The following is a 194315-nucleotide window of genomic DNA, read 5'->3' on the forward strand; positions in this document are numbered from 1 at the left end:
CGAAGTTATTCCCCATCATTCACTCGTTTCGCCGAATATTTATCACGGCACGGCAATAGCACTTATTCCTTGTGAAATTGAGCTTCTGCCTGCGAAGGAATGGTACGCTACACTAACGAATAACCCCGAGAAATGTATGGAAATCGCGATGTTATTACAAAGCAAGCTGCGGATGATGCAGCAACGCATCGATCAATTAACTCAAGTAACTCCTGCTGATAAGCTCAGTAAGCTACAGGAATGGTTTGAAGCCTATATTGCTCCCGCAGCATTAACTGATATTTTAACACAGGATGAAATTGGACAATTAATTGGTCTTCGTCGTGAAACGGTCAACCGATTACTACGAGCCCAATCGCAATAGTGAATATTATCGTACAAATTCAACACTACCTCTTATAGCTGTGCAGCAGCAGGCACAGACTCTTTTGCTTCCTCTAAGTCACCTGCAGGACCGAAGAATTCGAAATGAATCGATGAGCTTGGCACACCGAGCGTTTGTAGAGCTTTATTTATTGCTTTCATAAATGGCAATGGTCCGCAGAAATAGAAGATCGCCTCTGTAGAAGGAATAACGGATTGCAACCACTCCACATCAATATAACCTGCCTTATCAAATGCTTTCGTTGCACGATCAGCATCTGTCGGCTGCTCATAACAGAAATATGATGAGATATTAGAGTTTTGAGCTGCTAATTGTTTGACATCATTACCCATTGCATGTAATGCACCGTTCAATGCAGCGTGAATAAATGTCACTTGGCGTGATGGCTGTGATGTTGCTATTGTATTCAGCATACTAATCATCGGCGTTAAGCCAACACCGCCGCTAAGCAACACAACTGGACGTTCATTACTGCTCTCTAGAATAAAGTCCCCCGCTGGTGCTGATAATGACAATATATCACCCTCTTGAATATGTTCATGCAAGTAGCAAGAAACTATTCCGGCAGCAATATGATCGCGTGAATCTTCTCGTTTTACCGAAATTCTATAATATGGTTTATTCGCAGAGTCAGATAGACTGTATTGACGAATATGTGTATTGTTTTCTCCTGGTATTGCAGCCTTAATACTTACATATTGTCCAGGCTGGAAGCTTGCGATAGCTGCTCCGTCCTCTGGCACGAGATAGAATGAAGTAATGACATCACTCTCTTGAACTTTCCGATCTACCTTGAAGGCACGGAAGCCTTCCCAGCCCCCTGCTTGCTGCTCCGCTTGCGCATACATTTCCTTTTCTACACTAATGAACACATCTGCAATAAGACCATAAGCTTCTGCCCATGCATCTAATATTTCAACTGTTGCTGCATCACCAAGCACTTCTTTAATAGCGGCAAGTAGATTTTCTCCGACAATTGGATATTGCTCAGGTTTAATGCCGAGGCTTCTATGTTTATGTGCAATTTGCTTCACAACGGGTAGTATGTTCTCTAGTTGATCAATATGAACTGCAGCCGCATAGACCGCATTAGCTAATGCTTTTTGTTGTTTTCCTTGCTTCTGATTAACATGATTGAACACATTAAGAAGTTCTGGATGGTTAGTAAATAATCTTTCATAAAAACGTTTTGTAATTTCAGTACCATACGTTTCAAGCACGGGAACCGTCGATTTGATTATTTTAATTGTATTTTCACTTAACATATCCAAGCTCCTTTATATTTAGACTTTAGTGATGCTCTATAACAAGTATAAGCAACAGGATGAAGCTGCATTGTGATTTGAATCACAGCAAAAAATAACGATCTGTGACGAATGGCTTCGTATGTAACAAATTTGTGTCCATGCAAAATAACCCTCATCTCCGCGAACGAGATAAAGGTTATCTTTAGAGGGGATAATCGATAGAAATAGTCCGGCAAAAAGCGGTCCCTATTCCGTTCAATATTACAATTCTGTCTGCATAACAACCATACCAACAGAAAGTGTAAATATATCCATATACGATTTTCTGTAACATTAATAGATTATTTACGTCTAGTAATTATAAGTGCAGAAAAAGTTTATGCTTTCGAAGCTACTTTTTGTTTATAAGTAAGTTCATCAGGAAGCTACAAAAAGTTGAAGGAGTGCAGAAAATGAATAAAAAAATGATGTTAATTATGTTAGTTGCGATAGTAAGTATCGTTGTAACAGCTTGTTCAGGGGGAAAGTCAGCTACAGTAGAACCTAAGCTGACTGCGAAAGAAATGGCAGATCAAATGTTTCAGGAAGTTGAACAACCACAACTAATGGAATTGTCTGCTGAAGAAGTGAAAGCATTATACAATGTAGATGCCGATAAGCTTGAAGATTATGCGATCAGAGTACCAATGATGAATGTAAAGACCAATGAAATTGCTATTTTGAAAGTAAAAGATACAAAAGATATTGCTGAAATCGAAGCAGCTTTGAAAGCAAGAGCCGAAGCAATACAAAAGCAATTTGAAACGTATCTTCCCGACCAATATGAAAATGCGAAAAACTATAAACTTGTTACAAGAGGTAACTATGTAATTATGGTTATTTCCGATAAAGCGGACGAGCTTATGAATATATATGAAGGTTTCTTTGCAGAAAAATAAATGTCCTAGTCTGACATAAAGAAGATCGTTTGCAAAAGTTGAAGCTAATACAGCATCAGCTAGCGCAAGCGGTTTTTTTTATTGCAATCGTATTAATGATTGTGTGTAAAAAAGGCTATAATTATAGTAAAGTAAATGAATGTAGATTGCATGTAATAAATAACTGGTAGAGAGCAGGAAATCGTGGAATGACAGATAAACAGCAGCAGCGTTACCGTTTTAGTGAAGCGCCAATATGGGGGCTTAACCGCAGTTACTATGAAGAAGAAGGGCTTAAAGCTTGGAATAATGACCAAGTTCCTCAATATATAACGAGCAATCCGATGATTGCAACCACTTATGCCGAGATGATCTTTGGCTTACTTCAGGATCAGGCGAATAAAGGAAACAATACTGAGCCTGTTATGATCGTAGAATTAGGTGCCGGAGCTGGTCGTCTTGCTTATCATGTACTAGTAGAGTTATGTAAGTTGAGAGACTATGCGGCAATTCCATTACCGCCATTCTGTTATATTATGACGGATTTGGCGATGAACAATGTTATCGCATGGAAGGAACATCCTGCGCTGCAAGATTTCATTGCGGAAGGTATTGTTGACTTCGCAAAATTTGATGCGGTTAATGATACTGAACTGCATCTTGTTGCTTCTAATCGTACGATTAGTAGCGGAGAACTGCAGCAGCCATTAATTATTGTTGCTAATTACTTCTTTGACGGTATTCCACAAGAACTTCTATATGTTGGCGATGGTCATATTTACGAAGCAGATGTGTTTGTTGATTATCCAGAGCAGGCGGATTCACTTAAACCATCAGAAGTATTAGATCAACTATCTTTACGTTATGAGTATCGTCTTGCACCAGAGTATGAACAAGAAGACTTCCCATATCGCAATGTCATTGCCACATATCAGGAGCAACTAGAAGATTCTCATATCCTATGGCCTTCATCTGGTTTGAAGTGTATAGAACGTCTGAATCAGCTAACTCAGTCTGGATTTGTATTGATAACCGCAGACAAAGGAGATCATCTATTAGATAGCTTTAAGTTTGCAGAACCGCCAGAGTTGGTTCTCCATGGAGCATTTTCATTTACAGCTAATTACCATGCCTTTGTACAAGCTTATGAAGAAAGTGGAGCGATGGTGTTATTCCCTCCACATCATTATAAAAATCTAAATGTTGGTTGTATTATGCATGTGAACGAGCCAATGAGCTATACGAATACAAGATTAGCGTATCGCAGATTCGTTGAACGTTTTGGCCCAGAAGAATTTTTCAGCTTGAAAGAATGGGTAGACGCCCGTATTGATACGATGGGCATACAGCAAATTTTAAGTTTTTGGCGCTTGGGTGGATATGATGCAGAATTTTTTATCCAAAGTGCTAGGCAGATTTCTAGTTTATTGCCAGACGCTAACGATGAAGAATTAGCTGATCTTGCAAGTGGGATACAAATCATGTGGTCTTCGTACTATGTGATGGAACAACGTTATGACTTAGCACTCGATGCGGGATTAATACTATTTGAGATGGACATGTACGAACAGTCCAAATACTTCTTGGAGATATCGGTTCATTCAGATGAAGCAGAGATTGTCTCCACCGTATATTATGGGTTAGCTGTTTGTTGCTTCGAAATGGAATTAATTGAAGAAGGTTTGGAGTATACGAAAAAATTACTTGAGCTTGAGCCTGATCATGAAGATGCAATGGCGATCATTAAGAGTTTTGAGTAAATGAGATTAGATCGTTTTTTTTTGACGTATACCGTTAATGCGATAACGATATAAATGCTTTTATGCTGCATAGAGTTATAAATAAAATAGAATGCTGTTCAACGATTGAATAACTGAGGCTATATTCTATTCATCGTTGAACAAGGCAGCTGATCAAATATTTTCCTACTGCAGATCATTGTTTACATGCTCCGACGATCGTTATGTTTAATTGAAAATACCATGATTTATAATTTTCGTGTTCACTTGTGCGTCAAAATCAATCGTTGAATATGTTTCATTCCAATCGATTTGTTCCCATGTAGCATGATGGAAAGCAATTAATTGTCTACCGATAGAGAGTCCATCGGAATTTGCTTCTTGTAGCTTCTTAATAACGATATTGGCTTCCTCTGTTAGTTTTTCAGAAATAACTTTTTCTATATCTCGAATTTTTTGAGACGAGTCTAGATAGTTTTCCGGATACTCCAACACTTCTACTTTCAAATCTAGATGAATATGTGCCGAAATATGATTCGCATCCTGCCCGATCACCTTCAATTTACGCTTTAATTTCGATGCATTAATATAAATATAATTTTTACTTTCTGGAACTTCGTTTTCGTGGATCTTCACTTTAATTTCCGAGTTGTTATTTAAATGGTCATTTAACAACATAAAGATCATGGATTCATCAATATTTAAATGCTTACCCGTATACTTAGAGCCGTTGAATAAAGCTATCCCGATTATTTCTGCTTCATTTACCTTTGCTTCAATGAAGGGCAATACAAGATCAGTTGATGGATCGGAAAAATCGGAAAACATCGGTCTCGTTTGACGTGGAATGATGTTATCTTGCTGAGCAATTTCAAATAAGGTATCGAGATATTGGCTCATGCCTCCGGCCTCATTGAGCTTAATATTAAGTAGCTCATTAGCTCGTCCTTTTACAACAGCAGCATTATCAACGAGCGAACGTGTTGGATCGCGATAAAACACATCAAGTCCAGGCTGAATATCCTGCTTTGCATAATCCTCACCGAACAATAGAACGATCATTTTCGAGGAATCGAATTGTCCGGCAATTTTAAGATTAAGCGCCTTCCCAATATCCATCGTCGTATCACCTTCCCCTGATACAATTTGACTTTCTGCTACTTTGGCTGCTCCTTCGCTAGAACTAAATTTAGGAATAACGATTGTACCTAATAGCTTTCCTTCCTTAGTGACATCGAATCCCGAGACCATGACTAGCTTGGCCTCACTAAGTAATTTTTGATCCCAGCAGCCAGTTAACAACACAATACAACAGCATACTAGAAGGAGAAGGAACTTTCTCGATGTATTCATGATGGTATATCCTCCTGTACTTTTTGACGACGAACAAGTGACACGATTAATAGAATAGCAGGCAATACAAAGGTAAATACAATACTATATAGGTTGGCGGTATAGCCAAATATATGAATGACTCGACCATTTACTGGTATAAATAATACAACAATAAACGTTAAAGCTCCTATACAATATACGAAAGGAGTACGCTTCGTTTTGCCGAACAAATGAGTTATTCCGACTGAAGTTAAATAAAGATACATCATTAATGAAGTGGCAACAGTTACAATCCAAATAGAGAAAAATATAAGATCTACTCTATCAATAATATTCAAATATTTGAATTTCATAATGTACAGTATAGGCTCAGGGATGAATCGTAGTGCTGAAGTTCCGAAATAGGTGATGGTGATAAAGGTGAGATAGGTATAGAAGATTGTGGTGAATCCATTAGCGGATAAAGCGACTTTCAATTTCCCTACCCCTTTTCCTAAGCAGTACGGTAGTATGACGAGTAGTGATTCAAACCCTTGATAAGAAAATGAGCCTTGCGATGCCCCTCTTAACATATTAAAAAAACCACTCTCTCCTATTGGTAAAACGTATAAAATGTGAAGATCCCTTAGTATAAGGAATGTAAATGCAAGTAAAACGATCAGCAATAATGCCTCTAAGACCATAAAACGAGCCATTACCTTTAAGTTTTCTTTAACGCATAAAATACTAATCGCTATAAGTAGAAAAGATATCACCCATATCGGAGTGCGAGGGAGCATCCATGTATTCACTTTCTCTCCAAATTGCAATACCATTAATATAGCTGTCACAAAAAAGTAACTAATATAGCCCATTTTCAATAAAAATCCGATTGGTCTACCAACAATAATATTCATAAACTCGAAGATCGTTTGCTCTGGATATCGACGACATAATAGCCAAATAATTAAAATACCGATTTGTACAAAAACACCGGCAGCAAATACGGAAATCCACGCATCGCTGCCTGAAATTTTATTCACCTCATAAGGTAAATAAATAATGCCAATACCAATTTGAGCTTGAATAATAATAAAAAAAAGTTGAAATTGGGAAATTTTGTTTTCTGATTTGATCATTGGGAAATGGCTCCTCGATACGAATTATTTCTTCATTTTTTGGTGTATCGGTTAATATTTTTATTTTTGCTCCACCGTACAGGCAATCTAAGTAGTGAATCCTTTAACTGATGCCAACGAAATGGAGCTATAGGTGAAAAGTAAGGAGTACCGAATGATTCTAATTTGCATAGGTGTATGAAAAGAACCATCAGACCAAATACAATACCAACAAATCCCAAAATTGAGGCAGCAATCATCATTGGAAATCTTAATAAGCGAACTGCGGAGCTCATCTCACTTGAAGGCACGACATAGCAGGCAATCGCAGTCATCGCAACGATAACAATCATCGTATTCGATACTAGTCCTGCCTTCACAATGGCATCACCGATAACGAGTCCGCCCACGATACTAATCGTCATGCCAATAGCAGAAGGTAGTCGAATACCGGCCTCTCTAATGAGTTCAATTGTCAATTCCATAATAAACGCTTCAACTAAAGGTGGATAAGGAATACTATCAATCGAGCTTTTAACGGTAATCGCAAGCAAATGTGGCATCACTCCAAAATGAAAGCCAATAACTGCGATATAAATAGCTGGCAATGTTACAGCAATACCAAAGCTGAATAGTCGAATCATACGAATGAAGCTTCCGACATAGACACGGCTATTATAATCATCTGGTGACTGATAGAACGTAAAGAAAGTGGACGGAATTAGTAGCACGGTTGGAGAACCTTCGGCAAAGATTGCGATTTTTCCCTCTATTATATTAGCCTCCACACGATCTGGTCGTTCTGTATTCTGCATTTGCGGAAATGGGGAGGCAGTTGAATCTTCGATATACTCTTCCAATAAATCCGTACTAAAGACCATGTCAGTAGAAATGTTTTGTAACCTTGTTAGTGCAGTTTCTACAATCTGTTCGTCAGCAAGTCCTTTCATATAGGCTATAGCTACTTTTGTATTTGTTTTATCACCGATCGTCATGTATTGAATATACAAGCTACGGTCAATAATTCTATGTCTTAGTAGATTCAAATTGACCGTTAGATTTTCTACAAACCCTTGATGGGAGCCTCTAACAACCTTTTCATTATTCGGCTCGTTCGTGCTTCTAACGAAACTTGCAGCGGTTTCCACGAAAAATACATGTTGCTCGCCATCGATATAGATCGCCGAAAATCCTTCAAGCAGTTTTTGCGTGACTTCATCAAAGTTTGTTGTGTTAGGCAGGTTGCGAAAGGGATAGTTAGCTTCGTTAAATTTGCTAGTAAAATCAGAAAGTGATAGAAAAAAATTTTGTTGCAGCTTATCTTGATCGACAAGCGTTTCAAAATAAAAGGCAATACATTGTTTGTTATTAAATACGAAACGACGATTTTTGAGATCCTGTGATTTCAGAAAAAAATTCTCAAGGTAGTTAATATTGTCTGCTATGGAGCGAAAAATGGTTGTAACTATAGGTTCAGACGTTTGTGCAATATCATAATTGTCACTATTTGTAAGGGGAGATGTAAAGTTATCGAATCTCATCTGAACACATCCTGATAAATTAGTATTTAGAAAAATCTATACTATTAAGATGCTTCTATTGTTTGGAAATTATACACACTAATAGATCACTAGTTATTATATGAATTTAGCACCAATTTCAGAGGTGTACACCCAAATACTGGTTATGGTATAGTCGTTTGAAAGCGTTACCAACATTGAAATGTACAGCTGCAAAATAAACAAAATATCATTTTCGAGCGTGATTTTATGTTGGTAAAGCGAAACTAAGGGAGGTTTTAATGTGAAGTACTTCAAGAAATTATTATTTTCTACGGTTTTGTTATTAGCGTTGTTGTTACCAACTGTTAGCTTTGCAGCTCAAAATACGGAGGACAAGATTGATATAAAAGACTATACAGAAGCTATGCAACCTGGATGGAACTTGGGCAATACTTTTGATGCCGTTGGAAAAGATGAGACAGCATGGGGTAATCCTAAAGTTACGCAGGAATTCATCGAGCAAATTGCGGATCAAGGCTATAAAAGTATTCGAATTCCAGTTACATTTGATCAAAGAATGGAAGAAGCTCCTAACTACATCATTGATGCCGAATTCCTTAATCGCTTAGATCAAGTGATTCAGTGGTCGCTTGATGAGAATCTATATGTGATGATCAATATTCATCATGATTCATGGATCTGGTTAGAATCAGGCATGCAGGAAAATCACGATGCTTCGCTTGCGCGTTATGATGCGATTTGGACGCAGCTTGCTAACCGATACAAAGATCAATCTACTAAACTAATGTTCGAAAGTATTAATGAACCACGCTTCTGGGGAACGGACGAAGAAAAACAAGGATATCTTGATGAGCTGAATTCATCCTTCTATGACATCGTCAGGAAATCTGGAGGTAAAAACGATATTCGTCCGCTCGTCCTACCAACGCTAGATACGGGGTCAGAGCAGCATAAGCTAGATGCGCTATACAGCTTTATTGATAAGCTAGACGATCCGAATATTATATCTACCGTTCATTATTACGGCTTCTGGCCGTTTAGTGTAAATATTGCCGGCGTCACTACATTTAATGAGGAAACGAAAAACGATATTATTAGTACATTCGATCGTGTACATCATACATTTACGAAAAACGGTATTCCAGTTATTATTGGTGAATTTGGATTGCTGGGCTTCGACACTGACTTGAATACGATTCAGCAAGGTGAAAAGCTTAAGTTTTTTGAATTTATGATTCACTATGCCAATGAAAAAGAATTAACACATATGCTATGGGATAACGGGCAGCATTTTGGTCGTCAATCCTTTGAATGGTCGAACCCTGAGCTATTTGCAATGATGAAAGCTAGCTGGGCAATTCGTTCAGCAACAGCTGAATCTAACTTCATCTATGTAGAGCAAGGAAAAGAAGTTACTGATGTAACGAAATCGCTTAATTTGAACGGAAATAAATTCGTTGCACTTGAATTAGCTGGCGAGGAATTAACTGCAGGTGAAGATTATGTCCTTGCTGGTGAAGCATTGACTGTGAAAGCAAGCTTGCTTGAAAGCTTAACAGCATCAGAGAAACTAGGGATTAATGCGATACTAACTGCTACTTTTGATAAAGGTAAGAGCTGGAACTTCGATGTTATTACATACAATACGCCAGTCCTCCAAAATATTGTAGGTACAGCAACCGATTTTGCAATTCCAACGACATTTAACGGAGATAACCTTGCTACGATGGAAGCTATTTATGCGGATGGTAGTTTTGCAGGTCCACAAAACTGGACGTCATTCAAAGAATTTGCTTACACATTTGCACCTTCGTATGACACTAACAAAATTATACTTAAGGAAAACTTTTTCCAAGAAGTTAATGATGGCGCAGTAAAACTAACACTTTATTTCTGGAGCGGTGAAGTTCTTAACTATACGATTACAAAAAGCGGAGATGTAATTGTAGGTATAGTGGAAAATACTGAAGCTGCAAGTAACAAGATGACACGCGCACAATTTATCGAGCTTGTTATGAATACATTCGGTCTTCTAGATGGAACAGCGGTAAGCTCATTTACTGATGTGGAGAAGGATGCGACCTATGCTAATGCAGTAGCAAGTGCGGAAAAACTGCAAATTATTAATGGTAATGGCAATGCTGAATTTGGGATGAATGACCTTATTAGACGTGAAGATACGGCTGTCATTTTGCAACGCGTTATGACTGTGTTGAATACAAAACCAGAGAAAGTAGAACTGGTTACCTTTAACGATCAACAATTAATTAGCAATTATGCGGTAACGGCGGTTAAGACATTGCAGCAGTCTGGTATTATTCTTGGAAAAACTAATGGAAACTATGATCCAAGCGGACTAGCTACTAAAGTAGAAGCTACAACGATGATCTATAGATTACTTATTCAACAATCCAACTAAAAGTATTCCAAAGCGGTGATCGCTTCTCGATATTCAATCGGGGAGTGATTGCCGCTTTTTTAACGCTGGATAAGGTTAATAGCTATACAGTTCAAAAGTTTCATTATTTGCAATAATTAATCGGGAAAATAAAATAAATTTTTTAAAATAGGGATTGAGTTATAGAAAAAAGTGATCATCGAGTGGAAATTAATAAAATTTTATAATAAAAGGTTGTTATACCTACTTTTATTTGATTCCAAATGATCATGTAATATGAAGGCATGCTATGTTAATGTTGGTATTATTAAGTGGCAAACCTATAGAAATGTAGGGACGCAAAGCTACAGGGACTAAAGGTTTTCAATAACTATGTCAGCCAGTTACCAAAGAGTATTTCATGCTTTTTGTTTCTAAAGTTGAATAAAGACGACGTAATTTTTGACGTCTTAAATGTCTGACTTTGCGTGCAAAAAAGCTACTCTATGGGTAGTTTTTTTTCGTGGCTAAATATTAGATCATCATCACTCAGGAGGTAGAAACATGAACAAAATGATCGTAATTGCAACATCAGCAGCACTGTTACTTAATATTTCTGTAGGGGCTGCTCCAGTATTCGCCAATGAATTGCAAAGTAAGTATGAAGTAAGAGCAGTCGTAGAAAGTAATGTGAGCAACGTTAATCTAGCTTCTGTAGCTCCATTTGATCTGTATGGTAAAGATATTCTAAGGGATTACAATGCAGTATACAAGATGGATAATGCCAATATTGGATCAATTACTAATAACGGTGGAAACTATCCGAACTCTCAGATTCAAAAAGCAATTGATGGAGATATGGCTACACATTGGGAAACTGGCAAGCCCAACAGTGCAATATTTACTAATGAAATTATTTTCAATCTTAATGAATCGACAACATTAGATAGAATCGTTTATGCCGCTAGACAAGCAAGTGCTCAAGGAAAAGGATTTGCGCAGAAATTTGAAATCTATAGCTCAGCTACAGATAATGGCGATGATTTTACACTAGTATCTACAGGAGAGTATAAGGGATCAACTGGTCATATTGTTGAGATAAAATTTGCAACGACAGAATTCAAACGTATTAAATTCGTATTCACAAAAGCGAATCAAGATTGGGCAAGTGCTGCAGAATTTTCTTTCTACAAGGAAGATACAGTTAGAGATGCCTTTAGCGGTATTTTCACAGATGGAACGATGAGTGCAGTAGTTCCAGCATACAATCAAGTCGACAAGATCAATTCATTAGAGGTAGAAGCGATAGAACATCCGTTATACTCTATGTTCAGAGATCAACTAGAATTGGCTAAAAAGCTAGTTAACGGTGAAGTCGATCTTGAAGGTACAATTATTACCGCTGAGCAACGTGGTGATTTGAGAAAACACGCACAACAAAATTTGAGAGTGAATTTTGGTGTTAATAATCAGCCTACTGGCTTTGCAGCTATGCCAGGAGAAACAGTTAATATCTATGTAGATGTAGAGTCAGCCGATAAGTTACCCTCAATAGTCTTTACTCAACAGGAGGCCGCTTGGAACGTATGGGCAAGATCAATACAATTACGTCCAGGTAAAAATACAATTACGGTACCTACATTTTCAAAAAATAGTTATTATGCTCATGACGTAACTAAAGGTGGAACTGTATATATTGTTAATCCATATACGGCTGAGGAGCAAGGAAAAGCTCCGATCATTCGCTTTGAAGGTTTAGAGAAAATACCGTTTATGACAGAAGATACAGATCCAGAAGAATTTAAGGCTTTCTTAATCGACTATAAACAAAGATTAGATGCAGATAAAGCTGCACATCCAAATGTTAATGATCGTCAATTAATCGATGTCGTAGAGATGGTAAGTGATCATGTTATCTTTACTGGAACAGCTACAATCGCTTATAACACTTTTGTAACGCAAGGTAAAAATCCAATGGATACGATAACAGGCTATGATGCTTGGATGAAGACAATGTTTGATTTCTATGGTTTCGATGGTAGTAGTGAACTTCATGATCCGAAGTTAATTCGTGAGAATATTAGATTAATGCAACCTTACGGCGCGATGTATGCAGCCGGTGACCATACTGGTATTCAAGGTGGAACGGTTGGTACGATGTTAGCTGACTTTAACAAAGTATCTCCAGGTTGGGGATTGAATCATGAGATTGGACACCGTTTGGCTGTTGGTGAACGAGAATATGGTGAAATAACGAATAATATGCTATCTATGTTGATGTCTGTTCATGCTAATTCAATAAATAACAGTATCGCAATAGATAACCGTATTCCGTATGAAAGTACAATTTATAAATACGTTATCGAAGAAAATAAAGTAGTCATGAACAATCAATCTTATTTTGCAGCACTTGCAGCATATTGGCAGTTAGAATTAGCTCATCCAGGATATTGGACGGAGCTGAATAGAATGTACCGCGAGCGGAAGGTTTCTCTTGCTAACGGAGATAATTCTAAGCAACAGTATTTAGTGGAATTTTCCTCAGAAGTGCTTGGAATGGATTTAAGTAGTTATTTTGCTAGACATGGATTCACAGTTAATCCAGAAACGAGAGAGAAGACAGCTGTATATCCTGCTCCGAAAAAGCTATGGTATTTGAATGATACGTTAATTAATTATGAAGGAACAGGTATAACTAGCAAAGATGTAGCGATAAAAGTCGGTATTACTGCTAACGCTACTGCAAAGTCTAATACATTAAACTTTACGATGGACAAATCCGTTAAAGAAGATTTGTTAGGCTATGAGATTTATAGAAACGATACGCTTGTAGGATTCACTGGTACGGGTCAATTCGTTGATCAGAATATAGATCCGAGCATTAATTATACTTATACAATTATTGGCTATGACAAGAAGCTAAATACACTTAATCCAGTATCTGTTAAGGCATTCATGCCAACGTTATCTGTTGAGGATCAAGTGACATTGAAGCTGAATCATCCGTTTGATCCTATGAATTATGTGAAGGCAACGAACTATCAAGGTAATGATATTACGAGTAAAGTTGTTGTGAAATCAAATAATGTTAATGTTACACGTAAAGGAAACTACAAAGTTGTATATGAAGTAAAGAGTGAACAGACAACAGAAACGAAGACAACAAACGTTACAGTTACGAGTAATTATTTGTATGCTTCTGATCTGAATGACCAATCAGCCAAAGTTGGCTCGGGTTCTTTCCAGAAAGATAAAGCCGCTAATGGAGGCATCATTACACTTATTAGACAGGGACTTCCGGTAGCCTATACTAAAGGTCTTGCCGCACATGCCAATTCTGAAGTGGTCTACAATATTGAGGGGAGAGGTTATGACTTCTTTGAAAGTTATATTGGTATCGATCAAGCAGCGAAAGGTAGACCATCTTCAGCTACATTTGAAATATATGTAGACGGAGAAAAGGTATTCGATAGTGATGTTTTCCTATCAAGTACAGCACACGAATATGTAAAAGTAGCTGTTACAGGAGCGAAAGAAATCAAACTCGTTACAACAGATGCTAATAATAATGGTAATAATTATGATCATACGGTTTGGGCTGATGCGAAATTCAGTAATAATTCTAGTATGCCAACATTAACGGTAGCTGAAGAAATGGTAGTCGTTAAGTTAAATGATGAATTCGATATGTTAAGCGGCGTAGAAGCATTTGATGTCGAAGATGGAAACTTAATCGAAAAAGTTGATGTACAAATGAATGGGTTCAGTTCAGAGAAAACAGGTACTTACAACGTACAATACACAGTGACGGACAGCGATGGAAATAAAATTACACAATCCAGAACGGTTGTCGTGTACAGTTCTAGTCAATACGCAACTGATGTGGAGTGGGAATCTGCAAGAACAGATTATAATGTCGTAAGAAAAGATAAATCAAGCACTAACGCCACATTAAAATTACTTGTTAATGGTGAAACGAAAGAATTCGCAAAAGGAATAGGAACACATGCCAATTCTGAAATTGTATATAACATTGGTGATACGAACTACGAGTACTTTGAAACAATCATTGGCGTTGACCGTAATATTGCAGCACAAAATAACTCAAGTGTAATCTTTAAAATTATGGCTGATGGTCAAGAAGTGTATAATAGCGGGTTGATGAAATACAATACCGAAGCCCAATTTGTAAGAATACCAGTTAAAGGTGTTGAGCAATTAACACTAATTGTAGACAACGCAGGTAATGGCAATGCATCTGATCATGGAAACTTTGCAGTTGCTAAGTTTTTAATTTTGAATAGTACACCTGAACTTACAATAGGTGCGTCTACTTCTACTAAAGTAGGACAAGCAATATCAGTTAGCGCAGAGTATTCAGCTATCGATGCTGAAGATGGCAACATCACTTCTCAAGTCGTCGTAACTGGTGAAGATGAAGTAAACTTCAATCGTGCGGGACAATACCCAATCACGTACACTGTTACCGATAAAGATGACAACACGACTACAAAAACAAGAATTATTGCCGTTGTTAATATGGAAGACTTCAAGTATGTATCTGATTATAATTGGAAGTCTACACAAAATAGCTATACTGCACCTAAGAAAGATATTGCAATAAGTGGTAAAGCATTACGATTAACCGATGAAAACAACGCCGAAGTTACGTATGCTAAAGGTATTGGTGCACATTCAACGTCCACGATTGTATATAATCTAACGGATAAAGATGTTAACTACTTCACTTCATTTGTAGGTGTAGATCGACAAATGTATAATACTGTAGGTTCAGTTTCTTTTGAAGTATATGTAGATGGAGAGAAAAAATTTGATAGTGGATTAATGAATTCAAGAGACGCAGAGCAACAGCTTGAAGTTGATCTTAGCGGAGCGCAAGAGCTTAAGCTAGTCGTAACGGACGGAGGAAATGGTAACGGATCAGACCATGCAGTATGGGGGGATGCGAAATTCCACTTTGCCAATGGAGATCGACTATATACAAGCGATCTAGTTACGGCAATCGAAGAGACTAAAGTTATTTCACTAGATGGTTATACTTCTGAAAGCATTGCAGCATTACAAAATAGCTTGATGAGAGCAGAAGAAGTACTAGCTAACGAAGATACTACTCAAACTGAAATTGATGCAGCATTAGTAGCCTTGCAGAAAGCTACAGAGGAATTAACACTATTAGACTTAACTCAAGTCATTACGATAAGCGACAAGTATTTAAATGAAGCGATTAAGAAGACTTTAGCTATAAGTGGTGAGATCACACTGGGAGATATGTACAACCTTACGTCGCTAACAGGTGACTCCAGAAGAGTTAGGTCACTTGATGGTTTACAATATGCGAAAAATCTAGTGACTCTTGATATTGCAGGTAATGAAGTAGCAGACTTCTCACCATTGCAAAGCTTAACGAAGTTAGAAAACTTGATTGCAGATCCTCAATATATTGAAATGGGTAATTTACAAGGACCGATCGTGGAAGTTGCCAATGCAGTTAAAGATATCGAGGGCAACTATGTTATCCCTACTACAGCAGGCGTTCGGAACAATGCAACGTTTAATGAAACGATGCTTGATGTTAATGAATGGGCAGCAAATCCAGATAAGTTCACATTGGATCTTTCTAATGAAGACAAGGGAGTTTACTTGTTAGCGATGAATTATGAAGTGGCAGGTAACCTGGTCATGATGATTTATATGATTGATGTTAAATAACTCGCAGCTCGATAAATAATCTAAATATGTACAAAGAAGCAGTCCCTCAATAGGGAACTGCTTCTTTGTTGTTCAAGAGTATGGAGGGAAATTCTACTTACTATAATGATCCTGAATGGCAAATGAAACAATTGTTCCTTCATTAGGCTTACTAACGATAGACAAGCCATGTCCATAAAGTTGTGTTAACCGTCGATTCGTATTGGCAAGCCCGATTCCATCCTTTCCTTTCATTGCTGGATTTAATAGCTGCACAATTTGCTCTTGTTTCATACCTTTACCGTTATCGATGACTTCAATTATAATTGCTATGAACAAGTGATATATGCGACATAGCTAATTTGAGTAGTATTCGTCATAGCTATAGAGCAAGATTGTCCAACGATAAGACAAAATTGCATATAATTTGAACTCTAATACGTACTATAATTTGTATCTTCGTTGGGTTATTATGGATACAAGTGCAAGTTCAAAATATATAAGTAATAAGCGATAGGGAGTGGATGAGTTGATTACAGAACAAATAGGCGTTCCATTAGAAGGGTTTGCTGAATTTAGTAGGGAAGTGGCGGCACAGGGCGCGGTATTGTTGCAAAATAATAATAAAGTCCTTCCTTTTCAAAATGAGGATAAGGTTGCCATTTTCGGTAGAACTCAAATTAATTATTACCGTAGCGGTACAGGTTCAGGTGGTAGTGTTCATGTGACACATACAACGAATCTATTGGATGGTCTTCGTAGTAAAAACAACATTACAGTTAATGAACCATTAGCTGCTACATATGAGCAATGGATTGTAGAAAATCCATTCGACAATGGTGGAGGCGGCTGGGCTGCTGAACCATGGTTCCAGAAGGAAATGCCATTATCAGATGAACTAGTACTAGCGGCAAGAAGCGAGTCTAATAAAGCAATTATTGTTATTGGACGTACAGCAGGCGAGGATAAGGATAATGCGGATGAGCCTGGAAGCTATCAACTAACAGCTGATGAAAAGTCAATGTTGCATATTGTAACGGCACATTTTGAACACACAGTCGTTGTATTGAATGTATCGAATATTATTGATATGAGTTGGCTGAATGATGCTAGTTATGTCAACCCGATTTCAACTGTAATCTATGCATGGCAAGGTGGCATGGAGGGCGGTAACGCAATCGCTGATGTATTAGTTGGTGATGTAACACCTAGCGGCAAACTAACGGATACGATAGCTTATGCGATTGAGGATTATCCGTCAACTCATCAATTCGGTAATGAGAAGACGACCATTTATGAAGAAGATATATATGTAGGTTATCGCTACTTCGAGACATTCTGCCCTGAGAAAGTTCAGTTTGAATTTGGCTACGGTATCTCGTATACCGAGTTTGATATTGCTCAATTGGAAGCGAAGTTAGTTTCACAAGAAGGCATCGATTGTATTGAAATTATTGCAACAGTTACTAATACAGGTAATCAGTTCGCGGGTAAAGAAGTTATCCAAGTGTATTATGAAGCACCACAAGGTAAGTTAGGTCAACCTGTTAAAGTATTAGCAGCTTTCGGTAAGACGAAGGAGCTTCAACCAGGAGAAACTCAAACGTTAACAGTAACCTTCCCTATTCATTCTATGGCGTCCTATGATGATAGTGGTGTAACTGGATATCGCTCTGCTTATGTATTAGAAACTGGAACATACAAGCTACATGTTGGTAATAGCGTGAAAAATACAGTAAACGTTAGTCTAAAAGATCAAAGCGGATATGTTGTAGATACGATTCAAGTGATCGAGCAACTTACAGAAGCGTTGGCACCAACAGAAAGCTTTACTAGAATGGCACCAGGTTCACTGAAAGCAGACGGCACTTATGAATTAATCTCTGTAGAAGTTCCAAGACAACAAATTTCGTTAGCACAACGTATAGAGCAAAATCTACCGAAAACGTTGGAGCAAACTGGTGACCAAGGGTACAAATTACAGGATGTTTATGATCAAAAGGTAAGCATGGAGACATTTATTGCTCAGCTTGGTGATCAAGACCTTGCGGCAATTGTTAGAGGCGAAGGTATGGGTAGTCCGCTTGTAACACCAGGTACAGCTTCTGCATTCGGTGGAATTAGCGATAATCTATTCAAGCTTGGCATTCCAGTAGCGTGTACAGCTGATGGTCCTTCTGGCATTCGTATGGACAGTGGACATAAAGCAACTCAAGTATCAATTGGAACTTTACTTGCTGCCACATGGGACACTGAGCTCGTCGAACAACTTTACGTGATGGAAGGTCAAGAATTATTAAGAAATAATATTGATACTTTACTTGGACCAGGGCTTAATATTCGCCGCAGTCCACTTAATGGTCGGAATTTTGAATATTTCTCAGAGGACCCGCTAGTTACCGGTGCTTTTGCTGCAGCATGTACAAGTGGCATTAAGAAGGGTGGCTCTAATGCTACTCTGAAGCATTTTGCTTGTAATAATCAGGAGCAATACCGTACGAAGGTAGATGCTGTAGTATCTGAGCGTGCATTACGTGAGATCTACTTGAAAGGGTTTGAAATTGCTGTAAAACAAAGCGGTGCGAATTCCATCATGACCTCATACAACGCAATTAACGGACATTGGTCTGCTTCTAACTATGATTTGAATACAACAATTCTTCGAGGAGAATGGGGCTTCAAAGGGATCGTGATGACGGACTGGTGGGCAGTCATGAATGATGTTGTCCATGGTGGAGCACCAAGCTTGAAGTACACTAACTTTATGGTGCGCGCGCAAAATGATCTATATATGGTCGTTAATAACTACGGGGCAGAAATTAACTCCTTAGATGACAATACGATGGAATCACTAGAGAATGGTACATTAACACGCGGAGAATTACAGCGTAGTGCGATCAATATTTGTCAGTTTATTATGAATTCGATTGTATTTACAAGAGATCATGTCATTGAAGATGTTGTTACGAAATTAACAGCCAATCCATCACTTACACCAGCAGTAGTTCAGTCATTGTCTGATAATGCACAAGTTACACCTGTCGTGAATGAATCGATCTTTGTGAAGGTAGATGAAGCGGGAGAGTATCGTCTTATCGTTCATATTATGTCACCAGAAACGAATGTCGCACAAACGGTTTGCAATGTAACATTGAATGATCAGTTAATGACGACAATTCAAACGAACGGAACAGATGGCAAATGGATTAAGCAGAAGCTGGTTAAAGTCGAGCTAGAAGCGGGTCTATATGAGATGAAGCTGGATTTTGTGAAGCCGGGGATGCAGATCGAATGGATTGAATTCAAGCAACTGTAATAGGGGAAGTTCAAAAAGCGGACTTTGATAACGATGAGTATGCTGACGTAGCATATTCGACATCGAATATGAAGTGAACTTGGAAAGTACGGTTCGCGTGTACCAATAACGTACACTTGCGCTTCCGCCTTTCTCAAGTAGCACTCCATCTTCTCGATTCTGAAAGCCCGCTTTTTGAACCCTCATTGTAAGAGGTAGTTCAAAGACACTCCAAGGATTAGACAAAAAATCTAATGCTTGGAGTGTTTTTTATATAACGAGATGATATTTAAGATAATACTCATCTATTTTATAAGGAGGACTTGCGATGAAGATTTTCAGAAGAATATTGCCGTTGTTAATACTTATATTAATAATTTTTTATTCTTCTTTGTATTTTTTTAAGAATAGCAAAAATGGTGCTCTTTGGATGAATGGTGTAAAGCAAAATGAAATCGTTATGACTATTCCTACCGGAAAGTTTTTCGAACATTATCTGTATGATAAGGGAGAAAACGAAATAGGTATAATCACTTTACGAACTGAGAAAAAGTTCGGTTTATTCAATACATACGGAAAGTACTATGAATACATTGATGTTGAAATTGATGAAAATCATAACGTATTAGTTATCGCGCAGTATCCATCTGTGAAGAATGGGTCAATCATTAGTTCCACAGTCATTGGAGGAATAGTCTTAAAAAATAATGGAAATCAACTCGAATTGGAAATTGGGACAGAACATAAAAGCATTCCAATACTAGACGATCATAAAAAATACTTTCTTGCCGATATCGGGCAAGTGGAAGACGCGCAGATAAAATTAATCGTTAATTAGAATAAAATATCTAGGTAGACTATTTAAGTGTTTAACGAATTTTCTTCCAGTACGGAATATTTATCACCATATTGTCCAATAATATGTTGCTCGCCCCAGTTACATAGCGAGTCTAATATGCTGCTAAGACTTGTTCCATAGTCACTAAGTGCGTATTCTACTTTCCACCTATAACTTCGAGCGTTGCTTCGACTGAAATATTGTATTTTTTCTTAATCATTATATGCCTCCAGATGTACAGGTACTTTTTAGTACCTGAATGGCTTCAGAAAGCATAGAGCCACAATCCAGGCGGAATAAGATGTCATGTTGAAGTCTTTTGATTAAATCTTTGATCGTAGGAATCCTTTCCATAATCCTAACGATCAAGGAGTAGATCATCGCTCTGTAATTCACTTCAATAGGGGCCCCATAAAGCGATGTTTTTCTGACCAAACGCATGATAGGGGTAATATCTATTGTGGGAAAAATCTCGCGGAAACGATCTTTTTGTTCCATTTGATAAAGTTCTTGCAGGGTAAATAAACTCTCATGTCGAATATATGGCATAGGGAGTTCCTCCTTGTCTCATTTGGTTTTGTTCGCACTTAACCTATTCGAAATTTGGGGAGGTACTCCTTTTCCTATGCCTTAAAAAGCTAGTCGTAGTAAGGCTTTTGATTTATGAAATTGATTCAATTATATTTTACCGATATACCCCATAATCATGCTATAATATGCTACAATGTGCCGCGAATATGTTAGGTGTAAATATACACGGCAGCAAGCTTTTGTAACTATAAGTCGTTTATATCATTCCTAATAAAAAATAAAAAGGCGAATGTCCATTCAATTGAATAGGATTCGCCTTTTGTAGTATGTTACGATAAGGTTTACTGATAATATAAAGCTGGAGATGAAACAAGACATGGATGGTAAATTGAGAAGTAATATCAAGCCGGGACTAGAGGTTGATATCGTATTAAAGCAGGATCAGCGTACAGGTAAAACCTCGCGTGGAATAGTGAAGGATTTGCTGACTAATTCACCACAGCATCCGCATGGAATTAAGGTTAGATTAGAGGATGGCCGTGTCGGTCGGGTTCAAAATATTGTAAATGGATAAGCAATACTTTCAAGAATAAGGGTCAACAGAGCAACTTAATAATCTAAGTTGATCTGTTGACCTATTGTTGATACCCGGGACATATTCAGCTGTAGCGTGCAATTTCAAGTAGTATACATATGCTTCACATGAAATCAAAGAAATAACGGATAACATGGAATAATACTGGTGAAGTATAAGTTAAGCTGTCGATTCTACTTAGATGGCTTTTTTTCAAAGCTTCGAATTTATCATCATCGCCAAGTAATAAATCTCGCTTTAGCACGGAAACGGTTAAACTACCGAGAAATCCACTTAAACTAATGAGCATACCAGAAAGTATTCCGAACATTAGATCAAGCGGTGTGAGATATGGATAGATTAAGTAGGAAACAGCCGTCGTTATTACAAAGGCGCAGATGAAGCCTGCCCAAGTCAAATTAGCATTGGCAGTAGGAACAACTTTTCCTTTGCTATAATAGATTGATACTAGATTATGAACAACGTCATTGAGCTGCGTCAATATAACAAGATATAGCACTAATCCTGCTCCATATTGCGGCGTAGCAAATTGGAAATAAGCTAAGTGACTAAGTCCGAAAACCATAAGCATTAGTCCCCATTGTACGGAGCTAACGCTGCGGAGAAATCCGACCGTTCCTTTATTAATTAATCGTGGAATTGGAATTAATAAAAATACATACACTGGGATAAATATAATAAACATTCCATACCATTCAATATAGATCCAATAAAACTGCAATGGGATTGATAAGTACGCCCATAAATATAATCTTCTGTCCGCTTTACTTGATTTGATCATGGAGAAATATTCTCTAAGTGCAAAAAACGAAAGTCCCATTAACGAAATTAATGATACTAGCGGATTGAGTAGCGTGGCAAAACCAAAAATAATAAGCATGCCCCACCACATTTTGATACGAGCTCCAATATTCGTATAATCTTTAATAGGCTGTATTTTACGTATGATAACATATAACAATTGTATGACGGCTACAGCTGCCAAAACAATGATGAGCTTTACTAATGAACTGTCCAGGACGAATCACCAACTTAGTATAAGGTAGAATCCCTTTTAAGGTTACTTTTTGAACATACGCCATAAAAGGGTTCATATGTTATTATGAAGGAAATGTACAATTTTCAAAAGGGGTTTTTGTATGTATGTCAAATAATCGATCAATTTATATTTTACTTACGAATACAGGAACGCTATTTACGAAGATGATTCAAGGCTATACAAAAGCGCCCTATAATCACGCTTCAATTTCCTTTGACCCGGAGTTGTCTGAGCTGTATAGCTTTGGCAGAAAGCATCCTAATAATCCTCTGAATGGCGGCTTCGTTAAAGAGGATCTTAAGACGGGTACATTTAGCAAATATCCCAATACGACCTGTGTCATCTACGAGCTTCAAGTAACTGAACGTGAGATCGAGAAGATGAAGCGAGTTTTGCAAATTTTTGTTCGTAGTCGTCAAAAGTATATGTATAATATTTTAGGTGTGATCGGCATCGCTCTCAAGGAACCGGTTGAATTTAGCAACTCTTATTTTTGTTCGCAATTTGTTGCGGAAATATTAGAGCGTTCGGGAATTAAGCTATGGAATAAGCTTGCTGCATTAGTGACACCCGACGATTTTCGGCAAAGTGAGCAGTTGGCGTTAGTTTATGAAGGGAAATTAAGTAATTACAAATGTAAGTAGAAATATGGATAAGGTTAATGAATTAAAGGGGAATTTATCTGAGTTTGAAGTGTAAGCCGAGCAGCTCTTGCACGGCTTTTTATTATAAATAAATCCGCGAAAAATAGCGAAATATGATATATTTGGTAGAAGAAGATATTAGAGAAGAGGCATAATACATTATGAAAATTTCTTTAAAGTATCTTATATTGTCAGTAGCATTATTATCGGTCATATTAACGTTATTTAGTAGTATCTCATCAGGTTATAGAATGAGTAAAAACACATTAATAGAAAGTGCTTTAGAAACGAATCAAATGTATGCTGAAAAACTTGCAAATACGACAGATGTCTTCTTTCAAATGACACTTCAAACATTAGCTTGGAGCTCACATGAGATTGCCTCATATATGACAAACGAGGATGCTAGCGACAGGCTATTAGCAGAGACCGAACGGCTCAAGCATCAAACAGCTACATTTAACTCTGTTGTTATTGTTGATGCAAACGGTGAAATCGTCGCAACATCGCCTCAAACGCTTGATCTAGTCGGTAAACTTATGGATTCTGAAGGTGGAAAAGAAGCATTACGGGAGAAAAGACCGATTGTATCTAAGCCTTATTTATCAATTACTGGAAGATTAATTGTTTTTATTTCTTATCCTATTTTTGATGAGAATGAGCATTATTTGGGCCTTGTTGGGGGAAGCTTATACTTAAAAGAAGAAAATATACTTAATCAAATTTTAGGGCAGCATTATTATGAAGATGGCTCTTATGTCTATGTTGTCGATCAAGAGGGTCATATAATTTATCATAAAAATTCAGAACGAATTAATGATGTAGTATCGGAAAATCCAGTGGTACAGCAATTGATGAACAAGCAAAGTGGAGCAACCCGTGTTCTTAATACGGAAAAAATCGACATGCTTGCGGGGTATGCCTATGTTCCGTCGGTAGGCTGGGGAGTCGTCTCACAACGTCCAGCAGCAGTTGCATTGGCACCAACGACAAAAATGATGCAAGAAATGATTGTGAATGCATTGCCTTATTTGTTGTTATCGTTAGTTATTATTGTGTTAATATCACAATTAATTGCCCAACCGCTGCAAAAGCTGGCTGGCTTTATTGAATCTAGCACCGAGAAAAATCAAAGCGAAAGCTTGAATAAAGTAAAAGCTTGGTATTATGAAGCCATTCAATTGAAAAAGGCATTAACTTATAGCTTTGGATTTTTCCATGAAAAGGTAGACTTTATTACAGAGCAGTCTCAAACAGATCCATTAACAAAGCTAATGAACCGTAGAACAATGGATGAGTATACGCAAAAATGGAGAAATAACGAGACATCCTTCTCTATCGTTATTTGGGACATTGATCATTTCAAACGAATAAATGACACCTATGGTCATTCTGTTGGTGATGAAGTATTAAAGTTTCTAGCAGAAAAAATGCGTGAAGTAGCTAGGAAAGAAGATATTTGTTGTCGCTATGGCGGCGAAGAGTTCGTATTGCTTCTCCATCAAATGAATGAGCAGGAAGCTTATGAGGTTACTGAGAAGTTAAGAAAAATAATTGAAAGCACAATAAGCCCTTGTGGTGATTATATTACGGTTTCTGCTGGAATTTCTGCTTATCCAGCTACATCAACGAATCTTACACAATTGTTCGATATAGCTGATCAATGCTTATATGAAGCAAAAAGAGCTGGAAGAAATCAATGTATCGCTAGCAGTAATCGTTAATGCGATATGTTTAAAAAGGTACGTTTTGCTTTTCTCAAGCAAACCATAAATAATATCTGTGAAAACTAGTCGCAACGCTTTAGCGTAGTGATGGAAATGAAAAATTGCAATAGAGAGGACTATATAATGACTACTAATGAAAAACGATTAGAGACAGGCTGGCATTTCGATAATAGTTATCTTCATTTACCTGAAACTCTATATACGCTAATTAATCCAACGCCAGTAAGAGCGCCCAAGCTAGTTATGATTAATGAACCATTGGCGGCAGCATTAGGATTGGACCCAAGTGCACTGTTAAGTGAAGCAGGAGTGGCGACATTAGCTGGAAATAGGATTCCAGAGCATGCTATGCCACTTGCACAGGCATATGGCGGGCATCAATTTGGTCATTTCAATAGGCTTGGTGATGGTAGAGCCGTATTGCTTGGTGAGCAGATTACTCCTCAAGGTGAACGTGTAGATATACAGCTTAAAGGTTCGGGTCCAACTCCCTATTCACGCCGAGGCGATGGCAGAGCAGGGCTAGGTCCGATGCTCCGGGAATATATCATTAGTGAGGCGATGAATGGATTGGGCATTGCTACTACTCGTAGCTTAGCTGTAGTGGCGACTGGGGAAACGATTATTCGTGAAACGAATTTACCAGGTGCTGTTCTTACTCGTGTGGCAGCTAGTCATCTGCGAGTCGGTACGTTTGAATATGTATCGCAATGGGGTAATGATGACGAGCTTAGGCAATTAGCGGACTACACGATTGAACGTCATTATACTTATATTGCTGCTGATGATAACCGTTATCTTCATTTGCTTGAAGAAGTTATTAAGCGTCAAGCTCAGCTTATTGCCAGTTGGCAATTGGTAGGCTTTATTCATGGTGTGATGAATACGGATAATATGGCCATTAGCGGCGAAACGATTGATTATGGGCCATGTGCATTTATGGATAGTTATGACCCTACAACGGTATTTAGCTCCATTGATCGAGAGGGACGCTATGCTTACGGTAATCAACCGTATATTGGTAGTTGGAATTTGTCACGGTTTGCAGAAACACTTCTACCATTGCTTCATGACAATCATGCTGAAGCGGTTGAATTGGCGCAGGCTGCATTAACAAACTATGCAACGGAGTATTATGCTCGTTGGCTGGCTGGAATGAGAGCGAAGTTAGGATTGTATAACGAAGAGGAACAAGACGAAGCGCTTATTAAAGATTTACTTGGTATGATGCACCAATATGGAGCGGATTACACGAATACATTTATTATGTTGACGTTCAATCAACTGGAAGACTCCGCATTAGCAGCTACAGAAGAGTTTAAGCTATGGTATACGCAGTGGCAAAATAGATTAGAGCGACAATCACAATCAACAGAGCTAGCGCAGCAATTAATGCGTAATAGCAATCCAGCGATTATTGCACGTAATCATCGAGTGGAGGCAGCATTAGAAGCTGCAACTAAGCATGGCGATTATACCGTAATGGTTCAACTATTGGCGTTGCTATCTAATCCTTACGAGCATTCAGCCGAACAATCGGTATATGCTACTTTACCGGATGAGGAAACAGGACCCTATCGAACATTTTGTGGCACATAGTTCACAATGATAGAACAGGAATCAGGCATGCTGATGGCGAAGTAGTGTAGTACAACATTAACGAATGGAGAATATGAAATTATGTCTAGTTTGCCAAACTGTCCTAAATGTAATTCAGAATACACATACGAGGATGGAAGTCTGTTAGTTTGTCCAGAATGTGCTCATGAATGGACATTGGAATCGGAAAGCGATAATACGCCCGGTACCGAGATTGTGAAGGATAGCAACGGAAATATATTGATTGATGGTGATAGCATTACAATCATCAAAGATCTTAAAGTTAAAGGAAGCTCTTCCGTATTGAAGATAGGTACGAAAGTGAAAAATATACGTTTGATCGATGGAGATCACAATATCGACTGCAAAATTGATGGCTTTGGAGCTATGAAATTAAAGTCGGAGTTTGTGAAGAAGCTGTAATAGTACAAGTTGAATTTTGTATAACCTTTAATAAGTTGAGCGCTGAGGCTATCACAAGTAAGATCGTTATCGATCGTACTTGCGATAGCCTTTTTTGATTATCAAAGCTATTGCAAGTGGTAGACAAGTCATTAATAAAGTACGCCACTTACGAAAAGTCCAAAGCAAGCGGCATTTAATAAGAAAGTAATACCTCCGCCAATCAATAATCCTTGCACAATACCAGGATATTTATTGAAAATGAGTGTAGCTGGAATTAAATAAATGATTTGTACTACGCCAATAAAGAAAAATCCCATAGGAAACAGGAATAGTATAAGGTGTAGTACTGCTAATAACCCTATGCCTAATGACACATGTTTGAGATTATATGATTTCTTTTCCTTTGAGGTCAAGGTAGTGGGTTCTGAGTCTTGCAAATCTTGATTTTCATCATCATTCATACTAATCACCTCTTGATCTTAGTTCGAATTCACGTTGCAGCTCAACTAATTTCTCCTCTTTATCTCCACGATAGAACATATTATATGTATCGAAGGGGATAATACGGCCATCTGGATGTACAATATGGACACATGATTTTTTGACCGAACGAACATCGAAGTTATAGGGATCCAAAAATTGCATAATAATGACACGGAATACATTATCGTAATTAATATCTTGAGGAACAGATACCATCGGTAAGCAGCATAATAGATTTTTGAGTGAAAGTGCTGATGAACTTGGTGAATGAGCGGTGGAAAATAGATCAAAAATTTTAGCTTTCAAATTAATATCCTGCTCGAAGACGATCGTATTTCTGCCGCCCTCTAATAAAATTGTGGGGTCCATCATGCCCGTTAGTGGAATAACTTCATCACCTAGCTTGAGAGCATATCCCATAGCTAGACAATCTGGATGACATGGCACAGGGATAATATCTTCAGGTAGGAAAAGGTCAGATTGATCGATAATGCCTTGACGTACTTCACTAAGTGTAAGTCGCTCCTTGGCAGGATCGTATTCCTCGAGTCTACCAGCAGCTTGAATTGGCTGGAATGTTACGCCTCGAACAGCACGTTGTTTCAATCCAAATTGAATAATATCACCGATTTCATGATCATTGAGTCCCTTTTTGAGTGTGACAACTAATGTCGTAGAAATATTGTAGTCGTTAAGATTAGCTAATGCTTTACGACGAACCTCGCGTAGATCTACCCCTCGCAATTCACGTAGTGTAGCTTCTTCAAAGCTATCAAATTGCAAATAAATTTCAAAGCCTGGCATATAGGATGCTAATCGCTCGGCAAACTTGCGATCTTGAGCAATCTTCAATCCATTTGTATTGACCATAATATGCTTAATAGGCTTACTTTTGACGAGATCAAGAATTTCAAAAAACTGCGGATGAATCGTTGGTTCACCACCGCTAATTTGCACAATATCTGGTTCTTCTTCATTACGGACGATAGCATCAAGCATCTTTTCTATTTGCTCTAATGAGCGAAATGATCCGTGCTGGGGAGAAGATTCCGCATAACATATTGGGCATTGTAAATTGCATCGTTCAGTTATTTCAAGTAAGGTTAGACAGCTATGCTGCTCATGGTCTGGGCATAAGCCACAATCATAGGGACAGCCGTAACGAATGGGCGTATTCCAATGTTGGGGCATTTCTGCAGGCTTGAGAAACTCCCTACACTTCTTGTAATATTCAACATCGGTCGAAATTAATACTTTTTCTCGCCCATGATGACCACAATATTTAAGTAGAAATACTTGATCGTCTTCTATGATGACTTTAGCCTCGACTTTACGTAGACACTGGGAGCATATACTATTTGTTAACTCATAGAAAATATAGGGTCTATTTTTGGTTGGCATAGGTAGAATCCTCCGAATAAGGTTGATGTGGTTTTCCAATCCATTGATACAAGAGTGATCCATAGTAAATTAACGCTACTAAGCAAGCCAGCTGCATATTGTTAAGTCCGAAGTATGGATGAGGAGTTGGCTTAATGAAATCAATCGCAAATCGAAAAGTAAGGTAACTTGTCATAAACAGTTGGAAGATCGCGCCGTTAGGTAGAGTCTTAGAGGATGTCGTGGTTAGAAATTGACGCTTACGTAATTGATGTTTGTAGCTAAGAAGTAGAGTAGCAAGTAGAAGTAAGAACAATATTTCATATAATTGTGTAGGGTGACGTGGAATTCCATCGCCAAAGTCGATGGCAGTAATCCATGTCGTTGGTGTGCCATACGTATGGTCATCAAGGCCAGTTAAGAAGCAGCCAATACGTCCAATCGCAATTCCCATGATTAGAGGTAGCGTCATATCATCTCCAGTGGAGCGGGTAATACCCATTCTTTTCTTCATTAATTCAACGCCTATAAGCCCACCGAGCAGTCCACCTACAATGGTTTTCCCACTCATAAGGTATACATAGTCGTTCCACTTCTGCAATGATTGATAAGGGTCTTCAAACCAGTATAGTGCTTTAGAGCCAATTGCCGCGCCGATAATTGCTCCAACAATAATCCACATCCCTTGATCGATCCGAAGCGCACCTTTTGTTCGTGTGTACAAATATACACGGAAGCTTAAGAAATAGGCTAACGCTTCGAATACAGTATGTGGATGCAATGTAATGAATCCAAGATTAATCCATACAGGGAAAGTCATTGATGCCTCCTAAAACTTTTCAATTTGCTTCTCGATATGCTTTCCTGTAATTGAAAAGTACATCGGAAGCATAAACCTTTTGGAATGAGTTTAACGATATATTAACTATTCTGTTACCGTACGTAAATCCCTTCCAATTGTTAAATAAGAAAAAATAGGTGTGCCTCTCCAAGTTGCTTGGAATAGACACACCTACAGTTTTAGTTCAAAGAATCTATCTCTTGAGCTAGAAACGAATTAGATTACTTGACTTTAATATTGCCTGACTTTGTATTAATTTTGATCATATCTGATGAAGTTCCGATAGAAACTGGTGCTTTAATAGTTCCTGAATTAGAACGTAGTTCATAAAACCCACTAAACCCTTCAGCAACGGTAAAGTTTACATTCCCTGAGGAAGCATTAACATCAGCGCCATGTACTGTAGATTGTGAAATAGTTATATTACCAGAGCTACTTTCTGCAGTAACTTGACCGGAAACATTAGTAAGTTTCATATTACCTGAGTTAACAGATGCTTGCAGATTACCAGTTATATTATCGGCAATCAGATTACCAGATTTCGTTGTTAGCGATATAGTTTCCGCCTGTAGATCTTCGGCCTTAAGATTACCAGAATTCGTAGTTACCGTTGCTTGCTTTGCTTGTATTCCTGTAACGTTAACATTACCCGACTTGGTCGTTATCGTTGCCTGTTGTGCTAGTACGTGTTCAGCGTTAAGATTCCCGGAGTTCGCATCGATATATACCGTTTCTAGAACATGATCCTTAGGCAAACTTACAGTGATGTGGATTTTTTCACTCTCAAAACTAAAATTCAAAGAGAAAAACTGTAGTTTGAACTTAGTCGTTAGATCGAGCTCGTATTTGCTATTCACAATGGAAGCCTTATTAATTTGCTCAATAGTCTCCTGATTGGTCTTTCCTTCAACTAAAATGGAACCTGTATCACTGTCACTATTGACGAATGTCACTTTCACATTATTAGATGTACCAACAACGGTAAAGTGATTTAATGTTTGTGAATCGAATGTCCATGTCTTCTCAACGCTTTTTAAATTTCCGTTCCCCAATTGGAACTTATTAAACGATAAACCTGTGATACCAATGACAATAAGAATGATGGCGGTAAGAATCCAACGTTTTCTCATATTATTTCCCTCCTTTAATAACGCGAACATTCCAATGATAGTAAGACTTCGTAACCTTCAGAAGCATTGTACCTAGATATTTACATGCGATACCGAATAAGATCCCTATCCCAGAAATCGCAATGGTAGCAAAAAGTTTACCAAGAATGAATTCGCCATTGATTATAAAATCGACCAATACTAAAAGCGGTGCAACAATCATAGCAGCAGCACTTACAAGTAAACTAAGCCAAACAGCCCATATTGACAGACCAATCGGAACGACTGCCAGTATAAAGTTGAGGGAGAACAGTCCGATAACCGCAAAGATCGTTCTCGTCATTGAATCCGATTCTGACTTCTTCATTAGATGAGGAGAATCACTTTTATATTCCTCCAGCGCTTCTCGTGCTAGCTCAAATGGGTTACCAAGCTCAAGTGAAATTTCTTCTTCGGATTTACCTGTTTGTTCTCCGAATGCGTAATGCGTTTCGTAATCTTCTAATAGCTCCTTCTGATCCTTGCCAGGCATAGACTTAAGTTCCTTACGAAGAATTGTAAGAAATTGATCTTTATTCATGTGTAACGCCCTCCTCCAATAAACTAGAAACATCCTTCACAAATTGATTCCATTCCTTCAGCATTTCCTGCATATATTGCTCCCCATTAGCTGTGAGCTTATAGTATTTCCTAGGTGGCCCTTCATTCGATTCCTGTAAATACGTTGTACAGTGTCCCTCGGTAACTAATCTTCTTAGCAAAGGATAGAGTGCTCCTTCCGCAACCTGCACATAATTAGAAACCTGTTGAACTAATTCAAAGCCATAGCGTTCTTTTCTATGGATAAGCACTAATACACAAAGCTCTAATACACCTTTTTTGAACTGCACATTAATGTTCAATTCCTTCCACCACCGATCAATTATTAATTTTAGAATTGGTATATCATATGAATCAGTACTGCTTATTGTTCACTACTCAATTATGATTATAACTGGAGCTACTGAATAATGCAAGGTACTGTTGTAAATATTATGCTATTTATTTATTTAAGTATACCCGTAAGTTTTTCAATCCGATAAAAACACACAAAAAACCGCCATAATGTATAAGCCATCATGACGGTTTCAATTAATAGTGAATGTTCTCACACTATAGCTGCAAACTCTTCGTGTATTACTATAGTATCATTGTCTAATGATGCTTGTACGTCTATGATCCTCTGATTCGAAGAGCCTCTATACCTAAGTGTACTCGACTTCATATGCTCCATAAATCGACCGTCAACTAAGATATCCACCCACTGTAATAGCTCAAGTTGGTATTGTCGCTGAGGATTAGAGGGGGCATGCAGTTGCCCCCATGTAAAGCCTGTATATGTCCAAACATCAAGTCCTAATTGCTTGGCTGCTTGAGCAATCGGTAGTAAAGCCTCCGCTTGCAGAAAAGGTTCTCCACCTGATAAAGTAAGTCCTTTTTGGAGCTTTGTGTTTTTCATTTGATTAATAATATCGCCGCTATCGACTTCATAGCCACCGGCGAGATCATGTGTATAGGGGTTATGACATCCTTTGCAATGATGTTTACAGCCTTGTGTCCATAACACCATTCTGAGGCCTGGTCCATCGACAATACTGTCTACAGTAAGTGGTGCTGCTATTGTTAGCTTCATCATTATTACCACATTTCGTTAGTTATGTTTAACTCGATCATGAACTTCTGATTTCTTAGCATTATTGAATCGATCTAATGTTCCTACCAGATAGCCGGTAATTCTTCTAATTCGTTCAAACTTTATAGTGTCTTCCTCTTCATTTCTACCAAAATGAGGACAAATATTCCCTATAATAACTCCAGAATATCCACAAGAAGGATCACGATCTATCGGGTGATTGATGCTTCCATAGCCGATACCAGCTTCTTTCATTGATCTAATTATCGTTTCGAATGCTTCAATATTATGAGCTGGGTCACCATCTAGTTCAACATATGTAATATGCCCTGCATTCGTTAGTTCGTGATAAGGTGCTTCTTTGGCAATTTTATCGTAAGCCGCTAATGGATAATAGACAGGAATATGGAATGAGTTCGTATAATAATCGCGATCAGTAACACCGATAATAGTACCGTATTGCTGACGATCTATTGCTGTAAATCTGCCCGAAAGCCCCTCAGCTGGAGTCGCAATTAATGAAAAATTAAGTTGATATTGGTTTACTGCTTCGTCCATCCGATGTCGCATATGTGTAATAATACGAAGACCGAGTTGCTCTGCCTCTTCACTCTCCCCATGATGTTGACCTACTAACGCTGTTAGGCATTCGGCTAATCCAATAAATCCAACCGTTAAAGTACCCTCCTTAATAACATCTACGATCGTATCATTCCACTCTAAATTTTCAGAGCCTTTCCATACATGTTGGCCCATTAGAAAAGGGAAGTTCTTCACACGTTTATTACCTTGTAGCTTCATCCGATCCAATAATTGTTCGATGACCAGCTTAATCTGTTGATCTAATGCTTCAAAAAATTGCTGCAGCATCGGTTCAGAGTGAGAAATAATACCATGCTTAATTCCGAGTCGGGGGGAGATTGATTGTAGTGAAGGATAGATTGCCTCTTCCGCTAACAATTTCCTCTCCGTATACATTACCTAGCACTCTTGTTCTACAACCCATATAAGTTGCTTCCGTTTCTGGTCTCCCTGCAACATAATGTTTAGCATTGAACGGAGCATCGAGAAAGCTGAAGTTAGGAAATAAGCGCTTCGCCGACACGCGACAACTCAGCTGAAATAGGTCATAGTTGGGATCGCCGGCATTATAGTTAATTCCTTCTTTTACTTTGAAAATGAGAATTGGAAATATTGCTGTTTCACCGTTTCCTAAACCTTGTTCAACAGAAAGCAGGAGATTTTCAGATACCATTCTGCCTTCCGCTGATATATCTGTACCAAAGTTAATGCTGGAGAAGGGAACTTGAGCCCCGGCACGAGAATGCATCGTATTGAGATTATGAATAAAAGCTTCCATCGCTTGATACGTTTTACGATTTGTTTCACGATAAGCTTCCTTGTAAGCGAATTGTTGAATTTTGTTCGCAGTCGATTCATTTATGGAATACAGATGAGTAAGTTGTTTCAGCTCGTATACTTTATATTGCGTAATCATATCAATTTGCAGAGTATGTTTACTTTCTGACTCCATCTTGTGACTCCAATTGTTCATCTGTAATAACTGTTCATCTTCAAGCTCAAGGAGAAGCTGTAATCCTTGTCGCATATAATTAGCGTAGCTTTTCTTAAATGTTTTCCTAATACCATCAGATAGTCCATAGTCGAAAAATGGAATGCTTTGTCCACCATGCTGATCATTTTGATTACTTTGAATAGCGATTGCAGCTAATGCTGCATAACTTATAATGTCGTTGGGTTCACGTAAAAATCCATGACCCGTGGAAAAACCATTTGCAAATAACTTCTGTAAATCAATCTGACAACAAGTTAATGTACCCATATTCATAAAATCCATATCATGAATATGAATATCGCCATGATCGTGGGCGAAAGTGTGATGCGGTTGTAACACATTAGTTTTACAAAAATGTTTGGATACGACACTACCATATTGAAGCATAGTTCCCATTGCAGTGTTTCCATCAATATTGGCATTTTCTCGCTTACTGTCTGTTGTTTCTGCATCGGAAAAAGTAATTTCCGAAATGATATTCATTAATTTGCTATCGGTATTGATCAAGTGATGACCTCCCATATGGTACAAGCAGCTCGTAAACCTTCTTCATTACAGTAAATTAGAGTAAACGAGTATAATCATTAACAATAAATAAACACTATATGTAGTTGTCATAACGATGTATACATACTATATGTATTATATCTTATAAATTTTGAAAGTTGAGTCCAATTAGACTAGAATATTGATGATTCGATAATTTGACACATGAAGGGCGAGAAAGTCGTCAGTTGTAGAGAAATGTTCAAACATTTCATATAAATAAGTAAAGTATGTGAACATCGATTAAGGAGAGGGTGAAAGAAGATGGAACAACCGATGATGGTCGCTAGAAATGGTGTTATTACTAGTATTAGAAAGATCGGTAAGTACAAGTCGATCCAAATAGATGGAATAGGAGTAAATGGTGTTGTTCTCAATGTTGATGAGAACACAATCATTCTTAACAAGGAAGGTAAAGTGATCGGGTTAGATGATCTTGCAATCGGAATGGTTATTCATGTTCAACATAGTTTAGCAATGACGATGAGCTTACCACCTCAAACTTATGCGTACAGCATCACTGTGCAATCGTCATAATGCTAAGTGTGTAGAACTACCGTGCAAATTTCATAATACTAAGCGGGCAGCCAATCACTGTCCGCTTTTTTATGGGGCACGAAATGATTGAAGCATCGTACTGTTAACGATGCAAACTTAGAAATTGACTGTCATAATCTGATAGATTGTATCGACAGTCAATTAAGGATATACTAAAGCGGACAATGAGTATCCGCTTTAGTTGTGAATATAGATTTCGAATATAAAATTATTATAAATAACTGATTGAATATATGAGGTGATTGATACTATGCAGATGAAAACGGGAGTGGAACAAGCGGTGTACGCTACGTTTATGCTCAGTTTTTTACCGGATAAGGCAGTCTTACCAGGAGAAGTCATTAGTCAACGAATAGGTGCTTCACCAACTTATTTTCAGAAATTGTTACGGAAATTAGTAAGTGCGGATCTAATCACTTCTGTTGCAGGCGTTAAAGGTGGATTTAAATTGCAACGTAAGTCAGAAGATATTACGGTCTATGATATTTATATGGCGATCGAAGGAAAGCAATCATTATATTCTTCTAACGGTATTATTCAAGATATGTTACATATCTCACCGTCGACGCAATGTTGTTTGCTATCTGATCTAATGGAAGAAGCTGAAAGTGCATGGATAACCGTATTGAAAAAAGAAACGATAGCCTCATTGGTTGAGAAATTTCAGACAGCAACGTATCAGCAAGAAATTGAATCATTTCATCGTTGGTTAGAAGCGAAAATCGTTTATTGAACATAGATGTTGGTATAGAGAGGGAGAATAAGTATGAAGTTAAGTGTGTTAGATCAAGCTCCGGTCACAAAAGGTAATTCGGCACTAGATGCACTTATGAAGGCAGAGCAATTGGCAGTTGTAGCGGAAGCATTAGGTTATGAGCGTATGTGGATGGCTGAGCATCATAATGCGAATGGATTTGCAAGTTCTGCGCCAGAAATCATCGTTGCTCATATTGCAGCGAAAACGAAGAAGATTCGAGTTGGTACGGGTGGAACTATGATTATGCATTATTCACCGTATAAGATGGCAGAAGTATTCAAAACATTAAGTGCACTTGCTCCAGGGCGAATTGATTTTGGTGCAGGTCGTGCTCCAGGTGGCGATAATGCAGCGATCATTGCATTAGCAGAAGGTCGGCAACCAGATTTGCATCATTTATATGAAAAGCTAGATAATACATTGAAATTTATGAATGACGAAGCACCAGTATCATCTATTTACAATAAGATGCTTGCAATGCCAGCTCATGTTCCTCTTCCAGAAGCTTGGTTATTAGGCTCCAGTGGAAATAGTGCTGTACAAGCAGGTCGCAAAGGATTAGGTTACTCCTATGCACAATTTTTTAATGGATTTATGGAGAAAGAAATATTTGAGGCTTACCGTCAAAACTTTGTGCCATCTGTTTATATGGAAAAGCCAGAAATTATCGTTTCATACGCAGTAATGACTGCAGAGACGAAAGAAGAAGCAGAATTTCAAGCAAAGCCTTTTGATATCTCTCGTATGCTTATGATGAGAGGGCAGATCGTGGAACGTATGACACCTGAAGAGGCGCAAGATTATCCACTTTCTGAAATGGACCGTATGTTTATTAAAGATAATCGTAAAATGCATTTCGTAGGTACGCCCCAAGAAGTAGCAGATAAGTTACTTCAAGAGCAACAAACGTATGGATTTGATGAAGCGATGATTTGTACGATTCCACATTCTCAAGAGGTTCGACTGAATGTATATCGATTGTTAGCACAACAATTAATGTAAGTTCACGTTCAAGAGTTAGCTGCAAGGATAAAGCTGATTATCCGCAGACTACTCTATTGAAGTATTATATTGAGGTAAAACGGAAAGGGTTGGAAAAGTGAGAGTAAAAACTCACTTCTCCAACCCTTTTACTAAAAAAGTATAGCAATCTACGAAATACTACATAGATTTACCGATTGCTGAAAAATCTACACTACTGGAATATACGAAACTTGATATTTAAATGTTCCAAAGTATGGTTCGGTAGGAGAAAAACCAGTTAATGCAATTTCACGGATGTCATCATAAAGAAACGTAATGCTGTCGCCTGCTACAAGTGTAAATGTTCTACTTGGTCCACTGTTGAAGATTAAGTTAACATTGAAACCGATCGAGCCAATGTTTACAAAAGATGCAGCTAGCGTTGATACAAAACTAGAATCAACAGAATATACAACATTGTTATTCGTATTACTAGTGTCTGATACGGCAATAGTATTTTCGAAAGTTAAAATTACCGGTCTACGATGAATTGGTTTGGGGGGATATGGCGAAATACCGTTAAGATAAGGTCTAAGAGATTTACGAGTCATTCTATCATCACCTCTTTCCTTTTGACAGTTTTATAGTATGTTTTAATAGAGTAATTGCTTGGACAGGTTGATGGATTTTCGAAAATATCGTTATGCAGCTATATAATGGTATGATATATCTATAAGTGCAAGTTCAAAAATTGGACTTTATATTCGATGCCGATTAAGTGATCTCTCAATATAGAGGTCGAATGATGATGAAGTAAGGAGTCATGAAACTTGGGTGATCTACATTTTAAAGAGACAGTTGAATTAACGTTGAAGGTTATAGGCGGAAAGTGGAAGCCTGTTATTCTTTGTCATTTGACAGAAGGTACACATCGATTCGGTGAATTGAAGCGAGAAATGCCTCAAATCACTCAGAAGATGCTAACACAACAGCTACGTGAACTAGAAGAAGATTCTATTATAGAGCGTAAAGTATATGTACAAGCTCCACCGAAAGTAGAATACTCTTTAACGGAGTACGGTTTAACGGTGAAACAATTGCTGAATGTACTATCAGAGTGGGGAGATAAGCATCGTTCCAAGGGTACAGCTTCCCCAAAAAGTGAGTAAATATCTACTGGATAGTTACCAAATGGGTACTACGTTACATTAAAGTGCGTACTGTTCAAGCAGAACATTAAACTCTAGAATTGGTTTTGTAGCATAAACGAAACGATAGAGGAGCAGATCATATATGAAATTACAATTAGCGTTAGATCTTGTTGATATCCCAGGGGCAATTGAAGTTGTGAAGCAGGTAGAAGCTTATGTTGATGTTGTTGAGATTGGAACACCGATTATTATTAATGAAGGATTACATGCGGTAAAGGCTCTCAAAGAAGCATTTCCTAACTTAACCGTTCTTGCAGACTTGAAAATTATGGATGCAGGCGGCTATGAAGTTATGAAAGCATCTGAAGCAGGTGCTGATATCGTTACAATTCTTGGTGTTGCAGAAGATGCTAGCATTCAAGGTGCTGTTGCAGAAGCTCGCAAACAAGGGAAACAAATTTTGGTTGATATGATTGCGGTGAAAAACTTAGCGGAGCGTGCAGCGCAAGTAGATGCATTGGGCGTAGATTATATTTGTGTTCATACAGGCTATGATCTTCAAGCTGCTGGTCAAAATTCATTTGAAGATCTTCGTACGATTAAATCTGTTGTGAAAAATGCAAAAATTGCTGTAGCAGGTGGCATTAAGCTAGATACATTACCTGAAGTAATTGCAGCTGGGCCAGATCTTATTATTGTTGGTGGCGGCATTACAGGGCATGCAGATATTCAAGCGGCAGCTGCTCAAATGCAACAATTGATTCAACAAGGATAGTGGCTGATATGACGAATAACTATAATATTCATTCCATTATGGCCGAACTTCATGCAGCAGCTGATCAAGTAGCTGATGAGCAGTTAGATCAATTAGCGGAGGCTATTGCAAACTCTGGGCGTGTTTTTGTAGCAGGTGCAGGTCGTTCTGGATTAATGATGCGGGCGTTTGCAATGAGGTTGATGCATCTTGGACTTGATGTATACGTTGTTGGTGAAACGGTGACACGGAGTATTGCTAAGGGAGATCTATTGTTAATAGGTACTGGATCAGGAGAGACGAGATCGCTTATTCCAATGGCAGAGAAGGCAAGAAGTCTAGAAGCTACAGTAGCAACATTGACGTTGTCTGCGTCTTCTACTATTGGGAGACTAGCACATTTCAACGTTCAACTGCCAGGAGTACCGAAAAATCAATTAGATGAAGAAGCATCAATACAACCAATGGGTTCTTTATTTGAACAAGTATTATTGCTAGTGTGCGATACTGTTATCTTGAAAATGATGCAAAAGCAGCGTAGCAGCGGTAGAGTAATGTACGGCAATCATGCGAATTTAGAATAGATAATATAATATAAAATTACAATATAAAAGCTTCTCTTGATAGTTGGACCGTAACGTACCAATATTCAAGGGGAGCTTTTTTTGTATGTCTTAACGCTGCAAGAAACATTATAGATCCCTTTTGTGAACTATTTTGATCAGTAGCAGAATATGAATAGGATAAAGATTCGGTAATCAGTCAGTAAAATTATTACATAAAAGCTACAATTTCTCGATGAATATGATAATCTAATAGTATTAAAATCGAAGAGGTGATGACAATGGTAGGCTTTGGTATATTGCTTGGTATCATTGTAATTGTAGGTATTTTCTTAATTGCTACATACAATGGACTAGTGAGTAGACGTAATCGCATTAAAGAAGCTTTAGTTGCTATTGATGTTTATTTGCAAAATCGTTACGATGCACTGACACAAATTGCGGAAGTTGTCGTTTCTTATGCAACACATGAACGTGAGACACTTGCGCAGGTGACGAGCTTACGTGCGGGATTGCGCAATCAAGCACCTTCCGCAGAGAAAATAAAGCAATATGAGGAAGTAGATAGAGCACTTTCTTCAATTAATTTTCAAGCAGAAGCGTATCCTGAAATAAAAGCGAATGAAAACTATTTGCATCTACAACGGACGATCAATGAACTGGAAGAGAAGTTATCAGCTAGTCGTCGTAGCTATAATTCCAATGTTGCGGGCTACAATACAGCGATTCAATCTGTGCCGACGAATATGGTTGCAGGAATGTTTGGATTCCGTGAAGAAAGCCTGCTCGAAATTGCCCAAGAGAAAAAGGCTGAAGTAGATCTTAGAAATATATTAGGGAGGTAACGGGGGATGTTACCAACTTATGGGGAAGTAAATGCACGACTTACGGTACCGCTTGAAGCGTTGGATCAAATAAGAGAGCTTGCGCAGCAAAAGCGTGCGAAGTATAATCGCGTATTAGCGATATTTTTTGTTGTAAATGTTATAAGTACATTAGTTAGTTTAAGTTATCAGTCGTATTATTTTATTATTGGTTGGATTATTTTCATTATTATTTGGTTAATATCTGTATACGCCAAGCGCAAAAGCGCAGAGCAATATCGAACGATGTTTAAAAGAGAAGTAATTGCACCGTTTGCTTCCAAAACAGTGGAGCTATGTGCATCGCTGCAGGATAGCGATAAACATATTTACTACTGCAATTACTATCCCGAGGACCGCATGGACGACCATTGGATTCGAAACTGTAAATTGTTCGATTTTACCATTGACCGTACAACGGGCGAAGATTTGCTTATAGGACAATTAGGACTTACTGAATTTCGTTTTTCTGAGCTAACCTTAGTAGAAATTACCAAGTCAACGGATTCTAAAGGTAATACGACAACGACGAATCATACAAGATTTTCAGGAGTATTGTTTGTAGCTGATTTCAAAAAGGATTTCTCAGGAATTACAATGTTGCAGTCCAACAAGGTCGTGCCTCCTGACAGTGGATTGTTCAAAAAAATGTTTGGCTCGTTCAAGCAATATTCGATGGTAGGAACAAGCAGAGCAGCAAAAATTGATATTGATCTTGAAAGTGAAGAATTCAATGAGCATTTTAATGTAAGAACCTCCAATGATATTGAGGCGAGATATTTATTATCCCCGAATTTAATGGAACAAATATTAGACTTTAAAAAATCGCATAATGAACAAATTGATATTTCTTTTGTTGATTCCTATATGTGTATTGCGATCGCCTCTGACAATAATTACTTTGAAGAGCCAATGCATAAGGAGCACAGTGCAGGATATCGGATGAAGGCTGTCTATGATGATTTAAAGTTTTTCTTCAGTCTTATTGAAGAATTTGATCTGAATACAAGAATATGGAGTAAGCAATAATTTATAATAAAGCTAGTCCAATGAATATGAACACGAAAAAGCTGACGAAGGTAGGTTACCATACTACTCTCGTCAGCCCTTTTTTATATAGGCAACATTAAAGAATAACACCGTCGCGCATTGTAATAATACGATCTGCGAAAGGCAGCATTTCTTCATCATGGGTAACGAGCAGTGTTGCAATATTAAGCTTTTTCGTTATCGATTGAATAAGAGTCATAACATCCTTCGAGCGGCTAGAATCTAAGCTTGCAGTGGGCTCATCGGCAAACAGCATTTGTGGCTGATGGATGATCGCTCGCGCAATGGCGACACGTTGTTTCTCACCACCAGACAATGAAGGTGGATAAGCATGCTGACGATGCTTCATCCCAACGAGTTCTAGCATTTCGGTAACTGCTTTTTTGCGTGCCTGCTTGCTCAGCTTGTTCTCCGCTACATCGAGCATCAGCAATAGTTGATCTTCTACAGTTAGAAATGGCACAAGATGTGAGGATTGAAAGATGAAGCCGAACTGCGAGGCACGTAGCTGGCGAATACCCTCTTGCGACATCGTTATGAGATCTTTATCCTGAAACAGTATCTTTCCGCTAGATGCGCGTTGTAGACCAGCAGCAATGGTTAGCAACGTACTCTTTCCAGAACCGGATGCTCCGACAAGTGCTGTCACTTCACCATTATTTACCTCAAGATTGATCCCCTTCAATATTTGTTCACTCACTTCACCATTACTAAATGTTTTGGAAAGATTCGATATCGTTAATGTACTCATTTTACATCTCTCCTTGCTGAATAGCTTGTAATGGCTCAACCTTTTTGATCTGAATACCAGATATTGTTGCACCAACAAAACCAATAATAAGGAACAGAATCGATAGCATAATCGTTGCCCCTAAGCTTAAGTGGAATGGCATACCAGCAGGAGCGATAGCATTGAATAATTGACTAGCACCAACTGATAATATAAGTGCAATAACAGTTATAACAATCATTTGCGTCCACATCATGCGGAATAATGTACCTGTCTTCACGCCGATCGCTTTCAAGATGCCGTACAAGCCGATTTTTTGAACGTTCATCATATAGAAGAAGATCGCGAACAGTAATCCGCTAATCCCGATAAGGAACCATATAATCATATTTAAAGTCATTTGCTCTGCACTATAGCTAGGTATCGTATTCAAAAATTGTTTGTTAGAGAAGGACACCAATCCATCAATGGCTGGTGCATCATCACCTGGAATGAACAGCAATTGCATAGACATTGTACGATACATTTCCTTGTAATTGAGTTCATGAATGAAGGCAACATCAGCATGACTGAACTTTTGCTCGTTGGCGAAGTCTACAACCGATAGCTGACCGCTGAATTGATTGTTCGTCAGCTGTGAATGCAACGAAATTCCATCTGCCTCAACATCCGAGTTCAATACAACTTCGCCTTGTTGAACGGTTGGGAACAGTTCAGATTCGGTTGCGGCAACGAATGCAACACTATGCTGCTTATCGTTTTCATCATTTACAAATCCCATTTGAATAGAAAGAGCGAAGGCGTCAGGATACTGACTTAATAACTCAGCTTGCTGCTCACTATCTATTCTGGATAAATTGTAAGTGTCGTTCGCATCGCTGTTCATATAGAAATGTCCTTTGGGCATACCTTTAATCAGTGCTGAATTATCTTGTGATAACCCATTTGCTAATCCGGAAATAATAAATGTTAAAAAACTAATTAGAAAAATGATAGAACCGACAATAACAAATTTCGCCTTACTTTTCTTTATTTCTTTCCAAGCCATATTCATAATTAATCATCCCTTTCTTTGCTACTCCTCTATAGTAAGCAATGACTATGAACGCAGTATGAACAGACGATGGCGAAATTAAGACTAATGTAGTTTGCTCCGAGAACGTATTGCTGTTCCGATCGATGTCGCTCCGAGAGCGTATTGCTGTTCCGATCAGGGTCGCTCCAAAAACCAATTGCTGTTCCGATCGCCGTTGTCCTCGGATTTATTGTAATAGGAATAGCGGTATAAATCCGAGGACAAAAACGACCGCATACCACTAGCAATTAGTACTCTCCGCTGGAGCATAGGAGAATGATTAGTTCTCTCCGCTTTGGCATAGGTGAAGGGATGAAGAACGAGGTTAGTTTTTGCTTTGTTTCGCTTCGTAGCATGGGTTGAGGTGTGAACAAAGTAACTTTTTCTTCAGTTAGCACGTTAGTGCGGCGGCGATTGTTATGCGAATATAAGTATAGTTCAAGCGAAATTCCCCTAATACCCGTCTGTAATTGCAAAAAAAGAAAGCTCATCATAAGATGAGCTTCCTTTTCCGCCATTACACAATCAATTAGCGGCATGCTAGAGCAAGCAGGCTTTATACGTATTAATAAGAACCACGAATATGATCATGTACATTTTCTTTGTACCATTGCTCTAAGCGTGACATTTCATCCTGGGAGAAGGATGGTACATCTAATGCACCAAGATTATCGAGCACCTGCTGAGAGTTTTTGAAGCCAGGAATAACAGTGCTTACTGCTTCATGGTCGAGAATCCAGCGCAATGCTGCTCGAGTCATATTGTATTTGCCTTCTGCAATCCAGCCTAGCTCACGACTCAGCTCCTGACCTTTAGCAAGCGGAAGTCCAGCGAACGTTTCACCAACATTGAATGCTTCTCCATTGCTATTATAGCTGCGATGGTCACTCGATTCGAATGAAGCTTGCTGATTGAATTTACCTGTAAGTAAACCACTAGCTAGTGGTACACGTGCAAGAATTCCCACACCTTTCGCCTGTGCAACAGGAAGAAGTTGTTGTGATACCTTTTGGCGGAAGAGATTGAAGATGACTTGTAGCGCACTGACATTAGACTGCTCCATGCAGAATAATCCTTCTTCCACACTTTCAACGCTAACGCCGTAATAACGGATTTTTCCTTCTGCTTTCAGCTTATCAAGTACATCAAAGACTAAGCCTTGCTTGAGAATATCAAAAGAAGGGCAATGAATCTGATACAAGTCAATTTGCTCACGGTTCAGACGTCGTAGACTTGCTTCGCAATAGGCACGTACTGCTTCCTCTGTATAGTTAGCAGGATCACTAACATTACCTTGGCGACAAAACTTTGTAGCAATGTGAATGTCAGATTCACGACCTGCTGTAGCCTTTGCTAGTAGCTCCTCGCTATGTCCATTTCCATATACGTCTGCGGTATCGAAGAAATTAACGCCTTGTTTGATAGCTGTATGTAATGCTTGTAAGGAGACCTCATCGGAAACTGTACCCCAGTCCCCGCCAATTCCCCATGTTCCAAAGCTAACTTCACTGATGCGTAATTCTGTATTGCCTAATTGTCTGTATTTCAATGTCATTGACTCCCTTCGGGATTATAATATGATCGTAACAATAGTGCTGAGAGTATTAACGACTCTACAACGGACACATCACACTTATGGAATAACGATCTCTACAAAAGATAGTATCAATAGAAGTATAAGACCATTCCAGCAGAAAAGGAATGGTCTTATGTTAGTCTTGTTTGATGATGTTTTTCAACGCTAATAATCGATTGTCCCAATAAACTTCGAAAAATGAAAGCCAGTCTTGGATTTGTGCTAATGGTGCTGCTTCTAATTGATAACGCGTTTCGCGTCCGTGCTTGCGCTTGCTAACAAGCCCTGCCTCATTCAGCACATAGAGGTGCTTATTAACCGCGGTACGCGACAAAGGAAAGTGTGTGGTGATGGCAGTAATCGGCATTTCTCCATTTGCAAGTAGAACAAGCATTGTTCTTCGAGTCGGGTCGGAGATTGCATGGAATACATCTTGCTTTAGTTCTGGAGCTGCCACTTATAATTGCTCCACAATTGAAGGTAGTTTTTGATGCACAATAGTGTAGAAACATACTGCGGAATAGTATGGACGTAAGTGGATGAAAATATTCAATAGCTGATGCAGCGGAAGGTGGTTTTGAAATTGCAGATATTCACACTATAAGTAAAGTTGTACATTGGTAAATGAAAAGGTTGAAAATGTGCAAAAAATGTCGAATGTCATTAGGCTGGAACAACCGTATTTTATCTAATCCCAACTTCCAATTGACTTTAATTGAATAACGCAGTATTATATATTTTAGTTAGTAATTTAGTAATTTAGTAATTTAGTAATTTAGTAAATTAGTAAATGAGTAGATTAGTAAATAAAGGTGAGACGCAAACTTAAGGAGGATTATAGATGAAAATTCCAACGACTTTAAAACATAAACCGGTTATTGTCTGTGAAAATTATGAGAATGTAGATGGTAAGTATGCTTATAATAGCGATGCGAAGGGAATTTCGCTAGGACTGGCACAGTGGAATGATCGTGGGAAACTCGATATTTCTGCAAAAGTATGGAGACATACAGGAGGCAAGTGGTCAAGACAATCGGAAGAGCTACCATTGCATCGTGTTATCGATCTTGCCATTATGGTTTGCCAAGCAAAATTACACTTTCAAGAGGCATATCGTTATGAGAAGCTATACGATCCGGAAAACCCAGTTATTGAAAGAGTTGGTTTACAAGGTGATGCTATGACGATTAGCATATGTGACAACAACGAGAAAATTAATGAAGACATAAAGCTATTCAACCAAGCATTAAGTGATGATGGAGAATTGGTCGGAGAAAGATTGCGTACATTATCACGTATGCTGAAGGAAATGGGATACTGAACCTACTCAAAAGCATAGTAACCAGCTCTCACGACACAAGCCCACTCGGAATATGATAGAAAAAAAGTTAGTGGGTGAGTGACGATGTCAGAGATGTTTCCAGTATGTGTACAAACTAATATTGTATCCAATGGCCCTGAAAAGATCGTTTATTATCCAGAGATTGTAGGGGTAACTAATAAAAAGTGGCAGCGCGAAGTAAATAATAAATTAGCAGAGCAGACGCAGCAGCTTATTCATATGCTCGTTGGCGATGCACCAGAAACGTTAAGTATTATGATGGGATCTTATGAAGTGAAAAATAATCAGCGTAATATATTAAGCATTACGCAATCGAATTCTGCATATCATTATCACGCTGCACATGGAATGAGATATTTGAAATCATTAACGTTCGATATGGGCAAAGAAAAGCAATATACATTATCGGAATTGTTTACCAATGGCAGCAATTATGTAAGTCGTCTATCTAAGCTAGTCGCCTTACAAATTCAGCAACGCGGAATTGAGACCTTTGAGCCATTTACGAGTATTGATGCGGAACAATCCTTCTATATAGCTGATAAAACGTTAGTGCTCTACTATCAGCTATATGATATTACACCGTATGTCTTCGGCTTTCCGATATTTCCGATTTCCGTATATGATATCGCAGATATTGTCGTCGATGATGGTCCACTTGGCGTGATGGCTGTGAATGATTAATAATCAGGAAGAAAGCGACTACACATGAGTATGCATAGTCGCTTTTTATACGGTGTCTTCCCAGAAAGACTTCCCCTTCAAGTCGAGGTTCAAAAAGCGGGCTTTAAGAACTGAGCAGGTGAAACGCTACTTGAGAAAGGCGGAAGCGCAAGTGTACATGATTACGTACACGCGATCCTACAATGTTTCTGTAAGAAACATACATCGGAAGCTTACGCTATACTTTCCAAGTTGGTTTCAGATGCGATGTCGAATAACCTTCGAAGCAAATCTTCGTTATCAAAGTCTGCTCTTTGAACTTCCCCTACTAGTGGATATACTGATTACTAACTAGTACATCTGCCAGCAACTCACTCGGAATTTCAAATGTCGGATTGCCCATATAACCAGGTGCTACATCATATTTATCAAATGCAATGACTAGCTTACCGTCTTTCGTAATATAGAAGCCTTGTTCGGGATCAATAGTAGTGAATAAATCAACGAGTGCTTCATCAGCAATGCCTGCATCAGCAACCCAATACGTTTTTTCCGAATTTGGATCACTCATTTGTTGCTGCATCTGCACTTTCACATTATCAGTAATGATTTCATAACCGCTATCTACGCCAAGATGACCTCCCCCATTGTTTTCAATTTCTGGGACGTCAATATTAGCAGAATATTGGTCTTTATCTACTGTATACGTCTTCCAAGTTAGCACACTCACAACATTGCCGAGCACTGGAATATCCGATAGCGACTTCGCCATCACTGGACTGACATTGAGACAAGCGGTAAATAAGAGGGCAGCTGCGACAGATCCGCAGCCCCACTTACGCCCAATATATTTTTTTCTTCTATGCTGAGCAATCGTTGAACGTACCGTAACATCCAACTGCTCAGGAATCTGTACAGATTCATACTGCTTCTCTAGTTGCTCTAAATGTTTATCCATTGCGTTTCGCTCCTTCTTCGTCCTGCAATTCAATCTTAAGAATTTTCAATGCTTTATACAGTCTAGCTTTGACCGTATTAATATTGCTATTAAGTACATGGGCGATATCTTCAATCTTCATATCTTCAAAAAAGCGTAAAATAATAATCTCACGATAAATCGTTGGTAGTTGATGGAATTGCAGAGCCGCAAACTCGTGACTTTAGTCGTGAGTTAGGCGATACATATATGAAGAGAAAACACACCAAATATCTATAAATCATTGAATGATTTACAATACATATGTTAATTTTTTTATAGGTGATAAATTATGGAAGTAAATAAAGGTAGAGGATACGTTTACTCGATTCAATATCATATCGTATGGTGTACAAAATATAGAAAAAAAGTTATTTTAGGAGATATTGAACACAGGCTCAAAGAAATGATTAGAGAAATCGCAGATACAAATAACTTTGTCATTCTATCTCAAGAAACGATGCCAGATCATATTCATTTATTAATAGATTGCACTCCGCAACATTATATCCCGGATATGATGAAAGCTTTAAAAGGAAATATCGCAAGATTTCTGTTCAAGGAATTCCCATCTTTAAAGTCAAAATTGTGGGGCGGGCATTTATGGAATCCATCGTATTTTGTTTCGTCAGTAAGTGAGACATCCAGAGAAATCATTCAAAATTACATCCACACTCAGAAAGAGAGGTGAGCATCTTGCAAAAGGCTTATAAATTTAGATTATATCCAAATAAAGAGCAGCAAATTCAACTCAACAAAACATTTGGCTGCACTAGATTTGTTTATAATTATTTCTTAGATAAGCGGATGAAAGCCTATGAAGAAAGCCAAGAAACTCTGACCTATGGGAAATGCTCCTCTCTCTTAACTGGACTAAAGAAAGAATTAGAATGGTTACAAGAGAGTGATAAATTTTCATTACAAAATGCATTAAAAGATTTAGACAAAGCGTATCAAAAATTCTTCAAAGAGAAGACGGGATACCCTACATTTAAAAGCAAGTATAACAATAGACAATCTTATCGCACGAATGTTACGAATAACAATATTGAGATGAAAGATCATCGAATCAAACTTCCAAAGTTAAAATGGATCAAATTTTCCAAAAGTAGAGAGATTGACGGAAGGATCCTGAATGTTACCATTTCCAAAAACCCAAGTGGTAAGTATTTTATTAGCGTTTGTTTTGAAACAGAAGCATATCGTCCGGAGATTCCAATAGATCAGTCTATTGGAATAGATATAGGATTATCTCATTTTATGATTGGCTCAAATGGCAACAAAATAGATAATCCTAAATATTATCGTAAATATGAGGAGAAGCTTGCCAAACTTCAGCGTTCATTATCGCGTAAGAAAAAAGGTAGTAACAATAGAAATAAGGCAAGAATAAAGGTAGCAAGACTACATGAGAAAATAACAAATACAAGATCAGATTTTCTTCATAAGCTTTCTACAAAGTTAATTCGTGAAAACCAAACGATTGCTTTAGAAAGTTTGAAAGTGGAAAATATGATAAAAAACAGAAAACTATCAAAGTCAATTGCAGACGCCTCTTGGAGCCAATTTATTACGATGTTAATCTATAAAGCAGGTTGGTATGGCAGAGAGATAAAAACGGTAGACCAATGGTTTCCTAGTAGTAAGTTGTGTTCATGTTGTGGATATAAAAAAGAAGAGATGAAATTGAACGTTAGAGAATGGACATGCGATAGCTGTGGTGCACTCCATGATCGAGATATCAATGCTGCCATTAATATATTGCAAAATGCATTGTAAGAGATGAGCAGGTATGGATAACTGTAGGAACTACAGGGATAGCTTGATACATTTAGATGGCTAATAAAAGCATCTACTACCCAAGAATCTCGTGACTTTAGTCATGAGAGGTTCAAGGGTATAGCTATATGCAAGCAAATAAAATCGTTTTTTATTATCCATAATAAAGTCGATTAATCTGCCCTCCAGATTTGGCTTCATTAATAGGATCCTTCTTTCAAGTAATAAATACGTATATAATATAGACGGCTTGAGCAATAGAAAAAGTTGAAGACTTTCAAAAAATGATTCCAAATGGCTATTGTTATCAATGTTTTCCGTATATAACGGTAATTACTCATGCAAATGAGTGTAATAACGACAAATCTGCATTAGGGGTATCATGTAACGTTATCGTGATAAGACAATGATCCAATCCAAGGGAAATGTGTTACTATTATGCCAAGTGATCGTGGCATTTACGATGGCTGATTAATCAGCAAAACTTATACTATTTTGTCTATCGAAAGAAGGAATAATAATGACTACCCAATTAATGACTGCTGCAGTGTTAAACAAGCCATTAGAGATGGAAATGAAACAAATTCCTATTCCAGTTCCAAAGGCTGATGAAGCGTTAATTAAAGTGTATTGCATCGGTGTATGCGGTTCTGATGTGCATTATTATGAGCATGGTCGCATTGGTCGCTATGTCGTAGAACAACCAATTATTTTGGGACATGAGCTAGCTGGAGAAGTGGTTGAGATTGGTTCTGCTGTACAAAATGTTGCAGTAGGTGATCGCGTAGCGGTTGAACCAGGGGTAACATGTGGTCGTTGTGAATATTGCAAATCAGGTCGCTATAATCTTTGTCCTGATGTCGTATTTATGGCAACTCCACCTGTAGATGGCGCATGGGCTGAATATGTAACCGTTCGCAGCGATTTCTTATTCAAGCTTCCAGAAGGGATTAGCTATGAGCAAGGTGCACTACTTGAGCCACTATCTGTAGGTATTCATGCGATGAATCGCGCACAAGTAACTCCGGCTGACCGTGTACTTGTCACGGGGTTAGGACCGATCGGTTTGCTAGCTATTCAAGCTGCCAAAATGTACGGTGTTAGTGAAATTTACGCGACAGATATCGTTCCATTCAGACAAGAGCTAGCTAAGGAAATGGGCGTTACGGCTGTTATTAACCCAATGGAGGTTAATGTTAAGGACGCGCTTGAAGAGCTTACTGGTGGTCGCGGTGTGACTGTAGTTGTAGAGTCATCTGGTAATGGTCGTGCCATTGGAGATGCTATTAAGGCAGTCAAACGTGGTGGGCGTATCGTTCTAGTTGGAATGCCTGCAGCCGATGAAATTCCAGTGGAAATTAATACGATTATTGACTCAGAGCTTAATGTATATGGATTATTCCGTTATGCAAACACTTACCCAGGAGCGATTGCTGCACTTACAAGTGGAAGTGTAGATATCGAAAAAGTCATTACCCATAAATATAGTCTAAATGAGACAAAAGCAGCTGTTGAAATGGCAAGAACGCAAAAGGATACAAGTATTAAAGTTATGATCTATCCAGGACAATAAAAAACAGTAGAGTCTGCTTCCGCGACGGGAGTAGACTCTAAAGCGAAATATTATAAAAAGCAAGCCAAAATTGAAGTAGGTGAAATTTTTTATAAACGTTTTAATTTCTTAGAAATGAAGAGTAAAGTAAATTGACATAAAGCGAAAATAAATCCAGCAAGCGAAAATTGGAGGATCAACATGATTCCCCCCGTTACACTAGCGGAAGGATTAATAATTAGAAAAATAACACCTAACAGAACTCCAAGTAATGAATAAGCTATAAGTTGATTCATTTCATAATTTTTCTTGGAAATAAATTTATCAACATAAATTGTTAATGGAATACCGATAAAAAAATAGATAAAGAACAATAGTAAAAATCCAACTCCGAACTTAGTAATATATGAATAATATAATACTAAATCGTTGTTTTTATTATGTTCACTTACGGCTGTATAGATTACACTGAGGATAACGGCAGAAATAATTGATGAAAATATTTTGTTAATAATAACTCCTCCCCTATATTATTATAATCTAATAAATACAAGATTCAAAGTATAACAAATAACCCGATATCATATCTAAAAGATATCGGGTTATTCTAACTAATTAGATACGGAGAATGTTTTTGCTAAGGTACTAGGTGCACCTAAATATTTAAATCCTTCATGACCATTTATATAAATGCCTATAGAAGCACCATTACTTACCTTTAGATATAACTCATGGGCTGGTGCGCGATCATGTATTCCTTGAAAACTATATGTTCCATTCTTTTGAGTAACAACGTTCAAAGTATAATCAATTTCATTTCCTGCAACTGAGTATGGATTTCCAGATTTGTGATATACAGTTACATCTACCTTTGAAGAGGTCTTGCTATTTACTATTCGATTGATATTATTACCAGAATCAGTTTTATTACTGACTGCCTTATAATTTTTATCATAAGCATAAGTTGTACTTACATTTTTGTAGAATGCTTCACTAGCTATAGTTGTATCTGTATAAAAAATGCTATCTCCAAGTGTTTTAGTTCTGTAGGCTTCAGATGTGATGCTAAATCCGCGATTATCACCTTTGAAATACTTAATGTTATCTCCCCAAGTTGCAAAGTTATACCATGGATCTTCTGCATAATCAAAAGGTATAAAAGTTTTGTATGTCCACTTAAAAGAGTTATTGATGGCATAAGTTGTTAGTAAAGTAGGCTCAGCGATCTTAATAATACTATAAGGTTTAAAAGCTAGATTCTCAAGATCAGTTTCACTAAGAGGCTTTCCTAATTTATTATAAAATAACGCTAATTCATCTTTTTCAGTCTCTGACATGGACAACTCGAACTGTATTTCATATGAAGTATATAAATCACTCGAAGGTTCTAAATCAGTAAATGATGGTACAGTCGTTGCTCCGATAAGTGTATTATTCTTTAGAATCTTATACGATTCTACTCCTGGAACTTTCTCCCAAACTAATTTGGTATAGTTTTTAGAAACAATCAAATCTGCATTTAAATTGATATCTAATTGTTGTTTTGTTACTTTATTATTGGTAGTTTTAGTGGAAATATAAAATTCATCAATAGTATTATCTTTCTCATCAAAGAATGACATAAGATATCTATATGAGCTATCAGATTCTAGTCCTTTAATTCTTACAGTTGGTTCATTACCTTTATAAAGAACCTCATTAGCATCGTCATTTAAATCCGTAATAATGAAATAGTCTGCTTTTGTATCAATTGAAAAGTCAATGTAATGATTTGAAGGTGTAGTATTTAAGTTGATGCCTTGGCTTGTATAGCTGAATCTGTTTTTTCTGCGGACGTGTACAATGGAGTAATAAATGTAAAAATAAGTGTAAGTGCTACCAAAAGTTTAATAGTTTTTAATGTTTTCATTATTGCACTCCTTATCCAATTTAATTAGTTATTCTATTCTTCCAACCCACCTTTCAAATCAGAATGTTATAATAAAAACTTACTACACTTACTATAGTATGTTTATATTTCTTTTTTTTCCATGTGCAAAAAGAACTAATTTGGTATTATTATCACTAATTTAGTATTTTTTTGGAATATAATTAAACTAGGACAAGTATATTGTTGGGGATTAATGGATTCGAACGAATCTATGCTTTGTTAAACCGGCTAGGGGTCATACTGAGATTAGCTATCCATATGACTTGTGAAGCGATACGCTCCTACGTCTAGATAAATGTAGATCAGCTCAATCCCTTTTTGGTGATTTATGCAAACCTGGCAACGAGTTTTAAAGAGTCTGAGAACGAATACGACGTAGGTGCAACTTTCATTACTTGTTTTTTCTTTATTGTGTTACCATAATGCATAAGCTAATTTCAAGCTGCAAAGAAAATATATGGTTTGTGAATTGTTATTCATTACTGTATGTTTTAAATATAGGCACTAGAGTATGATGCATAATAGGTTTCTTTCTAATACGATATAGTGCATTAACAACGGACTTCTCTGTGATGCTTATTCGAATAGATATATTGATATAGGAATTTTCTTGTTGTGAAATTGTGTAAAAAAATCCGAACTAGAGTCATCATCCTTGTAATCTAAGGGATATGAAATATTTAGAAAAGTATGTTTTTTTACGTAAGGATTGCTTTGATAACACTATACTGTTCAAAGTTGCAAAGCAAAATCAATTGCTATAAAATAATGAATGAATATTCATTCCGCATATAAGGAGAAAGATATGGCTAACAATAAGCGTGAAGATATACTTAGCGCAGCGCTGCAATTATTTGCAGATCGAGGATATGATGGAACAACGGTACCGATGATTGCTGAACAAGCTAATGTAGGAGCAGGAACGATATATCGTTATTTTGAAAGTAAAGAACAGTTAGTCAATGTACTATTCCAGCAATGGGTTGAAACTTTAGCTAATAGTATCGTGATGGGTGATGATGAGGCCCGAATGCCACTGAGAGAGCAATTCAGCTGGATATTCAAGAAACTAATTACTTTTTCTAATGATCATCTACATGCCATCTTATTTATTGATTCACATTGTGGTGGTCTGTACTTAGATGAAAAAAGTTCACAGCAATTTAACACAATGCTTAACGTATTTCGTGAAGTGCTCGAATATGGTAAGAAAGAGGGAATCATCAAAAACTTTAATGTGAACGCATTAATTGGCATGGTATGGGGGGCATTTGTGCAGCTATTCAAACTTATTCGCAACGGTATATTAGAAAACAATGATGAGCTGTTCTACCATGCAGAAGTCAGCTGCTGGGATGCTCTCAAAAAAGCGTAATAAGACTATGAACCTACTACTATAGGTTCTACTTTGGATTAGGAATGAACGTTCATTCCTAATAAGTGATTTATGCTTGTCATATGAATTTTTGTTTGCAGGAGGCTAGTTGTGAAGTTACAAAAAGTTTGGTCCATGCTTCCGATGTAACTTTTCATTTGCGAGAAGTTAGTCCGAGAAGACAATGAAAAGTTAGTCAATGCTTTCGTAGCTACTTTTTGTTACTAAGAAGCAGTTCAGGAAGTTACAAAAAGTTTTAGGAGGAGTTAAAGTGAAGAAGTGGTTGAATATTAGATCGATAAGTTTAGTAAGTTGGATTGTTATAACGATTGTTATACTCGTGATGATGCCGAATATGGATCAGCTTGTACGAGAGAAAGGTCAAATAACGATACCAGACTCAGCACAGAGTGAAATAGCAGCGCAGCTAATGAATGAGATGCAAAATAAAGATAAGTCGACCTATGATATTATTACTGTATTTCATAGTGGTAGTAATGAAGTTTTATCAACAGCGCAATATGCTCAAATTGAAAATATCATGGAGCAGTTAAAGGCAGAAAGTAGTACGTTAGGCATATTGGAGATGACTACGCATCTTGACCATGAAGCTGCGGAGAAGCAATTGGCATCAGAGGATGGAACTACAATCTTAATGCAATTATCGGTCAGTCAGGACAGTGGTACGATTACGGAAATAGCCGATCGTTTGAATATTATCGTTGATCAAGAGGGAATCGAGACCTATTTAACAGGGACGGGATTAGTACTAGAGGATTTTGTACAATCGTCGCAGGCAGGTATTCAGCGAACAGAAGTTATTGCTATCGTATTTATACTTATAGTTCTTATTATTGTGTTCCGTTCGCCAATTGTTCCACTTATTTCATTGCTATCGGTAGGTGTATCTTATCTTGTATCGATGGGTATTGTTGCACAGTTAGTCGATCACTATAATTATCCATTTTCTAATTTTACACAAGTATTTTTAGTCGTTATTTTGTTTGGAATAGGTACGGACTACAATATACTATTATTTACACGATTCAAAGAAGAACTCAGTCGTTCGAGCAATGTTCTGGAAGCTATTAAAGCTACGTATTCATCAGCAGGGAAAACAGTTATATATAGTGGATTAGCTGTATTTATCGGCTTTATTACACTGCTATTTGCGGAATTCCAAGTTTATCGCTCAAGTTCAGCAGTAGCAATCGGTGTTGCTGTACTAATTCTCGTATTACTTACATTAAATCCATTCTTTATGGCGATTATGGGTCGAAAAATGTTCTGGCCTGTGAAAAAGTTCGAAGGTCATAGCGACAGTCGCTTATGGGCAAATTTATCGAAGTTTTCAGTAATGCGACCGATTGTTACATTAGTAATTGTGATAGTGCTATGTATTCCAATTGCATTGTCTTATAGCAGAGTATTGAGTTATAACGATCTTATTGAAGTTGAAGATCACTATCGCTCGAAACAAGGGATTAATGTTATCGAAGAACATTATTCTGCAGGTTTTTCATCACCGACAACATTAGTCTTGAAGACGGAGCGCGAGCTCGATAATACATTGGACTTACAGGCGATTGATGAGTTAGCGGCTACTTTATTAAATGTAGATGGAGTATCGAGTATATACACCGTTACGCGACCTGAAGGTGAAAAGATTAATGAATTATATATTAGCGATCAAACAGAAACTGTTAATTCAGGATTGAATGAAGTATCTGATGGCGTCAATACGATTAACGATGGTTTTAAGGGTGTAGGGGAGCAGTTAAGTGGTCAGAACACCAATGATCTAGATAGTATACAACAATTAATTGATGGCACAAGTACAGTTCAGGCAGGGGCAACGCAGTTAGGTAATGTGCTCGTGCAATTGTCAGATGGAATAGCTAATGGTGCGACAGGTGCAGAGGAGCTTGAAGCGGGGCTGATCGCATTACAGAACAATATTTCGGGGCTTTCAACTGGTGTATCTAGTTTGTATAGTGGATATTCCGAATTATATTCAGGGTTGAATTTGTATGGCAATCAATTTACAGCGATTAAGCTAGCGATCAATGGTACGATTGAAGGTTATAAGCAAATCGAACAAAGTATGAATCTACTTATTGAAGAACAACCTGAATTAGCGCAACATACGAGCATTCAGACGACATTGGCTGTAGCAGCTTCAGCACAGACGCAATTGTCAGAATTAGTTACTGGGCTCGATCAATGGAGTACCCAGCATGTAGCAGCGATGTCAGCACTAGCGACAGCGAATGAATCATTGCGAGCTGTGAACGGTGCATTTGGATTAATGAATGATGGTGTTACCGAACTTATTGCTGGCTCAGACAGTCTAGGCAAAGGTTTGCAAGAAGGCTCACAAGGCTCAGCCGCGCTCGCTGGGAAAAGTGGAGAGCTTGCAACGGGAATCAAGCAAATTAATGATGGACAACGTGAAATTTTATCCAAATTAACGGGGCTTGTTGCTCAAATGACAGAGCTACAAAGTGGCTTAACCGAGAGTACGAATGGATTAGACCAGATCAGTGAAGGCTTAACGGAAGCTCAGAATTATTTGAATGGTTTAAGTGGTTCTTCAGCTGCTCAGAAGTTTTATATTCCTGACGATGTCATTATAAGCGATGAATTCCAGCAATCGATGAATATGTATATGTCAGATGATCGCAAATTTGTAACGATGAACATTGTGTTATCCGTCAATCCATATAGTAAAGAAGCTATTACAATCGTACAAAATGTAAATGATCAGCTTCAAGCATCAATTGACGGCAGTATCTTGCATGAGGCACAGTATGCACTTGGCGGTAAGTCATCGCAAAATGTGGATCTTCAACAGATTTCAAGCTCAGATCTCAATCGAACAGCAATTATGATGCTAATTGGTATAGGTATTGTATTACTATTTATAACAAGATCACTGTGGAGCTCGCTCATTATTGTAGTATCTTTATTAATAACGTATCTCGTATCGCTTGGCCTGACAGAATTAGTCACTACAAAAATATTAAAAGTTGAAGCTATTGGTTGGAATGTACCATTTTTCGGATTCATTATGATCGTTGCGCTTGGCGTAGATTACAGTATATTCCTGATGATGCGCTATCGTGAAGTACAGCATATTGAGAAAGATGCGATCCTCGTTGCTGCACGTAATATCGGAGGCGTTGTGATCTCGGCAGCGATTATACTTGGCGGAACATTTGCCGCGCTCATTCCATCCGGAATATATACATTAATTGAAGTAGCGATTATGGTTATTTTCGGATTAATGATATTGAGTCTAATAATGTTACCTGCATTTATACCTGCAATTATGTCTTTAATGGGAAAGGCAAGTAAACGACGGTAAATCCTATATCATTTCGGACACTCCAATCGAAACGGATCAAATCGGCTCGAAAATTGGAAAAGTTACATCATTTTCAGATGAGGAAGGCACATACTGGGGTAATTTTTCGAATTACTATCCGAAAGGTACTGAATATTACAATATTAAAGACGTTGACATAAAAGAGGCGATTGCAATAAAGGTAAACGATGGAACATTCTTAAAAGCCGACTATAAGGGTGAATATGCAGGTGGATTATTTGATTGGGGCAAAGTTGTATGGTATATTGCCGGGGTATTCTTGCTATTTATTGTTATTATTTTGGTGAAAAACAACTGGAAGTGATTCGAATTTAGATATCAACTCAACATTCGCGGCAGTCAGTTATTCGGCTGCCGCTTTCTTATGTTAATTAGGAAGCGTAAGAAAAATATCAGACCTTTTCAATTGGATGGAATTGTAATATATGTTAAGCTAGAAACGGTTAGTAACTGAGCAGAGATATATAATTATCAAGCTTTGAAAAGAGAGGTAGGTTTGCAGAAATGAAGCATTCTAAAAAAAGAAATCTTCTTGTTCTACTGTTAGTAGTATCACTTGGGTATAATTTTCTAATGGTTTATGACAAAAAGCATTCTATCAAACAAAAGCAACGTCAAAATCAATCTTATTTATCGTTTATATCTGTTATGGGGGAGAATTTAGCTAGAAGGTTAGAGGAATTTCTCGATCATTCTCATGGAGAGGAAAATGAAGAAGCTAGGGAAATACTATTTGATGCATGGAGAATTGTTCATGGGGAAAGTCAACATATCAGTACTTATTTGGCTAGAGTTGATCCGCATTATATGGGGAAGTTCAAGCCCAAGTGGAGCTTATTACAGTATAGCTTAATACATATCGATATATTTTTAAGTGGTCTAAATAATAAATTTCTAGAACAACGTTCGTACTCTATCAACGATGAGGAAACAAAGAAATTAAAAGCTATTATTACTGTATATCAAATGATACACGAAGAAGTAAATTCAGAAAATGATAATCCCGTACTTGTAATTGACTCAATAACTGAACAAATGAAGATTATTGATGATTATTACGAAACAACCTTGGAAAGATTGAAACAAGATTAAAACTCCCATTATCAATAAAAAATAGGGTGAATCTAATTATAGGGATTCAACAACAGGTGGCATAGTTATATTATAAAATATGAAGGGAATATAATAATTGAAAACGAAAAAAGTCGGAATATTATTGTATGATTATGTAGATGCTTTGGATTTTATTGGACCTGCTGAAGTGTTATCGTTAACTGCAAACAATAAAGTTGAACAAGCCATGATTCTTTACAAAAAACGGTTGATACCTACCCAACCCTTTCAAGTATGTACGATTACAGAAACGGGGAAACAAATAAAAACACATACAGGAATAAAGGTAGAGCCTGATTTTAGTATTATAAATTGTCCTACATTAGATATTCTAATAATTCCTGGCGGACCATTAAGGGCGGTACAATCTGTAGTTAATAATAAAAATATTCAAGCCTGGATTATTAAGCATAAAAACATTGAATATATATGTTCTGTATGTACTGGAGCAATTATATTAGGTGAGACTGGGTTGTTAGATGGGAAGAAAGCAACGACCCATCATTTAGCATTGAAATTCTTAAAACAAAAATATCCTGATATTCAAGTAGTATCAGACAGAAAGGTGATACATGATAGTAACATCATAACTTCTGGTGGAGTTTCTTCAGGAATTAATATGGCTCTATATCTTGTAGAGCAGATTATGGGGAAACCAACTGCGGAAAGAACAGCCAAAACTATTGAATTTTATTATGAATAAATAAGAAGCAGTTAGCTTAGTCAACTGCTTCTTTTCTTTAGTAAATTAAAGAGAATTTTTACTTAAGAATACATCTAGATAAAATAGGAGATATTATTGAAAACTTCACCAGATGGGCGGTCACTATGAAAAGATTGATATTATCACTACTAACTATACTAATTATGTCCGCCATTTCAGTCGAAGCTGCGCCTGAATACGCAAAATGGGGTAAAATTGCAGTAGAGGAAACAGAGAAACGATACAGAGCAGACATTATTGATTATAAGCACATCGGTCGTACTGATCTAACATCAGAAAAGGCTGAAGAGAAATTCAAACTATGGATTAGAAGCAATGAAGGGAAAGAGTTTGGGGTTTATGTATCCATCGAATTTGACCCGTTAACCGAAATGATCCACTCCATTCAGTTTTCTGAAGCTAATCGTTAGCTTCAACCACTTTAGCCTTGAACTCGAATGGTTCAAGGCTAAAGTGGTTGAAGCGGCTTTGATGAACGACGTTCCCGAATCAACACGGTAGAAATTATAGTAATCAGCTTATCGCTTAACACTCCGACGGTCATAGTTGCCCCCATATTGAGCAGTAGCGACACAACGAAAATCGATACGACTTCACTCTTTGACAGTCCGATGCTCTCACTTAAATAGATGGCGTTCATCGGAGCTAAAATACCCATGCCAATACCATAGCAAAATAGCGTGAACAGCATCCTACCTGCACCATCGACCTGCAAAAAACGTTTCATATCTGCATCTACATTCTGCTCCATCCACCTTGAAATATATACAAAATATAACAAAGTGTAGCCCGATTTCCTTGTATTGTCTAGAGCATACCTTCTTTATTTTACTCAGCCTAATCAATCCAACACTAGCAAATAAGGAACTTATACCTTTTTATGTACATAATAACATTCACTATTTACAAATAAAACAATGTTATGTTACGATGTAATCAAAATCAAGCGTAACATTGTTGCGAAGGTGAAACGAGGGAAATCTGATGCATAATCAGGAGGAATTGATTTCTAAGAAGGATCTACTATTGAAGACAGATATTTCTTATGGGCAATTGTACCGTTGGAAACGACAAGGACTAATCCCTGATGAATGGTTTAGGAAGCAATCGGCTTTTACCGGTCAAGAGACGTTCTTTCCTAGGCGAAGAATGATGGAACGAATTCATGAAATTTTAGCGATGAAGGACACTCATTCATTAGACGAGATGGCTGAGCTATTCTCTCCGATCAGCGCTAATCGGATATACTTGCTGCTAGATATTATAGAGATTATTGATATAAAGGCTGACGTAGCTAATCTATGCATCCAGCTTTGGGGGAAGCATCGCTTCACTTTTCAAGAGATATTATTGATTGAGCTATTCGATACGATGAAGCAGGATATTAGTTTGTCTGAGGAAGAGAGTGAAGAGTGGTTGGTCACTGCGAGGCAATGGGCGCAGCATCTAACAGGAACGGATATGCAAGTTATCGTCTACAGGAGGGGATCAATACTTCAATATATGATGATAGACAATCCCGGCAGATTCTATCTTGATCATTACTCTCAATTCGTACAAAAGTATGATTTATCAGAACGGTCGAGGAATTTAATCGAAAGATTACAAAAGATAATGGAGGGATAGTTAATGGAACAATCGCGACAAGGGAACGCAGTCATTAGTGGCAGCGGGCAATTAGCAGGTGGTTTGTATGAAAATATCACTATTTCTGGATCTAGCAATATTAATGGTGATATTAATGCATTAGATGTAAAAGTTTCTGGATCGGCGCATTTTTATGGAAATGTGTCATCTGAATCCGTAACGGTAAACGGCTCAGCAAAGTTTGATGGAGATATTAACGTCAATAGGTATGTATCATCAGGTTCTACTATGATTAATGGACATCTGCATGGTCGGGTAGTTACTTCTAACGGATCAATGAGCTGTAAACAAGATATACGAGCAGAAGAAATTAAGAATAACGGCAGTTTACGTGTTCATGGTGATATCGAGGCTGAATCATTCAATAGTGCTGGTGGTTTCCATGTAAAGGGTTTGTTAAATGCTAGCGAAATTAAGGTTAATATGAGTGGGAGATGCTTTGTCCATGAGATTGGTGGTGACCAAATTATTGTTAAATATAGTCGATTAAACATCATATCGACCCTTTTTCGATCATTATTTGAACAATTTGGTTACGGTGATATTTGGAGATTGCAATCAGAACAAGTAGAGGCTACAGATGTATCTCTTGAATGGAGTAAAGTAGGAATAGTCAGGGGAAACCGAGTGAATATTGGGCCTGGCTGCAAAATTGGGCTAATTGAATATACAGAAACAGTCGATATACATCCAAAGGCTAAAGTGGATCATGTAAAGAGAATTATGTAGGTATAGTTTAAGTAGAATACGCTCAAGAACCTCGAACTACTTATCGAGATTCAACTATAGCAAACGATAGTTGAATCTCGATTGCTATGTCATTAAGTTTAATGATTCTCAAGTTTAATATAAATTAACAATTTTAAGATTTCGTTCTTGTAAATTCTCGATTATTCTAGGTAAAGCATCAATAACAGATTGAGATTCATGAAAAATGATGACTGATCCGGATACATCAGTGTCACGAACATATTTAAATATTTTCTCGGAATTATTGGTTTTCCAATCTTCGGAATCCCTATTCCAAAGTACTATTTTGAAATTATTGTTATATACTACAGCTTTTACTTGTTCATTTACGTCTCCATAGGGTGGTCTGAAGAGGACTACTTTTTCCTTCGTAATATCCTCTATTATTTTAGCAGATTGTAATAGTTCATCTTCTTGTTCTTCAATGGAAAGCTTTGTCATGATAGAATGGGTCATGGAATGGCTACCAATTGAATGTCCATTTGATTGAACATATTGAACATAGTCCGGATATTTTTTGGCGTTAATACCCAAAAAGAAAAAAGTACCACCAACCTCATAATTCTTTAATATATCGGTAATCGCCATTGTATGCTTAGAAGGACCATCATCAAATGTAAGTGCGACGTAACCTTCTGGAATGCTGTAAGTTAAGGAATCAACTATTTCTATATAAGGAAGACTGAATGGATTAGTATCATCACTTTCTATTTTAGTAGAGGAGATAGCATTATTTTTTTCGGTTTTTAAATTGACAGCAGTCATTTTAAATTCTGAATTGGAAATAACTACAACTGTACTATTAATTGCAGTATTATCTAATTGATGATTTAAATAAAAGGATATTATGACAAATATAACGCTAATCATCGCTATTAACCACTTTAAGATATCTTTTTGATATTTAGTTATAGCGGCTTTATTTTTTTTACTTTTGTTTTCAATCTTTATATTATCATCTACTGCTAGATTCGTAGATATAAATGGTAGTTTATTCAGATCAGAAATACTTTGGCTGTTTCTAATAAGTTCCAAACAGTTTTTGTAATCAACGGAACAAGTGAAATATATTCGATCACTTATATCTCGGTATGTTTTTGTAAGTGAACTAATAAACTGGTTTATGGATGTGTCAAACGGTGTATGTAACGATAATCTATATTTATGATTACCAGTAACTTCAAATATGTTGTTAAAACTTTCAGCGGTTTCGCAGTCAATTTCCCAGAAAAACTCAAATTCTTGTTCACAGTATATTTTTATACGTAAATATGATTTTTCGTTATTCTTTTCTATAGCTACTAGTTCAAGTAATTTCACGTGATTTACTGACATTTTTGTCCCTTTCTCTAGTAGCATAAGCAATTATTTCACAAAGCATTTACTCTGATTGTGATGAATTAGAGGTGGAAGTCTTCGCTGAAAAAGAGAAAGACATTCTCTCGGTAAAATCATTAATGGTGTTCATTAATTCTTCTTTTTCATTAACAATTTTCTGATACTGTTCAGAGTATTTTTGATTTTCGATTTCTAAGCTTCTAATTTTATCTTCAAGGTCATTGACTTTTAACATGTTTTGATATTGATTTTTTGAGGTTTCCTCGTAATGCTTATTGTATTTAGATACTTCGATTTCAAGTTGATTTGAAATCTTTTCGTATTCCACGTTTGATTCAAGTTGGTATTCCTTATAATCTTCGAGGAGCTGATCATAGCTCATTTGTTTATTTGTCAGGTTATTTTCTAAATCACGAATCTCCTTTTGTTTTTCTTGGAGAAGTTGATCTTTTTTTATTTGATCGTGTTTAAAACGATTAATCGTTTCATTTGTTGCATTTAATTGTTCCTCAAGCCCTTTGTTTTTATAAGATAGCAATTGTCGTTCCTTTAACATGTTTTCTATTGAAACCATGACATCCAATACTATTTTATCTTGGTTATTTTTTTCGAAAAATTGTTTGTTTATATCTGTATTTGGTTGCTCAGACTCTTCCATTGTTTTAGTAGATTCGTTGAAATCAAATTCAGTTATAAGTTCGTGTTTTTCTGTAGAATTCTTCTCCAATTGGTTTTGGTTTGATAGGACACTCTTAAACCAATTTTTACCCTTTTTTTCTATTTCACTAGCCAAATTATCATCTCCCATTAATACTTATTAGTTTATGGTTCTCTCCATATAAGTATATCATTTTATTAAATCCCTAATTTTATTGTATATGGACCTCGAAAATTGTCAACTATTGTCGTAATTTATAATGATAAGTGGCAATATAATTACAAATTAAGGAAACGACATTCCGGGACGTTAACTTAATACGTCCTAGAATGCCGCTTTTATCTTAGTATAATAGTTTATTACGTAGTCTACTACATTATTGCTTTATGAAACGATTCATGTACTTGGTGTTTTTGCGTTGTCTTCAGCAACGGTGGTATCGCTAATCAAATTTACTTAAGGTAAAACATTGCCCGCTGCTAGGAAGATGGCATACCATTCCTCGCGTGTTAGCTTAATGTCGCTTGCTTTAGCGCAATCGCTTAGTCGCTCAAGATTCATTGTACCTGTTACTGGCTGCATATTAGCTGGGTGACGAAGCAACCAAGCCATTGCAATGGTTGTATTGCTGACATTGTATTTAGCAGCAATTTCGTCGATTTTTGCATTCAATTCAGGGAATTTCTCATTGCCAAGGAACACGCCTTCAAAGAATCCATATTGGAATGGAGACCATGGCTGAATGGTAATATCATTCAAGCGACAGAAGTCTAGGATGCCACCATCACGATCGACAGCTGAGCTGTTTGCCATATTCACATTAAAGCCGTTTGCAATCATTGTTGCATTCGTAATACTAAGCTGTAGTTGATTGGCAACAAGCGGCTGCTTCACAGACTTTTTCAATAGTTGAATTTGCATTGGTGTTTGATTGGATACGCCGAAGTGACGAACTTTACCGCTACTTTCAAGCTTATCAAAAGCTTCTGCAACTTCATCTGGTTCTACTAATGTATCTGGACGATGTAATAGCAGTACATCTAAATAATCTGTTTTAAGACGTTGTAAGATTTGATCAACAGAATCTAGAATATGCTCTTTCGAGAAGTCGAACATCCCTTTACGAATACCGCATTTAGATTGCAAGATGATCTTCTCACGAACATTGTCACTCATATGTATCGCATCTGCAAAAATTTCTTCGCATTGACCGCCACCATAAATATCAGCATGGTCAAAGAAATTTGCACCTAGTTCTAACGATCCTTGTACGAAGCGCTCAGCTTGAGTTTTATCGAGTGAATTGATGCGCATACAACCTACAGCAATTACAGGTACTTCTAATGTAGATGTTCCTAGCTTCATCGTTCTCATCGTTACATTCCTCCTAAAATTTTTCTGTGCTTCTTAGCTTTGCTTCCCAGTACAGAAAAATACTTCGGGAGCATAGTCTAATGGATATCCATAGAATTGCATTGATCAAGTTGTCGTCTTGTTAATATAGCAACTCTTCTCATACATATTGTTACATACATCTAAGTACATGTTCAATGGTATAAGCATTGTTTTTATATACTTCAGTTATTATACGGTTATCTACAAAAATAACGGATATATTAGTCCTTGTTGTTTTGTGGCTTTTCTCGAAGACCAGCGGACACAATTAGACCATGATTGGCAATATTCATAATCATGGCACCAATTTCACTAGAAGTTTCAGGGAGATCGTTTTCGAGCCAATACATAACTAAACCTACAGCAGCGGAAGTCATATAGGCAAGCAAATAATGTGTAGGGACAGGAGTTGATGCTGTGCCGGGAACATGTAGCTCGAATTTATTATATAGAGCGTCAGTTAATATCTTTTTAACATGCAATATATGCGACGGATCACCTTTAGGTCCTAATATAGTCGTATAAAAAAGGCGATCGCTACTCAGCTCTTCTAGTATAGCAACGATTTTGGGATAAGGCAGATCTCGATCAGCGTATTGACCATGCTCATAGGGATCGACTTGTGAAATAAGTTCTGTTAACATATCGATCTTCTCATTCATAATCTGTTGTACCATATGACGAACATCTTGATAGTGTAGATAAAATGTACCCCGATTCAAATCAGCTGCATTAGCAATGTCAGTGACTGTCACATGATCCAGACCTTTTTGTTCTATACAAGTTAATAATGCTAGCAACAGTTGCTGCTTCGTTTTCAGCTGTCTCCGATCATACTTAATAGTCATTTATTCACTCCTTATTGAACAGTAAACCTGTCCACTGTTGATTAGTTAACAGTTAGCGCAACATTGATTATTGTGATTACAACTACCTCTTATTATAATTGACAACATAATCACTAATCAACACGACGTTCATTAAAATAAGGAGTGTTTAAGTATGAAATTGAGTAAATATAAAGGCTATATTCTAGCGATTCTAGCAGTTCTTGGCGTTACGATTGTTTTCGGGGTAGCGATGTTCGGTTCTATTGCAGGTGCTAAGCCACAACAGCTTCCCGTCGCACTAATTGTACTTGATGAAGGAGTAACATTGCCTGATGGAAGTAGCTACAATGCGGGAGCTATGATCGCGCAGCAGTTGCTAGCTAATAATCAATTACCTTTCAAGTGGGAACAGATGACATCTGAAGATGAACTACAGCTACAATTGAATAATCAAGCGGTGTATGGAGCGATCGTATTACCGAAGGAGTTAAGTGCGAGTTTGTTATCCTTAGCAACGCCTACTCCAGGGCAAGCTAGTATGAAAGCAATCTACAATGAAGGAATGAATTCGCAAGCTACAAGCGTTATTAAGCAAGTGATGCACAATGTATTGGTCGTGATGAATGAGCAACTATCACAACAATTACTAAGTCAGATGAGTGCGCAAACTGGTGGTGTGATTCCGGCAACGATTGCAGCAGAGCTGATCTCACCAATTGAGTTGGAAGAGCAAATTGTTCATCCGATTGGCGAGCGCCAGGCAATGGGTAATGCGCCTGGATTATTAACGCAAATGCTATGGATCAGTAACTTAATAACTGCATTAGCACTATTTTTCTTGCTACGAAAAATGAACACCAACATCATCCATCCTTTGAAGAATAGAATAGAGCAAGCCGCTGCAGGATTAATATTACCGCTATTATCATCGGCATTGGTAGTATGGATGGCTTCATCTTGGTACGGTATGGAGCTTGCATCTGCGGCTGAGATATGGATATGGTTAACTGTTGTATCCTACAGCTTCTTCTACATGCAGTCAGCGTTGTTAAATTGGATTGGTCTACCCGCAATGGGGTTACTCATCCTACTAATGTTCTTCTCCATGCCAATTATGAATCTTGCACCTCAGTTTCTGTCTGATATGACTGTAACCTATCTGTATAACTGGACTCCACTGCGAATTGCGGCATCAAGTATCCGCGAAGTCCTCTATTTCGGCGGGCTACAGTTCAATACTGAAGTAGCGATTACAGTAATTATTATTGCGGTCGTTTCATTCGCATTACTGATAACTTCTAGTGTTACAGAAAAACATAATAATAATGCGCAACAAATTAGCTCGTAGTCATAGTCGAATGATTATTATATTAATGGAATAAGATCTAGTTGCAGATAGAAGGAGCGCTCCGTAAAGTGAGTAGCTCTTTCTATTTTTTATGGAAATGATTGCAAGAAATAGTGTATGTGCTACAATGAAAATAATGTGATATTGATGTGCCAACAGCATGAGAATCGACAGGGGTAAGTATAAATAAAGCTTTTTATGAAAACGTGTTCATAAGATGATTTATTGTAATCATCCAATTCAAAGCAAAGAAGTTAACAAAAAGCTTCAGACTATGCTTACGAAGTAACTTTTCGTTAACAGAGTAGTGTATTACGAAGTAAACAAAAAGTTTTAGGAGGACATCATATGATATCTATGCATTCTAACATTGCAATTAACCAGTTGGGTTATCGAGAAACAGATCTTAAGAAAGCAATTATCACAGGTCTTGAAGGTGATTTCTACGTAGTAGATTTTCATAGCAATGAGAAGGTATTTCAAAGTACTACGACAGCTGCAAAGTATGATGAAGCATCAGGAGCGATAGTAAGTACTGCGGATTTCTCCTCTTATCGTACACCAGGAACTTATTATATAGCATTTGAGAACGAGGACAAATCTTACCCATTTATCATTGGTAATGAAGTGTATCGTGATGCCCAGCGAGCTCTACTGAAAGCATTTTACTACTTGCGCTGTGGCGTTGAGTTAGAGGATCAGTATGCAGGAGAATGGAGTCATGGTGCATGCCATACCTCTCTTGTACATGTACATGGAGCTCCAGAGCAACAATTCGATGGATGTGGGGGCTGGCATGATGCGGGCGATTATGGAAAATACATTGTTGCAGCGGGAAAAGCAGTAGCTGATCTATTGCTAGCCTATGAATGGTATCCGCAAGCATTTGCGATGCAGATTCCATTGCCAGAAAGTAATGAGCGTATGGCTGACGTACTGCATGAATGTAAAGTAGAGCTCGATTGGATGATGCGTATGCAGGACCAGGCATCAGGTGGTGTCTACCACAAACTAACAACATTACAGTTTCCACCATCCGATATGATGCCAGAAGATGATCTTGCTCCGTTATTTGCGTCCCCGATATCGGCAACGGCAACGGCAAGTTTCGCAGCAACATTAGCATTAGCAGCGCGCATTTATCAACCGATTGATGAAGTTTACGCTGCATATTGCTTACAGCAGGCGAAGCTAGCTTGGGGCTGGCTTGAAGAGCATCCGACCTATCCAGATTTCCACAATCCAGCTGATGTAAGAACAGGTGAATATGGAGATCCAGTAGATCGGGATGAGCGGTATTGGGCAGCTGCTGAATTATACCGTACAACAGGTGAAGCACAATACCATGAAGTATTTCTAGAGCTAGCTGCTAGAAGAGATTTTGATCTATATAGTCTTGGTTGGGCAGATATGGGTGGATACGGGACAATATGCTACTTGCTTACTGAACATAGTCAAGATGAAGAGACTGTTTCATTACTACGTTATGGATTAGAGCAACGTGCAACAGAATTAGTAAAAATTAGTGAGCAGGATGGCTATGGTATTTCTATGCTGCCAGAACATTATGAATGGGGCAGCAATATGAATATTATGAACAATGCCATGTTGCTACTAGTGGCAGATCAGCTGCTATCGACATCCCAGTATGAAGATATTGTTGCACAACATATTCATTATATTTTCGGTATGAACATTATGGGCACAAGCTATGTATCGGGTTATGGCTCCAAACCGATAATGAATCCACATCATCGTCCATCGATTGGCGACGAGGTTATAGCTCCTGTTCCTGGCATGCTATCTGGTGGTCCCAACAAAAATCTGCAAGATGAAATTGCAGTTGTACAACTTCAAGGAGCTGCTCCAGCCGCAGCGTTTATCGATCATGCAGAAAGCTATGCTACGAACGAAATTACAATTTACTGGAATTCACCTGCACTCTTTGTTCTATCTCATTTTGTATAAAAGATCTCTACCTACATGACATAACAAGCAGCCTACCCCAAGAGATGATTATAGGATCATCGTCACTTTGGCAGGCTGTTTATTGTAGTTAAGAAATTATATCTGGTTGGATAATACGGTTTCTGTTGCTTGCTCACAGAAATCCAAAATCTGATTCATATATGTCTGATTGGTCGCATATGCGGGATAGTAATGGTCGCTAGTAAGATATCGCATAAGTTGGAAAGGGTGAGGTTTCTCGCTTATTGCAGCCTTTATAACGACTCCATGATGGTTAATGAGCGCTCCAGTGATGTCTGTATAGTTAGTAGAAGTACAGATATCGTAATAAAGGTCCGCCATACTACTAGGTGGTTGAGAGGTAGGGTTTTGTAACCTTGCCAGAAAGCGATAACCAGAACTGAGGTTGGCTATCGTTTCAGGAGATAGCTTAACCCGATTAATTTGCAATGCATTGACCCGAATTGCTTGTTCCTTCAATTGTTCGGCCAGCTTAATCGTTAATAGAAACAACGCCATTTTCGAATCCCCGTACAATTTATAGCTATTGAACGGTCGTTCCTTAGCATACTCACCACGCATATTATCATATTCAATTTGTCGTTTGGGATCGAAGAAATGTTTAATATTTGTTGTACATGCATGTAGAATAGCAGGTTGCTTCGCATTATTGAGTTGCGGTAACAATAGCTGTGTTAATAGATAAGGTCCTACAACATTGGTCGCAAAAGAAAGCTCAATACCGTCTTCGCTTAGTAAATAGCGTGGCTCACCATGCTTTAAGTAAGCAGCATTATGAATAAGTAGATCGAGCCTGTCAAATCTATTATTAAATTGCTGAACAAATTGCTGAATGGAAGCAAATGAAGATACATCGAGTTGAAACAGCTCAATGTCACTGTTACCAGTAAGTGAAATTAACTCTTGTTGAACGTTATAGCTTCGTTCTATATTTCTGCAAGCCATTATGACATGGTCACCCTCGGTGGCAAATTTCATTACGGCAGCTTTGCCAATTCCTGAATTAGCACCAGTTATAATAACGACTCGATTCATCGTAATACCTCCATCTAGCGAATTGTATTTTAACATATATTACCACGACTAACTCTGGTTGTCTGTAATGAAATATGTGGCAGTAATATAGAGTGTTAGCGATAGTTACCAAGGAGGCGGCGAACATGGCAAGAACGTATAAGTCTGAAGGCAGAAGATTAACCAATGCTTTACAAGCGATATTTGGCTTTCTAAGTTGTTTTATCTACTTCTATGTATTTGCGGGCTTACATTGGAGCTTTCTTATTATGTTTTTATTAGTAGGAGCTATTATTGCCGAGCTTGCTGGTCAGAAATGGACAAACATGCGTCGTCAATCTGCAAAGAGTAATAGGAATAGTCATACTACTAGACGAAGTCAAAATAGAAAAAGATAGAAAGGTGAAGAAAAAGGAAAGGGGAAGTCAAACAATATAGCTGAAAAATTATGATAAAGCGCTTGTGGGAGAATTATACCAAGTGTTAATTGAAAGTAAGCGGCAAAAAGCCGTACCATTGTAAGAATAACAAATGGTACGGCTTTTATAGTTGTTAATACGGATCAGATGATTGGCTATATTGCTCTGCAGCCTCGACAGCATATTCTTCTTTCGTTGTTTGTTCGCTTATTGCAGTTTTTACACCGTCCGCTACTCGTCGACCATAGTCAGCATCACTTTGTGTAATGTTATGAATCATTAGATCTTGAATTTCTTTGCGACAAGTAACAAGAATTCCAACGAGATTGGAGATAAGTTCATCCTTTTCCCAGTCGCTTAGACGTCGATAAGTTTCACCTGCTTGGCCGAAATTGTTCTCGCGATCAATTTTTTCACGAACAAGATGGCCCTCGATCAATGGTGTATGTTCTTTACCAGCATTGACGGCTTCCTTCAATCCACCCATAAGGGAAGGCTCATAGTTTACATGTGGATTTTTATATTGCCCGAAGTTTTGACGAACATCCATTTGCCCTGCTTCTTGATTGGTCGCCACAACTTTGTTCGGTTTATTAATCGGCACTTGCAAATAATTGGTGCCTACTCGGTGACGTTGTGTATCTGAATAAGAGAATGTTCTTCCTTGTAAAAGTTTGTCATCAGAAAAATCTAAGCCATCAACAAGAACCCCCGTACCAAATGCTACCTGTTCAACTTCAGTAAAGTAGTTTTCAGGATTACGATTCAATACCATCTTACCAACTTTATGCCACGGAATTTGATCCTTATACCATAGCTTTGTTGGATCAAGCGGATCAAAATCTAACTCTGGATGGTCATGATCGTCAAGAATTTGCACAAATAATTCCCACTCAGGGTAGTTGCCCTCCTCAATCGCTTGATACAAGTCGCGAGTAGCATGATCATAGCTTAATTTTTGAATCTCATCGGCTTCTTGCTGCGTGAGATTACGGATTCCTTGCACCGGTTCCCAATGATATTTCACGAGTACAGCTTTTCCTTCTGCATTAACCCAGCGATATGCATGAACTCCTGATCCTTGCATTTGGCGATAGTTAGCAGGTATTCCCCAAGGAGAGAAGAGGAAGGTAAACATATGCGTTGACTCAGGACTATTACAAAGGAAATCGAACATTCTTTCCATATCATTGGTGTTCGTAACTGGATCTGGCTTGAACGCATGTACCATATCAGGAAACTTGAGTGGATCACGAATAAAGAAGATTTTTAAGTTGTTGCCGACAAGATCCCAGTTACCATCCTCAGTGTAAAACTTCACAGCGAAGCCACGAGGATCACGTAGTGTTTCAGGAGATTGTCCACCGTGAACTACGGTAGAGAAACGAACAAAGACGGGGGTTTGCACTTCTGTATTCGTAAATACTTTTGCGCGTGTATATGTAGAGATAGGTTGACCATCTACCGTACCATAAGATTGGAAATAACCATGTGCTCCAGCACCACGTGCATGAACAACACGCTCAGGAATACGTTCACGGTCGAAGTGACTAACTTTTTCAAGGAAATCATAATTTTCCATAGTCATTGGCCCGCGATTGCCAACGGTTCTAACGCTTTGATTGTTTGTCACAGGATGACCTTGTCGATTCGTTAAGGTCTGGTCATTAGATTGTTGTTGATCACTCACATGAATAGCCTCCTTCAAGTTCTCATTCACTGCTCGGCATAGTTGTTATGAAAAAAACATATCGAGCAGCATTATGAATAGTGGTAATGCAGTTAAGTATTTCCACGAGTAGAGAGAAATATGTAAAGTAACTGAGTTAATATTTTCATTAATGACCACACAGACAAAGAAAAAGAAGAGATGCGAGCTGCCTGAGCAGCTCGCATCTCTTCCATGAGTAAGGTCGATTTAAATAATAACAGCTGTGCCGCTTACCGCAACCATCAGCATACCTTCACGAATGACTTCATAATCGATATCGACTCCGATAATAGCATTCGCACCTAAGTGATGGGCTTTTTCCTGCATTTCAGCCATAGCAGCATGTCGCGCTTCCTCTAGCTTGCTTTCATAAGCGTTAGAACGACCGCCGACAATATCAGTAATTGAAGCTAGAAAATCACGAACAACATTAGCCCCCATAATAACCTCGCCAGTAGTAAGCGCCAAATACTGTCTAACCGGATGTCCTTCGATGGTTGGTGTAGTAGTAATAATCATATTAATTCCTCCTAAACTTTTTGTAGCTTCCTGAACTGCTTCTTAGTAACAAAAAGTAGCATCGGAAGCATAAACTAACTTTTTGTAGCTTCCTGAACTGCTTCTTAGTAGCAAAAAGTAGCATCGGAAGCATCACCGTTAATCACTATGCTTAAGCTGTAAATATTATGTAAGTCTAGTACGCGTGCTGACGTAAAAGGTTTCCTACTTCTTATCGTAGTCTAATGCAGCCTCATTTATTCCACTTTAAAACTTTTTGAACATTTGTTCTGAGATGCTAGCACTGATAGCTTTATAGATTCATATACATAGAAATAGCTACTAATATAGTTATCATTATGACGCGTGAATTGAAAATATAGTTAGGTGGGTGAATACATGTCACTAGAGCTTGAACAGTTCATTGAATTTGAAATGGATAGTATAATCGGATTATTGTCGATGCGGTGCAAAGGGTAGCCTCGTTTTCTAAGATCCAACCCCAGCCTGATAAAGTAGGTCATATAATGTAATGATATAAGGCTTGGTTCTTTTCAAGGGAACTGAGCCTATTGTATTTTAATAGTTGAAATGACGATCTATTTAACAGAATGATAGTCATGTATTGTCGAATATACGCCCATCTAAGCTATTAAATGATATTATATATAGAAGAACTTTAGTTGTATTAGGGGGGAATGATAATCAACTCGATCAATAATCAAATCATGCTTTCAGATCGTGAAATGTTTCTCTGGCATGAGCAAGAGAAGCATTTATACACTCAAGAACTGCACGATACAGTCTTACAAGAACAGATTGTTTTTGCGAGAGCCTTTGAAAGCCTGATGAAAGATTACGCCGCAATGCCGAGTGAGGATATCGTTGTTCAATTTGAGAAGTTACATCTGCATCAGCAAGATATTATTTATAGTATAAGACAATATTGTTTACAGCTACGCTCACCTGTATTAAGTGGTGAAGCTTTTTCGGATGCAATAACGCGGCTTATTGACGGCGTTCATCTCCAATCTAATATTGAGGTGAGTTCTCATATTACTGCTAATTTTCGTAGTTCTTCAGAAATTGAAGGTCATCTTTTTCGTATCATACAGGAGCTATTGCGTAATGCTATGAAACATTCTGAAGCTACGAAAGTGAGCATTAATGTTCGAGATGATTATAAACATATAGATATTGAATATTATGATAATGGAGTTGGGATGGAATTTACCCCAGAGTTTATAGAGAAGCGGGCGGGACATATGGGGTTAAGTGGATTATGTTATCGTACCGAGATATTAGGTGGGACAATCTCTATCGAGAGTAAACGGAATCAAGGTGTGAAAGTTATGATCCAGATTTCGCATTCACTGAGCGAGTAATGAAGTTTAATGACGAGAGCTAGCCATTGATGAGGCTAGCTTTTTTTGCTTGTAGTTTTATTTAAGATGAATAGTAGCCTATTAAACGATGAATGCATATACTGAATTGCCTGAAGCATAAGTTAGAATGTTTACTTTACGTAGAGTACTAATGTGACTATTAAATTGCCTTGGACTATAACTATTGCTAATAGCTATAAGTGTTGTGTTATGACACAAGTATTGCCCTTATAAAATAAAGTTGCACAAGGGAAAGATTCGGCGTATACTATAAAAAAATAAGATACAGTCTTACGAAGCGACTTTTCGTTGTAAAAAAGACTTTCAGGAAGCTACAAAAAGTTTAGTTTATGCTTCCGTAGCTACTTTTTGTTACCAAGAAGTATTTCAGAAAGCTACAAAAAGTTTTAGGAGGAAATAATATGAAGCTACAAAGAGCGGGAATTCAACGACTGATGCTTGTCGGTATGGTGTTACTTTTAAGTTGGGGTGCAATAGCATGCTCCAATCAATCCTTGAATACAGAAGAAGATGACATTATTCATATTGTGACGACGATCGCTCAAATTGCTGATCCAATAGCGGAAATTGGTGGAGAGCATGTTAAGGTAACAAGTCTAATGGGTTCGGGTGTTGATCCCCATCTATATCAGGCAACAACGGGGGATATTTCTAAGTTAGATCGAAGTGATGTCATTCTTTATAGCGGTCTACATTTAGAAGCGAATATGATCAAAGTATTTGACCAAATGAACAAAGCCAAACCAGTTGTTGCAATCGGAGAAAGTATTGCTGAAGATGAGCTGCTGCGTGATGTAAACGGAGCAATTGATCCGCATATTTGGTTTGATATTGATCTATGGAAGCAAGCATTAACAGCTGCGACAGAGCAATTAATCGAGATGAAGCCGCAATATAAGGATGATTTTATAGCTAATCAAGAGCAATATTTTGCTAAGCTTGATAGCTTGAAGCAGCAAAGTGTAACGAAGCTCAGTGAAATTCCGCAGGAGCAACGAATATTAGTAACCGCACATGATGCTTTTGGCTATTTTGGCAGAATGAATGACATTAAAGTTATCGGCCTGCAAGGATTAAGTACGGAAGCAGAGATCGGACTTACTGATATTGAGGAAACGATTGATATTTTAATGGAGCATAAAGTGCCAGCGGTATTTATCGAAAGCAGTATTAATCCAGCCTCAATTCAAGCAGTCATTGAAGGGGCGCAAAAAAGTGGCATCGACGTTCAATTAGGTGGATCGTTATATTCTGATGCGATGGGTGCAGAAGGAACGGATGAAGGCACATACATTGGCATGTATAAGCATAATGTAACTACGATTTATGAGGCGTTAATGGGGAAGGGTGAGTAAGATGCTACCTGTTATTAGTGTAAATAATTTATCAGCAGCCTATCGTAAAAATCAAGTGCTTCAAGAGGTGGACTTTCAAGTAGAAGCTGGAACGTTAACGAGTATTGTCGGTCCGAATGGTGCTGGGAAATCAACATTAATTAAAGTTATGCTTAATTTACATCCACGCTTGTCAGGTGATGTTTCTTTTATGGAAATGCCTTATAGCAAAGCAAAAAAACATATCGGCTATGTGCCACAAAGAGGGTCTGTGGACTGGGATTTTCCGACGAATGCACTTGATGTTGTGCTTATGGGCTTATACGGAACGGTTGGTTGGTTCAAATGGCCTCAGAAAAAACATCGTGAACTAGCGATGCAAGCTTTGTCTGAAATGGGTATGGCGGATTATAGTAATCGGCAAATTAGTCAATTGTCAGGCGGACAGCAGCAACGTGTATTTCTAGCTAGAGCATTAGTACAGGACGCAGATATTTACTTTCTTGATGAACCATTGGCAGGTGTTGATGCGGCGACAGAGCGTGTCATTATGGATACATTACACCAATTGAAAAGTCGTGGACGCACCGTCATGGTCGTCCATCATGATCTACAGACGGTAGAGGATTATTTCGATCATGTGCTACTGCTTAACCGGACAGTTATTGCCCATGGTGCAACAGCAAAAGTATTCACGAATGACCATCTCTATGCTACCTATGGCGGTACGCTACGCTGGATGGGAGAGCGGGCGAGATGATCGGATTTTTATCGTATAACGCACAGTGGGTACTGCTTAGTACATTGCTCTTAGGGATGGCTTCGGGCTTAATCGGAACGCTTTCTTATTGGAAACGTCAAAGCTTAATGAGTGACACCTTATCTCATGCAGCGTTGCCAGGTGTTATTTTTGGGTTTTTGGTTGCAGGCAGTAAAAATATGCCGTTAATGTTAATAGGAGCAGCCATTAGCGCGCTATTAGGAGCATGGTTAATTAGCTGGATAACATCTTCTACACGGGTGAAAGAAGATGCCGCAATGGGTATTATTCTATCCGTATTTTTTGGACTCGGCATTATGCTTCTTACGTATGTAAATAGAATGCCAGGTGGCGGGCAAAGTGGACTGGATAATTTCATATTTGGGCAGGCAGCATCGATGGTATCTAGTGATGTGTTGTGGCTATGTGTATTAGCTGTAGTCGTCATATGTGTCGTTGGCTTGCTATATAAGGAATGGAAGCTGTTTCTATTTGATAGTGCATTTGCGCAAGGTCTTGGACTTTCGGTTCGCTCGATGAATGCGATCTATACAGCGGTATTAGTACTTGTTATCGTCATTGGTATTCAAGCGGTAGGTGTTATTCTTATGGCAGCTTTACTCATTATTCCAGCAGTTAGTGCAAGATATTGGGCGCAATCGTTTCACTTAGTTCTCGTGCTGTCAGCTGCTATCGGAGGTCTATCGGGGATGCTAGGAACATTTATTAGTACGCTTGGCTCAGGCTGGCCGACAGGTCCCTTTATCGTTATTGCAGCATCGAGTATTTTCATCGTGTCATTGACATTTGGTACGAGTAAAGGGCTACTTGTTGTCTATATCCAGCGTCAACAGCAACGTAAGCAAGTGACTATAGCAGCTCAGCGGCGGAGCGTAGAAAGGGGACAATAAGATGAGTTATACAGGGTGGATACTTCTCACAGCATCTTTAGTTGGTCTTTCATGCGGCTTAGTAGGTGTATTGCTTATATTACGACGGATGGCCATGATGGCAGATGCAATCAGTCATACCGTATTACTAGGTATTGTTGTTGCCTATCTAGTTACGCAGCAATTAAGCGGTGTGCATATGTTAATTGGCGCGACCGTAGCTGGACTAATTACTGCATTTCTTATTCAATGGTTTCATCAAGTGGGCGTCCAGCAGGAAGCATCAATTGGTATCGTATTTACAACATTATTTGCGATCGGGGTAATTCTTATCGCAACGAAAGTAGGTAATGCGCATCTTGATGTGAAGCATACGCTGATGGGCGAGATCACATTTATACCGTGGGAAAAAGTTCATGTTCCGTTATTAGGAGAAATTCCAGAGGCGGTTGTTATTTTATTATTCGTGTTGTTGGTTGTCCTATTTTTCGTGGTCGTGTTCTATAAGGAATGGAAGCTAACTTCATTCGATCCGATCTTTGCAGCGAGTATTGGCATTCCTGTTACGCTTATGCATTATGTATTTATGTCGCTTGTATCATTAACAAGTGTGGCAGCATTCGATGCGGTTGGAGCGATAATGGTTATCGCCATGCTTATTACACCAGCTGCTGCTGCGTATTTATGGACGGATAAATTGTATTTGATGCTTATATTGAGTAGTCTGTTCGGTGTAATGTCGGCGTTTATCGGTTATTTTGGAGCGGTATGGCTCGATACATCCATCTCAGGCGCCATGGCATTTGCAACGGGCATTATCTTTGCAATTAGCTTCTTCATTGCACCACGCTACGGCATTATTGCTAAGCGTAGAAAACTACAAGTAGTTGAAAATTAAATCTGTTGCAATGTTAATATTTACTCACAACAGATTATTTTAAATCCGAAAATACTAATTAATACATTAACTTATAGGTAGTACAGAAGAAGGGTCTAATCTCATTGTTATCATAATGACAACGAGATTAGACCCTTCTTCATGAAATGTTAAGTTAGTTTTTACTCCATAGTGTTTCAATACGCTCTAATGGAACATCTTTCGTCTCAGGTATCTTTTTCAAAGTGAAGAAGAAGGTAAAGATTGAAAGTACTGCAAAAATTCCGAATGTTATTGCAGGTCCAGCGGATGAAAGCAACGGTGGGAACGATTGTGAAACAACATAATCAGCGATCCATAACGACATAGAAGCTATTGCAGTTGCTATACCACGAACATGGTTAGGGAATATTTCTGAGATAATTACCCATACAACAGGTCCAAGAGAAACTGCGAATGAAGCAACATACAACAGAATGAATATTAATAATAAGTAGCCATCTGTATTTCCCGATTGGAAGCACCATGAGATGGCGATTAAGCTAAACGCCATACCAGCAGAACCTACAAGTAGTAATTGTTTACGACCAACCCTATCAATTAACCAAATCGCAAGTATGGTGAAAGCGAAATTGATAAAACCTACAAGAATCGTTTGAATCAGTGCAGCGTTCGTGCCAGCACCAGCTGCTTTGAAGATTTCGGGTGCATAATACATTACGGCATTAATACCTGTTACTTGTTGCATAACAGCGAGGACAACACCAACGAAAAGTGCCGCTCTTAGTGTAGGACTTTGTAGTAATTCTTTGAAGGTACCTTGTTTCTTTTTGAACGAATGCTGGATATCAGCCAGTTCTTCTTGTGCTAGTGTAGCACCATGAATTTTATTCAAAATGACAGAAGCTTCTTCACTACGGTTTTTCTTAATTAGCCATCTTGGACTTTCTGGAACAAAGAACAGAGCAATTAAGAAGATTACGCCAGGAATAACACCGACTCCAAACATCCATCTCCATGCGCTATCTATTTGCCAAGTATGATCGCCACTTGAAGAAATCCATAAGTTAACGAAGTAGACAAGAAAAATACCCGTAACTGTTGCAAGCTGATTCAATGCGACGAGACGACCACGATATTTCGTAGGCGCAATTTCAGCGTTATATAATGGACAGATTGTGGAAGTAAGACCGATACCAAGTCCACCAATTATGCGAGCAATAATGTACATATCGAAAGTTTCAGGTATCGCAGATCCGATTGAACCGATAATGAACAGAATAGCGGCAGCGATAAGTGTTTTTTTACGACCGAATTTATCACTGAGAATACCGGAAAATCCTGCCCCGACAATACAGCCGACAATTAAGCTAGAAACTGCCCAACCCACTTGAAAGTCGGTTAAAGAAAAACGCACCTCCATAAAGCCAATAGCTCCTGATACTACAGCGGTATCGAAACCAAATAATAACCCGCCGATGGCAGCTACAATAGAAATTAGTGTAACAAACTTCAAACTAGATGTTTCGTGTTGTGTCTGTTGTTGTGTGCTCATATACGATCCCCTCTAGCATGCAATCGATGCTATAACTTAATGTAATGAATCTGTAAGTTATTGTAGCATGTTCATCATCGTTGATTTTCATGTGATACCTTCAATTATTTGTGCAATAGTAGCACATTTTTAAGTTCATACTATAAATTCAACTTTTAGAGGAAGATTTGAGCTTACATTGATACTTGAATATCGATTTCAAACGGTTGAACGGTATTCGGAAGGAGTTTGACCAACCACTTTTTTGAATACTCTACTGAAATAATTAGGGTCATTGTAGCCTACCAAGTAGCATATTTCCTTTAAGCTTATCTCTTTGTTATGCATCCATTGTTTGGCATGATGAATTCGAATATTTGTAACGTAGTCAATAAATGTTTCACCCGTTTGCTGCTTAAAAACTTTGCTAAAGTAATACGGGTTCAGATGAACATGCTCAGCAGTCTCTTCCAACGATAGCTCACGCTCATAATTCTTTTCGATATAATGCGTAGCTCGATCAATCATATTAAACGTCTGATGCTCTCGCTCTTGACGAATTTGTTGGATGGCTACGTGAACATAGCTCATATGTTCCGAGGAAGATAGCATTAAAGGCTGAGTACCTTGATGTTCCATATCCTGAAACATACATAATGGTTTGTCTACATTTGCATTAGTGGAAGCGAACACTGCTTCAAAATATGAGCGTCTAGCTCCCGGTACGCCATGATGGATATTTCCAACGCCTATCGCAATATTTACATTATAACCAGTGACGACCATATCTATGTTTAATAGTACTTGGCATATCGCTTCCATATGTGTTCGCATCGTATGTAAAGAATTATCTGCCATAATAAAAATGGCGATATGATCATTGAAAACTGTACTCGCTACATATTGATAGATGTCTGGTAAATGGTTTTGCAGTTGCAGAGTGAAAACTTCATACAGCTCTTTTCGAAGTGGATCAGATTGTGGCAATGCGATAACGATAGCGCAACATTGTTCGATATGCAGCTGTAAACTATCGGTAAGACTGTTAATATCCTCATCAGTTATCGTATTACTCATCAATCCGAGAGCTAGTTCTGTCTTAACCACTGGAATTAATTCTGAAAGCTGTTGATCCTTTAGTTGTTGAAGTTGAAGTTCTTCTTGTTCCTCTGCAATTTCATCAATTAATGATTGCAAAAGTTTTACGATATCATTGCGCTTTGCTGGCTTAACGAAATAATCTCTGACCCCCATTTTAAGTGCTTCTTTCGCATATTCGAAATATTCATATGCGGTTAGTAGTACCATTCGAGTATGAGGTAACGCACTAATAATGCTTTTCAATGCAGTTAGTCCGTCGATTCCTGGCATCCGAATATCCATCACAATAATATGCGGTTTATAAATAAGTGCCTTTTGAATCGCATCTCGACCATTCTCTGCTTGAATAACTTCAAATTGACCAGGCATCATATTATTAATAATCCATTCCATACCTTCACGTTCTAATGCTTCATCATCCGCTATTAATATCCGATACATATACAACCTCCTAAAACTTTTCATATACTACTGTAATAACTACCTGCTCATGAAAAGTTACTTCGTAAGCATAATAAACTTTTCATATACTACTGTAATAACTACCTGCTCATGAAAAGTTACTTCGTAAGCATAATAAACTTTTCATATACTACTTGCTTATGCAAAGTTACTTATTGAGCATTAGTTTTTATTGTTTGGGAATACGTAGCTTAATCGTTGTACCTACCCCAAGCGTACTGTCAATCTCGACCGCATGCTGCTGGCCATATAGTAACTGTAATCTTCTGAACACATTGCGACTGCCGATACCGGTAGATCCTGTACTTTGCTGTGGTGTCAACGACTCTTCTGAAGGAGAATCATAATTAAGTAAGTTCAATCTAGTTTTCTCGTCCATTCCAGCACCGTTATCTGATATTTCAATCCAGGTGTAGGTGTTATCACCGTATATATGCAAAGTAATTGTAGCACCAGATTCTATGCCTTCAATGCCATGCATAAAGATATTTTCTAATATCGGTTGCAATGTTAACACAGGCACATGTGTCGTTAATTGTTCATCATCGATATCCATTATAAACTGAATTCGATCACGGAACCGAGTTTGTTGAATATGAAAATAATCTTCTGCATGCTTAACTTCATCACGCAAAGGTACAGGCTTGTCCATTTGTCGCAAGTGATATCGGAGTAAATTAGACATCGTTACGATAAGGTCACTCGTTTGTTCTGCTCCTTCTATAAGAGCAAGCTTTGATAATACATTTAAGGAATTGAATAAGAAATGAGGATTGATCTGATTTTGTAGTACGGCGATTTCGAACTCGCGTAACTGCTTATCCTTTTGCAAAGCTTCTTTGTCAGATTCCATAATCTTCTGTAAATTAATTTTCATTTGTTCTAACGCATCACTTAAAATGTAGAATTCGCTGTTTGGTGAATAACTAGGAAGTGTGATCGTTAGCTCGCCGTGAGAGATTTTCTCAGCAACGGTAACTAGTTGTTTTATCGGTCGTGTTATTAGAGAGGATATCCAATAAGCAAGTAAAAGACTCAACATAGTAGATGCTGTAAGCAAATAAATACCGGATTGTTTCATACGAGTAATTTCCAACATAATGGTTTGGTACAATCCTGTGTATACTGATAATTCTTTACTTATTAAGTTATAGCTCTCATCAGAAATAAAAGTAGAGAACTGCTTAATTTCGTTATAAAAATCAGCATAAACAAGAGAATCTTCTTGTTCTAACATCGGAAGCAGCGTTTGCTCGCTATTCATATACGATTGTAAAAGATTACGGTAGCTCGTTACTTCTAGTAACAAGTTAGAATCAACTATTTGCAGCTGTAACTGATCTTGTAGGCTTATAAGAGGTTCATTATTGTGCAACTGTAATAATAATGAAGAATCTTTTTGATCGATATATTGTGAGATGAGCGTCACATGTCGTTGAACTTGTTCATCAACTTGTTGATATAACAAAACTCGAGTTAGCGTCGTATTGTAACTTTCGTTAATGCGGTAGCTACTCTGAAATAATGCATAGGAGATAATACTATTTAGTAATAGTAGTAAAGGGAATGCGATTAATAATATTTTTCTTGTGCTCATGGGGCATGCTCCAATCACTTGGTTACAATGGTAGTTTTAATATACTGTTTTTTCTGAACATTACCTTGCTTAAAGTATTGGTTCAACGTCTCGATTGCTTGAATGCCAATTTGTGCGGGTTGTTGGACGATAGAAGCGTGAATTAATCCTTGAGACAGTAATTGTTCTGTATTGGACAAGTTATCGAAACCGTATACAGTGACATTGTTTTTCTCCATCGATTGTAACCCTTCGACAATACCGATCGCATCTAAGCCGCTAAAACCAACGATAATTTTAATGTTGGGATTTTTCTTCATCATATCAACGGTTTGCTTCGCAGCCTCTAATTTAGAAATATTAGACGATCGAATATCAACAATGTTAATGAGTGGTTGTGCAGATACTTTTTCTTGAAATGCCTCTAAACGCATCGTTTGATTGCTAGCTTGCTCACTTCCGATAATAACGCCAATTTCGGTGTTGCTACTAACTTGTTGAAGGACAAGCTCGCCCATCTGTTGACCAGCTAATTGATGATCAGTTCCAATATAAGCAATACGATCACTCTCCGGGGCATCCATATCTACGGTTACGATAGGTATTTGCTTCGCGGAGGCATGAGCAATCAGATCGAGATATTCGGGTTCGTCTATCCCCTGGGCAATAATCCCATCAGGTGCCGATGCAATAGCTTTCTGTAACAGCTGTATCTGCTCTTGTATATTATTCGTACTAGGTCCGATATATTGAATATCGATATTCAAATTGTTCGCACTATCGTTCGCACCTTGCTCCATTTGTTTCCAAAATGGATTGTCAACTTGTTGTGCAATAAAGATGATATGCTTTCGTTCTAGCTCATTACTAAATCCTCCATCTAATTGCGCAATATGGTGATCAGTTTGAACAACGGATGCCACGAATCGAGTTAGAAAGACTGCAACGATTGCGATTAATATAATAGTAAGTATTCGTTTGACCATGATGACACTTCCTTACTGTAATGATAGGAGTTAGCTTATCGTGAATATAGCTGTAATATAAGTATTATAACTGGTTTTTGTTAGTAATATGTGAGTAGGGAAGATTCAATATTCATAGTTCTGAATAGAGCGTATCGTTGTAGAAGTTTATCTGTTACTGTTAGCGACTCCGTTGTATGATGAATACTCCCGCCACTTACCAAAGCTATCGCTTCGACTGAAGTGGGGGTTTCTGATGTATCATCCCATTTATCTCAGGATGCTTAACACCAGTGGAGTTGACACGTTGATGGTCTGGTTACCATCCAACCCCTCTATCCCATTCGCTCCTTTAGCAGATACGTTTGGGAATACTTTTCGCATAATATTGGCTGCACCGTTGACATCGGCATGAATCAAGCCTTTTGTGTTCTTATACAGACCACGATACATCCGTTTGCCTGAGAAGATCCATGTCCCTTCTTCGCCATAACTCGGCAACGGGTCTTGATCTAGAAAGCTGGATTTCGAGGTATACGCCTCTTCGGTCAGGATCACGACGATTCCCTGTTCCGTTGCCTTATACTCGATCATCCCGATGAGCATCTGATGGGGAATATGATGGAAGGATTGATTATTTCGCCGTCCGATTCCGGATGCTTGTTTCCATCCATCGTTATGTGAAAGTGGCGATCGTACCGATGTTGTGTTCCACTGCCAACCGAACAATATGATGACTTGCCTTGTGGAACAAGTCTTTGATCCTCCGATGGCGCTTCAGATGGAGCCGTTCTAATCGTCTGGACGTATACGCTCCTTCGCGCGGTTGCTTGCCCTGGCGAAGAATGCTGGTATAGTACGCTTTCATCTTGTTGTAATACTGATTGATCGCTTTCACGATCTTGCCCTTCACGATAAACGGTTTTGCTCCGGTGGTCGTGACGATGGTTGCAAGATTGACGACGCCAAGATCAATCGCCAGCACGTGTTCTTGTGTGGTTTCCTTCTTTTCAAGCGGATAAGCGAAAATCAATTCGACCACGTATTGTCCATGGCTGGGGACGACACGCACTTGCTTCAGTTGTCCGTCGGTACGGCCTAGCTTGCCGATGTTCAGTTGCAGCTTACTCTTGGGAAACTTGAGAAATTTTCGTTCTTTGATCACACAGTCTTGATTGGAGAACACGACTTCCTTTACCCTGTTTCGAGCGTATCCCGGAATATTGGGCTTACCATTGTACTTTTCAGGATGCTGGCGGTAATCTCTGATACTAGCAAAAAAAGAATGCCAATTGTGGAATACTGTCTTCATGATTCCCTGACTGCTTTGCGTCGGGAGCGCTCGATAATCGAGTCGATTCATCAATTTGAACAAGGCGTCCAAGAAGTTATAATGAACAAAGGGACTTTCTTGCGAGGGTAGCTTGAACGGATGGGAACGATTCGCTTCTCTTCGTCGTTCATTCATAAGATCAATATGTGACGCCAGCGTATCTAGAACTTCTTGTTGCAACGGCTGGAGAGGCTCAATCTTCCCAAATGCGGTAAAGATCTGTCGGACGTAAAAGTTGGTCGTGTTATACAGGTTCTTAGCGTCCTGACATGCTTGATCAAGGTACGTAAACAAGCGATGGCCTGGCTTAATCCACACTTGATGGGTTCTGTACATGGACTTTGAATCTGACAAAACTTCACCCCCCTTCCAGTCACTAATGCGAATGTGTGTTCTCATCTTATTATACCTTTTAGGATGTAGGAAGGGAAGAACATTTTGCGGAATTATTCAGGGGACCGCCGATTCACCCCGCCACTTATAGAAGTGGGAGTCCTCTCGGCGAAAACTGATAGGAAGAACGTGGTTAAATCCATAGTGGTAGATCACGTTCATCGAGCTTATTACTTTCATGAGGGAGAGATGCACTATGGCAAACGAACATGTTAAAGGATTTATTATTGATTTGGATGGAACGGTATATACTGGTCAACAGGATATTGATGGGGCAATCAATGGACTACGTAAGCTGCAGCAGCATGGTATTCCTTTTCTTTTTCTTAGTAATCGTGGAAATTATTCGCGGGCAATGTGTAAGGACAAGCTTGCAATTATGGGAATTGAAGTAGCTGCCGAGCAAATTGTATTAAGCTCAACCGTTACTGCAAGGTACTTGCGAGATCATTATCCGCAAGATGCGATCTGGACGCTTGGTGATCCTGGCTTAGCGGAGGAATTACGTTCACATGGACTAATTATTGCGGACAAGCCAGAGCAAGCCAAATGGCTAGTTATTACGTTACATGAATCATTGACATATGAAGATTTGAATAAGGCGTTTCGTGCTGTACGAGCTGGAGCGCAAATTATTGCCACGAATGAAGATCGCATGTTTCCGACGGAAGAGGGCGATTGCATTGATGTAGCGGGCATGATTGGTGCGATTGTCTATGCAACAGGTGTCGAAGTGACTAAAGTAATGGGCAAGCCGTCACAGATTATGGCGGATACAGCTTTATCTATTCTTGGTTTGCCAGCAGCCGAATGTATGGTGGTAGGCGATAGTCTTGCTTCTGACGTGATGCTTGGTAAGCTTCACGGAATGTCGACAGCACTTGTATTAACTGGATCAGCTACTAAGGAAGATGTAGAGCGTAGTGAGATTAGGCCTGATATTGTCGTAGAGAGCTTAGCTGTACTTATAGATCATTATATGGAAGTTCAAAAAGCAGACTTTGATAACGAAGCGATGCAGGAAGGTTAATCGGCATCACTATTATGATTTATATGATAGTAAAAACGCTCTAGCGATCAATATCTCGCTAGAGCGTTTTTTGCTATTTTGAAAAAAGCGGCAACGCACCGTTACATGCCACGTATATAAGGAGTGGGCGGATCGATATGACCTGTAACTTGCTTGACCGCATGCAATGCCCAATAAGGGTCATTGAGCATGCCGCGTCCGATCGCAATTAGATCGGCGTCACGATTAGCGAGTACGGACTCGGCGATTTCAGGCTGTTCGAGATTGCCTACAGCAATAATAGGGATGCTTGGGAAGGCTGCTTTGAAAGCTCGCGCATAAGGGACTTGGTAGGCAGTATCATAGCTCGGCTTAACTACGGATGCTGGACCTTCGCCGCCTGTAGATACGTGGAAGCAATCTACGCCAGCTTCATAGTAACGTTTTGCTATTGAAAGGGAGTGCTCCAACGTATAGCCATTCTTCATATATTCAACTGCTGAAATACGGAATAATAACGGCATACTAGCGGGCATCACTGTTCGCGCAGCTTTTACGATTTGTTCGCCGAATAAAGCGAGATCCAAGCCGTATTGATCTTCACGCTGATTAATATTAGGTGAGTGGAATTGATGAATCAAGTAGCCATGCGCACCATGAATTTCGATACAATCGAAGCCACATGCTACAGCTCGCTTAATTGCTGCTGCAAATTGTTCAACGATCACTTCTGTTTCCGCAGTAGTTAATGCATGAGGCTTGGGTGAAGTCTCATCATTTGTGACAGAAATAGCTGATGAACTAACTGGATTAGGATCATCCGTTGCTTTTCTGCCAGCATGAGCAATTTGGATACCGATCTTAGCGCCCTGCTGATGTGCAGCATCAACGATTTTTTTGAAGGCAGGGATATGTTCATCGGACCATAGACCAAGGCAACGATCAGAGATTCTACCTCTAGGCTCAACATTCGTCATCTCTACAATTATAAGTGCAGTGCCGCCGACGGCACGAGACGTATAGTGGACATAATGCCACTCATTAGGTATACCATCCTGTTCTTTAACAGCATATTGGCACATCGGAGCCATAACAATGCGATTTTTCAATGTCATATTTTTTATTGAAAGTGGTTGATCTATATAAGTCATCTCTCATCATCCTTTGTTGATTAATGGAATTATTCACAATAGTGACAAATTATTGACATTGGGCTTTGGGCGAGCTCAAAAGCAAGATCAAAAATTTCCAATTAGAAGTTGCAGTTGTTACAATGAAGTTATACATCTGAATGGTTTACTTTGCAAGGAGCTGTTCAAGACTAACGATAAGTAATCTGCAACGTGGATATTTTTTCAGTGTATTCATCATTCCCTTCATTATTGCTTGACTAGGGCTTTCTGTTTGGAGTTGTTCCAGTAAAATGACAAGCGAATCCGTTTCTAGTTGGTCTTCATTTGTACTCAATAATTGATTGATTTTCTCCACAGCTTGTTGCAATGTCATTGTATGTTCAGTCGAAGCACAATGATGATTGAACATCTCTTTAGTTACAAATCCCGTTGTTGCGTTATAAGCAATGGCATTCGTTATATCAACTAGGCTATGAGATAGTAATGCAATATCGATCGGTAATTTATTCAGAATTAAGAACTCAGAATGACTTTTCATATTTCCTTTAATACATAGTAACAGATCGTATTTTATGGCTTCAATCGAGGAACCATATACGTTGTCTATTAACTTTAATAAAGATATTGAAAACTGCGCATCGTAAGCAGCCATCTTTGCATATAAATTTTGATTCATTTGATGCATTTGCTCCATAGCAAAGATTAAAGCGAATTTACGATGTTCTTGTAAAAATTCAAAAATAATGGAGTATAGTGAAAACAATTTGTGATCGCCAGGATAATCACTATTGACTACCTGGTCAATATCGGCGGATAATTCTGCCATAAAATGCTCGATTATTGAAATGACTAGCTCGTCTTTGGATTTGAAGCTAAGGTAAAAAGCACCTTTAGAGATTCCGCATTTTTCTGTTATTTCTTGTATAGACGTGGACTCAAAGCCTTTATCTGCGAATAATTCGATGGCGTGCTTTATAATTATCTTTCTTTTTGGCATGAAATAATCCCTCGCTTTTAGATTAAGTTGACATATGACCCATTAGTCATTATTATAAAAAATATAAGATAGAGAGTCAAGGAAGGATAGGTGTGCAAGTGAATTCGATAGTTAATTTTGTATTGAAAAATAAGTTAGCAGTATGGTTACTCACCATAATTATAACGTTTTCTGGTGTGTATTCGGCAACAAAGATGAATATGGAGACAATTCCAGAGATATCCATTCCGTATTTGATGGTTATGGATGTATATCCTGGGGCAACTGCTGAACAGGTAATGGATGAAGTTACCATTCCGTTAGAAAAAGTTCTGGAAAATTTAAGTGGAGTGAAAATGGTTGCGTCTACTTCCTATTCTAGCATGTCTAGTCTTCAAGTGGAGTATGACTATGGAACCGATATGGCTGAGGCAAAGCGTGAAATTCAAGCGGCGCTTGATGGAGTGAAACTGCCAGCTAATGCTCAAGAGCCGATGATTACGGCAATCAGCTTCAATATGATGCCTATTCTAGCACTGAGTGTAAGTAGTGAAACAGAAGACATTGTAAGTTTAACAAGTACAGTTGAAGATATCCTTCTTCCTAAGATTGAAAAAATTGATGGTGTAGCTTCGGCTACGATAACTGGTCAACATATTGAAGAAGTAGAACTTACTTATAACACTGATAAAATGGCTAGCTTAGGTGTGACAGAAGAGACGATCTCTAATCTCATCAAAGCAAGCGATATGTATACTTCTCTAGGTATTTTCGAATTTGAAGAGGCTGAACAGGCCATTGCAGTTGATGGTAAATTTATGACAATGGATGAGCTGAGCGATATGCTTATTCCAGTTACACCTACTGAGCAGCAACCATCTCCATTTGTGAAGTTAAGCGAGCTTGCTGAAATTGAGTTATTAGGTAAAGTTCAATCGCTATCGCGTACTAATGGTGAAGATGCTATTGCCATTCAAATTGTAAAGGCGCAAGATGCTAACACGGTAACTGTAGTTAATGAATTAAAAGAGTTGATGAAAGAAGAGCAAGCAAGCATCGAAGGGTTAGTTGTTGAAACAACATTAGACCAAGGTGCACCGATTGAAGAATCTGTACTTACCATGGTAGAAAAAGCAGTATTCGGTGGATTAATCGCCATTCTTATTATTCTATTATTTCTACGTGATTTCAAATCAACAGTTATATCTATCGTATCTATTCCGGTATCATTATTTATGGCATTACTAGTACTGAACTGGCTAGATATTACGTTGAATATTATGACATTAGGTGCAATTACGGTTGCGATTGGTCGTGTTATTGACGACTCCATCGTCGTCGTCGAAAATATATATCGACGATTGCATCTGAAGGATGAGAAGCTGTCAGGTCGTGCGCTTGTTCGTGAAGCAACGATTGAAATGTTCAAACCAATCTTCTCCTCAACAATAGTAACCGTTGCAGTATTTGCTCCACTTGTGTTTGTAGGTGGAATGATTGGCGAGCTATTCTTGCCATTCGCGTTAACGATGAGCTTTGCGTTAATTGCATCATTAATTGTTGCAATTACAATTGTTCCAGCGCTGTCGCACTTCCTATTTAAGAAAAAGCTATATGCTCCGAAAACAGAGAGCAAGCATAAAGAAGTTGGCAAGCTAGCGTTGAAATATAGAGGCGTACTAGAATGGACGCTTAAACACAAAGCGATTACGTCTATCATTTCCCTTGTTATATTAGTAGGTAGTTGTTTATTAACTCCATTCATCGGAGTAAGCTTCCTGGGCAGTGAAGAAGAGAAAGTAATGTATATTACGTACTCTCCTAAAGCAGGCGAGCTGAAGGAAGACACGATCAAATACGTAACGGAAGTAGAGCAAAAGCTAATTGCGCGTGATGATGTTGATATCGTTCAACTATCTATTTCTGATAGTGCAGATATGATGTCAATGATGACAGGCGGAGCAGGTGGATCGTTAATGTATGTGATCTTCGATCCTGATATGAAGAACTTCCCAGAGGTTCGTGAAGAAATTGAAGAGTATGTGAAAGACATTGGTCACCCTGGTCGTTGGGGAAGTCAAAACTTCTCGATGGGTGCGATGTCTAGTAACGAAGTAACTTATACATTGCATAGTGAAGATTTAGATACAATGAACGAAGCAGTTCTAATGGTTGAAGAAGTGTTACAAGGAAGTTCCTTGCTAGCAGATGTTTCCTCAACGAAAGAAGCAAGCTATGAAGCTTATACATTCCATGTTGAGCAATCTACGTTGCTGCAATATGGCTTAACAACGGCACAAATCGTGATGATGCTATATCCTGACACATCGCAGCATGTGTTAACAACGGTTGAAAGTGATGGGAAATCCATTGAAGTCATTGTACAAAAAGAAGCAATAGCTCCAAAATCGTTGGAAGATATGCTGAAATTACCGGTACCAACAGCGCTAGGCACTACTGTTGAACTTGGTGATATTGTGGAGATTGAAGAAGGTCATGCGGTCAATAGTCTAACTCGCAGCCAAGGACAATATACAGCTACAGTATCAGGTACAATTATTGGTGAGGATGTTTCTAAAGCCTCTAAAGATGTAGGCAGTAAGGTAGAAGCTCTGAACTTACCTAAAGGTGTTGAGCTAGGTGAGGCAGGAGCAATGGCAGATATTCAAGACGCATTTATGCAGCTAATCGTAGCTATGCTAGCTGCAATTGCTATTGTATACTTCATTCTAGTTGTAACATTCGGTGAAGGACTTGCACCATTCGTTATTCTATTATCATTACCGTTTATCGTTATTGGAGCATTCGCTGGATTATTCATAGCGGGTGAAACCATTTCTGTACCGGTTATGATGGGACTACTGATGCTCATCGGTATCGTCGTCACGAATGCGATCGTATTAGTAGACCGAATTATCCGTATGGAGCGTGAAGGACTTACATTACGTGAAGCAATATTGGAAGCAGGAACAACTCGTCTTCGTCCGATCTTAATGACGGCGATTGCGACAATTGGTGCGATGATCCCACTAGCAATTGGTGGCGGAGGTGGAGGTTTTATCTCGAAAGGTCTTGCGATTACCGTTATCGGTGGTTTGGCGAGCTCCACAATACTAACACTAATTATCGTTCCTGTTGTATATGAAATGCTATCTAAATTACTGAAGAAAAATCGTCGTGAAGTGTTAGATAACTAATACTGTTTTCGGACACCCTGGAATAGAAAAGCAGCTTGCGCTTGAACGGAAATTGTTCAGGTGCAAGCTGCTTTTTTTGTTTAAGCGCCGCGCGAATGGGAAGTCCGCGTTTTAGATTTCAAATCTAGCGGACTTAAAATGACTCACAGGTGCACCACCAATCACGTAAACTTGGATTCTTAGAAGTATCGGCGAAGAATTGTATAAAAATTTGTGACCTTTTAATCAGAGTGAATTATAAGGATAATATTGTCAAAAGAAGGAGCTGATCCTAAATGGAAAACATTACGATAAGAAGAATCAATGTAAGTGATGATTTTGAACAATTATTTCAGATGATGAATGATACCGCTAAGAAATTTAATCCTGACCCTACTTTTTTCGGTTTTGGTATGTCTGTACAAGATTTAAGAGAGGAGTACGCCGACTCAAGCAATAGCCAGGGTTTTGTTGCAGAGAATGATGGGTCAATCGTGGCATTTATGGGTATTTCTTTATCGGATATTACGAAGAACGGCCATTTAGTGTTTGGATACACCGAGGCATATGAAGCAGCACTAATCAATCTGGTAGAAAAATGCATGCTGGTGGTCCGCCAAAACGGCGGAAAAAAGCTTATGAAATTTGCCTTTTGTAAGTTTGGGCAAATTAGAAATAGTGAAATATCATTGTGGGAAAAAATGGGTTTTGACTCTGAGGAATACGCGAATGTATCTTTAATGCTTTCGATCAACGATTGGCAAGAACCCATTGATTTTTGCAATTCAAATATTGGTTTAGTTCCAGAAACGGAACTTGGAACCATCAAGCAATTACTGATCGAAGATGGTAAAGACTTTATTGCTGAATTAGTCAGTAACTATTCCAGAAAAAATATCATAATAGCTTTACGAGATGATAAAAGTAATGAAATCATTGGATTGGCACATTATTTTGTGGATTTAGTTAATAAAGGTACAGGTAATGAATTTTTTGATGCATACGCGTTCACTCTACACTTCCGGCCTAAGTATGAGTTGAGTAGAACGGAGAAGCTAAGATTGTTACATGCCTCTTTACTGTCAGCTAAACAACTGGGAGCTCTGCATGTGATCGCGCGGATTACTTTAAAAAACTTTGAGGTATTCACTTTAATGATTCGAGAAGGATTTGATGACGTGGGTATGGAGAAAAACAGTACTGTGAATTTATACAAAATGGTGCAAAATGAGTAAAAGGTATATAAATGCAAAGGATATATTGCCAGAAGAACTGATACAAGAAATACAGAAACATGTCAAAGGTAAGCATATATATATTCCGCAAACAGAACGTCAAAACTGGGGGACATCAACGGGAATTCGCGAAGAATTAAGAGAACGTAACGAAGAAATAGTCTTGAAATACAAATCTGGACTGAGTGTTTCTCAGTTGGTTGATCAATTTAACTTAAGTGAAGACCGCATAAGACGTATTATCTACGATAGACAGAACTAAGGGGTGATACAAGCTAACAATTAAGGTTGCTGATTCTATCGACAACCTTAATTGATGAGCGGGCGGATTATAGGTTTAACTAACGAGTACGATAGTAGAGCGGTAGAATCGATCCATCACTTGTTTGTGCGGCGGGCAGTCGGCATCATACGACCAGTCCAATCGTTAACGTAACCATCGATTATATGACTAGATTAAGTTCATCAGCAACAGAGCGAATATAGGTTGCGGCTGCATCATATTGATCATTGGTCGTCAGATGTTCAATCATAATCGGAATATCTCTTTGCAGTCCATTCAATTGCTGTAGCAGCACTGCGTAATTAAGCTGTCCTTGTCCGGGCACGACCTCATCAAAATGAAGCGTTAGATGGGGCTGTAGCACAATATCTTTGGCGTGGACGTTCTTAATATAAGGACCAAGATTTTGGATGAAATCAATAATCAGTTGGTCATTGTGATAGTAGGTATGAGGGCTATTAATAATATTGACAGGGTCAAAATGAACGGCAAAAGCATTACGATCAATCGCTTTTACTAGCTGCACATAGCTGTCTATACTATTAGGATACGCCCAAGGCATCATTTCCAAAGCATAGAAAGTACGAGTGGGCAAGGCAGCATCAATAATGGTACGAACAGTGTCCACAATAAGGGCGAATGTATCGTTAGTTAGATTGTCTCGATGTGGGCCATCCCATTGCATACTACGTGAACCTGCAATATTTACACATACGCCAGCACCGATTTCATTAGCCAGATTCAATCGTTGGATGCAATGATCAATGGCCTGCTTCGCTACTTGATATACTTCTCGTCAATGAAAAGTTGCATCGTAAGCATGAGCTGTGTGCAGCTACAGTTAATGATAGAGTATCATGAACACGTGTTTATGTAAACGGGTAACATGAGTAAGAAGTAAGCTACTTTATCCTGCAATAAATGTTGACAATAGTGGAATTTTCACTATATGATAGACTTGTGAACACGTGTTTACATGGAGGTAGATTAATAAATTGAAAAAATCTGAAATTAACAGTATAGAGGTTGCCCGACTTGCTGGCGTGTCGCGCAGTACAGTAAGTCGGGTGGTCAATAATTATGCGAATGTCCCCTTTGAAACGAAAGAGAAGGTAATGAAGGCGATTAAAGAACTCAATTACTTTCCTAATGTCTCAGCTCAAATGCTAGCAGGGAAAAAATCTCGTACCATCGGTTTATTTATGGTGAGTTCAGGCGAAGTTTCTGTAGACGTCCTGACGAATATGATGATTGTAAGTGTAATTGAAAATGCCTCGGATTATGACTATTACGTACTAACATATATTATTCGTGACACAACCGACGTAGCTACGATTAACAATGTGAAAGAGATATTTTACCAACGAAGAATTGACGGTGGTATTTTTATCGGTACGGAGCATTATGAGCCATTTGTCGAGGAATTGATTCAAGAAGGTTTTATTATTGGCGTATTTGATCAAGAGCATCCGGAGTCTACAACAGGCAATCGGATCGTAGCAAATTTCAATAATGAATCAGGCATGAAGCAAGCGACTGATTATCTTGTAGGCCTTGGACATCGTGAGATCGGCGTTATTAATGGAAACATAAAGCGATTATCAGGTGAACGCAAATACGAGGGTTTCATGCAAGCGATGGAGCAGAATTCATTAGTAGTTAATTCAAGCTGGGTTGTGGCTGCTGATTTTACGGATGAGGCAGGATATAACGCTATGAAACAATTACTTGAACATCAAGAGTCATTACCAACGGCATTCATTGCAGCTAATGATAGTATTGCATTCGGGGCAATTCGCGCGCTTCGCGAACAAAACATTCAAGTGCCAGAGGACATCTCAGTCATTGGCTTTGATGATCATGTATTAAGTGAAAAGCATTCTCCACCACTAACTACTGTTAAAGTAGATTTTAAGCGTCTGTTCAAAGAATTAATGAATGTCTTAATTGCTAAAATTGAAAAACCAACAGATGAGATTAGGCAAGTTAGTGTGGATTGCTCATTAATTATCCGTGAGTCTTGCTTGCGGAAGAAATAATATATACAACAAAACCATTGGAGTAATAAGCAGAACGGGGGATGATGGAATGAATATTTTAATAACTGGAGCTAATCGAGGGCTCGGCTATGAAATTTTAGTTGAGGCATTGCAACGTGGGCATCATATTTATGCTGTATTACGTAACGAGCAGGCTGTCAATCAGTTAACCGCGTTGATGGAGCAGCAGCGATTGGATGAAGGTCAAATTACGATATTATTATGTGATGTAACGAATGAGGCTGAAGTTTCCCAAGTCGCGTTGCAGCTAAATCGTAGTAAAGTAGAACTGCATAGCATTGTTAACAGTGCAGCTATATTAGTTGGTCGTGAGACGGCAATTGTTGATTTGGATATAGATGATGTGGTCAATAGCTTTGATGTGAACTTGTTTGGCCCGATGCGTATTGTGAAGCATATGCTACAGCTACTATCACAGCAAGAAAGCTCAATCATTAATATTTCTTCGGAAGCAGGGAGCATTACGAATGCTTATGCAGGAGATTATCCTTATTCTCTTTCTAAATGTGCGCTGAATTTGTTCTCAGAACAGCTGAAACGATGGCTGCATGCTCATGATACTCATGTATGGAGTATTCATCCAGGCTGGATGCGTACAGATATGGGAGGACCATCCGCACCATTATCTCCGCAACAAAGTGCACAAGGCATTGTGGACATTATTGAACGTAAAGTTGCGATAGATTCCGCTTTTGCATTTATTAATTATAAAGGTGAAGCTATGCAGCTATAATACTGTAAATATATGATAAAATGATGAAGTTTTATTAAAAACTATCCAGTAGCATAAATTTTTTAGAATTTAGTCGAAAAGAATGCGATTACATTGTGTAATGTTGCAATTTATACTCTATTACCATTTGTAATTCTAGTCCAAAATGGATATGATAAATAGGTATAGTTAACGAGATCGTTCTAGATTAACTAGTTATCATTAAGGAGGAATTATAATGGCATTAGAATCAATGAAAGATATGTTAAACAAAGCGCTTAAAGAAGGTTATGCTGTTGGTCAATTCAACATCAATAACCTAGAGTGGACTCAAGCTATTTTGGCTGCTGCTCAAGAAGAGAAATCTCCGGTAATTTTGGGTGTATCTGAAGGCGCTGCTCGTCACTTTGGCGGTTTCAAAGTTGTAACTGCAATCGTTTCTTCTCTAATTGATGAAATGAAAATTACTGTTCCAGTTGCTACACACTTGGATCACGGTTCTAGCTTTGACAAATGTAAAGAAGCAATTGATGCTGGTTTCACATCAGTAATGATTGACGCTTCTCATCATTCATTTGAAGAGAACGTTGCAATTACTAAATCAGTTGTTGAATATGCACATAGCAAAGGTGTTTCTGTAGAAGCTGAGCTTGGTACTGTTGGCGGACAAGAAGACGATATTATTGCTGAAGGCGTTATCTATGCTGATCCTAAAGAGTGCTTCGAGCTTGTTAAACTTACAGGTATTGATTGCCTAGCTCCTGCTCTTGGTTCTGTTCATGGTCCTTACAAAGGCGAACCAAACCTTGGGTTCAAAGAGATGGAAGAGATTTGCAAAACAATCAGCCTTCCTCTAGTTCTTCACGGTGGTACTGGAATCCCAACTGAGCATATTAAACGTTCTATCTCTCTTGGAACTTCCAAAATCAACGTAAACACTGAGAACCAAATCGAATTCACTAAAGCAGTTCGTGAAGTTCTTAAAAATGATCTTGAAGCTTACGATCCTCGTAAATTCTTGGTTCCTGGTCGTAACGCTATTCAAGCTACGGTTGCTGGAAAAATGCGTGAATTTGGTTCTTCTAACAAAGCATAATATAATATTCAATGATTTTGAAAAAGCCATCTGCATGCAGATGGCTTTTTTGATGTTGTTTAGTTGGTTTTTAGCTTGAAAGTAGCAGTTACAGGATTATGATCACTATGTGCAAATTGTAAATTTTCCGTTGAAACATTGATGACTTCAACATTAGGTGAAACTAAGAAACCATCAATTACCGCTAAGAAATTGACCCCTGCGCTATAAGGGATATTTAGCGTACGAACCGTTGGAACGTCGCTATTCACTGCCCACTGGAAGCCTTTAGGTGTGAAATCCTCCGGGAATTTTTGTAGCCAATTTGGCCATGCTTGCGTTGTAGGGAATTTGGTTGAATCCGTTCCTGGTAATGCGTGATTCCAATCGCCACCAATAATTAAGTAATGTCCAGCGGCTATTTGCTGCTCAATATACTGACTAAGAAAATCTAATTGCTGTTTGCGGATCGTGCCACCCTCGTCAAATGCAGACAAATGTAGATTCAATAATATTAACTCTTTTCCATCACTTACAGGAAGTCTCATTTCTACGAAAGCACGATCTAGCTCGAATAACTGAACAGGCCAGCTTTCTTTACCGGGAAGATCATATCTAGTTTGCGAATCGATATGGAATTTACTAAGTGATAACAGACCACTTTCTGCCCTGCCCATTGGTTTCATAAGCGGAATTGGCACCCAAGGTGTTTTATAATTATAGGCGAACACGCTGCTATACTCTGGTAGCTTATCGATGAAATAATCGACCTCATTCATATCATATGATCTCGTAGCTGCAACATCGATCTCTTGTAGTAGGTAGATATCTGAATTTATTTGATTCATCGTAGCAGTAATAGCTTCCATATTACGTTCTGTTTGCGCTAAGCTGCTCGATCTTGACATTGTGCCTCCATCCATGAAAAAATCTTGATTAGCATCTAATCCACCATAGCCAATATTGAACGTCGTTATTGAAAATGGTTTTGCAAAGTTAATCGTTTCAGATACAGGATGACGTATTAATAAAGGCTCAACAGCATTTGGTTTGTAATCCGTAAGTGAGACATATCCAAGAAATCCGCAGATAACAATAATGGCGCTACTTAAAATGAACAGTACGATACGCAGAATCAATCTTTTCATAGTCACACTCCTCAAATAGTAAATGTAAAACAAACTGTTGATATTGTAGTGAATAACTGTAAAATAAAACTTAACTAAGTGGCGTTCATCGATTAGATGAATCAAATGAATAAAGTGAGGATGATCTAATTGAATTGTGTAAGCTGTGGAACTACAAATTTGGAAGGTGCGGTTCATTGTCATAATTGCGGGGTGAAATTAGCTCCAACAGTGCCACCACAACAAGGGTATGCAAACCCGGCTAATGTAGCGCCAGTTTCTACCGATGATAAATTGAAAGTAGTCAAAGAATATTTCAAGTATGTATGGGTCATTCTAAAAAAACCACATATCGAAGCTTTTGCAAAAGATAAAACTCATTTGTTATTCGGAGCTATTAACATTATAGCATTTGCAATATTGTTTGGGTTAACGACTTGGTTCTTAATGGACAAATTATTAGATATATTCGGTGAATCAGCTTCATTCATATCAGCATTTATCGTGCCAGTCATCGGTTCGGCATTTTTCTTAGCAATTGGCGGATGTGTAGCGTTTGGATTGACTAAGCTGAATAAATTAACGACTAATTTTGTCGATGTATTGTCGCAATGGTTTGCTTATATGGCGATACCTGCAGCAATTATGCCATTAATTTTCATAACTGCATTAGTTGGCTTATCGAAATTATCCATCTTGCTGGTAGCTGTCGCATTTATTTCTGTATTTGCAAGTGCAGCGTCTATTGTGAAACATTATAAGCTAGGCGAATCGAGTGTCATTGATCCTATGTATTCCACAACAATATTCTTTGCGGTACAGGGACTTGTATTATACTTTGTACTTAACCAATTCGTAGCTTCATTCATAAATGCTTTCGGAAAAGGCTTCGGGAATATGTTTGATGGCTGGTAAGCTATTTTTCTAATTTACTTAATATTCGTTCTCACGGTACATTATAAGGTACAATAGGATATAGAAGCATAAAGGAGTGTACGAAATGGCAAATGAAGAAGTTGTACTTACACAAGACGGGCATGATCAATTAACGGCCGAACTTGGAGAGCTTAAAGGAACGAAGCGTCGTGAAATAGCGGAGCGCTTGAAGCAAGCGATTAGCTATGGTGACTTGAAAGAAAATGGTGAGTATCATGCAGCCAAAGACGATCAAGCATTTATGGAAACACGGATCAAACAAATTGAAGCGATGCTGCGCGTAGCTATTATTGCGAAAGCTGAAAGCACATCAATTGCCTCTATAGGTTCAACCGTTGTCTTATATGATCAGGAATATGATGAAAATGTTGAATATACGATCGTTGGACAGGCAGAAGCAGATGTTATAAACTTCAAAATTTCTTATGAAAGTCCACTTGGCAGAACAATTATCGGTAAAAAGGTCAACGATACTATTAAAGTTGACGCGCCAATGGGAATGATTGAATATAAGCTTTTGGAAATAAAATAATACATTGAAATAACGCTAGTCTGCATGAACTAATCATACCACAACAAAAAAGGGTCATCGATATTTACAGTAGCTGCTGCAAATATCGATGACCCTTTGTAATAACTAAATTACAGTTTAGATGTAAGCATGCGAACCGCTTTGAATAGCTGGGATCGAGAAAATCTAGCCAAAGTACGCATTGATTTGGGAATAACTTTAATCGTTATATGTTCATGTAATGTATTGTGAACTAGTGCTGCAATAATAAGTATAGTACCAATAATTTCAAATGTACTAATCGTGTAGCCTTGAATAGCTATAATAATAAACGTCGTAATGGGCACGAAATTAATAAATAGTACGCCGTGAGTGGAAGAAAGTAACTGTATCCCTTTGTTCCAGCTTAATAAAGCAACAAGTCCAGGTAATAGCACCATAAATGCCATTTCGTATTTAATAGTCGATAGTGTTGCTAGTGTAGGTATTTCTAACATTCCTGTCGCCGTTCCTGATGCGACTACAAGCAATGCTACACCATTACCAAGCAAGCAAGTTAATGTAGAATAGCGCAGAATTGACCAACCTTTAAAGCGAGAACCGCCCAATGAATAGACAACCCATCCAGTAACGGCGATAAAAATTAATAATAAAGGTAGCAGTTGATTACTATTCATGAAGAAGAAGGAAAAGTTACCTTTAGTAATGACAAGCATTGCCCCGACAAAGGCGATAACAATATTACGAGTCGTAGTTGCCGTTGGTTTTTTACGTGTACCTAGCCATACTAAGACGATTGTAATAATTGGCATCAGCACTTCCATAATAGAAGCAATAACTGTTCCGGCTTCACCCATCATCTGCTGCCCAAGAAAAATGCACATATTGTAGACGACAAATGCCATCGTTCCGAAAAAGGCTAAAGTAAGTCCACGTCCCTCAAGTTTGAACGCTTTCCGCCCTTCCTTAGCAAGCAAAATGACCGTTAATAATATACTAACAATGAAATATCTAATAAATGAAAAGTAGAACGGATCGATATGCTGTAAAGCCAAATGTGCAACTGGAAACATTGCACCCCAAGAAACGCTTGCAATAAGACATAGTAATGCGCCGAACACTACATTCTTTCTAATCATCTGGTAACTCTCCATTCCAATATTTCTCTATAATGCTACTATAAAATATTTTATACACTATGTAAAATGATTGAAAGTAAACATATCCATCATTTATAATGATATTACTAATAGTTATCACTTTGGCATGTTACGAAAGAGGGGTCAATATGGAACTTAATGATCTAATTATATTTCAAAAGGTAGCTGAATGTGGAAGTGTAAGTAAAGCAGCGGAGCAATTGAGCTATGTACAATCCAATGTAACGGCTCGAATTAAAGTGTTAGAGAAGGAATTGCATACGCCATTGTTCAGTCGCCACAAGCGTGGGATGATTATTAACTCAGAAGGTAAACGGCTTTTGGAATATGCGAAAGAGATTACAGCGAAAGTGGAAGAAATGAAGCTGAGCTTTCTAGATCAAGATGGGGCGTCGGGGATGCTGAAGATTGGAATCGTTGAGACTGTTATTGCGCTCCCACATATTCTATCGTCATTCAACGACCAGTATCCAAATGTAGAATTATCGCTAATTGCAGGGGTTACAGATCAACTTGTTCAAGATGTGATTGATATGAAGTTAGATGGAGCTTTTGTAACAGGTCCGATCCGTCATCCGAATGTTGAGCAGTTAGCTGTTATACAAGAAAAGCTTGTCTTAGTATCTAAGCGAGACAGCTTTACGATGGATCAACTGACAACGACTCCATTTCTACTTTATCATAAAGGATGCGGCTATCGAGGACGATTAGAAAGCTGGATGAAGGTCGAAGGCATTATTCCTCGTAAAATTATGGAGTTTGGTACGTTTGGAACGATTATCGGAAGTGTTGCAGCAGGTATTGGCGTGACTATTATTCCGCAATCTAGTGTTATAGATCTTGTCGCTAGTGAGGTTGTGGAAGAACATCAATTGCCAGATCCTTATTGCGATATTACGACGATTTTTGTATGGCGGAAGGATTCATATATTACGAATACGCTGTCACATTTTATTGATGAAATTCAACGGCATGCGTATTTACTAGAAAAAGTTAATGATAATAATGTGTGATTAATATGTTTATTATCAACATTTACAATAAATAAACAATTGAAAATGAATATTTATTAATTATATGTTGATCTCATCACCTTTCATTCTTATAATAAGTTAATACATTACTATACTAAAGTAATGTATGTCATCTAAGAATTAGGGAGTGTACTTGATGAAGGTTGCGATATTAGGTAGTAGTGGTGGTAATTTGTTCAATTTGGGTGGTCGTGACCCAGAGAAGTTGTTGGGTGAAATTCTCGTGCAATGTCAAAGCGCTGGCATTGAAGTTGCAGCAGTTCAATTTATCGCTGCGCAGGAGTCAATGGATGTAGCGAAGGGTAAAACATTAGCATCTCTATATAGCTGGAACATCGCGGAGCAAACATTCGTGAAAGGCCAACAAAATAATTTAGCTACTATTAATGATCAAGCGAAATCAGCCGACGAAGCGATTGCAGCGCTTATAGATAACAAAGAAGTTGATGGCATCATTATTATGAGCGGTGATCCTCAAGGAACGAATAATGCGGCAATAACAGCAGCGGCTAAGTTCAAATTGCCGATTGTAGGTACAGGTGGAACGTCGATGGCAATGATTAGTACGAAAGGTGCTAACGTGATCGCTACATCTGGTACGACCGGGACAACGAACCGGACAAGAGCAGTTTCCTTCGTCACTTCATTAAGTAAACAATGGAATATTAAATATATGCCTGTGCTTGGCCATCAAGGCAATAATGGTCAAGGCTCTTCTATAAGTGTATGGAAACGAATTAACTTCAAGGGAATTATGCAAGCCTCTTTACCAGGATTTATTGCAATGGCAATTGTACTGGCTTTGAGTAAAATTCCTGCTTTAGCAGTTATGAGCGATGTGTTTAACGTTATTATTGGTGCATTGCCTATATTAATTGCAGTAATTGCAGCGAAGCAAGTGTCAGAGCTAGATGAGGTTTCGATTGTAGCTGGTGTAATTGCAGGTATACTATCGACTGAAGGCGGCATTATCGGCGGTATGATTGGTGGTATTCTTGCCGGTATATTCGTCCAATGGCTGTTTACCAAATGCGTTCAGTGGCGCTTCCCGATGACAACAGTCAATATTGTTGCTGGCGGTGTCTCGGGTCTTGTTGCAGGTCTACTTATGTACTTCCTCGTGTCCCCAATTGCGCTACAGCTTGGTGAATGGGTAAAAATTCTCATTAATGCAGCGATTGATTTCAATCCGATATTAGCTGGTATATTAGCAGGCTTATTGATCTGGCCAGCAATTTTAGCAGGTGTATATCACGCAGCTATTTTACCTATCGTATTACTTGAGATGGAGACAACAGGAAACAGTTTCCTTGGAGCTGTAGATATGGTTGGTCTAGTGATGGTTTCTGCTGGTATTACATTAGCTAATATTATTAGTCCGCGTGATAAAGGAGAAGCAGCGGTTGCAACACCAGGCTTCTTAATAAATATGGGCTTTGGAACATTCGTTGAGGCGGCGTATCCGTTCATGTTTTCTAATAAAATCGTCTTTGCAGGCGCAATTATTGCTTCTGGTATCGGTGGTGGTCTAGTTGGTTTGTTCGCCATTCGTGGTACTGCGTATGTTCCATCCTTTGCGGCTCCATTCTTGTCTGATAATCCATTAGGTTTTGCCATCGCGATGATTGTATCCTTACTCATTGCTTTCGCGATAACGATAGTTGCCAATAGGACTACAAGAGCAAAATAATCAATTCATTCTTATATAGAAGCTATGAAGTAGCTGATGTGAATAGGTGATACACCTTAAGCGAAGTTACTTCATAGCTTTTTATATGCATATCTACAATAAAAAATATAGTTACTTGCAATTCGTTGGAATTATATGCACAATATAATTAACTAATAAAAACGTTTATGCTTCCGAAGCAACTTGTTGTTTACAAGAAGAAACTCAGGAAGCTAACAAAAAGTTTTGAAAGGATGATAGAGATGGAATTAGGTATATCGACGTTTGTAGAATGTAATCCCGATCCGCAGACTGGGGAGCTTATTAGTCATGCTGAGCGTATTCGTCAAGTTGTAGAAGAAATCGTATTGGCCGATCAGGTTGGATTGGATGTATATGGGGTAGGAGAACACCATCGCGCGGATTATGCGGCATCTTCGCCTGCAACAATACTTGCTGCGGGAGCGGCAAGAACGAAAAACATTCGACTGACAAGTGCGGTGACCGTACTTTCTTCGGATGATCCTGTTCGCGTATATCAACAATTTGCTACTGTTGATGCGATTTCTAATGGTCGTGCTGAAATTATGGCAGGCAGAGGTTCGTTTATTGAATCATTCCCGTTATTCGGCTATGACTTAGAGGATTATGATGAACTGTTTGATGAAAAATTAGACTTGTTACTTCATCTTACGAAGTCGGAAGAAATCAATTGGAAGGGGAAGCATCGCCCGTCTATCAATGCTAAAGGAATCTACCCGCGTCCTGTTCAAGATCCACTACCCGTATGGATTGGCAGTGGTGGCAATCAACAATCAGTCATTAGAGCTGGTTATCTGGGTATCCCCCTTGTGCTAGCTATTATCGGCGGTAGCCCGTATAACTTCGCACCGCTAGTTGAATTATACAAACAGGCCGCTACAAGATCAGGTCATGATATTAGTAAACTACCGATCGCTTCACATTCCCATGGCTTTATTGCCGATACAACGGAACTTGCAGTGGAGCAATTCTTCCCGCCAGCGCAAGCGGTTATGAACATCCTTGGTCGAGAAAGAGGATGGAGTCCTTATACGAAGCAAGCATTTGATCATGCGCGTAGTATTGAAGGAGCGCTATATGTTGGTGATTCACAATATGTAGCGCAGAAAATTATTAACTTACGTAAGCATGTTGGCATTACACGCTTTATGCTGCATATGCCATTAGGTACGATGCCACATGATCAAGTCATGCATGGTATTGAGTTGTTTGGTAAAGAAGTCGCTCCGATCGTTCGTGAGGAAATAGCGAAATGGGAGAAGGAACAAGGAATATAATAAAATAATTTTGGGGAAATCCGATATATCGATGATATATCGGATTTTTTGTCTATATCAATGAATCAAATAATAATCTATTTTATAGGAAAGAATGGTATAATTTATGAATAAAACGAATTAGGAATGAGGATTTTCTGTTGCTATACGTTCTGAAATCATTGAAGAAGTATTTATTGAGTCATAAGCTACTACTATGTTTTGTTGTGCTTGCACTCGTATTTGAATTAGCATTCGAATATTTTACATCGCTGAGTATGAAATATTTGATCGATGAAGCAATATTACCGAAAAATATTACTGTGTTTTTCATTGTGTTAATTATATTTGTTGTTGGAGGTTTGCTCAATCTTATTATTGGTGTAGGTGGAGACTATTCACTAGCGAAATTAAATGAAAAAACATTGCTTGGATTGCGTAGTGATGTGTATAAGCAGCTTCAAACGCTATCTTCTAAAGCTTATCAAAAATATCGTAGTGGCGATTTATTGTCTCGCTTTACGCTTGATGCCCCGGCTATCGAATATGCATTGCAGCAAATTTTTATTATCGGATTATACTCATTTATGAGCGCTATTGTTGGCGTAGCGTTGATGATTACAATTTCATGGAAATTAACAATTGTTGCTGTAGTAGGATCATTACTTGTCATCATGCCACAAGCACTGCTGAGTAAACGTGCGAAACGATACAATCAAAGCTATGTAGATGGAATGGAGCAATTTTCTAATCATATAGAAGAGGAAGTAAAGGGATTTCGTACGATACAAGCATTCAACTTAAAACGCAGCTTTGAGCAACGCTTTGATAAACAGATGGGCTTGCTCTATTCGTTTGGCGTAAAGAGAAGTTTTATCAATTCGAATTTGGAACGATTGCCTGTCCTGATCTTAACGATTGTCAATGTTGCGGTATTAGCAATCGGCGGTTATTTTACGTTTCAAGAACAGATGTCGATTGGAGATTTTACAGCTTTTAACTCTATTTTTCTTACATTTAATTATGGTATAACAGCTTTCATGCGAATCATTCCAGCATTTATCGAGGGCGAAGTGGGTATGAAGCGAGTGAATGAAATTTTAGAGCTGCAGCAGGAAATTGTGGAAGTGGAGCAGCCAGTCGTTTTATCGAATAAAGGAGCAACCGTTGAATTCAAAAATGTTAGCTTCGGATATGACGATCATGAAAAGATTTTGAACCGTATATCGCTGCTTATTAAGGATGGGCAGTATGTAGCGATCGTTGGGACAAGCGGCTCAGGAAAGAGTACATTAGTCCAATTACTGCTACGCTTTCATCAGGCACAAGAAGGTAGTATTATGATCCAATCACATCAGCTGGAGCAAGTTGAATTAGAGAGCTTGTTCCGTACGATTGGTGTTGTCTTTCAAGAGCCTTATCTGTTTAACACGACATTGCGTAATAACTTATTGCTAGGTAATGCCGATGCTACTTCAGAAGAAATTGCACAAGCACTAGATATGGCTGGATTAAGTGAACTGATCGTTAATTTGCCTCAAGGGCTGGACACTATCATTGTTAATGAAGGACACAATTTCTCAGCAGGAGAAAGACAACGGATCGCCATCGCACAGACGGTTTTGCGTAATCCGCACATCTTTATTGCAGATGATATTACGGCGGCACTTGATCCTGCGGCGGAAGCTATTATTAATCAATGTCTAGTCAAATTAAGTCGTAATCGGACGCTTATTCACATTACGCATCGCCTTCATACGATAACGGATGCAGATTACATCTATGTCCTTGATAAAGGGCAGTTAGTTGGCTCAGGCAAGCATGATGATTTGCTAGCTACATGCGCTCATTATAGGCAAATGTGGACGAGACAGCAAGGCTTCCAATGGAGCCAAGATGGACAGCAAGTACATATTGCGACTGACAGGCTGAAGCAGCTACCGTTCTTTGCTGAGGTGGAAGCTGAAGCGCTACAGCATCTTGCAACGTATTTCTTAACGGAGAAGCGGGTAGCTGGTGAAACGATTATTCGTGAAGGTGAAAAGGGCAATACATTCTATATTATTGTGCGTGGGAAAGTAATGATTACGAAAAATAATACTGATGGTTCAATAACGACGGTTGCTAGTCTTGAAGACGGCGAATACTTTGGCGAAATTGCGCTGCTACGTCAAATTCCACGTACAGCCAACGTTATTGCAGCAACAGATTGTGTCCTGCTAACATTAAAAGCTCAGCAACTTATGCCGCTAATGAAAACATATCCTTATATGCGCGAGCAGCTAGAGGCTGTCATCGTGCATCGGATGAAATAAGGTTGAGATTTGGTAAGAATCAAATGCTATCATCAAATGATACTAGGTTGGTTTACAACGATGGAATATGTAGTACACTTATTGTTAAACGAAGCAATCATAAAGGGGCGTATTCTAATGGCAGATCATCGGATTATTCACTCTGTAATTTTTACACTTAAACATGCGGCAGGATCAAGTGAGGAGCAAGTATTTTTGGAGGATGGACGAGCAATTTTAAGTTCTATCCCGACTGTTCAACAGTTCAAAGTATTCGATCAAGTAAGTCCGAAAAATGACTACCGATTTGGCTTCAGCATGCTGTTCGAGGACGAGCAGGCTTATACAGCCTATAATGAACATCCACTTCATGTTGCATTTGTAAGCGAACGCTGGGAGAAAGAAGTTACACAGTTTTCGGAGATTGATTATCGCGAGCGGTAGGATGATTTTAATGTGAGAATAAGAAAGAGATGAACCTCGAGGTTCATCTCTTTTCTTTGTAGTACATATTACGCCCAGAAGGACGGTTAACAATTGCATAAAAGCCTATACATCTAAGTCACCAAATACTTCTTCATATGTTGTAAATGAGCCAAAGCTATATCGTGATCTTTGGGCACAAGACCATATGGATATTTAACATACATTGCCCCGTTATGGATGCCGTAAAATGAAAGAATCTTGCTGTTTTTCACCCATCAGACAAATGATAGGGGCAATATAGCATTCTAGCACATATATAAGAGTAGACCTGACACTTGCAAGTATGCAGAAATCGTATAACATTCATCATCGATGTTAAGGGAGAGACGACAATGCTAGATACTGTATTGAAACCATTTACTTCACTTGTATCGAGAATGAAGTATGGTCAAAAGTTTATTTTCATTAGTATTTTATTTCTTGGTCCAATTATTTATTTGTTTACGACATGGGCAGTGGAACAGCAAAACAATATTAACTATATGAAAGGGGAGCGTGTAGGAATTGCGCAGATTGAAGCAGTGTGGCCGCTTGCTATTCAAATTCAGCAGCATCGAGGCTTAGTTAGTGATTACTTAAATGGTAATACGACATTGCTTGCCAATATTAAAGAAAAGCAAGCAGAAATAGAGGAATTAATAAACAATATCGATCAACAATTCAATAAAGAGCAATATCCACATTCATATAAGTACTTTCAATCGATTGTAAGCCAGTGGGGTCAGCTGGAGGTGACCTACGACCAATATCTAGAAGCAGAAAGCTATAATATGCATTCTGATTTAGTGAAAGAGGTGTTGGTAGCGATAAAGCTAGTATCAGATGAATCCTATCTTACGCTCGATACGGAAATCGACACTTATTATATGATGCAATTACTAGTAAATGACTTGCCAATATTAATAGAAACTACGGGGGTCATTAGAGGTAAAGGCAATGCTGCTTTAATAACGAAGCAATTAAGCGAAGATGCGTATTTGCAATTACAGCTAAGAAAGGCAAGTAGTCAAGATGCTAGTAATGAGCTAGCGAATAAAATAAGTAGATTAGAGACGAGTTATCCTGGAAAGTATAAGGAGCTTTTAGAGGAATTAGCTGCTGTTCATACTTTATCAGGCAACTATATTACATTATTAGACCAAGAAGTATTGGAGGCTGCTAGCTTTACGATGAGTAATGAAAATTACTATAACAAGGGTGCAGCAGCTATCGAGGAAATGAGCAAAGCTTATGTGTTGCTAGGGGAAAATATGACGGAGCAATTAGCAACTCGAATAGATGATTCGATATTCAGTCGTAACGTTACCTTGTCCATCATGATCGTTATTTTTCTATTTATTATGTTAATCTATCTTTCCTTCTATCGAAATGTTATAGAAACAGTGCGGAATTTGAAGGACCGTGCCGAAGCGATGGCAGAGGGCGATTTCTCCCAGCATATTGTACTTAATACAAGAGATGAACTGCGTCAGGTTGGCGAAGCGTTTAATAGTATGCAGCAGGCAATGAGTGTTGTGCTCGACAACAACCAAACGATAGCGCAAACAACGCTTCATTCTTCTTCGCAGCTGGCAACGATTGCTCATGAAAGCTCAATGGCGATGAAGCAGGTGGCAGAATCAGTACAGCATGTATCCGATGGTACAGTAAGACAGACACGTACAACTAGTGAAACCGCAAAAGCAATGAATGAGATGGCGATTGGCGTAAGTCGGATCGCCGAGGCAGCATCAGAGGTAGCTTTTGTCGCAGTTCGTGCGAGTGAAAATGCATTGCTAGGTGATCAACAGTTAACAGAGACGGTCAAGCAGATGGATAGCATTAAAAAGTCGCAGGATCTAAGTGCAGGTGTCGTTCGTCGGCTAGAGGAACACTCTGCGCAAATTAGTAAAATTATTGATGCAATTATGGATATCGCCGCTCAGACAAAGTTGTTAGCATTGAATGCTAACATCGAAGCTGCGCGTGCTGGTGAGTATGGACGTGGATTTACTGTAGTAGCACAAGAGGTTGGCAAGCTTGCGGAAGAAACGACAACCTCAGGCAAGTCGATCTCGGAATTGCTAGGAGAAATACGTGGCTTAGTGAATGAAAATGTTGAAGCGATGAAGTCGATGCAGCTTGAAACAAATAGCGGCTTGGAATTTCTTCATCGCTCAAAAAATACAATTGATCGAATATTAGAAGATATTAAAATCGTAAGTGGGCAGATCCAAGATGTTTCCGCTACATCAGAAGAAATGTCAGCAGAAATGCAGGAGGTTACGTCCTCAATTGCTGAAGTTGCTCATATTTCCGAGCTTAATTCCAATGAAGCAGAAACGATGGCTGCCGCTGCGGAAGAACAGCTGGCATCGATGGAGCAAATTGAATATTCCGCGCAGGAGCTAAAGCAAATGTCTGCGCAATTACAGGATGATCTAAGCAAGTTTGTACTGCAACCAAAAGCATAGCAAACTGTAGCAAGCTATACATGCTTCACCATATGCCAAAAAGGCTTGTGGTGGAGCGTGATTTGTTTGTCGGCAGCATAGCCTTTACGCTTATATACTTCTTCGGCCGTCGTATTATCGAAATCAACGTTTAAGCCGACCTTATGCACACCGTCAGCTACCGCTTTCTGCTGGCTATATTCCATTAAGCGTGAGGCAATACCACGTCCTTGATACGATGGATGAACGGCTATTGCATCGATGTAATATTCATCAGCATCTGCTTCAGGCTCTAACGTTACTTTTTTATGTGTACGCTGCTCTAGCAAGAACTCAATCGGAGCATATAATGCAGCCATGTCTTTGCCGTAGTAGCATAGAATCATCCCGGCAATCTGTCCGTCAATCTCTTCAACGGTAACTAATTCGGAGCTAAAGCGATTACCAGGAGAACAGTAATATTCTGTTAATATTTTGGCAGCGGCATCTTCATCATGCTCTCCTGTAAATGGAATCGTTAGATCATGAATCGCGGAAATAATTAAAGAAATAACTTGAGACGCATCTTCTAACTGTGCTTGTCTAATCATGTGGGGGTAGCTCCTAAAACTTTTTATTTGTTTGATGATAAGGAAAAAGCTTAGATCAACGTTATTTCGTTGATCTAAGCTTTATATTACCACAATATAAACGCGGTTGTTCATCCTTAAGTTGCCTCGATAGAGGTTTTCTTATTTTTCAATAGAAACAATAATCATTTCATATGGAGCAAGTGTCCATTGTTGTTCTGCTGCTTCTGCACGAGATCGAGTTACAAAGCTATAACGCGCATCTAATGGAGGAATTGGCTTCGCTTCATTGGAGAAGTTATGAATGAATACATACTTTGTCGATTCATTTTCACGGCTAGCAGCATACACTGCATTTGGCAATTGTACATCAAGCGCAGTTGCCAGATCAAGTTTGCTAGCTATATCATGATAGAAATCATCATAGAAGGAATCTTCGAAATGACTGCCGATATGATAAGCTTCACCATTGCCGAATTGATTACGAGTGACGACAGCACGACCTGCATAGAAGTCATCTTGATACGTCATAATCGCTTGGGCACCTTGCAAATTAACGATGTCACAAAGCATAGAACAGCTATAGCTGCCTTGTAGTTTACCTGCAGCAAGGGATTTCTTAACTTGACCATAGTTCAGTTCATGATCATATAAGCCGTCAATTTCTTCGCTATATAGACCAAGAACATCGGTTAAGTCATGAGGACCATCACCCATGAACATTAGATCGTTTTCGTTAATGACGCCGCTCCAATACGTTGTAATGAGTGTGCCGCCATTTTCAACAAAAGCGCGCATCTTTTTCTCAAATCCAGCACGAAGCATATAAAGCATCGGTGCAACAACGACTTTATATTCATTAATTTCACATTCCATATCAACAAAATCAACGGAAATACCTTGTTTCGTAAATGCACGGTAATGAGCTTGTACTTCTTCGATGTAGCCCATATCTTTGTTACGAGGACCTTGAGAATCCTCAACTGCCCATTTGTTCTCCCAGTCATATACGATCGCAACTTCAGCATTCGTATTAGTAGCAGCAATATCAGACAAGCCAGATAGCAAATATCCTAGATGTGAAACTTCTTTGAATACTCTTGCATCAGAGCGATCATTATGGGCAACAACAGCACCATGTAGCTTCTCGCTAGAACCACGACTTTTTCTCCATTGGAAATATTGAACGGAATTGGAGCCGTGAGCGATTGCTTGTAGAGAAGACAATAGATGCATACCAGGCTTTTTCAACTTAGATACGCTTTGCCAGTTCGTGCTTGATGGTGTACTTTCCATCAATAGGAACGGTTGTTTTTTGATAGAGCGCATGAGATCATGCATCATCGCTGTATCTAGACCAACAGAGATATCATCCTTCTTATGCCATAACGGATAACTATCCCATGATACGATATCTACATCATTTTTGAATTTAAAGTAATTTAGACCATCAAAGTAGTACATAAAGTTTGTTGTTATTGGAAGATCGGGATTGAACGGTTTCACAGCTGCAACTTCATGATTCATGAAGTTTTGAGTCTGATCAGAAACGAAACGTTTCCAGTCAAGATTCATCCCATGAATCGCATTTTCACCATGTGGTGCAGGAGATTCAACTTGCGACCAATCGTCGTACGTATGGCTCCAGAATGTCGTCCACCATTGCATATTAAGCTCTTCAATCGTACCGTATTTATTTTTCAGCCAACCGCGAAATGCATCCTGGCAATAATCACAATGGCATTCACCGCCATATTCATTAGAAAGATGCCATAGCTTTACAGCTGGGTGATGCGCATAACGTTCAGCAAGTTTTTGGTTAATAATTGTAATCTTTTCACGATATGCAGGTGAAGTATAGCAATGGTTGTGACGAGCTCCGAATAGGTTACGTTGGCGATTAGCGCCTACACGTAACACTTCAGGATATTTCTCTGCTAGCCAATTCGGACGAGCGCCTGATGGCGTAGAAAGAAAGATGTTAATACCATTGTTATATAAATTATTAATAACGCTATCCATCCATTCAAAATCAAAAACGCCTTCTTGTGGCTCAAGCTTTGCCCAAGAGAACATACCGATCGACATAATATTGCTGCCGGACGTTTTCATATACTCGATGTCTCTAGCTAATATTTCTGGATCATGAAGCCATTGCTCCGGATTATAATCTGCTCCGTGAAGCAATTTATCTGAGAATAATTGTTTCATTAATATATCCCCTTAAACTTTTTATAGTCCTCCTGATATACTTCTTGAAAGTAAAAAGTATATCGGAAGCATAATCCTTCAAACTTTTTTTTATAGATTAGGCTATACTCGATAATCGTTAAGAATATCGAGTATAGCCTAATGGTAGATAATGATTACTTAACTGAACCAAGCATACCTTGTACAAACTGTTTTTGCAGTAAGAAGAAGATAATAACGGTAGGTATTGTAGTAATTATAATTGCCACCATAATAATACCATAGTCTGGATTATAAGACGATGCCAATGACGATACAACAAGTGGTAATGTTTTTTTCTCTGTCGATTGCAGGGCGATCAATGGCCATAGGAAGTTATTCCAGTTTGCCATGAATGTAATGATAGCCGCTGCTGCATAAGTTGGTTTCATAGTCGGGACATAGATATGTGTGAATAGTTTCAACTCATTCAATCCATCAACCCGGCCAGCCTGAAGTAATTCACGTGGGAATGACTTCGTATTTTGCAGGAAGAAGAAGATCATGAACGCAGTAGTCATACCAGGTAGAATAACTGCTGTCGCAGAGTCCAATAATCCCCAAGAACTGAATAACTTGAACAATGGGATCATAATAGCCGCGAAAGGCATCATCATGGATAACATTAGTAAACCAAATAGACGATCTGTACCTTTCGTGCGATAGACTTCAAAACCATAACCTGCCATAGAACAAAGAACTAAAGTTAATAGTGTAGAAACAAGTGCAATTACCAAAGAGTTCGTAAATGCAGTAGCAACATCTGCTTGATCAAATAATTTAGTAACGTTATTCATAAATTCAGAACCAAAGCTGAACTTACCTTTAACGATATCGCTTGATGTATTTGTCATACCAATAATCATCCATGCGAAGGGAAATAACGAAATGAATGAAGCGATAATAAGAAATGTATGTTTACCGATAGCACCTAGATGTCTCATTTCTTCTCACCTCCGACTTTCAATTGTAGAAGAGCAAGCACTGCAACGATAAATACAATGGCATAAGATACAGTAGCTGCATACCCGAAGTTAGGAGTATATACAAATGATAAGTTGTAAATGTAATGCGAAATTGTCATCGTTGAGTTACCAGGTCCACCATTTGTAATATTTACAACCTCATCGAACAATTGCAATGTACCGTTCGTAGAGATGATCGCTGTAAATAAAATAATTGGTTTAAGCATTGGAATGGTAATAGACACGAATTGACGGAATTTAGATGCGCCATCAATCGATGCCGCTTCATATACGCTTGGATCAACGTTTTGCATAGCTGACAGATAGAAGATCATATTATAACCTGTCCAACGCCAAGTAATAGCTAATATTATGACCACACGAGCCCAGACAGGATCCATCAACCATGCTACAGGCTCACTGATAATATGCAAATTTAATAACATCTGATTGAAGATACCATCTACCGCAAACATACTTTTGAATAGAATGGAGTAAGATACTAAAGCTGTTACGCAAGGCAAGAAAATTGCTGTACGGTAAAAACCTTTTAACTTCAATTTAGGTGAATTTAACAAATGGGCAATAACTAAGCCCAGTAAAAGCATGATAGGTACTTGAATAACTAAATATAAAAGCGTATTAAATAAAGCTTGTCTGAACATTGGATCCGAGAATAGGCGAGTGTAGTTACCTAAACCGACAAATTGCGATACATTACCTTTGCCTGATTCGAATGACAGGAAAAAGGATTGAATCATTGGATAAAAACTGAACAATAAAATTAATGCGGATGGCAGTAATACAAACTGCCATCCGATTAGAGAGGATTTATTGAACTTGCCCCTCATGAATACCACCCGCTAACTTATAGATTATTGTACTTGTTGTTCAAATAGCTTTTGAATGTTAGTTAGGCTTTTTTCAAGATCTGAACCGTTAAGAATGTTCGGAAGCTCGTTTTTCAAAGCATCTTTAGCTTCTTGAGTGTACATTCCTAAAGTAATACCAGGAACTTGTGTAGACCATGCTGTGAAATCAGAATAGATTGCTTGGTTACCGAAGAACTCAGAAGTCGTTTGGTAAGCTTCACTAGAGAATGAAGGGATATAAGAACCAACACCACCAGCTTCAGTTAAGAAACGTTCGTAGAATTCACTGCTACCACCAATTGTTGCGCCAAGGAATTGCTTAGCAAGATCTTTGTTTGCTGATTTTTCAAGTACGAACCAGCTAGAACCGCCTTCGTTAGAAGCATTTACGCCACCTTCGATGTCAAGACGAGGAGTAGGCGCTACAGCCCAAAGACCATTTTGATCAGCTGCATCCATAATAGAAGCGATTTGCCATACACCAGATACTACAGTTGCAACGTCACCAGCGTTGAAGCTACCAACGAATTCACTCCAACCAGTTACAGGCTTAGCAATACCAGAATCAGCGATTGCTTTATATACGCGAAGTGTTTCAGTCATCACTGGGTTATTTACAAAGTTACCAGTGTTTTCTGGAGTAATATACCAGCTACCACCAGATTGAAGAAGCGTAGAAGTCCAAGCTTCATCGTTCGGGTTAATTGTAGACATGTATTTTCCTGTTTTTTCTTTTACAACTTTACCAATCTCAATATATTCATTCCATGTGATGTTTTCAAGATCTGCTGCAGAGTAACCAGCTTCAGCTAGAATATCTGTACGGTAGAACATACCCGTAACACCGATATCGAATGGAACACCGTAAACTTTTTCATCAATGGTTAACGCATCAACTTTATATTGAGAAAATTGAGTGAAGTCAACATCGTTTGTGAAATCTGTGAACGTTCCAGGGTAAGAATTAACATATTTTTGAATGTTAGGATCATTTACAAGAATAATGTCAGGAAGACCATTAGTAACACCAGCAGCTAAGTTAGTGTTTAATTTTTGCTCAAGGTCAGCTTTCGCCATATCGATTACTTCTAATTCAAATTCAGGATTTTCTTTTTTGAAAATTTCTTCTGCAATTTTTAGTGCTTTACCATTAAAGGAAGGATCCCATGCCCAAGCTACTACCTTTTGCTTGTCCGAAGTAGTGTTATTTGGTTCATTGTTGGAGCTACCACAAGCAGCTAGTAGACCAGTCATTAATGCTGTAAGAAGTAAAACTGTAAGTGCTTTCTTCAATTTTTACAACCCCTTGTCTATGTTTTGTGTGTACAAGCTAAGTTTATAAAAAATAAGACTAGCTGTATAATAAGTATTTTGTCTTAAGCTGGAACAATTTATAGATGATTAAGTATTAGTAAAGAGTTAGTAGTATAAATTTTGTATGCTAGTAAATTATTTAGAGTGCTTTTCGCGCGAAGATAGTGAATACTTGCTATAGTGACTTGTTATATGATAAAAAGGTGTAATTGAAGAAATGAAGGGGTGATAATGATGACATCCTATCGAGTAATGATCGTAGATGATGAAGCGATATTTAGGACGGGCTTAACCCATCTCCATGATTGGGGTAAGGAAGGGATAGAAGTTGTTGCGCAAGCAGCAAATGGAGTGGAAGCTTTAGAGTTAGTTGATAAAGTACATCCTCATGTTGTTATTACAGATATTATGATGCCGGTTATGGATGGTATCGATCTCGTGAAAAATTTGCGTAAACATCATCCAGCCATCAAAATTATTATTTTAAGCAGCTATAGTGAATTCGAGCTTGTGCGGGAAGTATTCAAGTATGGTGTCGACGACTATCTATTGAAGCCAAAGGTAACGGCAGAGGAATTAGTTACGATCATTCACAACTCCTGCGAGCCAAGTACGATGAAGCGTGAGCAGATTATTCCACTACTGAAAGAACCGGCCATTATAATTGGGCAGTGGTTTGAACAGGAGGATCAGCTTTCAGCAGAAGATAAGCAGCAGTTGAGTAGTTATTTACCGGGCAGTCAATTTACGATGCTTGTAACGAGTACGGCTGTGTTACAATCACTAACTAATAATAGTCAATATGAGCTTGAACAATTTATTTTGGATAAATGCTATGAGCAATTTCATGACGTTTCCTATGTGTCGATATTCACAAAGCACCATATTACGCTCATTATTAATTATGAGCCTGAGGAAGAATTGGATTTGAAATCATTAATGATTCAATTCGTGAAAAAGGTGCATGAACGTTATTCCGAGTTGAAATTTCTACATTCGAATACCGTTGCTTCGATTGATTTATTGAAAGAGAAATATATATTGCTGCAGGAGCTACTGAGTAAAGTCATCTATTTCAGCTCGCGTAGTATGATGCTAGAAAATGAAATTAAGCAAAATCAGGCGGAAGTAGCTTTTGAACATGAAGCCTTTGTTAATGCACTGAAATGGTTAACGTTCAGCCAAGCGAAAGAGCAGCTTGACCAATATTTTAACGAAGTGAAAAAGACACAAGCATTAGATGAGTATTCGTTGAAACGGTTTATCCAACATATTATTTATACGGTGATGAGTAATCTTGAACATCTGAAATTACCATTTACCGAGCAAAGTTCAGAAAAGCTTATATGGTTTAAAAAGATTGATCTAGCAACGACAATCGATGAACTTGAGCAAACGATGACGCTATTTATGGGGATGGTACAAGATCAGTTCAACGAACATAATGAGCATAATGAAGTGAATTTGCTTAATCAAATTATTGATTATATCCATGATAATTATGATCAAGATATTTCTTTATCTGAGTTGGCGGAAAAATTTCATATGAATTATAGTTATTTATCATGGTATTTCAAACATCGTACGAACGAGAATATGACGGCTTATATTAATAAATTGCGAATTGAGAAGGCAAAGGAATTACTGAAATATAATGAAGATACAATCTCACACATCAGTATGAAAATCGGTTTCTCTGAACATAATTATTTCTCCAAAGTGTTCAAGAAGTTTACAGGGATGACACCTGTAGAATACCGTAATACCCATTCTAAATAAAGGTGATTATATGCCAAGAAGAAACAGTATTTTTATGAAGTTTCTAGCGATTATGTTAGCGGCTACGTTAATTATTTCTGTCGTACTTACGTTAGCGACTTCGAGCATCTCGGAAAAACTCTTATTGAAGCAAATTACGCAAAATGCGTCAGTCAATATGACGCTTGTGCGCGATGAATTGCTTAAATATAACGAACAAATAGTCAATACGATGATCCGTATTAATAATAGTGATGCGTTTAAGCAATATTTGACGCAGCCAACAAAGTCAACGCTCGATCAACTGAATATTATTATCGATTTAGGCAGATATATTGATACGTATCAGGACTATCTTAGCCCCGACCAAACTCATTTTATCGTTGCAGGTATCGGTGAGAACAAAGATCGTAATTACTCAAGTAATGCATTGAAATGGGATCGTGTTCCTTCAAATATTATTGAGGATTATATGGTCCAAGAAGGCCTAGTGCAGCAAAGAATACTGTATCATGGTAGCCAAAATCTCTTTGCTGATTCGGTGCCATATGAGCGCTATATATTTGCAACGAAGCCGTTGATGGACACATTCCAAAGACAAATGTACGGCTACGCTATCGTTATTATGAATGAACAGACGATTTTTGAACGATACAGCCCCTATCTATCGGATGGTGCAGAAATTTCACTAGTAACTTCTGCTGGGAATGTGATGTCGAGTAGCGTGCGGGATACTACGAATGTGTATCGTCCAGAGTTGCTTGAATATGCGAAAATCGGCGGAGAGCGTGAGGATTATGGATTAATGACCAAGGGTGATTCGACTTATATTTCATTCTATATCCCTGAATTTGATGCTTATTTGCTACAAGAAATTGATGGGAATATCGCTTTTGCGCCATTGAAAAAGATTGCTTATCGTATTGCTGAAGTGGTTATAATTGTATTATTGCTAATTATTATATCGGTCTATTTGTTAACGCGTAAAATTACGAAGCCACTATATGAGCTTGTGGACACAATGCAAAATGCGAAGGTAGATTCCTTGCAGAGCCATCCGCTCCAGGAAAGTGTAAGCTACGAGATTAAAGTCGTAACGAAAACGTACAACCATCTAGTGAAGGAAATTGATCTCTATACGAATCGCTTAATAGTCGAACAGAATGAGCGTCGCAAGGCAGATCTTAGTGCATTGCAGATGCAAATTAATCCTCATTTCCTATATAATACGTTAACCTCGATTAAATATTTGGCGAAGATGAACCGAATTGATGATGTGGATCGGACGATTACGAGCTTAAGTACAATGCTACAAAATACGATTGGCTCGACGGAAGATATCGTAACCGTAGAGCATGAAATCGAAAATTTGAAGCATTATGTGTATATCAATAAGATTCGTTATGGCGAGCAAGTTGACGTACTGTTTGATATACGTCAAGATTGCATGGATTTGTATATTCCCAAATTAATTATTCAGCCCTTTGTTGAAAATGCGTTTTTCCACGCCTTCCCTAGTATGCGAAAAGGTACGATTCATATTTTCATTAGACAGCAGGCGGATCGTCTATTAATTGAAGTGCTAGATGATGGTGTTGGTGCCCAAGAAAACAAAGAGCGCATCAAGAAACGTTCCGTGTCTGGTATAGGCATTGATAATGTTCATCATCGGATCGGGTTGTTGTATGGATCGAAATACGGCGTTGAATTAGAAAGTGCAAGTGGCTATGGGACAGCGGTCAAGATTAGTTTACCAATCGTGCAAAACATTAGCGTCGAACAATAAATATTTTTAGTATATAATGATTGTTGTTATTACCTATTACAACGATTATTCGTAAATTAGAACTTATACAATGCGGAGGGAATTATGAATCCTAGAACAGAGCAATTTTCAATGCCGGCGGAGTGGACAAGCCACGAGCGCACATTTATTTCATGGCCGATTCAATCATCGATGGTATATCCTGAAACGTACGCTGACGTTTGTACAGCCTACGCTGAAATTATTATAGCAATGGCAGAATTCGAGCCTGTAACAGTTATTGTGAATGGTGCAGATGAAGCTGCAGTACAAGCTCAAGTAGGAAGCAATCATAATTTTGCAGTAGATTGCTTAGTTATTGAGCATAATGATGCTTGGTTACGTGATAATGGCCCAACTTTTGTTACAACAACGGACGGCAAGCTTGCTGGTGTCAACTGGGGCTTTAACGCATGGGGTGGCAAATATACACCTTGGGATCTTGATGATGCTGTAGCACCACAAATTATTGGGCATATTGGTGCAGCACAATTTGATGCTCCGCTTGTGATGGAGGGCGGCTCGATTCATGTTGACGGCGAAGGTACGTTGCTAACAACGGAAGAATGCTTGTTGAATGTGAATCGTAATGCTGATCTATCTCGTGAGCAAATCGTTGAGCTATTGAAGCAATATGTCAATATAGAAAAAGTTATTTGGTTGAAAAATGGATTAAGTGGCGATGAAACAGACGGTCATGTCGATAATATTGCTTGCTTCGCTGCGCCAGGGAAAGTCATTATGCAAGTTTGTTATGATCCAAGTGATGATAACTACGCGATTACTCAAGAAAACCTACAAATACTACGCGATACGGTAGATGCGCAAGGTCGTCAATTAGAAATTATTGAAATTGAGCAACCACCTGCTGTTTATTTGGAGGACTCTCGATTGACATTAAGTTATTTGAATTTCTATTTCGTAAATGGTGGTATTATTTTGCCTATATTCGGTGGTACTGCTGAAGAGACAGATCATAAAGCGATAGAAGTGCTAGCGGGATTATACCCAGAACGTCGAATTCGTACGGTCAATGGGATGGGGGTTGTGGGTGAGGGGGGTAACGTCCACTGCACAACTCAACAACAACCCCAAGTTCGCTAGTGATCACGATGATTATGCTGATGTAGCGTATTCGACGGCGAATATGTCCTCCATTGGAAGCCTGCGTGTGCTCACGTACACAATACGTACGCTGTGCTACTCGTTTCCACTGTAGGCCATCTTCTTGGTGCTGACTACCGAACACTCGGGGAAGGTTGAAGTTCTTTCTTGACCGCATGTGAGAACGCGCTGCGCTACTCGTTTTTGCTGAAGTGCATCTTCTTGGTGCTGACAAGCGACTAATTTGAGCATTTATTGAAAAGGTAGCTCAAATAATTGCTAGCGAACAATCGAGGAAGTTTTTTGATCGCATGTGAGAACGCTGCGCTGCTCACATGCTAGTGATTACATTCACTTCGTGAAGACTATCGTTAGCGAACAATCGAGGAGTATTTTTGGAAAATTAAGCGGTGGTGTAACTATAAATTTATTACAAAGGAGTTTTCGTTATGAGAAATGTGAAAGTTGCAGCTACGCAGATGAGCTGTGAGGCTACTCGCGAAGAGAATATTGCGAAGGCGGATCGTTTTGTGCGTGAAGCAGCGGCGCAAGGTGCGCAAATTATTTTACTGCAAGAATTATTTGAAACTTATTATTTCTGTCAGAAGGAAAAGGCGGATTATTACGCTTATGCAACGGAGCTAGCGAAAAATCCTGCAATCCTACATTTCCAACAAGTAGCGAAAGAGCTGCAAGTGGTATTGCCAATTAGCTATTACGAGAAGAAAAATAATGCTCGCTATAATTCTGTTGTCATTATTGATGCTGACGGAGAGATTCTTGGTCAATATCGTAAAAGTCATATTCCAGATGGTCCAGGCTATGAAGAGAAGTTTTATTTCAATCCGGGCGATACGGGATTTAAGGTATGGGATACGAAATATGCGAAGATTGGTGTCGGCATTTGCTGGGATCAATGGTACCCAGAAGCAGCGCGTTGTATGGCTTTGATGGGGGCAGAAATTCTATTCTACCCTACAGCGATTGGCTCTGAGCCGCAAGATGGCGACATTGATTCCAAGGATCACTGGCAAGTATGTATGCTTGGACATGCAGGCTCTAATCTAGTTCCTGTCGTAGCCTCCAATCGTGTCGGAGTGGAAAGTGATGAGGATTCCTCTATTACGTTCTATGGTGCTTCATTTATTGCAGGTCCGCAAGGAAATAAAGTAGCAGAAGCGGGTCGCTCTGAGGAAACGGTACTTGTGGCTGAATTTGATCTTGATCAAATTGAAACGATGCGTATTGAATGGGGCGTCTTCCGTGACCGTAGACCGGATCTATACAAGATTATCGGTACGTACGATGGAGAGCAAACTTTTTTGAAATAGCTATAATACAGTGAGCAGCCTCCGAGTGTTTATAACTACTCGAAGGCTGCTCATTTTTTGTTCGGCATGCGAAGAGGCACGCATCATCAGTTTCAGTTCGGCGTCTTAACTGCTGTGCTAGGAATGCAAACAAAGCAAAAATTTGCTCTAAATCACATAGCAACAAGGTTTCGAGGTCAAACAAAGCAAAAATTTGCTCTAAATCACATAGCAACAAGGTTTCGAGGTCAAACAAAGCAAAAATTTGCTCTAAATCACATAGCAACAAGGTTTCGAGGTTAAACAAAGCAAAAATTTGCTCTAAATCACATAGCAACAAGGCTGCCGGGCGGTCCTCACATTGAAATATAGTTGCAAACGATATGCGTAAACGAAAGGAGGTTAGATAAGTTTACAGTATGGCATACATGCTGTAGCGAGTGATGTACTACCTAGTTTAAGCGCGCACCATATTGAAATAACGGTAAATTTTCTGTTGTTTTTGTACATGTTTGCCTTTTGGGCTTTCGGAGAAGCCGAATTCAAAAAACTTTACATGACGAATACCGACGAAATTAAATAATGCTTTTCTCATTAATATTTTATGAGCATTATTCAACCATAATAGCGGATAGAAAGTTGGTCCCTTCATCGTTGAGATGCAAACGACCGATTTCCCTTTTAGCAGCCCTTTTGGCAATAATCCCAACGCATCGCGATAGGCAAACTCTGAAGTAAACAATTGATCAATATACCCTAGCAGCATTGCTGGAGGTCTCCCCCACCAAATCGGATATACCATTACAATTTTATCGGCCCATAATAGCTGCTCTCTATACTTTTCAAGCTGAGGATCTTTGTGCATATCTCTGCGGCGATGCTCGGTGTCAAAAAATAGGACAGGGTTAAAATTTTCTTCATAAAGATCTAGCACACGAATATTTTGAATGAGCTTATTTTCCTTAGCACCCTTCATAACGGCTTCGAATAGTGAATAATTATAGCTTTGATGATTAGGATGAGTATAGATAACGAGCATGTTCATCTGGATACATCTCCTTTAGTTATCAAATGATAATTAAAATGTAACATGCCGTTAAATTAGTTGTCAATTAATAATTGTTTTACGACAATTAATTTGCTATGTTGTCATAAGAGGTGATCCTATGGATAAGTACACATTATTTCAACAATTTATTCCTTTCATATCTTCGGTTCATCAAATTTCACATGATATGGCCAAAGATGTGAAGGCTGATCATATTACACCGGTTCAATATAAAATTATGGAGTATTTAGCGGTGAATCCGCCTGCATTGCTCAGTGATATTAGTGATTGCATGAAGATGTCGATGCCAAATACGAGCCGTGAGTTGAAAAAGCTCACAGAGCAGCAGCTTGTTCAAAAAATCGTTGATGTCAGCGACCGGCGTAAATATTATATCCATCTTACGCAGCAAGGAAAGATGATGATGAATGAAGCCTTTGCTCAAATATATACCCAATTTATTGCGAGGATTGAAGATCTTTCTGATGCAGAATTAATAGAGGTGGAGACTGCGCTTCATACGCTTCATTCTAAAGTTTTTTATACTCAATAATGGAGTGACAATGGAATATAATCATTAATAATAAACATGCAAAAAAAGAGATTTCTACGAGGGCTAATTCCCTCATAGAAATCTCTTGCTTCAATGCATCTAGCGAGATGCATTTCATTTACTAAAATGATTAGGCATCGATCGCAGCTTCGCTACCCTCTTCAGCTTTTTTCTTTTTTCCAGACCATGGCGTACCTAGTAAAGGAAGTGCCCAACGGTCAAGACCATACCAACCAGCGTTTTTCCATGCTAATACTAACCAAGTTGCTAGAATGAATAATACAGGGTTAGAGCTTACTGTTCCTGCTAATAGGAAGCTTACGTTCATTAGACCACCAAAGAATGCGGCAATACCAGTAAGTAAACCAACGATTAGACCAAGACCGATAAGAACTTCACCGAAAGCTACGAAATAAGAAAATACTTTTGCATTCGGAATGACAAAGTTTTCAATGAACGTAGCATACCAAGATGTTACGTCTTTACCTTCGGCTGCTTTAGCAAGTGCGCCGCCCATAAATCCTTTAATGGCAGCACCAGCGTTTTCTCCAACCCATGCATCATTATTAATTTTGCCCCAGCCTGCAGTAATCCAAGCATAACCAACGTAAAGGCGAACAGCCAGCCAAAACCAAGCCGCTTGTGTACTACTGAATAGAAAGCGAGATACTGGGTTTTCCGGTATGATAACAGCTTTACTCATTATAATCTCCTCCAAAAAAATGAATGTTATTGTTTTCTTAATAGCTTAAGTATAAAGGAGTAACCATTATAGTGGAAGTGACTTTTCTCACAATTGTGGAAAAAACATGGAAAAGAGGATATTAGGATAAGTGAAAAGTATAAGCGTATTTGTGGTATAATTTCTATATCATCATTCGGATGGAAGGTTAATATTATGGTTGAAACAAGTAAGAAGTATTGTATAAGCTGTGGTCAAGAGAAGCCGATTAGTGAATTTTTAAGGCGGACAGGTCGTCGTGAAAGTCAAAATAGTCGTCGCGGAACGTGTAAGCGCTGCAGACAAGCGGGAACTTCGATATCCACTCGTGGACAAGTTACCGAAACTTTATCGTGCTCAACTCCTCATAATACGGGAAGAGCCAAATGGACAAGAAAGAAAAGACAGCCTACCTCTTACCATCGGCAATCACCAAACAATGAAAATAGTATTGTTCGTGCTGATGATATTAGACCAACCGCACGCGGTGTTGTAAGGATGCGTGGGCGATCAGATACAGGTCGTAGATGGTATGAAGAGATCGATCCCCCGCAAGCTAAAGCACTTGTTAAGGAAGGTGCTGCGATTATTATTAATCCATACACGATTCGTATGGTCTATAGTAGTAAAGAGTTTCGACGATTTATTCTTATGCGAGATCATCATACTTGCCATTATTGTGGTGGAAGCGGAGATACGATTGATCATTTATTACCACGTGCCAAGGGTGGTTATACGACTCCTGCCAATTGCGTATGTGCATGTCTAACTTGCAATCAGCAAAAAGGAAATCTTACAACTGAGCAATTTATGAAATACTTATTTATGCAATCGCAAGATATTGTGGAAGGTTGACTCTACTAACATTTGTTGAAGAACAATGTAGTGTAGAGTCTTTTTTTATGGTGTAAACCATATCTATGTATTGATAATAATTATCAATATCGTTATAATTGAATGGATGGCTCACTTGTAGCTGGAAGTAATAATGAAGCAATAGATTATGCTTACGAAGTAACTTTTCATGGAAGAGAAGTGTATCGAGAAGTCCGTGAAAAGTTTTAGGAGGTGCACAGGTAGTGTTTGAGGGATCGACAAGAAAGAAGTCAGCTATGATTGGAATTGCAGGTATCGTACTGGTCCTCTCTGCACTTTTTGCTATTGGTATAGGTAGTGTAAGCGTTAATCCTATTGTTACTCTGCAAACCTTGCTTGGAAACGGTGACGATACTAGTTCCGTTATATTATGGGACATTCGTATGCCGCGAGTTATACTAGCATTAATTGTGGGAGCAAATCTAGCAATTTCAGGTGCACTTTTGCAAGCGGTTGTCCAGAATCCATTAGCAGATCCAGGAGTTACTGGCGTATCAAGTGGTGCGGCAACGGCAGCACTATTCATTATGCTCGTTATGCCACAATCAAGTTTCTTTGTTCCAGTAGCTGCTATTGGTGGCGGATTGATTGCTGCGGCTATGGTATATACTATGGCATGGCAACGTTCTATCGGCTTTCAGCCCGTAAGAATTATATTATCAGGAGTTGCAGTTAATGCGATATTTGGTGGGCTAATGGGTTTACTACAATTGCTTTATAGTGATCGTCTACCTGCTGCTGTTCAATGGATGAATGGTAGTTTGGCAGGAATCGATATGAGCGATGTATCGTTTATTTTACCTTATTCCATTGTAGGATGGATTGTTGCATTATTGTGTATACGCAAAATTAATATATTACGTCTTGGTGAACAGACAGCGCATAATTTGGGACAGAATATGAATCGCGTTCGGTTAATGTTATCGATACTAGCTGTATTTCTCGCAGCGATTTCCGTATCCATGGTAGGGTTAGTAGGATTTGTCGGTCTAGTCGTTCCCCATATATCGCGTATGCTTATCGGTTCAGACTTTAGATTTAGCTTACCATTTAGCATTTTGCTAGGTGCAATCATGCTCCTAATTGCCGACATGATCGGTCGTTCTTTGTTTGGAGCGATTCAGATTCCTGCTGGTATCGTTATGGCGATGATTGGCGGTCCATACTTCTTGTATCTTATGCGGAAGGGCGGTGCGTAGTCATGCTATCGATTAAAGATATTTCCATCAATTATTCGGATAAACAGATTATTAGAAATGTATCATTACAAGTGAACGATGGGGAAATTGTGTCCATTATTGGTCCCAATGGAACCGGCAAGTCGACCATTCTTAAAGCCATTTCCAAGCGAATTAACGTAGCGAGTGGCGAGATATCGTTCGATCATCAAGCATTAACAGATATGTCGATTAAAGATATATCCAAATTAATGTGTATGGTATCGCAATCGAATACAAGTCCACATGATATGACCGTAGGTGAGTTAGTTAGCTATGGACGTTTGCCCTATAAGAAATGGTATGAACGGATGACGGTAGAGGATGCTGAGATTGTACAGTGGGCGCTAGAGCAGACACATATGGCAGAGTATCGTAATCGGTTAGTTTATAAATTATCTGGAGGTGAGGCACAGCGAGCTTGGCTTGCAATGGCTTTAGCACAAAAGCCGCGGATGCTATTGCTGGATGAGCCGACAACCTATCTAGATATTGCACATCAGCTTGAAGTGCTTGAATTAGTGAAACGATTGAATTCCGAATTAGGAATTACGGTCGTTATGGTATTACATGATCTGAATCATGCCGCTTTGTATAGTGATCAAATTTGTGTGATCAACGATGGCGTAGTTAGAGCGTATGGTACGCCAAGTGAAATTATCACAACAGAATTAATTCGAGATGTATATGGCGTGGAAGCTGAAATTAATTTGAATAATGAGGTACCACGCATTCATATAATAAAAAAAGTAACGTGAGGAAGAGTGATGAAGAGATGATGAATATTAAACCGATGGATTTGAATGTGTTGAAGGAGAACTATCAGCAATTAGTAGGAGGAATGAAATCTATTTTTCTAGGAACAATCGATGCAGGAGGCAACCCGTTCTTATCTTATGCACCATTTGTTGAGCATGAAGGAAAAGTGTATGTCTACCTTAGTCGTATTGCTGAGCATTATCAAAACATGGAAAACAATGCAGCGGTTGACGTGATGTTAATTGCTGACGAATCTGCATCAAAAAACATATTTGCTCGTGAGCGTGCACGCTTTAAGGGGCAAGCTGCCAACGTTGGTAACGAAGGCTACGAAGCTGTATTCGAGAAGTTTTCGCAAAGATTTGGTGCTCCGACATTCAATATGCTACGTACACTTGATTTCTCACTATTCGAGCTTACACTAGCTAATGGTCGTTATGTTATTGGTTTTGGTCAAGCGTTTGATGTTGATTTTGCGGGCGAGCATTTCGATCATATTAACCGTGACGCACATGGTCTAGATGGAAAACCTGCAGGTAATTAATTTTTGGTTCGAGTACTAGACATCTATTATTATGGAAACCGCTGGAGGTAAAGATATATGAACACAGAAACAATTATCGCAATGTGGGAGTCCTTACAAGGTCGCTTCCACAAGATGGTCAAGGAATTGCCGCAAGAATCTCTTTCATTATCGATCGGACCTGCTTCAGTAGGTCATATGATCAGACATAGTGCTGAAGTTGAATTTGTCTATGCAGAATGGGTTTTCGGAGCGCCGAAGCCTGCTTACCTTGAATATCACACGCTACGAGGTCCAGGTAACTCAGCTGTCGAATTCAATAATGTAGATGAGCTAGTAGCTTTGCTTGAAGCTTCTAATGCAATGATTATTGCTGCTATGAAGGCTTTGCCAGAAGAAGATTGGAACAAAGAAGTGAACACGCCGCGTGGCATATTTTCTCCGCTAGATGCAATCTCGCAGCTGATGTACCATACGGGTATTCATGCTGGGCAGATTTCATTAATGCAAAAGCACGCACAATAAGAACTTATACATAATTGAATACAGGAGCGATCTAGGTTATCATTTTTCGGAAATGATAACCTAGATCGCTCTTTTTTATTATCTGGAAAATTAGCATCCGTATATGGGCGTAGTTAGAATGGTACATAAGTGTATTTGTCGTATTTGAAATGATCAATTTTCATTGTTTGGGCATAAAGTAAGTAAGGGAGGGAAGTCGGGTGGATAAGAAAAAAAATAATAACAGTGAACAAAATAGTGATGCAGAAGACAGATACATTGCGAAACTTGCATTTTGGGGTGGGGCACTTGCTACAATAGCTGATGGAATTGCCGCTGTTTCTGCGGGTTTGGCACTTCAACAATTTGATAAGAAAAAGAATCAAAGTTCCGATGATCAATCTGATTTAGAACAACAAATTGAACAAATGCAAAAGCAAATCGATCAACTAACATATAAAATAGAAAAGATGGAGCGAAAGAAAAGATGAACGCTCAAAAGAGAGATAATATTAACAGCGAACATTGTAATCCACTCTAATAATTTGGAGTGGATTTTTTATCTTATTTGCAGTTAGATAAACATAGATACCAATATAATGTGACACGAGATTCATTCACTTTAGTGTTAAGCTAGCGAAATAAGTAGCTGATCGAGCGCGTTACTAAGAAGTTATCATATGCTCGATGAATGAATTATAAAAAAACATTGCTCTTGTGAACGAAATGAACGTGTGGAAAGTCTAATACATATAGCGACCAAACGAAAGAATCGAGGTGATGACAATATGACGAATGATGAGCTTATGCTTGCGAAATATGCTATAGCAGGTAATGAAGCTGCTTTTGTTCAGTTAATGCAGCAATATGAACATCCGCTCTATAAGGTTGCCTATAGCTATATGCGTAACGAGCATGATGCGATCGAAGCGATGCAGGAGCATACTTATCGTAGCTATCGGAATATAAGCTCACTGAAGGAGCCGCAATATATTCGGACGTGGCTAACTAGAATACTAATTAATATTTGTCATGATATGTTACGCAAGCAGAAGCGGGAAATACCAAGTGATCTAGTAGTTGATCAATGCACGGAGCATTATGTGGACCATCGATCGGAGCAAAATACTGAAATAGAACTGTTAGATACACTGTCGAATTTAAATGATGAACAAAGAGAGCTTATTGTGATGAAATATATCGAGGATCGCACGAATACAGACATTGCTCAGTCATTAAATATTCCTGAAGGAACAGTGAAATCTAGATTGCATTATGCACTTCGTAAATTACGATTATTGTTCAAGGAGGAGGGGATATGATGGAGAAGGAAATCGTGAATCACTATGAACGTTATGCCGAAGCGCTTGATGACATTATTGTTCCTACAGAGCAGTTAGTAGAGGCTAGAATGAATGGAATGCATCAAGTGAAGCGGGAGCGTACTAGAGCAAAACAGCACATATGGATACGTAATACTAGTATCATAATGGGAATACTAATTATTTTCTTCACAAGTATACGGATCTCACCTGTAATTGCTAGTACAATAGCAAAAATACCTGGGATGGATCGAGTGGTCGATCTTATTACTTGGGATAAAGGTATTGAAGATATTATGGATCAGCAATATTATGAACCATTGAATATTAAAGTAACGAATAATGATTTTACGCTGACAGTAGATAGTGTTATTGCTGATGAAACGGGAATGATTATTTTCTATACATTAGATGCACCGTATGATATTTCACGACTGAATACTAATGAAGTGAATATATTGCAAAATGGGAAGAGGATGGAATATGCTGGTATCAGTTATACAGGGATTAGTACAGAGCCAACAAATAGTGTAGAAGATAAAATAGTAATAGAAGCTCCTGATGGGATTAACTATGAAAATGTTAATTTCACCTTAGAGGTAGAGTTAAGCGATGAGCATAATACAAAGTTCGCTATTCCGTTTACGCTGCAGCAGCCTGTTGCTGTTACGAAGCATTATGAATTGAACAAAGAGTTTATTATTGATGGACAGCGATTAACGGTAAGATCGCTAAGTATTTCACCACTACGTGCACGTGTAAAGCTTGCTGTTGATGAGCGTAATACGATGCAAATACTAAGAATTCAAGATGTTAAGCTAGTTGATGAGCATGAAGAAGAGTGGGGTGGAATCCCTAATGGCATTTCTAGCTGGGGAGATATACGAGATGGAGAAGTTGGGTATATGATCCAAAGTAACTTCTTCCGTGAGCCAGATCAATTAACTTTGCAATTAGAAGGTATAGAAGCGTTACCTAAAGGTCAGGATTATATCGAAGTGGATTTTGACCGTAATGAGTTATTGTATATACCTGAGGAGCTTGTTGTCGAACTAGAAATTATGAATCACCGTTCATTGCGCTCGAAAATATTTATTGATAGAGACTCATCGAGTTCTAATGTATTAGGGAAAGGTGGGATTGATGCAGAAGGGAATCCAGTTTATACGGATTCAGCAAATAGTAAATACATGGAGGATTATATAGAATCTGTAGACAATTATGATTTGAGTGAGGTCGTCAATCCTGTTCGAATTTATGTTAATTCCTATCCATCATACCTTGATGGTAGTGTGGAAATAGCCATTCCCCTTCAATAGTTGAAGGGGTTATCACTTGACCTTAACTTACTACTTGTATTGTCGTGATTATTTTGGGAAAATGAATACTCCCGCCACTTACCAAAGCTGTCGCTTCGACTGAAGTGGAGGGTTTCTGATGTATTATCCCATTTATTTCAGGATGGTTAACACCAGTGGAGTTGACACGTTGATGGTCTGGTTACCATCCAACCCCTCTATCCCATTCGCTCCTTTGACAGATACATTTGGGAATACTTTTCGCATAATATTGGCGGCACCGTTGACATCTGCATGAATCAAACCCTTCGTGTTCTGATACAGACCGCGATACATCCGTTTACCTGAGAAGATCCATGTCCCTTCTTCGCTATAACTCGGTAACGGATCTTGATCTACAAAGCTGGCTTTCGAGGTATACGCCTCTTCGGTCAGGATCACGATGATTCCCTGTTCCGTTGCCTTATACTCGATCATCTTGATGAGCATGTGATGGGGAATATGATGGAAGGACTGATTGTTTCGCCGTCCGATTCCGGATGCTTGTTTCCATCCATCGTTATGTCCAATGACGATCGTACCGATGTTCTGCTCTACTGCCAACATAACGATGTGATGACTTGCCTTGTGGAACAAGTCTTTGATCCTCCGATGGCGCTTCAAATGGAGCCGTTCTAATCGCCTGGATGTATGCACTCCCTCGCGAGGTTCCTTGCCCTGACGAAGAATGCTGGTATAATGCGCTTTCATCTTGTTGTAATACTGATTGATCGCTTTCACGATCTTGCCCTTCACGAGGATCGGTTTCTCTCCGGTCGTCGTGACGATGGTTGCAAGATTGGCGACGCCAAGATCAATAGCCAGCACGTGTTCTGCTATGGCTTCCTTCTGTTCAAGCGGATAAGCGAAGATCAATTCAACGACGTATTGCCCATAGCGTGGGATGACACGTACTTGCTTCAGTTGTCCGTCGGTACAACCTAGCTTGCCGATGTTCAGTTGCAGCTTGCTCTTTGGAAATTTGAGGAATTTTCGTTCTTTGATCACACAGTCTTGATTGGTGAACGACACTTCCTTTACTCTATTGCGTGCGTATCCCGGAATATTGGGCTTGCTATTGTACTTCTCAGGATGCTGGCGGTAATCCTTGATACTGGCAAAAAAAGAATGCCAATTTTGGAACACCGTCTTCATGATTCCCTGACTGCACTGCGTCGGGAGTGCTCGATAATCGAGTTGATTCATCACTTTGAATAATGCGTCCAAGAAGTTATAATGAACAAAGGGACTATCTTTCGAGGGTAGCTTGAACGGATGAGAACGATTAGCTTCACTTCGTCGTTCATTCATAAGATCAATATGTGATGCCAGCGTATCTAGAACTTCCTGTTGCAAAGGCTGGAGAGGCTCAATCTTCCCAAATGCGGTAATGATCTGTCGGATGTAAAAGTTGGTCGTGTTATATAGGTTCTTAGCGTCCTGGCATGCTTGATCGAGGTACGGAAACAAGCGATGACCCGGCTTAATCCACACTTGATGGGTTCTGTACATTGACTTTGAATCTGACAAAACTTCACCCCTTCCAGTTATCAGTGCGAATGTATGTTCTCATCCCATTATACCTTTTTGGATATAGGAAGGGAAGAATATTTTGCGGGATTATTCAGGGGATCGCCGATTCACCTCGCCATATATAGAAGTGGGAGTCCACTCGGCGAAAAAAGATAGAGGAATCTATCATAACAGCACGAGCAGTAACATATTGCCGCATAGATCATGTGATAAGTGAAAAGAGGATATAGTGAGATGAAAGAATCAATATATGGATTAACATTTGAGCAATTAGTGGAGTGGTTAGAAGAGCGTGGTCAGAAGCGTTCTCGTGCACTTCATGTATGGCGTGCAATGTATCGTAATCGCGTCCGTTCATTTGCAGAAATGTCTGAGGTAAATAGTGCGACAGTAGAGCTTCTAGAGAAGCATTTTATTCTAGAAACATTAACTGAGCATACACGTCAGCAATCACAGGACGGTACGGTAAAGTTTCTATTCCAGCTTGCTGATGGCAATCTAATCGAGACGGTGCTTATGCGCCATAAGTTCGGCCTATCTGTTTGTGTTACGACACAAGTGGGCTGTAATATCGGTTGTAGCTTCTGTGCGAGTGGATTAATTGCGAAAAGCCGTGATCTAACAAGCGCTGAGATTACCGAGCAAATTATGCAGGTACAATTTTTCTTAGACGGTCATAACAAAAACGAAAAAGTAAGTCATATCGTTGTGATGGGTATTGGTGAACCATTCGATAACTTTGTGCATATGTCTAATTTTATCCGTACAGTGAAGGATCATAATGGTCTTGCGATTGGTCCGCGTCATATTACGGTATCGACGAGTGGAATTGTTAATATGTTCAAACCATTCACCGATAGTGATCTTGGTGTTAACTTAGCCATTTCTCTACATGCGCCGAACAATGAGCTTCGCTCACGCATTATGAAGATCAATAAAGCTTATCCGCTAGAGAAGCTAATGCCTGCGATTGATTATTACTTGAATAACTCTAATCGTCGTGCAACGATTGAATATATATTGTTGAAGCATGTCAATGATCAGCCGGAGCATGCGCTTGAGCTTGCTGAATTAATGATGCCACGTAAAGACCTCGTGAACGTCAACTTAATTCCGTACAACCCGGTAGATGAGCATAGCCAGTATCAGCGAAGTGAGCAAGAAGATATACGTGCTTTCTATGATGTGTTGAAAAAGCAAGGGATTAGCGTAAGTGTGCGTCTGGAGCATGGTGCTGATATCGATGCAGCATGTGGACAATTACGCAGTAAACAGCTAGATAAAGCATCGAATAATTAATGGTGGAATAACTTAATAGGCTCTCTTGAAAGCAAGTAACTTTCAAGAGAGCCTATTTATTATATAGAAGTATGGTTATCCCAAAGTGAGTTCAGTTGTGATAAACAGTGCAAAATGTTTCGTTAATGAGCTCAATGGGGAGCCAAAAATCTAAAATAACGAAAAAAGTTTCGTTAATGCGCACTCCGTGCTCTAATTAGCATGAAATAATGAAAAAAGTTTCGTTAATGCGCACTCCGTGCTCTAATTAGCATGAAATAATGAAAAAAGTTTCGTTAATGCGCACTCCGTGCTCTAATTAGCATGAAATAACGAAAAAAGTTTCGTTAATGCACACTCCGTGCTCTAATTAGCATGAAATAGCGAAAAAAGTTTCGTTAATGCACACTCCGTGCTCTAATTAGCATGAAATAGCGAAAAAAGTTTCGTTATTTGCAACTGTGTCGGTAGAGGCACTATTAAATTCTCTATTACAATACAAGCAACCCCATGTTTTTCTTCGCTTTTGTCAGTGTATCATTTGCTACAGCAGCGGCACGCTCTGCACCATCACGAAGAATAGCATCTAGCTCAGAGGAGTTGACGATATCATGGAACTTTTGTTGAATCGGCTCAAGCTTAGCAATGACAACTTCAGCAATTTCCTTTTTAAAATTACCATAGCCTTGACCTTCGAAATGTTTCTCAACCGCTGGAATATCCATATCAGCGAATACAGAATAAATTTCGATCAGATTACTAACAGCAGGCTTATTCTCCCAGTCATAACGTATAGACATATCGGAATCTGTTACAGCTCGCGAGAATTTTTTGCGGATAACAGCAGGCTCATCCAGCATTAGAATATAGCTGCTTATATTGGGATTAGATTTGCTCATTTTGCTCGATGGATCATCAAGTCCCATAATACGAGCGCCAGTTTCTTGAATAATTGGCTCAGGTACTTTAAACGTCTCACCATAGCGATTGTTAAAGCGATTAGCTAAGTCACGAGTAAGCTCAACATGCTGCTTCTGGTCATCACCTACAGGAACATGTGTCGCTTGATATAGTAAAATATCGGCAGCCATTAATGCAGGGTAAGTGAATAGTGCGGAGCTTACTACATCTTTACCATCGGATTTGTCTTTGAATTGCGTCATACGACTTAGCTCGCCGAAATGTGCCTGTGTTTCCATAATCCAACCTAGCTCAGCATGGGCAGAAACTTGTGATTGTAGAAAGATTGCTGAACGTTTCGGATCAATGCCAGCAGCGACATATAGAGCAGCCAATTCACGTGAACGTTGATGAAGCTCCTTCGGATCTTGATATACGGTTAACGCATGTAGATCAGGGATGAAATAGAAGCATTCAAATAGCTCCTGATTACGCACAAATTGACTTAATGCTCCTGAGTACCCACCAATATTAAGTTCTCCACTTGGTTTAATGCCTGATAGTATACGTTTCATGTACGAACACCTTACTTTCTTTTAATTTAAATACAAAAAAGCTCCGCCCCTAAAAACATAAGGGACGAAGCATTATACTCCGCGGTACCACCCAAATTCGATTATTCAATCGCACTTGATCGCTCAATAACGGTGAGCTCCGTCAATGCCTACTAATGACAGTTATTGCATTGGCAATATACATGAACATGTTCAGGTTGAGGCGAAAAGACCCATTCATCTACAGGCATGTGCCGAACTTCTCACCAGTTATCGGCTCGCTTATGACATGCATCATTAGACTACTATTTCTCTTCATTGCTGTTTCCTATATAATTGTTAATAGCATACTTATTAATGAGAAATTAGTCAAGTTAGCAAATTGGGGAGATTGACATCATATCATCAACATGTTATCTTAATATTAAGATAAAAGAAAAAGGGGCATAACGATGAGCGAAACAAAGCGTTATGAACAAGTGGAAGATGCATTAGAATTATATATTGCATTATCGCGTGCCAACCAATGGGTAAGCTCACATGGAGATCGGGATATTCGTGCGCATGGCTTGAATCGTACAGAATTTGGCGTACTTGAATTACTATATCATAAAGGGCCGCAGCCATTACAACAAATTGGCAATAAGGTGCTAATGAGTAGCGGTAATATTACGTATGTAATTGACAAATTAGAAAAAAAACAGCTCGTAAGACGGAGAGTGTCTACGGAAGACCGTCGCTTAATCTATGCTGAAGTAACGGATGCTGGTTCGGAGTTTATAGAGCGGGTATTTCCTACTCATGGCTGTGTGATCCGTGACGCTGTGGCCGGTCTTACGCTAGAGGAGCAGCATCAAGCAACGATACTACTGAAGAAGCTTGGAAAGTTTGCAGAAGAAAGCTATAAGGGCTAGCAGCCCTAGAAGCTCTAGGTAGCTTTCTATCATATATCTTAATGCTGAGATAGTACGGTGATGATTAAGCTTGTTATTTAATTCGATTATTGAATTACACCTTTAGAATGTAATCAGCAATTTAAAGGGACAATGAATGTAACCATATGAATTGGAGGGAATTAATGATGAAACATATTTATGAAGCGGGAAAAACGCAGGATGGCCAAGTGCTATTACTATTGCATGGTACTGGTGGCAATGAGAATGATCTAATACCTCTGGCACGCCTTGTTGATCCGGATGCGGCAATTTTAAGTGTGAAAGGTAATATTGAGGAAAATGGAATGCCACGTTTCTTCCGCAGACTTGCTGAGGGAGTATTTGATGAGGCAGATTTGATCTTCCGTACACAGGAGCTTAAGCAGTTCGTGGACGATGCGGCTATCCAATATGGATTTAATCGTAATAAAGTTGTTGCACTAGGATATTCTAATGGTGCTAATATTGCTGCAAGTCTGCTATTCCATTATGCAGATGCACTTCAAGGAGCGATGATGCATCATCCAATGGTGCCGCTTCGCAATATCACGCTACCACAGTTAAGTGGTGTCGGTTGCTTTATTGCAGCTGGAGAGAATGATCCCATCTGTACACCAGAAGAATCGAATGAGCTAGCGGCATTGTTACAAGGAGCTGGTGCAGATGTGCAAATGCATTGGGAGCGCAATGGTCACCGGTTAACGCGTACAGAAGTAGATGCTGCAAAAGTATGGTATGAAGAGCGATTCAAGTCGTAATGCTTCATTTCAACGGTCATATTTGTAGTGACCTTTGGAGTATCCTCTTCTTGCGATAAGATCAACCTTTCTGAAATGTTAGACCTAGCAAAGTAACACTAACACCAAAAAGTCTGCATAGACCATAAAATTATAGTCCATGCATCACGTAGCGATCAATGAAGCGGCCTAGTTGAATAATTAATTATTCAACTAGGCGCTCTCGAAAGCATGCCTACTCGTTTTGTAACATATGATGTGTTAACAAGGATTAGGATGTGATCGGGATGATATGTGCCGTTATTGGTGGTGGGCCAGCTGGATTGAATGCTGCGCTGTTGCTTGCTCGGTCTAGACATAAAGTATATCTTTTTGATAATGCAAAACCTCGTAATGCTGTCACTGAAGCGATGCATGGCTTTATAACGCGCGAAGGGACTTCACCCCTCAAATTTCGAAAATTAGCTCAGCAGGAGTTGGCGCAGTTTAAGCATGTGAAGCAATATCAGTCCACGATTACAGACATTAAGCGCGGCAATAATGGAACATTTACAATAACGACAGCTCAAGGTAAAAAGATCCAAGTAAATAAAGTATTACTTGCCACGGGATTACAGGAATCGTTACCGTCCATTCGCAACATTGCACACTACTATGGACGCTCCGTGTTCAGTTGTCCTTATTGTGATGGCTATGAGCTGCGAGATCGAGCACTAGCTATATTTACAGAGGCTAACAATGTCGTTTCTCTTGCATCTCTCCTGCAGCAGTGGAGTAAGCGTTTATTTGTATTTACGAACGGGAAATACAAACTAACGACTTCGGAGAAAGAACTGTTGAAGGCGATGAATATTGCGATCTATGAACAACCAATCGCTCAATTAGTTGGGCAAAAGGGGCAGCTACAAGGAGTATTACTGAAGGACGGCAGCAAAGTTAATTGTACGGGTGGATTTGTCTCTACATATTGGAGACATGCTGGAGCATTAGCTACTGAATTAGGCTGTAGGCTAACAGAACAAGGCGGAATTTGGCAGGATGGTAAAGGGAGAACGAGTATTCAAGGTGTTTATGTGGCAGGAGATATGGCCCATGTATCGCCTGCCCAAGCTGTAATTGCGGCAGGTGATGGTGTGAAGGCTGCCATAAGTATGAATCAGGATGCAGCTCAGCAGCGCTTAACGAAAGTTCAGGCGATCATTCGGCATCAATAAACACAAATAAGGCATTTCCATGTTAACCAGGAGATAAGCTACACCTGATAAGCATGAAAATGCCTTGTTATTTTAACGCTTATCTATTCACGATAATCTTCTACTAGTAATTCAAGCCCGCCTGTCTCAGGGTCCATAATAAAGCCGTGTACAGGAACACTCTTCGGAAATAATGGATGATTGCGAATCATTTTGACGCTATGCATGACACCGTGCTCAGGGGCTGTAAAGCCACGTAGAAACTTCTCCATACGAATACCTGAACGTTCCAGCGTTTCGATAACTAACGGATCGACTCCACCTTGTTCGACCATTTTATTAACTAGGCCATTACTATCAAGGTTTGTCATACCGCAACCATGGTGTCCGATAACGACTACTTCCTCTGCATTTAATTCGTATATAGCAACTAGAATGCTACGCATTGCTGAACCGAAGGGCTGAGTTAATACTGCACCAGCATTTTTTATGAATTTGGCATCGCCATTGCGAAGGTTTAATGCTTTTGGCAATAGCTCCATTAGTCTTGTATCCATACAAGTTAAAATCGCAATTTTTTTCTCAGGGTACTTGTCTGTTAAATATTTTTCATACTCTTTGTCTGCTACGAATGACTTATTAAATTCCATTAAATTTTTCACGATACTCATCTGTATTCCTCCTAAAACTGTTCATGCTCTTTAGTATACTGCGTATTAACGAAAAGTAAGCTCGAAAGCATTGCTGACTTAACTACGATTGCAAAATTTGAATCCGATAACAACTATTATTCTCTTATTTTCCGAACAAGTCAAATACTCCTATATAGAGAAAAGGTAAAGGGACAAGCAGAAAAACTCAAATTTTCTTACTTCAAAAACAAACTATATGGAATATATCGGAACATTTGCTGCTGGTAATACAATAGTTACGGTAGTGCCAAAACCTAATTTACTCGAAAAGTTAATCGTACCCTGATGATTAGCAATAATTTGCTGTGAGACAAGCAGTCCTAAGCCATTTCCGTCTTGTTTATTCGTATAGAAAGGCTCGAAAAGATGCATCAATGACTCTTCAGATATACCTACCCCGTTATCAAATATCGTAATTTTGACATACTGGTCTAGTTTGTAAATTCCAATTTCTAGAATGCCATCCTCATTCATCGCCTCTATACTATTTTTAATAAGATTGACGAACATTTGCTTCAAGTTACTTTCTACACCATTAATAAGTGGAACGTCTTCGTCAATGTGCGTAATTACTGAAATTTGTCCCATAGCTCCTGATGTTTTCATTAGTAGCACGATATCGTTAATGAGAGTCACAATATTAGTAGGCAGCAAATTCGCTACTTGAGGCTTTGACATAACGAGAAACTGTCCAACAATTAGATCCATATGGTCAATTTCTTTCATAACTAGCTTCATATGATGTTCAGGCATAAGCCCATTTCGAGAGTTAAGCTTCAAAAACCCTTGAATAGTGGTAAGCGGATTACGAATTTCATGAGCAATACTTGCTGCAAGCTGACCAATAGCAGAAAGCTTCTCATTTTTCACGAGTAACTCTTCCGTTTGCTTACGGGCAGTAATATTTCGTGTAATAGAAGCGATAGCAACAATCAGTCCTTGCTCATCACGAATACCAGATAAAGTCATACTTACATCAATGGGGTGGTTAGACTTCGTATACATAATGGTTTCATAGCTCGTTATCGCATGACCTCTAATGACCTGTTCGATTAACTGTTCATAGCTTGCTTGATCTTTAGCTGAGAAATTACAAAGCGGTTCTCCAACAAGCTCGACGCCATCCCATTCAAACATACTTTCAAAGGCATCGTTAACTTGCATAATTTTATAGTTGAAATCGACAATATGAACAGCATCAGTTGTATGCTTGAAAAATGATTCAAGATATTGTTTCGTATTTCTTAATTCAATATTCGTTTGTTTTAATTCATTCGTATATCGTGACAAGTTATTACCCATCGTATTTACTTGACTAGATAATAATCCGAACTCATCAGAGCTTGTATGAACAAGCGACGTATGGAACTGGTTCATGGAAATTGCATTTACTTTGTACATTATTTTAGTTAGCGGAGAAGTTAGTAGTTCCGCGATAAAATAACTACCGACAATAGTAACGAGCAATAGTATTACGGCGATAATAATATGATCAACGAATTGCTTATGCGTGTCTTCCATTAATGCATGTTTGTCAATAACAATACCAATGACATACGGTTCATGATCTTCTATTGGAATAAATGTTCGAGTTAATGAAGTATCATCAACATAGAATTCAGTCGTAACGGCCTGATTTTCTTCCAAAGCAAGATGGACGGAATGAATGTCAGATTCTAAATTTTTATAATGATATGACCCAAATGAAATATCACGGACATCTAAATTATAAACAGGTTTACCTTGTTTTAACTTAATAATTTTTTCTTTCCCGAAAAAGGTAGGGTTAAAAGCAGTAATTTCCAGCAATGCATCATTCTCAGCAAGTAACTGGGAAATAATGCGATCGTTTCCGTCAATATAGCCATCAGAAAAAGATCTATCTGTATTGAGTGCTGTGTTAATCATATAATTTGTTTTGCCAGTATAATAATATCCCCATTTATTAATTTTTGAAGGGTCTGTTACCGCAAAGTTAAAAGGCCCTGCATAAAAGTTGGTAGAATGTTCCCCTTGCTCCACTGTTACAGGACGTAAATTCATTACGTCTTTTAATGCTATATCCCAATAATCCCATGATTTGGAACGTAAATTCACCTCTTTAGGATTGGACGAAAGTACGGTTACTAATTCGCCATCTTGCATAACCCACAGCGTAATATCATCAAGTTCTAGTTGTAATTTTAATGCTTCTAGTTGTTCAGTCGTTACATTAGCAATATCAGGATCCAATATTTCCTCTACGGTTTGCGCTGATGCCTTTAATCGCTTTGCAAGTTCGAGCTCTATGCTACGATTGGTAGAATCAATTAATGTAATTGTAATGGCAAGTTGATTGGCAATAGTTGCTACTTGTAATTCAACGTTATTCTCTTGAACACGAATAGCATTAATTTGTGAAAATACAACGTTCAATACAAGTATTAAAAGCACAATAAGAGATATGGATAGTGACAGCTTAGAACGAATAGACATACATATCCCTCCATGCGCAAGTTTCTATTCTATACTTAATTAGACAAAAACCGACAAAATCCTTCTTAATCCCCAGTAAATAAGTATAAATTAAAACTTACCGTACTGACAATAGGTAGCGACGATATAATTATTATATTATGAAAAGTAATGTAAATGTTATTGGAAAGTCTCTGGGGTAGTTCATTAGCGTGGGATTACAAGAAGGGAAGATAACATTCCCTGTATATTAATAGAAAAATAAGTATAAAAAAGTATTGACAATTGTGTGAATAAGGACTATTATATGATTACAAGCTTTACTAAAGTAAGTAAATATAATATTTATATTAACGGAGGTATTTATTATGACAACATCTAAATGGGCATTGGACGCATCACACAGTTTGATTGAGTTTTCAGTTAAGCATCTTATGATTGCAAAGGTTAGAGGTTTGTTCCATACTTTCGATGCAAACATCGAAGCTGATCTTAACGATCTATCATCAGCAACAATTGAAGTGAATATCGACTTAGCAAGTGTAGATACACGTAATGAAGATCGTGATAACCACTTGAAATCTGCTGATTTCTTTGATGTAGAGAACAGCCCAAGTTTGAAATTCGTAGCGACTTCGATTACAGCTGCGAAATCTGATGATTACACAGTAGTAGGTAACGTAACGCTTCACGGTGTAACGAAGGAAGAAACATTCAAAGTAACGTTTGAAGGAGCTTCTACTGACCCTTGGGGTAATGAAAAAGCAGGATTTAGTGCAACAGGTTCATTGAAACGTAGCGACTACGGCTTGACTTACAATGCTGCTCTAGAAACTGGCGGAGTACTAATCGGCGACGATATTAAAATCAATATTGAATTTGAAGTGCAAAAAGCATAATTTTCGTTCATAATAAACCTTCTCCTAATTGCATAACATATAAAATAACCACTCTATCATCGATGATAGAGTGGTTATTTACGTCTTTAGCGATGGGAAGCGCATACAACAATTGTGACCCACTGGAAAAAAAAGAATTGACAACTAGGTTTTTACAATGATATTGTGTAAACATATTCTAAAAAATGGAAAGGGGGTTACGTATCATGAGAATTACATTTACTACATTCAGAAATCATGTTGGTCTTCACAATGAGGATATCGTAATCCGCGCCCATAGAGCTAACTTTAATTAGCACTTTACGGCGTATGATTACGAATCGTAGTCATGCGCCTTTTCATTAGCATAGAAGTAAGTGATTGTATTGCGTACTTTACGCGCGAACTTACTATGATGAAAAAGCATGCCTGCGAGCTAGGCATGCTTTTTTGTGCCTATTATGTAACAAAACTGCATATGAGGGGTTGTATATACACGATGTTAAGTGTACTGACAAAGCTAGGTTGGTTTTTCAAATTAGAATGGAAAAGATATATGCTCGCTATCGGGCTACTATTTATAACGGGAATTCTCGATATGATCCCACCGTTGTTAATCGGCAAAGTAATCGATGGTATTAATCAACAAATATATTCTAGTCGAGAGTTTCAGCTTATGATTGTGTTCTGGGTTGTCATTACAATCGTCAGCTATGCGATTACGTATGTTTGGTTTAACAAATTATTTGGGGCATCCTTTGTCCTAGAGCGAATTTTGCGTACGAAACTAATGGGACATTTTCTACGAATGAAACCGACATTTTACGAACGTAACCGTACCGGAGATCTGATGGCGAGAGCGACAAATGATCTCGGCGCGGTATCTAACACAGCGGGATTTGGGATATTAACGCTGTTTGATTCTACTATTTTTATGATTTGTATAGTAGCGGTAATGAGTATCATGCTTAGCTGGAAATTAACGTTAGCAGCGCTGCTGCCAATGCCACTTATTGCGATTGCACTATCTATTTTCGGTAAAATTATTCACCAACGCTTTATGGCTGCACAGGATTCGTTCGGTGAATTGAATGATGATGTACTGGAAACTGTTTCAGGTGTACGTGTGATTCGGGCATTCGTGCAAGAAGAAGCAAGCAAAGAGAAGTTCCGAAAAAAAACATTTGAAGTATTGCAGCGTAATTTGGCTGTCGTAAAAATTGAGGCATTATTTGAGCCGACGATGAAAATATTAGTTGGATTTAGTTACTTAATCGGTGTTGGCTATGGTGCATATCTCGTATTCAATAGCGAATTGACACTTGGTGAGCTAGTGACGTTCAATATGTTTCTAGGTATGCTGATCTGGCCAATGATCGCGATGGGCGAATTGATTAACATTATGCAGCGTGGTAATGCTTCATTGGATCGTGTATCTGAAACGTTAGGATATAAGGCAGATGTAGCGAATAAGGCAAAGACAGCGAAAGATCATGCGCCGTCTAATGTTCAATTCGAAGAGTATCAATTCCAATATCCAAGCTCCGATAAGATCAATCTTAGCCAGCTCAATATATCAATTAAGCAAGGGCAAACATTAGGAATTGTCGGTAAAACTGGTAGCGGTAAAACAACGATATTGAAACAACTACTAAGAGAATATCCACTAGGCTCAGGTCAGGTGAAGCTAGGCGATCATCAGCTTGATGATCTTTCGCTGGAGGATGCACTTAGCTATATGGGGTATGTGCCACAGCAGCCTATTTTATTCTCGCGCTCCATTCGCGATAATATTCTATTCGGGGATGAGCACGCAACGGAGGATCAGCTTCAGCATGCGCTAGAGCGAGCATCATTTGCCAAAGATATTCATTTCTTACCTGATGGACTAGATACGATGGTAGGAGAGCGTGGAGTTGCCTTATCTGGCGGGCAGAAGCAACGCGTAAGTATCGCGCGCGCGCTGATTGCTAATCCGGAAATTCTAATGCTTGATGATGCTTTATCTGCGGTCGATGCAAAAACGGAGATGGAAATTATTGATGGTATCAAGCTTGAACGTCAACAGAAAACAACCATTATTACGACGCATCGTCTATCGGCAGTTCAACATGCGGATTGGATTATTGTGCTCGATGAAGGTGCTGTTATTGAACAGGGAACGCATGAGCAGCTATTAGTACGTGAAGGCTGGTACAAAGAACAATATGATCGCCAACAAATTGAACTAGAGCTAAGCTCGTAGCAGTAAGAGAGGTGAATGAAGTAGATGAGCAACAATATAGAGCAGGAGAACATCGATATGCAAGAAACGACGAACACAGTCTCGACAGGTAAACGATTATTTCAATACGGGATGCTTTATAAAAACAATATTATTATTGCACTAATATTTCTTATTATTGCTGTTAGTGCAGAAGTTGTCGGACCGATTATTGCTAAGAAAATGATCGACGATCATATTACAGGCATTAATCAAACATGGTACTACGTAGATGAAGGTACAACGGAGGCTACCAGCTATCAACAAAAGTTTTTGCTACGCGAGGATCGAGTTACCGATCAACCGACATATGGCTCGATTACATTTGAACAGAAGGGATTAACGTTCTATTTATTAGAAGAAGGAGCTTCTGAGCAAGAAAAGGTATTATTAACGAAGGAAGAAGTTTATCAATTTTATAAATATGAAATTCCTTATATTATTAAGCTGTCCGCATTCTATTGCGCATTGTTAATTCTGTCGGCCATCTTTGTCTATTTCCAGCGCATTATGCTACAAACGGCAGCGAATAAAATTGTCCAAAAGCTACGTAATGACGTATTTGCTCATACACAGCGATTACCTGTAAAGTATTACGATCATTTGTCAGCAGGGCAAATTGTTTCGCGAGTAACGAATGATACTGAAGCGATTCGCGAGTTATATGTCGGTGTTATTGCTAACTTTAGTACAGGATTTATTTATATTACTGCTATTTATATTTCGATATTCATATTGAATCCGACACTTGGACTTGTAACATTACCGTTAATTCCAGCATTATTTGCTTGGATCTATGTGTATCGTAAATTCGCAGCGCGCTACAACCGCGTATTGCGTGCTAAGTTAAGTGAGATCAATGGCAACATTAATGAATCAATTCAAGGGATGTCGATTATTCAAGCATTCCGCAAAGAGAAAGCGATGGAGCAGGAATTTGATGAGTTGAATAGCTATTATTTCAAATATCAGAAAAAAATGCTTAGCTTAAATTCATTAACGTCCCATAATTTATTAAATGTGTTTCGTAACATTATCTACATCGTTATTATTATAATGTTCTGGAGGGGTCAATTAGGGGCAGCGATTACTGTAGGTTTATTGTTTGCTTATATTGATTATTTGAATCGTATGTTTAATCCGATTGTTGGTATTGTCAATCAATTATCAAATCTCGAAGTAGCGAGAGTATCAGCCGAACGAGTATTCAAGCTAATGGATGAGCCAGGTATCGAAGTGGATAAGGAGCAAATGACTCGTTATCGCGGAAATGTGAAGTTCAATCATGTAACATTTGCGTATAAGGAAGATGAATACGTTTTGAAGGATATCGATTTTGAAGCGAAGCAAGGAGAGACGGTTGCTTTGGTCGGTCATACCGGGTCGGGTAAGAGTTCGATATTGAATCTATTATTTCGTTTCTATGATGTGGAGCAGGGGCATATCTCGATTGATGGAGTGGATATTCAGCGATATTCTAAGCAGCAAATACGTGAGCATATGGGTATTGTATTGCAGGATCCATTCCTATTCACAGGTACGATCGCAACCAATGTCAGCTTAGACAATCCGCATATTTCAAGAGAGCGTATTGAGCAAGCACTGAAGGAAGTTGGCGCTTATGAGATGTTTATGCAATTACCTAAAGGGATCGATGCGTTGGTTGTTGAGAAAGGTAGTACATTATCTGCTGGTCAAAGACAGCTTATCTCGTTTGCAAGAGCGTTAGCTTACGATCCAGCTATACTCATTCTCGATGAAGCAACAGCTAGTATTGATACCGAGACGGAAGCTGTTATTCAAGCGGCATTAGATGTATTGAAGCGTGGCAGGACGACGTTAGTCATTGCCCATCGCTTATCAACAATTCGTGCGGCGGATCAGATTCTAGTCCTTGATCGAGGCGTTATTGTAGAGCAAGGTAATCATGACGTTCTAATGGAACAGCAAGGTAAGTACTATCTTATGTACCAGCTTCAAGCCGGTGGCACTGCTGTAGCGATCTAATTACTGTTGATCGCATAAGTAAAGGCTTAAAACCACAATCAGTGCTTGAATATCAATCAACTGTGTACAAGAAACTATATTTTCAATTATGGGTTTATTAATGGCGTAATATTAGAGGACAAATCATTGATTTGCTTCGATTGTTATGACAAGGAGTAGGAACGATCTTTATAAGGCTTCATCTACTTTTGTTGGATTGCTCTAACGACTGGAGATGAAGTCTTTTTGACTTGCTCTGCTTTCGAGTGGATAACCTTTGTAATATGGGTTAGATATGCTACCATTATGTTGGCATATTATTCGTTGTGTTGTAGATAGTAATAATATATGGTAGTAATTATTTGTTCATAGTAAAGAGGGATATATAATGAAGAAAATTATGGTTGTATTTACAGGTGGAACGATTGGAAGTATGAAGCAAGGTAACAGCGTTGATGTAAACAGTGCGGGTTCCTATATGATTATTGATCTATTTCAACAACAATATACAACATCAACTGAATTTTATACGATGCAGCCATTGAATATTTTAAGTGAAAATCTAGTGGCAGAGCAATGGCTTGAGCTGGCTAGCGAGCTACGTGCAATCGATTATTCATCTATAGATGCCATAATATTAACACATGGCTCGGATACACTAGCGTATTCTGCTACGATGTTAAGCTACTTGCTTAGCGATATACCTGTTCCACTGATTATGATTGCGAGTAATTATCATCTGCAGGATGAGCGTGCCAATGGGCTGCGTAATTTCTACAATGCTGTGCGGTGGATTGAAGAGGGATCAACGGCAGGGGTGTTTGTCGTATATGAAAACGACCGTGGTGAAAGTATACTTTATCTAGGCTCTAGAATTATGCAATGTGAAACGTTTACCGATCAATTTCGCAGTCCATACGATCTGGTGCTAGGTCAATTAGTAGATGGAGTTGTACAACGAGCTGCAGTTTCTAGCAGACTTACAGTAGCTAATGTTAGACCAGCAACGCATAAGTACACGGGTGCGTTGCAGCAATTAGATAAGCTAGACACAGATATTGTATATATAAAGCCATATCCTAGTCTAAACTATGACATGTATTCGTGGAGAGCTGAGCGCCGTCCGACTGCTATACTTCATGATCTATATCATTCAGGTACTGCATGTGCATTAATAGATGGACCATATTCGTTGCCGCAATTCATTAAGCGTTGTAAGCAAGAGAACATTACGATCTATCTTTGCCCTGTAAAGTCGTCTGCTGAGGCACAATATGCATCTACAGCGAAGCTTGTTGAAGCGGGAGCTGTCATTATTGAAGGAATGAGTACGGAGGCAACACTAACGAAGCTAATGATTGCCTATTCCTTGTTCCATTCAGAACAAGATGTTCAATCATTTATGTTGCAGGAGCAATTGTGTTACGAGCGACATGAATAAATAAGTTGGGGCTCGCTCCGAGAACCAATTGCTGCTCTAATCGAAGACCACGACAAGAAGAAAACACTGTTCCAATCGAAGGCCGCTCCGAAAACAAATTATTGTTCCAATCGCCGTTGTCCTCGGATTTATTTAAAGGTAATAGCGGTATAAATCCGAGGACAAAAACGAACGCATACCACTAGCAATTCGATCTCTCCGCTAGTGTGGAGGTGGGCGGTGGTTGATTAGAATAAAGTAACTAAGTTCCTTTAATCCACGTAGTAGCATGGTTGTAGGTGGTTATCGTGTGGAAATTATCGTACTATTCCCGCGGCTCAACCTCATAATAAGTGCTTGACTGTTTAAATTTGTATGCGTAAGCGGACACCAGGTACGTTATGGGCATGATTGATCATTTTTCAGATAGCTTTCTCTGGCCCCTTGGTACTCGTGTATATAACAAAGCCAAAAGTAGCCTTAATGTGCGCTGGATGGGGCTACTGCGGCGTTCATTGCTGAGCTCAGTACATCCCAAACCCATTAGTAATACTAGTGGACTCACAGGACCTTATTTCTGCGTTCTCCGCTCATTTCGAGTTTATGCGGACTCACAGGACCTTAATCACTCGTTTGCTAGTGAATGTTCAGTATTAAACAACCAATAGGGTCCTGTGAGTCCTCTTACATCCTAAAGTGTTGGTTTTTAGCTAATTAGCGTCCTGTGTGTCCGCTCGTTTGTGCTTCATTCCCCACTTGATTACCATCCGCACACAATGAAGATTATTTTTGCGCTTCATTCTCAACTTGCGGCGTAGCAATACCAAAGCAAGAATATTACGATAATCAATAGTACGAGAAAAAAAGGCATATGATGCAAAGTTTGAACCTTTGCGTCATATGCCTTTTATATTATCGAACGTTGTCTCTTGTCATCACTTTGAGTATGTTGACGAGCTACTAGACTCTTACTTTGATTAGAAATTTGATAGAATGAAGTTATTTGTCATCTGCTACTGCAGACTTTTTCAACGGTAAGCTATTCACAAAGCTATCGGAAAGCTGCAATAGTTCAAGTGCACTTTGGAAGTCTGCTTCTGTTGCTTGACCATTATCTACATTATGACCAGATAAGGAATAATGGCGCCCATCATCGTAGCCGCTACCAGATAAGAAAAGTTCTTCGCTTGTTAGGAAGGAACCGGTAGGTAGATAATAACGTTGTGGAAGGATATTTTCAGATTGATTGAAGATATCTTGGCCGAAATGAATTTGAGAATCCATACTAATACCAAGTAAATTGGCAATCGTCGGCATAACGTCTACTTGACCGCCCATCTGTGATAATGATTCTCCAGTAGATACACCTTCATTAATGATAACTAATGGAACATTAATCATATCGGTGTAAGCATAATCACGACCGTAAATTTCATTCATTAGCCCAAGCTCATGACTATTAAGAGAATAGATAGGTAAGCCAAGATGGTCACCATACATAACAATTAAGCTATCATCCCAAATTCCTTTATCTTTCAAGTCTTGAATGAATAATCCAAGTGCATGATCGGCGTAGTTTTGAGCAACAATATAATCACCAACTAAAGTTTTAGTATAACGCTCTGGCAAAGTAATTAATTGTTTATCTTCAGGTAAAGTATAAGGATGATGTGCTGTCATCGAAATGATTTGCGCATAAAATGGGTTTTCAGCAGCATCCATCTCGATAAGCTTATCTAATGTTTTACGATATAGTACGCTATCAGAAGCGCCAAAGAATATCGTATCCTCATCACCAAAATATTTATAATCATAATAATGATTAAAGCCTAGTGAGTCATATAACTCGCCACGATTCCAAAACTCTACGACATTCGTATGGAAAGTAGCTGTATCATAATTATGCTGCTCTAACAATTTTGGTAAGCTCGGCAATTCACGATCAGCATACATCTGAGTCGCAGCACCACGAGCTGGTATATAAAGTGAGGAGTTCACTACATATTCTGCATCCGATGTATTTCCTTGACCAACCTGCTGATAGAACTTATCAAAGTAATAGTTTTCCTTCACTAATTTATTGAAATTAGGCGTAATCTCTTGACCTTCAACATTCAAATTAACTAAGAAGTTTTGGAATGATTCCATTTGTATAATAATGACGTTTTTACCTGCGGCAGTACCATATTGTAATGGCTCAGATACAGGTGTAATGTTTTTGATCTTATTAATCGCCTCTTGCGTGATATGCTCGGGTTCAACATAATCTGTCGTTTTCTTGGAAAGAATCATATAGGCTTCATAATTTAATATGCCCATTTGTTCAGCCTTTACAAGCTCATTCATACTTGCACGGTTAGGAACAACGTTGAATAGGCAAATAACTAGTGAAACGATCAGCAGCGGTAAAGCAATCTTTCTGCTGCTTGGTCTATTAATCATATCCTTCCAAGTAGGGACACTTTTCTTCTTGAACAGGAAATAAGCCAAAATAACAACATCAATGTAGATGAATAAGAAATAAGGGTCCATCAATGAAAAGACACTGTTTTTAACAGCAGTAACTTGGTTTACTTGTGCTAGTGCAAAGTAAGTGACAATGACGCCGTAGTACTTATAATACATAATGACCGCGAATAATATTGAAGTCATTAGTAAGTCTGCTATCCAGTAATATAGCAACTTTCGTTTCTTAGCGAGGCATTCGATTAGACTAAAAACAATGAGTACGAATGGTAATTCTCTAAGTACAAGTGTCCAAGACATCCCACCTTCAAAAACAACCATCCAAGCTATTGCGCTTTTTAGTAGCATAAGGAAAGAAAAGAAAAATATAGGGCGTGTACCAAAAAGGAATTTATTATCGTTTAACACAATTCATCCTACCTTTCATATTACATCTATACATTTATGTGAAGTTAATGGTGAGTTAGAACTGATGAAGATGACCTTATCGATAAAGATGAGTATGAAATAATAATCTGTTATTGAGAATACACTATTACTTACAGCTGTAACCTGATTGACTTGAGCTAAAGCTTGAGTTGATACAAAGTATGTTACAATCTTTCATATAAGATATATTCATTTGAACTTCATTAATGGTATAATACTTACTTATTATGCTTGTAGGACGTATCATTGTCAAAAAACGAAAAACTGTCAATTCGCCAAATTAGCAATAAATACGTCGTAATAGGCGAAATAACTATAATGAATGGTATGATATCATCGTTAATCGCGAGAAATCATGCAACTACTCGAGGAGGCATTATTTTGAAATTTTTCAAATTATTTTTATTTCTAATTTCATGTGCTGCAATGATTGCAATTGTAGTATATTTCGTGTCCGATAAAGGGACACCAACAAATGGTCCGAATAATGGAATTAATCAGGAGGATAATCTATCTAATGATGACCCCTCTACTAATAACGAACAAGACGATGATAATGTTTCAAGTAATAATGGAAATATAATTGGTAATGGTAGTGAGCAAGAAGAACCGACACCATCGTCAACATCGAAACCGACAGAAACACCAGTACCCACATCGGAACCAACAGAAACAGAACATCCAACGGCAGGGGTAAATACAGATTCTGAAAGTGTAGCGGTAATGGTCAATCCCAACTATAAACTACCCGAAGATTATTCGCCGAAAGACCTAGTATATCCCGATGTGCGCTTCACATTTAATGAAAAGATCGATAAGCGGAAGATGCGCCAAGCTGCAGCTACTGCCCTTGAAGAGATGTTTGCAGCGGCTGAAGTGGACGGTATCTATTTGGCGGGAGTGTCTGCTTATCGTTCGCATGAAACACAAAAGGCATTATTCAATCGATATGTAGAACGTGACGGTTATGAGAAAGCTAAAACGTATAGTGCAGAACCGGGAACAAGTGAGCATGAGACAGGTCTTGCCATTGATATATCAGGTAGTACTGGCAAATGCGCAGCTGAAGACTGCTTTGCAGGGACGGTTGAAGCGATATGGCTTGCTAACAACGCAGCTGAGTATGGCTTTATCATCCGCTATCCAGAAGGTAAAGAAGATATTACCGGCTATAAATACGAGCCATGGCATCTACGCTTTGTCGGTGTAGAAATAGCTAAGGAAATAGAATCTGAAGGACTTACGCTTGAAGAGTATTATAAGGTTGTTCCAACAAAGAAATAATTAGAGCAACCGCAAAGGGGATGACAGGCAATGGATATTGTTCAAAACATCTACTTTATTATTACTATTCTTAATATATTTCTTGCCATTGCAATAATTTTTCTGGAACGTAGAAATGTAAGCTCAACATGGGCATGGATGATGGTTCTGTTTTTCATTCCAGTTCTTGGATTCGTGATGTATCTTGTATTAGGTCAAAAGTTCAAAAAACGTAAATTAGCGAAGCTACTCGGCATTAATCCAAGTATGATTAATGATTTAGTCGTTGAACAGCGTCGTCAGCTGCAAAGCGGAGATCTTGAGTTTGCTGGTCCTGAGGTTGACGAATATTCTGATCTTATTTCGATGAACCTCGCAACAGGACTTTCGTTATTTACTACGCAGAATACGGTAGATATTTATACGGATGGTAATGAGAAGTTCGATGCGCTTATCGCGGATATTAAAGCAGCGAAGCATCATATTCATCTTGTCTATTACATTGTACGCGATGATGAACTTGGACGTCGTCTTATGAAAGCTTTAACAGCTAAGGCAGCGGAAGGAGTACAGATTCGCTTCCTGTATGATCATATTGGTAGTCCTAATCTTCCCCGCAAGTTTTTCAAAGAGTTCCGTGCGGCAGGAGGGAAGGAAGAGGCGTTTTTCCCATCTCGTATACCGTACATTAACTTTAAGATCAATTTCCGTAATCATCGTAAATTAGTTGTCGTCGACGGACAGATTGGCTATATCGGTGGTTTTAATATCGGAGACGAGTATTTGGGTCTGAATAAGCACTTCGGCAAGTGGCGAGACACCCATTTACGTATTCGGGGGGCAGCAGTTCTACAGATGCAGGCTCAATTTATGATTGATTGGAATATAGCATCCTCGTTAAAGATTAGTTTTAATGAGACATATTTCCCATCGATGATCCAAGAGGATAGCAATCCGATCGGCATGCAAATTGTTGCTAGTGGTCCTGATTCAGAATATCAAGAGATCAAAAACTCCTACATTAAAATGATCTATGCTGCTAGGAAATCAGTATTTTTACAAACACCTTACTTTGTGCCAGATAGTAGCCTATTGAATGCATTGCGAACTGCAGCACTTTCGGGTATGGATGTGAGAATTATGTTGCCGAATAAGGCGGATCATTTCTTTGTCTATTGGGCTACCCAATCATACTTGGATGAACTATTATCATGTGGCATTAAAGTTTATATGTATGATGCAGGGTTTCTCCATGCGAAGACGCTTGTTGTCGATGGTAAAGTGGCATCAGTAGGTACAGCGAATTTGGATATACGGAGTTTCAAGCTTAACTTCGAGATGAATGCTTTCATCTATAACCAAGAAGTATCGACAACACTAGAAGAGATATTTATTGAGGATATAGCAAATTGTCATTTGCTAACCGAAGAGGAATATTCAAAGCGTTCATGGTTTAGTCGGATTAAGGAATCGATATCACGATTACTAAGTCCTATCCTTTAGAGGTAGTTCAAAACATCCACTTGTGATCACGATGATTATGCTGACGCAGCTTATTCGGCTGCGAATATGTCCCCCATCGAAAGCCTAGCATAAGCTTCCGATGTATGTTTCTTGCAGAAACATTGTAGGTGCTCACGTACACAATACGTACGCTGTGCTACTCGTTTCCGCTGTGGGCCCTATTCTTGATGCTGACAAGCGAATGTTTTGAACCTTCAATTGAAGCTTCGAGCATTTGATCGCTTGTGTACTCGTACCGTACACGTTGCTAGGTTTCGTTTTATTGTTTATGCTCATGTACGTGAAACGTACATCTTGCACTTTACTTCCCTAGTTTCATGGCATCTTCTTGATGCTGACAAGGGAATGTTTTGAACCTGTATTTGAAGCTTCGAGCATTTGAATGCTTGTGTACCAATAACGTACACGTTGCTGGGTTTCGTTTCAGCGTTTGTGATTACACATTTATAAAAGCAATCTGTGACTTCATGGTGAAGTTGTAGCTTGCTTTTTTGTGCTATGAATAAGCATACCGAGCTAGTTAGAGTATAGCTATGGTGGGGAAGGGGGAACATTGACGATGTCTAATATTAGATTTATACTAAATCTAATATTAGACAAAGGCGGTTAGGTCATGGTACAGAAAATTAACTTAACAGTACAACGTAGAGCAATTTTGGAAGTAGTAACAGAGGCTGAAGATCATCCAACAGCAGCAGATATTATACAGCGATTGCGTGAGAAGGGATTTAGCTTTGCATACGGTACGGTTTATAACTCTTTACGCTATCTAGCAGATGTGGAGCTGATAAGGGAATTGAAGCTGGGTGAAGCGGTTAGTCGATATGATGCAAGGACGGAGGAGCATCAACATATCGTTTGTACAGTATGCGGTAAAGTTGAGGAAGTTCTAGTAGACATTCCACAAGAATGGTTAGCCCGAATAGCTGAGCAGACAAAGTATAGTATCGATCAACCTCATATCGTTATGGAAGGGATGTGCGATCAATGCACGACCAAACAATAGAGTCAACCGAGGATCAGCTATTATGTACGCTAACGAAACGAGTTATGATTATTAGCCCGTTACCAGAACGAGTCAAACAATTATTTGTTTCACTATCGATGGCATGCTTTGATGTATTTTCATTGCATGAATTCAATGAAGAGGTACTATCGTCTCTGAAGCCGGAATTGGTTATCTATGATGCGTTGCCAACGGTGGCTACAGCTTCATATACAGATGTACTAGAGAAAGGCCATACTTTACTCGGTAATGTCTCTAGTTATCATATTTCATTAGTTATCCTGATGGATGAGCAAACCTATGAGCGCAAAGAGCAATTAGAATTAGCTGGTGCAGAAATTATGATCTGGCCTTCATCAGTAGAGCAAGCGTTAGAGCGGATTCAGCGTTTGCTTGAGAGTAAATCACAATTCGCGAAGTTCAATGATTACGTGCTATTTAAAAATTTGAAAGTGAATACGCGGAAAATGATCGTAACGAAGGACAATGAACGCGTAGAGTTGACCAAAACGGAGTATGATCTATTGTTACATTTTTTGGCTTCAGATGGAGCTGTTCAGACAAGAGAACTATTACTTGATGTTATCTGGGGTCTACAGTTCTATGCGGGCAGTAATGTTGTCGATGTTCATATCAAAAGCTTGCGAAAGAAACTTGAGGATAGTGCTGTAGATCCAAAGTATATCGCAACCGTTCGGGGCGTTGGCTATCGTCTAGCTGATGTATAATTTCTTCATCAAAAATTCATGACATAAGTTCAACACTTCTGTATTATATAGATATCAGGACTTAGATCAAGTCTAAATAATAAACAAGAGGTGTATGAACGAATGAATATATTAACGACGAATCAAGGTGCACCAGTTACAGACAACCAAACCTCACGTACAGCTGGACAACGTGGACCAGTTTTAATGGAAGACTATAATCTTATTGAAAAGCTAGCTCACTTTGATCGTGAGCGTATTCCGGAGCGTGTTGTACATGCCCGTGGTGCAGGTGCGCATGGCGTATTCATCACAGCAAAAAACATGAGCGAATTTACAAAAGCACAGTTTCTACAAACGGAAGGTCAAGAGACACCGGTGTTTGTTCGCTTCTCAACGGTCATTCACGGTCAAGGCTCTCCCGAAACTGCGCGTGATCCTCGTGGCTTCTCAACGAAGTTCTATACAGAAGAAGGCAACTACGATCTTGTAGGTAATCATATTCCAGTATTCTTTATTCGTGATGCGATTAAATTCCCGGATATGGTGCATTCACTTAAGCCAGATCCAATTACTAATATTCAACATCCATCACGCTATTGGGATTTCATGACGCTATCTCCTGAATCTACGCATATGATGACTTGGTTACTGTCAGATCATGGCACGCCAGCTAGCTATCGTGAAATGGATGGCTTTAGTGTTCACGCGTTCAAGTGGATCAATGCGGAAGGTAAAATCACTTATATCAAATACAAATGGTTATCTAAGCAAGGGGCTCGTAACTTTACAGCTGCTGAATCGGCAGAACAACAAGGTAAAGATTTCAACCATGCCACTCGTGATCTGTTCGATAATATTGATAATGGCAACTTCCCAGGCTGGGAATTACAAGTGCAATTAATGCCTTATGAGCATATTGATCGTTATAGCTTCGACCCACTAGACGCAACGAAAATATGGCCTGAAGATATGTATCCATTCCAAACGATTGGTACGATGACACTGAACCGTAATCCGATTAACTACTTTGCCGAGGTAGAACAGGTTGCATTTTCTCCAAGTGTTCTAGTTCCTGGTATTGAGCCATCGGAGGATAAATTATTGCAAGGACGTTTATTCTCTTATCCGGATGCGCAGCGTTACCGTCTTGGTGCGAATTACACTCATATTCCAGTAAACTGTCCTTATGCTGCCGTTCGCAATCAGCAACGTGATGGTGCAATGACGATGACGGCAAATCCTTCATCGTATAACTATGAGCCTAATAGTAGTCCTGATGAGCCAAAAGAAGCTCCGGAACAGTTCCAAGAGTCGTATTCACCAATTCATGGTTACGCTGGTCGTCAGAAAATTGATAAGCAAGATAACTTTACGCAGGCTGGTGAAACGTATCGTTCTTGGACGACCGAGGAGCAAGCGAACTTACTTGCTAACTTAATCAATGATCTATCTCAAGTGAATAAAGACATTCAACTGCGCGCGGTATGTAACTTCTATCGCGGTGATGCAACACTTGGGCAGAAATTAGCTGAAGGCTTGAATGTAGATATTTCAAGTTTTATCCCGCAGCATTCTTAATCGTTTATAATCATCACATATAGTAAGTTACTAGCATCAAGCAATACTAAGAGCGTAGAGACCTATATAGGTTTCTACGCTCTTAGTTCAATTCAGCTTTTATTTTCACGGATACTTTCATACTGAGACGAGATCATCCAAACTTTGAATAACATACGAATGAGTGGCAAGATTTGATAAAGTAAGAAGCTAAGAAAACTAACCCATATCATAGATAATGCGTGAATACTTACGCTGAATAAGGAATAGATGAATGCAATGATAAGGGATACTACGATGAAGGGCAAGAGATGGACTAGTGTTTGACGTAGTATAGCAGCTGTACTCATCTCCCAAGCAGCGCCAAGCTGTAGCACATAGAATAGTAGTTGAACGATAAGGGCCCACACAATATAAGTGAATAATGTCCAATCGAATATTTTGAATATCGCAGTAATCGATTGATTTGCAGTAATCGAGTGGATGACGGGCTTCACAATCCAGATCAGCGGTATAAATATAAGAATGTTTTTGCTCCAGTACAATAGCGTTACCTTTTTCCACTTCGCTGCAATTCCCCTGCGGAAGTATGTCCCCTTGCCAGCTTCTGAATGCTGATGGATCGAGTAGAATAGTCCAGCTTGTAGCAATGGCGTAATGATCATCCGAATAAGCAGTAGAATAAGAAATGTATAGAGATAAGGCATCCATATATCTGTTTTCATTATTTGAAATTGATGTTCAATCCAGAATAAAGCGACAGTATCTGCACTCCCCGTAAGCTCAGGATATCGCTTAAGTAGGGGGGAGATAATATTATCGATCATTTTGTAAAGTAGAAAGCCCCAGATCGCTTGATAGATGAACAAAATGATTACGATTTTCGTATGTCCTTTGGCGATATGCCAGCCTTGTCGTAAAAAATATCTCATAGCAAATATCCTCCTCTACCAGCTAAATAATCGTAGTACATAATCGATTATCGATACCGTAACAATATTGACTCGTTTCAACTCGTTATTCGGCAATTCCACCCGCATAAAGTTATTATTCAGATGGTAATCAAGCTTATTGTTTTGTTCGGGATCGATTTTGATCCAGCTAATCGGCACCTCAGAACGTTCCACAAAATGTAGCTTTGCTTCATCACTTAGATCCCATTGCTTTCTAACGGTCGAACCATCCTCGAATACAAGATCGATGGGGATGCTGCGCGCGATCCCACTATTTTGATCCAATAGTATCGTATACTCATAGATTGTTTTATCTTGTTCTTGGAATTTTCGGTTTTCAATATTTTGGATAGCAAGATCGGCATTCTCGTTGCCATATACAAACTTATCAAAATAAGCTTGCCATGACTGCTTCGTAACGTTCTCGACAATACGTTGGAAATGCTGGGTCGTTGGATGCTTGAACTTATAGGTCTGGAAATAGGAGCGCATAATTTTGCTCATCGTATCTCGCCCAACAACATCTTCAATATCAAGTAAGACAAGCTTGCCGCGTAAGTATACATTTTCGGCGTAATGGTTGTGATTATTATAGAGCCACGCATCGAATTGGAGAGGTGCGGGGTCCGTCATAAAGCTTGCTTCGAGACGATGATTACTTGTAACACCATATGCGTCCTCAATAATTTTTTCTTCAGAATAGGAGGTGAATGCTTCATCTAACCAAGCTTCTTCAAATTCATTGTTAGCAACCATGCCATACCAATATTGATGACTAATTTCGTGAATGACTGCTCGTTCAAGCTCATACTTAGGGTTTGCTGAATCAGCTGCCAACGCCGTAACGAATGTCGGATATTCCATGCCTCCTGCACCACTCGCACCTGCCGGCGGTACAACGATTGATAGTGTGCTATAAGGGTAGGCGCCGTAATGTTTACCCAGATAAGCTAGCGCGGACTTCGCTGCATGGATATAACGTTCAGCCAATTGTTCATGAGCAGGGTCTAGATAGAGCTTAATCTTCACACCAGGTACGCCTTCATGAGAGAATGAGGACTCATGCGTAATGAAATTAGGCGATAATGCAAATGCAAAATCATGAACATCTTCAGCATAAAATTGTACCATTTTTCGACCTTGTCCAATATTGGCGGCTTTTGTTTGCACACCTGTACCTGCAACGACATAGTTTTCAGGTGCATACACTTTAACGCTGTAAACGGCGAAGTCACTGTAAAATTCGGAATTTCCATGATACTGATGAATATTCCAGCCTTCTTTGGTTACATTTCGCGTACCTACCGTTTCGTAAGCAGCAATTTTGGGAAACCATTGACCAGCCATTACAAAATCTTCGAAATAACCCATTCGTGCAAACACTTGAGGTAGTGTAACTTCAAATTTGGCACGGAGCGTAACAGACTCTCCTGGTGCTACTGGCTCGATTAGGCGGAATGTCGCAACCGTATAATCATCGTTGTTCTGATCATCCGGGGAAATGTACTTCACTCGGGGCAGCATATTTTCACCTTCGAGTGTTTCAAGATCAAGCAAGCGTATTGAGCCTTCGCTCTTGTTGGAAGCTTTATCTCCTCTAAGTTGTCCACCCGACTCTTTCATAAATGTACTATCTGCTGATTTGAATGCATTAGCATACAGATGAACATACATTTCAGTGACGTTTTCTTTGCCTGGATTGGTCCAAGTAATTAACTCCTCACCATCTAATATATGTTCTTCTTCACGGAGACTAACTTGAATGTTATATTCGACGACGCGCTCACTTAGCTTCACTGCCGGCATACTTGGCTGGTTGCTTTCATAATTAAGAGTGTCCAGTGAGGGCTTGGCCTCATTAAGAGATGTTTGAAGCATTGTAGACTGAATAGGCTGGTTTGGTACAAGTGCATACGTATATCCTGATTGCCATGCATGCTGAAATTGATAAGGCAAAGTAGCAATTAAGAATACAATAATGAGTAAACCTACAATAATTAATTTCCACGATTTTGCAGACATCTATCGATTCCCTCCCGTTGACAAGCATCTACAGCATGTATATGTTGGCTTTTCCAATAATATTAGCTAAAATAGAATTAATGTATCGGAAGGTGTGATAAAAGTGACAGATGAATTGAATCCATCCACACAACCAGAGAAAAAAGAAAAGAAACAATTGACTCTGAACGTTGTGAGTAATAAAAAACATAAAGGTTTTGGCGCAGGTTCCATCGATTTAAGTGATGTTGCTTGTGTAATGATCGACCAAGGAGTAGCTTTTATCGATGTAGGTGCGATGCATGCCAAAAGTAAAATTGAGCGCGGAATCAAATTCACGCCTAATAAAGAGGATACTCCAAATGGACGACCATGCTGGATCGTCTGGGTTGCAGTAGCTCGAGATGAAGCAGGGGCTTATTATGCTGGTGCGACGTCTTGTGAAATGCTAGTCGATACAGAAGCACGACGAGGCTGGAAAATTCTTGCTGACCACGTTAATCGTCTTGATGCTGCAATGAAGAGCCGCTATATGCTCGACAATATTGGCCCAGTTGAAAAAGCAGCACTTCGTAAATTGCTAATGGAGCATAATGTGGAGTGGTGGGAGCATTCGCCAGAAGAGCTTAAGCAGCTTCTTCAGTAAGCGATCGCTTGTGATCTCTCTGAATATGATCTGAAAAACTCCTAGTATGATGGTTTAACTTTAGGTTAAACTCGATGCTAGGAGATTTTTTTTGTTTTTTTTGAAAATGTGCAGGGTTTCGAGTGATTGTGTTCGTCTATTGTATGGAGAGGAGGGGGAGCAGATTAATGAGCAGGAATGGTTGAACAGTATTCGGGCAGGCGGTACAAGTAGATATAAAGAGTTTGTACAGGTCTACCATGAGCATGTGTATCGGACAGCTTTCGCTGTACTACACCATCATCAGGACGCTGAGGATGTAACGCAAGAAGTATTCGTTCAAATCTATCGAGCTCTCCCTGAGTATCGCAATCAAGGTTTGAAAACTTGGATAACCCGCATTACAGTGAATCGAGCGATTGATGCAAGGAGAAAGATTGGTAGGCAACGAGAAGATATTGTAGAAGATACCGATCAACAATATGAATCATGGCAGAATAAGGATTATGAACCATCGATAGAGGAATCATTACTTGCCCAGGAACGAAAAGCGATGATCCATCAAGAAATTAATGAATTGCCAGAGCAGTATCAAGAAATCATTCATGCCTTCTATATGGAAGAAAAAAGTTATGAGCAGATTTCTAAGGAAACTGGACTTGAGAAGAAATCAGTGGAATCACGACTTTATCGAGCTAGATTATGGATGAAGCGACATTGGCGAAAGGAGGATTTTGAATGAAAGATCAACTTATGCATATTAGCAAACAAGAACTTTGTGCGTACATACGCAATGAGGGTACTGACCAGCAGCGAGAAAGAGTTGAGTTGGAAATTCAATTATGCGAACAATGTATGGAACAATTTGTATCATTATTAGATCAGCTTCCATCTGGGCCAAATCTCGATTCAGAATTATTAAGTAATCAAGTAGCTGATACGATTCGTCAGCAAGCCTTAGCAACAAAGCCGCGCTGGATTCAGCGACCTGTTGTACAGTATGGTATTGCAGCATCAATAACGCTGCTGCTTGTTACATCAGGATTAATGAGTACAGTGTCTCATACACTTGTTAAGCTAGATCGGACGGTGCAATCGCAGAATCAGAACATCGATCAGCCATCAGTTCCGGAATCCTCAGCCGAACCGCAATCAGAGAAATGGCTTGATAAAGCGTCGCGCTGGATAGAGGCAGTACAAGATAGCCGCTTTGAGAGGTAGTTCAAACAGCGGACTTTGATAACGAAGTGAGGCTGACGTAGCGTATTCGACATCGAATATGAAGCGAACTTGGAAAGTATAGCATAAGCTTCCGATGTATGTTTCTTGCAGAAACATTGTAGGATCGCGTGTACCAATTACGTACACTTGCGCTTCCACCTTTCTCAAGTAACGCTCCATCTTCTTGGTTCTGAAAGCCCGCTTTTTGAACCCCATTGGAAGAGGTAGTTCAAATAGCAGACTTTGATAACGAAGTGAGGCTGACGTAGCGTATTCGGCATCGAATATGAAGCTTATCTGAAAGCCATACAAAAGCCAATGCTTCTGAAGCAATTTTTCATTTGCAGGAAGTCGTTGAGTAAGAGATGAAAAATTTTAAGGAGTTGAAAAAGATGAGAGCAGAAAATAAAAGCCCACTTGTAGCCTTTTTACTATCACTACTACCAGGGTTCGGACATTTATATATCGGTAGAGTTTTCCGGTTTATCTTATATGCTGGAGGATTCTTTGGACCATTAGCTTTGCTGTTTATGGTAATGATATTTGATGGTTATGTAGATGGAGAAATGGTTGCAGTAGCGGTGGTTTTTGCAGGTGTTTTTGCATTAATCAATATGCTAGATATGCTGATTACCATTGCGAGCGGGAAGCATCGAGCTTTCCATCCAGCATCTGCAACGATGGAGCGAGATGAATATGGTCAACTACGTCATGTATACGATCCACTAGAAGTGAAGGAACAAGGTGAAAAGACTAAGGTGATGATGATGTCTATTATCCCAGGTCTAGGTCATATGTATATGGGTTTACTTACGCGAGGCATTACATTGATGATTTTATTTGTTGGTGTATTCGGTATAACATTATTTATTGGTATCGTACTTGGTACACCATCAATCTTAGTGCTTTGGTTAGCGCTACCGATTATTTGGATCTATGGTATGTTTGATGCTTTAGCATTGTTAGCTACTCGTCAAAAAGGTGAGCAAATTAACGATCAGTCGCTATTTTCCAATATGGAGGATTATATGGCAGATGGACGTAAAAACCGCGTAACGGCTATTGGCTTATCGATTTTCCCTGGTGCAGGACATTTGTACCTTGGGCTTCAACAGCGGGGCTTGCAGCTTATGGGGAGCTTCCTAGCGAGTATATTTATTATGGATCAATTACGATTGACTATATTCTTGTTCTTATTACCATTACTATGGTGCTATGCATTCTTTGATATTTTGTCTCAGCTGCGTAAATGGGAAAAGGATGAATTAAAGGATGAGCCGTTTGTAGCGATGTTTATTCCTTATCAACGTTGGATTGGAATTGGCTTACTCGTTGTGGGGATCTACTATTTATTTGATAAAATTGCATCGAGATTGATTGATATAAAGTTCCCAGACTGGGCAAGGGAGTATTATGAATTGAAGTATATGCTACCTACCGTTATTATTTCATTTGTAATGGTCGTTCTAGGTATGAAGTTACTATTCGGCACGTCAAGTAAACGTAACCGCCGTAATGTAGGAGGCGAAGAGTAATGCAGGCTGCAACGATTAGAGAGCCACAAGCTGAAGTTTACCATCAGGAAGTTCAGCAGAAGCCAGTATGGAGAATTGGTTCATTTTCAATGGGAGTAACATTAATCGGTATGGGGATAGCTTTTGCAATGTCTTTATGGCAGGAGATATCGGCGTATGAGTTATTGCTATGGCTAGCACCAGTTGTATTTATAATGCTTGGAGCTGAGCTATTACTGACGATGAGAGTGAACCATAAGCAGAAGTACCAGCTGAAATATGATTGGTTAAGTCTATGGTTTGTTTCAATTATTAGTGTAGGGGCATTGATTATGTCTGCGTTGTTCTATACAGGGATTACGGATGAGTTGAATCAAGCATTTAATATGAAGGAACGCTCATTATTCGTAGATGAGCAAGTGGCTATAGCTCAAGCTGAGCCAGCTAAAATTATAGTGAAAAGTACCGTTCCGTTAACCATAACTGAGCATGAAGGATTAACAGAGGTGTTATTAACTGGTTCTGTAACGTATGAAGCAAAGGACGCTATTGCATTGCGAGAGCAGCAACTGTTGCAAACGAAGCAAGTAGGTGATGTGTTATACATCTTCGTCAACAATATTGAGCATGAAGTAAGTGGTCTAGTTACGGATCGAGTATATTCTAATCTGATATTATCTGTTCCGGCAGGTAGTGTCGTAGAATCGTAATAGTAAAAGCAGAGGCTTCCGCTAAGGACGCCTCTGCTTTTTTGTATTCACAATAATAACCAAACTAATAATATAAAAAACAAAAGCGGTATAGCCAATATATTCTAATATACGGTTGATCTTAGCACTAGTTTTTACGAAAGTATGTAACGAGAAAAATAATTAGAAATAGAACGATTATAATAAGTGAAAAGTAAGCCACTTCATGATCTTTAATAAACGAATAAACTACATTTATCAGATGTAATATGAACAAAACTATAATACTTTTCAGACGCCACGTCAGCTCCTCCTACATAGCAGTGTTTTTAGTTCTGACAGCCGCAATTGTCATTTCATATGTTGGAGCAGTACACACTGCCGCCATTGATGTACAAGTATATGCAGCAGTTGCATATTGGACTGAAGTAGCTGTAGCCAATTCTAAGGGTAAAGCTAGCGGAATTTCACAATTAGAAAAAGAAATCTTTGTTGGGAAAATGATCAATACACTAAATTAAAGAATAGTGGTCCGTAACAGAAAAGAAGATCAAGGTGAAAATCCTTGATCTTCTATTTCATACTTTTATTTGAATTACATTGTTGCTTAATTTAATAAGATGATTAATAAAAGCTGTTTCTTCTTTTGGAGATATAAATATTTGATCTAGTCCGTTATTATAGGAAACTATTATTTTTTCAATTGAAAAAGCTGGTCCAGCTAATAAAGTATGTGATCTGCTTATTAATTGAATAGAGTTAATTGGAATTTTTTTGGTGATAAATCCATATTTAATAATTAAATTATTGTTTGTGATGACATAGTATGTGTTAAACCAAAAGATTGATGACACAATAATAATAATAGAAGTTAATAAACAACCAATAATTTTAGAATCTAATGAATCATCGAATAGCAGTGCATAGGTAAATGTACCAAGTAAAAGGAAAATTATCAGCCAAAATGTCACAGAGTAAAATGAATCTTTACTTATAACGTATTTCATTTTGAGACACACCTTTCTTTAATTTTCTTAATATTACAGATAATACCACCCTGAGTTGGCTGCCGATAGAGATCGAGATTTTCTTGTTCGAGAGCATCTTTTTACGTAGTCGCTCCATGGCTGCTTCTATTTCAACCATACCATCTTATAATTGTAGGACCTCATCCTTATGCTTGCTGATCATGTGCCTCTTTTCCACAATGTTCTTTCGTTTTTCAAAGGGATTCGCCGTTAATTAGGATACGCAAATGATGGGTGAAACAGTCAAGTAGTGCTGTAGTTAAAGCTGGATCACCAAATACATCCACCTATCAAAAAATTTCGAGAATTGAAGTAATCTCTGGATATCGATTAGAAATTTCCGATAAAGATTAATCTTAAATATATGTTTACCAAAAGGAACAAAGTAGTTAGAGGTGTTGATATTAGTTTATTAGCAAATTTTAAGAAACTTACTGAGAATGGAATCAAAAAAATGAGGTTTTACAGCTAGCATGCTGGCAATTATAAAATTTCCAATGCAATGGTAACAGGTATGTTTGGTACTAAAAAAGTGTTTATTTCTGATTATTTAATTGAAAATTTATCATATGATGAGCTAGAAGCTAATAAGGTAGTATTCATTCAAGCCTTAACTCGAATAAGTGAGCTTATTTATTTAACAATTTCACCAAAGGATTATAGGCCAAATTTCAAAATCATCCTACATTCGATAAAAGAATTGAGTGGATTCGTCCTCTTTAGCTTTTAATAATATTAATTATGAAATATCACTAAGACACTCCATAAGATACAATAATCACTATACTCCGCAGGCGGTTTCTAATATGACCTGCCAGCGTAAACGAATCTTTGCTAATTATTAGATCGTTAGATGCAAACTCTTAAATCTTAATATAGCTTGCTCAATACTTTTTGAAGATACATATCATCATTTGTAAACGAAAGAAATAATAATTGAGTACCCTATGTCCTTTCTAAAAAAATACCATTACATCGGTTACCCCCTTACAGTGGACACTGCACCTCTTATTAAATAGAATGCATAGAAGTGCTCGATATCTCTGAACATCGCAGTGATTTTGGGATTCATACCTTTATTTCTATTGGTTTAACGATGCCTTGCCTAAGGGGTGTACTGTCCAAGTCTTCTATGGGGCTAAATAGAGAGTATTATTGCGGAAATAACATTTAGGGTCTATATTTTGTATGATAAACCTCAAAATAAAATTTATGGAAAAATAATGCAACGATCAGTATACTATAAAATAAGAGTGGTGAGAAGTACTAATTTATTTAGGACTCACCAAACATGGATGATGTGAGAAAGTAAATGGGGAAATAGAAACAGGATTTGGCCAAAGGCTTATAAATTATTTTGGAGGTGTAAAATGCGGAGCGTAAGGAAATCAGAGTAAATAATTCTAATTATTTACTCAATTGGCATAGTCTTGTTGGTTACGTTTGCTACCTACAATATAGTTAAGTCACAAAGTGTCAAAGGACAGATACCTCTTTTAAGTATATTGCTTTTTATGATCATAAACTCAATAAGTATAATCTATCGTATGAAAAAAAAGAGAAATGCTGTATTAGGAGTCTTGCAATAATTTGAAGTTTCTTATATTTGATAAATTTTCATATTATTGGTATAATACCAAAGGAAATCTATTAAAAAGTAATGAAAGAAAAGGAGCAACAAAATGAAGAAAATTACCTCACTATTAGCTGCACTAATTATGGTATTTACACTGGCAACGGCGGTTCAGGCACAGGAAGTTGGCACTACTGCCGATAAGGCAATAACGGTTTCGCTGAATGGAGAAGTTGTTCAATTTGGTGACAATGAACCGCTTCTTGAGCAGGGCACGACGCTTGTTCCGGCACGTGAGATTTTTGAAGCTCTTGGTTATGTTGTCGCTTGGGATGAGGGAAATGAAGTTGTAACAGCAGAAAAATATGGTTTGTCCGTTGCGTTTAAAATTGGAAATGCTACCGCATATATTAATGGGATTGAAACAGAGCTGACGGCAGCTCCTAAAGTTTATAACAATACCACCTATGTGCCGCTAAGATTTATAAGTGAAGCGATTGGCTTCGACGTGGAATGGCAGGGCGCTGCACGTTCCGTACTATTAACGAAAGAAGCTAGTACAGGATACATCTGGAAAGTGGAAAAAGACGGTGTGGAAGTACATCTTCTAGGCTCGATCCATATGGGAGACGCGAAAATGTACCCACTTCGCGATGAAATTGAAGAGGCATTTGACAGTTCTGATCATCTAGTCGTTGAAGTTAATATTGCGGCAGGACCTGATGAGCAAACGGCTAAAGAAATTCAGGCATTGCAAGTATATTCAGACGGAACAACGCTAAAGGATCATGTGTCGGCAGAGACGTACGCACGAGTGCAATCGTTCCTGGAAGCACTAGAGCTGCCTACTAATGCGTATGATACATATAAACCATGGGCAGTTTATTTGGATATGGCTAACTTTGTAACGGCATCCTCCGGTTATCAAGGTGGACTGGGCATTGATATGTACTATTTAAGTAGAGCGCAATTGGCCAACAAGCCGATTCTAGAACTGGAAACTTATTCGTCTCAGCTGAATATTTTCGATAGTTATTCCAAGGAGCTTCAGGAACAGCAAGTCAATGAAGTGCTGGATGGAATCTTTGGTACAGGCGATGCAGCTACTGCAACAGAGCCGTCAATAGAAGCTTTGGCTGGTTTATGGATTAAAGGAGATGACGCTGGACTGGAAGAACTAGTTACGATGGTGCAAGAAAGTCCAGAAGCATATGAAAAGCTGCTTAAAAACCGTCATGCAGGCATGCTAGAGAAAATTGAAGGCTACTTGGGCAATGAGCAGAAAGAATCATATTTTGTTATAACTGGTTATCTTCATATGCTTGGCGAAGATGGTCTGATAACCCAGCTTAAGAAAAAAGGCTATACGGTTACTAGGATTTAATAGAGTCGAGAACTAATATTGTAGCGAAATATCGTAAACAGCAAGCCTAGTCGAAATTTAGACTAGGCTTGTTTATATACTCTGTTTAGCTCAAACAACATAAATGAATTTATCATAGCCAATATAGCCCTAACAATCTCCTCTGCACCAAACCTTGATTTTTCCAGGTTTGGTGCGGTTTATTAATTCCTCTTATTGGACTTAGATTCTACTAGCTTCTGAGTGGCTGATGTGACTCAAAATCGAATGGAGAAAATGTATGAAAAGGAAAATATGGTTAGAAAGTATAGGATACCTTTCTGTAATTATTTTATCTTTTGTAGTATCGACAATTTTTTTGTTAGTAATCACTTTTTTCACCCAAGGTAAATTTTCATCAGATATTGAATTGAATATAAATGAACTAACCATAGTAAGTATGGTTTTATGCCTGTTAATTTATATGTTTATTATTCATAAGGATAAACAAGTATCCTTATGGAAGTACTGCGGAGTAAGGGGAATTAGTTTTACAGATATCTTGTTAGCAATAGGCCTTGGCATCATTTTAAGTATATGTACCGGATACTTAACCCAATTGGACATTTTTCAACAGTTATCTACAAATCACGATGCAAAAATTTCTAATGAGGTGCAAGCAGATTCAATATTTGTTGTTATATTAGTTACAGGGTTTCTAGCACCGTTCGTAGAGGAAATTATATTTCGAGGTTTACTGTATCAGACTTTTAAAACCCATTATTCAATGACGACAACGATTATTATACAAGCCTCTATTTTTGCTGTTATTCATGTAAATCTTCTACAGATAATATATACATTTATATTAGGGTTGTTGTTTGCATGGTTAGTTGTAAGTTTAAATAGCCTATGGGCATCCATACTAATGCATATGTCTTTTAATCTAACGACTATCGTAATATTAAGAATTATTCAAGAAAAAGAATCGGTATTTCTATTTTTATTATTAGTGATTTTTGCTGTTTTATCGTTTTTAATAGGGATTGGTACAAGAATGATTAGCAAAAAAAAGAAGGCGCTACACGTACCTATAAAACCGTGAGGGTACGACGACAATTCTGACACAGGGGGGAACTGAAGATCATAGAATTGTTTTAAACATTAGTTGAAATAAGCATGTAAGGGGGGAACAATAAGTGAGGTTCGTCCAAAGTAAATACTTGTGGCTGACAGCTGTTATTGCGATGGGAATTGTGAACTTGTGGAGTATTCTATATGATGGCATCTTGTCAGAATGGCTGCTCTTTGTATGACTTTGTAATATAAACTTCTTTGTTTATTCTGTTTGTAATAATGGTAAACTGCTTATTAAGAGGATAGAAAAGCCACGTTACAACCGGATCATTGCCGATTTTCATTACTCGATTAATTTTTTGAAGTTTATAGCTATGATTATATTTATTTTCTCATCGTTAGTCGAAGATCTGCACGACTACATAGCATGGTATATTATTGCGCTTCTAATTATAGATACCATGTTAATTGTTTTTTTTAGAAAAAGAGTGACGGCGGATGTTGCGTAAATACAGCACATTGCCCATCGCCCATCGCCCCGCCACATTAGCCCCTTCATTAACATCCCAATGCCAATAGCAATACTAGCGGACTCACAGGACCGTATTTCAGCTTTTTCCGCTCGTTTCGAGTTTTCGCGGACTCACAGGACCTTATTCGCTCGTTCACTAGTGAACTTTGCCGGTAATACTATCAATAGGGTCCTGTGAGTCCTCTTACATCATAAAGTGTTGGTTTTACGCTAATTAGTGTTCTATGTGTCCGCTCGTTTGTGCTGAATGGAGCTATTGCGGCATATCCAGTACGTCCATTCATATTTCGTCAAGCGCTGGTTTTGGTTTTGAAACGTATTTTTAGGAGTGTTTATATGGATAGACAAAACGCCGCTATCATCCACTTAAGTTACAGTGGTTGATAGCGGCGTTTCTGCAAGGTAACAGCTTATACTGCTACGGCATTATAAGTCATAATCCACATGGAACCAATAACGATCGTCAGTAGCATCACGATGGCAAAGACAAGTGAAATAAGATTGTATCTTGGTTTTTCTTCTTCACGAATATGCATGAAGAAAAGTAATTGAACAAGAAATTGTAGTACAGCTGTAATAAGGACGATAACAATCGTCGTCTTCTTATTAAACATATCATTCAATACAGCAACCAAAGGAATAATTGTTAACACAACGGAAAGCAAGAAACCGATAATATAAGATTTCATTGAACCATGTGTTTGTTCCTGGTGTTCATGTTGTTGATGAGATGCCATGCTACATCACCTCCATCAAGTAGACGATCGAGAATACGAAGATCCAAATAGCGTCCAAGAAATGCCAGTATAAGCTAATAATATTTACACGGCGTTTTGTAGCAGGAGTAATACCACGTTTTGCTATTTGCATAATAACTAAAGTAATCCAAACAATACCAAGCGATACGTGAAGGCCATGCGCACCAACTAAGGTGAAGAAGGACGACCAATATGCACTTGTTCCAATGTTAACACCTTCATTGATTAGGTGAATAAACTCTGTAACTTCAAGATAAACAAAGGATAGACCAAGTAAAGCAGATACAGCTAACCAGAAGATAAGCCCCTGCTTATTGCCTTTATTCATAGAAAGTAATGCTAGACCACTTGTAAAGCTACTTATTAACAAAATAAATGTTGAGACGATAATCCCATTGATCTCAATCAGATCTGATCCTACAGGACCACCAGCAACGTTGCCCCGTAGGACAACGAAGGTAGCGAATAGAGTAGCGAATAGAATAACATCGGTAACCATGAACAGCCAGAAGCCAAATTGCTTCAATTGTTCAGGATCTTGATGGCTTTGATCATGTTTGTGAGCATGTGCTTGTGACATTATTTAGCCCCCTTTAATGCAGCGGCTTCGATACGTTCAACTTCTTCAACAGAAACATAGTAATCATCATTGTAGTTGAAGGAACGAGCTATCATTGTAGCAACAACGCCGACTAATCCTAAAATAATCATCCATTTCCAGTCAAACACAAAACCGAAACCAGCCGTGAACCAGAAGCCAGCCATTATAATCGGAATACCAGAGTTTTTCGGCATATGGATTGGTTCAAGCGGAACTGTATCAGCTGCAATTACTTCAGCTGGGTCAGCTTCCCCTCTAGCTTTACGTTCTTTTTTCTCCCACCAGTCATCTTGCTCAACAACATGTGGTATACGTGCAAAGTTATAGAACGGCGCGGGTGATGGAATAGACCATTCAAGTGTACGACCTTGACCCCAATTGTCGCCATTTGTCTCTTTTTTCAAGAATCTAATACTATGAGCGATTTGCCATACTTGGAATATGAATGCGATACCCATCAAGAAAGCACCAACTGTGGAGACAACGTTAAGCGGTTGCCAGCCCATGTCAAAGTTGTATTCATTAAAGCGACGAGTCATACCCATCAATCCAAGTGCATATTGCGGCATGAAACATACGTAGAAACCGATGTTCCAGAACCAGAACGCCCATTTACCAAGACCTTCATGTAATTTGAAACCAAACATTTTCGGCCACCAATAGTATAGACCTGCAAAGTATCCGAATACTACACCACCAATTAATACATGGTGGAAATGGGCTATTAAGAAGTAACTGTTATGGAACTGGAAGTCAGCAGGTGCAACAGATAGCATTACTCCTGTCATCCCACCAGTAACGAAACATGGGATGAACGCTAACATCCACATCATCGGAGTTGGGAATGACAACTTGCCTCGATACATCGTAAAGATCCAGTTGAACACTTTAACTCCGGTTGGTATGGCTATAATCATTGTCGTAACTGCGAAGAAAGCATTAACATTCGCTCCAGAACCCATTGTAAAGAAGTGATGGGCCCATGTGAAGAAGGAGAAGAAGCTAATGGACATTAACGCAAATACCATTGATTTGTAGCCAAATATTTTCTTTTTGGAGAATGCTGCAGCAATCTCGGAGAAAATACCGAATGCTGGAAGTACAACGATATATACTTCAGGATGACCCCACATCCAGATTAAGTTCAAATACATCATCGGGTTACCGCCACCATCTACGGTGAAGAAATGAGCACCTAGATAACGGTCAAGGAATAATAGGAATAATGTAACAGTTAGAATAGGGAATGCGAACATAATCGTTACAGAAGAAGCGAAAACAGACCAAGTGAACATTGGCATTTTCATAAGCTTCATACCTGGCGCACGCATTTTCAGAATGGTAGCAACGAAGTTAATACCTGTTGCTAATGAACCAATACCGGAAATTTGAATACCCCATATATAGAAGTCCTGACCTACACCGGGACTACCACTTAATTCAGACAATGGTGGATATGCTAACCAACCAGCATCTGGAGAACCACCGATTACGAATGAAACGTTGAATAGCATTGCACCTGCAAAGAACATCCAGAAGCTGAATGAGTTCAAGAATGGGAAGGCAACGTCTCGTGCTCCCAATTGCAGTGGAACGATAATATTGAATAAACCGAACATTAATGGCATCGCCATAAAGAGGATCATAATAACACCATGTGTTGTAAATATGGCGTTATAATGCTCCGCATTCAAAAACTCTACTTGAGGTGCAGCTAGTTGAACACGCATTAATAATGCATCAACACCGCCGCGGAATAGCATTAAAATGGCACAGATGATATACATAATACCGATTTTTTTATGATCGACAGTCGTTAACCAATCCGTCCAGAGCCAGCGCCATTTTTTGAAATAGGTTAGGACAAACAGAATGGCAACCATTGCTAGAGCAATCGAAACTTGTGCACCCAAAATCAACGGGTCACCCGTAACGAAAAACTCGGAAGCAAACTCTTTAATTGTTTCTAACATGGAGAGTAAACTCCTTTCGTATAATGAAATTTGTTAATGATTAAGATGTTCAGAATGATCTTCACCGACAGCAGAATCATCGGTAGTCGATGTATTAGAAGTCATATGGTTAGCATGAGCGCTAGTTTCACCTTCTTCTACATATTGCAGCATAATGTCGTAGAATACATTTTCAGGGAAGCTAGAGAATTGAGCAACTTCAGATCTACCAGGTACTTTTAGCTCTTCAACACCCTCGGCTGTCAAAGCAACTTCAGTATCCTTAACCTCTTGTACCCAACGATCATATTCCTCTTTAGTAGTAACATCAGCATCAAATGTCATTTGTGCGAAGTCTTTACCTGTAAAGTTGGCGCCTGAGCCGTAGTAAGTACCTTCTTCATCAGCAAGTAAATTCAACGTCATAGCCATACCACTCATCGAATAAAGCTGACCGCCTAGACTAGGAATCCAGAAGGAATTCATTGCCATATCGGACGTAAGCTTGAACACGACAGGGGTATCAACTGGGAATTTAACATAGTTGACAGTTGCAATTTCTTCATCAGGATAGGTGAACAACCATTTCCAATCAAGTGATGTAACTTGAATTTCAATAGGCGCGTTTTCTGATTGAATGGCGACTGATGGTTCTAGTTTATGCGTGTAATTGACTGTGACAACCGCAAGAAAAGCGATTGCGACGATCGGAATACCCCACCAAATAGCTTCTAACTTGAAGCTGTGTTCCCAGTAAGGTTTATACTTTGCTTTGCTGTTAGAACGATCTCTATAGCGCCACGCGATAACAGCCGTCATTGCAATGACGGGGATAGCAATCACTGCACAAATTATTGCGGTCAGAAGGATCAAATCAGCTTGAGCTGAAGCAATAGGTCCTTTAGGATCAAGAACTAAATATTGTTCGCTACAGCCAGACAAGATAAGTACCATCGCAACAATAAGCAGTGCAGATAGCTTTCGAGAAACAGGTCTCATGACGTTTTCACTCCTTGAGTTATTGAACTTAAGTATAAGATAACAAATTATCACACATAAAAATGCAGGGTTAACGAATCCGTAAATAATTCGTCTTATATCTGACATATCTCGTTCACTTGTTAGACATAAGCTTCCCGTAATTAGCAATTTTTATAAGGTTTCATAAAAAAGGAAGCATAACACATCCCCGTAAGGAGTTGAGTATGCTTCCCAATATGAAGGTTATGAGTAGATGATTAGGGTTGTTCACTATCTGCCACAGATTGATTCATGGCACGAGAATGGACTAAGCTAATAGCTGTTCCAATAACATAAATATGAACACTGCCAACTAAAAAACCAATACCGACCATTAAGCCGATGTTGCGATCATTGAATTGTGTAATATTGGCAAGACATAAAATCACACCTACAGATAAAATGACCCAAGCTATTAAAGTCATAATCTTCACAAGTTTTTTGGAATCTGGTTGAGTAGGCGTCAAACCTTGTATGTTAACAGTTTTTGTAGCCATCATATTCACTCCTTAAATATTCATTGTCATTTCATAACAGAAATGTTGTAAGGGCTTTATAATTATTAATATAACACAACTTTGTCACTTTGTTCAAACTTTTTTCACTCTTTAATCAAACTTTGGACACAATTAAACTAATCATCCCACCATTTTTTCAATTGCTGCCACCATGAACGATAACTTGGATGCTCATCGATATCTACTTTTGGCATTTCTGTTGGTTGGTTTTCAGTGTCTGAACCATCTAACGCTGTTTCACAATAGCTTTGTGGCTGAGTTCCATTAAGAAAATATTCAATTTGAGTTGAGGGACATGCTTCGGATGCTAGTAACCCCGTTTCCTCATCTATATATACCGTCACAATATCCTCGGGAATTGGAAACATTTTGGGTGGTACATCCGTTAATGCTTCCTCCATAAAGTGAGCGAAAATGGGGGCCGCACGATACGCTTCGGCCACAGTTAAATAGCGATCCTTATCATAGCCTACCCAAACAGCCGTACTTAATTCTGGAGTGTAACCAATCATCCATGCGTCAACGGCAGTCGTTCCACTTTTGCCAGCAATCGGGCGGTGAATATAGTTTTGAACGCGGTGTGCCGTCCCTCCAGTTTGAAAAACTCCTTCTAATAATGAAGTAACTAGAAATGCTTCAGGTGGTGTAATGACTGATGTTGGCGTATAACTAGCTTCGTAGATGGTCTTGCCTTGCTTATTAACAATTTTCAAAATAGCAACGGGTTTGTTATATATTCCTTGATTAGCAAATACACCATAAGAGGACGCCATTTCTAACGGACTTATTGGTGATGTGCCCAAAGCAAGTGATGGTACCGCGGTTAGATCGGCATGAATGCCTAGTTGATGAGCTGTTTCAGCTACTGTATCAGCACCAACGGTCATTAAAGTGTTCACTGCGTAAATATTGTCAGAGCTAGCCATAGCACGGCGCATAGCGATAAAGTCATTCGTATATTTATCTGCATAATTTTGCGGTTCATAAGTTTTTCTACCTTCATCATAGGTAAATACGGTTGGTTCACTCTTGAATGTGGACATAACGGTTAACGTATGCTGCTGTAACGCAGTTAAATATACAAAAGGCTTGAACGTCGAGCCCGGCTGTCTAGTTGTTGCAGTGGTACGATTGAACTGATTATCACCATAGCTTTTACCGCCGACCATCGCCTTAATATGGCCGTTGCGTGGATCGATAGCGATAAGAGCAGCTTGTTGCTCACTATCCTTCAGTAATCCTTCTTGAACCTTTTGTTCAGCTATCTGCTGCATATTCATGTCTAGCGTCGTATAGATCGTAACGCCGCCTTCGTATAATAATTGTTCGTCTATACCGAGATCATGAACTGCCGTTTGAATAACATAATCTTTGAAATAGGAAGCCTCATTATTACCGCTTTCCTGTTCTTGAGAGCCAAAAGCAAGTAATTGTTCATAAGCTGCTAGTTTTTCAGCTTCATCTATATAGTCATTGTCTACCATCGCTTGTAGAATAAGATTTTGACGGTTTTTGGACTTCAACATATTATTGTAGGGTGAGTAATAGGTTGGACCTTTTGGTATGCCTGCAAGCAAGCTGCTTTCAGCAAGGTCAAGATCTTTTGCTGATTTGTTGAAATAATACTGTGCTGCAGCTTCAATACCATAAGCCCCATGCCCGTAATAAATTTGATTCAAATACATCTCCAAAATTTCATCTTTTGAAAACTTCATTTCAAGCTGTGTCGTATAGAGTGCTTCTTTCAGTTTGCGCTCAAAAGTTTTTTCGTGAGTGAGGTACAAATTACGTGCAAGCTGTTGCGTTAATGTGCTGGCGCCTTGCTTTGCTGATAATGACTGTACATTGACCACAACTGCTCGAGCAAGACCTTTGATATCAAAACCAAAGTGAGAATAGAAACGCCTATCTTCTATTGAAAGAGTTGCTGTAATAACATAAGGTGAAATTTCATCCAATGAAACTGCTCGACGATTAACGCCCGTATGAAAATAATCGATTAATACACCGTTTCGATCAACGAGCTGAGACGATTGACTAATGTTAGACACAGGTAAATCTTGTTGCTTCATGTAGAATAAGCCGCCTAGAATAAGTGTCATCATAACGATTACGACAATAATGGTGCGACGTAGCCATTTGTTGAGCTTTAATATGAACGATAAATATCGTTCTGAAATAGCTGGAAATGATGTTCTACGCAATCGATGGCGCAGCCAGTTCTTATTTTTCCACAAAATGATTCACCTCGAATGTTGACAATAATTAGTTGTATAATTGTAGTATGGAAGAATATATTGGCGGATATTCACAAGTTGTGGAAGGAATGAAAATATTTATTTCTAAAGTTTTTGGAAATTGAGTTGATTTTTCGTCATGTTACACTATAATTACTTTTGACCACTGATAGAAAGAAGGGTATCCGACATGGAATTATGGTATACAGAGAAACAAACAGAGAACTTTGGTATTACTGCCAAAATCACAAAAACATATGTTGATGAACAAACGGATTTTCAAGCGCTTGATATGATCGAGACGGAAGAGTTTGGAACGATGCTTGTACTTGATGGTATGGTTATGACTACAGTTAAGGACGAGTTTGTATATCATGAAATGGTCGCGCATCCTATTCTATTCACGCATCCAAACCCTGAGCATGTGCTTGTTGTTGGCGGCGGTGACGGTGGTGTTATTCGTGAAATCATGAAGCATCCAAAAGTAAAAAAAGCTGTTCTTGTAGATATTGATGGAAAAGTAATTGAATACTCCAAAAAGTATTTACCGACGATTGCTTGTGAACTAGAAAATCCGCGTGTTGAAGTTCATGTTAATGATGGCTTTATGCATATTCATGAGCATAAAAATACGTATGATGTCATTATGGTTGACTCTACTGAACCTGTAGGTCCTGCTGCGAATTTATTCACTCGTGGCTTCTATCAAGGAATTTATGAAGCTTTGAAAGAAGATGGTATTTTCGTTGCGCAAACGGATAACCCATGGTTCAAAGCTGATCTTATTCAAATGGTTAACCGTGATGTGAAGGAAGTATTCCCAATTGTACGCGTATATGCAGCAAACATCCCTACTTACCCAAGTGGTCTTTGGACATTTACGATGGGAAGTAAAAAATATGATCCACTAGAAGTGGATGAGACAGCAATTCCTGAACTAGACACCAAATATTACACACCTCGTCTACACAAAACGGCATTTGTGCTACCTAAATTTGTGGAAGACCTTGTGAAATAAAGAGAAATAAAGACTAATAAAGAAAAAGACGTGTTCGATCCCTATATAAGGGAAGGAATACGTCTTTTGTTATTTCACATAGGATTTCACGTTGAATTTCAACCCCATACTGTATATAGTAGTAAGATATAATGTGTTGGTATAGGAGCTAGACTATGAATCACAAACAGAACGTGAAGATTACATTGGAAAGCACTCAAGATGGAGAAAATATAGCGTTAACCTATTCGGGTGAATGGTTTGTTAAGGATAAGTCCTTCTACATTCGTTATGCAGAACAGACTGAACTTGGTGAAGTTCGTAATTTGTTGCGCTATGAGCCGGGGTTGCTTTCTCATTCTCGCAGGGGTGCAGTCGAATCTGAGCAAATTTATGCGCTAGCGATCAAGCGAAGTGGTTATTATGATAATAAAGTAGTCAAGTTTGAACTTGATGCTCATACAAGCAAGCTACGTCTGCTTCATTCTAATGAACAGATGATGGATCAATTACCAACAAAGCTGCCATTCACGATAGAATGGACGTATGACATATTTGTTGGGGAACAATTATCAGGACAATTTTCAAACCGTTTGATCATTCAGGAGGGTTAATTTAATGGAAAACTATGTATTAGATGCAATGTATGCAACGTTGAAGGAAGCAATCGCTAATGCAGTATTGGCTGCTGGACTAGTAGAACGCGAACAATTACCGATATTCGTGCTAGAAGTACCGAAAGATAAAACGCATGGCGATCTTGCTACGAATGCAGCGATGCAGCTCACGAAAATTGCGAAGAAAAATCCTAGAGCGATTGCTGAAGCAATTATTGGGAATTTGGATATGAAAGCAGCATCGATCGAATCTGCTGAAATTGCAGGCCCAGGCTTCATTAACTTCCGTATGGATAATCGTTATCTATATCAAGTGGTTACACAAGTTCTTGAACTTCAACAAAATTATGGTCGTGTTGCAGATGGTAAAGGGCAAGCTATTGAAGTCGAATTTGTAAGTGCAAACCCAACAGGTAATTTGCATCTAGGTCATGCAAGGGGAGCGGCAGTTGGTGATGCACTATGTAACTTACTTGATTTCGCTGGATACAATGTAACGCGCGAATATTATATTAATGATGCAGGGAAACAGATCGAGAATCTTGCGCTTTCCATTGAAGCACGGTATTTACAACAGCTAGGACAAGAAGCAACAATGCCTGAAGATGGCTACCATGGTGAAGATATTATTGGCTTTGCCAAGCAATTAGTAGCAGACAAAGGTGATACTCTACTGCAGCTAGAAGGCAAAGAGAAATATGACTTCTACCGTAGCTATGGTCTAGAGCGTGAGCTAGCGAAAATTAAGCGTGATTTAGAGCGTTTCCGTGTTAACTTTGATATTTGGTATAGCGAGACTTCCCTATATGAAGAAGGCAAAGTTATTGCTGCACTTGATAAGTTGAAAGCATCTGGTCATGTGTATGAAGAAGACGGCGCAACATGGCTAGCAACAATGCCGCTAGGCGATGATAAAAACCGTGTGCTTGTGAAAAATGATGGGTCATATACGTATCTAACACCAGATATCGCCTACCATCTTGAAAAATACGGTCGTGGCTATGATCGCATGATTAACATCTGGGGTGCCGATCATCATGGCTATATTCCTCGTGTGAAAGCAGCGATGGATGCGCTAGGTCATGATTCTCAAAAATTAACAGTATTAATCGCGCAAATGGTTAGTCTATTCCAAAACGGTGAAAAAGTTAAAATGTCCAAACGCACAGGTAAAGCAGTAACGATGCAGGATCTTATGGAAGAAGTAGGCGTCGATGCCATTCGATATAACTTTACAATGCGCAGTATGGATTCACATCTTGATTTTGATATGGACTTAGCTGTTTCAACATCAACTGAAAACCCAGTATTCTATGTTCAATATGCACATGCACGTATTTGCAGTGTATTGCGTCAAGCGAGTGAGCAAGGGATTGAAATCCCTGCAATTTCTGAATTGCAATTCGATCAATTAACGTCCCAGCATGAATTTGATTTGCTTCGCAAATTAGGTCAATTGCCGCAAGAAATAAGCGAGGCAGCATCGCAGCACGCACCTCACCGTCTAATTCGTTATGTGTACGAATTAGCAGCACAATTCCATAGCTACTACCGTGCTGAAAAAGTAATTACAGAAAATCGCGAATTAACATTAGTTCGTCTTGCACTAGTGAAATCTGTTCAGATTGCATTAGTTAATGTATTAACATTAGTAGGAGTATCCGCTCCAGAGCGTATGTAATACTGGAATGACCGCAAGGAGGCAATAGATTAATCTATTGCCTCCTTGTTAAGTTTAAACGCCTTCGCGAGCACAAGCGTACAAGCAGTGCAACGAATCCCAGCAACGTGTACGGTACGAGTACTCAAGCGGTCAAATGCTCGAATCTTAAAATGGAGGTTAGTTCGAATCTTAAAATAAAAGTTCAAAAAAGCGGGCTTTCGAAAGCCGAGAAGATGGAGCGCTACTTGAGAAAGGCGGAAGCGCAAGTGTACGTGTTTGGTACACGCGATCCTACAATGTTTCTGCAAGAAACATACATCGGAAGCTTATGCTGTACTTTCCAAGTTCGTTTTAGATGCGATGCCGAATAACCTTCGGAGCAATATCATCGTTATCAAAGTCCGCTTTTTTGAACCTCCTCTAGCATCTTTACGATATCAAGCTCGCCTACCCTCCTCGCTTTCGCATACTTCAAGGGTTGCATCGAACGTTTCAATATGGATTTAATTTCAATCGGCTTTAGATGAGGTGAGCGCTCTAACAATAGTGCAACAGCGCCGCTAACATGTGATGTTGCCATACTTGTTCCGCTCATCTCATGGTAATCCCCATTAAGCCAAGCGGATACAATCCGATCTCCCGGTGCGTAGATATCAATATAGATGCCTTGATTAGAAAAAGGTGCAACCTTTCGGATGGAGTTGGTTGCACCAACTGCAATGGTATGGGGGTAGCGTGCCGGGTAATCGATAGATTTTTTTTTGCTTTCATTTCCAGATGATGCGACAATAATAACTCCTTTGTTATATGCCCGAATAACTGCATTCAGCATGGCTTTGCTTCTAGTTTTCATCCCAAAGCTCATATTAATAACATCCATGCCATTGCGTACGCACCAGTCAATGGCTTGTATAATATCAGAGACATATGCGCTTCCGTTTTGATCGAAAGCTTTTACAGGGGCGATGAGGGCGTGAGGGGCTATGCCAATCATGCCATGCGCAGGGTTGGAAGCTGCTATAGTTCCAGCGATATGCGTACCATGGCCATTGTCATCGATGGGGGGCATTCCCCGATTAATTAGATTAATACCTGGTAGAATGGAACCTTTCAAAGCAGGATGCTGAAAATCAATGCCTGTATCGATAACTCCGATTTTGATTTGCCGTCCAGTCGTATATTGCCACACTTGAGGTGCTCTCACGGTATCGATTCCCCAAGGTATGCCATTATTGATAAGTTTTTTGTTCCTAGTGGAGGTATGAAGTTGAATATTGCTGTCATTTAGAGGCTTTGAATTCATTACTTTCCGTTCCCTCCTCCAATACAATGTTCGATATTGTATGTGTCGTTGGGGTGATGTGTATATGCATCCGCCTTTTTTAGAAATAATGGGCGATTATCCGTGTCAAACTGGATACTATTACATAAAATGAAAGATGAGCTCGGAGCTCAATTATGCCTAAAGGTGATTACCATCATTAGGAAGGATACAGTCACGGCGAAGGGTCCCCCCCTTCGCTTTTTGTTTTTTATTCATTTTGATATCCATTCGCATAGGAACAACTTGCTTTTTCATTTGAAATAAGGTTTACTATACTTTGACTAATGTTATAAGGATGCTTACAATTTACTTAATTTAGATAGCAAGAGAGGACGTGTCGTTATGAGCGGTTACACATTGAAATTGGATCCGGAACGTATACGCGAAATGCCTATGGTTGACCTGGCGTTTGAAGTGCTGAAAGCAGCAAATACGCCGTATTTTTATCGTGACCTCATGATGGAAATTGCAAAAATTCGAGGTCTTAGTGAAGATGGAATCAACAGATTCATTGCTCAAGTGTATACAGAAATCAACATTGATGGACGTTTTGCTTGCGTAGGGAATAATGTTTGGGGATTGAAACGCTGGTACCCAGTTGAACGTGCAGAAGATCCAGTTGGTAATACAAAACGTACTCGTATTATTAACGACGAAGACGATATGGATGAAGATGATGAGATTTATGTAGATGAAGAGGAAAACTATACTGCCGAGGAAGATGAATTCGGTGCTTATCGTGCAGAAGAAACATTCAGCGAAGCGGACGAAGAAGAAGAAGCTACTGAAGAAGAAGTAGAGTTGGATGAAGAGGATATTGAAGATGAAGAGATATCTCTCGAAGAAGCTGCTGAAGAAGAATACGAAGAACTTGAAGAAGAAGAAGAAAAATAATTGATCATCAATTTAGCTGAATAATTGAGGAATAATAGGTTGCTCGATTACTTCTGCGGTTATGCTTGACATGAGCTATATGGGAGAGTAAACTAACCTATGGGCTATAGAAACAGCTGAACATATTGATGTATCATTATATACCTTGTGAGAAAAGTGCCCCCGTGCTACGGGTGTCACTTTTTTTGTTTGTACAGGCCATAGATAAGCTGAAAACCTTTGGAAAATGAAGGGACTAGGCTTGATTGAGTAACATTTGGGAATAGCTAAAACATAACTAAAGTATGGAGGGTATTATCACAGTGACCAAATATATTTTTGTAACGGGCGGCGTTGTATCGTCTTTAGGTAAAGGGATTACTGCAGCATCTTTGGGAAGACTGCTTAAAAACAGAGGGCTAAAAGTTACGATCCAAAAATTTGATCCATATATTAATGTGGACCCAGGAACGATGAGTCCTTATCAGCATGGTGAAGTTTTTGTAACTGACGATGGAGCAGAGACAGACCTCGACTTAGGACACTATGAGCGCTTTATTGACATCAACCTTTCAAAAAACAGCAATGTTACAACGGGTAAAATTTATTCCAATGTTATTACTAAGGAACGTCGTGGTGATTATTTGGGCGGAACAGTTCAAGTTATTCCTCATATTACCAATGAGATTAAAGAACGTGTATTCCGTGCAGGTAAAGAAACAGGCGCTGATGTTGTCATTACGGAAATTGGTGGTACTGTCGGTGATATTGAAAGTCTTCCATTCTTAGAGGCGATTCGTCAAATTAAGAGTGATATTGGTCGTGATAACGTGATGTACGTTCACGTTACGTTAATTCCATATATTAAAGCTGCCGGCGAAGTGAAAACAAAACCGACACAACATAGTGTTAAAGAACTTCGTTCAATCGGTATTCAGCCAAACATTATCGTTTGCCGTACGGAGTATCCATTAGCGGATGATCTGAAACGGAAAATTGGTCTATTCTGTGATTTAGATACGAATGCTGTAATTGAATGTCGAGATGCTTCTACATTGTACGAAGTGCCATTGCAGCTTCAAGCAGAAGGCTTTGATCAAATTGTACTTGATCATTTGAAACTAGATGCACCTGCAGCCAATATGGTAGAATGGACAGCAATAGTTGATCGTGTGAAAACACTGAAAAGTAATGTCGAAATTGCTATTGTCGGTAAATATGTTGCACTTCACGATGCTTATTTGAGTATTGTTGAGGCGTTAAATCATGCGGGAATTGCGCTTGACTCGTCGGTTTCGCTTCGTTGGGTTGATGCAGAAGAACTTACTGATAGCAATGTAGTGGAAAAGCTACAAGGTGTACACGGAATTCTTGTTCCTGGTGGCTTTGGCGATCGTGGTATTGAAGGAAAAATTTCAGCGATTCGTTATGCCCGTGAACAAAATATTCCATTCTTCGGAATTTGCCTTGGTATGCAAGTAGCAGTTATCGAGTACGCTAGAAATGTTCTAGGTCTTGCAGATGCGAACAGCTCCGAGATTAATGCTTCAACTCCATATCCAGTTATTGATCTATTGCCAGATCAAAAAGATGTTGAAGATATGGGTGGAACAATGCGTCTTGGTTTGTATCCATGTAAAGTTGTAGAAGGAACTAATGCATATAAAGCATACAATGATGAGCTTGTATACGAACGTCACCGTCACCGTTATGAGTTCAATAATGAATATCGTGAAGCGTTAGAAGCAGCGGGACTTGTCATTTCAGGTACATCTCCAGATGGAAGATTAGTGGAAATGGTTGAGGTTAAGGATCATCCTTGGTTCCTAGCTGTTCAATTTCATCCAGAATTTACATCAAGACCTAATCGTCCACAGCTACTATTCCATGACTTTGTACAAGCAGCACTTCAACAATAAAAATTCAAAAAATGGAATAAATGTTGGCGAGTCTATAAATTAGCAGGAAAAGTTAAATCCTATAGCGAATACTCTTGTATAGTAACATTCCTATCACATATACAGGTGAAGGCTATAGGGGGGTAAAAATAGCTTGGAAAAACAACGGGTACTCATAGTTGATGATCAGAACGGAATTAGACTCCTATTGAATGAGGTGTTTAGTTCTGAAGGTTATCATACATCGCAAGCATCTAATGGGAAAGTGGCTTTAGACCTTGTGCGCAATAACCGTCCTGATCTTGTGCTTCTAGATATGAAGATTCCAGGTATGGATGGACTTGAAATATTGAAGCATATTAAGTCAATTGATGCTACTATCAAAGTCATTATGATGACAGCATATGGTGAACTAGATATGATCAAGCGAGCAACAGATCTAGGTGCCGTAAAGCATTTTACTAAGCCGTTTGATATTGATGAGCTTCGAGTAGAAGTTAATTTTCAACTGAACAATCAAGGTACTTATAGCTCATAACTAGCTGAAAGTTAATGAATAGAAGCGTCGTTACGTTATTGTGGCGATGCTTCTATTATTTTGTAGTTTTAATCCGCGGTATGAAAACATAGGACACTATGCTATAATATCGTTGAATTAGTTTGCTTCGTAGCGTTATGAACTTGTTCGGAAACGTGAATAACGTTCGCATGCTGAGCATAATGTAGATATAATTTTAATGAATATGGATTAGATAGCTTGATCCTATATATAATGTTATCTATTACACACTACACAATATAAGAGACATGGGACAAGGGACACATGTAAACCGCCTGTTGTCGGTGCGCTTCCTCATCTTTTTTTTGAGAGCACGCTTGCGGCGGTTTTTACTATGTAGACTTCCAAGCAACGGGAGGACCAATAGATTAATGGAGAAATTAATGATACGCGGAGGTAAGCCACTACATGGAACAGTAACAATTAGTGGAGCCAAAAATAGTGCTATTGCTTTAATACCAGCGGCAGTTCTAGCTGGATCTGAAGTGGTTTTAGATAATTTGCCTTGCATTAGCGATGTAGCTATTTATGCAGAAATACTCGAGGAACTGGGCGCAGTAGTGTCTCGAAAAGACGATGAAATCCGTATAAATCCTACCCAATTAATATCGAAACCAATGCCTAATGGTAAAGTGAAAAAGCTTCGTGCTTCTTATTATTTGATGGGAGCACTGCTTGGTCGTTTCGGTGAAGCGACGATTGGAATGCCAGGTGGTTGTAACTTTGAACCTCGCCCTATTGATCAGCATATTAAAGGCTTTGAAGCATTAGGTGCGGTAGTAACGAATGAACAAGGCGCTTTGCATATTAAGGCTGAGCAATTACGCGGAGCGAAAATATATCTTGATGTAGCTAGTGTTGGTGCAACGATTAATATTATGTTTGCTGCATCACGTGCACTAGGTGTTACTACTATCGAAAATGCTGCAAAAGAACCGGAAATCGTTGACGTGGCAACATTGTTGACTGCTATGGGCGCAAAAATTAAAGGTGCTGGAACTGAAACGATTCGAATTGAAGGTGTAAGCCAGATGAAGGGTTGCCGTCATACTGTAATCTCTGATCGCATTCAAGCAGGCACTTATATGATCGCAGCAGCTGCTACTAGAGGAAATGTGTTAATCGATAATGTTATTCCGAAGCATCTTGAGGCACTTACTGCGAAGCTAGAAGAAATGGGCGTTGAAGTCATCGAATATGATGAATCAATTCGTATTATCGGAAAATCGGAGTATAACGCGATTGATGTGAAAGCACTGGTCTACCCAGGATTTCCAACAGATATGCAATCTCCAATGACTTCTTTACTGACATGTGCAGTTGGTACAAGTTTACTTTCAGACTATGTCTATGGAACGCGATTCAAGCATGTTCCTGAGCTAGTACTAATGGGAGCGAACATACGTGTGGAAGGAAGAACGGCTGTCATTGAAGGTGGCCCTTTAAGAGCTGCCAAAGTGGAAGCGGCAGATCTTCGTGCTGGTGCGGCGTTAGTTGTTGCAGCACTTACTGTGCCTGACGAAGTTACTGAGATTACTAATGTGGAATATATTGATCGTGGTTATGATCGGCTAGTAGAGAACTTAAGTATATTAGGTGCTGAAGTGTGGAGAGAAGATAGCTAGACGACTACGAACACGGATGACACTGTCATAGAATAGATTCACGATAATCAGGCAATGCTGATTAATCAAAGCGGATTCTATATTTTATAATAAAAGTGGTGAGATCATGTCAGACCTTCAAATTGCAGATTTGGAGACTATGAAGTTGACAGAGCTATATAAGCTCGCAAAACAATACCAAATCCAGTACTATGGTCAATTGAAAAAGAAAGAATTAATTTTTGCTATTTTACGTGCTCAAGCAGAGAAAAGTGGATTTTTATTTATGGAAGGCGTTTTGGAAGTGTTACCTGATGGTTTCGGCTTCCTACGTCCGATCAACTATTTACCTAGTAAAGAGGACATTTATATCTCAGCCTCTCAAATTCGTAAGTTTGATTTGAGAAATGGAGATTTAGTATCGGGTAAATGTAGACTGCCGAAAGATAGTGAACGTTATTATGGTTTGCTTCAAGTTAATGCGGTTAATGGTGAAAGTCCTGAAACAGCACAAGAACGTCTACACTTCCCTGCACTAACTGCACTATATCCTGATAAAAAACTAACGCTAGAAACAGAGCAAAACAAAATCTCCACGCGAATTATGGATTTATTAGCACCGGTAGGTCTAGGGCAACGTGGACTTATTGTCGCTCCTCCAAAAGCAGGTAAGACTCTACTCTTGAAAGAAATTGCCAACAGTATTTCAACGAATCACCCTGATATTGAGTTGTTTATTCTTCTTATTGATGAGCGTCCAGAGGAAGTTACTGATATGCAGCGCTCTGTGAAAGGTGAAGTTATTGCTTCGACTTTTGACGAGCTTCCAGAAAATCATATTAAAGTAGCGGAACTTGTACTTGAACGCGCTTTGCGTTTGGTAGAGCATAAAAAAGATGTTGTCATTCTATTAGATAGTATTACTCGTCTTGCAAGAGCGTTCAACCTTCACGTTCCACCATCAGGTAGAACATTGAGTGGCGGTATTGATCCTGCAGCATTCCATCGTCCTAAACGCTTCTTTGGTTCGGCACGTAATGTTGAAGAAGGTGGTAGTTTAACTATTTTAGCTACTGCATTAATAGAAACAGGTTCGCGTATGGATGATATTATTTATGAGGAATTTAAGGGTACGGGTAATATGGAGCTTCATCTAGATCGTAAGCTTGCTGAACGTAGACTTTTCCCTGCTATTGATATTCGTCGTTCGGGAACGCGTAGAGAAGAATTGTTACTACCCAAAGATGATCTTGATAAAATTTGGACAATTCGTAAAAATATGAATGATTCCTTTGAATTCGTAGATCAATTCATTAAGAAGATTAAAGAAGCGGAAACGAATGAACAGTTCTTAATGTCGCTCGATACTGCTGTGGATGTTCCAAAGCTAGATAAGCCAAAGCAAGAGTTAACTGGTGCGAAAAGAGCAACATCAGCTACTACGCGAAAACCGCCTACTAGACCAACATCATCCTCTCAAATCGTTAAATAGTCAAAAAGTTTTAGGAGGGCAACATGAATCTCGTATATGCAGATGAACAAGGAATTGTGTATGATCATCCCGGTTATATTGCACTAGCACGAAGTGGCGATATGATTGTGGAGATTATGGAGGATGAATTAATCCCCTTACCTGAAGGAGCGACGCTTGTCAGTCTGCCATTCAGTAAACCTATTGCACTCGATCCAGATACAGGTGAAATGCAAGTGATTGGTGATGGAGCACAGGCGGTAGGAGCATTGCTTCCGCAAGGATATACTCGTCTGAATATTCCTGGATATGTGAAATCAGATCAGAATGAGAAATTCCCACTCTTTGGTTATACAGCGGTAGTGTGGAAGGACGGAGGTTTCTATGTTACGGCTGAGCAATGTGATGAGCCTGAACGTTGGGATCCTGAAAATTGTGATCGTGATGAGTTAAAAATCGAAGTAGATAGGTTATTAACGACATACCCTGAAAATCGTCTGTATAAGCATCTTTCGAATTGTGCTCTTGAATATGAATGTCTAACAGCTTCTAACACGTTCTTGAATCGTTGGGAGGGCGGGGTGCCCGTATCATTCTCATGTAATGCTGGTTGCTTCGGTTGTATTTCAGAGCAACCAGAAGATAGTGGCTTTGTCGCTCCCCAGACTCGGATGAATTTCAAGCCTCAAGTAGATGAAGTATCGCAAGTTATGCTTGAACATTTGAAACATCCCGATTCTATTATTAGTTTCGGACAAGGTTGTGAAGGTGAGCCTTCCACTCAAGTGAAAATCATCGTTGAAGCTATGAAGCAAGTTCGTAGTCAGACAAATCAAGGTTATATTAATATCAACACGAATGCCGGCATAACGGACTTTATTCGTGCGATTGTTGATGAAGGACTTGATCTAATGCGAGTGAGTACGATTAGCGCGTTAGAAGATCATTACAATGCATATTATCGTCCAAGAGGGTATACACTACAAAATGTTGAGAAATCATTAATTTATGCTGCTGAGCAAGGTGTCTATACTTCAATTAACTATCTTATTTTCCCTGGTGTTACCGATCGTGAAGAAGAGATGGAAGCGATGATTGATTTCTGCAAACGGACGAAGCTTAAGATGATTCAAATGCGAAATCTTAATATCGATCCTGAAAGTTATTTGAGTCTTATTCCGAAAGCAAAAGGTGAAATTTACGGTATGAAACAGATGCTACAAATATATCGTGAAGAATTGCCTGACGTTGTAATTGGTTCGTATACACATGTACCGCCAATGGAATATCGACGTAGATAGGTTGCGCATCTTTTCCATTGCAATTGAACCTTCACTCTGTTAAAATCATTTCATGTGCATAAAACTCTGGTCCGTATGAGATTCAGGGCAGAAAGAGGTGAACGAGATGAAACAAGGTATTCATCCGACATACCACGCCGTTACAGCTACTTGCTCTTGTGGAAATACTTTCGAAACAGGTTCGATTAAATCGGCTCTTAAAGTAGAAGTTTGTTCCGCATGTCACCCATTCTTCACGGGTAAGCAAAAGTTCCTGGATGCAGGCGGTCGTGTAGATCGATTCAAAAAGAAATACGGTATCTAATCCATATCGTATGTGTGCCTAGTATAGGTGACATAGAAAAGTTCTTGGTGGCTTGTACAAGCCACCAAGAACTTTTTTGTTATGTAGATTGAAATTGAACAATAAAAGTAACTAATTTAGTAAGAAATCAATGTATATAGCCAATAAATGTAGCATGTCTTTGTGAACAGAGTGTGAGAGAGTTGCACTTTTGTTCATATTGTAATATACTGATTCTTGCCGTGCTAGATGGGGAGGTAGCGGTGCCCTGTAACTCGCAATCCGCTACAGCGAGGTTGAATTCCTATTCTAGGTGTTGTCGATGTGAGGTCTGACGCTTGCAAGTAGTGTTGACAGTGGGGTCCTTCGCAATGGACGCTTATGAATCTGGTCAGGTCCGGAAGGAAGCAGCCATAAGTAAGTTAGTTCATGTGCCGAGGGAGTGCCTTGCTCGAGCTATGTAGTAAGAAAGTCGCTCGGATCGCTTCTATCGAAGATAGGTGCACGGTACTTAATTGATGAACAAAAGGCGTAGCCTACAAATAACCTGCCAATGGTAAGAGTGAACTCTTAGTATTTGGCAGGTATTTTTGTGTGTAATTGTATGAAAACATGTTGTTAAGAGAATTCATGTAGTATAATGAGAAGACGAAATAACTATATGATTTACTATATAGAAATTAGAGGAGAACGTAACGTGTCACATATAGCTCTATATCGTTCTTGGCGTCCGCAGATGTTCAAGGATATGGTCGGACAACAGCATATTATACAGACGCTACAAAATGCGATACGTGAACATCGTGTTTCACATGCATATTTGTTCAACGGACCTCGTGGTACAGGTAAGACAACAACAGCTAAAGTATTAGCAAAGGCTGTAAACTGCGAGCAGGGCCCATCTATTGAGCCGTGTAATCAATGTGATAATTGTATTGGAATAACAGAAGGGACTATTATGGATGTTGTAGAAATTGATGCGGCATCAAATCGTGGTATTGACGAAATTCGAGACATACGCGATAAAGTAAGATATGCTCCTACGGAAGTTCGATATAAGGTTTATATTATCGATGAGGTCCATATGTTAACAGCAGAAGCATTTAATGCACTTCTGAAAACGTTGGAAGAACCGCCTCCGCATGTTATATTCATATTAGCAACTACAGAACCACATAAGTTGCCTGCTACAATTATTTCACGTTGTCAGCGTTTTGATTTTAGGCAAGTATCCACTTCTGAGCAAGTTGAAAGACTTCAAGAGATTTGTGAAGAAGAAGGTATTGAAGCAACTGATGATGCACTTGCTTATATTGCAAGATTATCTGAAGGTGGTATGCGTGATGCTATAAGCTTGTTAGAGCAAACTGCTGCCTTTGCTGATCGCAATATTACATTAGAAGCTGCAATAGATGTCACTGGTGGTATTGCTGCAGAACAATTTTACCAATTAGCAGAAGCGATCAAGGAGCGAGATGTATCCAAGATGCTGCCACTAGTTGAGGGGCTTATGCAAGGTGGTAAAAGTCCAGATAAGTGTATGGAAAACCTAATTTATTACTTCCGAGACTTATTAGTTTTGAAGCTTGCACCACAAGGTAATGCAGTAACAGAGCGAATTGTAGATCACGAGAGATTTGTGCAGATGGCAGAGTCGTATAGCCCTGAATCATTGTTTATTATGATTGAAACGTTGAATCATTATCAGCAAGAGTTACGGCATGCTGCTCAGCCACAAACATTGTTGGAAGTTGCATTGTTGAAGCTTTGCTCGACCACGCAATTAAACAGTTCGGGTGCTCAAGATGGTGCTTCAGCTGCTAGTAGTCATGAATTGGTAGAACTTCGCCAGCATGTTCACAAATTAGAAGGGCAATTGGCGCAATTAATGAAGCAGGGGATACAAGTGGCGCCAGCTACAACGAATGCAACTGATCGAACGGTCCCACGTAAAGCATTTTCGAGTACGGGCGTTAATCGTCCGAAAATTAAGCTAGATCAATACGTTGTTGCGGCTAGTTCACAAGAGACTAATCAAGCTCGTATGAACTGGAGTGATGTGTTAATGCGAGTGAAGGATCGTAAAGTGACGGTACATGCTTGGTTGAAAGATAGCGAACTAGTGTCTGCAGTAAATCAACAATTGCTATTAACGTTCAAAAATGAAATCCATCGCGAAACAACAGAAAAGCCGACTCATCGAGAATTGATTGAACAAGTATCCCAAGAAGTACTTGGTAAAACTTACCAATTGGTTACCGTCATGCTCAAGGACTGGCAATCTGCTCTGGAAGGGGCTTCACAATCTCCGACAGAAGCATTGGAGCTAGAGCCTGAGGATATTTCTATAAATGAATCCAAGCAACAGCCGATCTGGATCGAGGAAGCGGTAAAGCTATTCGGTGAAGATCTAGTTGTGGTAACAGACAAATAATCTAATGAGGTGAATGTAATGAACAATATGAACCAAATGATGAAGCAAGTTAAAAAGATGCAAGCGCAAATGCTTAAGGCCCAAGAAGATTTGGAAGGTAAAACAGTTGAAGGAAGTGCAGGTGGCGGAGTAGTAACCGTTACGATTAGTGGACACAAAAAATTACTTAACATTGTGATCAGTCCTGAAGCAGTTGATCCAGAGGATATTGAAATGTTACAAGATCTTGTTGTAACTGCTGTTAATGATGCTCTTACTAAAGCGGAAGAACTAGCTAATCAGGATATGGGTAAATACACAGGCGGAATGAAGATTCCAGGTCTGTTCTAGGAGGGGAAACCTCAAAAAATGGACTTTGATAACGATGAGATGCGTTGTAGCTTACTCGACGTCGAAGCTGAAGTGAACTTGGAAAGTGCGGTTCGCGTGTACCAATAACGTACACTTGCGCTTCCACCTTTCTCAAGTAGCACTCCATCTTCTCGGTTCTGAAAGCCCACTTTTTGAACTCTCATTTTATGAGGTGGTTCGAAAAGCGGACATTCAAAAAGAACGATTAACGATCTTTTTGAATGTTGATTGGAAGATAAAATTCAAAAAGCCCACTTGTGATGATGTTGGATCGCGAGTGGGTTTTCATTAACAGAGAGATTCAGAGTTGATAAGAGTATCACTCTAGCTATTCAGAAGGAGCTGTACCTACACGTGTATTATCCAGAGCCAATAGCTAAACTTATAGACTCCTTTACTCGTTTGCCTGGAATAGGTCCGAAGACGGCTGGGCGCTTAGCGTTTCATGTGTTGCGTATGAAAGAGGATGAAGTGATTGATTTCGCTAAAGCTCTTGTCAGTGTGAAGCGTAATCTGTTCTACTGTTCTATTTGTTGTAACATAACGGATACAGATCCTTGTCGCATTTGTCAGGATAAGAGTAGAAACAGTGAAATTATTTGTATCGTGCAAGAATCTAAAGACCTTATTGCAATGGAACGAATGAAGGAATTTGACGGCTATTATCATGTATTACAGGGTGCGATTTCTCCTATGGAAGGAATTGGTCCCGATCAAATTAGAATTGCGGAGCTATTAAAGCGCCTAGGTGATGAGACTGTCCAGGAACTGATCCTAGCGACCAATCCTAATATTGAAGGGGAAGCTACGGCGATGTATATTTCAAGATTAGTCAAACCTTTTGGTATTAAAGTAACTCGAATTGCTCATGGTTTGCCTGTCGGGGGAGACTTGGAATATGCTGATGAAGTAACTTTATCGAAGGCTCTTGAAGGCCGCCGTGAATTATTCTAATTAAAATGTAATCTAAAAGTCGATATTTTTGTGGTCTTACCACATGAATATCGACTTTTTTAGTTCTATTTTGATCCTGAGCAATATACATATGAATAAGGCATGTATATATGAGGGGGAGAAGGATGAACAAATATGTAGCGAGTAAATTAACGAGTCAATGGTACGAAAGTGATCCGATGAGTAAAGATGAGCTTATTGAGGTAGACAAGCTTCGTATAGAAATTAAAGATTCGCTATTGCAATGGAGATCTGCCGAGCTACATTTTCAATATGCATGCGGTCATGATGAAGTTGAATTAGCGATCTATTCATTAATGATGGCTGAACAGAAATATCGCATGTTGTTGAATAAGGCAAGAGATATTGATATTGATTGGTCGAAAGTGAAAGGATATCTCATATGAACCTAATATGGATGATTATATTTGCTGTCTCTAGTCTAGCGCTTATTGTGGTGCTCTTGCGTAATCAATTATCGCGATTGAGCTTGAAAAAAGTTATTGTACATTGGATTGTTGCGGCGACGGTATTGTTTCTAATGAATTATCTTGAAATCACCCAACCTTATGCCCTGCCGATTAATCCATTGACGATTGGTACTACCGCAGTACTAGGATTACCTGGTGTAGCATTACTTATGGGGACGCAGTATCTAATTGGATGAAAATATTATATTGTAAAAACCGCGTAACAACGGGGGTTTTCGCGGTTTTCGACAAAAAAATTAAAAATAGTTTTAAAAAAGGGTTGCATTCCATTAGGCCGCTATGGTATATTATTTCTTGTCGCCGCGAGAGATTGCGAGACACACGAAGAAAACAAGACGAGCTTCAAACTTACACAATGTAACGAGAAACTCACTTGAGTTTCTAACACGAAGATAACATGAACGTAGTTCATTGCATACCTTCCTTGAAGATTTTCCGAGCGTAAGCTCATCGAAAAACTTCTTTGATCTTTGAAAACTGAACAACGAGTAAGAACTGCCATTAACAATTTCACCTTTGTGAAATTGTTAATAACAAGCGAAACACGAAGATCTTTCCGAGCACGTTGTGCATCGAAAAGACTTCACTAATGAGCAAGTCAAACACCTTAATGGAGAGTTTGATCCTGGCTCAGGACGAACGCTGGCGGCGTGCCTAATACATGCAAGTCGAGCGGAGTTTGAAAGAAGCTTGCTTCTTTCAAACTCAGCGGCGGACGGGTGAGTAACACGTGGGTAACCTGCCTATAAGCCTGGGATAACATTCGGAAACGGATGCTAATACCGGATACGCGTTTTGATCGCATGATCGAAACGGGAAAGACGGAGCAATCTGTCACTTATAGATGGACCCGCGGCGCATTAGCTAGTTGGTGAGGTAATGGCTCACCAAGGCGACGATGCGTAGCCGACCTGAGAGGGTGATCGGCCACACTGGGACTGAGACACGGCCCAGACTCCTACGGGA

The 194315-nt window shown here is 38.9% G+C and carries 169 protein-coding genes, 1 rRNA gene, 1 other RNA gene, 4 pseudogenes, 1 riboswitch and 1 other annotated feature (1 of these 177 cut by a window edge); of the genes and pseudogenes, 107 read left to right on the plus strand and 68 right to left on the minus strand.

Going from position 1 to position 194315, the window contains the following annotated elements; genetic code table 11:
* Positions 1 to 364 carry the 3' portion of a Crp/Fnr family transcriptional regulator gene (locus AC1TPB_RS07615; protein WP_482063976.1) on the plus strand. 137 nt of this gene lie to the left of the window's left edge, so the window shows 364 of its 501 coding nt (coding positions 138–501); the start codon falls outside the window, past its left edge; it ends in the stop codon at positions 362 to 364.
* A 32-nt stretch (positions 365 to 396) separates the two neighbouring features.
* Here the strand turns inward: AC1TPB_RS07615 and hmpA are convergent, their stop codons facing one another.
* Positions 397 to 1650: an NO-inducible flavohemoprotein gene (gene hmpA, locus AC1TPB_RS07620; protein ID WP_482075929.1), complete on the minus strand. Its 1254-nt coding sequence runs from the start codon at positions 1648 to 1650 to the stop codon at positions 397 to 399.
* Positions 1651 to 2084: 434 nt separating this feature from the next.
* Here hmpA and AC1TPB_RS07625 point away from each other — a divergent pair, with 434 nt between their 5' ends.
* Together AC1TPB_RS07625 and AC1TPB_RS07630 are read left to right on the plus strand one after the other, a co-directional pair.
* A complete protein-coding gene (locus tag AC1TPB_RS07625) occupies positions 2085 to 2570 on the plus strand; it encodes a DUF4358 domain-containing protein (protein ID WP_482075930.1) in 486 nt (161 codons plus the stop codon).
* A gap of 188 nt (positions 2571 to 2758) precedes the next feature.
* Complete coding sequence (locus tag AC1TPB_RS07630) at positions 2759 to 4309, plus strand: tetratricopeptide repeat protein (protein WP_482075931.1); 1551 nt, start codon at positions 2759 to 2761, stop codon at positions 4307 to 4309.
* A gap of 207 nt (positions 4310 to 4516) precedes the next feature.
* Here the strand turns inward: AC1TPB_RS07630 and AC1TPB_RS07635 are convergent, their stop codons facing one another.
* From AC1TPB_RS07635 to AC1TPB_RS07645, 3 genes are read right to left on the minus strand one after another with little or no spacing between them, the layout of a single operon-like run.
* Entirely contained in the window at positions 4517 to 5641 is a 1125-nt protein-coding gene (locus AC1TPB_RS07635; protein WP_482075932.1) for a Ger(x)C family spore germination protein, read from the minus strand.
* A complete protein-coding gene (locus AC1TPB_RS07640; protein WP_482075933.1) occupies positions 5638 to 6741 on the minus strand; it encodes a GerAB/ArcD/ProY family transporter in 1104 nt (367 codons plus the stop codon). Before AC1TPB_RS07640 ends, AC1TPB_RS07635 begins: the two co-directional genes overlap by 4 nt.
* Before the next feature lie 32 nt (positions 6742 to 6773).
* The gene (locus AC1TPB_RS07645) at positions 6774 to 8261 is read right to left on the minus strand and encodes a spore germination protein (RefSeq protein WP_482063809.1); all 1488 of its coding nucleotides are present in this window, start codon (positions 8259 to 8261) and stop codon (positions 6774 to 6776) included.
* Positions 8262 to 8523: 262 nt separating this feature from the next.
* On the opposite strand from AC1TPB_RS07645, the gene AC1TPB_RS07650 reads away from it, so the two are divergent.
* Both AC1TPB_RS07650 and AC1TPB_RS07655 read left to right on the plus strand, forming a co-directional pair.
* Positions 8524 to 10662 carry a cellulase family glycosylhydrolase gene (locus AC1TPB_RS07650; RefSeq protein ID WP_482075934.1) on the plus strand — a complete coding sequence of 713 codons (2139 nt, stop codon included), beginning with the start codon at positions 8524 to 8526 and terminating at the stop codon, positions 10660 to 10662.
* Positions 10663 to 10944: 282 nt separating this feature from the next.
* A riboswitch (cyclic di-GMP riboswitch) is annotated at positions 10945 to 11032 on the plus strand.
* Positions 11033 to 11184: 152 nt separating this feature from the next.
* Positions 11185 to 16350: an NPCBM/NEW2 domain-containing protein gene (locus AC1TPB_RS07655; RefSeq protein ID WP_482075935.1), complete on the plus strand. Its 5166-nt coding sequence runs from the start codon at positions 11185 to 11187 to the stop codon at positions 16348 to 16350.
* 93 nt (positions 16351 to 16443) lie between these two features.
* Here the strand turns inward: AC1TPB_RS07655 and AC1TPB_RS07660 are convergent, their stop codons facing one another.
* Complete coding sequence (locus AC1TPB_RS07660; protein WP_482075936.1) at positions 16444 to 16668, minus strand: sensor histidine kinase; 225 nt, start codon at positions 16666 to 16668, stop codon at positions 16444 to 16446.
* Between the two features lie 190 nt (positions 16669 to 16858).
* On the opposite strand from AC1TPB_RS07660, the gene AC1TPB_RS07665 reads away from it, so the two are divergent.
* Positions 16859 to 19645 (plus strand): glycoside hydrolase family 3 C-terminal domain-containing protein, encoded by a 2787-nt coding sequence (locus tag AC1TPB_RS07665; RefSeq protein WP_482075937.1) that lies wholly within the window; start codon positions 16859 to 16861, stop codon positions 19643 to 19645.
* Here the strand turns inward: AC1TPB_RS07665 and AC1TPB_RS07670 are convergent.
* Positions 19574 to 19831: a hypothetical protein gene (locus AC1TPB_RS07670; RefSeq protein ID WP_482075938.1), complete on the minus strand. Its 258-nt coding sequence runs from the start codon at positions 19829 to 19831 to the stop codon at positions 19574 to 19576. The genes AC1TPB_RS07665 and AC1TPB_RS07670 overlap by 72 nt on opposite strands.
* Positions 19832 to 19952: 121 nt before the next feature.
* On the opposite strand from AC1TPB_RS07670, the gene AC1TPB_RS07675 reads away from it, so the two are divergent.
* Complete coding sequence (locus tag AC1TPB_RS07675; RefSeq protein WP_482075939.1) at positions 19953 to 20462, plus strand: hypothetical protein; 510 nt, start codon at positions 19953 to 19955, stop codon at positions 20460 to 20462.
* Positions 20463 to 20485: 23 nt separating this feature from the next.
* Here the strand turns inward: AC1TPB_RS07675 and AC1TPB_RS07680 are convergent.
* Positions 20486 to 20682 (minus strand): annotated as a pseudogene (locus AC1TPB_RS07680) (winged helix-turn-helix transcriptional regulator).
* A gap of 38 nt (positions 20683 to 20720) precedes the next feature.
* Positions 20721 to 21011: pseudogene (locus AC1TPB_RS07685) on the minus strand (transposase); the annotation flags it as partial.
* A gap of 358 nt (positions 21012 to 21369) precedes the next feature.
* On the opposite strand from AC1TPB_RS07685, the gene AC1TPB_RS07690 reads away from it, so the two are divergent.
* Positions 21370 to 21567: a YwbE family protein gene (locus AC1TPB_RS07690; RefSeq protein WP_482063805.1), complete on the plus strand. Its 198-nt coding sequence runs from the start codon at positions 21370 to 21372 to the stop codon at positions 21565 to 21567.
* Between the two features lie 124 nt (positions 21568 to 21691).
* On the opposite strand, the gene AC1TPB_RS07695 is transcribed toward AC1TPB_RS07690, so the two are convergent.
* Positions 21692 to 22606: a phosphatidate cytidylyltransferase gene (locus AC1TPB_RS07695; protein WP_482076078.1), complete on the minus strand. Its 915-nt coding sequence runs from the start codon at positions 22604 to 22606 to the stop codon at positions 21692 to 21694.
* Positions 22607 to 22731: 125 nt separating this feature from the next.
* On the opposite strand from AC1TPB_RS07695, the gene AC1TPB_RS07700 reads away from it, so the two are divergent.
* The 4 genes from AC1TPB_RS07700 (at position 22732) to AC1TPB_RS07715 (ending at position 27020) form a co-directional block, all read left to right on the plus strand.
* Positions 22732 to 23271, plus strand: a complete 540-nt coding sequence (locus AC1TPB_RS07700) for a hypothetical protein (protein WP_482075940.1) — start codon at positions 22732 to 22734, stop codon at positions 23269 to 23271.
* Between the two features lie 161 nt (positions 23272 to 23432).
* The gene (locus AC1TPB_RS07705; protein ID WP_482075941.1) at positions 23433 to 24995 is read left to right on the plus strand and encodes a sensor domain-containing diguanylate cyclase; all 1563 of its coding nucleotides are present in this window, start codon (positions 23433 to 23435) and stop codon (positions 24993 to 24995) included.
* A 126-nt stretch (positions 24996 to 25121) separates the two neighbouring features.
* Entirely contained in the window at positions 25122 to 26597 is a 1476-nt protein-coding gene (locus AC1TPB_RS07710; protein WP_482075942.1) for a protein adenylyltransferase SelO, read from the plus strand.
* 81 nt (positions 26598 to 26678) lie between these two features.
* Positions 26679 to 27020 (plus strand): zinc ribbon domain-containing protein YjdM, encoded by a 342-nt coding sequence (locus AC1TPB_RS07715; RefSeq protein ID WP_482075943.1) that lies wholly within the window; start codon positions 26679 to 26681, stop codon positions 27018 to 27020.
* Positions 27021 to 27151: 131 nt separating this feature from the next.
* Here the strand turns inward: AC1TPB_RS07715 and AC1TPB_RS07720 are convergent, their stop codons facing one another.
* The 9 genes from AC1TPB_RS07720 to nrdD (AC1TPB_RS07760) all read right to left on the minus strand — a co-directional run bounded on the left by AC1TPB_RS07720 (position 27152) and on the right by nrdD (AC1TPB_RS07760) (position 34570).
* Positions 27152 to 27463, minus strand: coding sequence for a hypothetical protein (locus AC1TPB_RS07720; protein WP_482075944.1), 312 nt, complete (start codon positions 27461 to 27463; stop codon positions 27152 to 27154).
* A 1-nt stretch (position 27464) separates the two neighbouring features.
* Complete coding sequence (locus AC1TPB_RS07725; protein WP_482075945.1) at positions 27465 to 28886, minus strand: radical SAM protein; 1422 nt, start codon at positions 28884 to 28886, stop codon at positions 27465 to 27467.
* A complete protein-coding gene (locus AC1TPB_RS07730) occupies positions 28870 to 29685 on the minus strand; it encodes a prolipoprotein diacylglyceryl transferase (RefSeq protein WP_482075946.1) in 816 nt (271 codons plus the stop codon). Before AC1TPB_RS07730 ends, AC1TPB_RS07725 begins: the two co-directional genes overlap by 17 nt.
* Before the next feature lie 242 nt (positions 29686 to 29927).
* The gene (locus AC1TPB_RS07735) at positions 29928 to 30836 is read right to left on the minus strand and encodes a DUF4097 family beta strand repeat-containing protein (protein ID WP_482075947.1); all 909 of its coding nucleotides are present in this window, start codon (positions 30834 to 30836) and stop codon (positions 29928 to 29930) included.
* 1 nt (position 30837) lies between these two features.
* Positions 30838 to 31395, minus strand: coding sequence for an HAAS signaling domain-containing protein (locus tag AC1TPB_RS07740; protein WP_482075948.1), 558 nt, complete (start codon positions 31393 to 31395; stop codon positions 30838 to 30840).
* On the minus strand, positions 31388 to 31717 hold the full coding sequence (locus tag AC1TPB_RS07745; RefSeq protein ID WP_482075949.1) for a PadR family transcriptional regulator: 330 nt from the start codon (positions 31715 to 31717) through the stop codon (positions 31388 to 31390). Before AC1TPB_RS07745 ends, AC1TPB_RS07740 begins: the two co-directional genes overlap by 8 nt.
* A gap of 245 nt (positions 31718 to 31962) precedes the next feature.
* Entirely contained in the window at positions 31963 to 32490 is a 528-nt protein-coding gene (gene nrdG / locus AC1TPB_RS07750) for an anaerobic ribonucleoside-triphosphate reductase activating protein (RefSeq protein ID WP_482075950.1), read from the minus strand.
* Between the two features lie 15 nt (positions 32491 to 32505).
* Entirely contained in the window at positions 32506 to 33465 is a 960-nt protein-coding gene (nrdD, locus tag AC1TPB_RS07755; RefSeq protein WP_482075951.1) for an anaerobic ribonucleoside-triphosphate reductase, read from the minus strand.
* Complete coding sequence (gene nrdD, locus AC1TPB_RS07760; protein WP_482075952.1) at positions 33386 to 34570, minus strand: anaerobic ribonucleoside-triphosphate reductase; 1185 nt, start codon at positions 34568 to 34570, stop codon at positions 33386 to 33388. Before nrdD (AC1TPB_RS07760) ends, nrdD (AC1TPB_RS07755) begins: the two co-directional genes overlap by 80 nt.
* 303 nt (positions 34571 to 34873) lie before the next feature.
* Here nrdD (AC1TPB_RS07760) and AC1TPB_RS07765 point away from each other — a divergent pair, with 303 nt between their 5' ends.
* From AC1TPB_RS07765 to AC1TPB_RS07775, 3 genes are all read left to right on the plus strand, one after another.
* Entirely contained in the window at positions 34874 to 35146 is a 273-nt protein-coding gene (locus AC1TPB_RS07765) for a hypothetical protein (RefSeq protein ID WP_482075953.1), read from the plus strand.
* 271 nt (positions 35147 to 35417) lie between these two features.
* Positions 35418 to 35900 (plus strand): Rrf2 family transcriptional regulator, encoded by a 483-nt coding sequence (locus AC1TPB_RS07770; protein WP_482075954.1) that lies wholly within the window; start codon positions 35418 to 35420, stop codon positions 35898 to 35900.
* Between the two features lie 33 nt (positions 35901 to 35933).
* Positions 35934 to 36926, plus strand: a complete 993-nt coding sequence (locus AC1TPB_RS07775) for an LLM class flavin-dependent oxidoreductase (RefSeq protein WP_482075955.1) — start codon at positions 35934 to 35936, stop codon at positions 36924 to 36926.
* Between the two features lie 188 nt (positions 36927 to 37114).
* On the opposite strand, the gene AC1TPB_RS07780 is transcribed toward AC1TPB_RS07775, so the two are convergent.
* Positions 37115 to 37498, minus strand: a complete 384-nt coding sequence (locus AC1TPB_RS07780; RefSeq protein ID WP_482075956.1) for an S-Ena type endospore appendage — start codon at positions 37496 to 37498, stop codon at positions 37115 to 37117.
* A gap of 219 nt (positions 37499 to 37717) precedes the next feature.
* Between AC1TPB_RS07780 and AC1TPB_RS07785 the strand changes: the two genes are divergently transcribed.
* From AC1TPB_RS07785 to AC1TPB_RS07805, 5 genes are all read left to right on the plus strand, one after another.
* Entirely contained in the window at positions 37718 to 38056 is a 339-nt protein-coding gene (locus AC1TPB_RS07785) for a winged helix-turn-helix transcriptional regulator (RefSeq protein WP_482075957.1), read from the plus strand.
* A 124-nt stretch (positions 38057 to 38180) separates the two neighbouring features.
* Positions 38181 to 38813, plus strand: coding sequence for a 3-hexulose-6-phosphate synthase (hxlA, locus tag AC1TPB_RS07790; protein WP_482075958.1), 633 nt, complete (start codon positions 38181 to 38183; stop codon positions 38811 to 38813).
* 8 nt (positions 38814 to 38821) lie between these two features.
* On the plus strand, positions 38822 to 39376 hold the full coding sequence (gene hxlB / locus AC1TPB_RS07795; RefSeq protein ID WP_482075959.1) for a 6-phospho-3-hexuloisomerase: 555 nt from the start codon (positions 38822 to 38824) through the stop codon (positions 39374 to 39376).
* Between the two features lie 260 nt (positions 39377 to 39636).
* Entirely contained in the window at positions 39637 to 40200 is a 564-nt protein-coding gene (locus AC1TPB_RS07800; protein WP_482075960.1) for a LemA family protein, read from the plus strand.
* A 6-nt stretch (positions 40201 to 40206) separates the two neighbouring features.
* The gene (locus AC1TPB_RS07805) at positions 40207 to 41247 is read left to right on the plus strand and encodes a DUF3137 domain-containing protein (protein ID WP_482075961.1); all 1041 of its coding nucleotides are present in this window, start codon (positions 40207 to 40209) and stop codon (positions 41245 to 41247) included.
* Between the two features lie 97 nt (positions 41248 to 41344).
* Here the strand turns inward: AC1TPB_RS07805 and AC1TPB_RS07810 are convergent, their stop codons facing one another.
* From AC1TPB_RS07810 to AC1TPB_RS07825, 4 genes are all read right to left on the minus strand, one after another.
* Positions 41345 to 42019 carry an ABC transporter ATP-binding protein gene (locus tag AC1TPB_RS07810; protein WP_482075962.1) on the minus strand — a complete coding sequence of 225 codons (675 nt, stop codon included), beginning with the start codon at positions 42017 to 42019 and terminating at the stop codon, positions 41345 to 41347.
* 1 nt (position 42020) lies between these two features.
* The gene (locus AC1TPB_RS07815) at positions 42021 to 43052 is read right to left on the minus strand and encodes an ABC transporter permease (protein ID WP_482075963.1); all 1032 of its coding nucleotides are present in this window, start codon (positions 43050 to 43052) and stop codon (positions 42021 to 42023) included.
* 586 nt (positions 43053 to 43638) lie between these two features.
* Positions 43639 to 44622, minus strand: a complete 984-nt coding sequence (locus AC1TPB_RS07820) for an aldo/keto reductase (RefSeq protein WP_482075964.1) — start codon at positions 44620 to 44622, stop codon at positions 43639 to 43641.
* A 163-nt stretch (positions 44623 to 44785) separates the two neighbouring features.
* Positions 44786 to 45106: an ArsR/SmtB family transcription factor gene (locus tag AC1TPB_RS07825; RefSeq protein WP_482075965.1), complete on the minus strand. Its 321-nt coding sequence runs from the start codon at positions 45104 to 45106 to the stop codon at positions 44786 to 44788.
* A gap of 384 nt (positions 45107 to 45490) precedes the next feature.
* Here AC1TPB_RS07825 and AC1TPB_RS07830 point away from each other — a divergent pair, with 384 nt between their 5' ends.
* Both AC1TPB_RS07830 and AC1TPB_RS07835 read left to right on the plus strand, forming a co-directional pair.
* Positions 45491 to 45970 carry a DUF6530 family protein gene (locus tag AC1TPB_RS07830; protein WP_482075966.1) on the plus strand — a complete coding sequence of 160 codons (480 nt, stop codon included), beginning with the start codon at positions 45491 to 45493 and terminating at the stop codon, positions 45968 to 45970.
* A gap of 84 nt (positions 45971 to 46054) precedes the next feature.
* The gene (locus tag AC1TPB_RS07835) at positions 46055 to 46675 is read left to right on the plus strand and encodes a DUF3298 and DUF4163 domain-containing protein (RefSeq protein WP_482075967.1); all 621 of its coding nucleotides are present in this window, start codon (positions 46055 to 46057) and stop codon (positions 46673 to 46675) included.
* Positions 46676 to 46982: 307 nt separating this feature from the next.
* Here AC1TPB_RS07835 and AC1TPB_RS07840 read toward each other — a convergent pair whose 3' ends face one another.
* A complete protein-coding gene (locus AC1TPB_RS07840; RefSeq protein ID WP_482075968.1) occupies positions 46983 to 47612 on the minus strand; it encodes a DUF3298 domain-containing protein in 630 nt (209 codons plus the stop codon).
* Positions 47605 to 47781: pseudogene (locus AC1TPB_RS07845) on the minus strand (RNA polymerase sigma factor); the annotation flags it as partial. The pseudogene AC1TPB_RS07845 and the gene AC1TPB_RS07840, both read right to left, overlap by 8 nt.
* Before the next feature lie 138 nt (positions 47782 to 47919).
* Here AC1TPB_RS07845 and tnpA point away from each other — a divergent pair.
* The 3 genes from tnpA (at position 47920) to AC1TPB_RS07860 (ending at position 50982) form a co-directional block, all read left to right on the plus strand.
* Positions 47920 to 48321: an IS200/IS605 family transposase gene (gene tnpA / locus AC1TPB_RS07850; protein ID WP_482076079.1), complete on the plus strand. Its 402-nt coding sequence runs from the start codon at positions 47920 to 47922 to the stop codon at positions 48319 to 48321.
* On the plus strand, positions 48318 to 49409 hold the full coding sequence (gene tnpB, locus AC1TPB_RS07855; RefSeq protein ID WP_482075969.1) for an IS200/IS605 family element RNA-guided endonuclease TnpB: 1092 nt from the start codon (positions 48318 to 48320) through the stop codon (positions 49407 to 49409). The genes tnpA and tnpB overlap by 4 nt, the downstream gene beginning before the upstream one ends.
* 520 nt (positions 49410 to 49929) lie before the next feature.
* Positions 49930 to 50982 carry an NAD(P)-dependent alcohol dehydrogenase gene (locus AC1TPB_RS07860; RefSeq protein WP_482063779.1) on the plus strand — a complete coding sequence of 351 codons (1053 nt, stop codon included), beginning with the start codon at positions 49930 to 49932 and terminating at the stop codon, positions 50980 to 50982.
* Positions 50983 to 51071: 89 nt separating this feature from the next.
* Here AC1TPB_RS07860 and AC1TPB_RS07865 read toward each other — a convergent pair whose 3' ends face one another.
* A complete protein-coding gene (locus tag AC1TPB_RS07865) occupies positions 51072 to 51257 on the minus strand; it encodes a hypothetical protein (RefSeq protein ID WP_482075970.1) in 186 nt (61 codons plus the stop codon).
* A 315-nt stretch (positions 51258 to 51572) separates the two neighbouring features.
* Positions 51573 to 52583, minus strand: coding sequence for a DUF3238 domain-containing protein (locus tag AC1TPB_RS07870; RefSeq protein WP_482075971.1), 1011 nt, complete (start codon positions 52581 to 52583; stop codon positions 51573 to 51575).
* A 1113-nt stretch (positions 52584 to 53696) separates the two neighbouring features.
* On the opposite strand from AC1TPB_RS07870, the gene AC1TPB_RS07875 reads away from it, so the two are divergent.
* The 5 genes from AC1TPB_RS07875 to AC1TPB_RS07895 all read left to right on the plus strand — a co-directional run bounded on the left by AC1TPB_RS07875 (position 53697) and on the right by AC1TPB_RS07895 (position 59901).
* Entirely contained in the window at positions 53697 to 54266 is a 570-nt protein-coding gene (locus AC1TPB_RS07875; RefSeq protein ID WP_482063777.1) for a TetR/AcrR family transcriptional regulator, read from the plus strand.
* 271 nt (positions 54267 to 54537) lie between these two features.
* Positions 54538 to 57633 carry an MMPL family transporter gene (locus tag AC1TPB_RS07880; protein WP_482075972.1) on the plus strand — a complete coding sequence of 1032 codons (3096 nt, stop codon included), beginning with the start codon at positions 54538 to 54540 and terminating at the stop codon, positions 57631 to 57633.
* 525 nt (positions 57634 to 58158) lie between these two features.
* The gene (locus AC1TPB_RS07885; RefSeq protein WP_482075973.1) at positions 58159 to 58746 is read left to right on the plus strand and encodes a hypothetical protein; all 588 of its coding nucleotides are present in this window, start codon (positions 58159 to 58161) and stop codon (positions 58744 to 58746) included.
* Positions 58747 to 58843: 97 nt separating this feature from the next.
* A complete protein-coding gene (locus AC1TPB_RS07890) occupies positions 58844 to 59470 on the plus strand; it encodes a DJ-1/PfpI family protein (RefSeq protein ID WP_482075974.1) in 627 nt (208 codons plus the stop codon).
* Between the two features lie 125 nt (positions 59471 to 59595).
* Positions 59596 to 59901, plus strand: a complete 306-nt coding sequence (locus AC1TPB_RS07895; protein WP_482075975.1) for a DUF3889 domain-containing protein — start codon at positions 59596 to 59598, stop codon at positions 59899 to 59901.
* A gap of 38 nt (positions 59902 to 59939) precedes the next feature.
* Here AC1TPB_RS07895 and AC1TPB_RS07900 read toward each other — a convergent pair whose 3' ends face one another.
* Positions 59940 to 60272: a hypothetical protein gene (locus AC1TPB_RS07900; protein ID WP_482075976.1), complete on the minus strand. Its 333-nt coding sequence runs from the start codon at positions 60270 to 60272 to the stop codon at positions 59940 to 59942.
* Positions 60273 to 60475: 203 nt separating this feature from the next.
* Between AC1TPB_RS07900 and AC1TPB_RS07905 the strand changes: the two genes are divergently transcribed.
* Together AC1TPB_RS07905 and AC1TPB_RS07910 are read left to right on the plus strand one after the other, a co-directional pair.
* A complete protein-coding gene (locus tag AC1TPB_RS07905) occupies positions 60476 to 61117 on the plus strand; it encodes a DUF4004 family protein (protein WP_482075977.1) in 642 nt (213 codons plus the stop codon).
* Between the two features lie 3 nt (positions 61118 to 61120).
* Positions 61121 to 61867, plus strand: coding sequence for a polymer-forming cytoskeletal protein (locus AC1TPB_RS07910; protein WP_482075978.1), 747 nt, complete (start codon positions 61121 to 61123; stop codon positions 61865 to 61867).
* A gap of 114 nt (positions 61868 to 61981) precedes the next feature.
* Here AC1TPB_RS07910 and AC1TPB_RS07915 read toward each other — a convergent pair whose 3' ends face one another.
* The 4 genes from AC1TPB_RS07915 to AC1TPB_RS07930 all read right to left on the minus strand — a co-directional run bounded on the left by AC1TPB_RS07915 (position 61982) and on the right by AC1TPB_RS07930 (position 66127).
* Positions 61982 to 63208, minus strand: coding sequence for a polysaccharide deacetylase family protein (locus tag AC1TPB_RS07915; RefSeq protein WP_482075979.1), 1227 nt, complete (start codon positions 63206 to 63208; stop codon positions 61982 to 61984).
* Between the two features lie 61 nt (positions 63209 to 63269).
* Complete coding sequence (locus AC1TPB_RS07920) at positions 63270 to 64019, minus strand: hypothetical protein (RefSeq protein ID WP_482075980.1); 750 nt, start codon at positions 64017 to 64019, stop codon at positions 63270 to 63272.
* Between the two features lie 321 nt (positions 64020 to 64340).
* Positions 64341 to 65258, minus strand: a complete 918-nt coding sequence (locus tag AC1TPB_RS07925; protein WP_482075981.1) for an aldo/keto reductase — start codon at positions 65256 to 65258, stop codon at positions 64341 to 64343.
* A gap of 242 nt (positions 65259 to 65500) precedes the next feature.
* Positions 65501 to 66127 (minus strand): TetR/AcrR family transcriptional regulator, encoded by a 627-nt coding sequence (locus tag AC1TPB_RS07930; RefSeq protein ID WP_482075982.1) that lies wholly within the window; start codon positions 66125 to 66127, stop codon positions 65501 to 65503.
* 154 nt (positions 66128 to 66281) lie between these two features.
* Between AC1TPB_RS07930 and AC1TPB_RS07935 the strand changes: the two genes are divergently transcribed.
* Both AC1TPB_RS07935 and AC1TPB_RS07940 read left to right on the plus strand, forming a co-directional pair.
* Positions 66282 to 67457: a YhgE/Pip domain-containing protein gene (locus tag AC1TPB_RS07935; RefSeq protein WP_482075983.1), complete on the plus strand. Its 1176-nt coding sequence runs from the start codon at positions 66282 to 66284 to the stop codon at positions 67455 to 67457.
* Positions 67458 to 67805: 348 nt separating this feature from the next.
* The gene (locus AC1TPB_RS07940) at positions 67806 to 69425 is read left to right on the plus strand and encodes a glycoside hydrolase family 9 protein (RefSeq protein ID WP_482075984.1); all 1620 of its coding nucleotides are present in this window, start codon (positions 67806 to 67808) and stop codon (positions 69423 to 69425) included.
* A gap of 96 nt (positions 69426 to 69521) precedes the next feature.
* Here the strand turns inward: AC1TPB_RS07940 and AC1TPB_RS07945 are convergent, their stop codons facing one another.
* Complete coding sequence (locus tag AC1TPB_RS07945; RefSeq protein ID WP_482075985.1) at positions 69522 to 70481, minus strand: SDR family NAD(P)-dependent oxidoreductase; 960 nt, start codon at positions 70479 to 70481, stop codon at positions 69522 to 69524.
* A 125-nt stretch (positions 70482 to 70606) separates the two neighbouring features.
* Here AC1TPB_RS07945 and AC1TPB_RS07950 point away from each other — a divergent pair, with 125 nt between their 5' ends.
* Positions 70607 to 70858, plus strand: a complete 252-nt coding sequence (locus AC1TPB_RS07950; RefSeq protein ID WP_482075986.1) for a hypothetical protein — start codon at positions 70607 to 70609, stop codon at positions 70856 to 70858.
* 154 nt (positions 70859 to 71012) lie between these two features.
* Here AC1TPB_RS07950 and AC1TPB_RS07955 read toward each other — a convergent pair whose 3' ends face one another.
* Positions 71013 to 72599, minus strand: a complete 1587-nt coding sequence (locus tag AC1TPB_RS07955; protein WP_482075987.1) for a catalase — start codon at positions 72597 to 72599, stop codon at positions 71013 to 71015.
* Between the two features lie 198 nt (positions 72600 to 72797).
* A complete protein-coding gene (locus AC1TPB_RS07960) occupies positions 72798 to 73109 on the minus strand; it encodes a YbjQ family protein (RefSeq protein ID WP_482075988.1) in 312 nt (103 codons plus the stop codon).
* 677 nt (positions 73110 to 73786) lie between these two features.
* Between AC1TPB_RS07960 and AC1TPB_RS07965 the strand changes: the two genes are divergently transcribed.
* From AC1TPB_RS07965 to AC1TPB_RS07985, 5 genes are all read left to right on the plus strand, one after another.
* The gene (locus tag AC1TPB_RS07965; protein WP_482075989.1) at positions 73787 to 74473 is read left to right on the plus strand and encodes a sensor histidine kinase; all 687 of its coding nucleotides are present in this window, start codon (positions 73787 to 73789) and stop codon (positions 74471 to 74473) included.
* Positions 74474 to 74895: 422 nt separating this feature from the next.
* Complete coding sequence (locus AC1TPB_RS07970; RefSeq protein ID WP_482075990.1) at positions 74896 to 75849, plus strand: metal ABC transporter solute-binding protein, Zn/Mn family; 954 nt, start codon at positions 74896 to 74898, stop codon at positions 75847 to 75849.
* A gap of 1 nt (position 75850) precedes the next feature.
* Entirely contained in the window at positions 75851 to 76588 is a 738-nt protein-coding gene (locus tag AC1TPB_RS07975) for a metal ABC transporter ATP-binding protein (RefSeq protein WP_482075991.1), read from the plus strand.
* On the plus strand, positions 76585 to 77499 hold the full coding sequence (locus AC1TPB_RS07980; protein WP_482075992.1) for a metal ABC transporter permease: 915 nt from the start codon (positions 76585 to 76587) through the stop codon (positions 77497 to 77499). The genes AC1TPB_RS07975 and AC1TPB_RS07980 overlap by 4 nt, the downstream gene beginning before the upstream one ends.
* Position 77500: 1 nt before the next feature.
* Entirely contained in the window at positions 77501 to 78376 is an 876-nt protein-coding gene (locus tag AC1TPB_RS07985; protein ID WP_482075993.1) for a metal ABC transporter permease, read from the plus strand.
* Between the two features lie 154 nt (positions 78377 to 78530).
* On the opposite strand, the gene AC1TPB_RS07990 is transcribed toward AC1TPB_RS07985, so the two are convergent.
* The 5 genes and pseudogenes from AC1TPB_RS07990 to AC1TPB_RS08010 form a co-directional block, all read right to left on the minus strand.
* Positions 78531 to 79910 carry a sugar porter family MFS transporter gene (locus AC1TPB_RS07990; RefSeq protein ID WP_482075994.1) on the minus strand — a complete coding sequence of 460 codons (1380 nt, stop codon included), beginning with the start codon at positions 79908 to 79910 and terminating at the stop codon, positions 78531 to 78533.
* A 198-nt stretch (positions 79911 to 80108) separates the two neighbouring features.
* On the minus strand, positions 80109 to 81431 hold the full coding sequence (locus tag AC1TPB_RS07995) for an AraC family transcriptional regulator (protein WP_482075995.1): 1323 nt from the start codon (positions 81429 to 81431) through the stop codon (positions 80109 to 80111).
* Positions 81432 to 81621: 190 nt separating this feature from the next.
* Positions 81622 to 83049, minus strand: coding sequence for a sensor histidine kinase (locus AC1TPB_RS08000; protein ID WP_482075996.1), 1428 nt, complete (start codon positions 83047 to 83049; stop codon positions 81622 to 81624).
* Between the two features lie 14 nt (positions 83050 to 83063).
* Positions 83064 to 84014 (minus strand): substrate-binding domain-containing protein, encoded by a 951-nt coding sequence (locus AC1TPB_RS08005; RefSeq protein ID WP_482075997.1) that lies wholly within the window; start codon positions 84012 to 84014, stop codon positions 83064 to 83066.
* A 249-nt stretch (positions 84015 to 84263) separates the two neighbouring features.
* A pseudogene (locus AC1TPB_RS08010) lies at positions 84264 to 85662 on the minus strand (RNA-guided endonuclease InsQ/TnpB family protein).
* Positions 85663 to 85915: 253 nt separating this feature from the next.
* Between AC1TPB_RS08010 and AC1TPB_RS08015 the strand changes: the two are divergent.
* Positions 85916 to 86749: an HAD-IIA family hydrolase gene (locus tag AC1TPB_RS08015; protein ID WP_482075998.1), complete on the plus strand. Its 834-nt coding sequence runs from the start codon at positions 85916 to 85918 to the stop codon at positions 86747 to 86749.
* Positions 86750 to 86850: 101 nt separating this feature from the next.
* On the opposite strand, the gene AC1TPB_RS08020 is transcribed toward AC1TPB_RS08015, so the two are convergent.
* Both AC1TPB_RS08020 and AC1TPB_RS08025 read right to left on the minus strand, forming a co-directional pair.
* Positions 86851 to 87879 (minus strand): NADH:flavin oxidoreductase/NADH oxidase, encoded by a 1029-nt coding sequence (locus AC1TPB_RS08020; RefSeq protein ID WP_482075999.1) that lies wholly within the window; start codon positions 87877 to 87879, stop codon positions 86851 to 86853.
* 145 nt (positions 87880 to 88024) lie between these two features.
* Positions 88025 to 88858, minus strand: a complete 834-nt coding sequence (locus AC1TPB_RS08025) for a TetR/AcrR family transcriptional regulator (protein WP_482076000.1) — start codon at positions 88856 to 88858, stop codon at positions 88025 to 88027.
* A gap of 98 nt (positions 88859 to 88956) precedes the next feature.
* On the opposite strand from AC1TPB_RS08025, the gene AC1TPB_RS08030 reads away from it, so the two are divergent.
* The 3 genes from AC1TPB_RS08030 to AC1TPB_RS08040 all read left to right on the plus strand — a co-directional run bounded on the left by AC1TPB_RS08030 (position 88957) and on the right by AC1TPB_RS08040 (position 93510).
* On the plus strand, positions 88957 to 92034 hold the full coding sequence (locus AC1TPB_RS08030) for an efflux RND transporter permease subunit (RefSeq protein WP_482076080.1): 3078 nt from the start codon (positions 88957 to 88959) through the stop codon (positions 92032 to 92034).
* A 275-nt stretch (positions 92035 to 92309) separates the two neighbouring features.
* Positions 92310 to 93248 carry a hypothetical protein gene (locus tag AC1TPB_RS08035; RefSeq protein ID WP_482076001.1) on the plus strand — a complete coding sequence of 313 codons (939 nt, stop codon included), beginning with the start codon at positions 92310 to 92312 and terminating at the stop codon, positions 93246 to 93248.
* A complete protein-coding gene (locus tag AC1TPB_RS08040; RefSeq protein WP_482076002.1) occupies positions 93241 to 93510 on the plus strand; it encodes a CD3324 family protein in 270 nt (89 codons plus the stop codon). The genes AC1TPB_RS08035 and AC1TPB_RS08040 overlap by 8 nt, the downstream gene beginning before the upstream one ends.
* Before the next feature lie 181 nt (positions 93511 to 93691).
* Here the strand turns inward: AC1TPB_RS08040 and AC1TPB_RS08045 are convergent, their stop codons facing one another.
* Positions 93692 to 94297, minus strand: coding sequence for a sugar phosphate isomerase/epimerase family protein (locus AC1TPB_RS08045; RefSeq protein WP_482076081.1), 606 nt, complete (start codon positions 94295 to 94297; stop codon positions 93692 to 93694).
* Between the two features lie 229 nt (positions 94298 to 94526).
* Here AC1TPB_RS08045 and AC1TPB_RS08050 point away from each other — a divergent pair, with 229 nt between their 5' ends.
* The 3 genes from AC1TPB_RS08050 to fba all read left to right on the plus strand — a co-directional run bounded on the left by AC1TPB_RS08050 (position 94527) and on the right by fba (position 97399).
* Positions 94527 to 95570: a LacI family DNA-binding transcriptional regulator gene (locus AC1TPB_RS08050; protein ID WP_482076003.1), complete on the plus strand. Its 1044-nt coding sequence runs from the start codon at positions 94527 to 94529 to the stop codon at positions 95568 to 95570.
* A gap of 49 nt (positions 95571 to 95619) precedes the next feature.
* A complete protein-coding gene (locus AC1TPB_RS08055; protein ID WP_482076004.1) occupies positions 95620 to 96324 on the plus strand; it encodes an SDR family NAD(P)-dependent oxidoreductase in 705 nt (234 codons plus the stop codon).
* Positions 96325 to 96541: 217 nt separating this feature from the next.
* Complete coding sequence (gene fba, locus AC1TPB_RS08060; RefSeq protein WP_482076005.1) at positions 96542 to 97399, plus strand: class II fructose-1,6-bisphosphate aldolase; 858 nt, start codon at positions 96542 to 96544, stop codon at positions 97397 to 97399.
* 59 nt (positions 97400 to 97458) lie between these two features.
* On the opposite strand, the gene AC1TPB_RS08065 is transcribed toward fba, so the two are convergent.
* Positions 97459 to 98526, minus strand: coding sequence for an endonuclease/exonuclease/phosphatase family protein (locus tag AC1TPB_RS08065; protein WP_482076006.1), 1068 nt, complete (start codon positions 98524 to 98526; stop codon positions 97459 to 97461).
* A 192-nt stretch (positions 98527 to 98718) separates the two neighbouring features.
* On the opposite strand from AC1TPB_RS08065, the gene AC1TPB_RS08070 reads away from it, so the two are divergent.
* Both AC1TPB_RS08070 and greA read left to right on the plus strand, forming a co-directional pair.
* Positions 98719 to 99420, plus strand: coding sequence for a hypothetical protein (locus tag AC1TPB_RS08070; RefSeq protein WP_482076007.1), 702 nt, complete (start codon positions 98719 to 98721; stop codon positions 99418 to 99420).
* 85 nt (positions 99421 to 99505) lie between these two features.
* On the plus strand, positions 99506 to 99973 hold the full coding sequence (gene greA / locus AC1TPB_RS08075; RefSeq protein ID WP_482076008.1) for a transcription elongation factor GreA: 468 nt from the start codon (positions 99506 to 99508) through the stop codon (positions 99971 to 99973).
* A 110-nt stretch (positions 99974 to 100083) separates the two neighbouring features.
* On the opposite strand, the gene AC1TPB_RS08080 is transcribed toward greA, so the two are convergent.
* Positions 100084 to 101088, minus strand: a complete 1005-nt coding sequence (locus tag AC1TPB_RS08080) for a DMT family transporter (protein ID WP_482076082.1) — start codon at positions 101086 to 101088, stop codon at positions 100084 to 100086.
* 152 nt (positions 101089 to 101240) lie between these two features.
* Between AC1TPB_RS08080 and AC1TPB_RS08085 the strand changes: the two genes are divergently transcribed.
* The 6 genes from AC1TPB_RS08085 (at position 101241) to AC1TPB_RS08110 (ending at position 110346) form a co-directional block, all read left to right on the plus strand.
* Positions 101241 to 102125, plus strand: coding sequence for a LysR family transcriptional regulator (locus tag AC1TPB_RS08085; RefSeq protein ID WP_482063736.1), 885 nt, complete (start codon positions 101241 to 101243; stop codon positions 102123 to 102125).
* A 157-nt stretch (positions 102126 to 102282) separates the two neighbouring features.
* Positions 102283 to 103836, plus strand: coding sequence for a PTS sugar transporter (locus AC1TPB_RS08090; protein ID WP_482076009.1), 1554 nt, complete (start codon positions 102283 to 102285; stop codon positions 103834 to 103836).
* Positions 103837 to 104078: 242 nt separating this feature from the next.
* Positions 104079 to 105134, plus strand: a complete 1056-nt coding sequence (locus AC1TPB_RS08095; RefSeq protein ID WP_482076010.1) for an LLM class flavin-dependent oxidoreductase — start codon at positions 104079 to 104081, stop codon at positions 105132 to 105134.
* A 161-nt stretch (positions 105135 to 105295) separates the two neighbouring features.
* The gene (locus AC1TPB_RS08100) at positions 105296 to 107428 is read left to right on the plus strand and encodes an ABC transporter transmembrane domain-containing protein (RefSeq protein WP_482076011.1); all 2133 of its coding nucleotides are present in this window, start codon (positions 105296 to 105298) and stop codon (positions 107426 to 107428) included.
* Between the two features lie 117 nt (positions 107429 to 107545).
* Positions 107546 to 107851 carry a Dabb family protein gene (locus AC1TPB_RS08105; RefSeq protein WP_482076012.1) on the plus strand — a complete coding sequence of 102 codons (306 nt, stop codon included), beginning with the start codon at positions 107546 to 107548 and terminating at the stop codon, positions 107849 to 107851.
* Between the two features lie 374 nt (positions 107852 to 108225).
* Positions 108226 to 110346 carry a methyl-accepting chemotaxis protein gene (locus AC1TPB_RS08110; RefSeq protein WP_482076013.1) on the plus strand — a complete coding sequence of 707 codons (2121 nt, stop codon included), beginning with the start codon at positions 108226 to 108228 and terminating at the stop codon, positions 110344 to 110346.
* Positions 110347 to 110360: 14 nt separating this feature from the next.
* Here the strand turns inward: AC1TPB_RS08110 and AC1TPB_RS08115 are convergent, their stop codons facing one another.
* From AC1TPB_RS08115 to AC1TPB_RS08135, 5 genes are all read right to left on the minus strand, one after another.
* Positions 110361 to 110915 (minus strand): GNAT family N-acetyltransferase, encoded by a 555-nt coding sequence (locus AC1TPB_RS08115; RefSeq protein WP_482076014.1) that lies wholly within the window; start codon positions 110913 to 110915, stop codon positions 110361 to 110363.
* A gap of 141 nt (positions 110916 to 111056) precedes the next feature.
* A complete protein-coding gene (locus tag AC1TPB_RS08120; RefSeq protein ID WP_482076015.1) occupies positions 111057 to 113105 on the minus strand; it encodes a beta-galactosidase in 2049 nt (682 codons plus the stop codon).
* A gap of 155 nt (positions 113106 to 113260) precedes the next feature.
* Positions 113261 to 114067 (minus strand): carbohydrate ABC transporter permease, encoded by an 807-nt coding sequence (locus AC1TPB_RS08125; RefSeq protein WP_482076016.1) that lies wholly within the window; start codon positions 114065 to 114067, stop codon positions 113261 to 113263.
* The gene (locus AC1TPB_RS08130) at positions 114064 to 114939 is read right to left on the minus strand and encodes a carbohydrate ABC transporter permease (protein WP_482063728.1); all 876 of its coding nucleotides are present in this window, start codon (positions 114937 to 114939) and stop codon (positions 114064 to 114066) included. Before AC1TPB_RS08130 ends, AC1TPB_RS08125 begins: the two co-directional genes overlap by 4 nt.
* A 24-nt stretch (positions 114940 to 114963) precedes the next feature.
* Entirely contained in the window at positions 114964 to 116253 is a 1290-nt protein-coding gene (locus AC1TPB_RS08135) for an ABC transporter substrate-binding protein (protein WP_482076017.1), read from the minus strand.
* Between the two features lie 252 nt (positions 116254 to 116505).
* Here AC1TPB_RS08135 and AC1TPB_RS08140 point away from each other — a divergent pair, with 252 nt between their 5' ends.
* The 4 genes from AC1TPB_RS08140 (at position 116506) to aguB (ending at position 122271) form a co-directional block, all read left to right on the plus strand.
* Positions 116506 to 118053 (plus strand): response regulator transcription factor, encoded by a 1548-nt coding sequence (locus tag AC1TPB_RS08140; protein WP_482076018.1) that lies wholly within the window; start codon positions 116506 to 116508, stop codon positions 118051 to 118053.
* A gap of 10 nt (positions 118054 to 118063) precedes the next feature.
* Positions 118064 to 119818, plus strand: coding sequence for a sensor histidine kinase (locus AC1TPB_RS08145; RefSeq protein WP_482076019.1), 1755 nt, complete (start codon positions 118064 to 118066; stop codon positions 119816 to 119818).
* 84 nt (positions 119819 to 119902) lie between these two features.
* Positions 119903 to 120940: an agmatine deiminase family protein gene (locus AC1TPB_RS08150; protein WP_482076020.1), complete on the plus strand. Its 1038-nt coding sequence runs from the start codon at positions 119903 to 119905 to the stop codon at positions 120938 to 120940.
* 449 nt (positions 120941 to 121389) lie between these two features.
* Positions 121390 to 122271 carry an N-carbamoylputrescine amidase gene (aguB, locus tag AC1TPB_RS08155; RefSeq protein ID WP_482076021.1) on the plus strand — a complete coding sequence of 294 codons (882 nt, stop codon included), beginning with the start codon at positions 121390 to 121392 and terminating at the stop codon, positions 122269 to 122271.
* A gap of 436 nt (positions 122272 to 122707) precedes the next feature.
* Here aguB and AC1TPB_RS08160 read toward each other — a convergent pair whose 3' ends face one another.
* On the minus strand, positions 122708 to 123295 hold the full coding sequence (locus AC1TPB_RS08160) for an NAD(P)H-dependent oxidoreductase (protein WP_482076022.1): 588 nt from the start codon (positions 123293 to 123295) through the stop codon (positions 122708 to 122710).
* 121 nt (positions 123296 to 123416) lie between these two features.
* Between AC1TPB_RS08160 and AC1TPB_RS08165 the strand changes: the two genes are divergently transcribed.
* Positions 123417 to 123851 (plus strand): MarR family winged helix-turn-helix transcriptional regulator, encoded by a 435-nt coding sequence (locus AC1TPB_RS08165; protein WP_482076023.1) that lies wholly within the window; start codon positions 123417 to 123419, stop codon positions 123849 to 123851.
* Positions 123852 to 123981: 130 nt separating this feature from the next.
* On the opposite strand, the gene AC1TPB_RS08170 is transcribed toward AC1TPB_RS08165, so the two are convergent.
* The gene (locus AC1TPB_RS08170) at positions 123982 to 124554 is read right to left on the minus strand and encodes a DoxX family protein (protein WP_482063720.1); all 573 of its coding nucleotides are present in this window, start codon (positions 124552 to 124554) and stop codon (positions 123982 to 123984) included.
* A 195-nt stretch (positions 124555 to 124749) separates the two neighbouring features.
* Between AC1TPB_RS08170 and AC1TPB_RS08175 the strand changes: the two genes are divergently transcribed.
* From AC1TPB_RS08175 to AC1TPB_RS08210, 8 genes are all read left to right on the plus strand, one after another.
* On the plus strand, positions 124750 to 125427 hold the full coding sequence (locus AC1TPB_RS08175) for an HNH endonuclease (RefSeq protein WP_482076024.1): 678 nt from the start codon (positions 124750 to 124752) through the stop codon (positions 125425 to 125427).
* 224 nt (positions 125428 to 125651) lie between these two features.
* Positions 125652 to 126647 (plus strand): FecCD family ABC transporter permease, encoded by a 996-nt coding sequence (locus AC1TPB_RS08180; RefSeq protein ID WP_482063718.1) that lies wholly within the window; start codon positions 125652 to 125654, stop codon positions 126645 to 126647.
* A 2-nt stretch (positions 126648 to 126649) separates the two neighbouring features.
* Positions 126650 to 127423, plus strand: a complete 774-nt coding sequence (locus tag AC1TPB_RS08185; protein WP_482076025.1) for an ABC transporter ATP-binding protein — start codon at positions 126650 to 126652, stop codon at positions 127421 to 127423.
* Positions 127424 to 127440: 17 nt separating this feature from the next.
* Positions 127441 to 127968: a HugZ family pyridoxamine 5'-phosphate oxidase gene (locus AC1TPB_RS08190; protein ID WP_482076026.1), complete on the plus strand. Its 528-nt coding sequence runs from the start codon at positions 127441 to 127443 to the stop codon at positions 127966 to 127968.
* 57 nt (positions 127969 to 128025) lie between these two features.
* The gene (locus AC1TPB_RS08195) at positions 128026 to 128472 is read left to right on the plus strand and encodes a DinB family protein (protein WP_482076027.1); all 447 of its coding nucleotides are present in this window, start codon (positions 128026 to 128028) and stop codon (positions 128470 to 128472) included.
* A gap of 200 nt (positions 128473 to 128672) precedes the next feature.
* Positions 128673 to 128942: a translation initiation factor 2 gene (locus tag AC1TPB_RS08200; protein WP_482076028.1), complete on the plus strand. Its 270-nt coding sequence runs from the start codon at positions 128673 to 128675 to the stop codon at positions 128940 to 128942.
* Positions 128943 to 129239: 297 nt separating this feature from the next.
* Positions 129240 to 129773: a sigma-70 family RNA polymerase sigma factor gene (locus AC1TPB_RS08205; protein WP_482076029.1), complete on the plus strand. Its 534-nt coding sequence runs from the start codon at positions 129240 to 129242 to the stop codon at positions 129771 to 129773.
* On the plus strand, positions 129770 to 131092 hold the full coding sequence (locus AC1TPB_RS08210) for a DUF4179 domain-containing protein (RefSeq protein ID WP_482076030.1): 1323 nt from the start codon (positions 129770 to 129772) through the stop codon (positions 131090 to 131092). The genes AC1TPB_RS08205 and AC1TPB_RS08210 overlap by 4 nt, the downstream gene beginning before the upstream one ends.
* Positions 131093 to 131224: 132 nt before the next feature.
* Here the strand turns inward: AC1TPB_RS08210 and AC1TPB_RS08215 are convergent, their stop codons facing one another.
* Positions 131225 to 132622: an RNA-guided endonuclease InsQ/TnpB family protein gene (locus tag AC1TPB_RS08215; protein WP_482076083.1), complete on the minus strand. Its 1398-nt coding sequence runs from the start codon at positions 132620 to 132622 to the stop codon at positions 131225 to 131227.
* A 255-nt stretch (positions 132623 to 132877) separates the two neighbouring features.
* Between AC1TPB_RS08215 and rlmN the strand changes: the two genes are divergently transcribed.
* The gene (gene rlmN / locus AC1TPB_RS08220) at positions 132878 to 133942 is read left to right on the plus strand and encodes a dual-specificity RNA methyltransferase RlmN (RefSeq protein ID WP_482076031.1); all 1065 of its coding nucleotides are present in this window, start codon (positions 132878 to 132880) and stop codon (positions 133940 to 133942) included.
* A 470-nt stretch (positions 133943 to 134412) separates the two neighbouring features.
* Here the strand turns inward: rlmN and trpS are convergent, their stop codons facing one another.
* The gene (gene trpS / locus AC1TPB_RS08225) at positions 134413 to 135396 is read right to left on the minus strand and encodes a tryptophan--tRNA ligase (RefSeq protein WP_482076032.1); all 984 of its coding nucleotides are present in this window, start codon (positions 135394 to 135396) and stop codon (positions 134413 to 134415) included.
* Between the two features lie 57 nt (positions 135397 to 135453).
* Positions 135454 to 135703, minus strand: a binding site (T-box leader).
* Positions 135704 to 135827: 124 nt separating this feature from the next.
* On the opposite strand from trpS, the gene AC1TPB_RS08230 reads away from it, so the two are divergent.
* The 3 genes from AC1TPB_RS08230 to AC1TPB_RS08240 all read left to right on the plus strand — a co-directional run bounded on the left by AC1TPB_RS08230 (position 135828) and on the right by AC1TPB_RS08240 (position 138261).
* Positions 135828 to 136289, plus strand: a complete 462-nt coding sequence (locus AC1TPB_RS08230; protein ID WP_482063709.1) for a MarR family winged helix-turn-helix transcriptional regulator — start codon at positions 135828 to 135830, stop codon at positions 136287 to 136289.
* A 167-nt stretch (positions 136290 to 136456) separates the two neighbouring features.
* Positions 136457 to 137068 (plus strand): alpha/beta hydrolase, encoded by a 612-nt coding sequence (locus AC1TPB_RS08235; protein WP_482076084.1) that lies wholly within the window; start codon positions 136457 to 136459, stop codon positions 137066 to 137068.
* Between the two features lie 266 nt (positions 137069 to 137334).
* Complete coding sequence (locus tag AC1TPB_RS08240) at positions 137335 to 138261, plus strand: NAD(P)/FAD-dependent oxidoreductase (protein WP_482076033.1); 927 nt, start codon at positions 137335 to 137337, stop codon at positions 138259 to 138261.
* An 83-nt stretch (positions 138262 to 138344) separates the two neighbouring features.
* Here the strand turns inward: AC1TPB_RS08240 and AC1TPB_RS08245 are convergent, their stop codons facing one another.
* A complete protein-coding gene (locus AC1TPB_RS08245; RefSeq protein WP_482076034.1) occupies positions 138345 to 138911 on the minus strand; it encodes a beta-class carbonic anhydrase in 567 nt (188 codons plus the stop codon).
* Between the two features lie 213 nt (positions 138912 to 139124).
* Positions 139125 to 141407, minus strand: a complete 2283-nt coding sequence (locus AC1TPB_RS08250; protein WP_482076035.1) for an ATP-binding protein — start codon at positions 141405 to 141407, stop codon at positions 139125 to 139127.
* Positions 141408 to 141754: 347 nt separating this feature from the next.
* Here AC1TPB_RS08250 and AC1TPB_RS08255 point away from each other — a divergent pair, with 347 nt between their 5' ends.
* The 4 genes from AC1TPB_RS08255 (at position 141755) to AC1TPB_RS08270 (ending at position 147954) form a co-directional block, all read left to right on the plus strand.
* Positions 141755 to 142285 (plus strand): YceI family protein, encoded by a 531-nt coding sequence (locus tag AC1TPB_RS08255; protein ID WP_482076036.1) that lies wholly within the window; start codon positions 141755 to 141757, stop codon positions 142283 to 142285.
* A gap of 478 nt (positions 142286 to 142763) precedes the next feature.
* Positions 142764 to 144509, plus strand: a complete 1746-nt coding sequence (locus AC1TPB_RS08260) for an ABC transporter ATP-binding protein (RefSeq protein WP_482076037.1) — start codon at positions 142764 to 142766, stop codon at positions 144507 to 144509.
* Positions 144510 to 144533: 24 nt separating this feature from the next.
* On the plus strand, positions 144534 to 146534 hold the full coding sequence (locus tag AC1TPB_RS08265; RefSeq protein ID WP_482076038.1) for an ABC transporter ATP-binding protein: 2001 nt from the start codon (positions 144534 to 144536) through the stop codon (positions 146532 to 146534).
* A 367-nt stretch (positions 146535 to 146901) separates the two neighbouring features.
* Positions 146902 to 147954 carry an asparaginase gene (locus AC1TPB_RS08270; protein WP_482076039.1) on the plus strand — a complete coding sequence of 351 codons (1053 nt, stop codon included), beginning with the start codon at positions 146902 to 146904 and terminating at the stop codon, positions 147952 to 147954.
* Between the two features lie 978 nt (positions 147955 to 148932).
* Here AC1TPB_RS08270 and AC1TPB_RS08275 read toward each other — a convergent pair.
* Positions 148933 to 150747 (minus strand): LTA synthase family protein, encoded by a 1815-nt coding sequence (locus AC1TPB_RS08275; RefSeq protein ID WP_482076040.1) that lies wholly within the window; start codon positions 150745 to 150747, stop codon positions 148933 to 148935.
* 462 nt (positions 150748 to 151209) lie between these two features.
* Here AC1TPB_RS08275 and AC1TPB_RS08280 point away from each other — a divergent pair, with 462 nt between their 5' ends.
* The 5 genes from AC1TPB_RS08280 (at position 151210) to AC1TPB_RS08300 (ending at position 156909) form a co-directional block, all read left to right on the plus strand.
* Complete coding sequence (locus AC1TPB_RS08280) at positions 151210 to 152112, plus strand: M15 family metallopeptidase (protein ID WP_482076041.1); 903 nt, start codon at positions 151210 to 151212, stop codon at positions 152110 to 152112.
* A 30-nt stretch (positions 152113 to 152142) separates the two neighbouring features.
* On the plus strand, positions 152143 to 153594 hold the full coding sequence (gene cls, locus AC1TPB_RS08285) for a cardiolipin synthase (protein ID WP_482076042.1): 1452 nt from the start codon (positions 152143 to 152145) through the stop codon (positions 153592 to 153594).
* A gap of 634 nt (positions 153595 to 154228) precedes the next feature.
* The gene (locus tag AC1TPB_RS08290; RefSeq protein ID WP_482076043.1) at positions 154229 to 154621 is read left to right on the plus strand and encodes a Fur family transcriptional regulator; all 393 of its coding nucleotides are present in this window, start codon (positions 154229 to 154231) and stop codon (positions 154619 to 154621) included.
* Positions 154603 to 155349, plus strand: coding sequence for a winged helix-turn-helix domain-containing protein (locus tag AC1TPB_RS08295; protein WP_482076044.1), 747 nt, complete (start codon positions 154603 to 154605; stop codon positions 155347 to 155349). Before AC1TPB_RS08290 ends, AC1TPB_RS08295 begins: the two co-directional genes overlap by 19 nt.
* 102 nt (positions 155350 to 155451) lie before the next feature.
* A complete protein-coding gene (locus AC1TPB_RS08300) occupies positions 155452 to 156909 on the plus strand; it encodes a catalase (protein ID WP_482076045.1) in 1458 nt (485 codons plus the stop codon).
* 92 nt (positions 156910 to 157001) lie between these two features.
* On the opposite strand, the gene AC1TPB_RS08305 is transcribed toward AC1TPB_RS08300, so the two are convergent.
* Both AC1TPB_RS08305 and AC1TPB_RS08310 read right to left on the minus strand, forming a co-directional pair.
* A complete protein-coding gene (locus tag AC1TPB_RS08305) occupies positions 157002 to 157820 on the minus strand; it encodes a hypothetical protein (RefSeq protein ID WP_482076046.1) in 819 nt (272 codons plus the stop codon).
* Between the two features lie 15 nt (positions 157821 to 157835).
* Positions 157836 to 159863, minus strand: coding sequence for a M1 family metallopeptidase (locus tag AC1TPB_RS08310; RefSeq protein ID WP_482076047.1), 2028 nt, complete (start codon positions 159861 to 159863; stop codon positions 157836 to 157838).
* A 103-nt stretch (positions 159864 to 159966) separates the two neighbouring features.
* Here AC1TPB_RS08310 and AC1TPB_RS08315 point away from each other — a divergent pair, with 103 nt between their 5' ends.
* From AC1TPB_RS08315 to AC1TPB_RS08340, 6 genes are all read left to right on the plus strand, one after another.
* On the plus strand, positions 159967 to 160488 hold the full coding sequence (locus AC1TPB_RS08315) for a YwhD family protein (protein ID WP_482076048.1): 522 nt from the start codon (positions 159967 to 159969) through the stop codon (positions 160486 to 160488).
* 91 nt (positions 160489 to 160579) lie between these two features.
* Positions 160580 to 161209, plus strand: a complete 630-nt coding sequence (locus AC1TPB_RS08320; RefSeq protein ID WP_482076049.1) for an RNA polymerase sigma factor — start codon at positions 160580 to 160582, stop codon at positions 161207 to 161209.
* Complete coding sequence (locus AC1TPB_RS08325) at positions 161206 to 161688, plus strand: hypothetical protein (RefSeq protein WP_482076050.1); 483 nt, start codon at positions 161206 to 161208, stop codon at positions 161686 to 161688. The genes AC1TPB_RS08320 and AC1TPB_RS08325 overlap by 4 nt, the downstream gene beginning before the upstream one ends.
* A 365-nt stretch (positions 161689 to 162053) precedes the next feature.
* Positions 162054 to 163223 (plus strand): hypothetical protein, encoded by a 1170-nt coding sequence (locus AC1TPB_RS08330; RefSeq protein WP_482076051.1) that lies wholly within the window; start codon positions 162054 to 162056, stop codon positions 163221 to 163223.
* Positions 163223 to 163912: a hypothetical protein gene (locus tag AC1TPB_RS08335; protein WP_482076052.1), complete on the plus strand. Its 690-nt coding sequence runs from the start codon at positions 163223 to 163225 to the stop codon at positions 163910 to 163912. The genes AC1TPB_RS08330 and AC1TPB_RS08335 overlap by 1 nt, the downstream gene beginning before the upstream one ends.
* Before the next feature lie 302 nt (positions 163913 to 164214).
* Positions 164215 to 164412, plus strand: coding sequence for a hypothetical protein (locus tag AC1TPB_RS08340; protein ID WP_482076053.1), 198 nt, complete (start codon positions 164215 to 164217; stop codon positions 164410 to 164412).
* A gap of 57 nt (positions 164413 to 164469) precedes the next feature.
* Here the strand turns inward: AC1TPB_RS08340 and AC1TPB_RS08345 are convergent, their stop codons facing one another.
* The gene (locus AC1TPB_RS08345; RefSeq protein WP_482076054.1) at positions 164470 to 164898 is read right to left on the minus strand and encodes a PH domain-containing protein; all 429 of its coding nucleotides are present in this window, start codon (positions 164896 to 164898) and stop codon (positions 164470 to 164472) included.
* 1703 nt (positions 164899 to 166601) lie between these two features.
* On the opposite strand from AC1TPB_RS08345, the gene AC1TPB_RS08350 reads away from it, so the two are divergent.
* Both AC1TPB_RS08350 and AC1TPB_RS08355 read left to right on the plus strand, forming a co-directional pair.
* Positions 166602 to 167876, plus strand: a complete 1275-nt coding sequence (locus AC1TPB_RS08350; RefSeq protein ID WP_482076055.1) for a TraB/GumN family protein — start codon at positions 166602 to 166604, stop codon at positions 167874 to 167876.
* Positions 167877 to 168135: 259 nt separating this feature from the next.
* Positions 168136 to 168939, plus strand: a complete 804-nt coding sequence (locus tag AC1TPB_RS08355; protein WP_482076056.1) for a CPBP family intramembrane glutamic endopeptidase — start codon at positions 168136 to 168138, stop codon at positions 168937 to 168939.
* A gap of 914 nt (positions 168940 to 169853) precedes the next feature.
* On the opposite strand, the gene cyoD is transcribed toward AC1TPB_RS08355, so the two are convergent.
* The 6 genes from cyoD to AC1TPB_RS08385 form a co-directional block, all read right to left on the minus strand.
* Positions 169854 to 170180, minus strand: coding sequence for a cytochrome o ubiquinol oxidase subunit IV (gene cyoD, locus AC1TPB_RS08360; RefSeq protein WP_482063677.1), 327 nt, complete (start codon positions 170178 to 170180; stop codon positions 169854 to 169856).
* Between the two features lies 1 nt (position 170181).
* Positions 170182 to 170781 (minus strand): cytochrome (ubi)quinol oxidase subunit III, encoded by a 600-nt coding sequence (locus tag AC1TPB_RS08365; protein ID WP_482063676.1) that lies wholly within the window; start codon positions 170779 to 170781, stop codon positions 170182 to 170184.
* A complete protein-coding gene (locus tag AC1TPB_RS08370) occupies positions 170781 to 172775 on the minus strand; it encodes a cbb3-type cytochrome c oxidase subunit I (protein ID WP_482063675.1) in 1995 nt (664 codons plus the stop codon). Before AC1TPB_RS08370 ends, AC1TPB_RS08365 begins: the two co-directional genes overlap by 1 nt.
* Before the next feature lie 33 nt (positions 172776 to 172808).
* The gene (gene cyoA, locus AC1TPB_RS08375) at positions 172809 to 173753 is read right to left on the minus strand and encodes a ubiquinol oxidase subunit II (protein ID WP_482063674.1); all 945 of its coding nucleotides are present in this window, start codon (positions 173751 to 173753) and stop codon (positions 172809 to 172811) included.
* A gap of 239 nt (positions 173754 to 173992) precedes the next feature.
* Positions 173993 to 174274: a hypothetical protein gene (locus AC1TPB_RS08380; RefSeq protein ID WP_482063673.1), complete on the minus strand. Its 282-nt coding sequence runs from the start codon at positions 174272 to 174274 to the stop codon at positions 173993 to 173995.
* Between the two features lie 134 nt (positions 174275 to 174408).
* A complete protein-coding gene (locus tag AC1TPB_RS08385; protein ID WP_482076057.1) occupies positions 174409 to 176529 on the minus strand; it encodes a transglycosylase domain-containing protein in 2121 nt (706 codons plus the stop codon).
* 190 nt (positions 176530 to 176719) lie between these two features.
* On the opposite strand from AC1TPB_RS08385, the gene speE reads away from it, so the two are divergent.
* The 4 genes from speE (at position 176720) to AC1TPB_RS08405 (ending at position 180177) form a co-directional block, all read left to right on the plus strand.
* A complete protein-coding gene (gene speE, locus AC1TPB_RS08390) occupies positions 176720 to 177547 on the plus strand; it encodes a polyamine aminopropyltransferase (protein WP_482063671.1) in 828 nt (275 codons plus the stop codon).
* Positions 177548 to 177702: 155 nt separating this feature from the next.
* Positions 177703 to 178140, plus strand: a complete 438-nt coding sequence (locus tag AC1TPB_RS08395) for a YwiB family protein (RefSeq protein WP_482076058.1) — start codon at positions 177703 to 177705, stop codon at positions 178138 to 178140.
* A 4-nt stretch (positions 178141 to 178144) separates the two neighbouring features.
* Positions 178145 to 179824, plus strand: a complete 1680-nt coding sequence (argS, locus tag AC1TPB_RS08400) for an arginine--tRNA ligase (RefSeq protein ID WP_482076059.1) — start codon at positions 178145 to 178147, stop codon at positions 179822 to 179824.
* 227 nt (positions 179825 to 180051) lie between these two features.
* A complete protein-coding gene (locus AC1TPB_RS08405) occupies positions 180052 to 180177 on the plus strand; it encodes a hypothetical protein (protein ID WP_482076060.1) in 126 nt (41 codons plus the stop codon).
* Positions 180178 to 180200: 23 nt separating this feature from the next.
* Here AC1TPB_RS08405 and AC1TPB_RS08410 read toward each other — a convergent pair whose 3' ends face one another.
* A complete protein-coding gene (locus AC1TPB_RS08410; protein ID WP_482076061.1) occupies positions 180201 to 181109 on the minus strand; it encodes a S8 family peptidase in 909 nt (302 codons plus the stop codon).
* A gap of 363 nt (positions 181110 to 181472) precedes the next feature.
* Here AC1TPB_RS08410 and rpoE point away from each other — a divergent pair, with 363 nt between their 5' ends.
* The 10 genes from rpoE to AC1TPB_RS08460 all read left to right on the plus strand — a co-directional run bounded on the left by rpoE (position 181473) and on the right by AC1TPB_RS08460 (position 191883).
* Positions 181473 to 182024 (plus strand): DNA-directed RNA polymerase subunit delta, encoded by a 552-nt coding sequence (rpoE, locus tag AC1TPB_RS08415; RefSeq protein ID WP_482063667.1) that lies wholly within the window; start codon positions 181473 to 181475, stop codon positions 182022 to 182024.
* Between the two features lie 302 nt (positions 182025 to 182326).
* On the plus strand, positions 182327 to 183922 hold the full coding sequence (locus AC1TPB_RS08420; protein ID WP_482076062.1) for a CTP synthase: 1596 nt from the start codon (positions 182327 to 182329) through the stop codon (positions 183920 to 183922).
* Between the two features lie 133 nt (positions 183923 to 184055).
* Positions 184056 to 184439, plus strand: coding sequence for a response regulator (locus AC1TPB_RS08425; protein ID WP_482076063.1), 384 nt, complete (start codon positions 184056 to 184058; stop codon positions 184437 to 184439).
* Between the two features lie 392 nt (positions 184440 to 184831).
* Positions 184832 to 186085, plus strand: coding sequence for a UDP-N-acetylglucosamine 1-carboxyvinyltransferase (locus AC1TPB_RS08430; protein ID WP_482076064.1), 1254 nt, complete (start codon positions 184832 to 184834; stop codon positions 186083 to 186085).
* 106 nt (positions 186086 to 186191) lie between these two features.
* Positions 186192 to 187556: a transcription termination factor Rho gene (gene rho, locus AC1TPB_RS08435; protein ID WP_482063663.1), complete on the plus strand. Its 1365-nt coding sequence runs from the start codon at positions 186192 to 186194 to the stop codon at positions 187554 to 187556.
* Positions 187557 to 187579: 23 nt separating this feature from the next.
* Positions 187580 to 188836 carry a radical SAM family protein gene (locus tag AC1TPB_RS08440; protein WP_482063662.1) on the plus strand — a complete coding sequence of 419 codons (1257 nt, stop codon included), beginning with the start codon at positions 187580 to 187582 and terminating at the stop codon, positions 188834 to 188836.
* A gap of 106 nt (positions 188837 to 188942) precedes the next feature.
* Positions 188943 to 189140: a 50S ribosomal protein L31 gene (gene rpmE / locus AC1TPB_RS08445; RefSeq protein ID WP_482063661.1), complete on the plus strand. Its 198-nt coding sequence runs from the start codon at positions 188943 to 188945 to the stop codon at positions 189138 to 189140.
* 219 nt (positions 189141 to 189359) lie between these two features.
* Positions 189360 to 189627: signal recognition particle sRNA large type (ffs, locus tag AC1TPB_RS08450), an RNA gene on the plus strand.
* 189 nt (positions 189628 to 189816) lie between these two features.
* Positions 189817 to 191553, plus strand: a complete 1737-nt coding sequence (gene dnaX, locus AC1TPB_RS08455) for a DNA polymerase III subunit gamma/tau (protein ID WP_482076065.1) — start codon at positions 189817 to 189819, stop codon at positions 191551 to 191553.
* A gap of 18 nt (positions 191554 to 191571) precedes the next feature.
* Positions 191572 to 191883, plus strand: coding sequence for a YbaB/EbfC family nucleoid-associated protein (locus tag AC1TPB_RS08460; protein ID WP_482063659.1), 312 nt, complete (start codon positions 191572 to 191574; stop codon positions 191881 to 191883).
* Positions 191884 to 191894: 11 nt separating this feature from the next.
* On the opposite strand, the gene AC1TPB_RS08465 is transcribed toward AC1TPB_RS08460, so the two are convergent.
* Positions 191895 to 192068 (minus strand): hypothetical protein, encoded by a 174-nt coding sequence (locus AC1TPB_RS08465; RefSeq protein ID WP_482076066.1) that lies wholly within the window; start codon positions 192066 to 192068, stop codon positions 191895 to 191897.
* A 190-nt stretch (positions 192069 to 192258) separates the two neighbouring features.
* Here AC1TPB_RS08465 and recR point away from each other — a divergent pair, with 190 nt between their 5' ends.
* The 4 genes from recR to AC1TPB_RS08485 all read left to right on the plus strand — a co-directional run.
* Complete coding sequence (gene recR / locus AC1TPB_RS08470) at positions 192259 to 192858, plus strand: recombination mediator RecR (RefSeq protein ID WP_482063658.1); 600 nt, start codon at positions 192259 to 192261, stop codon at positions 192856 to 192858.
* Between the two features lie 125 nt (positions 192859 to 192983).
* Positions 192984 to 193265: a hypothetical protein gene (locus tag AC1TPB_RS08475; protein WP_482076067.1), complete on the plus strand. Its 282-nt coding sequence runs from the start codon at positions 192984 to 192986 to the stop codon at positions 193263 to 193265.
* Positions 193262 to 193525: a pro-sigmaK processing inhibitor BofA family protein gene (locus tag AC1TPB_RS08480; RefSeq protein WP_482076068.1), complete on the plus strand. Its 264-nt coding sequence runs from the start codon at positions 193262 to 193264 to the stop codon at positions 193523 to 193525. The genes AC1TPB_RS08475 and AC1TPB_RS08480 overlap by 4 nt, the downstream gene beginning before the upstream one ends.
* A gap of 431 nt (positions 193526 to 193956) precedes the next feature.
* A 16S ribosomal RNA gene (locus tag AC1TPB_RS08485) occupies positions 193957 to 194315 on the plus strand; the annotation flags it as partial.

Source organism: Paenibacillus sp. Y951, assembly GCF_056786395.1.

Bases quoted from the DNA above. Each gene is read 5' to 3' on its own strand.
- hmpA (WP_482075929.1), bottom strand. From the start codon at position 1,650: ATGTTAAGTGAAAATACAATTAAAATAATCAAATCGACGGTTCCCGTG.
- AC1TPB_RS07625 (WP_482075930.1), top strand. From the start codon at position 2,085: ATGAATAAAAAAATGATGTTAATTATGTTAGTTGCGATAGTAAGTATC.
- AC1TPB_RS07630 (WP_482075931.1), top strand. From the start codon at position 2,759: ATGACAGATAAACAGCAGCAGCGTTACCGTTTTAGTGAAGCGCCAATA.
- AC1TPB_RS07635 (WP_482075932.1), bottom strand. From the start codon at position 5,641: ATGAATACATCGAGAAAGTTCCTTCTCCTTCTAGTATGCTGTTGTATT.
- AC1TPB_RS07640 (WP_482075933.1), bottom strand. From the start codon at position 6,741: ATGATCAAATCAGAAAACAAAATTTCCCAATTTCAACTTTTTTTTATT.
- AC1TPB_RS07645 (WP_482063809.1), bottom strand. From the start codon at position 8,261: ATGAGATTCGATAACTTTACATCTCCCCTTACAAATAGTGACAATTAT.
- AC1TPB_RS07655 (WP_482075935.1), top strand. From the start codon at position 11,185: ATGAACAAAATGATCGTAATTGCAACATCAGCAGCACTGTTACTTAAT.
- AC1TPB_RS07670 (WP_482075938.1), bottom strand. From the start codon at position 19,831: ATGAGGGTTCAAAAAGCGGGCTTTCAGAATCGAGAAGATGGAGTGCTA.
- AC1TPB_RS07675 (WP_482075939.1), top strand. From the start codon at position 19,953: ATGAAGATTTTCAGAAGAATATTGCCGTTGTTAATACTTATATTAATA.
- AC1TPB_RS07690 (WP_482063805.1), top strand. From the start codon at position 21,370: ATGGATGGTAAATTGAGAAGTAATATCAAGCCGGGACTAGAGGTTGAT.
- AC1TPB_RS07700 (WP_482075940.1), top strand. From the start codon at position 22,732: ATGTCAAATAATCGATCAATTTATATTTTACTTACGAATACAGGAACG.
- AC1TPB_RS07705 (WP_482075941.1), top strand. From the start codon at position 23,433: ATGAAAATTTCTTTAAAGTATCTTATATTGTCAGTAGCATTATTATCG.
- AC1TPB_RS07710 (WP_482075942.1), top strand. From the start codon at position 25,122: ATGACTACTAATGAAAAACGATTAGAGACAGGCTGGCATTTCGATAAT.
- AC1TPB_RS07715 (WP_482075943.1), top strand. From the start codon at position 26,679: ATGTCTAGTTTGCCAAACTGTCCTAAATGTAATTCAGAATACACATAC.
- AC1TPB_RS07720 (WP_482075944.1), bottom strand. From the start codon at position 27,463: ATGAATGATGATGAAAATCAAGATTTGCAAGACTCAGAACCCACTACC.
- AC1TPB_RS07725 (WP_482075945.1), bottom strand. From the start codon at position 28,886: ATGCCAACCAAAAATAGACCCTATATTTTCTATGAGTTAACAAATAGT.
- AC1TPB_RS07730 (WP_482075946.1), bottom strand. From the start codon at position 29,685: ATGACTTTCCCTGTATGGATTAATCTTGGATTCATTACATTGCATCCA.
- AC1TPB_RS07735 (WP_482075947.1), bottom strand. From the start codon at position 30,836: ATGAGAAAACGTTGGATTCTTACCGCCATCATTCTTATTGTCATTGGT.
- AC1TPB_RS07740 (WP_482075948.1), bottom strand. From the start codon at position 31,395: ATGAATAAAGATCAATTTCTTACAATTCTTCGTAAGGAACTTAAGTCT.
- nrdG (WP_482075950.1), bottom strand. From the start codon at position 32,490: ATGATGAAGCTAACAATAGCAGCACCACTTACTGTAGACAGTATTGTC.
- nrdD (WP_482075951.1), bottom strand. From the start codon at position 33,465: ATGTATACGGAGAGGAAATTGTTAGCGGAAGAGGCAATCTATCCTTCA.
- AC1TPB_RS07765 (WP_482075953.1), top strand. From the start codon at position 34,874: ATGGAACAACCGATGATGGTCGCTAGAAATGGTGTTATTACTAGTATT.
- AC1TPB_RS07770 (WP_482075954.1), top strand. From the start codon at position 35,418: ATGCAGATGAAAACGGGAGTGGAACAAGCGGTGTACGCTACGTTTATG.
- AC1TPB_RS07775 (WP_482075955.1), top strand. From the start codon at position 35,934: ATGAAGTTAAGTGTGTTAGATCAAGCTCCGGTCACAAAAGGTAATTCG.
- AC1TPB_RS07780 (WP_482075956.1), bottom strand. From the start codon at position 37,498: ATGACTCGTAAATCTCTTAGACCTTATCTTAACGGTATTTCGCCATAT.
- hxlA (WP_482075958.1), top strand. From the start codon at position 38,181: ATGAAATTACAATTAGCGTTAGATCTTGTTGATATCCCAGGGGCAATT.
- hxlB (WP_482075959.1), top strand. From the start codon at position 38,822: ATGACGAATAACTATAATATTCATTCCATTATGGCCGAACTTCATGCA.
- AC1TPB_RS07800 (WP_482075960.1), top strand. From the start codon at position 39,637: ATGGTAGGCTTTGGTATATTGCTTGGTATCATTGTAATTGTAGGTATT.
- AC1TPB_RS07805 (WP_482075961.1), top strand. From the start codon at position 40,207: ATGTTACCAACTTATGGGGAAGTAAATGCACGACTTACGGTACCGCTT.
- AC1TPB_RS07810 (WP_482075962.1), bottom strand. From the start codon at position 42,019: ATGAGTACATTAACGATATCGAATCTTTCCAAAACATTTAGTAATGGT.
- AC1TPB_RS07815 (WP_482075963.1), bottom strand. From the start codon at position 43,052: ATGAATATGGCTTGGAAAGAAATAAAGAAAAGTAAGGCGAAATTTGTT.
- AC1TPB_RS07830 (WP_482075966.1), top strand. From the start codon at position 45,491: ATGAAAATTCCAACGACTTTAAAACATAAACCGGTTATTGTCTGTGAA.
- AC1TPB_RS07835 (WP_482075967.1), top strand. From the start codon at position 46,055: ATGTCAGAGATGTTTCCAGTATGTGTACAAACTAATATTGTATCCAAT.
- AC1TPB_RS07840 (WP_482075968.1), bottom strand. From the start codon at position 47,612: ATGGATAAACATTTAGAGCAACTAGAGAAGCAGTATGAATCTGTACAG.
- AC1TPB_RS07860 (WP_482063779.1), top strand. From the start codon at position 49,930: ATGACTACCCAATTAATGACTGCTGCAGTGTTAAACAAGCCATTAGAG.
- AC1TPB_RS07865 (WP_482075970.1), bottom strand. From the start codon at position 51,257: ATGAATCAACTTATAGCTTATTCATTACTTGGAGTTCTGTTAGGTGTT.
- AC1TPB_RS07870 (WP_482075971.1), bottom strand. From the start codon at position 52,583: ATGTCATTCTTTGATGAGAAAGATAATACTATTGATGAATTTTATATT.
- AC1TPB_RS07875 (WP_482063777.1), top strand. From the start codon at position 53,697: ATGGCTAACAATAAGCGTGAAGATATACTTAGCGCAGCGCTGCAATTA.
- AC1TPB_RS07885 (WP_482075973.1), top strand. From the start codon at position 58,159: ATGAAGCATTCTAAAAAAAGAAATCTTCTTGTTCTACTGTTAGTAGTA.
- AC1TPB_RS07895 (WP_482075975.1), top strand. From the start codon at position 59,596: ATGAAAAGATTGATATTATCACTACTAACTATACTAATTATGTCCGCC.
- AC1TPB_RS07905 (WP_482075977.1), top strand. From the start codon at position 60,476: ATGCATAATCAGGAGGAATTGATTTCTAAGAAGGATCTACTATTGAAG.
- AC1TPB_RS07910 (WP_482075978.1), top strand. From the start codon at position 61,121: ATGGAACAATCGCGACAAGGGAACGCAGTCATTAGTGGCAGCGGGCAA.
- AC1TPB_RS07925 (WP_482075981.1), bottom strand. From the start codon at position 65,258: ATGAGAACGATGAAGCTAGGAACATCTACATTAGAAGTACCTGTAATT.
- AC1TPB_RS07930 (WP_482075982.1), bottom strand. From the start codon at position 66,127: ATGACTATTAAGTATGATCGGAGACAGCTGAAAACGAAGCAGCAACTG.
- AC1TPB_RS07935 (WP_482075983.1), top strand. From the start codon at position 66,282: ATGAAATTGAGTAAATATAAAGGCTATATTCTAGCGATTCTAGCAGTT.
- AC1TPB_RS07940 (WP_482075984.1), top strand. From the start codon at position 67,806: ATGATATCTATGCATTCTAACATTGCAATTAACCAGTTGGGTTATCGA.
- AC1TPB_RS07945 (WP_482075985.1), bottom strand. From the start codon at position 70,481: ATGAATCGAGTCGTTATTATAACTGGTGCTAATTCAGGAATTGGCAAA.
- AC1TPB_RS07950 (WP_482075986.1), top strand. From the start codon at position 70,607: ATGGCAAGAACGTATAAGTCTGAAGGCAGAAGATTAACCAATGCTTTA.
- AC1TPB_RS07960 (WP_482075988.1), bottom strand. From the start codon at position 73,109: ATGATTATTACTACTACACCAACCATCGAAGGACATCCGGTTAGACAG.
- AC1TPB_RS07965 (WP_482075989.1), top strand. From the start codon at position 73,787: ATGATAATCAACTCGATCAATAATCAAATCATGCTTTCAGATCGTGAA.
- AC1TPB_RS07970 (WP_482075990.1), top strand. From the start codon at position 74,896: ATGAAGCTACAAAGAGCGGGAATTCAACGACTGATGCTTGTCGGTATG.
- AC1TPB_RS07975 (WP_482075991.1), top strand. From the start codon at position 75,851: ATGCTACCTGTTATTAGTGTAAATAATTTATCAGCAGCCTATCGTAAA.
- AC1TPB_RS07980 (WP_482075992.1), top strand. From the start codon at position 76,585: ATGATCGGATTTTTATCGTATAACGCACAGTGGGTACTGCTTAGTACA.
- AC1TPB_RS07985 (WP_482075993.1), top strand. From the start codon at position 77,501: ATGAGTTATACAGGGTGGATACTTCTCACAGCATCTTTAGTTGGTCTT.
- AC1TPB_RS07990 (WP_482075994.1), bottom strand. From the start codon at position 79,910: ATGAGCACACAACAACAGACACAACACGAAACATCTAGTTTGAAGTTT.
- AC1TPB_RS07995 (WP_482075995.1), bottom strand. From the start codon at position 81,431: ATGTATCGGATATTAATAGCGGATGATGAAGCATTAGAACGTGAAGGT.
- AC1TPB_RS08000 (WP_482075996.1), bottom strand. From the start codon at position 83,049: ATGAGCACAAGAAAAATATTATTAATCGCATTCCCTTTACTACTATTA.
- AC1TPB_RS08005 (WP_482075997.1), bottom strand. From the start codon at position 84,014: ATGGTCAAACGAATACTTACTATTATATTAATCGCAATCGTTGCAGTC.
- AC1TPB_RS08015 (WP_482075998.1), top strand. From the start codon at position 85,916: ATGGCAAACGAACATGTTAAAGGATTTATTATTGATTTGGATGGAACG.
- AC1TPB_RS08020 (WP_482075999.1), bottom strand. From the start codon at position 87,879: ATGACTTATATAGATCAACCACTTTCAATAAAAAATATGACATTGAAA.
- AC1TPB_RS08025 (WP_482076000.1), bottom strand. From the start codon at position 88,858: ATGCCAAAAAGAAAGATAATTATAAAGCACGCCATCGAATTATTCGCA.
- AC1TPB_RS08035 (WP_482076001.1), top strand. From the start codon at position 92,310: ATGGAAAACATTACGATAAGAAGAATCAATGTAAGTGATGATTTTGAA.
- AC1TPB_RS08040 (WP_482076002.1), top strand. From the start codon at position 93,241: ATGAGTAAAAGGTATATAAATGCAAAGGATATATTGCCAGAAGAACTG.
- AC1TPB_RS08055 (WP_482076004.1), top strand. From the start codon at position 95,620: ATGAATATTTTAATAACTGGAGCTAATCGAGGGCTCGGCTATGAAATT.
- fba (WP_482076005.1), top strand. From the start codon at position 96,542: ATGGCATTAGAATCAATGAAAGATATGTTAAACAAAGCGCTTAAAGAA.
- AC1TPB_RS08065 (WP_482076006.1), bottom strand. From the start codon at position 98,526: ATGAAAAGATTGATTCTGCGTATCGTACTGTTCATTTTAAGTAGCGCC.
- greA (WP_482076008.1), top strand. From the start codon at position 99,506: ATGGCAAATGAAGAAGTTGTACTTACACAAGACGGGCATGATCAATTA.
- AC1TPB_RS08085 (WP_482063736.1), top strand. From the start codon at position 101,241: ATGGAACTTAATGATCTAATTATATTTCAAAAGGTAGCTGAATGTGGA.
- AC1TPB_RS08090 (WP_482076009.1), top strand. From the start codon at position 102,283: ATGAAGGTTGCGATATTAGGTAGTAGTGGTGGTAATTTGTTCAATTTG.
- AC1TPB_RS08095 (WP_482076010.1), top strand. From the start codon at position 104,079: ATGGAATTAGGTATATCGACGTTTGTAGAATGTAATCCCGATCCGCAG.
- AC1TPB_RS08105 (WP_482076012.1), top strand. From the start codon at position 107,546: ATGGCAGATCATCGGATTATTCACTCTGTAATTTTTACACTTAAACAT.
- AC1TPB_RS08110 (WP_482076013.1), top strand. From the start codon at position 108,226: ATGCTAGATACTGTATTGAAACCATTTACTTCACTTGTATCGAGAATG.
- AC1TPB_RS08115 (WP_482076014.1), bottom strand. From the start codon at position 110,915: ATGATTAGACAAGCACAGTTAGAAGATGCGTCTCAAGTTATTTCTTTA.
- AC1TPB_RS08120 (WP_482076015.1), bottom strand. From the start codon at position 113,105: ATGAAACAATTATTCTCAGATAAATTGCTTCACGGAGCAGATTATAAT.
- AC1TPB_RS08125 (WP_482076016.1), bottom strand. From the start codon at position 114,067: ATGAGACATCTAGGTGCTATCGGTAAACATACATTTCTTATTATCGCT.
- AC1TPB_RS08130 (WP_482063728.1), bottom strand. From the start codon at position 114,939: ATGAGGGGCAAGTTCAATAAATCCTCTCTAATCGGATGGCAGTTTGTA.
- AC1TPB_RS08140 (WP_482076018.1), top strand. From the start codon at position 116,506: ATGATGACATCCTATCGAGTAATGATCGTAGATGATGAAGCGATATTT.
- AC1TPB_RS08145 (WP_482076019.1), top strand. From the start codon at position 118,064: ATGCCAAGAAGAAACAGTATTTTTATGAAGTTTCTAGCGATTATGTTA.
- AC1TPB_RS08150 (WP_482076020.1), top strand. From the start codon at position 119,903: ATGAATCCTAGAACAGAGCAATTTTCAATGCCGGCGGAGTGGACAAGC.
- aguB (WP_482076021.1), top strand. From the start codon at position 121,390: ATGAGAAATGTGAAAGTTGCAGCTACGCAGATGAGCTGTGAGGCTACT.
- AC1TPB_RS08160 (WP_482076022.1), bottom strand. From the start codon at position 123,295: ATGAACATGCTCGTTATCTATACTCATCCTAATCATCAAAGCTATAAT.
- AC1TPB_RS08165 (WP_482076023.1), top strand. From the start codon at position 123,417: ATGGATAAGTACACATTATTTCAACAATTTATTCCTTTCATATCTTCG.
- AC1TPB_RS08170 (WP_482063720.1), bottom strand. From the start codon at position 124,554: ATGAGTAAAGCTGTTATCATACCGGAAAACCCAGTATCTCGCTTTCTA.
- AC1TPB_RS08175 (WP_482076024.1), top strand. From the start codon at position 124,750: ATGGTTGAAACAAGTAAGAAGTATTGTATAAGCTGTGGTCAAGAGAAG.
- AC1TPB_RS08185 (WP_482076025.1), top strand. From the start codon at position 126,650: ATGCTATCGATTAAAGATATTTCCATCAATTATTCGGATAAACAGATT.
- AC1TPB_RS08190 (WP_482076026.1), top strand. From the start codon at position 127,441: ATGATGAATATTAAACCGATGGATTTGAATGTGTTGAAGGAGAACTAT.
- AC1TPB_RS08195 (WP_482076027.1), top strand. From the start codon at position 128,026: ATGAACACAGAAACAATTATCGCAATGTGGGAGTCCTTACAAGGTCGC.
- AC1TPB_RS08205 (WP_482076029.1), top strand. From the start codon at position 129,240: ATGACGAATGATGAGCTTATGCTTGCGAAATATGCTATAGCAGGTAAT.
- AC1TPB_RS08210 (WP_482076030.1), top strand. From the start codon at position 129,770: ATGATGGAGAAGGAAATCGTGAATCACTATGAACGTTATGCCGAAGCG.
- AC1TPB_RS08215 (WP_482076083.1), bottom strand. From the start codon at position 132,622: ATGTACAGAACCCATCAAGTGTGGATTAAGCCGGGTCATCGCTTGTTT.
- rlmN (WP_482076031.1), top strand. From the start codon at position 132,878: ATGAAAGAATCAATATATGGATTAACATTTGAGCAATTAGTGGAGTGG.
- trpS (WP_482076032.1), bottom strand. From the start codon at position 135,396: ATGAAACGTATACTATCAGGCATTAAACCAAGTGGAGAACTTAATATT.
- AC1TPB_RS08230 (WP_482063709.1), top strand. From the start codon at position 135,828: ATGAGCGAAACAAAGCGTTATGAACAAGTGGAAGATGCATTAGAATTA.
- AC1TPB_RS08235 (WP_482076084.1), top strand. From the start codon at position 136,457: ATGAAACATATTTATGAAGCGGGAAAAACGCAGGATGGCCAAGTGCTA.
- AC1TPB_RS08240 (WP_482076033.1), top strand. From the start codon at position 137,335: ATGATATGTGCCGTTATTGGTGGTGGGCCAGCTGGATTGAATGCTGCG.
- AC1TPB_RS08245 (WP_482076034.1), bottom strand. From the start codon at position 138,911: ATGAGTATCGTGAAAAATTTAATGGAATTTAATAAGTCATTCGTAGCA.
- AC1TPB_RS08250 (WP_482076035.1), bottom strand. From the start codon at position 141,407: ATGTCTATTCGTTCTAAGCTGTCACTATCCATATCTCTTATTGTGCTT.
- AC1TPB_RS08255 (WP_482076036.1), top strand. From the start codon at position 141,755: ATGACAACATCTAAATGGGCATTGGACGCATCACACAGTTTGATTGAG.
- AC1TPB_RS08260 (WP_482076037.1), top strand. From the start codon at position 142,764: ATGTTAAGTGTACTGACAAAGCTAGGTTGGTTTTTCAAATTAGAATGG.
- AC1TPB_RS08265 (WP_482076038.1), top strand. From the start codon at position 144,534: ATGAGCAACAATATAGAGCAGGAGAACATCGATATGCAAGAAACGACG.
- AC1TPB_RS08270 (WP_482076039.1), top strand. From the start codon at position 146,902: ATGAAGAAAATTATGGTTGTATTTACAGGTGGAACGATTGGAAGTATG.
- AC1TPB_RS08275 (WP_482076040.1), bottom strand. From the start codon at position 150,747: ATGCTACTAAAAAGCGCAATAGCTTGGATGGTTGTTTTTGAAGGTGGG.
- cls (WP_482076042.1), top strand. From the start codon at position 152,143: ATGGATATTGTTCAAAACATCTACTTTATTATTACTATTCTTAATATA.
- AC1TPB_RS08290 (WP_482076043.1), top strand. From the start codon at position 154,229: ATGGTACAGAAAATTAACTTAACAGTACAACGTAGAGCAATTTTGGAA.
- AC1TPB_RS08295 (WP_482076044.1), top strand. From the start codon at position 154,603: ATGCACGACCAAACAATAGAGTCAACCGAGGATCAGCTATTATGTACG.
- AC1TPB_RS08300 (WP_482076045.1), top strand. From the start codon at position 155,452: ATGAATATATTAACGACGAATCAAGGTGCACCAGTTACAGACAACCAA.
- AC1TPB_RS08305 (WP_482076046.1), bottom strand. From the start codon at position 157,820: ATGAGATATTTTTTACGACAAGGCTGGCATATCGCCAAAGGACATACG.
- AC1TPB_RS08310 (WP_482076047.1), bottom strand. From the start codon at position 159,863: ATGTCTGCAAAATCGTGGAAATTAATTATTGTAGGTTTACTCATTATT.
- AC1TPB_RS08325 (WP_482076050.1), top strand. From the start codon at position 161,206: ATGAAAGATCAACTTATGCATATTAGCAAACAAGAACTTTGTGCGTAC.
- AC1TPB_RS08330 (WP_482076051.1), top strand. From the start codon at position 162,054: ATGAAAAATTTTAAGGAGTTGAAAAAGATGAGAGCAGAAAATAAAAGC.
- AC1TPB_RS08335 (WP_482076052.1), top strand. From the start codon at position 163,223: ATGCAGGCTGCAACGATTAGAGAGCCACAAGCTGAAGTTTACCATCAG.
- AC1TPB_RS08345 (WP_482076054.1), bottom strand. From the start codon at position 164,898: ATGAAATACGTTATAAGTAAAGATTCATTTTACTCTGTGACATTTTGG.
- AC1TPB_RS08350 (WP_482076055.1), top strand. From the start codon at position 166,602: ATGAAGAAAATTACCTCACTATTAGCTGCACTAATTATGGTATTTACA.
- AC1TPB_RS08355 (WP_482076056.1), top strand. From the start codon at position 168,136: ATGAAAAGGAAAATATGGTTAGAAAGTATAGGATACCTTTCTGTAATT.
- cyoD (WP_482063677.1), bottom strand. From the start codon at position 170,180: ATGGCATCTCATCAACAACATGAACACCAGGAACAAACACATGGTTCA.
- AC1TPB_RS08365 (WP_482063676.1), bottom strand. From the start codon at position 170,781: ATGTCACAAGCACATGCTCACAAACATGATCAAAGCCATCAAGATCCT.
- AC1TPB_RS08370 (WP_482063675.1), bottom strand. From the start codon at position 172,775: ATGTTAGAAACAATTAAAGAGTTTGCTTCCGAGTTTTTCGTTACGGGT.
- cyoA (WP_482063674.1), bottom strand. From the start codon at position 173,753: ATGAGACCTGTTTCTCGAAAGCTATCTGCACTGCTTATTGTTGCGATG.
- AC1TPB_RS08380 (WP_482063673.1), bottom strand. From the start codon at position 174,274: ATGATGGCTACAAAAACTGTTAACATACAAGGTTTGACGCCTACTCAA.
- speE (WP_482063671.1), top strand. From the start codon at position 176,720: ATGGAATTATGGTATACAGAGAAACAAACAGAGAACTTTGGTATTACT.
- AC1TPB_RS08395 (WP_482076058.1), top strand. From the start codon at position 177,703: ATGAATCACAAACAGAACGTGAAGATTACATTGGAAAGCACTCAAGAT.
- argS (WP_482076059.1), top strand. From the start codon at position 178,145: ATGGAAAACTATGTATTAGATGCAATGTATGCAACGTTGAAGGAAGCA.
- AC1TPB_RS08410 (WP_482076061.1), bottom strand. From the start codon at position 181,109: ATGAATTCAAAGCCTCTAAATGACAGCAATATTCAACTTCATACCTCC.
- rpoE (WP_482063667.1), top strand. From the start codon at position 181,473: ATGAGCGGTTACACATTGAAATTGGATCCGGAACGTATACGCGAAATG.
- AC1TPB_RS08430 (WP_482076064.1), top strand. From the start codon at position 184,832: ATGGAGAAATTAATGATACGCGGAGGTAAGCCACTACATGGAACAGTA.
- rho (WP_482063663.1), top strand. From the start codon at position 186,192: ATGTCAGACCTTCAAATTGCAGATTTGGAGACTATGAAGTTGACAGAG.
- AC1TPB_RS08440 (WP_482063662.1), top strand. From the start codon at position 187,580: ATGAATCTCGTATATGCAGATGAACAAGGAATTGTGTATGATCATCCC.
- rpmE (WP_482063661.1), top strand. From the start codon at position 188,943: ATGAAACAAGGTATTCATCCGACATACCACGCCGTTACAGCTACTTGC.
- AC1TPB_RS08460 (WP_482063659.1), top strand. From the start codon at position 191,572: ATGAACAATATGAACCAAATGATGAAGCAAGTTAAAAAGATGCAAGCG.
- AC1TPB_RS08465 (WP_482076066.1), bottom strand. From the start codon at position 192,068: ATGAGAGTTCAAAAAGTGGGCTTTCAGAACCGAGAAGATGGAGTGCTA.
- AC1TPB_RS08475 (WP_482076067.1), top strand. From the start codon at position 192,984: ATGAACAAATATGTAGCGAGTAAATTAACGAGTCAATGGTACGAAAGT.
- AC1TPB_RS08480 (WP_482076068.1), top strand. From the start codon at position 193,262: ATGAACCTAATATGGATGATTATATTTGCTGTCTCTAGTCTAGCGCTT.